Origin of the sequence: Fulvivirga lutea (assembly GCF_017068455.1) — a bacterium.
Classification (GTDB): Bacteria; Bacteroidota; Bacteroidia; order Cytophagales; family Cyclobacteriaceae; genus Fulvivirga; species Fulvivirga lutea.
Genome location: NZ_CP070608.1, coordinates 287881 through 477500, shown reverse-complemented (window position 1 = coordinate 477500; position 189620 = coordinate 287881). Strand labels below are relative to the sequence as shown.

Below are 189620 nucleotides of genomic sequence, written 5' to 3'. Positions count from 1 at the left end.
GTAGTTTGACTGGGGTGGTCGCCTCCAAAAGAGTAACGGAGGCTTTCAAAGGTTCCCTCAGTACGGTTGGTAATCGTGCGCAGAGTGCAATAGCATAAGGGAGCTTGACTGTGAGACCTACAAGTCGATCAGGGTCGAAAGACGGATATAGTGATCCGGTGGTTCCGCATGGAAGGGCCATCGCTCAAAGGATAAAAGGTACTCTGGGGATAACAGGCTGATCTCCCCCAAGAGCTCACATCGACGGGGAGGTTTGGCACCTCGATGTCGGCTCGTCACATCCTGGGGCTGGAGAAGGTCCCAAGGGTTGGGCTGTTCGCCCATTAAAGTGGCACGCGAGCTGGGTTCAGAACGTCGTGAGACAGTTCGGTCCCTATCTGTTGTGGGCGTAAGAAGTTTGAGAAGATCTGACCTTAGTACGAGAGGACCGGGTTGGACTAACCTCTGGTGTACCGGTTGTGGTGCCAGCTGCACCGCCGGGTAGCTATGTTAGGAAGGGATAAGCGCTGAAAGCATCTAAGTGCGAAACCCACTTCAAGATGAGACTTCTTTAAAAGGACGTTAAAGACGATGACGTTGATAGGCTGCAGGTGTAAAGGCAGAGATGTCAAAGCTGAGCAGTACTAATTACCTGTAAACTTTCTCTAGGGCTATGCCCTCATAAATTCTTTCATAACACAATGTCAACGATATTAACTGTGGTAAAGTCCACAGTAAGATTTTATGGTGACTATAGCGATGGTGTCCACCTCTTCCCATTCCGAACAGAGAAGTTAAGCCCATCAGCGCCAATGGTACTGCAATAATATGTGGGAGAGTAGGTCGTTGCCAGCTTTTATTTATCTGCCTATGGTAGAGCTAAACCCTTAGATAAACTCTAAGGGTTTTTTGCTTTATGGATGTTTTATTGATTTAAAAAGCCTAGCCTCCTACACTTACGATTGTCATTTGATCCTGTTTAAGATAAGTTTTACTCATTTCAAGTATCCTTTCCTGAGTAATTTCGGCAATTGAATCGTAAAGAAATTGCAGATAGTTTGATTCAAGATTGAATAAATAATATGATTTAAACTTTTCAATTAAAGAATGTGGTGAGCTTAATTCATTTTGGAGGGATCCCATCCAATGATTTTTAGCAATCGTAAATTCGTCAATTGGAATTAACTCTAATGACATTGAGTCAATTTCTTTTAATATTTCATCAATTGCCAATTCTTTTTTTGATGAAGACACTTCACTGCCAATTGTGAAATACGAGGCATGTTGTAAGTTTACAATACTAGAATAAATGCCATAAGTTAAACCTTTTTCTTCCCTGATATTTTTCATTAAACGAGAGCCAAAATAGCCACCAAGTAAGTAATTAGTGAATAGCAATGTGGGATAATTTGGATCAGATTTTGTAATGGTCGGAATGCCTAGTTTGATGGATGTTTGAAATGATTCCGATCTATTAACATGCTCAATTTTCTTAGAGTAAATAAACGATTGAGTGTAGTTAATACTTTTTGGGTTGCATTTGAATTGGTTTTCTAGATATTTGATTTCATCATTTGAAATATTTCCAGAAAGGAAAACTTCGAATGCTGCCCAATTACTTCTATAAAATTTAATAACAGCTTCTCTATTGATTTTATTCAAGTAATCAGGTGTAGCAGATTGACCATAAGGGTGGTTGCCAAAAACACAACTACGGAATAGTTTAGAGGCCACAATATTATTTTTTCTTTGCTGAATATTATAGCTACTAATTAATATACTACGTTGTAACGTTAATTCATCTTCGGGGAAATTGGCTTCTTGGAGTATTTCAGTAAATAAAGATAAAGTGCTAATTAAGTTCTTCTTTATGCAATGTATATCGACTGTTGTGTAATCAAAAGATGGGTTTACTTCTATAAAAGATCCAAGTCTAGCAAATTCTTCTGCTATATCTTTAGCTGATTTTTTAGCTGTACCCGAGAGAAGTAATTTTGATGTTAGTAAATTCAGACCGATTATAGGTTCCAAATAACTGCTAGCATTTCTAAAAATGAATTCTACTTTGATTGCATCGATATTGCTATTGTAGAATGTGTGGACTTTAAGTCCATTAGAAAGTTCAATGGTTTCCGGTTTTGGAAATACAATTTGAGTAGGTTGGAATGTAACAGGGGCTATTTTCCTGTTTAGCATACTAGTCTGTTACTGATTGTTCTTCCTGATTTTTTTTCTCAAAGTTAAACAGAAGTGTGAATCTCAATGTTTCTGCCAATGGATGTTCTTGCTCTTTAGGTATTAGATAAGCGAAATCAACACCGAAAACCTGATACCTGAAACCGAGTCCCATTGTAAGATATTTTCTATTTCCCTTTTCTTCAGATTCTAAAAAATAACCTACTCTAGCGGCAAATGTATCGTTATACCAGTACTCTGCGCCTGCTGATACTGTTACTTCTTTTAACTCTTCGCTACCACCCCCTTGTGCATCACCGAAAGAACCAAATATTCCATTAAGTAGTGATTCATCCTTTTCACTGCCATCTTCTTGTGGGCTTGGGACTAATAGTTTGTTGAAATCTAAAGCAAAAGTTAGTTTATTGTATGGGTCTAGATTGGTTGTAAACGCAGAGCCTAAACGCAAGTTTGTAGGAATAAAATCTCTATTATTTTCGTCTGAATAAGTAAGTTTTGAGCCTATATTTGAAATGACAGCCCCTAACGCAAGATTAGAATTAGTGCCGCTCAATAATAAATCTTTGTTATAGTACACAGCAATATCAGCTGCAACACTATTGCCAGGCCTGGCGTCTGCACCAGTTGTTGGATTTGGAGAACTAAAGTTTCCAGTAAGATTTGAGTGTATGTATCTAGCTGTAATACCTACTCCTAATTTTTGAGAGAGCATTCTACTATAAGTTGCATCAAATGCTACCTCTCTTGGATTAAAATCTCCAGTGCTGTTACCTTCCCCGTCTCGAAAGAAAATTTCACCTAGATCAAAATATTTCATTGAAACGGCCACAGCCTGTTCTTTTGTAAATTTGTAATAGCCTGAAAGATAGGTGATCGACATATCATTAATGATCTTACCTAACCACGGAGTATATGACAATGAAAATCCCACATCATTATTGATGAAAGCGAGTTTTGCCGGATTCCAGTAAACGGCATTTGCATCAGGGGTTGTTGCAACTCCAGCATCTCCCATAGCTCCTGCTCTTGCATCAGGAGTAATTGTTAAAAAAGGAACGGCAGTTGTAATAACTCTTCTATCATCACTCTGGCCAATTGGATCTTGTGGCGTGGTGCCTTGAGCCATTATTAATGTTGTACTAAAAAGAATTAGCGCAACAATTGATATATATTTAAGTCTATTCATTTAAAACTGTATTGACCTGCAAAGGTACTTAATTAATGAGAATAAGTTTTTTATGAGCGCTATTTTTTGCTCCATCTCGGTTAGAACGAACAATTAGTCTATAAATGTATATTCCACCTTTCAATTTTCCCCCAAAAGAATTACTGCCATCCCAATTGAAAAATTCGACTGTAGAAGAAGCATTATTTACAGAAAATACATTAGAGAATATTTGTCCTGAGACTGGTGAGAAAATTTGTAATTCAACATCTAAATCTTCGCCTGATTTATTGTGAGTAAAACCAAAAGTAGTGCTCTCATTAAATGGGTTAGGATAATTGTAAATATCATAAATGACCATTGCATTTGGGTCTGCTACTTCAAATGAAATAAACGATTCGGATGAATTATTAAATGTGTCCCATGCTTTTAACCTTATTGTGTGCTTTCCTTTTGAAAGATTTTTAAATGGAAATGTTACAACCCCTCTTTGATATGAATCTTTATCTGCTCTGTAATATGCATTTAGATTGTATTCTATTTCATCGTCCAGTGTAGCAATGATACTATTTCCGATAGTATAAGAAGAAGTGTTAATTCCATTCTCATCCTCCAAGATGGCAACTAAATTTGTATTATGGCTAACCTGGCTCAATGAAGTATTAAGCGAGTCGCCCATAAATAATTTAATTGCTGGCCCCTTATTGTCAGTTGGTGGTGTTGGATTCGAATCACCTATTTTTAATGAGATGTCCGCACCATTAGCATCCAATAATTGATCATTAGTTGCATACATATTAAGGCGGCCATTACCAACTTCATAAGATATATTCTTTGGCACCACAAATTCAATTTGAAATTCACCACTAGTTACTGTCGAAGAGCCTTTAAAAACAATGTTTTCATTATCCTGATAAGTATAGGGTGAATTTTCATTGCCTAAAGTGGTTTTTGAAACGGGCTTATCATAAAGAACATAACTAACTTCACCATTAAACGATTGGTTTTTCAAGCCATTGGAATTATTAATTTGGCCAAAAAGCTTCACCTTGCTCAGTGCCTTGAGTGTATCATTCTTTACACCATTTTCATTAATACCGGTTATACTTATGTCCTGCTTAGGATAATTCAATCTGAGCGTTGGATCGCCTAATAGCGCAAAATTTCTATTACCTACTTTCCTAGAGTCTGTCGCAAGGTTGATGCTTTCGTTTTTTGTGGCCATAAAAATATCACCGAGCCTTAAATAGTCTCCGCTTTCTTTATCAAAAATGTGATCGTAAAATGCCTTATTAAGTGCAAAATTTGATGATGAGCTCACAGGTCTACAAGTACTAACCACGGCAATTCCACCTCCTTGATTGCTAGTTACAAGCAGCTCTCCCCCTGATGTTCTTTGCGGATCGTCATGTCTGCCGAATTCGCAAGTTGCAGTTACAAACAGAGGCAGTTTATCATAATTGTCCCAGTTTTGAATTTGAACTAAATCTAATACTTGTTCCTGCATCCATCCATTTTCACCACCATGGCCTGTAAAATTTACTATCAAAGCTCCTTTTTCAATACTTTCCGTTAAAGCTTCACTTGCGGCAGGTGAGGTTTCACCACTTGGTCTGGATACCTGTTTAAAATTATCCAGGAAAAATTTATTCGGCATGAAAGCGGAATAAGTTGTATCTACAAATTGGGTTAATTCATCTGACTGTCTTTGATGAAGATTGAAATCCCCATCATCTGCAACGAAAATTACATCATTTCTCCAATCGCCCATTGTAGCCTCACTCGTGGCATAATAAATTAATTTATCGACAATTGACTTGGCCTCATCCTTAGTGGTAACTGGAAATCGACCAATTCCTATATCGATTGTATGATTTCCGCCATTTTCTTCAATCCATTCCCCTTCATCCTCTTCAAGAAAACCAAAATAGTCATCTGATGCGTAAGTATCTAAAGGGTGAAGCGAATTCCTAGACTCATAGACAGGTACATAATTCGTGTTGTTGTTAATTGTGTTTTTATAGTCGTAAGACCCTCGACCAAACAGTAGTAAATAGTTTAATGAGCCATTGTCATACAAATATTTGGCGTAGTTTCTAAGGGCAGTAATATCTTGCCTACCGCTTGAAAATTCATTGTATACCTCGTCAATTAATACAACTTTTGAAGTTAAACCGTCATTGTTTGTTCTGAATGAAGCCAAACGAATTGCCTCTGATTCGAATGAAGCATGTGTGATTATTAAAAACTCAACATCTGTATTCGATTTTAAATTTTGATTACTCAATGAGGAAATATTTGCTGGTGTATTGGTTTGAGAAGTTTCAAAAGCGATATACTCTTGCAATGTTTCTGAGCCGGCATTGTAACTAATCACTGACCCCGATTGGCTATAATTTTGAATTTTTGGAGAAAATGCATCGGTTACGTTCCATACATTCGTGTTGCTTCCAGCGTTACTGATTTCAAAAGTAGTTATTGAATTATTGATACTTTCCAGTGATCTGAATTGTATTTGATCATCAGAAAAGTTAAGGTTGCTTTCAGCTTCAACCTGTACAAAATCTAAAAAACCTATTGAGTGCGTGGAGTTCTTATTGTATTCTACATTTACTTCAATATTTCCATTACCAGGTGTAACGGTAAAAGTTTGTTGATTTTCTCTTCCTTTAATACTGTATCGAAAAAATCTTTGATTAAAATCAGGAACACTCTCTACTTCTACATTTCCCAATAGCGAGGAGTTGGCGTAAATATTAAAACTTGAATTTTCAAAAGCTTGAGCCATTACTCTTGCAGTAATTTTTACTTCAGTGCCGGATGCTATTGATGGCAATTCGAAATCGATCGACAGATCAGTGACTGTATTAAATCTAAAAGAATACCAGTTTCTACCTGATGTTAATAGATTATTGTTCTCCTCTTTGTAGAAACTGAAACTGTTGTAAGTATTTACTACAGGCCCAGACTCACTTAAAGATTGAATACTTGACATTCTTTTACCTTGATTTCCGCCATACGTGAGAAAGTAAAAGTTATGGTCTGAGTAAATATTATGCTCATACTCTAATTGGCCAGATGTATATTCAAATGAATCGCCATCTTCTGCATAGAATAAGGCATAATCAGCATTATCAAATTTTCCGTCAGACTCCCCTATAACTTGAATTTCAATTTCTACAGGATCAATAGGCCACTCTTCGCTATTACTTTGAGGGAGCATGCCTCCTTTTTGACCATAAATTTTGATCGTTCTGGGATCGATATTATCAACCGGAACCCCATTATCTCTTAAATACTGGTAGCTCAGTTGATATACACCGCGCTCATCAATTCTTATCTTATACCAATTTCCATCTGAAAAAACAGATTGACAAATGGCTGTAGTGGAGAATGAAATTAGCGATAAAAAGAAAAGTACTCTTCTCTTCATTAGGGAACAATTATACTATTAGTACAAATTAACACCGAATAGTAAACAAACGTTTACTTACCAATGATATTATTAGAAATCGTTAGGTTGTTAACTATGGATAAAATTAAATAGGAAAGAATAATTAAAGGAAAAGACATTCGCCCGAAAATAATGAATAATACTATGGATGTTAAGATCAGTAGATAACGGAACAAGTTCAGTTTAAAATCAAAGCCTGAAAATTTTAATGCTAACAACCGCACTGGCATTATCAGCCAAAAAGAACACATGACAGAAAAAACCGCTAGCAGTTCATCCGATTTTAGTTCGGGGTATATCTGAAATACAAAAAGTAACGATGATATGAATAGTGCATTAGCAGGTGTTGGCATACCTACGAACGAATCGCTCTGCGAATCATCTACATTGAATTTTGCTAGCCTGAAGGCAGAAAAAACAGCTACTAAAAATGACAAATAAGCTAGATAACCTGCATCATCACTAAATAAATGGAAAAGAAAAACTGCGGGCAAAAGTCCAAAAGTTACCATATCGGCTAGGCTATCAAGTTGTTTTCCAATATCAGAACTTACCTTTAACATACGGGCAGTAAAGCCATCGAGAAAATCAAAAACCATGGCAGCCCAAATGCTGTAAACACTCCATTCCAAATTGCCTTGGAATGCGAATACTATTCCTAAACAACCACAAAGTAGGTTAGAGCAGGTAATGAGGTTTGGGATGTGCTTAATCATACTTAGTTTCTAAGAGCACAAAAAGGGTTATATTGTTTCTCATGACCAATTGTAGTTTCTGGGCCGTGGCCACAATATACTACAGTCTCATCTGGCAATGCAAAGAGTTTGTCATGTATACTCTTAATGAGCGTGTCAAAGTCTCCACCAGGCAAATCTGTTCGTCCAATACTTTCTCTGAAAAGCACATCGCCATTAATACAAATATTATCTGCTTTACTATGAAGAGCAATGTGTCCTGGAGCATGTCCGGGAACAAATAGTACATCTAATTCGCTATTTCCAAACTTTACAATATCACCTTCTTTAAGGCTTAAGTCTACTTCTGATTCTTCAAAGTGTTGAAATCCATAGCTAGGTGCATAGGCCTTAACCGCACGGAGAGTTGCAACATCCGCTTCATGAACTTCTAGCTTGACACCGTACTTATTCTTCACATATTCATTCCCAAATACATGATCTATATGGCAATGAGTATTAATCAGTCGCTTGACGTTGAGATTTTGCTCTTCAATAAAGGAATTAAGCTGCTCTTTTTCATAATTCTCATAACATCCCGGATCAATAACTATAGCTTCTTTGGTCTCATCGTAAAGCACATAAGTATTTTCTAAAAATGGGTTGAATGTAAAAGACTGTACCTGAATCATTTCAATAGTGGTATTGTTTGTTCAACTTTGAAATTGCAAAACTACACTTTTATCAACACTAAGATTGAATAAGGATTTTGACTTTATTATTGTAGGAAAAGGTTTGGCAGGAATAACTCTTGCACATCACCTAGTTAAGCTTGGCAAAAGTGTATTGCTGTTTGATGATAAAGACGGACAATCATCATCAAGAGTGGCTGCCGGACTTTATAATCCGGTAACTGGCCGTAAAATGGTAAAAACATGGAAGGCTGATCAATTATTTTCTTATTTGGAATCGTACTATCTGGAAGTTCAGAAATTGTCTGAAGAGGAATTTTTTATTCCGAGAGCCATTTACAGGCCATTTTTATCGACAGAAGAGCAAAATGAGTGGTCGGCAAGATCGGCAGATGCGGCCTACGAACCGTACATAAAAGAGATACACTTTCGCAGTATTAATGATGCGGTTAATAATCCATTTGGAGGTGTAGAGTTGAAACATTCCGGGTTTCTGAAGGTCTCAACATTTTTGGAATGTGCAACAGAACAACTATTGAATGAAGATGGATTTAATTTAATTCAGGAGAAGTTTGATGAAAAACTTCTGAAAATAACTGAGACAGGGACTGAATACAAAGGAAAATCGGCCTCAAAAATTATTTTTTGTGAGGGTGTGCAAAGCAATAAAAGTAAGTTTTTTGACTGGCTCCCTTTTAAACCTGTAAAAGGAGATATACTTACTATTGAAGCTGACATAAAAACTAGTTTGATAATTAATAGGGGGATATTTGTAATACAAATTGATAAAAACCGTTTTAAAGTGGGATCAACTTATAATAACTACGATTTAACAATTGAGCCTTCGCAAGAAGGAAGAGCCACACTGGAACAAAAACTAAAGGAACTAATTAGCGTTAATTATAAAGTTGTTGATCATATTGCAGGAATAAGGCCGGCAACAAAAGATAGAAAACCTATTATTGGAATGCATCCAAATTATGAAAATGTAGGTATATTTAATGGTCTAGGAACTAAAGGAGTATCATTAGCTCCTTATTTTGCGAATCAATTTGCACTTCATTTGGTTAATCAATCAGCGCTTGATAAAGAAGTAGCTATTGAGAGGTATTACGCCTTATTTAATGATGATAACAATTAATGAATAAATTCAAGTACATAGTAACATGTTTGTTGTTGATGGCCTTTTCAGTTGCATCTGCACAGGTATCGAATGAAAAGTTTGGGAGAAACAGGTTACAATACAAGCAGTTCGAATGGCATTACTTAAGTTCTGACAACTTTGATGTTTATTTTTATCGCGGCAGTGAAAAGATTGCCCGAGAGGTGAGTGAATTTTTAGAAGAGGAGTTTGATAAAGTAACAGACATCATTGGTTATCCACCGTATTTTAAGACCAAGGTTTTCTTATACAATTCAATTTCAGATTTACAGCAAAGCAATGTAGGTATTGGAAAAGGAACTTTCACTCCAGGAGGAGAAACGAACTTTGTAAAACCATATATTGAAGTAGCTAATCCGGGAACAGTATCTGCATTAAAAGAGGAGCTGTTGGTAGAAGTTGCCACCTTAATGGTAAACGAAATGATGTTCGGGGGTAGTTTGAAAGATATGTTTCAAAGTGCCGTGCTCTTAAACTTGCCTGAATGGTTTATTTCTGGTGCTGCTTTATATGTGGCTAAGGGCTGGACCATTGAAATGGATGATTATGCTCGAAAACTTGTGGAAACCAAGCACGCTAGAAAGTTTAATAGACTAACAGGAAAGGAAGCTGCCTTGGCAGGCCAATCGCTATGGAATTTTATTGCGCATAAGTATGGTAGAAGCAATATTTCCAACATTCTAAACTATACGAGAATAATAAGAAACGAAGAGAAGAGTTTGACCATAACTCTTGGTGTTTCTTTTGAACAGCTGATGTTCGAGTGGCAAAATTTTTACATTGATAATGCCAGGCAGGTTCAGCAAAATTATGAAACACCATCGTTTGAGAACTCTATTACGGGAGAGAAAAATAGAAAGGGGGTTTTTTACAATGCAGTAAAAATTAGTCCTGATGGAAAGAAGGTTGCCTTTACGGAAAATAATCATGGTAGGTACAAAGTAATTGTGAAAGAGATTGAAAGTGGGAATGAAAATATTGTTTTAAGGGGTGGTTATAAGGTTATTGGTCAGGAAATAGACTATTCGCTGCCTGTATTAGATTGGGCTGATGATAATACGCTGGGTGTAATCTACAGCAAATTGGGGCAGATGAATTTGCTGTTGTATGATCTGCAAACAAATAGCAGCATACCGCGAGTTTTAGAAAGAATGGAACAAGTTAGGTCGATGGAGTTTTCCAGTAATGGTAGACTAATAGTGGTTAGTGCCGTTGTTGGAGGAAGAAATGACATTTACCTATTAAGTACGAGACGAGACAGAACAAAAAGGTTAACAAACGATGTATTTGACGATATTGACCCGTCATTTGTACCTAATTCGAGTACCATAGTTTTTAGCTCTAATAGAGTGTGCGACACGTTGGACGTGAAAAAGCAGGATATTGAGGAAGTAAGCGAAAATTATAACCTTTTCTTTTTTGATCTTGATACCACTAAAAATATACTACATAGGGTAACCAATACAATCAGCAAAGATGTTCAACCTATGGCAATTAGTGCCAATAAAATCTATTACATCAGTGATCAACGAGGAATTCGTAACTTATTCAGTTATGATATTCAGTCAGGCATCTACTCACAAGTAACCAACCTATCTCAAAGCATCGATGAGTATGATTTAAATTTTAACACTTCCTTATTTGCCTATTCATCCACTTTTAAGGGTAACGACTTTATTTATCTCGATGAAAACTTTAATTACAACCAACAGACATTTACACCTCAAACAATGAGGCAGCAGGTGTTGCAGGCGAAGGCATTTACTGCAAGAAGGCAGGCTAATAAAACAGAGGGCCTTACTATAGAGCAAATTGTTGAACAGCGATTACAGGATAAAAGAAAAAGAGATGAAGAGGAAAAAGCAAGGTTGGATAGTGTGAATCAGTCCTTGCCGGATACTGTAAGTTCGGACGTTATAGACACAAAAAACTACACGTTTGATGTTAAACCGGAGCCTGAAGCAGAACCTGAACCCGAAGAAGAAATAATAAATACAGACAATTATACTTTTGATTCTGATATTTTAAGAGAAGAAAGGCCAGAGTCATTTTTAGCTCAGTACAGGCAAACAAGGCAGGGAACCAGAATTAGCGGGCCATTTGATGCAGAAACACGCTTTAGCGTAGATAATTTACTTACTTCTTTTGTGATAGATCCTCTAAGAGGCTTTGGCGTTCTGCTGGAAGTTGAGATGAATGATATGCTGGAGAATCATAAATTTAATGGCGGAGTAACTGCTATTACAGACCTTAGAAGCGGTGACTTTTTTGGGCAGTATCAATACCTAAAATCATATATAGATTTTAGCGCGAGAGTTGACCGAAACGTTATTTTTTGGGAGAACGATTTCAATTTACAGCAGTATAGCAAAAATAGTATCGAACTCGGAGCATCGATTCCGTTCAATACCAAAACCAGATTTTCTCTCAAGCCGTTTTACACATTTACTGTTTTTGAAAACTTGTTACCGAGAACATTGGCACCACCATCTGGCCCTACGTTTTTACCTGTTGAAAATGAAGACTACATAGGAGGCGCAGCTGAATTTGTTTTTGATAATTCAATTATCAATGGAATGAATTTGATAGAGGGTAGCCGAGCAAAAATAAGTTTAAAACATTATGAGAGCTTAAATAACAAAGAAAGAAGCTTTAGTAATTTCAAAGCCGACTTAAGACACTATCAAAAACTTCACAGAGAAATCGTGCTTGCTTTCAGAGGGTTTTACGGAACGTTCTTTGGCAGAGCTCCTAAGACCTATTTGCTGGGTGGTGTCGATAACTGGATACTGAGAGATCAAAATGAAGATGGTAGAGATAACCCTCTGCAAAATGATAGCGAAAGGACTAACCCTGATTTACTTTTTGTAGAATATGCTACAGCACTACGGGGCTTCGATTATGCCGAATTTTATGGTAATAATGTTTTGATGTTCAACGCAGAGCTGAGAGTGCCCATTGTGAGATACTTAAGTGGCGGCCCAATTAGCTCAAACTTCTTTAGAAACTTACAATTTACTGGCTTCTTTGATATTGGATCAGCTTGGTCTGGCAAATCTCCTTTTAGTGATGATAATAGCATAAGCAATGTAACTATAGAGGAAGGGGGCTTTCAAATTGACCTTAGAAACTTCCAAAATCCATGGTTATACAGCTATGGTGTAGGCTTCAGAACTATGATATTAGGTTATTATATGAAGTTGGATGTTGCCTGGCCGGTGGAAGATTTTGTAACACAAGACGTTAGGTATCAGGTATCATTAGGATACGATTTCTAAGACAGTTAATTTTGAGCAATAATTAGAAAATAATGCTCAAATCAATGACAGGCTATGGTGCGGCCTCAGGCACCTTCGAATCTTACTCTATCAACGTAGAAGTTAAAACACTCAACTCTAAATTTTTAGATGTTAACCTTCGCTTACCGAGAAGCATATCTGAAAAAGAGTTAGAGGTAAGGAATATTATTAATGATTATCTTGAAAGAGGAAAGGTATCTATGTCTGTTGATATTCAGAATGAATCTGAAACTGTATTAAAACAGCAATATAATGCACCATTATTTCAAAAGTATTACTCTGAACTAGAGGAATTGGCAAATCTCGTGAATGCCCCAAAAGATGATCTGTTTAGAACCGCGCTCAGCTCACCTGATGTAATTGTAAATAACACCTCTGAGGATTTGGATTCAGAGGAATACGAAAATGTAAAAAAGCTTATTAAACAGGCATTGGAGCATTGTAATGAGTTTAGGGCGAAAGAAGGAGATGTGCTGCAGGCTAAATTATTGGAGTACATTAATTCAATATCAACATCATTGAAGCATGTGGAGGAACTTGATCCTAAACGTGTAGAAAATATAAAAACTCGGATAAAGGGTAATTTAACCAAGTTTATTGAAGAGGAATCTCTGGATAAAAACAGGTTGGAGCAAGAAATTATATACTACATAGAAAAACTCGATATCACAGAGGAGAAAGTAAGGCTGAAAAACCACTTAAATCATTTCGAAGAAGTGATTGCCGGAAATCAAAATTCAGGTAAAAAATTAGGTTTTATCTCTCAGGAAATAGGTAGAGAAATTAATACTATCGGCTCCAAGGCAAATGACTCAGACATTCAGAAACATGTAGTGTCTATGAAGGAAGAGCTCGAAAAGATTAAAGAGCAATTGCTTAACGTACTTTAAAAAGCTTCCAAAACTCGTTCTAGTCCTATACTTCTCGATGCTTTAATTAACACCGTAGAATTTGTTATTGGGTTTGCTTTTAACTCATCAATTAGCTCCTGTACGCTCTGATAATGCTTTGCATGATCAGCCTGTTGTTGTGTTGCTTTTATAAGCTCACCACACAGGTAAACCTTTTTAATTTGATACTCATTCAGCAGATCGCCAATAGCCTTATGTTCTTTTTCGCTATCCTCACCTAATTCTTTCATGTCACCTAAAATGGCCACTTTGTTTTCAGCATTTATCAAGTTCAGATTCTCCAATGCTTTTGCCATTGAAGTAGGATTCGCATTATAAGCATCCAGTATAATAGTGTTGGAACCTTTTTTAATTACCTGCGACCTGTTATTTTCTGGAATATAATCAGCTATGGCTTTGTTTGCATCTGTAGCAGGCACATCAAAATATTTACCAATGCATAAGGCAGTGGCTATATTCTCAAAATTGTACGAACCAATAAGATTAGTTTGAACCTCCTCCCCATTTTCAGCTTTAAATAAAACATTCGGGTCTGCCGAAATAAATTCACAGTGATAATAATCACCTTTTTTAGGATAGAAAAGTGGGTTCTTAAACCGCTTGGCCATGTTAGATAAAATCTCGTTGGTAGAGTTGATCCAAACTACGCCATCATGCTTAATTAGGTGATGGTATAATTCACTCTTACCTCGAATTACTCCCTCAATACCACCAAAGCCTTCTAAATGTGCTTTACCTATATTGGTAATGTAACCATGTGTGGGACTAGAAATAGTGCATAAAAATGCGATATCGCCCACGAAATTAGCGCCCATTTCAATAACAGCAATTTCATGATTAGAGTTAATGGATAACATAGAAAGAGCTACCCCAATATGGTTATTCAAGTTTCCTTTGGTAGCAAACACGTTAAATTTCTGTCTTAGCACACAAGCCAATAATTCCTTCGAAGTGGTTTTACCGTTAGATCCTGTGAGACCAATGATTGGAATAGTCAACTGTTTTCTATGATGCCTTGCCAAGTCTTGCAGTGCCACTAAAGCATCATCCACCAAAAAATAGCGATCATCTTTTACCACACTTTTATCATCTACTATGCAAAGTGCAGCACCTTTATTTAAAGCTTCATCGGCAAATTTATTGGCATCGAAATTGGGGCCTTTCAGTGCGAAAAAGAGCGAACCCTCTTCAATTTTGCGGGTATCTGTACTGATTTTTGGATTTCGTAAGTAATGCTGATATAGACTTTCAATCATGATTTGAACGTTATGGTATCAAAGTTATCTTTAATTTTTATTTTTGAACACCATTTCAATCAGGACACGTTATATAATTGAAATTTAGATTAATGAAGTATACACTTAGTGTTCTGTTAGCCCTGTCAATTGCAATTTCTAAGGCTCAGGTTTATAGAATTGACAATTCCATCGATGTTAAAGTTAATGGAGAATCCTTAATTAATCCTTGGGCTGGAGGTCTAAACTCAGGGCAATATAGCACCATGGATGTGAATTTGGATGGACAAGACGATTTAGTAGTATTTGATCGTACTTGTTCCAAGATTAATGTATTCCTGTTTTTAGATGGTGAATATCTATATGATGCGGAATCAGCCACCCTCTTCCCCGATGACATAACTAATTGGATGCTTTTGCGCGATATTAATTGTGACGGCAAGAAAGATGTTTTTACAAATGACCCGCTTGGTATAAAAGTATACATCAACGAAAGTGACGAAAATGGGATAAAGTGGCGACTGTTTAACTCCCGGGCACCGCTGCCTTCTCCATTGCTAACCAAAGGGTTTTCAGATACTCCTATCAACATTCAGCTCAACGCATCAGACATACCATCTATTGATGATATTGATTCTGATGGTGATTTGGATATACTTATTTATAAGTTCTCTGGGGTTTCTACTATAGAATACCATAAAAATCTGAGTATGGAAAGAGACTCAAATTGCGATTCGCTACAATTTGAGCGAATTACTCAGCAGTTTGGCGATTTTCAAGAATGCGGTTGTAATCAGTTTGCTTTTAATGGTGAGGACTGCCCACCTGTTGGTGGAGGAAGAACTGAACACCAATCTGGTAAGTCGATTTTAACGCTGGATTTGAATGGTGACGGCTTAAAAGAACTGGTAGTAAGTGAGGAATCATGTGGCTTGCTTTCCATGATGACTAATGAAGGCAATTTAACCACTGCCGACTTTAATTCATCGGATCCATTTTTTCCAAATACAGAGAATCCGGTATCCATATTTATTTTTCCTGCCGCCTTTTATGAAGATGTGAATAACGATGGTCTCAACGATTTAATAGTGGCTCCTAATGTTCCTGGAAATGTAAACTTTGGAGTTAACTTCAAAAGTTCTAGCTGGTTATATCTCAACACAGGCACGAATGATGTTCCTAATTTTCAGTTGGAGAAGAAGAATTTTCTGCAGGATCAGATGCTGGACGTAGGTGAAAATGCTGCTCCGGCCTTTTACGATTATGATAATGATGGGGACTTGGACATGTTCGTTGGTATGATGTTGAATGAAGTGCAGGCATTCCGATCCACTATAGCCGTGTATAAAAATACAGGCACAAAAAGTGCCCCCGTTTATGAACTTGAAAATCCTGACTTTTTAAACCTCTCTTTGGCAGGCATCATTAATATAAAGCCTCAGTTTGTAGATGTTGATTCCGATGGCTTGGTGGATCTGGCATTTACGGCAACCACTCTACAAGGTGGTGGCACAGGGCTGTTCTATTTTAAACGTGAACCTGGCAATTTCCAGTTTGATGAATCTGGCCAATTGGTTTTTTCACCTATCGCCATTGAAGAGAATATTAGAATGGCTGACATTGATCAGGATGGTTTTAACGATTTGCTTATAGGTAGGTCTACAGGCAGATTAGAATATTATAGAAATGATGGATTAGAAGGGACCTTCAGTTTTACACTTGAAGATCAAAATTTTTACGGATTGGATTTTAGTCCGTTGAGGCAAAGTGCATCATTGGATATTGCAGATGCAGATGGTGATGGTACTAAAGATTTAATTACTAGTGATGCCAGAGGTACTTTAACCATCTATCACGATTTTTTGAATAACCTTGAGTCACCTTTAGAAGGTGAAACAGAGATACTCACTTTTGATGGAACCAGTACTACTACTTTTAACTATGGCAGTAAGCTGAAGCCTCAGGTCGTGAATATTTTCAATGAGTCTCAACCAGCGATTGTATTGGGTACGGCACAAGGAGGTTTAGTTGTGTTAAGAAGCACCGAAGCAATTAGTAACCCTTCATCTGATAGCCAATTAACAGTGTACCCAAATCCTGTAAATATAGGAACTACATTAACCATACAGTCAGGTGTAACTACTCAATTTAGTATTGTCGATATCCTTGGTAAAGTAATTCTAACAGGGGTTTCAGTTTCTCCAGAGGAGGATTATCAACTTTCCATTGATAATTTAAAAGAAGGCATGTATTTGCTAGTGGCTGAAGATGCGGGTGAAACGATTCGATTTGTAGTAACAAGATGAAACTTTTCCTTCATGTTAAAATAATTGAGAATAACTTTGATTTTAAACCCGGGTTAACTTTTTCAAATGCCACCTGTTCTGATTTAGATAATTATTCATCTCCTGAAGTTATTGCTACTGTCTTAAAAGCTCTTAATCTATCTGAAAAGCTGTTTGTCTATTTCGAATTGAATGAAAATTCCAATGCCGGAAGCTTATTAAAGGTCATTCAGGAACTTAGATCATATAAGAAGCCAATGCAAATTCGATATTCGGGGGAATCTAATTTATTAGAAAAACTCATTTTGAAACTTGGCGGTAAGCCGATTGATAAAGAAGCGTTAGAAGCAGAAGTTGGCTCCTTCTTTAATTGATACTGAAATTATCTGAATCTAAATGAGCCGGAAATTTTTCTCTAAAATCAACTAGCTCTTTTTTGCTCAGGGTTACTGTTTTTATTCCTTCCTTTTCTGCGAGTTCACACAATTCCTGCCCTTTCCCATCATAGATTGCTGAGTGGCCATTATAGGCTACACCGTTGCCATCTTCTCCAACTCTGTTTACGCCAATGGAATAGGAGAGATTTTCAATAGCTCGTGCTTTTAATAGCGTATCCCAGGCATTTACTCGTGGTGCCGGCCAGTTCGCGACAAATAATATCAGATCGTATTGCTCATCTTTTTTTTGCCTCGACCATACCGGAAATCGAAGATCGTAGCAGATAAGCGGTAGTATTTTCCAGCCCTTTAATTCAACTATTATTTTTTCTTTTCCAGGTGAATAATGTGAATGCTCGTCTGCCATTCTGAACAAATGTCGCTTATCATATTTCTCCCAGCTCCCATCTGGTCGCATCCAAATAAGGCGATTGAAATAATTGCCATTGTCATTAACCACAAAGCTTCCAGTAATAACGGCTTTGGTTTGAGCAGCCATCTGTTTCATCCACTTAAACGTGGTGAAATTCATTGGCTCGGCCACATCTTTCGCATTCATGGTAAAGCCACTATTGAACATTTCAGGTAAAATGATCAGGTCAGTAGCTTCATCGATTTGCCAGATTTTTTCTTCAAACATGGCAAGGTTAGCACTGCTGTTTTGCCAATGAAGTTCAGACTGAATGAGTGTTACGGTTAAATCTTGCATAGAATGTCCGCAGCTTTTAAAAGAGTGTCTTCATTTTTTGCAAAGCAGAAGCGCAATAGCTTGTCGTCTTGTTTGTTTTGATAAAAAACAGAAATTGGAATCGATGCGACCTTATGTCCTTTAGTGAGTTTTTCGGCCATGCTCATATCATCTAAATCACTGATGCCTTTGTAAGATAGCAATTGAAAATAAGTACCATGGCAAGGAATAACTTCAAAGCGGGAATCTTTTAGTGCCTCCTGAAAAACATTCCTTTTTTGTTCATACATATCACTAATGTGAATGTAATTTTCCCGATCATTAAGAAATTCTGCTAGTGCATATTGTACTGGTGTGTTCACACTAAAAACAAGAAACTGGTGTACTTTCCTTATCTCTTTGGTCAAATAATCTGGAGCGATAATATAGCCACTCTTCCATCCCGTAGCATGAAAAGTCTTACCAAATGAGTAAATAGCGACACATCTTTTACTAAGGCCCTCATATTTTAGTGCGCTCTCGTGTGAGTGGCCAAAAATAATATGCTCGTACACCTCATCACTAATAACAATTAAATCGTGCTTGATGGCTAGTTCTTCAAGTGTTTTTAAATCCTCATGATTTAACACTGCTCCACTTGGGTTATGTGGCGTATTCACCATGATAACCCTTGTTCTATGAGTGATCGATTCTTCTACTTTATTCCAATCGATGGAAAAATCAGGCTGCTTTAATGTTAGGTGAATTGGAATGCCCCCGTTCAAGCGAATGGAAGGGTCATAGCAATCATAAGCAGGGTCGAAGAGTATTACTTCATCACCTTCATTCACTAAAGCTGCCAATGTTGCGTAAATGGCTTCAGTAGCTCCTGCCGTTACTGTAATTTCAGTTTCAGGATTGGGCAAATACCCATATTTATCTTCAATAACTTTGCTTATGGCACTCCTTAATTCAGGAACACCGGGCATGGGCGCATATTGATTCTTCCCAGCTTCCATGTACTTATTTACAAGCTGAATAAGTTTATCTGAAATTGGAAAATCGGGAAATCCCTGTGAAAGGTTGATCGCATGATGGTCTAAGGCCATTTTTGACATCACTGCAAAAATGGTGGTTCCTACATCCGGTAGCTTAGATTGAAGCTGCATCTACTTCTTTTGAGGGACTGCCACTCGGTATTCAACCTTCATTTTACCCTTGGTGATGTTCTGAAGCTTACCTTTTAGCATTCGCTTTTTTAGTGGAGTGAGGTAGTCGGTAAATAATACTCCTTCAATATGATCATATTCGTGTTGGATGATTCTTGCCTTCATGCCATCATACTCTTCCTCGTGCTCATTCCAGTTTTCATCGAAATATCGGATTTTAAGTTTTTCCGGTCTTTCCACATCTTCTCGTATGTTAGGGATACTCAAACAACCTTCTTCAAAGGCCCATTCCTCTCCATATTCTTCTATAATTTCAGGGTTAATAAAGGCCTTCACAAAATCCTGCATGTCCTCATCTTCCATAGGGCGACCATCCACAACAAACAATCGAATGCTTTTTCCAATTTGTGGAGCTGCCAAACCAATGCCATGAGCTCCTTGCATGGTCTCATGCATGTCGGCAATTAGCTCAGTTAGGTCTGTGCCTTTTTCAATAGGTTGCGCTTTTTTCTTTAAAACCGGATCACCGTAAACTACGATTGGGTAAATCATTAATTTCAATTAATTTATTGAGCTACAAAAGTAACTAATTTTCAAATAGTTGGGTTCGAATCGAGGTAAGACTGTAGGATGATAGTAGCACTCACCTTGTCGATGGTGCCTTTATTTTTTCTATCCTTTTTCTTTAGCCCACCATCAATCATTGTTTGGAATGCCATTTTACTGGTAAACCGCTCATCGACCTCAGTAATTGGGATTGAATCCAGCTCTTTCTGAAGTTTTATTATGAACTTTCTTACAGCATCGGTAGAATGCGTGTCTTTATTTTGAAGGTCTTTGGGCATGCCAATGATTATTCTTTCTACATCTTCTCTTTGGCAGTATGCTTTTATGTAGTTAGAAGCCGTGTTGGATTCAATAGTTTCTAATGGTGAGGCAATCATTTTTAGGGGATCAGTCACAGCTAACCCCACGCGTTTTATGCCATAATCTATACTTAGGATTCTGCCCACTAGTTGTATTTTACTTTAGCTTGGAGCATGTTGCTTACTTGCTTTTCAAGAATTAGTGCTTTAGGGAAAAGAATGTCGTTCTCGACTCTGGCGTGCGTAATTAGCTCTTGCTCAAGCGATTGTAATTCAGAATAAATTACTTTTAAGTGAAGGGGTGTTTTATCAGTTATTTCGTATTCCTTGGTTATTTGTCTAATGCCCAGCATTTCGTCATCATGTTCTTCATGCTCAGATGCGAAACGACTCAGACTATGTTTCTCCATTTCAAAATATAATTTTGAAACATTGCCATTACCTTTCTTATACTGATCTAGCAAGGCAATGTAATTAAATAGCGTATCTTCTTCCTGATAAATATGATGAATAAAATCCTCAACAAACAAAGGGAAGATGAACTTCAGATCCTTCGAAATTAATTGAAACTCTGATTCATCAATTTCTAAGTTTTGAATCACGTTGCTTATGAAAGGCAATTTCTGCTTTATGAACACATAATGAGAATGCTTGAGGTATTCAATAATCAAATCAATCGGGAAATCTGCCACTTCCACCTGATTATCACACGATGGTTGTTTTTCTAATTGATTGACTACGGCATGAACATTTAAGCCCTTCTTTTGGCAAACCTGCTCAAGTGTTTGTTCGGAGTAATGATAAAACTCGATGCCGAAATAATATAGCACAGATGCGTAGATATAATTGTTATCTACTAATTCATCGATCCGTTTATTTTTGAGGGCATCCATTTTATAACCTTAAATTTACAAAATGTAGCAAAAACTAATGTGTCCATTTAAATAAAATGGCTAACAAAAGTTTTTACCTCTTCGTTATACTTATATTATTATATAGATTTGGCTGAAAGCCACCATTTTACACAAAATCGAGGAATCTGCAGTGAGCGAATATCAAAACACAAAATATCAGATCAGGCTACCTATTATTTTAGCGATTGGTCTGGCAGCAGGAATTTTTTTAGGTGCCACATTTAGTGAATCACCTAATATTCAAAACGATCTAAATAAAGACATTCAGAAATTTAAAGAAGTCTTAACTCTTATCGATAAAAACTATGTTGATGAGGTAAATACCGAAGAGCTCGTAGAGGATGCCATTGAACACATGCTTGGCAAACTAGACCCACATAGTTATTATATTTCCGCAAAGGATAAAGTAGAAGCCAATGAAGAGCTTCAGGGTAATTTTGAAGGTATTGGTGTAGAGTTCAATATTTTCAGGGACACTATTGTAGTGGTTACTCCTCTAAGCGGTGGACCTAGTGAAGCCCTTGGCATACAGTCGGGCGACCAAATCATTAAAATCGATGGAAAAGATGTGGCTGGTGTTGGGTTCACTAACAGAGATGTGCAAAAGCACCTGAAAGGGCCTAAAGGCAGCAAGGTGACTGTTTCCATTAAAAGAGGTAATAGAAAATCTTTAATTGATTATGAGATCATTCGTGATAAGATCCCTCAATATTCGGTAGATGCTAGTTATATGATTGATGATGAAATAGGCTACATAAAAATTAGCCGTTTCGCAGCAACTACCTACGAAGAGTTTATGCAGGCCATGCTAAAGCTCAAGGAACAAGGGATGGATAAGTTAATACTTGATCTGCAGGGCAATGGTGGCGGTTATATGAATCAGGCCATAAATATTGCTGATGAGTTTATTGCAGGCAATAAAAAGATAGTTTATACCCAGGGGAAAGAGTCAAGATTTAACTCTCAGGCCAATAGCCAAAGAGAAGGGATGTTCGAGAAAGGAGAGCTTATAGTACTAGTGAATGAAGGAAGTGCATCGGCATCTGAAATTGTTTCAGGTGCTTTACAGGATAATGACAGAGCTCTGATTGTGGGAAGAAGATCATTCGGTAAAGGTCTTGTTCAGGCGCCAATTGACCTCACAGATGGGTCAGAAGTAAGAATAACTATCTCAAGATATTATACACCGAGCGGCAGATCCATTCAAAAACCCTATGATGACAAGGAAGATTACTCGGCAGATTTAATTGCCAGGTACAATAACGGTGAATTTTTCAGTGCAGATAGTATTCACTTTAATGATTCATTGAAATACGAAACTACGAGTGGCAGAATTGTTTACGGTGGTGGTGGTATAATGCCAGATTATTTTGTGCCATTAGACACTTCGGCCAATTCAGCTTACCTGAATAGGTTGTTTGTGAAAAATGTTATTCAGGAGTACGTATTTAATTATGCCAATGAAAATAAGGCCAAGTTAGATGAGATGTCTTATAAAGACTTTTATGACAACTTTCAAGTGACCGAGACGATGAGAATGGGCTTGGCTACGAAGGGGAAAGAGTACGGGGTGAAGCCTGATTATGAGGATATGAGAAAGAACAAAGACTTGTTTAACCTTCATATTAAAGCGCAAATAGCGCGTCAGATTTGGAAGAATGATGGCTTTTACCCTATATTCAACCAGACAAATGAAGTGCTTCAACAGGCTATTCAAATGTTTGATGAGGCAGAGAATTTAGACCGATCAAAACTATAATATGTATTATCACAGATTAGGAAACATACCACACAAGAGACATACTCAGTTTAGAAAAGAGGACGGAAGTTTATACGCAGAGGAATTGGTGAGTTCTAAAGGTTTTTCGGGTATATATTCTAACCTATATCATATTACACCACCAACCAGAATTAAATCTGTTGGTCCGGTAAAGCCATTTTCAAGTAAGATAGTGAAGGATTATGGCTTAAAACAAACGCACTTGAACACTTCTAAAATTGGTGTCACTGGAGATGATTATCTTACTGGAAGAAAGGAGTTGTTAAAAAATAATGATGTGACTATCGCCCTTTGCAGTCCCAAGAGCAAGGAAATGGATTATTACTACAAGAACGCTGAGGGTGACGAGGTAATTTATATCCATGATGGTAGTGGAGAGCTTCACTCACAATTTGGCAAGATAAAGGTTGAGAAAGGTGATTATGTGGTGATACCCCGAACAATCATCTATAAATTTAAATGGGATGATGGCCCATTGAAACTTTTAATAGTTGAGTCGGCTGCTCCGATTGAAACTCCTAACAGATACCGTAATGAACTTGGGCAATTGGAAGAGCATTCGCCTTTCTGTGAGCGCGACATTCGCCCACCTTCTGAGTTAATAACCGAAACTAAGTCGGGCGAGTATTTAATGAAAATTAAAAAGCACGGTCAGTTACATGAGTATACATACGAGCACAGTCCGTTTGACTTGGTAGGTTGGGATGGCTATTTGTGGCCATATGCTTTTTCAATTAATGATTTTGAACCAATAACTGGTAGAATTCACCAGCCACCGCCCGTACATCAAACATTTCAGGCATGGGGTTTCGTAATCTGCTCATTTGTACCAAGGTTGTTTGATTATCATCCGCAATCAATTCCAGCGCCATATAATCACTCGAATATAGATTCTGATGAAGTACTGTATTATGCAGAAGGTGATTTTATGAGTAGAAAAGGGATTGACCGAGGCTCATTTACACTGCATCCGGGAGGATTGCCACATGGGCCGCATCCGGGTACAGTAGAAAAAAGCATAGGTGCCAAAGAAACCCACGAATTAGCAGTTATGATTGACACCTTTAAGCCTTTATATCTCACAGAAGCAGCTATGGAGTATGTGGACAAAAACTACCCTATGAGCTGGACGGAGTAGTTAATTCTCCCTCAACACATTTACTGGATTCGTAAGTCCTGCTTGTACCGTTCTGGCAGAAATAGTAATCATAGCTATAATTATTACAGCCAACAATGTAGTGACAAAAACAAGCGGACTTAAACTGGTATGGTAAGCAAAACCATCTAGCCAATTATTCAAAAAATGTAGTCCGATTGGAATCGATACTCCGAAGCCAATCAGGATGAGTATTGCGAATTTCTTTGAGATCAATTTCAGTATTGATATCACCGAGGCACCTAATACCTTTCTTATGCCTATCTCTTTCTTTCGCTGCTCAACATTAAATGAAACAATTCCGAAGAGTCCAAGGCAAGCTACAATAATGGCCACCCCAGAGAATATTGTACTCATTAGCAGCAGTCGATTCTCAGCCTCGTACATTCTTGCTACGTTGTCGTCAATAAACAGATATTCAAAAGGCGCTTCAGAATTTAATATAGGCCATTTTTCTTCAGCAAATTCAATTACTTCATTAGCCTTACCAGGTTTGGTTTTAACCGTCACATAATTATGTGTTGCGTTGGAAGGCTGCCTATGAAAGTGCAAAATTGGGCGAACTGTCTCTCTCATTGTTTCGAAATTGAAGTCATCAATGACACCAACAACATTCAGCGCATTATCACCAATTTTTATCACCTTGCCGTTCACATCGCTAAAGCCAAAAGCTTCCATCGCAGCCTTATTCAATACCACCGATTCGCGCTGATCACCAAATGAATCATCATTAAAGTTTTTTCCATAAGTGATTTCAATGCCATAAGTTTCAAAGAATTTGGCGTCATGGTATGTGTAGGCCATGCGCATTGGGTCATCTGTCCAGCCTTCAGGTTGAACAAACACATGTGAGCCAGTCCAGTCTGTTGGAATGTGTCGGGAATTTGTAATACTTATTACATCAGACTGATTTAAAAGTTCATTTTTGTAAGTCTCTACTCGAGCAATGGCCGAATCTCCATCAGCAAAATTTCGAAGTGAGAGTGGAATTACAACCAGGTCATTTTTATCAAACCCCATATCGGTAGTTTTTAAAAATTGGATTTGATTGCTGATCACCAAGGTGCCCACAATTAGGAGAATTGAAATCATAAATTGAAAAGCAATCATTAAATCCCTCAAGGTGCTTTTCCCTGCACTCTCTGCAGCCGAACCTTTTAAGGAGGTAATAATTCCAAATCGCGACATGATAAAGGCAGGATAACCGCCAGAAAGCAGCCCAATAATTATAATGAGACTGAAAATGGCAACATAAGTTAGCGGGTTAGAAAAAGGGATTACTAGTTGAAGGTTAAATTCAGAATTGATGAGAGGCAGGCATAATTGAGCAACTAATAGCGCCAGCACCATACTGAATGTAGTGATTAGTAGCGATTCACCTAAAAACTGACCCATCAATTGTTTTTTGTTGCTGCCAACAACTTTCTTAACGCCAATCTCTTTTGATCTGCCTAAAGCACTACTTGTATATAAATTCACAAAATTGATTCCTGATATAAAGAGAATGCCAGCTGCTATGTAAAGTAGAATCATAGCTATTTCAGTATCACCTAGTAAAGTGTCATACACATCGTGCAAAGGCAAAAGCTTGAAATTTGTTCTGCTCTGTACCTCTTCGTTCCAGATGTTTGTAATTAAATTCGGGAATTTGGCTTCTAAACCTGCAGCTGAACTTGGTGAATTGAGAAGGACATAGGTATTTAAAAATGATGCGCCCCAATCGTTTTCAAATTGCCCATAAATAGGCAACGTTTTTAATGAGATTAAATGGTCTATTTGTATTGAAGAATTAGTGGGTATTTCGCTTAAAACACCGGTCACTTCATACGATCTTTCTGAGTCTACCCGAATAACTTTCCCCATGGGATCATTATTACCAAAATAACGTGTGGCCATTTCTTCGGAAATGATTATTGAATTCTCAGTAGGAAAGGGATTATTCACATCACCTTGTTTTAGGTTGAAGTCAAAAATGTCGAATAACTCTTTGTCTGAATAGGCGACTCTGCCTTCAAATCGTTCTTCCCCTATCTCCAAAACAGAGTTATTATCAATGAATCTCACTGAACTAACTACCTCAGGATATTCTTGCTTGAATCGAGCACCCATAGGCACCCAGGTGTCGTAAGTAGGTTGAATGCCGTTAGGCGTAATTCGCTCTTTGTAGGCCATAAAAATGCGATCAGATTTCGAATGAAATTGATCGTAGGTTAATTCATGGTGTGCATAAATGAGAATGATTACAGTTGAAGCTAATCCAATAGCCAGACCAAGTACATTTAAAGAAGAGTAAAGCTTTTGCTTTAACACACTCCTAAAAGTGATTTTCAGAAAATTTTTAAGCATGAGTTTGAGTTTTTGATTAATGCTAAACTATTTCAATCAGCCCCATTTAAAAATCAATATGTTTTGAAATGGGATTATGATGTAGTGAATCGTAAGATTTATGTTGTGAATGATAATCTCAAAACTGCTCAATTGAATAAATAACAATATCTTTGATCTGATGGAATTATTATGGTTAGTTACAGGAATTGCAATAGGAGGAATAGCCACTTGGTTTATAGCCAAGTTTAAGTTTAGTGGCAATAATTCTTCGGATTCTGAATTGAAATTGGAAAAAGAACGGGTTCAGGATTTAAAGAATCAATATTTGGAGATAAAAAAAGAGCTGGAAACAGAAAGAGCCAAAACTTTTGAGTTGAATAACAGTTTGGCTGCTACTGAATCGGACTATCGAAACTTGCAAGAACGATTAGCTGAGCAAAAGCAGGAATTAAAATCCCTTCAAGAGCAGTTTGCTGTTCAGTTTAAAAACTTGGCCAACGAAATTTTTGAAGAGAAATCGAAAAAGTTTACAGATCAGAATAAGACTAACCTTTCAGAGATTCTCAATCCGCTAAAAGAAAAGATTACAGATTTTGAGAAAAAAGTAGAGCTTAATAGTAAGGAGAATTTACAATACAGCACTGCTTTAAAAGAACAGCTAACCGGCTTAAAAGAACTGAATCAGCAGATGACAAAAGAAGCTGAGAGTTTAACCAAAGCACTAAAAGGGGACTCAAAAGCACAGGGTAATTGGGGTGAAATGCAGATTGAGTTGATATTGGAAAAAGCGGGTTTGCAGAAGGACGTGCATTATTTTAAAGAGAAAAATTTTAAAACTGAAGATAACCAAAATCAAAGGCCAGATTATATAATTATGATGCCTGATGACAAGGCGATTGTGCTGGACTCAAAGGTATCTCTAACTGCCTATGCTAATTACTTCGATGCGGATGATGATAAGCAGGCTCCTTATCTTAAGCAGCATTTGGATAGTGTTAATGGCCACATTAAAATGCTCAGCGAAAAAAAGTATCAGAACATTCATGATATTAATCAACCTGATTATGTGATGATGTTTGTGGCTAATGAACCTGCACTAACCATTGCCCTAAAGGAGGATCAGGACCTATACGAAAAGGCCTTAGATAAAAATATTGTTTTGGTGAGTACTACCACGTTAATGGCAACGCTTAGAACAATTTCATACATCTGGAAGCAGGATTTACAAAACAAAAATGCGATTGAAATTGCTCGCCAGGCAGGAGCTTTATATGACAAGTTCGTGAACTTCTCAAATGACCTGATTGATATTGGCAAGAGCATCGATAAAACCAAAGCTATCTACACAGAAGCTTCAAAGAAACTATATGAAGGCAATGATAACCTAGTTAGAAAAACTGAGCGATTGAAAGAGCTGGGAGCGAAAGCCAGTAAATCAATAGAATCAAAATTATTAGATAGAGCGGAGTAGGTTATTCCGTGAGAGGAAGAACCCTGGTTTGTTTAATTTTCTTTAACACCATATGGCTGTTTACAACCCCAATGTTGTCTAGTCGGGCTAGCTTTTTATTCACGAAGTCACCGTAATCATCCATATTTTTCACGAGAATTTTCAGGAGAAAGTCGAACGAGCCGGCCAGGTGATAGCATTCTAATACCTCCTCGAATTTTTTAATGTCTTCCTCAAACTGCTTTAAGAAATCGGCCTTGTGAGATTCAAGAGTAACAGAGCAAAATACCTCTAGGCCAAAGCCCATTTTCTTCTCATCAATATGGGCATGATACCCGGTGATTACATTCTGTTTTTCTAGTCGCTTTAACCGATCATAAATGGGCGTAATGCTTAAACCTAATTCACTGCTTAATTCTTTCATCGACATTTTACCATTGCGTTGAAGCAGGGAAACCAGTTTTCTGTCAATACTATCCATATAAATTTTCTGTTTTATCGGTTATAAATCATCTATACAGTTTATATATACTGTTATTTATTCAAATATTAGTTGAATTATCTTATCATATAGCATTTTATATAAATATTTTTCTTATTGCTTACTTAAACACAAGCATTATGAGTAAGAAAATGAGTCCGGAAAGTTTAATGATGTCGTATGGATATAAACCATCGTTATCAGAGGGAGCAATCAAATCACCAATATTTCAAACATCTACATTCGCATTTGAAAGTGCGGAGGCAGGGAAAGCCTTTTTTGAGGTGGCTTATGGCCTCAGGGAGAAGAATGAAGGTGAAGAACTAGGCCTTATATATAGCCGATTGAATAATCCAGATTTAGAAATACTTGAAAATAGATTAACACTTTGGGATGAGGCAGAGGATGCTGCGGTATTTGAAAGTGGAATGAGTGCAATTACAACTGCATTGTTACAATTCTTATCACCTGGAGATTTGATTCTACACAGTAATCCTATTTATGGAGGAACAGATCATTTTATAAAACATGTACTTCCCAGATTTCAAATCAATGTAATTGGTTTTGATCCATTAGAGTCTGAGGAGGATATTATTCAAAAAATAGAGGCCAGTGGCTGTGCAGATCGTTTAAAGATGGTTTATGTTGAAACGCCAGCGAATCCTACCAACCACTTAATTGATTTGGAATTGTGCAGAAGAGTGGCAGATTATTTTTCTAAAGAAGAAAAGGCATTGGTAGTGGTAGATAATACGTATATGGGGCCTATATGGCAGCATCCTCTAAAATTTGGTGCTGACTTGGTCATTTATTCCGCAACGAAATACATAGGTGGACACAGTGATGTAATTGCCGGAGCTTGCTTAGGGTCTAAAGAACACATTGCAAAAATTAAAGAGATGCGTACGTTTCTAGGCAATATGGCAGGGCCGTGGACAGGTTGGCTTTTATTGCGAAGTTTAGAAACCCTTAAAATAAGGATGGAAAAGCAAGCAGAAAATGCGGCTTATGTATTTAATGTAATTAAGGATCATCCTAAGGTAGAGCGAATCGGTTATTTGGGAGCTATAAAAGAAGGTACGCCTCAATACGAAATATTCAAAAAGCAATATACTTCAGCTGGAGCAATGCTTTCAATCATATTGAAAGGTGGTGAAAAGGAAGCTTTCAAATTTCTGAATAGCTTGAAGCTGATCAAATTGGCTGTGAGTTTAGGTAGTACGGAATCATTGGCTCAGCATCCTGCTTCCATGACACACGCTGGAGTTGATCATGACGAAAAGATCAAGTTTGGTATCAAAGATAGTCTCGTAAGACTTTCAGTGGGAGTGGAGAACCCTGCTGATCTTGTTTGGGACATTGAACAGGCACTGGAGCATATCGAGTAAACCGTTTTTGGTACTAATGCTCATATTCTAAGTTTTTTCTTGTGAGACTTAGCACCAATTATCATTTGAGTTTAGCGATATCTGTAATTCAGCGACCGCTTATTTTCACGAAAAATATAGGTCTAAAAATAAAAGTAGACTCCTATGCACTTAGCTTCGATGAGCACTGCAGTTGATCTAACTTTTATTTTTTTACTTTTATATTGGTTAAATTCTATTTAGCTTGTATGCTCGTTAAACTATAAACCCTGAAATCATGAAAAAATTCTTACTCATTTTATTTCTTGCAGTTGTTACCGTGCAAGGATATTCACAGATTAAAAAGTGTGCCGTAATTTCGGTTTTTGGTAACAGAAATTTGTCTGATGATCCGTTAGATACAAAGTTGTACGAAAAAGTGCTAAAGGACTCTTCGTTCAATATTGCAGGAACAGTTAACGAATTTGAAGCACTCATAATGAATGAGTTCGTACCACAGTTTCCATTTGCTTTTAAAGACAAAGCGGAAGTGATCAATAGTGAAGATTATAAGGCATTAGATTCTATTGTTACTTACAAAACTCATATTTGGGAAGAATCTTCATGGGATTGGGCTAATCCATTAATTCCTGCCGATGGTTATATTAATATTGCCGCATTAGGTATTGTTACGGACAAGAGAGCCATTAAAAAGGCGTTTGAAATTTTCCCTGATATAGATGCAGTTCTGATCGCTTATGTTGATTTTAACTTATATGATAATGTTGGTATTGGTGGTATTACAAGTAAGAAAGTGTATGCTTATGCTAATATTAAAGTTTTCAACAGCGAGGCAAAAAGGATCTTTAAACTAAAGGAGAGAGAGTCTTCCAAAAAAGGAGTTACTGCACTTGGCGGCTTTGTACTTGACCCGCGTAAGTTAACACCAATGGTTTTTGATGCAGCAGAACAGCTTTTCGCAGAAATGAAGAAAAACATGCCAAAGAAACTAGCTAAAATGGCCAAGAAGATTGATAAAATGGCTGGTGAAGATGACAATTAATCACTTATCATTAAGTTTAAACCCTGGCGGCATCGTCAGGGTTTTTTTATGAAAGGAATTTCTACAGATGTCATTCGATTAGGTAAAAAATACCGCCTCCAAAACTTTGGCGATGTGTATGAATTTGAAGTAATACAATTTCTTCAGGGAGAAAACTTCAAATTCAAGGATTTGTCAACGCTGGAAATCTATGAGTATAAAGACCTTGTAGAATTCGGCAAGGGAAAAGACTTTGAGATTGTAGAGATATAAAAAGAAAGCGCCTCAAGGGCGCCTTTTTTATTAGTTTGTAAATCCATTTAGGGTATTCAGTGCTTCTTTTAAGTAGGCTGATCCAGCGGCACTCACTTTCTCTTTGTAAACTTTTGGATCTACTTCAACCGCATGTGTTTTACTCAAATATTTATCGCTCACATTGTACTTGGTTAAAGCTCCATAGCTGCTGCCCCATAAATCCTGATCTGCTGATTCTGCAGCTTTATATTTCTTCTCTTCCATTACACCTTCAATCTTTACAGGCTTCTTTAATTGCAGATTAGTAAATGCTTCTGGTTTTACTCTTTTTTCAGCAAAGTAGTAACTGGAGTATGTTTTAGCTACATCCGTATTAAATGATCCCGTTGCTCCCATGGCCTCATTTTCCAATCTTAGGTCTGACTTAACCACAATTTTTGCTACGCCACCTACTGCTTTCGAGAGTCCCTTGCTTGCACCAGATTCTGCGTCAGAAACGAATGGGACTACAACTGTAACAGTATTTACTATTGCTCCATCAAGATCGGCACTAAGCCTATAACCATTAAATTTATTCTTATTCTTTTTTCCATCATCTGATGTTTCTTTCACATAGTACTTAAATCCATCAGGTATAGAGGTGAGTAGACCTCTGAATTGCTCTTCACTCAAGGTACCTCCTTCTTTTAAATGATACCCTTCAAACTCCTTTGTACTTGCTGCTGCCTCGCCACTAATAATTTCATAGCCGGAATTCTTTAGCTCTTTTAAATAGTTAGCATATATTTCATTGGTTGTTGCTTTAATATCTTCTTCAGAAAGGCCTTTAATGGCCATATTAAGTCCGGCTACAGCATCTCCTCTGTATCCACCACCAATTTCACTACCCCCTTGTGCTACTTCAACCTGGCTGTACAATAGTTGATATATAACTCTGAATTGAGCGATATATACTTTTTTTGGAGCTTTCTTAAACTTCTTTTGGGCGTAACCGGAAACATCTTTTAGCTCGATATTCTGAGCCTGCATTAGGCTACTTAAAAATAACAGTACGATTATGTAAGGTATAGGTCTCATTGATTTGTAATTTTAGTTTGAAATATATTCAAAATTACTTCTCACGTGTAGTCGAGTCCATCCCATAATGGTGGTAAATCCTTATACCCTCCAGCACGGATATTAAATCAAATTATTGGCATAGGCGTATTTCAAGAGGCCTACCAGATTGTTAGTGTCTGTTTTTCTGAAAATGTTTTTTCTATGGGTTTCTACTGTTCTTTCACTGATAAAGAGTTCCTCGGCTATTTGCCGATTTGTATATTCTTTGGAGATCAGGACTACTATTTCACGTTCTCTGGGGGTTAGTAGTTTGTTCTCATCCGAATGTAGATTATTTATTAGCAACTGGTTGATTTCATTGCTTAAATAGATTTGATCATTTCTTACTGCGGTTATAGCATTTAACAATTCTTTATGGCTGTTCTTTTTTAGAACATAACCATTTATACCTTCTTTTAGAATCTCCTTTACCAAATGAGCTTCATCATGCATGCTGAGCACAATTATCTTTACTTCCTTATCTAACAGTTTAACTTTTCTCACTAAGGTTAAACCGTCTTCTTCTTCTAATGAGTAATCAGTAATAATCAGATGAATTTCATTTTTCTTTAATTGATTGAGACACTCAGCGATTGTATTTACCTTGGCAATCACTTGCATATCCTCATTTTTAGAAATTAGACTTTCTAGTCCGTCCAATACCAAAGTGTGATCGTCAACAAGCAAAAGATTATACATGATGGCAAGACTCCTGTTTACTGAAGGAAAATACTTTAAAAAACGCATAATTCAAGTTTAATTCTCGAATTATCTATTTTTTGATTTCATTCTCAATACCCTCATCATGGTATATAGTTGTACCAGATAAAGGAACGTTAACAATAAACGTAGTTTGATTTGCCTGGGGGGAGGTATCCAAATTAATCTCAGCCATCATAAGATTAGCTCGGGAAGAAATGTTTTTCCATCCATTACCCATACTGTTGAACATAAGGTTTTTGTCAAAACCCCCTCCATTATCTTCTATGATTAACGTTAGTTCATGTTCGTCACTTGTTAACTGTATACTTACTTTATCAGCATTGCTATGCTTAATAATGTTGTTTATCCATTCTTGAGTAATCCTGAAAATGGATACTTCGATTAAATCGTCAAATCGCGTGTCAGCTGCATGCATCTGGGTTTCTATTTTTAATTTGCCTGCAATGTTTATTCTGGCGGCAAATTCGCGAATAGCTTCTTTTAACCCTTGCTTTACCAGAGTTTGAGGCATTAGATCGAAACAGATGGTTCTTAACTCTTCATACATTCCATCCAGAATAGTTACAGACTGATCAAATAGTGTGGCTTTTTCTTCAGGCGTCTCTTTTTCTTGAAGCGAAGCGATATTCATATTCAAAATAGAGATCATCTGGCCGAAGCCATCATGTATGTCTTGTGCAAATCGTTTTCGCTCTTTTTCCTGAGAATCTATGATGGCCGAAATCTGACTTTTACGATACTCCAATTCTTTTTCTTGCAATGCTAATTCATGCTTTTTACGCGTTCTATTAAGTATGAGATAAACAATTACGAAAACTAGTATTAAACCTATTGCTAAGGCAGTGATAATGATTCTATTCTCACGAAGAGAAGCTTGTTGCGCTTCAAGTTGTAATTGCTGATTTTCGATTTCCCGTTGTTTATTTTCAGTATCGTACTTTGCCTGAAGCTCCTCCAAAGTTTGTATGCGCTCAAATTGATAGATGCTATCTCTAAGTTCATTAGACAGTACGAGGTACTCAAAGGCTTGGTCATATTCATTAATCTGAGAATAACATTGTGCCAATTTACTGTAGATGTCTTTTTTCTGAATCTGTGACTGAGTAGTCTGGGTGATGGATAAAGATTTTTTGAGATGTTCAATGGCTGATAAGTAATTGCCTTGAACAAAATCTAACTCTCCTAAATTATAATATAAATCACTCATTTCATTTTTGCCATCGTACTTGATGGCTATATCAAGGGCCTGCAAATAATAATTACGAGCGTCTTCAAAGGCATTTCTTTTCTTCGACAGGCCTCCAAGATTCGTTAGATTAACATATTTAAGTTCGTCATCCGGGGTGGTATTAAGGATGTCATTGCTTTGTTGAATTAATGATATTGCTTTGACATCGTTATTTCTATTTTTTTCAATAACGGCCATGTTTCCAAGAATTTTTGCAACCCCCAAACTATCTCCAGCTTTTCTTTTAAGAAGTATTCCCTCATAGTAAGCTTGCAGTGCTTCGTCAGGTTTACCAAGTAAATCGAGTACAGAGCCAATATTTAATTTGCTGGCTGCTAATTCTTTTGGTGGAGCATTACGATTTAATTTGATATTGTAAGATTTGATAAGTGCAGCAAGTGCATTTTCATAATCTCCGAGGTCTGTATAAACCAGGCCTAAATTATTAAGGGCGAAGCTCTCCACCCTTTTATCTCCAATTTCTTCAGCTATTTGTATTGACTTTTTGTAATGATCAATGGCCTCTTCATTGAGGCCAAAATCGGACAGGTAATTGCCCTTTAAATTAATTGAAACAGCCAGGCGTAGTTTATTTCCTGCCCTTTTAAAGTACATAGAAGCGGTATCTAATGCTGTTATTGCATTTGAATCCTGATAACTAGAGTAGTAGGCTTTTGCCATATTATAATAAGCCTCACCTATCTTGTCGGTACTGTCAATTTGAATGTAACCTGCGATGGCCAGTTTATACTTAAGAATTGCAGAATCGTAAGCTCCTTTTTCATGATACACTTCGGCACTGGCGTAATTGTCAGAGGGAGCAGGGTTGGTATTAAATAATATTAAAAGTAATAGACTGAGCATATTTCGGTATATAAACCGAAATATAGTCATTTATTAAAAAATGTTGAATGATGAACTTAGCTACCGTCTCGCGAAATCCTTAGCGTAATAAGTGAGAATTACATCGGCACCAGCTCTTTTGATAGACAGGAGAATTTCGTTCATAATGGCATCTTTATCTAACCAGCCTTTTTCAGCTGCCGCACACACCATTGCATATTCTCCACTAACATTATATGCTGCAATTGGCAGATCGTAATTTTCCTTAAGAAGTTGAATTACATCTAGATATGCCAATGCCGGCTTTACCATTAAGAAATCGGCACCTTCTTCAACGTCCAAATCAGCTTCAATCAATGCTTCTCTCTTATTGGCAGGATCCATTTGATAAGTTTTTTTATCACCACTTTTTGGTGCAGAATCCAAGGCATCTCTAAAAGGACCATAAAAGGCACTGGCATACTTAGCAGTGTATGACATGATAGATACATCAGAGAAGTCATGAATATCCAATTCTTCTCTTAAGTAGCCTACCCGGCCATCCATCATATCACTCGGACCAATAATGTCAATCCCGGTTTCCGCTTGAGCTAATGCCATTTTAGCTAAAATGTCTAGTGTTTCGTCATTTAAAATGTTGCCATTCTCATCTACTAACCCATCATGTCCGTCAGAGCTGTATGGATCCATGGCAACGTCTGTTATGATGCAGGCTTCAGGAAATTCTTTCTTTATTTTTTTTAGAGCCTGTAGATAGAAAAACTTTGGGTCGTAGCTTTTAGTGGCTGTTTTATCCTTATGCTTTTCTTCTACTACAGGAAAAATGTCAAAAGACATAATGCCAAGCTTCAAACATTGCTCAATCTCTAAAAGCATTTTGTTAAGCCCTAAGCGATAGATGCCCGGCATTGATGCCACCTCAATGGAAGCTTGAGGCGATTCAAGAAGAAACAAAGGATATATTAAATCCGAATTTGAAACTTGCGTTTCTCGGATCATAGATCTGATAGTTTCTGACTTTCTATTTCTTCTTGGCCTGATATTCATTGTTAACTTGGCAATAGGTTCAAGGGTATGTTGTTTGGGTTGTAACCTTTAGGAAATCGAGTGATGCAGAATTTTAACCCGCAGACCGATACAAATATTCCTAAAGCAGAAGGTAATATAAGAATGAAAGGATTAACGTTAGTGAGCAATATACTAGCAACGCATCCGGTTAAAATAGCTAATATAATAGCTACCCTTGCTATGTACGCAGTAGGCTGAGTTCCAAACTTGAAGGATGCAGTTGTGTTCACGCCCAAATGCATATGTAATACACGAACAAAAGAGTTATAAAAATTAGACTGCTCTATTTCCTCGTTTTTATCATTATAGTTTTTACTTGAAATGTAAACCGGCTTCTTGTCTATTATATTAAGGGTGCAAGAAAATTCTCCCGGACTGCAGAAACCCCCAGGATTATTTAGCCAAACTTTAGTTATTTTATTGTACGGGTATTCATACGTACTCCCTTCAAAATTTAATGTCAAACTTTTCTCTTTTAAAACAATAGTCCTCAGGTAATCCTCAGGACTATTCTTAAAGGTGTATTCCATATATTACTTTGAAAAATTCTTTATCGTTTTTTCTATGATATCACAGCACTCATGGAGCTGCTCCTCTGTCATAACCAAAGGTGGTGCAAATCTAATGATGTTCCCATGAGTTGGTTTAGCAAGTAAGCCATTATCTTTTAGTGCAACACAAATATCCCAAGCTGTTGAGCTTTCGGGTGAGTCGTTAATGACAATCGCATTAAGTAATCCTTTTCCTCTAACCAACTTAATTAAGTCGTTTGTCTGAATGAACTTCTCCATTCGCTCACGGAAAATATTACCAAGTTTACGCGCATTTTGAATTAATTTTTCATCATATATTACTTCCAATGCCGCGACTGCCACTTTCGATCCTAGTGGATTTCCACCGAAGGTACTTCCGTGCTGCCCGGGTTTAATTACTTCCATGATGTGATTATCTGCCAATACAGCCGATACAGGGAACACACCACCAGAAATGGCTTTGCCTAAAACAAGCATATCCGGCTTTGTGTAAGTAGATTGTTGCTCACATTTATTTTCACAAGAGCAATCTCCACAAACTCTAAGTAGGCCACCAGTACGGGCAATACCTGTCTGAATTTCATCAGCTATGAACAGAACACCAGCATCCTTACAAATTTTGGCAGCCTCCGCAACGAAATTGTCATCCGGAACAAATACTCCAGCTTCACCTTGAATTGGCTCTACTAAAAAGCCTGCAACATTTTCTTCTGCGACTGCTTTTTTTAGTGCACCCAGGTCGTTATAAGGTATTTTAATAAACCCGGGTGTATACGGGCCGAAATTTTTTCTTGCTCCTTCGTCATTAGAGAATGAGATTATAGTAGTTGTTCTTCCATGGAAGTTTCCATCACACACAATGATTTTAGCCTCATTTTCTGGAATCCCCTGTTTCTCATATGCCCATTTTCTACAAATTTTTAGGGCAGTTTCTACTGCTTCGGCACCCGTATTCATGGGTAGTACCTTGTCGAAACCGAAATATTCCGTTAAGTATTTTTCGTAGGGGCCAAGTACATTATTATAAAAGGCCCTTGAAGTTAGAGTGAGTGTTTCGGCCTGCTCTTTTAGTGCCCCAACAATTTTAGGGTGACAATGACCTTGATTTACAGCACTATAAGATGATAAAAAGTCGTAGTATTTCTTACCCTCCACATCCCAAACATAAACACCTTCACCTTTTGCCAGGACAACTGGCAGCGGATGATAGTTGTGTGCACCATGCTTATCTTCCAGGTTAATTAAATCTTGAGACGATAGTTTTTCATTTATGATAGCTTCCATACTTGTAAAGGATTAATAATTATACATTACTACATCATCGCGGAGAGCAGCCATCCTTTCCTCATTTATCGAATTTGGAGAGAAATCATCCTACACTTCAAATCTAACGAAATAGAAATAAATCAATGAATGAAAATTAAGGATGTTATTGAAAATGAATATTCGTAATTTTATTTATAAGTCCCTTTTGGTAATTAAAATTGTTTTTTCGATATTTGCAGACCCAAAAATAATTAGAGGATTTAGTTATTAAATTTAGATAAAGATGTCACGAGTTTGTCAGATAACAGGGAAAAGACCTCAGGTAGGTAATAACGTTTCTCACGCAAACAATAAAACGAAGAGAAAATTCTACCCTAATCTTCAAAAAAAGAGATTTTATATCCCTGAAGAAGATGCTTGGGTTACGTTGAAAGTTTCTACTTCTGCGATAAGAACAATTAACAAAAATGGCATCACTGCTGTGTTAAAAAAAGCTAGAGCTAACGGTAATACACTAGTATAACCGATTAAAAATATAGTATTATGGCAAAGAAAGGTAATAGAGTTCAGGTAATATTAGAGTGCACAGAGCATAAAAATAGTGGTATGCACGGTACTTCAAGATATATTACTACCAAAAACAGAAAGAACACCACTGACAGATTGGAGCTTAAGAAGTTCAACCCAATCTTAAAGAAAATGACTGTTCACAAAGAAATTAAATAATCATGGCTAAGAAAGTAGTAGCATCACTCCAAAAAAAGGAAGGAAAGAATTTCGCAAAAGTGATCAGAGCAGTTAGGTCTGAGAAGACTGATGCTTACACTTTTAGAGAAGAGATTGTAACTCTTGATCAAGTTCAAGATACATTGAAAAAAAACTAAGGTATTGAGAAATATCGAATGGTAAGAAAGTCCCAATTGGGACTTTTTTGCTTTATTTATAGTTCATATTTTAATATAAAGCACATGGCACTATTCGGGGGTCTGTTTTCAAAAGAAAAGAAGGAATCTTTAGACAAAGGGCTTGAGAAAACGAAAGAAAGCTTTTTCACAAAATTAGGTAAGGCAGTTGCCGGTAAATCTAAAGTTGATGATGATGTATTAGATGAACTGGAGGAAGTGCTCATTACATCCGATGTAGGCGTTGATACTACCATTAAAATTATTCAACGTATCGAAGAAAGAGTAGCCAGAGACAAGTATTTGGGTGTTGAAGAACTGGATAAGATATTAAAAGAAGAAATTGCAGGCCTTTTATCTGAGAATAATGTTCAGGATTTAAAGGACTTTACCTTGCCCGATGTAAAAAAGCCTTATGTGATAATGGTGGTGGGTGTAAATGGTGTAGGCAAAACAACCACTATTGGAAAACTATCTGCACAATATAAGAATGCAGGTTACAATGTTGTACTTGGTGCTGCGGATACATTCAGAGCGGCTGCAGTAGATCAAATTAAACTCTGGGGTGAGCGCGTTGGTGTGCCTGTAATTGCAAAAGGCATGAATACAGACCCTTCAGCTGTAGCATTCGAAGCGGTGGAGTATGGCGTAAAGAACAACGCAGATGTAGTAATCATTGATACTGCTGGCAGGCTGCATAACAAGGTTAATTTAATGAACGAGTTAACCAAGATTAAGCGTGTAATGCAAAAATTTGTACCAGAAGCACCTCATGATGTGATGCTTGTGCTAGATGGCAGCACCGGCCAGAATGCAATGATTCAAGCGAGGGAGTTTACCAAAGCAACGGAAGTAACATCCATGGCAATTACAAAATTAGATGGCACTGCTAAAGGTGGTGTGGTAATTGGCATTTCGGAAGAATTTAAAATACCGGTTAAATACATTGGTGTAGGTGAAAAAGTAGATGACCTACAGGTGTTTAACAAAGCCGAGTTTGTTGACTCGCTGTTCAACAAATAAATTTATATCTACTCAATAAATACCCAGTTTTAGGTATTTACTTTCACTAGAAACTTTAAGAATTTCGTTCTAGGTTAAAACGTAGGAAATTTCATTTTGAAAATGCTCATGAACAAGCATGTACAAAATTGAAGGTTTAGGTTTTATGTAGGTGGAAAGACTAGCCAAAAAGTTGGTTAGTCTTTTCTTTTTGGGGCAGGTGTATACTCCCTAAATGGTATTTTAAATATGATCCAATATTCAAACCCCCAGCGAGACTCTTCTGTTGCTCTTCCAAACCCAGGAATCCAGAGTGGTGCTAGCTCGTTATTTGAGTAATTATCATTCACACTAAATTTGAATCTAGCTGTATAGCCCGACCATATAAACTTATATAGCTTTACTTTCAACCCGGTGGTGAGTTCATACCATCGGCTTGTTAATGTCGAGTTTTCTAAACTTTCTGTACCGTTACCCCAAAAGTCACTGGTGTAATCGTAGACAAGTCGATCTTCATAATTAGCCTGTGCATATCTGATACCGAAAAATAATGCACTCTGATCAGGATCTCGGTGCAAGAAGTTTATATCAGGACCTATTTTGAAGAAGTTGCCTTCATTTTGGTAAATAGAAGCATCGTTGGGTCCATTCCACTGCCTTTCAAAAATCCCATATTCAATATTTAAAAAGTAGCGGTAGAAATCAATATCAGCAGAAATCTTCCATTGTCTTACATCTGCCTGGGTAATAGCACTTAAACCTTTATCTACCACACCTTGTCCTAGGCTCACTAAATCTAACCCAACCCTTACCCCAGTTGGTTTAAATTTGTTAACCCTGCTTGAATCGGTGGCTATTGAATCTACCTGTGCACTTGCATTCAGCGAGTACACAATTAATATAAGGCTAATTGTATACTCTAATATTCTCATTGACTAGTTCTGGTTGTAGGAAATTAGTTTCCATACTTGCATTAAATACTCTTACTGAATCAAAATCACTTCTAATAACTTCAATACCATTATAAACAACCTCAGTGCCACAATCTTCTGAAATAAGCCTGGCTGTTTTTTTATATCCAACGATAAGTGTATCTAATCCAAATTCAGTATCAAAATATAATCGAATTTCAGAATCTGCAGGATTTATAGGTAAAACAACATCACTTGTATCATTAGAATTTTCTAGAATTGATCCATCTATACCCTCAACCTCAAGAAGATTTATTCTTAAAGGTTGTGCTGTTCCATCAATAACACTATAAAAGCCAATCTTCATTTTTGAGCCCCCTTGTAATATGCAATCAGGTTCATCGCAACTAAACAAGGTAGAGATCAACAGTAATATAAAAAGGGATGTCTTTTTCATTATCAGGCTGCAAATATAACCGAACCCTATTCAATCAAGAAGCAATTTAAATTTTCTTAATTTTGCACTCTAAAAACCAAGGATTTGAAAACAAAAACGAGACGTAGGGATAAGGTTAATATTGTAACGCTAGGTTGCTCAAAAAATTTAGTTGACTCTGAAGTAATGCTTACTCAGCTGCGGGGCAATAAAATTGACACAACGCATGAGGCTGAAAATGATGATGCCAATATCGTGATAGTAAACACGTGCGGATTTATTGATAATGCTAAGCAAGAATCTATCGATACCATTTTAAGATATGCTGATGCTAAAAGTGAAGGTCTGGTAGAAAAATTATATGTTACAGGATGCCTTTCTCAGCGCTATAAAGATGATCTTGAAAAGGAAATACCTCAGGTAGATGCTTTTTTTGGTACGCGCGACCTACCATTACTATTAAAGAGGTTTAAGGCAGACTACAAAAAGGAATTAGTAGGGGAGAGAGTATTAACTTCAGCCGGACATTACGCCTATTTGAAAATTGCTGAGGGTTGCGACAGGCCTTGTTCTTTTTGTGCTATACCATTAATGCGAGGCAAGCATATATCTAAACCAATTGAAGAACTGGTACTAGAGGCTAAGAATTTAGCTAAAAATGGCACTAAAGAGTTGCTGTTAATTGCTCAGGATTCCACTTACTATGGGTTAGATATTTATAAAAAGAGAAATTTAGCAGAGCTACTACAAAATTTAGCTGATGTTGATGGTATTGACTGGGTAAGGTTGCATTATGCTTTTCCTACTGGTTTTCCGCTCGATATTTTAGAAGTAATGGCCCAACACCCTAACATCTGCAATTATTTAGATATGCCCCTTCAACATGGCTCAACCAACATATTGAAAGCGATGAGGCGTGGCACAACACGCGAAAAACAAGAAGAGTTAATTGCCACTATTAGGGAAAAGGTGCCAGGAGTTGCGTTACGAACTACCTTAATTGCTGGTTATCCTGGTGAAACGGACAAAGACTTTCAAGAAATGTATGATTTTGTTGAGCGATCCAGATTTGAACGATTAGGAATATTTACTTATTCACACGAAGAAAATACCCACGCATATAATTTTAAGGATGATGTTCCTGATAAAGTGAAACAAGAGCGTGCTAATGCCGTAATGGAGTTACAGGAAAAAATCTCTTATGAAATCAATCAGGAGAAAATTGATAAGACTTTTAAGGTGCTGATAGATAGAGCAGAAGGAGGAAGTTTTATTGGCAGAACTGAATTTGATTCTCCTGAAGTTGATAATGAAGTAATTATTGATGGAGCAAGTCATGCGAGATTAGGGGATTTCTGTAATGTAAAAATTAATGATGCCACTGAGTTTGATTTATATGGTGAAGTGGTGTAGAGAAAATTGGCTTAAATGAAATTAGCAACTGTAGAACTTAGTGAAACCAATCGATTTTCAGATTTATTTTTAGACTATCTAAATGGCTCTGAAAGATTAAAGGAGTTCTACAAACGCTATCCTGAGATAGCTTCCTTTAAAGAACAGATTGCGGATAAGAAGTTTAGCGCTGAAAACAGAAAGATTCTCTGTAGTACTCTATCTGATCAATATCAAGGCATTTCTTCTAAGAAAGCGGTTAATACTTCCCTTCAAAAACTAGCTTCCGAAAAAACATTTACGATCACCACGGGCCACCAGCTAAACATTTTTACTGGGCCACTTTATTTCATTTATAAGATAGTCTCTGTCATTAAAACCTGTAAACAACTTAAATCTGAATATCCTGAATACGACTTTGTGCCTGTTTATTGGATGGCTTCTGAAGATCATGACTATGATGAGATTAAGTATTTCTGGCTGAACAATAAAAAATATGTTTGGGAGACTGAGCAGTCCGGTGCTGTTGGCGAGTTTGAAGTGTCCGGGCTAAAAGAATTGAGCAAGTCAATTCCGGGTATACCTGAGTTTTTTAAAGAAGCTTATTCGAAAGGTAAAACTCTGGCAGAGGCTGTAAGGTGGTATGTGCACGAGCTGTTTGGTGATGAGGGATTGGTTGTAATTGATGGAAATTCTAAAAAGTTAAAATCACTATTCACTGATATTGTAAAAGATGACTTGATTAATCACTCTGCAGGAAAATTGGTGGCAGATACATCCGCTAAAATTGATGAATTAGGTTATAAAACACAGATATATGCCCGTGACATTAATTTATTTTATTTAGACAAAGGGGTAAGAGAGCGTATAGAGAAGAATGACGCAAGAGACTATCATGTGCTCAATACTGATTTGAGTTTTTCAGAGGAAGAGATACTCAAGATTATAGATGAGACTCCTGAAAAGTTTAGCCCAAACGTTGTTTTAAGGCCATTGTATCAGGAGGTGGTTTTACCAAACCTGGCCTATATAGGTGGCCCTGCAGAGGTAGTTTATTGGTTTCAATTAAAGGATATGTTTGACCATTATAAGACCTCATTTCCTATTTTAATGCCAAGAAACTTTGCTGCAATTTTGCCTAACCACATTAATGAAAAAGTGGGAAAAACAGGTTTAAACTATGCTGATTTATTCAAGCCAAAGCATGAATTGCACAAGCAAGTTACTTTGTCCAACACTTCTGAAAAGGTATTATTAAATGGGCAGAAGGACGAGCTTATGAATTTATTCAATAAGATTAAGGAGCAAGCAGCCTCCATTGATCAAACGTTAGTGGATCACGTTGATGCACAAAGTACCATTGCTAAGAGTAAGCTTGACACAATTGAAAAGAAGTTTATCCGCGCAGAGAAACGTAAGCAATCTGAAAAAATAGCACAGATAGATTCAATATTGGAAGTTCTTTTTACCAATGACTCACTACAGGAGAGAAGAGATAATTTTTTGAATTTCTATTTATTGAACTCGCAATTTGTAGAACAACTCATAGCAGAATTTGAACCATTCGAATTCAAGTTTTATATACTTTCAAATGGCCAGTAAGCAGGTTTTAAGAGAAGTATACTTAGCCAAACGTTTAACACTTACAGAAGAAGAGTATGGCAGGAGAAACGAACTTATTTTAAACAAAGTTTTGGCTCTTATTGCCGAAGTTAACCCCTTAATAATTCACTTCTTCTTACCAATTAAAAGCAAAAGAGAAATTGATTTAACATCCGTTATTGATCAATTTCCTTCAAGTAAATTTGTTATTCCAAAAACAGAAAGTAATGGTGAACTGAAGCATTTTATTTTTAATTCAGAAACTAAGATGCTTCAAAATAAATGGGGAATAATGGAGCCTCAGGAAGGTATAGAGGTTGATCCAAAAGATATTGACCTCGTTATTGTCCCCTTAATTATAGCCGATAAGTTAGGACATCGAATTGGCTACGGTAAAGGTTATTACGATCGATTTTTGGCAAAGATTGAAGCACTTAAAGTAGGAGTATCTCTCCAGCCTTTGTTAGACAAAATCGATTATTCAGAGGCAACAGATGTCGAGTTGGATAAGGTAATTACTCCTTACGAGCAGAGGATAATTTCTTAGGATTAAAAACCGTTTTAAACTCTTTTATTCCAAATCCTAATTGGCCATTGCCATCCATATATTTGATAAAAATGGTGTAGTTTCCTGGTCTATCGGATGTTCTAAACGGAATTCTAACTTTACCATCGGGGAAAGACAAGTTACTTTCCCAAAGTAAAACTGACCTCATATCAGGCAGGTTGGGATTATGCTCATTGTTTTTGATGGGATTACTTGCTGGTTTGGTCACACCGGTAGCCTCAAAGTAGTTGCCACTTTGTGCGATTTCATTTGATCCTGCCGATTCTTTCAGAGTTACAACCACTAATCCACCATCTCCGAAAGGCCCCAGGTTAACGAGCTTTTGTTGTCTGTTAAATATTTGAATTCTTTGAATATCAGCAGGGTTAATGGCCAATATCTCATCAATATCTTTGGTGGGTCGGTTGTTAATGAAAACGAAAGGTGCTTCTTTGTACACTCTTAACTGGTCTTCAGAGAACATTCTTAGCGTATATTGCCCTTTTTTCTTGCGGAGCATGAGTCCATTTAAAACCTCTTTAATAACATCGGTCATCGTAGGGAATACCTTATATCTGGTCATATCATAATCAGAATCAGGGTCTCTCACTAATTCTTTAATGTTAAACTCCAATGTTTTTTCATCTGTAGTTTCCTCAGGTTGATAGAACTTATATACTTTCTGAATTGAATTGTTCTGTGCAATGTTTTTGCGCTCAGCATCATGTGCCTCAGTCCAGGGTAACTCTTCAGTCAGATTGAGTGATATGGATGGAATTACTTCTTCTACTTTAACTTCGGGGTTGGTAAATTTGTGGTCTTCGGAATAAGCGTAAAATGGAATTTTCTGCTTTCCATAAAACTCAACTAGCAATGGAAATTCGAAGTAACCTGAACTATCCAAGTTAGCCTGATAAACAACATTTACTCCAGGAATAAATAAATATAGCTGTGATGAGTCGGGCAGTGGCTTAATATCTTTTAAGTTGCCTCGTAGGTATAAATAGTTCTCTTTTGTTCTGCTAGCGTTCTCTGAAGCTTTGATAGTGGTTGACTCAGAAATGCTTATGGCATAGTCATCAAGGCGTTGCCTAATATCATCCGGGCTTGAGAATAATGTTACAGGAAGATTACTGAGGTAATAGAGATCCTTATTATTTGAAACCCAATTCGAAGGAATAATTTTGGCATTTAAATGCTGAATATCTCTGTTAGTATTGAAAACTAATTCGTCACCTGAAGAAGTTTGTAATACGCTATCAATTAAAATTTGTTCATTTTTTAAATTGACATTATTGAAAACAGACCTACTTGCAATTATATTCTCATTATGCAAGATATTAAAGGAAAGAAGGCTTGATGGCAACTGATTCTTTTCAATTCTAATGGCTAATCCTTTTCTTTTATAGAGTGCTTTAGATTCATATACGATGTTATTTTGAGAATAAGGTCTAATTATTAAGCTGTCATTATGATAAACACTTCCATTGCTTTGTAAAATCAACAGATAATAATCTTGTCGATCATCAACTCTCAGCGAAAGACCTTCACTAACTACCTTAGGAAAGGTACTCTTGATATTGTTAGACGAGTCACAAAAGTGACTAATTTTATAGGCCCTACTACTTTCTGGTTTAAGGAAAACACTGCCATAACCAGACTTCTTAGTTAACTCTAGTTCTGCAATAGTCTTTTCCTTATCATCAACAACTTTTGCCGATGTTTGAGAGCAATTATGTTCGTATGAATAAGCCAGTCTGGTAGGAATATTATCTATTAGTTGACCACCCTCAGGATAGAAATTAATATGGCTTAATTTTTTTGTATCCTTAATTGTAAAGCTCTCTTCGGTATCATATATCAATATGCGTTGTCTATTTAGTTGGCTTTCGCCTAGGCCTAATAGGTAATTGGTATAAACAATCAGCTCGTAATAGCCTGATGCCATGCTCTTGGTAAGAGTTATTTTTGAGGAACCCTGTCCTTTGCTTGCAAAATTCTTTTGTAGTTCAACAACATCGTTAAACTTATTCTTCAGAAGGATATAAACCAATTCATTAGATTGAGAAGGTTTATTCTCATAATCCAATAGTTGATAACTTATTTGTATTTCCTGGCTATTAAAATAGAAAGGCTTATCAACATCAAAAGTAATTTTTGAGGCAGGGGTTTGAGCTAGAGCAAAGTTGGTCGCTATGACCAATAATATGGATAAAAGTTTTTTCATATTACCAGAATGGGGGTCTTTCGTTTGTTGAGTTTGAAACTTTAGTGCAGTCATCCTGAATAATGTCACCTGTTGAAACATTTATTGGGAACAACTCTGAAGTAACAAATCCAGAGACTTTTTTAACTGAAGAAGCACTAAAATAACCAAGCACAATTTCATCAGGATCATCTATTGATTGGATATTGGATTTAATTCTACCAGTTGGTTGATCGAATAAAGATCCTTGGTTTTGCTGTTGTTCCACTTGTGACCAAAATTGATGTGCACCTTTCGATAAGGACAATTGCTCAACCTCAATAAAATATTTGAACCCAAAGCGTCCTTTTTCGTCTCTTATGAAACCAATATTAAAATTTTGTATTTGTCCCGAAATAAATTCGGGCTTGGATACTATAACTTTCTGAGAATATTCATCAACCCAGCATTTGCAACAAGTACAAGGTGCTATTTGTTCTAGTGTTTCGGTTAGTGCATCATAAACATAACCGCTACAAGCCGGTGGGTCTGGGATGGTCTGCAGTTCAACTTTTTTTGTTTTTTGTTCTGGGAATGTTAATATTTCATAAATGGCTGAGTACCTCCATCTATAAAATGGACTTTCAGATACATCACCAGTGGTTAATAAAACATTGATGCCATCATAATCAGTAACTACATTTTCTTTACTTACTTCATTTTTCACTTCATAACTAAAAGCCAATGTATCTATACCCGCATTAGTTGTAAGGGTTTCTGGTAAAGATCGGTATGATTTACCGTTAGAAAGAGTAATATTCAAAACATAAGAAGTACCTACTTGGCCTTTAAACGAAGTAGGTGTAGTATAAAGGCCTGCTGACGATTCGTTTAATTGAATAATTGAACCATTTCCAGATAATATAAACACATCTGCACTTGACGCAGGTTTACTTCTACTATTGTCAAAATATCCTGTAGAGTAAAACAGTTTAACACTATATGGCCCTTCCTCATCTGTTATTAAGGCATCTACAACCAAATTACCCGCTTCAGATTCAACATCAACATTAACAGGGTCTATACAGCCTAAAAGCATAAATAATATTAAGGACGCTATTTGAACAGAATTTTTCATACTTACCAGAATGGAGGCCTTTCATTACTTGATCCAATTACTTTTGTGCAGTCATCCAGGACGCTATCAGGTGGACTAGTGCGAATGGGAAATAGCTGCGGTGTTATAAATCCAGATTTCTTTTTTATCGATGAAACACCAAAGTATCCAAGTACAATTTCATCTGGATCATTTAGAGATTCTATATTTGATTTAATTCTACCCGTTGGTTGGTCAAATAGTGACCCCTGATTTTGTTGCTGTTCAATTTGTGACCAAAATTCATGTGCTCCCTTCGTAAGAGATAATTGTTCAATTTCAATAAAGTATTTGTAATTAAATATTCCTCTTTCATCTTTCAGAAAATCAATATTGTAATTTTTAATCTGACCGCTTATAAAATTAGGATCAGAAACTTTAACCTTTTGTGAGAAATTCTTAACCCAACATTGACAGCATGTACAGGGGCCAACCAAGACAACTTGTCCAGTAGAATTATCAACAATATATCCACTGCATAATGGCGGATCAGGAACCGATCCTCCATCAACTTTCTTCTCACGAAGTTCTGGATTGGTACGAATCTCATAAATTGATTCATATCTCCAACGATAAAATCGATTTTCATCAATTTCCCTTGTTGTTATAAAAAGATTTATGCCATCGAATTCGATCTCAATATTTTTATCGTTTAAGCCGCTTCTAACCTCATAATTAAATAATAATGTATCAATACCAGCATTGGGTTGTATTGTCTCTTGGGTTGATTTATAAGATCGACCGTCAGCGAGGGTAATGTTGAGTATGTAACTAGAACCTATTTTCCCCTGGAATGACTCTGGGGTAAGATAGTTGCCAGATGATGATTCAGATAGCTGAATGATTGACCCATCATTAGTAACAATATTTAAATCTGCACCAATTACCGCCTTTGTGTTTTCATTATCGAAATAACCAGTTGAATAAGATAATTTGACGTTGTATGGCCCTTCTTGGTCAGTTATTAATGCGTCAACGACTAAATTACTTTCGGTTGATTCTACATCAACATTTATTGGATCAATACAGCTCTGAAATGCCCAAAAACTAGATAGTATTATAAATATAAGTCTAAATATTTTCCCCATTATTCCCAATATGGTGGTTTAATATTGGTGGCACCTTCAAATCCCAGGCAAGTTCCTATTAATTCAGGTAAGACCGAAACTCTTTCAGGAACATCTTCCCGTGTAAGATAACCACTTGCAGATACAATTGATGATACACTAAAATATCCTCTAACTGCACTATTTTCTTTGTCGACCGTATGGATGTTAGAAGGGATCTCACCAACTTGTTGAGCAAAAATCGAGTTCTGTTCTTTTTGATTTTTAATTCGCTTCCAAAATTCGTGCTCTTCCTGAGTTATGGAAAATTGATCAATATTGAAATGATATTTTTCTTGAAATCTTCCTTCAGAATTTTCTATGAATGCAATAGGAACATTTTTAATCTTACCGCTAATGAAATTAGGGTCTGATATAATTAGATTCTCATGCTCTATTACCCAACATATACAACATGTACAATCTGGCGGTGGTGCAGTACCACAAGGAGGAGGGGGTGGAACTACAGACAGATAAGGCTTAGTTTCAATTTGATAAGTTCCAGTAAACTGCCATCTATAATACTTATTATCTTCTTCTAAAATATCGGTGTCGAGAAATAGTTCAACACCACCCTTACTAACCTCAACATTATTTTTACTTAGCGTTGATCTAAAATTATATTCTTTATTCACTATATCAATACCGGCATTCTTCACTAACCTCTGTACAGTACTTTCAAGTTTCTCGCCTTCACTTAACTCAATTACCAACTTGTAATCTATACCTTCAATAGCTTTGAAATCTGATGGAGGGATGTATGTGCCTAATCCATTTTCACTAAAAATAATTTGATCGGCACCTGCATTCAAAATAACTTGTGCATTTCTTACTTTGTTAATAGATGGATTAGAAGAATTGTCAGAATAGGCAATTGATTTAGACACAATAACTCGGCTAGTCCCTTCCCTATCTGTTATGAGTGCATCTATAACTATGTTGCCATCGTTATTCGAATCAATTTCAAAATTAATTGGATCAATGCATCCACAAAGGATCACAAAACATAATGATATGTTGACTAAGCTCTTCATTAAAACTTAAAATTATAGGTGATAGAAGGAAAGGCTGATCCCAAAACAGAAAGTTTATAGGCGGTTGGCCTACCACTCTCACTTTCCTGAAAGAAAACGGAATATGCGTTTCTTCTGGAGTACACATTGTAAATCGTAAACGACCAGCTACCTTCCCACTTTTTATCCTTTTTGTGATTAGTCCTAATCAATAACGACACATCCAACCTGTGATAAGTCGGTATTCTGTACTGATTCCTTTCGGTGTAATTAGCCACCAAAACACCATCTATTTCAAATCGTTCTACTGGTGCAGTAATTGGTCTTCCAGAAGCCAGGTTGAAATTAAAAGAAAGTACGTGCCTTCTTGAAATGTCATAATTAGCATTGATTTTGATATTATGCGGCTGGTCGTAGTTCGCAGGAAAAAACTCGTTGTTATTCACTTGCAAGCTCTCAAACTGCGAGGAAGTCCTTCTTCTCGAAGAAGTGTAGGTGTAATTAAATTCTCCCGACAATCGGCCATCTTTTTGAATAGAAAATTCAAGCCCCCTTATATCGGCTTCACTATTTACTAATTCGGTTTCAATATTCTGTTTTAATGCTAACTGGGCGCCATCTTTATATTCAGGCACATTATCAATTTGTTTGTAAAATACCTCTACCGAAGCAGTAAGCTTTTTCACAGGCATTCTTTTGAAATAACCAATAGAATATTGATTACCTATCTGTGGTTTGATATATTCTGAACTAGGCACCCAGGAATCAATCGGGGTAATGGCCGTTGTATTGGACAATAAGTGAATGTATTGATAAGACCTGCTAAATCCTGCCTTGATAAAGTTATTAGCATCCAGGCTATATTTTGCAGACAAGCGAGGCTCCAGCCCAGAATAACTGGCAGCCACTTCTCCATTATCATAGTTAACAGTATCTATTATCTCGAAATCATCCTTAGGTAGTTCAGGGTTGTATTTAAACAATTGATGATCGCCAAATAGTCGATAGAAAGAATACCTTAAGCCTGGCGTAATAATAAGGTTATTTCCAACCTGCATCTCGTCACTAATAAAGATTCCGGCTTCCAGCGATCTATCATTGTTCAACTCAATATTCCGTACATTGGATGAGCTTGATAGTGGCTTAAGGTCACCTCTAGCAAAATCATAACCTTTTACATCAACGCCAGCCGTTAAAAGATGCTTTTCAAGTGCATAGTTCAGGTATGACTTGAATTGAAAATTGTCGATACTATATTTCCAAGAAAATGACTCGTCTATATCTTCATCTCTAACCTCATAATTGTAGTTGCCAACAGAAAAGTTGTTAAATAGTGAGAGTTTTTGGTTTACATAACTTTCATGAGTGATTGATGCACTATGGTTTTGCCAATAATAGGCCGTGTCATTTGAAAACTTGAACTTATCATTACTTAAATAGTAGCTTGCTGCTATCTTATTCTTTTTATTAATATAGGCCGTTACTTTGCCGGTTACATCGTAAAAGAAAGCTTCGCTGTTTCTTACATCATCATTCTTAACTTGTTTTAGCAGCCAGTCTGAGTATGATGTTCTACCTGCAAACAGAAAGCTCACCTTGTCTTTAGCTATTGGGCCTTCCACCATCAATCGGCTGGTAACAATACCCAAACCGCCTGTTCCATGAAACTCATTCCTGTCGCCATCTTTTTGTCTAACATCTAATACAGAAGAGATTCTGCCGCCATATTGCGCTGGAATCGCGCCTCTATAAAACGTCACTTCTTTTAAAGCGTCAGGGTGAAAAGCCGAGAAAAAACCGAATAGATGGTTAGGGTTGAATATGATGCCTTCATCCAATAATATTAAGTTTTGATCAACACTACCTCCCCGCACATTAAAACCTGCACTTCCTTCTCCCACGCTATTAACTCCAGGAAGAAGCTGAATACTTTTAATAACATCTATTTCGCCTAAGAAGGCTGGGATCGTCTGCAATTCTGCAGCTGTTATACGCGTTCTACCTACTACTGCACTTTCAAAATTTTCCTTTTCTGCATTGTCTTTCACTACAATTTCATCAAGTGTGATGGGTTTTTCTTCCATAATCACATCGTACTTTCCCGACTCATAAATCGAAAAAGCGATATTCATATCTTGATAATTTAGTCCGGCATAAGTGATGATGTGTTTACCAACTGGTAGGCTTAAAGAGTAACTTCCGTCTGCCCCAGTTGCCGTTCCTTTTTGCACTTCGTTAGCGTAAATAGTTACTCCTACGAGGGGTTCATTAAATTTTTCATCTTTTATAATACCTCTAATGCGAACGCTGCTACCCCAATTGGCATTGGCTGAGTCTCCAATGGTATATCTTGTTAAATCACCATCTAGGTTATCTAAAATTTCTTGTCGAATGATATCGGCAGTAGGATCTTTGATTAATGCAATACCATAATCGTAAATATACTCTATATTAATCGACCTACCCGCTAATATACTTTGAAGGGCAGTAGCAATTGGCTGATCTTTATAACTGGTAGTCACTGTAATTTGGGCAGTCCATTCTGGTAGGAAGAAGAATTTTACATATTCTTTTTCCTCAATTTCATTTAAGAATTCTGTAAGTGAAACACCTATCTTGTGTTCTGGAACTCGAAAATCTACATTCTGACTTTTGGCTGTGCCCACTAAAAATAATAAAGCGATGCCTGTAATGATTCCTCGCATAGAAATCAAATGTAGCCCTTTATTGCAATATGCTGAATCACGTAAACTGTGGGATATTACCTACTTAATGGCCATCACCATCTCCTTTTTGCCGGGAGGACCGGGCAAAGTATTAACTTCAAGGCCTAATGATTTGAGGTTTCTTTTAAGCTGACCCTGAGCACAATAGGTGACGAATACACCACCCTTCTTCAAAGAATTAACTACTTTCTCAATTTGGGGTATTTCCCATAATTGCGGTTGTTTGCTGGGTGCAAATGCATCGTAAAAAACTATATCAAACTTCTGATTTCTTAAGTCAATCAACTCGATTTTATCATGTATTTTCTCTAGAAGAAACTTTTCGTGTATAGGAACTTGCGAGTTCCACGGTATCTCATGCATATCATTGAAAAAATCAGTCAGTGAACCGTCAGCAACTAAATTAGAATAGTTGAGTATTTCATACTGCTCCTTGTCCAATGGGTATGCTTCAATCGACATAAATTCGATCTCAATATTATTTTTGATCCCATATTCGAGAGATAAAAGTGCATTTAAACCTGTGCCAAATCCTAGCTCAAAAATCTTGACTTTCTTGACTTGAGAATTTTCAGAGTGCCAGAATCGTAAGCCATTTTCAATGAAAACGTGACGAGATTCTTGCAGTGCACCATGAAATGAATGGTATGTCTCATTTAATTCTTTGTTGTACAAAGAATGCGATCCATCTTCAGTGGTAATTATTTTTAGATGATCATTACTCATTTAGTGATCAGTACTGTTGCAAAAGCTGCAACTCCCTCTTCTTTACCAACGAAACCGAGTTTTTCAGTAGTAGTTGCCTTAATTGAAACATCTTCTTCATCAATGCCCATTACTTCCGCCAAGCATTTTTTCATTTCGGGGATGTAAGGATTTATTTTAGGCCTTTGCAAACAAATGGTACTATCGATATTTCCTATTTCCCAACCCTTAGTTCTAATCAGCTTCATTACATCTCTCAGAAGAATTTTGCTGTCAATGCCTTTAAAGGCTGGATCAGTATCTGCAAAATGGTATCCAATATCGCGCATGTTGGCTGCACCTAATAAAGCATCACAAATTACGTGAATTAAAACATCGGCATCTGAATGGCCAACTGCGCCCTTAGTGTGCTCAATTTTAATGCCGCCCAACCAGAAGTCCTTGCCATCAACCAATTGGTGTACATCGTACCCAAGTCCCGTTCTAATTTTCATTTGCAGTTGTTGATTTATAGTGTAGTACAGAACAATTCTTTTCATGCAGAATATCATTCACCATTTCCATGATGTCAGATTCCTCTACTGCCCTGATTCTTTCGATTTCTTTATTACAATAATTGGTGTCTCCTGAAAGGGCTGAGTAAGCCAGGTTCATGGCTCTATTCAATAATTCCACTTCGCCAAATGCTAAAGTTGACTCTGCCTGATTTTTAACTTTATTGAGTTCTTCATGATCCATGCCGTTATTTTTTAGTGAGTTAATTACTTTCCATACTTCACTTTCCCCTGTTTCAGTTGAAACACCTTCGGCTAACTTTCCACTTATAACCAACAATCCGGGGTCTAGAGAGCCCATGACATAAGCTCCAATACTTTTAAATATTTCATTATCTCTAACTAAAGCATTGTATAAACGTGATGATTTTTCTCTACCTAAAATATCACTTGCCAGATCTGAAGCATGATAGTTATGATCAAAACGAGCTGGCATATGAAAGGCCATCGTTAACATATCGGTGGGCACATCAGCGGTAACCACCAACTCTCGCTTTTGATTTTGCTTCGATTCTCTGTTGTAATTTCTTTCAATCGACTCACTGCTAGGAATATCCCCAAACCACTTTTCTGATAACTCCTTAACTTGATCAAATGTAACATTACCAGCCACTACAAGCACCGCATTATTGGGACTGTAATATTTATTATAGAAAGCTTTCACATCATCTTGAGTAGCTTCTTCAATATGGCTGATTTCCTTACCTATTGTTGCCCACCTGTAAGGGTGCTTGCGATACGCCAAAGGCCTCATTTTAAGCCATAAATCGCCATAAGGCTGGTTTAGATACCGCTGTTTAAACTCTTCAATAACCACACTTCTCTGCACTTCCAGTACCTTATCACTAAATGGAAGGCCAAGCATGCGATCGGATTCTAACCAAAAAGCACTTTCTATATTTTGGTGTGGTACAGTTATATAATAGTTTGTGATATCAGGACTGGTGAATGCGTTGTTATCGCCACCAACTTTTTGTAGCTCACTATCAAAATTTTCTACATTAATTGATCCACCAAACATAAGGTGCTCAAATAAGTGGGCGAACCCTGTTTTTGTTGGGTCTTCATCTCTGGAACCAACCTTGTAAAGTAAATTAAGTACGGCTATCTGAACGCTGGGGTCTTCATGCACAATTACCTGAAGTCCATTATCTAGCCAAAATTCTTTGAAATTGATCATATTTGGTGTCCAAAAATAAATATAACCCTTCACTTTGAGGGCAAGACCAATGCCTTAATTTTGCGGCAAAATTTAAGATATGAATTTCGATAGGAAGAAATACTCCAACAAACTGCTCATGGACCTCTATGAAGGTCTTTTGCGGCCAAGAATGATTGAGGAGAAAATGCTGATTCTTTTAAGACAAGGAAAAATTAGCAAGTGGTTTTCTGGAATAGGGCAAGAGGCGATTTCTGTGGGCGCCACAAAAGCTTTAAAGGATGAGGAATATATACTTCCAATGCATAGGAATTTAGGGGTTTTTACTTCCAGAAATGTGCCTTACGATAGATTATTCGCTCAATTTCAAGGTAAAATTCATGGATTTACAAAAGGGAGAGATCGTTCTTTTCACTTCGGCACGAATGACTATAATATCGTAGGCATGATTTCGCATTTGGGACCTCAGCTGGCTGTAGCCGATGGTATAGCATTAGCAAATCAACTTGGGAAGGAGTCTAAAGCTACATTGGTGTTTACAGGAGATGGTGGTGCAAGTGAAGGAGACTTTCATGAAGCATTAAACGTGGCGGCTGTGTGGAATTTGCCAGTAATCTTTGTTGTAGAAAATAACGGTTACGGCCTTTCCACGCCTAGTTCTGAGCAATTCAAATTCAAAAACTTCATAGATAAAGGACCTGGATACGGTATTGAAGCTGTTAAAATTGATGGTAACAACGTACTGGAAGTGTATGACACAATTGACAGGCTTTCAAAAAAATTAAGAAAAAATGGCGGTGGGCCGGTACTTGTTGAAGCCATGACTTTTAGAATGCGCGGCCATGAAGAAGCTTCCGGCACTAAATACGTTCCTAAAGAATTAATGGATCATTGGGCAAAGAAAGATCCTTTGGAAAATTATGAGCGATATCTTTTGAAGGAGAAGGTTCTTACAAAGAAAGATATTGAAAAACTAAGAGCAGGTATTCAGCAAGACATTGATACAGGATTAGATAAGGCTTATTCAGAAGAATTGCCGGTGGCGAGTACAGAACTGGAAATAACCGACATGTACTATCCCTTTGAGCAAAAGGTAGTAGAAGAGTCCGGTAATTTTTCAGAAAAAAGATATGTAGATGCCATTTCAGACGGATTAAAACAAAGTTTAGAAAAATACCCAGAGCTGGTCATCATGGGTCAGGATGTAGCTGATTATGGAGGGGTATTTAAGATTACTGAAGGCTTTGTCGATAAATTCGGTAGAGAAAGGATTAGAAACACCCCGCTATGTGAATCGGCAATCATTGGTATCGGTTTGGGAATGTCCATTAAGAAAAGAAAGTCGTTGGTGGAAATGCAATTTGCTGATTTTGTTACTTGCGGTTTCAATCAGATTGTTAACAACCTCGCAAAATCTCACTACAGATGGCAGCAAAATGCTGATGTTGTGGTTCGAATGCCCACCGGGGCAGGTGTGGCGGCAGGGCCGTTTCATAGCCAATCAAACGAGGCTTGGTTTTTTCATACACCAGGTTTAAAGGTGGTATATCCTTCCAACCCTAAAGATGCTAAAGGGTTACTATGCGCAGCAATAGAAGATCCTAACCCAGTAATTTACTTTGAGCATAAAATGCTTTATCGTTCTCTAACTGATGAGGTTTGTGACGATTATTATACTACTGAAATTGGTAAGGCCAATTTGGTGCAGGAAGGTTCCGATATCTCAATAATCACTTATGGCATGGGCGTGCATTGGGCCAAAGAAATAATGGGAAACAACCCTGAAATTTCAGCTGATATTCTTGACTTAAGATCATTGTTGCCATGGGACAAAGACGCTGTAAGAAAAACTGTTGAAAAAACAGGTCGCGTTCTTATTTTACATGAAGACTGTTTAACCGGAGGAATTGGAGGAGAAATTTCTGCCTGGATTGGTGAACACTGTTTTAACTATTTAGATGCGCCTATTTTAAGAGAAGCAAGCTTAGACACAGCGGTACCATTTTCTCCGCCATTGGAACAAAACTTTTTACCCAAGGGTAGGTTAGCTCAAAAAATTAAAGATTTAGTCGAATTTTAGTTAACTTGATGCGTTCTAAGCTAATGTAGCTCAATTTTTTACGCATATTATTTTGTCTTTTCAATACCATAGCGCGAGCATTTCTAAGCCCCTAAAGTGGACAATACTTGTTCTTGTATTACTTTGTGGTTCCTGTTTTCAGGGTAGCAATGTCGTACAAGCTCAGGAAAAGAATAAGTTTGAGCGTTTGAATGAGAGGAAAAATAAAGAGAACCGCAGGCTCAAGCGAAGAGGCGACAGAGCCAGATCAAACAAAAGTAAATTAAGGCAGGTACGTTTTAAGTCGAGAACCAGGCAGGGTGAAAAGGCTTATAAAGGTGATATAACTGGAAGAAAAGTTACCAGGATAAAATCTTCAAGGTTGCGTTCCAATGCGAACTATGCGCAACCAAATCCTTATGCAGGAAGAAAAAGAAAAACGGAAGCAAGTGTAGCAAAAAAGGCCTTATCAAAAGCGCGCTTTACACAACGGCCTTCTGAAAACGCAAAAAAAGCTTCAGGTCCACCGAGAACTTCAACCAGACCTCGCGAAAAAGCATGGAAGGGTGGAGTTAATGGCCGGGCATTGAATAAACGAACTAAGAGAGTCACTTTCACTGGTAAAAGTAATTATCAGGGAGGCTCGGTGCGTTCTGCAACGCGTTCCTCAGAACAAAAAGCTACCTCGGGAAGAGTGGTGCCAAGATCGGCATCGGGGGCTTACCGAGTTCGAAAAAGAAAAACACCTTACAGTTCTTTTAGACCAAAAAAGAAATGGGAGAAGGCCTTTAAAGGAGATATTACTGGAAGAACATTTCAGACAAAACGCACAACTGGCCGTCCGGGAGTACAAAAGCCGCCAAAAACGAAATACACCAGTCCTGGCAGAAAAGGCGACCAAGCTTATTCAGGAGGCTTCGGAGGAGGCTATAAATCCGCGACCAGAAGACCTGAAAGGGCCTGGAAGAAAGATATTTCGGGAAATAAATTGCGAATCAGAACTAGTGAAGGGCCAAAGTTTGATGGCCCACAGTTTACGCCCTATCCAAAAAATAAAAGTAGAAGAGGAGATCGGGCATATAAAGGAAAAATTAAAGGAGGTAGCTATAAATCAGTTTCGAGCAGAAAGGAGCGGGCTGGTAAGAAACTGAGTGGCAGTAATCCACCTGGATCAGGCACAAGTAAAGGGCTCAGTTTCCAGGGAAACATTAAGGCTGGAAAACCGCTTAAGGGTGGAGGTAGTATTTCCGGTAAAAGATGGAATAATTCTGGTAAATCAATTACAAAAGCAAACAATGCTGAACAAAATCAACGAGCCAGATCTTTTCAGGGAAATATCAAAGCTGGAAAGCCATTAAAAGGAGGCGGAAGTATATCCGGCATCAGATGGAATAATAAGGGTCAATCAATAACGAAACAAAATAACTCGGAGCAAAGTCAGCGAGTACGCTCATTTCAAGGCAATATTAAGGCAGGTAAACCTTTAAAAGGCGGTGGTAGTATTTCAGGTATCAGATGGAATAACAAAGGTCAATCAATAACGAAACAAAACAATTCGGAGCAAAGTCAACGCGTAAGGTCGTTCCAAGGTAACCTCAAGCAGTCCAAATATAAAGGTGGTTATTATGATGCATTATCAAGCACTTACAAGGGGGGTGAAAAAAGAAGATTTGATTACAAGCGTCACCCAAGTGCAGATAAAAAGGCGATTAAAGTCCGTTTTTCAAAAAATAAAGATGATTTGGCAGGATATCAGGGCACACTCAAGCAGAGAAAATATAAAGGAGGCAATTTCGATGCGTTGGCAGGCACCTATAAAGGAAACCAAAAAAGAAAATTCGATTATAAGAAAAATCCGAATGCAGCTAAGGAGTCATTAAAAGTAAAAGAAGAACAGAAGAATGACAGGTTAGCAGGTAATTATCAGGGTACAATTAAGGATAGTAGAAAATATAAAAAGAACCCAGCGGCAGCGGATGAGGCATTGAAAAAGCATGCTCCTAATAAGAATTACTTTTTAGGAGGTAATTTTACAGGTAGAACTAAACAAACCTGGAAATACAAGCAAAATCCGAATGCGGCTGACGAATCCCTAAAAAACAGACCACCACAATCGGGTGCACAAAAAGGAGCTGATTTTGGTGGAAGAACCAAAGTAACCTGGTCAGTAAGGAAAAACCCAAGCACTGCTAAAGAATCACTGCTGGGTATAGCTCCTTCAAAAGAAACAGCCAGAGGAACGGCCTTCAAAGGGAGAACCAAATTGGCTTATAACTATAAGCGAAATCCTAATTCCGTAAGTGAAGCGTTAAAAGGGCGCGGACCTTCAAAGGCGGCCATTAGCGCATCTAACTATCAGGGTAATATTAAAATGAGTAAAAAAAGCCTTCAGGATAGGCACCCAAGCCTTAAGTATGCTCGGGGAAAAAATAGTGCTACTCAAGAAAAAGAGAAACTTTTTAGCTTGAAATTATTGTTTGCTAAAATATTCAAGAAGAATGAGGGGCAACCTGACAATGTGAAGGAGAAAGAAAGAGCACCTCGCTTCGATAAACGAGAAAGAGAAATTTGGTACGATTAATTTATGAATTGGAATCATTTAACATCTGAGGATCAACTAAAGGCAGCAATTAATGAATCTGAAGAAACACCCGTTTTAATATTTAAACATAGTACAAGGTGTTCCATTAGTAGCATGGCCTTAAATAGACTGGAGCGATCATGGAGCGAATCGGAGGGTATTAAACCCTACTATTTAGATTTAATTCAGTTTCGGTCACTATCAAATCAAATTGCAAGCCAATTAAATGTTGAGCATCAATCTCCACAAGCTATTTTAATAAAAAATAAAGCAGTGGTGCATCATAGCTCCCATATGGGTATTTCTTATTCCGACATCTCAAAATCTGTAATAGCTTAAAAATTAAAGCTTATTGTTTGCTTTAGCTCTTCAGAAAGACTTAGTGATACAGGGCAGGTAAGAGCAGCATGTTTAAGACCTTCGATTTGTTCCTTTGATGCTTTTAATTCAGGTATTGTAAAGTTGATTATTACTTCTTTCACTTTTCTAGGGTTGGCAGCCATCACTTTGGTGATATCGGCACTTAAACCTTCTAAACTTACTGATTCTTTGTTAGCATAAATCCCCATCAGGGTCATCATGCAAGAGCAAAGTGAAGAACATAGTAAATCAGTGGGCGAATAAGCTTCACCCTTGCCATTATTGTCAGTTGGGGCATCAGTAATTATTTTATTTCCTGACTTGATATGTGTGCCCTCCGTTCGCAAAGAACCAAGGTAACTTACTTTCATTTGTGCCATTATTCGGTTGGGGTTAAACTATCTTAAGAGGTTTTCCGTTTTAATTTTACTAAATTTAATTATTCTTTTGCAGAGTGAATAAAAAGATTCTTATACTACCGCTTCTACTTCTCATTGGGTTAACGTCCAATGCTCAGGAAGACCATGAAGATTACAATTCAGAGTTTGTTTGGGGGATAAACAAAAATACGTCTGGAGGCCTCATTGGAGGTTTCACATTTCGTAAATCCAGAAAAATAGGCGATAATTTATTCGAGAGCGTGGGTTTAGAGGTGATGAACGTTAAACATAATCAGGAAACTCAGCTTAGGACTAGTGCAGGTAGCAGCTTTATTTTCGGAAAAGTTAATTATTTATACGCTCTGCGATTCCAATATGGTAGAGAGTTAATCTTATTTAGAAAAGCACCACAACAAGGAGTTGAAATAAAAGCAATCACTGCGATTGGCCCATCTTTAGGAATTCTTGCGCCCTATTACATAGAGTATAGTCCTGATCGTGGAAGTACAATTGGAGGAAATACAGAAAGAGTACCTTACGATCCGAGCATCCATTCAATAGAAGGAATAATTGGAACGGGTTATTTATTTCAAGGCATTCAAGAATCCAACATTCGTATAGGAGCAAACTTAAAGGCTGGCATTAGTTTCGAAATGGGCACATTGAAGAGTAGTGTGACGGGTGTTGAAATTGGAGCACTTTTAGACGCATACACTCAGAAAATAGACCTGATGGCGGGCGTTGAAAACAAAGCTATTTTTCCAACAGCATATATTACCATATTCTACGGAACCAGAAGGTAGTCTCTCTGGTTAATTCTATAGTTAAAATGTACCTTTGCATTTAGATAATTACTAGAGCATGATAGAACTTCCTGTAGTTTCAAAAGAAGAAAAGAAAAGTAAAATCAGAAAACCAGATTGGCTGAGAGTTAAACTCCCTGTTGGGGAAGAATATGCTAAGGTTAGAAAACTGGTTGACAACTATAAATTACATACCATTTGTGAAAGCGGTAATTGCCCAAACATGGGCGAATGCTGGGGAGCCGGTACGGCCACTTTTATGATATTAGGGAATGTTTGTACCCGAAGCTGTACTTTCTGTGCGGTAGCGACAGGCCGCCCACCAGAATATGACGAGGAAGAGCCTAAACGTGTTGCCGAGGCTATTAAACTCATGGGCGTGAAGCATGCCGTAATTACCTCGGTTAATAGAGATGAATTAAAAGACAGAGGTGCAGAAATTTGGTATCAAACGGTAATTGAAACCAAGAAACTTTCACCTGAAACAACCATAGAAACATTAATTCCCGATGTAAAGGGTAATTGGGACGCCTTGTATAGGATGATTGAGGGTGGTCAGGAAGTAGTTTCTCATAATGTGGAAACGGTTGAAAGTTTATACAGAAGGGTTAGGCCACAGGCTAAATATGCCAGAAGCCTTGAGCAAATAAAGCTTACCAAAGAAGCAGGTAAGCGTACTAAGTCAGGTATTATGTTAGGGGTAGGTGAAAAGCCTGAAGAAGTACATAAGGCAATGGATGACCTGGTTGCAAACGGACTGGACATTTTAACTTTAGGCCAATATTTACAACCAACTAAAATGCATTTAGAGGTTGCTGAGTTTATTCACCCTGATCAGTTTGATGCGTACAGAGAAGAGGGATTGAAAAGAGGATTAAAATATGTTGAATCAGGTCCTTTGGTAAGATCATCTTACCATGCAGAAAGACACGTAAATGTTCCTATTTAATTGAAGATTTATGGAACAATAGTAGGCCTCATTTTGTAATAAAGTGAGGCCTCTTTTTTACCCAAAATAATATTAACTTTGCAGTCTCATTTGAAGGCCACTACTTAACAAATATGAAATTAGATATTAACTACCGAGAAAGATTTGATACCCGCCACAACGGGCCTGATGAAAATCAGGTAAATCAAATGCTTGAGTTCATTAAAGCTGATTCATTAGAAGACTTAATAGATCAGACTATTCCTAAGGCAATCCAGTTGGAAAAGACAATGGATTTACCTTCAGCAAAGAGCGAATACCAATTCTTGAGTGACTTTAAAGTATTGGCTTCAAAAAATAAAATATTTAAATCATATATAGGCACTGGCTATTATGATACCATAACGCCACCAGTAATTTTGAGAAATATTCTTGAAAACCCGGGGTGGTATACAGCCTACACTCCTTACCAGGCAGAAATCGCGCAAGGCAGACTTGAAGCGCTAATTAATTTCCAAACTACAATTATTGAATTGACCGGAATGGAAATAGCCAATGCCTCTCTTCTTGACGAAGGAACAGCGGCAGCAGAAGCAATGACGATGTTAATGGGTCTTAGGAAGGGGAATAAGAAAAATTCGAGTAAGTTTTTTGTAGATAAAAACGTATTCCCTCAAACACTTGATTTGCTTAAAACCCGAGCAATTCCCGTAGGGATAGATTTAGTAATTGATGATTTGTCTAAATTGGATTTAACGGATGAATCACTTTATGGCATTTATATTCAGTACCCAAATAACGATGGCGAAGTAATAGATCATTCTGATTTAATTGCATCGGCAAAAGAGAATGATGTTTTTGTTTCCGTTGGAACTGATTTACTTAGCCTAGTGCTACTAAAATCTCCTGGTAAAATGGGAGCTGATGTAGTAGTTGGATCAAGCCAAAGATTTGGTGTGCCGATGGGTTTTGGTGGACCTCACGCAGCTTTTTTTGCGACAAAAGAAGATTATAAAAGACAAATTCCTGGTAGAATCATTGGAGCTTCAATCGATGCACAAGGCAACAATGCTTATAGAATGGCACTTCAAACAAGAGAGCAGCATATCCGTAGAGAAAAGGCTACCTCCAATATTTGTACAGCTCAGGTTCTGTTAGCGGTAATCTCCGGCATGTATGCCGTATATCATGGGCCCGAAGGTCTTAAAAAAATAGCTCAACGAACGCATGGCTTAACAAAACTACTTGCGAAAGGCATTAAAGAAGCTGGCTTTGAGCAGGTTAACACACATTATTTTGATACACTAAAAGTTAAAGTATCAGATATAGATGGCATCAAAGCTAAATCTGAGGAAAAAGGAATGAATTTCAGGTATTTCGGTGATGGTCATATCGGTATTTCATTGGATGAAACAACCAGAATTGAAGACATCGTAGAAATTGTTTCTGTATTTGATCCAAAAACTACATTTGACATTCAATCTGAAGCAGATAACATTTCTTTAGACTGGCCAAAAGGTCTCCTCAGAGAATCTAAATTTCTTGAGCATCAAGTATTCAATAAATTTCACTCTGAGCATGAAATGCTTAGATACATAAAAAGGTTAGAAAACAAAGATTTGTCTCTGGTACACAGTATGATTTCATTGGGTTCGTGTACAATGAAATTGAATGCAACCACTGAAATGATGCCGGTTACATGGCCGGAGTTTGGTAAAATGCACCCATTCGCACCTTCATCGCAAACAAAAGGATATCAGGAATTATTCACTGATTTGGAAGCATGGCTATGTGAAATTACAGGGTTTGATGCTGTATCACTTCAGCCAAATAGTGGAGCACAGGGCGAATACGCAGGTTTAATGGTGATCAGAGCCTATCATGAAAGTAGAGGTGAAAGTCATAGAAATGTAACTTTAATTCCATCTTCTGCACATGGAACCAATCCAGCGAGTGCAGTGATGGCAGGGATGAAAGTAGTGATCGTGAAATGCGATGAACAAGGAAATATTGATGTGGATGATTTAAGGGCTAAAGCTGAAGCGAATAAAGATAATTTATCTGCTTTAATGGTTACATACCCATCAACGCACGGAGTTTTTGAAGAAAGTATCAAGGAAATTTGCCAGATAATCCATGATTTTGGTGGTCAGGTGTATATGGATGGCGCAAACATGAATGCTCAGGTAGGCTTAACCAGTCCTGCTAATATCGGGGCAGATGTATGTCATCTTAATCTGCACAAAACATTTTGTATCCCTCACGGTGGTGGAGGCCCTGGAATGGGTCCTATTGGAGTGGCCAGTCAGTTAAAGCCATTCTTACCTAGTAATCCTGTTGTAAAAACAGGTGGTGATCAGGCTATTACTGCTATTTCTGCAGCCCCTTATGGTAGTGCTAGTATTCTTACAATCTCTTATGCGTATATCGCGATGATGGGTAGGAATGGTCTTACCAAAGCAACACAGATTGCTATACTCAATGCGAATTACATCAAAGAGAAACTTACAGGACATTACGATGTATTGTATACTGGTAAAAATGGTAGAGCAGCACATGAAATGATTATCGATTGTCGTGAGTTTAAAAAAGCTGGAGTGGAGGTTGAAGATATCGCTAAGAGATTAATGGATTATGGGTTCCATGCACCAACGGTTTCTTTCCCTGTTGCTGGTACTATGATGATTGAGCCAACAGAAAGTGAAACAATGGAAGAATTAGATCGTTTCTGTGAGGCACTTATCGAAATTAGAAAAGAGATTAGTGAGATAGAATCTGGTGTGGCTGACAAAGAGAATAATGTGTTGAAAAATGCACCCCACACAGCCGCAGTCATTACAGCAACTGAATGGGATAAACCGTATTCTAGAGAAAAAGCCGCCTATCCGTTGGCTTATGTTAGAGAATCTAAATTCTGGCCTTCAGTGGGTAGAATAGATAGCGCATATGGAGATAGAAATTTAATGTGCAGTTGCTTGCCACTTGAGGAATATAACGAAGATGCTCAGGCAATAGAAGTATGAACTTAGTAAGAAAATAATTCAATATTGAAGGGTCGTTTTTCGACCCTTTTTTTATTCCCTCATACTAGAGAAAAAAAATTTAAATTTTTTTCGCAAACGATTGCGAACGTAATTTGTTGTGATTGAAAGACTTACAAACTTAAATTCTGACTAATCCGATAAAGTCAGTTTAGTCGTCTGAAAATTCTCTTGCATCCATAATATTATTTGGCATATTTGTGCCTTTTCAACCTAAACCAAATTTGTATGATTAGAAGTTTTACTCTAAGGGGTATTCTATTGCCCTTACTTTTTGTGTCCACCACCATATCACTGGCACAAAACAAGGCTCAAAGAGAGCAAATTCAAGAAAAATCAAATATTACTAAGTTAAATCAGCTAGAAGTTGAGTTTAGACAGAAAGCTGAAAGTGAAAAGCGTGCTGCTATTGAACAAGCAGAAAGAAATGGATGGCCAATAAGAACTTCCTTATCTGATGGAAGACTCATTGAACTCCAAAAAGTTGTTGACGGGCAACCAATCTACTATACCACTTTTAATGTGGATGCGGCTCGTTCTACCAGAACTGACCACCTCAATTCAGGAGGCTCGTTGGGGTTATCATTAAATGGCCAAAACATGACTGCCTATGTTTGGGACGGTGGCTTGGCAAGAAGCACTCACCAGGAGTATGATGGAGCAGGTGGTTCTAACCGATTTTCAATTGGTGATGGTACCAGCACATTGAACTTCCACGCAGCTCACGTAACCGGAACCATTATCGCTTCGGGTTTTCAGGCAGCTGCAAAAGGTATGGCTCCTCACGCTTATGCTGTAGGCCATGACTGGAATAACGATAAAACGGAAGCCACTGCAGCAGCAGCTAGCGGAATGTTAGTATCAAACCATTCTTATGGCTATGCTACAAGAAACCAATTTGGCCAGGTACAACTTCCACAATATTTCTTCGGAGGTTATATCGATGAGTCTGCTGCATGGGATCAAATTCTTTACGATGCACCTTACTATCTAATGGTAGTGGCTGCCGGTAATGACGGTAATGATAACACAGCCAATACTAATCCTACGGGTGGAAGTGGCTTCGATAAATTAACAGGTCATTCTACTTCTAAAAACAACTTAGTTGTTGCCAATGCTCAAGATGCGAATGTTGATAGTAACGGTAATTTAATATCAGTTGCAATCAATAGTAGTAGCAGTGAAGGTCCTACAGATGATTTTAGAATTAAACCGGATATTACAGGAAATGGTACAGGTGTTTATTCTACTTATGAAAGTAGCAACTCTGCATACAACTCTATTTCTGGTACTTCAATGGCATCTCCTAATGTTGCTGGTTCATTGTTATTATTGCAACAGCACTATAATAACGTAAACGGTTCTTTTATGAGATCTGCAACGTTAAAAGGTCTTGCTCTTCACACGGCAGATGATGCTGGAGTTTCAGGCCCGGATGCTGTTTTTGGTTGGGGACTATTGAATGCTAAAGCTGCTTCTGAAGCAATCACAGAGAATGGAAATACTTCAAGAATTGAAGAATTAACATTGTCTGCAGGCCAGTCTTACAGTATCACTGTTGATGCCAATGGAGTTGAGCCATTATTAGCTTCAATTTCTTGGACTGACCTTCCTGGTGCTGAAAACACCGGAACTGTTAACCTAACAACGCCAGTTTTGGTAAATGACTTGGATATCAGAGTAACTAAGTCAAGCACCACATATTTTCCATACAGGCTTACAGGTCCTACATCAAGTACAAAATCTGATAATAATGTAGACCCTTACGAAAGAGTAGATATTTCCGGAGCGAGTGGTAGTTACACAATAACCGTAACTCACAAAGGTACTTTAACAAGTGGCAGCCAGGATTTTACTTTAATAGTAACTGGTGTAACTGGTGCACCTGTTGTTTGTAATGCAACTACGCCTACTGGTCTTTCTGTAGGCAGCATAGGCTCATCAACCGCAACTGCAAGTTGGGATGCCGTTTCAGGAGCAACTTTTGATTTAAGATATAGAGTAGCAGGTACTAGTACTTGGACTGTTGAAGCAGTGAGTGGTACATCTTACGATTTTTCCGGCCTATCTGCTTCTACAAATTATGAAGTGCAGGTTAGAAGTAAATGTTCAGATGGAAGCAACTCAAGCTATACTTCGTCTACAAATTTCGCCACAACAGAAGTACAATTAAACTACTGTGCTGCTAATGGAAACAGTGTTTCTGACGAATACATTAGCAGAGTACAAGTGGGAGGAATTAATAACGCATCTAGTGCTGGTACAGGAGGATATCAGGATTTTACTTCGGTATCTACAAGCCTGGCAAAAGGAGAACCTCATACTATTACTATCACACCAACTTGGACAGGTTCGTTGTACAATGAAGCTTACGGTGTTTGGATAGACTATAATAAGGATGGTGATTTCACAGATGCTGGTGAGCAGGTGTTTGCACAATCTCCTACTCAAACATCACCTGTTAGTGGAAGCTTTACAATTCCTGCAGGAGCTGTAGAGTCTAGTACAAGAATGCGTGTAATCATGCGATATAATGCAGCGCCATCATCTTGTGGCTCATTTAACTATGGAGAAGTAGAAGATTATACAATTATCATTGGAGGAGCAGCAGGTGATACTCAGGCACCAACAGCACCAACGAATCTTGCAGCTTCTAACATCACTCAAACTACTTTAACACTTTCTTGGACTGCTTCAACGGATAATGTTGGTGTGGTTGGTTATGATGTTTATCAAGCAGCCTCATTATTAGGAACAGTTACGGGTACTTCAGCGAATGTTACATCATTAACTGCAGGTACTAACTACTCTTTCAGTGTTAGAGCTAAAGATGCAGCAGGCAATGTTTCAGCGGCAGCTAACGTTTCGGCAACTACTCAAAGCGCAGGAATAACTTGTTCATCAACGGTAAGCTTACCTTACTCTGATGGTTTTGAGTCCGGCTTTGGTGGTTGGTCTCAGGTTTCAGGCGATGATTTTAATTGGGCAAGAAGATCAGGATCTACTCCTTCTGGAAGTACAGGTCCATCGGCTGCATCAGAAGGGTCTTTCTACTTATATGTAGAAGCATCTTCACCTAACTATCCAAGTAAGACAACCATCATAGAAAGCCCATGCTTTGACCTTGATGGTGAAACAACAGTAAATTTTGGATTCAAATATCATATGTATGGTAGCACAATGGGTTCTTTAAATTTACAAGCCTCAACTGATGGTACTTCTTGGACTAGTGTTTGGAGTGAGTCTGGTAATCAAGGAAACTCTTGGCTAACGGCCAATGTAGATTTATCATCCTATGCTGGAGATGTTGTTAAGTTAAGATTCGTAGGCACTACCGGATCTAACTATACAGGCGATATTGCTATTGATGATCTAACGATGGGTGCCGGAACTTCTGGCCCGGGTTCTACAGATGTTACATTAACTTTAGTTTTTGATAACTATCCTGAAGAAACTAGCTGGCAAATTGTAGATGGCAGCACTGTAGTTGCTTCTGGCGGAACATATGCTTCTCAAGCAGATGGATCTACGTTGAATATTGATGTAACGCTACCTGACGGATGCTATGACTTTATAATTTCTGACCAGTATGGTGACGGAATGTGCTGCTCTTATGGTAATGGTTCATATTCTCTAAGAGATGGAGCAACTGTATTAGCTTCAGGCGGATCATTTGCTTCTAGCCAGACTACTAACTTCTGTGTTGGAGGGGCTGCATTCAGTACATTCTCCGATTTAGGAAAAACTGTTCAGTCTGATGGTATACGACCAGATGGATTCAGCTTCTATCCTAATCCAGTTGAAAGTCATTTGAATGTATTTACAGGTAAAATGAAAGCAACAAGCTATAAAATTTATAATGCCACAGGAAAAATTTGGCAGCAAGGCAATCTTTCAGGAACAGATAATGTAATTGGAGTTCAGTCTCTAAAAGCAGGATTCTACTTCCTGGAAGTGACAGACGGTGAGAATGTTCTAATCAATAAGATTATTAAGAATTAATTTCAACCGTAAACCAGATGAAAGGGGGTCTTCAAAAGAGACCCCTTTTCTATTTTAGAAATGAAAGTAAAGCTCATTCGTTATACAAAACGTGAAGTACCGTTTCTCCAACAGCCTTTAGTGTTTGTTTGCTAATGATATCCATGTTATCGTCATGGGTATGATGGAAGGCACCAAATGAGCCGTCAGTCGGGTCCATAGGTATAATGTCTATCATTGGAATTTTGCCATACTTATTTACAAAATAATGGTCATCAGTAATTTGCCCTCCCGGTTGATTAATGAAATAACGTGAATAACCAAGCTCAGCTCCTCTATTCCATACCTTATTAACTATAGAAGGGGCACTTTCCATACTATAACCTTCTTTATAAAACTTCGCATTTTCACCACCCACCATATCTAGTAATATGCCATAATAAGCGGAGTACTTAGGCTCATGTTTATTTTTCGACCAGTATTGCGATCCAAGACACCACCAGCTTTCAAGGCCATTAGTAGGTTGGATGTATTCATTGGGTCTTTCACCCCAATCTTCGCCATCAAAGAAAATGATATCAACTCCCAGATCTAAAGAATCATAGGTATTAATAACCCGAGCAATTTCTAATAATACGCTAACGCCACTTGCACCGTCATTGGCACCTAATATTGGCTCTTCTATTCTGTCATTATCTTTATCTGCGAAAGGCCTCGTGTCCCAATGGGCTGCAAGTAAAATTCTCTTTGATTTTTTTGGGTTATAGCTGGCAATAATATTTCTCAAATAGAGAAGTTGATTGTCAAAAGTAGTGGCTTCAAAATTTTGTTCCTGAACTTCCCAATTGAATGATTTGAGCTTTTCTATCAAATAATTACCTGTTTCAGTGTGGTTTTTACTATTTGGTACTCTTGGCCCAAACTCAACTTGTTTTTTTACATAAGCATAAGCTGAATCAGAATTAAATTGGGGTACAAAAACTTCCTTGGGTTGCTCCTTAGATTCTTGCTTCGATTTGTCATCACCGCAGGAAGTGAGTAGGGCGATAAAGGCAATTGATGCCAAAAAGTATAAATTTTTCAATGGAATCAGTTTTGAAACGGATAAAGAATAAATAATGTGTTTTAGAACTCTTTGTAAAGCAAATAAAATTGATTTACATTTGCAGGCGTAAATATAATAAGTTTCTGAGGGGACAACGAGTCCCCTCTTTTTATATTATCAATTTGGAGAATTTAAAGTCGATAGTAACTAAGCTGGCTGAGGCTAACCTCACTAAAAAAGAGCACTTTTTAGTGGACGTAATTGTTTCGGCAGACAAAGGACCAACTAAAATTACTATTCTTTTAGATGGTGATGAAGGCGTAACTATCGATGATTGTGCCGAAATGAGTCGAGCCGTTGGGTTCGCCTTAGAGGAAGATGAAATTGTGGATTCTAAGTATACTTTAGAAGTTACCTCACCTGGAGTGGATTTCCCGCTAGACACATTAAGGCAATACAAGAAAAATATCGGGCGTAAGCTCAAAATCTCAACTACTGATGGTAAGGATATCAAAGGTATTCTTAAGGAAGTAAGCGAGAAGAGGTTGTTGCTCGATAAGGAAGTTAAAAAAGGGAAGAAGGTTGATCATGTGCCACTAGAAATGTCATTTGATCAAATAAAGAGAACAATTGTTCAGGTATCGTTTAAATAATAATTAATAGATAAAAAATGAATGCTTCTGTATTAATTGAATCATTCGCTGATTTTGCGAAACAGAAAAACATAGACAGACCTACTATGATCAGAATTCTGGAAGATGTTTTCAGAACTATGATCAGAAAGAAGTTTGAAACAGATGAGAACTTCGACATTATTATTAATGCCGATAAGGGTGACTTAGAGATATGGAGGTTTAGAGAAATTGTTGATGATAACTCTGAGGACATCTGGGATCACGACAAAATTAGCCTAACAGATGCCAGAAAAATTGAGCCTGACTTTGAAATAGGCGAAGAGGTGGCTGAAGAAATCACATTAGAGGATTTCGGAAGAAGAGCGGTAATGACTGCCAGACAGACCCTAATTCAAAGAGTGAAGGATCTTGAAAAAGATATCCTTTATGAAAAATATAAAGATCTTGTAGGTGAAATTATCACAGGTGAGGTTTATCAAATACTGAGCAGAGAAATCTTATTGATCGATGCTGAAGGTAACGAAATATCTATTCCAAGATCAGAGCAAATTCATAAAGATCGTTTTAGAAAAGGTGATCAGGTTAGAGCTATTGTTGACCGTGTTGAAATGTACAACGGTAGCCCTAAAATTATCTTGTCTAGAACAAGTCCAGTGTTCTTAGAAAGACTTTTCGAGAATGAGGTTCCTGAAGTGTATGACGGACTTATCACTATTAAGAAAGTGGTGCGTGAACCGGGTGAAAGAGCAAAAGTAGCAGTGGAATCATACGATGACAGAATTGATCCTGTAGGTGCATGTGTTGGTATGAAAGGCTCTAGAATTCACAGTATTGTTAGAGAATTACAGAACGAGAATATTGATGTTATCAACTTTACTGATAACATGGACTTATATATAACAAGAGCTTTGAGCCCTGCTAAGATTACCAGCATAAAAATGTCTGAGGACGATGATAGGGTATCTGTGTTCTTAAAGCCAGATCAGGTTTCATTGGCAATTGGTAAAGGTGGTCAAAATATCAAGTTGGCTAGTAGATTGGTTGGTAAGGAAATTGACGTGTTCAGAGAGTTAGGTGAGTTTGATGAGGAGGATGTTGATCTTGATGAATTCGGAGATGAAATTGAAGACTGGGTAATTGATGAATTAAAAAGAATTGGTTTAGATACCGCAAAAAGTGTGTTGGCACTAAATGCTGAAGAGCTTGCAAGAAGAACTGATTTAGAAGAAGAGACTATCGAAGATATTCTGAAAATATTAAAGCAGGAGTTCGAATAAGTCATTTTTTAAACTTATAAAAAAAGGAGATATTTGAATATGGCAGATGAAAAAACCATGAGGTTAAGCCAGGTAGCAAGAAAGCTCAACGTAGGATTATCTACGATTGTAGATTTTCTGGCAGACAAAGGCTTTGATGTTGAGAGCAGTCCGAACGCTAAAGTTACGGGTGAGCAATTCTCCATGCTCTCTCGTGAATTTGCAGATTCTGCTCATGAGAAAGAGGAAGCCTCAGGTCTTTCAATAGGCACCAAGCATCATGAGGTTGCTATCGATTCCGGTAGCTCAAAATCAACCCAAAAATCTGATGATGAAGAGGTTTTAATTAAAAACCTTTCGGCTGATAAGGTTAGCTCTGAGCAGAAAGAGGAAGCGAAGAAACCAGAAAAAGTTGAGCCTGAAAGAACAAAACTTCAAGGCTTCAAGGTGCTGGGTAAAATAGATCTAGACAAGAAAAAGCAAGAAGAAAAAGCCAAGGAAGAGCCGGTAAAAAAAGAAGAGCCAAAAGTAGAAGAGAAGCCAGCGGCAAAAGAAGAGAAGAAGGAGGAAAAAGTTGAGCCGAAAGCTGAGCCTAAGAAGGAAGAAGCACCTAAAGCTGAAGAGAAGAAAGAGGAAGAAAAAGGTGTGATCTCGGCCAAAGCTGATAAACTTCAAGGCTTAAAAGTGGTTGGTAAGATTGAGCTTCCAAAAGAAAAGGATAGAAGAAGCAAGCCGGTAGCTTCATCTGATGATCGTAAGGAAGAGAAGAAGAAGAGACCAAGAAAGCGTGTTGCCAGAAACGATGACAGAAGAAGACCTGATCAACGGGGCGGTGGTAAGCGAATAGAGAAGGAAGAACCTTCAGATAAGGAAATCCAAGATAAAATTAAGGCCACTCTTGCAAAATTAAGTGGAAATAAATCCAAAAAGGGTGGAGCAAAATATAGGAGAGAAAAGCGTTCAGCTATAGCAGATGCTAAGGAAGAGCAAATGCTACAAGAGCAGGAGCAGTCTAAAACGCTGAAAGTAACAGAGTTTATTTCGGCAAACGATTTAGCTTCTCTTATGAATGTGTCTGTGAATGACGTAATTTCCGTATGCATGAACTTGGGTATGTTCGTTTCGATCAACCAGAGATTAGATGCTGAATCTATCACAGTAATTGCTGATGAATTTGATTTCAATGTTGAATTTACTTCAGCAGATGATGAGGTAGAAGTAGAAGAAGTAGAGGATGCAGCGGAAGATTTAGAGGAAAGAGCGCCTATCGTAACTATCATGGGTCACGTTGACCATGGTAAGACATCTTTACTTGATTATATCAGAAGCTCAAAAGTTACAGCTGGTGAAGCGGGAGGTATTACACAGCACATTGGTGCCTATGATGTAATGACTGAGAGCGGTAATAAAATTGCATTCTTAGATACACCGGGTCACGAGGCATTTACGGCTATGCGTGCCAGAGGTGCCAAAGTAACGGATATTGTAATTATTGTTGTTGCTGCGGATGACGATGTGATGCCACAAACCAAAGAAGCAATTAATCATGCTCAGGTGGCAGGTGTTCCAATTGTAATTGCAATCAATAAAATTGATAAGCCGGGAGCTAATCCTGATAAAGTAAAAGAATCGTTATCTGGCATAAATATTCTGGTTGAAGACTGGGGTGGTAAATACCAGTGCCAGGAAATTTCAGCTAAAACAGGTCAGGGTATAGATGAGTTGCTTGAAAAAGTACTGCTTGAAGCAGAATTGCTTGAACTAAAAGCAAATCACAAAAAGAAAGCATCAGGAACTGTTGTTGAAGCATCTCTTGACAAAGGTAGAGGTTATGTAGCCACTGTACTTGTACAGAATGGTACGCTGGAAGTTGGTGATATCTTGTTAGCTGGAGCCTACTATGGTAGGGTAAAAGCGATGTTTGATCATACGGGCGCACAAGTTAAGAAGGCGGGTCCTTCCACTCCTGTATTGATGTTAGGATTAGATGGAGCTCCTCAAGCTGGAGATAAATTTAATGTAATGGAGTCTGACCGTGAGGCACGTGAAATTGCCACTAAACGTGAGCAAATTTTACGAGAGCAGTCGATCAGAACTAAGAAACATATTACGTTGGATGAGATTGGTAGAAGATTGGCTATCGGCTCATTTAAAGAATTGAATGTTATTATCAAAGGTGATGTGGATGGATCCATTGAAGCATTATCAGATTCATTGTTGAAATTAAGTACAGAAGAAATTCAGGTGAACATCATACATAAAGGTGTTGGACAGATATCTGAGTCGGATGTACTTCTTGCATCAGCTTCTGATGCAGTTATTGTTGGTTTCCAGGTGAGACCATCAGGAGCGGCTAAGAAAGTAGCTGAAAACGAGGAGATAGAAATCAGACTTTATTCTGTAATCTATGATGCAATCAACGATGTGAAAGATGCTATGGAGGGTATGTTAGATCCTGAAGTAGAGGAAGTAATTGTTGGTAACGTTGAAGTTCGTGAAATCTTTAAAATCACTAAGATTGGTACAGTAGCTGGTTGTATGGTAACCGATGGTTACATTAAGAAAGCGAATCCAATTCGTCTTATTAGAGACGGTATCGTAATCTACTCAGGCGAGATGGGACAATTGAAGAGATTCAAAGATGATGTTGCTGAAGTTAAGAATGGTTATGAGTGCGGATTAAGCATTAAAGGTTTCAATGACATCAAAGTAGGTGACGTTGTCGAGAGTTATGAGGAGAGAGAAACAAAACGTACATTGTAAATAAGTAACTATTTATAAATTAGAAAGAGGCTCTCGAGCCTCTTTTTTTTGTTCTGATAAATTTAAAAATTGAATTAAATGAATATTATTTAGAATAAAATAACTTGAATTTAGCAAATAGTGGGCTAAAAGTTTGTAACATTATTACTTAGTATTGTATATTTCTTTTTTCTTTTTTGGGAAAACAATATTAAAATTGAAGACTTATTTTTAAATTGTACTTCAAATAACTTTATTTGTCTATCAAACTTACATAAACAAACAATAGGCCATGAACAACACTTCGACTCAATCCTTTGAAGCTTGGAACATGTGGGCGCAATACATTACCTACGGACTAGCGGGATTATCTGTGCTCATTTTAATTGGGCATATTTTAAAATTAGCAGCAACCAGCGATTCAAAGACAAAGTACGATTATATCAACCGTTCAGAAATCAACATATTAATGACATGTAGTGTGTTGTTAATTATAGCAGGGGGTTTCTATGCTAATTCGTATATAGTTGAATTAGGAATTTTGTGGTTGTTTGTTCGATTATTCGTTACAATTTCAATGGGTTTAATCATTGGAGTTATAGTTCAAAATCTACTTAAATTCTACTATCCTTTCTACATTGAAAAAAGATTAAAGAAATTAAGATATAAGCCAAGAATTTCTCCTAAGTCTGGTAAACCAATGAAACTTCTAAGTGAAGAAGAAGAAGATGTTTACTTAGATGAAGGTATGCAGGCTGAAGAAGAAATTTTCTCTATCGACTATGACGTTTGGGTAGACGAAGAAACAGGATATACAAAAATTGAGAAATATTCTGGTCACTTACATGCATTGCAGTGCCCTGAGTGTAACTATCAAACATTTAGAGTTACTAAGGAAGAAATTATGAAATCGCCTTCTGCCACTGAAGAGGGAGAATTACTTAAGCATTTTGAATGCGGTTACTGTGGCCACAAGGCTAAAAAGAACTTCAAAATTGCAATGCTTAAAAACTTAGAAGGCGAAGGCGCTGAGGCATAAGCTAATGCCACATAAAATACAAGAGGGGCTCAAAAGCCCCTTTTTTTATTTCTGATAATATTAAATAGAAAGCTTTATCTGATCTGAATAGAATTTAAGTCTCTTAGTATTTCTATTCATCACTTCAATCTTTTCAATCATATCTAATTTGTGATTGAAAAAGACCTCAACATAGTAATTCTCAAATAAAAATAGGTTGATTTTGTATTTGTAGTAGCGAATGGCAACAATAAAAGTGCCTTCTTCATATAGCACTTTAATTTTGTCTTTTAATTTCAGTTGATTGAAATCATACCAATTCATGGAATGAACTTACCAATTATTAAGCTCATTTGAAATTGAATTAAACAAAAAAGCTCATCAAATCTGATGAGCTTTTATTTTAAGGGTGGGAGACGGGACTCGAACCCGCGACCTCCTGAACCACAATCAGGCGTTCTAACCAACTGAACTACAACCACCATTTATACCCTCACTTTTTAAGGGACTGCAAATGTAGATAGTGTTGATGAGATTACAAATAGTTGATATTAGTTATTTTGTTGTGCTACCTGTTAAAGGTCAATCTCATTCCGAGTTGGCTTTCATCGAATTTTCCGTTTTCGTAAGCCAAATGTCCTGAAATAAAAGTATGTGTTACTTGAGATTGGAATTTTGTACCCTCAAAAGGAGACCACCCACATTTAGCAAGTATATTATCATTAGATACTTCCCACGGGTTGTTTAGGTTTACTAATACAAGGTCAGCAAAATATCCTTCTCTGATGTAGCCTCTTTTTTCAATCTGAAATAATACTGCTACATTATGAGATGCCTTCTCAATAATCTTCTCGAGTGAAATTTTACCTTGATGATACATTTCTAATAGCGCCACCAAGCTATGTTGCACCAATGGCCCACCTGATGGAGCATTAAAATATTTATTTGATTTTTCCTCGATAGTATGCGGGGCATGATCAGTAGCTATCACATCGATACGATCATCTAAAACAGCTTGTAATATAGCTTTTTGATCGGATTCTTTTTTCACTGCAGGGTTCCATTTAATGAGTGCCCCTTTTTCTTTGTAATGTGAATCGTTAAACCATAGATGGTGAATACATGCTTCGGAGGTCAGCTTTTTATCTGCTAAGGGTATTGAATTATCAAAGAGCATTAATTCTTTTTCTGTTGATATATGTAGAATATGCAAGCGAGTTCCATGCTTCTTTGCCAATGATGCGGCCATACTGGATGATAGATAGCAAGCTTCTTCACTTCGAATGAGCGGATGACATTCCATGGGGACGTCCTCCCCATATTTCTGTTTATAAAGCTCTGTGTTTTTTCTGATAGTATCTTCATCCTCGCAATGCGTGGCTATTAGCATGGAAACATTTGAAAAAAGCCCTTCCAATGTTTTTTCATCATCCACAAGCATATTTCCTGTAGAAGATCCCATGAATACCTTTACTCCACAAACGTCTTTTGGGTTAGTCTTAAGAACCTCTTCAAGATTATCATTAGATGCTCCCATGAAAAATGAATAGTTTGCTAATGAGCTCTTGGCGCCAATCGCATATTTGTCTGCAAGCAGTTCCTGGGTTAACGTATTAGGTACAGTATTTGGCATCTCCATGAAAGAAGTGACCCCTCCAGCCACAGCTGCTCTAGATTCTGTAAAAATATTTGCCTTATGAGTTAGCCCGGGTTCTCTAAAATGAACCTGATCATCTATTAATCCTGGCAGTAGATAATTTCCATCGGCATCAATGATTTGATCAGCGGAATCAGCACTTATATTCGATTCTATTTTTTCAATGAATTGGCCATTGATTAGCAAATCGCTTTCAAATATTTTTCCTTCGTTTACTAATTTGGCGTTTTTTATTAATGTCTTTGGCATAAGCTTGTTAGTTTGCTTTTCACTTATATTCAACGCAATTTACAGCCTACTTTTTCACGCTGCAAAGTATTTTTAATCTATGGCAATTGAACCTAAGAATTTTGATGATTTTAAATTAAACAGGCAGTTGCTCAATGCAGTGGAAGAGGCAGGCTTCACAGAACCAACTCCAATACAAATAAAGGCCATTCCTTTAGCTTTATCAGGTCATGATGTTATTGGTTTAGCTCAAACCGGAACCGGAAAAACGGCTGCCTATTTATTGCCACTTCTAATGAAAGTTAAGTATGCTCAAGGAGAACACCCACGGGCATTAATTTTGGCGCCAACGCGCGAACTAATTTTGCAAATTGAGGAGAACATTCAGCTTCTTTCTAAATACACTGACCTTCGTTTTGTTTCTCTATATGGAGGTGTTGGGCCTAAAACGCAGATTGAAGAAATTCAAAAGGGGGTCGATATTATTATCACGACACCTGGTAGGTTTTTAGACATTTACTTAAAAGGTGAACTCGTAACAAAGCTTTTGAAAACCCTCATCATTGATGAAGCCGATAAGATGATGGATATGGGATTTATGCCACAGATAAGAAGAATTTTGGAGGTGATTCCGGTGAAAAGACAAAACCTACTGTTCAGTGCTACCATGTCGCCATTTGTAAAGACACTTTGCGAGGAGTTTTTGGAATTCCCTGAAATGGTAGAAGTGACTCCTGAACAGATGACTGTAGAAACAGTGGATCAGGTATTATACGAAGTGCCGAACTTAAAATCTAAGATTAATTTTCTGGAGCATATACTTAAGGACGATTCCTATTCCAGGGTAATTGTATTTACAAAAACAAAATCCACCGCTGATAATGTTTTTAAATACTTAGAACGTAAAAAAATGGGGCCGCTTCGAGTAATTCATTCAAACAAAGGGCAAAATAGCCGTATTAATGCGATGAATGAATTTAAGGAAGGTAAATTAAGAATTCTTGTATCAACAGATATATCAGCTCGAGGCATAGATGTAAGTATGGTTTCCCATGTTATTAATTTTGATGTGCCGCTTATTTATGAAGACTATGTGCACAGGATTGGGCGAACGGGTAGAGCCAAAAATTTGGGTATTGCCATCACATTCGCTAATAAAGCCGAAATGTATCATATCAAAAAAATTGAGGAGCTGATTAATCAACCGATTCCACGTAAAAAAGTGCCGTCAGAAATTAAAATGGAACAAACACCTCGTGAAGAAAATATTGAGATTGAACGAGAAATAGATATGTTCAAAAGGAGGGAAGACCCTGATTACAAAGGGGCATTCCATGACAAAAAAGATAAACCATTTAAATCAAAAGATAAGAGAGGTAATAATTCAAAAAAGAAGCGTAGAAGATGAAAAAAATAGCACTCGGTGTTCTCATGTTTACTATTTCATTTACTGCATCGGCTCAGCAAGAGGATGTAAAAATGATTAAATCAATTTTTGATACAGAATTAACGCAAGGTCAGTCTTATGAAATGCTCGATTACCTGACCAATTCCATAGGTGCTCGGTTGAGTGGCTCTCCTCAGGCAGCTGCAGCGGTAGAATGGAGCAAGCAAGTAATGGAATCTTACGGATTTGACAGAGTATATCTGCAAGAAGTAATGGTACCACATTGGATACGAGGTGAGCGAGAACAGGCGCGAGTGCTAAACTCTCCCAAACATGGTAGGGTAGAATTAAATGTCAGAGCATTAGGGAATTCTGTAGGCACTGGGTCAGATGGTGTGCTAGCCGAAGTTATTGAAGTGAAGGCAATTAGCGAACTAGAAAAGTTGGGTAAGAAGGCGCTTGAAAATAAGATTGTCTTTTTTAACCGGCCGATGGATCAAACTAAAATTACTACATTCTCAGCATACGGTGGGGCAGTGGATCAAAGAGTGTTTGGCGCATCAGAAGCTGCAAAATATGGAGCCAAGGCTGTAATTGTACGTTCGGTAGGTACCGTTGCAGATGATTACCCGCATACAGGCACGCTTATCTATGACGAAAAGCAACCTAAAATACCCGCAGTTGCGGTGAGCGTAAAAGATGCAGATGTATTAACTGAAATTTTGAAGGACACTCCTCAAGTTCAATTATATATTGAGACGCACTGCGAAATGTTACCCGATGTGCTTTCCTATAATGTGATTGGAGAGCTGACAGGATCGGAAAAACCGGACGAAATTATTGTAATTAGTGGCCATTTAGATTCTTGGGATTTAGGCACGGGAGCCCATGATGATGGGGCGGGCTGTGTTCAGGCAATCGAAGGCTTGAGAATTTTCAAAGAGCTCGGCTATAAGCCAAAAAGAACAATTCGCGCTGTAATGTACATGAACGAAGAAAACGGATTGAGGGGTGGAAAGAAATATGCAGAAGTAGCAAAAGAAAAAGGTGAGAATCATATTGCTGCGTTAGAGTCAGATAGTGGTGGATTTTCTCCCAGAGGGTTTCGTATGACAGGTAATGATAATGATCTGAAAAAAGTAAGATCATGGCAACCACTTTTCGAACCTTATGGAATTTATGATTTTGATAAACCTGGAGGCGGTGCGGATATTGGTCCTTTAGAAGACCAAGGCACACTGCTTATCGGATTGATGCCTGATTCACAACGCTATTTCGCATACCACCATACCGATAATGATACCTTTGATAAAGTGAATAAAAGAGAGTTGGAATTAGGAGCTGCAGGAATGGCAGCTTTGGTTTATATGATTGATAAATACGGGCTATAATGGAAAATAAATTCAATACTGAACTTACCAAAATGCTTGGGATAAAGTATCCCATCATAATGGCACCTATGTTTCTGGTTTCTAATGCTGCAATGACGATTGCTGCCATTAAAAGTGGTATTACAGGGGCCATTCCTGCCTTAAACTATAGAACGGACAAAGAATTCAGGGCGGCTATAAAACAAATCAAAGAAGAAGCCTCTGGTCCTTTTGGTATCAACTTAATTGTGAATAAGTCTAACATTAGAATGAAAGAGCAGTTGAATACCTGTGTTGAATTAGGTGTTGATTTTATCATTACCTCGTTAGGTAGCCCCAGGCAAGTAATTGAGGCTTGTAAGCCAAAAGGGATTAAAGTTTTTTGTGATGTAGTGGATGTAGAGTACGCCCTGAAAGTGCAGGAACTAGGAGCCGATGCAGTTATAGCCGTTAATTCTGAGGCTGGCGGACATGCCGGGCCAATGTCCTATAAAGAGTTAATCCCTTTACTTGTTAAAAAATGCAATATTCCAGTGATATCTGCTGGAGGAGTAGGAACTCACGAACAATTTATAGAAAAGCTGGAACTAGGAGCCTGTGGAGCTTCTATTGGTAGCCCGTTCATAGCATCAGATGAAGCAGGTGTGAGCCAGGAATATAAGCAGGCTTGTGTTGATTATGGCGCCAAAGATATTGTGATGACCACCAAACTTTCAGGTACGCCATGCACTGTAATTAATACACCCTATGTTCAGGATATCGGCACGAAACAAACGTGGCTAGAGCGGATACTAAATAAAAATAAGACACTGAAAAAATATGCCAAGATGCTCACCTTTTACAAGGGAATGAAGTCTTTAGAAAAAGCAGCTTTTTCAGCTACTTACAAAACAGTTTGGTGTGCCGGACCTTCTATTGAATATGTGAAATCCATCCGACCTGTGAAGGAAATTGTGGAGGATTTGGTGGAATAATTTTGTAGTCACTCCCAAACGCAACGTAGTGAGTAGTCCCCTTATTCAAATACACAAAACTGGTTACACAACTAAACGTTCTAACAAGGAGATTTCTCAGTCGCGCACTCCATCTAAATGACGATGTTGCAACTTTGTTTACCTTTCGCTGAAAACTTACATTAATATTCGTATCAATTTTACTTGCCTTAAAGCAAAGAAGGTGGTTTATTGCCAAATTATTTGATATAATTATACTTGAGAAATAATGGGCAGAAACTACTTAATTGAACATTATTAATCATTTGCAGGAGTTTTTCAGTTTCATAAAGAAATTGCTGATAGTATTTCCTGATTTTACATGAAATTCTAAACATCATGGGTAAACCTTACATTAAAACCAATCTGAGAATTATAGCATTCGTTGCTTCACTTTTATTTTCAGGAATTCTTCAGGCACAAAATACTGTGAGTATTGGTACAGATCAGCTAAAAAGTAATGCTGTTTTATGGTTGTTCAGTTCTGGAGGAAACCAAGGATTATTGTTACCATCTGTAGCCAATGTTACTGATATTTCAAATCCTGATGCCGGAATGGTGGTTTACCAAACCAGTAGCAATACCGTTTCATACTTCAATGGAACTGCCTGGGTGAATGTAGGTGCTGGAGGAGGTGGAGGTGCTGACCAAACCTTAACGTATGATGCGGGCACTGGGCAATTAACTATAAGTGGGACTGGCGGCAATTCTCAAACTCTCTCTGCAGGTGGGGATGTAACTGGCGATTTAGGCAATGTTCAGATTGCCACAGGTGCTATTCAATTGGCAGATTTATCTAGTATGGGAGCTGGTGCGGATCAGATTTTGGTTTATAACGGCACGGCATGGGAAATAAGAAATTTACCATCTGGTACTTTTAGTGGCGTTGTAACTGATGGAACACTTTCTGGAACTGGAGTAACCGGAGATCCATTGAGCGTAGTTAATGTGGATGATGCAGATGCCGATCCTACTAACGAAATTCAGAATTTGTCTTTTGATGCTGGTACTAACACATTGAGTTTAACTGAACCTGGCCAACCTAATCAGACTGTTGATTTAAGTTCACTAGCTGGGGGCTCAGCATTAACTGCAGGAACTGGCATTGACATAACTGGTGGTGTAATTTCAAATACAGGAGATACTGATGCTTCTGATGATTTTTCTGGTAATTTTTCTGACTTAGCAGGTATCCCAGCAAATCTAGATACTGATGCAACTGACGATGTAACAACCCTAGGTGGACTTACAGATGTTAATACAACAGGAGCAACTAATGGTCAAGTTTTAGAGTTTAATGCTGGAACCTGGCAACCAGCCACTGTTTCTGGAAGTGGTAACATGAACACGAGCACTTACGACACAGGATCAGACGGTGTAGTTGATGATGCCGAAAATCTTGGTGGTCAACCGCCATCTGCTTATCTAGATAACACGGATAACCAAGACATCGCGAATGTAATCGGCCAAGGAAATAATACGGGAGGTACTACCATTACCGGCCTACCTTCACCATCTGCTAATAGTGATGCTGCAACCAAAGGATACGTGGATACAGAAATTGCAGCAATTCCTTTAAGTGGAGATATGCTTCAGGCAACTTATGATGCTAATTCTAATGATGTGGTTGATGAGGCTGAGTCAGCTCAAGCACTTTCTGGGACGATAACAATGTCACAAGTGTCTGATGCCGGATCATTGGCAACTCAAAATGCAACAATTTCAACTGACGGTACTTTAGCAGGCAACAGCAATACAAATATCCCGACTGAGCAAGCTGTAAAAACATATGTCGACACTGAAATTGGGGCTATACCAGCTGGTGGTGACTTGGTAAGTACAAACAATTTAAGTGATGTTGCAGATGTTGCAACAGCAAGAACCAATTTAGGTTTAGGTACAATGGCCACTCAAAACGGTACCATTTCAACTGACGGTACTTTAGCAGGCAATAGCGACTCAAATATACCCACCGAGCAAGCGGTAAAAACCTATGTCGACACTGAAATAGGTCTTATTCCTGCCGGTGGAGACATGCTGAAAGTTGATTATGATGCAGATGACAATCTAGAAGTAGATGTAGCAGAAAGTCTTTCAGGATCTATAACATCGAGCCAAATTTCTGATGCAGGTGCTCTAGCTACCCTTGATGTTGTAAGTACAACTGAGATTACTGATGGCACAATTACTGATGATGATGTAAACGATATTACAGCAGCCAAAATCTCTGTTGCCGTAATTCCAAATCTGTCTGCTACCTCAGCACAAGGTGCTTTTGCCGAGATTCAAGGAGATATTGATGCTTTACCGGGAATTGACGAAACTTCTCAATCGGGTATACTTATTGGTAATGGTACAACCATAACCGGAGTTGCCCCAACCTCGGAAGTTATTTTTAAGGGCGATGGCTCAACGCTAGTGCCTTCCTTATTAACTGATGATGGAACAAACGTTGGCCTAAATAATCCGACACCTACTGTTTCATTAGACATTAGCACCACAGACGGTATACGTATACCTGTTGGAACTACAGCCGAGCGCCCTGCCAGTCCGGGTGCCGGGATGATTCGTTATAATGTGGAAACGGGTTCTTTCGAAGGGTATGACGGCTCTGATTGGAATGACTTTTCTGCAGGTGAAGCTGGAGGTGAGGCTGTTGGTACCATCTTGTCTTACGGTGGAGCTTCTGTTCCAGCCGGATATTTAGCTTGCGATGGTAGTGCGGTTAGCAGAACCACATTTGCAGATTTATTTGCGGCCATTGGAACTAGCTGGGGAAATGGAGATGGTTCAACAACCTTTAATCTGCCGGATTTAAGAGGGAGATTTGTTAGAGGAGTTAATGCAGGAACAGGAAATGATCCAAATGCTGGGAGTAGAACAGCTTTAAATGGTGGAAATACAGGGGATAATGTTGGTAGTTACCAAACTGATGCAACCTCTCTTCCAAATAGCGCATTTACAACTAACACTACCGGTGCTCACTCTCACTCTATCCAAGTCTTTACTGGCGGAGGAGGTACAGGAATTAATTTTGATAATGATGCAGGCGGACTCACAAGTTCAACAGGCACTGCCGGTGACCATTCTCATACAATAGCAGGAGGTGGTGATGCTGAAACGAGACCAACAAATGCATATGTCCAATTTATCATTAAGAGTGAACCCGGAGGAACAACAGGCGGAGGTGGCGGAGGTTCAGGAACGGTGACCAACGTGAGCGGTTCCGGCCCAATTTCAGTAGCTAACGGTAGTACAACTCCAATAATATCAATTTCTCAAGCATCAGGGAGCAACAATGGTTTTTTAAGTTCAGCGGATTTTAACACATTTAATAATAAGCTTGATGGAACAGTGGGTACTGCTCCAAATAATATTGTTCAGCTAGATGGTACAGGGAGATTACCTGCAGTTGACGGTTCTCAATTAACTAATTTGTCATTGGTTGACACAGACGACCAACAAGTAGATCAATTCAATCTTACGGGTTCAACACTTAATATTTCTTTAACGGATGATGGTGTTCCTCCTGTAATGGTAGATTTATCATCCCTTAACACGGACAATCAAACTGCAACCGATGTTAGTGTTTCTGCAATCACAAATTTAACTGCTACTAATGTGCAAGATGCTCTGGCAGAACATCAAGCTGATATAGATGGCCTGCCAAATTACCCTTTAATTAGTGATGATGGAAATGACGTATCAATTGCTGGAGGACTAAAAATCACTCCAACAGATGAATTGTCTCCTTTTGTTGTTGAAAGAGTAGATGGAAATCCAATTCTAACTGTAAAAGATATACTTGCAACTGGTGTTTCACCCAGTTACCTAGAGTTAACGGGTGCCGCTATAGAAATTGGAGATATAGGCGGAACCCCAGATGATCCTACAGCTAAACTTTGGAATGATGGAGGAACTTTATACTGGGAGGGAGTTGATTTAACAGGTAGTGCTGGGGCAACAGATCTTTCTGGACTTTCAGATGCCAACATAGATACCGGAATAGCAGATGCACAGATTTTGATCTATGATGGGACTACCGATAATCAATTTGAAAATGTATCGATTAGCGGAGATATAGTAATTAACAATACTGGTCTTACGTCAATTCAAAATGATGCTGTTCAGTTAGATGATATACAGGATAATGGTACAGGTAATCGGGCTTTGCTAGCCAATACGAATGGAGGTAATGTAATTTGGCTTGAACCCGCAAATGATTCACAAGTACTTGGAACAAATGGAGCAGGCGATTTAACTTTTATAGATCAGTCGGCATTCGCCACTGAATTACAAGAAGCATATGACAATGGAACAACTGCTGATATTGTGATGACAGGTGGTAAGGATTTAACATTTGCATCTTCAACTGCTGGGGAATTATTTTCTTTAGATGAAGCCAATGAATTTGTTGGTATTGGAACGCATGCGCCAAATGCCAAATTAGATATAAGGAGTGCTGGCCCAAATTCTGTGCAACTAACTAGTGGTGCTGCAGGTAGTAGTACTTCACTAGGAATAGGTAGAACTATAACTGATTTGGAATTAGCAACAGCAGCTATAGCAGGCGAATATTCTGCGAGTTCAGGAGCGGGAGATGTTGTTGTAAGACAAACATCTGTAGGATCAGAGAGATTAATTCTTCAAACTGGTACAGAAGGTGATATAATCATCAGAAATAACAATGTGGGTATTAAACAATTTAATCCTGCTTTGTCACTCGACATTAATGGTACGGATGCCGTAAAACTACCAGTAGGAACAGATGCGCAAAGACCGTCTGCTGCTCCGGCTTTGCAGGCTGGCTTATTGCGTTTCAACTCTACATCTAATGTTTTTGAAGGATATGACGGTTCATCTTGGGCCAATTTAGGTGCTGGAGGAACGTCAAGTTTGCAAGGTGCCTATGATGGGGGCCGTACTATTGACTTAACTGACGGTTCTTCTCCAATCGTTATTCAAGCCACTTCTGGCTCAAGTGATTTTGAAAACCTCTTAACCCTAGGTGTTACTGATGCAACCGAAAGATTGTTTATTAGTAATTCAACTAATGGCGATGCCAATTTTGCTCCACAATTCAGAGCAACTACCTCCGGTACTAATCCGTGGAGATTTAGAATGGAGGCTGTGAATAATCCATCTGTTTTTTACAGTTTCGATGTTTCTGAAAACGGAGGTAGTTCAATTGGCGATTTTGATGTGATTGCTACCATGGAAAACAATGGGGCAACAAGATTCAATTTTTCAGGAGCTGGTAGCCTATCAATTTCACCATCATTGCCTTCAGCATTATATTTAAGACCTTATGCTGCTGGGGTTGGCCAAACATCTGAAATACAATTTGCAGAACTACAGGCCAATGGGAACAATTTTGTTGGGTTAAAAGCACCTGATGATTTAACAACAGATGTAGTTTTTACATTACCTGATGCTGATGGAACCAACGGACAAGTGCTCACTACAGATGGCTCAGGTAATTTGAGTTGGACAAGTGGAGGTAGTGGGGTTTCTGATTTACAAGGAGCCTATGATGGAGGTAGTAATATCACACTTGCCGCGAATAATGGAATTAGTATTGAAACATCAACGGCTTTTCCAATTCTCACAATTGATGAAACAAACAGTAGAGTAGGTATCGGTACTGGTAGCCCTGATCGATTATTTCATTTAGAATCTAATAATCCTTCAATGATTCTGAAAAGTACCCAAAGTACATCTTCTGCCTCTCCTACTATTGAATTCGCAAAAGACGATGGGTCAGGAGGTATAACAGATTTAGGTAGTATAGGTTCGCCTGGCTCAGGAGACTACTTACAGATTTTTTCACCAACCTTTTTCGAGATCAATACCAATTTTGCTACCAGATTAAGAGTGGCTTCTACAGGTAATGTAGGAATAGGTACCACAAATACGAGTAATAGGTTAACCGTAAGCCCAGCTGGTGCTAATGATGGAATCCGAATTTTAACAGATGGTGCAAACAATCAAGGTAGACTTATTTTAGCGGATGACGATGAAGCCCAAAATGTATCAATTCAAGCTCCAGATGCTGTAACGGCTAATTATACACTTACATTACCTCAGGATGCAGGAATAAACGGACAGGTATTATCAACAGATGGGTCAGGCATATTGAGTTGGACTAATGGGGGTGGTGGAGTGAGCACTCTTGAAGAAGCTTATTTAGGTAGTGGCAATGTGCAAATGACAGCCGCTGCAGGAGACATCGACATAAGGACTGAAACTACAAGTCAGCAGGCATTTTTTATCGAAGAAGCCACAGGTAAAGTAGGAATTGGAACAAGTACCATTGCTCCTTTAGATAAGCTAAATGTTTCAGGAGGAGATGTAAATATTGATCTAGGACAATATTATAAAATTGGAAATGAAACGGTCATGGGCTTTACCGGCTCTGAGGTTCAGGCAGGAAGTAGTTTAGTTGTACCGCTTACACTTTGGGCTGGTGGCGAATATGCAAGATTGACCAATACAGGCCATTTTGGAATAGGAACTACCAATCCGCTCGGCCCCCTCCAGATTTATAATGGTACCATAGTAGATGAAGTAACAGTCTCAGGCGATATCTTTAGTGTATTTTCTAGCAACCTGTATATAGATGCTTCTAATAATCTGCTATTCAAAACAGCTAATAAACCAGGTTCAATTGTTCAGCACTCACCAGATGGAATACAATTTTTCGTTAATAATTCTACTTCTCATGCTGCTGGAGATGATGCTAATGCAAATCTTCAGGACGTTCTACGGCTTGATATAGATGGCGAGGCGAGATTTCCACAAGGTATTATAGAAATCGACCCACTTGGTGTAGCTCCACCTTTTACCACTGAACGACTATATAATGTAGGAGGCGATTTGTTTTGGGATGGAACTAATATTTCAGCGGGAGGAAGTAGCCCTTGGACAATTAGTGGTAGTGATATTTATTATACAACTGGTAACGTTGGGATAGGAACCAATGCGCCCAATGCCAATTCTGACCTTCATGTTTCTAATGGTTCAGTTTTATTTGATGGCGGAACTGGAGTTACACCTGTTTCTGGTAGCGGTACTCGATTTATGTGGGTACCTGCTAAGCGGGCATTAAGGGCGGGTGTTGCTGTAAGCACTGAATGGGATGACGCCAATATTGGTCTCAATTCTGTTGCATTCGGTTCTGGAAATACAGCTTCTGGCCTAAGTAGTACTGCTTCAGGGCAGAATAATACATCTTCAGGGGATCAAAGTACCACCTTTGGTCAGGCTAATACTGCTTCAGGTGTACGTTCATTAGCTGGCGGTGTTAGTAGTATAGCTTCAGGAAATGGTTCAACTGCATTAGGAGAGGGCGTGTTGGCTGGCACTAGAGGAGGCTTTGCAGTTGGTCATTACAATGTCGGTGGTGGTAGTGCTTCATCCTTTGTTTCTACAGATCCCTTATTTGAAGTTGGGGATGGAACTGGTAGTGCAAATAGATCAAATGCTCTAACAGTAACTCACGGTGGTAAAACTATAGTTGGAGGAGCATCTCAAGCATCAGCTTTCGGAACTTTAGAAGTACAAGATGATTTTGCATCGAACCTAAACCCTCTTTTAATAGTTGCAAGAACCGGGGCATCTTCAAACTCCTCTATGAGATTTCAAAATGCATCAACAAATATTAATATTGGCCTGACTGACAATGATGATTTTGCGATAAGCGCATTAGGTAGTAATATAAGTTTGACTGATTTAATGACAATCGATGGAGCAACAGGTAATACAGGTATTGGAACAGTTACGGCAAACAATAAGCTGGACGTAGCCGGGGACATGGTAATTGGATCTGGTTATGCAGGGAGTGTATTTGCACCAGCTAATGGCTTGATGGTTGAAGGAAATATGACAGTAGGTACATCAGGAACAAGTTTAGATTATAACTTCTATTCTTATACAACAGCAGCCGAACGTTTTGCACTAATATCACAATCTAACTATACCGGTGCGAATCAACATTATGGGTTGTTTTCTTATATGCAAGGAGCCGGTTCGGGGACAGCATACGGACTCTATTTAAGTAATGGATCAACAACAACGGGAACTGAGTTCGGAGTCTATTCTGTCGGTGAAGATCGTAACTATTTTAGTGGAGACATAGGTGTTGGCATTGAAACACCCTCCTCTCAAGGAAAAATTCATATTTCAGAAGGGAGCCTTGCTATGGATGCATCTAGTAGTCATGGTTTAAAGTGGGTTACCGGTAATGCATTGGAAGCTCATATTTTCAGATGGTCACTTAATAATAGATTAATGGTTACCAATAATGGATCTGGTAATACAACTGGGGTCTATTTGGCAGATGGTGCTACCTCTTGGACCTCTACATCCGACAAAAGATTAAAGGAGAACATCACAGATACTTCTTATGGTTTGTCTGATTTATTAAAACTTTCGGTAAAGGAATACAACTTCAAGACGACTAAGGAAAAAAACAAGCAAATAGGGTTTCTTGCCCAAGATGTTTATAAGGTAATTCCCGAATTTGTACAAAAAGGTGATGATTCTGAATACTTTGAAAATTTTGATGGAGACATTACTAAGCAAGAAAACTTTGATGCTTGGGGGGTTGATTACTCAGGTTTTGGAGTTCTGGCGGTAAAGGCCATCCAAGAACAGCAAGAGATCATAGTTTCACAAAAAGCTGAAATAGAAGCACTGAAAGCTCAAATAGCAAAACTTCTTGGCTCTGAAGCTTCTACTCAGGCCCAATTAAGCGAATTAAAAGCTCAGATGGATAAGTTAACAGCTATATTAACAGCTGAAGCAAATAAGGGAAATGAATAAGCTACTTACCACCATATTGTTCATTCCAACACTAGCTTTTAGTCAGTTAGTGGTTCCTTCTGGAACAACCATGACGGTGGGTGCGAATACGCTTATTAGTACGGATGGTAACGTGGTAGTTCAATCAGCCAATTTTTCTTTTCAAAGTGTAAATGATGCCAATAATCTGGGAGGTTTATTACTCGGAGGCTCTGGGCAGCAAGGTATTGGTACAGCTAACCTTTTGGCTATTCCTAATTTAATAATTGATGGTGGTGGTACTAAAGGTATTATTGGGCAAGTACTTGTTACTAACCAATTAGAATTAGCTAATGGTATTGTGTCTACGCCCGAAAATGATAATGTAAACTTTCTAGCTGTTGGAAGTAATGGCGAGGCAACCTCTAACGGAACTTCATGGGTAACTGGCCCATTGTTGCAGCAAGGGTCTGGAGCTAAATTTTATCCGCTTGGTGCTGCCAATAGATATGCTCCAATTTTGCTCGATGTGAGAGGCAATGAGAATACTTTAACAGGTGCGAGAGCTTATAGGAATGATGGTAGTTTTGTAGTTAGAAATCTACCTTCAAATGTAGATACAGTAAGTTCTTCATGGGTATGGGCAGTTTTTGCACAAGAATTAAATAGTGTGCAGGTAAATTTGCCCATTCAATCTGAAGATGAAGGACTATTTACTTCAAATGAAAATTTGCCAGTAGTTTTAGAAGCTGATACCGTTCAAAATTTGAGTTCAAACCTTGGTGGTTTCACTACGACTATAGGTAGTGGGTTTAATGCAGTAGGAAGTGATAACGCCTCGGTAAACCCTGGTGGTGATTATGTCAGGCTCTTTTTGCTTGGCGGGGTACTTACTACAGTGCCTGTTATTCATAATATTTTAACACCTAACAATGACGGCTCCAATGACTTCTTGGTTATTCAAGCCATTGGTGCTTACGCTGATGACAATGAAGTGATTTTGTTAGACCGTTGGGGCACTGAGGTTTACAGAAAAAAGAATTTTAGAAATTTTAATGATATTGATAATCCGTATGATGGAAGCTTTGATGATTTATCACCAGGCAACTATATATGTATTTTAAAATATGCAGGGCAAACGGCCAAGCAGGTAATAACAGTGTTAAACTAAATTCCCCTACTGGGAGGGGAGTAAGGGGTGGGTAAAACCATTAATAGAAACAAATTGAATTATTTGTGCGATTTGTTACACCGAGAAAGGGGAAATCTATTATTAGTCTTGATCCATCAAAACTAAGTGAGATGCCTCCAGTGTTCGGCATGACTGAAAAAAGAAAAGAGTATTGATTAAACATTTACTAAAAGGAATAAGCGTATTGCTAATTACACTAAGCACTACTTATGTAGATGCTCAGGATATTCCTTTGTTTAGTCAGAAACTTACCAATTCCTTTATTTATAATCCTGCCATGGCGGGCCATACCTTTGGTTCACTTACGTTGGCGAATAGAAGAAACTTCTCTAACGTAAATGGAGCTGCAGAAAACAATTTTCTGAGTTTTCATACGCCATTTTATGATCATCGTTTTGGTGTAGGAGCAAACGTTTTTAGAGAACAGGTCAATTTTGTTGATAACATTTATGCATCCGGAGCCTTTGCGTATCACATCAATTTTGGAAGCTACAATGTGCTTTCTATGGGAGTATCAGCCGAATATAACAGCATTGGCTTTGATATTAACAGTGTCATAGGTGATCGTAACGATCCACTATTGGGCGAAAAATCCAACAATATGGATTTCTCTTTCGGCATTAATTATCAGCACAGATACTTTAAAGTAGGCGCTGCGGCCAATCGCTTGGCAACAAACCTTGAACTGTCAAATAATGCCAGTGTTTTAAGTGAGTTTTATTCTGGCTATGCGGCTGGCTTAATACCGCTAAGAGGCGGTCTGGATATTTTAGAGCCTACCTTCACATTTAGAAAACTTTCAGCTATCAATGATATCTGGGAGACAGGCTTATATTATACTTTCAATAATTTATTAACGGTAGGCTCCTCGTATAGGAAAGGCGACATCCTTAATGCAGCAGTTGGTCTTAAAGTGGCAAAGAAATTTTTTGTTGGCTACAGCTATGAGATTGTTAATAATAACCTCGGAACGGATGTTGGACCAAGTAGTGAAATTGCAGTCCGTTTTGATTTTAATGATAAATCTTATCAGGAGCGTTTCCGTCAGGATTATAAGAATTCATTGGCCTTTAGAAGGAAAACCTTAAGTACTGCAGCAAAAAGAACACGCGTGGGTTCTCGCAGTCCTAAGTCATTCAAGAAAAGGCAGAAAAGTAGGCTGAAGAACATTAAGTCGCCAAACCAGCGTTACAATAACCTGAAAAAGCTGCCTAAGGTGGAACGCAGGAAGTTCGACAATAAAAAACGAAGAAAGAAAAATTACAAACGCAGAAAGCAGAAGCGCTATAAATCTAACAAGAGGAAGAGGTATAAGTGATACTAAATGCTGGTTTCTAGGTGCTTGTAACTGGCCACTATTTTTATTCGTCATGTCAAATTCAGATTTCTCTATAATTTTACATTATTCAATTAATTGTCTTTAGTTAACCTGATTTCAATATAAGAAAGTCATACCCTTACACGTCATCTTGAGCCCGCTTACAATTTAAATATTAGTAAAAGAGGGAGTGTCAATCTCTCAATTTAAGGAGATACTTACGATTTCCTATAGTAAAACTCACTCTCAAATATCTGAATGAAAATCTCTGTTTTCCGTAATTGTTAAATCTAACTCACGTTTTATTATCGCCATACAATGTTTAAACATTTAAATAAAATAAGAAATAACTTTCATTAAATAATAGAAATATTAGTTTTGTGTGCTTAAACCTGTAAAACTATGAAAAGATTATTGCTAGCAATTTTTGCGATTTTGTTTCTTTACGGATGTAGTGAAGATGAAACCAATTCTTCCGAAGGCATCGGTAAACTAAGTTTAAATGTAGGACTTGATATTAAAGCCAATCCCATTGGAGGTCGTACCGATGAAGTAGTGGCACTGGAAGACTTTCTGGTAATTATTTTTAGAGAAGATGGTACTGTCTTCCAGCAATTCGATCGTGCCGGTGATATTCCATCTGAAGTTGAATTACCCACAGGTGTATATAGGGTAACAGCCAGTTCTAACAATGAATCTTTAGCAGAATTTGATAATCCCTTTTATTATGGTGAATCAGAACTCTTTAGCATTGATAAAGAAGAATTAAAGGTAATAACAGTCACATGTACGCTGGATAATATGAAAGTGACGGTGAATTATTCAGATAATGTTGTGAATTCATTCGATACGTATGTTACCACTGTGCAAAGTGATGCTGGTGGATTGCTCATTTATAATGAAAGCGAGACACGAGAAGGATTTTTTTCTGTATCACCACTGGCCATTGAAGCTACACTTACTTATTCTAAAACTGATGGTTCAGTTTTAACAAAGACATTTAGCGGAGCTGTCACTGACCCACAGCCTAAAACTCATTATGAGATTAATGTGGATGCGATTGTACAGGATGGACAGATTGTTATAAATATTGTGTTAGATGAATCTACCGATTTAGTTCCCATAGAATTGGGAGATGATATTTATTCAGGAAATTTATCAAATGGAGATCTTTTAATTACTGAGGTTTTTCAAGATCCAATGTTTACAGATAGTGGATATGAATATTTCGAAGTATATAATAATACTAGCACTACTTTAAATCTAATTGGAAAAGTGGTAACAGATCTAGGGTCTGATATTTTTGTAATTGAAGAGGACTTAATAATAGAGCCATATTCATACTACGTTTTGCAAAGTGGAAACCTTCATCTACTTATTGACATTACAAATGACTATGTTTATTCTGGAATGGAACTGGATAACGAGTCAGATGAAATTATAATATTTAACTCTGATATGTCCGAAATTGTAAGACTTGAATATGATGGAGGACCTTTATTTCCCGATCCAACAGGAGCTTCTATGATTTTAGACGCATCTTGTTTGACACTAGAATGCATGCAAGATGGGTCTAATTGGTGTGTAAGTATTAGTTTAATGGAATTTGATGAGAGAGGTTCACCTGGCTCAGTCAATGAATCTTGTTTTGTTGATTATGACGGGGATGGATATACAGTTGAGCATGGAGATTGCGATGATTCTGATAACACTGTTTATCCTGGCGCTCCAGATATATGTGGAAACGGCATTGATGAAAATTGTGATACTTCAGACGCAGTTTGCGATGGTTTTGACTCAGATGGAGATGGGATTTCCAATAACTCAGAAACAAACCTAGGTACCAATCTTAATTCTCCTGATAGTGATAATGATGGGATAAATGATTATGTGGAAACTAATAGAGGAAATCCAATTGATACTGACGGGGACGGCACGCTTGACGCTCTAGACTTAGACTCAGATGAAGATGGCTATGCTGATTCAATGGAAAAATATATTGATTCAGATTTTGATGGAATTGCAGATTATAGAGATCTTGATTCTGACAATGATGGCGTTATTGACACGGACGATAATTGCAGAATTACTTCAAACGTTGCGCAAGTAGATTCAGATGGTGATGGAATTGGTGATGCATGTGATTAAAATTTAAATGGTTAATAAAAAAGGCTCTTACTTGTAAGAGCCTTTTTTACTTTAGTTTTCTGAATCACTTTCAGGGTCATCTTCTGCCTCTTCTTCAACAACTTCCTCCTCCTGCTGATAAATAATACTAATTGGGAAATCATTCCCATGAACAAAACCTGTAGGATATTGCGCCTGGCCACCGTGCTGCTCACTGAGCTCAGGAACACGCTCTTCCATGTAGATTTTTAATTCGTTTACAGTTACTTTTTCATCGCCTGAATCAGCTTCTCCATCTAAAGCTTCAAGCAAAGCATAAGTAAATACGCCATGCTGTAGTACTTCAAACTCAGAAGCAAATTGTTGGGTACCACTAGAGGCTATCATTACAACTCCAGAAGCCCTTGCCAATTGTACAATGGCCTTTTCTTCAGATGCAGCGGCACGAACATTAATAGATTTCAGTGCACCACCTGAATGACAAGCATCCATGAGAATCAACTGTTTCTGAGATTTAACCTGCGCTAAATAAGTTTTCAATTCAGAAGCAGAAATACCTTTTTCTTGCAGTTGTTCAGGGTCACCATACAGTTTAGTAATGTTAGTAGGCACCAAGTAGTATTCATTATTATTGTCTTCATCTAATGTACCGTGTCCTGCATAATAGAATACAAACACATCTTCCGGCTTGGCGGTGGCAATGATAGACTCAAAGCCTTTGATAATATTTTCTTTGGTTGCCTCCGTATCGTAAATCTCTGTCTTACGAATAGAACGGAACATCTTACTTCCGTTGGTGATGATTTTATCGGTAAACGACTTAGCATCAGGCTGTGCATAATTTAAATTATATGCCGGGTTCTTATATTTATTAATACCTACTGACAGTATATGCAGGTTGGTAGTAGCCATAATTTCGCCTACATACTTTATTTTCAGATGGTCGCCACGAGATTCAATATTTTGGAAGTTTTTGGTAACTATCTTAAAATCATTCTGGCCGTTGGTGAGGTTTACATGATACATTCTCTTCATTTGCTTACCCTCAGTCCCCACTTTATCAAACTCATCATCAATAATAATAAGCTTATTATTCTGATAGATATTTACTTCTTTGATACCGCCACCGCCATCATAAATATCAGCTTCCAGCTCTAATGTTTTACTCTCTGTTTCGTATTTACCATCGTGATAATCGAGCTGTTTAAATTCTCCAAAGGCCAGATTATTAATATTAAAAAAGGCCGCTGATGGTCTGTTCAGTTTAGTTAGGTCAAAAATAGTTTCACCTTCTCCACGCAGAATATCGATAACTCTTCTACCCTGATCCATGCTTTTAACAAGCATTTCTGGTCTGAAGAGGATATCGAAATATTGCTCTGCGGTATAAAATTCTGCTAATTTTTCAATGCCCTGATTGACATGCCAGCCAAAGTACTGCCCACCATCTGAACTACAGCTAAAATATCCTGAAGGAGTCCAAACAATCCATTCCCCTTCGTCTGAAACGAACATATTGGCAAAAGGAAGCACCGTAGCACCCAGGCTTGCATGCACCTCTTCAATGTCGCGATACGTTTTATCACCCACATTTCTTAAATAACTGATTACACCTTGCCAGGCTTCTTCTGTTGGTTGATAAGTGAGTGTATCTACATCGAGTGAAGTAAAATATTCCTGCCACTCTGCCGCTTCAAAAATATCGCGCATGCTAGGTAGCTCGCCTTTGTCGCTCAGTTTCCAAATACGAATGGTCTGATCTTCACTACCCGAAACCATATATTTCCCATCTCTAGTTACTGTTACGGTTCTCACTCCGGCAGTATGGCCAAGGTATTCCTTAATCATCTCACCGGTACCACTATATTCCTTCAAAGAAAAATCGCTACCAACAATTACGTGTCCATTAGACATTACCTGATAGTCTAATATTCTTCCATCTTCAAACTCATTGTTTGCAATGCTATTTCCTCTTCCAAGATCTATGGTATATATTCCGGTTTGCCTTACTTGTTTATTGGCCTCTTCCAGAAAGTTGTCGTCAGGCCTGCCTGGGTTTGCCGTAATTCCAAATGTGGCAAAATCGAATCGGAATTGGTGCCTAATTTTTTCGCTTTTAGATTGCTCATTTGCTATGTAGAGCTGCAGGCCTTCACCAAAAGTTAGATCCCAAATAGTTGAGCCATGTCCTTTAATAGTTTGTTGACTTCTGCCGTTGATCGGATTCCACACATAGATAACATTGTTATTACCACCTGCTGTTGCTACCAAATAGTTACCTGTAGCAGATTCTGGTGAGAAGTCGGCACTAAATACAGTATTGTCATGACCATTGAAATCAGCGAATTTATTTCCACTTGGTATGGAATAACTCGTTCCCTTTCCGAGAATATCCATAGCTACAAGAATTTTACTGTCATGAGAAAAGGTTAGTGCATTAATGACGTTTTTAATGCCATCAAACTCTTTTACAACCGTACCATCAGGCTTCCACAAGATAAGCGCGTTATCCAAACTGGCCGAGGCTATGTAACTGCCGTCTGGTGAATAGGCCACTTTGTTGATTATATCTTTATGTTTTTTAAGTTCTCTCGGTGAGAATTTAGTAGTTCCCTGATCCAACTTGTCCAAATCGAAAACTAGCACATTGCGTTGGTCGGAAGCTACAGCTAATGACTGTGTTTTATCATTAAATGAAATGTTAGTTACACGCTGACCCACAGGTAAAGTAGTTACCTCCTTCATGTCATGTGATTCGGCCACTTCCCAAATTTTAATGGTGCCATCATCACTGCCACTCGCCAAATACTTGCCGCTCCCGGTAAAATCCAGAGAGTTGATTACATTACTGTGGCCTTTGGCTGTACCTACCTGTACACCTTTTTCAATATCCACTAAAATAATGTGGTTACTTTCTTCCGTAGCAACGGGATATCCGGCCGCAGCTAAATACTTTCCATCAGGACTAATGGCTGAGGCATATAACATACCTTCAGGGCCTTTGCCAATTTCCGATTCAAACTTTTTAACCAACTCACCCGTACGTGCATCCCAAACACGAATGGTTTTATCTTCTGAAACCGATATTATCTGCTCACCATTTGGAGTAAAGAGAATGTTGAAGATTTTCCCCGAGTGGCCCCCTGAATTAATAACAATTCTTGGCACACCTGATTTACTGAAGGAATCAATTGATGTGAAAGCCAGCCATACTATAAGTATATTTCTTAAAACTGATTTTATATTCATGACAGTTGGTTTAGTCTTCTATGGGGATGATAAGTAAATCTAGTTATTTTTAAGTACTTTGAAAAGGCTTATTGTAACCCTAAAGCCTTGTAGATCATGACTTTTAATACACTATGCAGTTAAGAAAAAGGCTTACATCTATTCTCATTTGGTCAGTTATTTCCGCTGCTTTTATCGGACCGGGCACTTTGGCGACAGCTACATCTGCAGGATCACAATATGGGTTGCAATTAATTTGGCCTCTCGTTTTGTCCACTATTGCCTGTTTAGTTATTCAAGAGATGTCAGCCAGGGTAACAATAAGCTCTGGGAGACCACTGGGGAATTTAATTTCTGACCTGTTTAGTAACCGATTGATTGTTTATGCAATAGGCTTGATGGTAATAACAGGTTGTCTGGCTTATCAGGCTGGCAACATTTTAGGCGCTGTGAGCGGAATTAGTCTAATTTTTACTATTGATAAAAAGTGGGTAATACTACTGTTAGGGTTAATCATATTTATTCTTATCTCAGCCAATAGTTTTGACAAATTGCTGAAATGGCTTGGCTATTTAGTGGCACTCATGGGTATTTTCTTTTTGTTCATGGCATTTACCACTGAATTTTCTATGCAGCAAGTTCTTGTTCATAGTTTAATTCCCAGCATACCCGAGGGCTCATCTTGGTTAGTAATTGGTTTGATTGGAACGACCATTGTTCCCTATAATATTTTTCTTGGTAGCGGCATTGGTGAAGGACGGACTATGGCAGATATGCGATTTGGTTTAACAATTTCTGTGGTTCTTGGAGGTTTGATTTCAATCGCCATTTTAATTATTGCTACTAACATGAATGGTAGAGTTACTTTTCTTGACTTGGCTAACTATCTTGGCTCCACCTGGGGGAATTGGGCTTATTATTTAATGGGTTTTGGCCTTTTTGCGGCTGGCCTAACTTCTTCAATCACTTCTCCTGTAGCAGCTGCATTAATTGCCAAAAGTGTTTATAAGGGCAGCAAGGATAGCACTGTTATATATGTAAGAGTATGGCAGGTTATTCTCATCAGTGGCTTAATTTTCGGATTACTTGACTTTCAGCCCATACCAATTATTATTGCTGCACAGGCTTTTAATGGTCTTATTCTACCGGCACTGGTAAGTATTCTATTCTTGATCGCTAATAACAAGAAGTTGATAGATACTAAATATTTGAATTCGAATTGGTCGAACATAGTATCACTATTGATAATTGATGTGGTAACAGTAATAGGGTTCAGAGGCCTACATGGGGCAATGATTAAAATATGGCCTTCTGTTATGCTTACAAGTACTCAGCTCATAATAGCAAGTCAGTGTATTGCACTTCTTCTGGTTATGTACCTTATAATCAGGTTAAAGCAATTGAAAACTCAATAAGTTTCAACCAGTACATTGGCAAGAACAATTTTTGACAGTTCCTTTAATTTGTTGTCGTTAAATGCCTGTCCTATGCTTTCTAATTCTTGATTTTTATCTTCAGGCTCATAATTCACATAATCAACAAATCGAACTCCGTTAACCACGCGAGGATTATACGATTCTCTGAATCTCATCCCACCACCGTCAACTTTGTAGCTGTATGCTAAATAATCAATGAAATTAGTGTCAGTATTTATCCAGTAGATAAAAACATCGTCATGGTCTTTGCCACCACCTTCTTCGTTAAATGTTACTTGAACTTTGTGATATTCATTGTTTTTGATGGACTCTTTACCTAAATATTCTTTATTCACTGCTTGGTCGTTCAATCGATAAGGCAATAGAGCAAAATAGATAACCGAATTGATGGAATTCGTGTATTTAAAAGCCATGCTATCAGCTACTTCTACTTTTTGTCCGTTGACTTCCCTTTTAAATCCTTCATTAGTTACCTCATCTCTCACCACCTCGCCTGCTTCATTTTCCCACAGCCTTACCATTTCATACGTGCCTCCTTTTTGTTCAACACCGTATTCTTTATCCCTGAAAATAAACTCTACTTTAGAGTTACTGAGTTTGTTTGATCCTGATGCCAAAATAGTAGCATCAACAATTTGCTGCGCATTATGACTATCATTACACGCATAAAGGACAGTTAAAGCAAATAAAAACCAGTGTTTCATATCAATTAGAATTAATTTGATGAGTAGCTTTACGCATTGAGAAGTGGCAGGTTTATTTTATCATTAATATTGCCATCTCGAAGACAATTTTCTTTGAAGTTATCCTTATTTCAAACAAATTTGAATCTTCGTGATACTTTTTTGAGACGAGCAAACGCTAGTGGAGCAACTTTACCCTTTAAAATTTAAGACTATTCCCAAAGACAAGATCTGGGGAGGAACGCGCCTACACGATATGCTGGGCAAGGAAACTTCTTCAGATAGCTGCGGGGAGACCTGGGAGCTTTCTTGTGTTAAAGGAGATGTTTCAGAGGTTGCAGATGGCCCCCTCAAAGGCCAGTCACTAAAAAAGTTAATTCAAGATTATAAGGGTAAAATATTAGGGGATAAGGTTTTTGCGAAGTATGGAGATGAATTTCCATTACTCGTAAAATTTATCGATGCCAACAGAGATCTTTCGGTACAGGTTCACCCCAATGAAGAGCAGGCAAAAAAATATAATTCCCACGGCAAAACGGAGCTTTGGTATATTCTCCATGCAGAGGAAGGAGCTCATTTAATTTCAGGATTCAATAAAAAAGTTACCAAGGAGGAATTTTGTAACCACCTTGAACAAGGTAAAATAGAAGATATACTGAATAGCGAGCAGGTTGAAGCTGGTGATGTATATTTTATGCCAGCGGGCAGAATACATAATGTGGGAGGTGGAATGGTCATCGCTGAAATACAGCAATCTTCAGATATTACTTACAGAATATATGACTTTAACCGTAAAGACCTTAACGGTGAAAAGCGCGAATTACATATAGAAGAGGCATTAGAGGTTTTAAATTTTGAGCCTACACTTAACGGTAAAACCAATTATAATTCTGAATTAAATCAATTGGCAAATCTTGCCAGGTGTGAGCACTTTACAGCCAATAACTTAAAATTTGATACATCTATAATACGTGATTATAGCAACCTTGATAGCTTCATAATTTATGTCTGCCTGGGAGGTGAAGTAGTACTTTCAACAGAAAATCTTAAAGTCACTATGAAGCGAGGTGATGTTTATTTGTTGCCGGCCGTTTTCAAATCAGTTTCATTATCACCATCCACGGAAAGCCTTATCCTGGAATCTTATATCGAATAATTATTTTTCATTTCTTAAGTGACTTTTAGTGATTTTTATCGTCAGATGGTAAAATGAATAAAAGAATGAAACAAACTATTATAGCACTTTTAGTAGCAGTTGCTGCTTTTTCGTGTAATGATGATTTAAAAAATGAAAATGCTCAATTACTATCTGAACTGGATTCACTGAAAATTCAGATTGAAAATGACAAACTAGTTTCTGATAAGCTAGTGGCAATCACTAAAATTATTGATCAGATTGAAAAAGATAAGTTCGCGTTAAGCATCAATTTGGAGACAGGTATTAATTCTGACGATTATGAAAGGAAGATGCAGGATATTCAAAACAGTATCCAGTTAGCGGGTAAAAAAATAAAAGACTTGTCTAAAGTGAATTCAACGTATGCTTCAATAATTAAAAAGTACGAGAAGGAGATAGCAGAGAAAGCGAGTGACATTGTAAAATTGAATATGCTGGTAGCCCAATACCAAGAAGATAATCAGGGCTTAATTTCTAAGGTGGATCTTCAAAACCTGGAAATAATAGAGAAAAACCAGCTTATCGAAACTAAGCAACAAGAATTGGCATTAATTGAGGCTAAAGTTCAAGAACTTGTAAAACAAGCTGAATTAACCCAGGCAGAAGCTTATTTTGCTAAAGGTGAAGCCTACTATTTAGCGGCTACCCGTACAAAATTGGCACCAAGAAAGAAACAAGCTACACTGAATGAGGCACTTACCTATTTTGAACAAGCTGAAAAAATGGGTATTACTCAAGCAACCGATAAAATAAAAGAAATAAAAGCTCAAAGTAAATAAGAAAAGGGTGAAGGAAACTTCACCTTTTTTGTTGCTGAAGGTATAAATTATTGATTTTGTCTTTAGCTCTTTTTAAACGCATTTTAATGGCGCTTTCAGATAGCTGAAGACTCAGCTGAATGTCTTTAATTGAATGTTTTTCCTTGTACTTTAAAAGGAGTAACAACTTATCTTCGGCAGAAATATGCTCCATTAATTCAGTGAGAATTTGTTCCGAGAGTTCTTCCGGAACCTCATCTACACCTTCAATGAGGTCTGCTAATTCATCCACCATTTTATCGGTAATAACTTTAGATACATTTTTCTTGTCCTTTCTGAGGTAATCGATACAAGTATTATGGATAATGGAGAATAGCCATGTGGAAAATTTAGCATTGCCATGAAAACCTTTTAGCTTAAGGAACACCTTCAATAGTATTTCCTGACATAAATCCTCGGCAGTATCTTCATCCTTCACATAAGACTTACATTTTTTAATAATACTGGCTTCATATCTTTCAGAAAGAAGGGTGAAATAACGGTTATTTCCTTCTTTTTGAAGGACAGAAATAATTTCCTCATCACTTAAATTCTTGTCAATCATCAATGTGACTTTTCTAGTATGCTGCGTCTAACTTAATACGAAAAGTTAATAAAAATTAATGTTAGATACGGCAAATCCATTATCGCTCAATATAAAAAAGCAGCCAGACGATGTTACCTGTGGGCCAACTTGTTTGCAGGCTGTTTATAATTATTTTGGCGATGATATTTCCTTAACGGATGTAATTTCTGAAGTTAAGCAATTGAGGTCTGGTGGCACACTTGGTGTGTTATTGGGTAATCATGCATTGTCAAGAGGTTACAAGGTTACTATCTATACGTACAATTTGTCGACCTTTGATCCCTCATGGTTTAAAGGGGATGTTGATATTAGTGCTAAGTTAAAATTGCAACTGGCAGCTAAACCAAAAGCCAAGAAATTAAAAACAGCTACGAAGGCCTATTTAAAATTTCTGAGTAATGGTGGTGAGATTAAATTCGAAGAACTAACACCATCACTACTAAAGTCATTCTTGAGCAATGGAGTGCCCGTATTAACGGGGTTAAGCGCTACATTTCTTTATGAAAGCCCAAGAGAAATAGGCGATTTTGAAATTCAATTTGACGATATTAAAGGGAGCCCTAGTGGGCATTTTGTAGTGATCAACGGGTTTGATCATAAAGAAGCATTTGTAGCTGATCCATTAGAGAGCAACCCAATAAGCGAAAAACAATATTATAAAGTATCTTTTCATAAGTTGATTAACTCCATTATGCTTGGAGTTATGACTTATGATGCTAACTTGTTAATCATTCATCCAAAAAATATTTATGCCTAAACTCATTATAACCGAAAATCCGGAAAAGTGGAAAATTACTGCTGAAGGCGCAACAGTTATTTCACCTTCAGAATATTTTAGCAAACCGGAATATCAGGATAAAGGAGCATTTAAGATTGTTAATTTATGCAGATCGCATCAATACCAAAGTTTGGGATACTACGTGTCCCTTTTGGCTGAGGCACGATCACACAAGGTAATTCCAGAAATTACAACCCTTCAGGATTTCCGCTTCCCTTCACTTATTAAAGATGATGCCGAAGAATTCGATGCCTTGATTCAAAATAGTTTAAAGAGCGTTACTGAAGCTAAAATCTCCATTAACATTTTCTTTGGACAGGTTGATGATACCCAATTTTCTAAACTGGGCATACTATTATTCAACCTGTTTCAGGTGCCAATTATTCAGGCAACGTTTTCAAAGAAAGAGAAATGGCAGCTTCATACATTAAAACCATTGCATTTGAAAGATTTAAATGACGGTGCCTTTAATAAACTTCAGGAAGCTCTACACTTTTACATAACAGGGAAACGTATTGTAAGGAAGCAATATAGCCGAAAAAAATATGACCTGGCGTTAATGATAAATCCGGATGATCCCTATCCACCATCCGGGCCGCAAGCATTACAAAAAATTATTGCTGCAGCTGATAAGCTAGGCTTTAACACAGAAATAATCACTAAAAACGATTTTGGTAAGCTGGTACAATTTGATGCTTTATTCATCAGGGAAACTACCAATGTAAACCATCATACCTATCGTTTTGCCAAAAAAGCAGAGGCAGAGGGGTTGGTTGTTTTTGATGATCCCGGTTCAATTTTAAGATGTACCAATAAAGTGTATTTACATGAGTTGTTGGTAGCCAATAAAATACCCGTTCCGGAAAGTTATATTATAAGAAAAGATGCTCCGGTGGTGCCAAGTCACTTTGGTTATCCACTTGTAATAAAACAGCCTGATGGATCATTTTCAAAAGGAGTGAAGAAAGTAGCCAATGAATCTGAGCTAAAAGACACCTTGAAAGAGCTCTTTCAAAAATCTGAATTACTAATTGCACAGCAATTTATGCCAACTACCTACGATTGGCGGGTGGGTATTATGAACGGCAAGCCGTTGTATGTGTGCAAATATTATATGGCACAAAACCACTGGCAGATTATCAACTGGAAACAGGCTAATGAACCTAAAGATGGTAAGAGTGAAACACTAGCAGTAGAAGATGCTCCAAAAGCATTAATTGATATGGCTCTGAAGGCTACCTTACTTATTGGCAAGGGTTTGTATGGCGTTGATATAAAAGAGAATGACGGAAAATTTTATGTAATTGAAATCAATGACAATCCAAACATTGATGCAGGTGTAGAGGATAAGGTATTAAAAGGAGCTTTGTACACCAAAATAATGGAAACGTTTATCGAAAGACTTGAAGAGTAATGAGCACTAAAAGATTACACTTATTCCAGGCTTATGGAATTGAGCTGGAATATATGATTGCCAAAAAAGAAGATTTATCAGTGAACCCAATTACTGATGAGCTTTTTAAAAATGTAACAGGAGAATATGTGAGTGATGTAGAGCGGGGAGAAATAACCTGGTGTAACGAATTGGTAATGCACGTAGTTGAGCTGAAATGTACTGAGCCAAATCCAAATCTTGTCGGCTTAAATGAACATTTCCATAAGAATGTAAAGGACATTAATACGCTTTTAGCAGGTTTTAACTCACAATTAATGCCAACAGCCGCTCACCCATTTATGGATCCTCAGACTGAAGCTAAACTTTGGCCACACGATAATAATGAGGTGTATGAGCGCTACAATAAAATGTTTAACTGCAAAGGCCATGGCTGGTCTAACTTGCAGAGTACGCATATAAACTTACCATTTTATGATGATGAAGAGTTTGCTACTTTACATGCTGCAATAAGGCTGATATTACCTCTTATCCCTGGTATAGCCGCCAGTTCTCCCGTACTAGGAGGTAAAAATACTGGTATGCTGGATAAGCGAATGGATTATTACCAGAAGAACCAGAAGGTAATTCCATCAATTACGGGTAAGGTAATTCCTGAACGCGTTTTCTCTAAAAGACAGTACCATAAGGTCATTTACGATAAAATCTCTCACGATATTGAGAAATACAATGAGGATAAAATTCTTGATCCAATATGGGTAAACTCACGAGGAGCCATTGCAAGGTTCGACAGAGGCAGTATTGAGATCCGAATTATGGATATTCAGGAATGCCCACAAGCAGATTTGGCAATTGTTTCATTAATAGTGGCTGCATTAAAGATGCTGGTCGAAGAAAAGACATGCAGTTTTCACAATCAGCAATTATGGGAAACAGAGGACTTAAATGCGATACTTCAAAAAACAATTGTAGAATGCGAAAATGCTGTTATTGAGAACTCAGAATATTTAAAGGTTTTTGGGATAGATGCTAAGTCTTCTAAAGTCTCTGAGGTTTGGCGGCATATTTTAAACGCTACTAATAAGTATTACCCAACTATGATAGACCCTTATTTACCTACATTGGAGTTTATCATTAATGAGGGCACGTTGGCAACAAGAATAGTGAAAGCCCTTGATGGTCAGTATGGGCTCGACAATATCAGATTAGTTTATAGAGAATTGAGTGATTGCTTAAATAACAATGAACTTTTTGAGGTATGTCTACAAGAAAAATTTTGATCAGTTGTGAGCATGCAGATCATATCATACCATCTAAGTACGCCTCATTATTTAAGGGTGCAGATGAAGATTTAAAGAGTCATAAAGGCTATGATCCAGGCTCTATGGATTTGGCAAAATATACAGCCAGAAATCTGGATGTGCCTCTGTACTATCAAAAAGTATCGAGGCTACTTATAGAGATGAATCGATCGATCAATGCACAAGATTTATTCTCGAAATACAGCTCTGTTTTGCCTGATAAGGACAAGAGGGAACTTGAAGAAAAATATTATTTTCCCTACAGAAATGAAGTGGAAGACAAAATCATCGAGTATGTAAACAATGGTGATTCTGTACTGCATATCTCCTTCCACTCATTTACACCTTCTTTAAATAATGTTGAAAGGCTGGTAGATATTGGTATTCTTTGTGATGAAAAGGTGGAGTCAGAATTAAAATTCGCAAATGAGTGGAAAGATAAGTTGGCTGAACTATTTCCTACTTTATTAGTGATGATTAATATGCCATATAATGGGGCTGATGACGGGTTTACTACCTATTTAAGAGCTAAATACCCTCAAGAAAAATACTTGGGTATAGAATTAGAGATTAATCAAAAATACATACAGCAACCTATTTGGGCTGATATTAAAAAAGGCCTTGTACAGTCATTGGCATAGTTGATTTTCAGATTGTCTGAATTTCAATTAATTTTTCGCTATGATTGATTTACGAAGTGATACTGTAACCAAGCCTACACCGGCAATGCTTGATGCTATGATGTCTGCAGAGGTGGGTGACGATGTGTTTGGGGAAGATCCAACAATTTTAATGCTGGAAAAAAAAGCTGCAGAAATGCTTGGCTGCGAAGCAGGTATATTCTGTCCATCCGGAACAATGACCAACCAAATTGGCGTTCATGTGCTCACTCAACCCTATGAGGAAGTGATCTGTTATCAAGGCTCACACATTTACAAATACGAGGGTGGAGGTGTAGCAGGTACCAGCGGGCTGTCTTTTAAATTATTAGATGGCGATAGAGGCCGGATAAATCCAAAAGATGTTGAAGCCGCCATTAACCCGGACGATATCCACTATCCAATTTCTTCTCTACTAAGTTTAGAAAATACAGTAAACAAAGGCGGGGGTTCTTACTATACGCTTGAGGAGATTAAAGCGCTTCATTTAATAGCGAGGCAAAACAACCTGAAAATTCACTTAGATGGGGCGAGGTTATTTAATGCATTAGCAGAAACTAAGGAAAGACCTACAGAATATGGTCAGTATTTTGATACCATATCCATCTGCTTATCGAAAGGGTTGGGCGCACCTGTTGGCTCCATGTTGGTTGGTAAAAGAGAATATATTACTAAAGCCAGAAGAGTTCGTAAATTTTTAGGTGGTGGCATGCGGCAGGCAGGCTATTTAGCCGCAGCTGGGATTTATGCATTAGAAAATAATATAAACCGTTTGGTGGAAGATCATGATCGAGCAAAGCAATTAGGTGAGGCTCTTTCAAGCGCAGATTTCGTTAAAGATGTTTATCCTGTTGAGACCAATATTGTCATTTTTAAAATCAAAAAAGATTTATCGAATGAAAAGGTGCTTCAAAAGTTTAAAGAAAACGGACTATTAGCCATTGGTTTTGGCCCTGATGAAATTAGAATGGTAACTCATTTGAATTTTAATGATGATCAATTGGAAAAGGCCATTCAAATTATCAAAAAAGGCATAAATTAATTACCAGTCGATTGGTCGGTAGTCCTTCAAAAATTGGCCACACCAATGTTTGCCTGTATTTATTCCATCAAATAGCGGGTCAAGTACTCGGGCGGCACCATCAACAATATCCAATGGCGGCTGAAAGTCATGAACTTCTTGTTTGCGTTTAGCCAATTCGGCAGGGTCTTCATCTGTAACCCAACCTGTATCAACGGCATTCATATAAATACCATATTTAGCAAAATCCGAAGCAGCTGTATGGGTCATCATATTTAATGCTGCCTTAGCCATATTGGTGTGAGGGTGTCGATCTTCTTTATGGAACCTATGGAATTTACCTTCCATTGCCGAAACGTTGATGATATGCTTTTGTCCCGTATTCTCTTTTTTCATTAGATCGGCCAGTCGGTTGCATAGTACAAAAGGAGCAACAGAGTTTACTAATTGCACCTCAACCATTTCAATGGTATTAATTTCACCAAGTTTTAAGCGCCAGCTATTGGTTTTTCTCAAATCCACTTGCTGCAGGTCTGCATCTAATTTACCTTCAGGGAAAACCTCTTCTAGCTTCAATGAGTTATCAATACTGTATGGTATTTGAGATAATCGAGCAGAATCGCTGATACCAACGCCTAATTGCTTGCCATGCCAGCTTACAGGTAAATTTTTCTGGCCATCTGTAAAGCCTTCACTCAGCGACCTCAATTCATTAATACAGGCATTATGGTCGGCTAATAAATCTTTAACATCAGCCGAATGCTGATCGTAACTTTTGGATTCGTTTAACATCAAGTGCTGATAAAAACCTGCCGGCCTTCTCACTGTTTGAGCAGCATTGTTGATCAATATGTCCAACCTATCATATTGCTGTTCGATGTAATTGCAGAAAATTTCAACACTAGGTATGTGTCTTAAATCTAATCCATGGATTTTAAGTCTATGTTTCCATAGATTAAAGTCATTCTCCTTAGAAAATCGAATGGCAGAATCAACAGGAAATCTGGTTGTAGCAACAACCGTAGCTCCTGCACGGAGCAACATTAACGTAATATGATAGCCAATTTTTAAACGAGAGCCTGTTACAATAGCTACTTGGTTTGTAAGATCGGCAGTTTGAAATCGCTTCGCATAGTTAAAGTCACCACATTCGGTACACATGGTATCATAAAAATGATGCAATTTGGTGTAAACGGTTTTGCATACATAGCAATTTCGCGGTGATTCTAATTCAACAGTTTCTAGATCTGCCGCAGTGAGGGAAATTAATTTAGGTGCTTCAAAAACAACTGCTTCTCTGGCTGATCGAATGCCCGTTCCATTTCTGGCATTCTTATCTTTCAATCTAATTTTTCTTTTTTCGGCTTTCTTGGCTTCTTTTTTACGTCTTAAAAACTCTTCTCTACTTGGCCGTGAAAATAATCCCGCGGCCATCACTAAAGCTAACCTTCGGTCTTTCGGGATTTCAAATATTTGATTTGTATCTGAATTGAGCTTATTAAGAATAGCAATACATTGCTCAATCTCTTCAGCTGTTATTTTAGATTCAATCTCCACTTCCTCGCCCTGCACCATATTGTTAGAATTATGGTGTGAAATTAAATATAAAAGTTGATCAATTTCAATAGTTAAAACCGACTCACAAGATAAACACCTATCATAATTAGAAGTGAGTAAGCAACAGTTGTTAGATACAGTTCATCACCTCTGAAAGAAATGGCCACTATTGTAGAAATTACAGGTTGAAAGTAGATGTAGATACCAACCACCGATGAATTTACATGCTTCAACGACCAAACGTTTAACAAGTAAACGGTAAATGTTGCGCCAAAAATCACATAGACGATACTTAGCCACCCATTGGTTGAAATCACACTCCAGTTAACTATTGAAAGTTGTTCGTATCCAAACGGAAGGGTAAAAATGATGCCGAATAGAAATACCCACTTTATCACAGTGATGGCCGTGTATTTTGCCATAAGCGGCTTAACAATGACAAGATAAACAGCATAACTAGTACCATTAATTAATATGAGTAAATCTCCTAAAAACGTACCTTCATTTAGAGAAATACCATCTTTGGTGAGAAGCAAATAAGCACCTACAGCTGCCACCAGTACTCCCACAATTTTCATTACTGTTAGCTTCTCCCGACCAAGCAAATAGGCTACCAACATCACCATGATGGGGGAAGTAGTCATAATTACTGATCCATTAATTGGATTAGTCATGCTTAAGCCTTTGAAAAACAGCATCTGATTAGTGGCCACACCAAAAAGAGCCGATGCCATAAGCAGGTAAAAATCTTTTTTGTCTTTAATTGGGTCTGGTCCTGTGAGCCAGCTAACAATCCAAAACAATGCTGTTGCTGCGGTTATTCGCAATAGAATAAAGCCAAAAGGTTCTAGGTAAACACCTAAAGCTATTTTAGCGATTGAATAGTTGGCTCCATAAATAAGGGCTACAAGAAATAAAACGCTATGAACCTTAATATTCTTTGGCACGGCCAAATCTATAACAATACATTCTTAATTTTAACCTAGCAAAAAATATATTTCCATGTTCACGAGTAACCTACCTTTAGCCGAACGTATGCGACCCACCAATGTAGATCAATTAATTGGTCAGGAACATCTGGTAGGTAAAACGGGTATTTTGCGAAAAACTATTGATTCAGGGGTTATTCCATCAATGATTTTATGGGGACCTCCGGGTGTTGGAAAAACCACAATAGCCAATATTATTGCCAATCATGTAAAGCAGCCATTTCATACCTTAAGTGCGGTAAGTGCCGGGGTAAAAGATGTGCGTGAGGTAATAGAAAAGGCAAAACGTAACAGAAATACCATTTTATTCATCGATGAAATTCATCGATTTAATAAGTCGCAGCAAGATGCTTTGCTTGGTGCAGTAGAAAAGGGAATAGTTACACTCATTGGTGCAACTACAGAAAACCCGTCATTCGAAGTGAATTCGGCTTTGTTATCGCGCTGTCAGGTTTATACACTTAAATCTTTAACAGAAGATCATCTGAAAAAGCTGGTGGCTAATGCCATTGCGAATGATGAAAAGCTGAAAAAGAAAACCATCGAATTAAAAGAAACAGCAGCGCTATTTAAAATATCTGGGGGTGATGCGCGAAAGCTTCTTAACCTCCTGGAGTTGGTGACTGATTCTTTGGGTGAAAAGCCCGTAGTTACAGATGATACAGTTATAGAGATAGCCCAGCAACGCGTAGCTATTTACGATAAAAGTGGAGAGCAACACTATGATATTATTTCGGCTTTCATAAAATCCATTAGAGGCAGTGACCCTAACGCAGCTGTTTATTACTTGGCCAGAATGATAGAAGGGGGCGAAGACGTGAAGTTTATAGCCAGACGTTTGGTTATTCTGGCTTCGGAGGATATTGGTAATGCCAACCCTACAGCTTTGGTCATTGCCACCAATGCATTTCAGGCAGTGAATGTCATTGGCTATCCCGAATCTCGAATAATATTATCGCAATGTGTAACTTATTTGGCGAGCTCACCGAAGAGTAATGCAAGTTACATGGCCATTAATAAAGCGCAGCAGCTGGTAAAAGAAACAGGTGATCTGCAAGTACCAATGGCTATAAGAAATGCGCCTACCAAGCTGATGAAAGATGAGGGTTATGGAAAGGGTTATCAATACGCACATAGTTACGATGGTAATTTTGTTGAGTTTGAATTTATGCCTGATGAAATTAAGAATACCAAACTGTATGATCCGGGTAAAAATGCCCGTGAAGAAGAGATGCGCAAAAGACTCAAGGCACTTTGGAAAGAGAAATATAATTATTGATTATTCAGAAATTATGTACTAAATTCTGAATTGTTATTCATTTAAAAATTCAGATTATGGAGCAAGTGAAGTATTCAGTAGATCAGCTAATTAATGAGGATAATAAATTTCTTGAAGAGAAATATGTGAAAGCCTACTACAATGCAGAGATGAATCTTATTGGCATTGTTTGGGAGGGTATTTTTAATAAGGATCAATACATGAAGCTCTTTGATGATGTCTTGGATTATGCCAGATCACATAAAACTGTTGGTGTTTATACTGATATACGCAAGCAAGGTGTAGTGCCTGTGGAAGCAAGAAAGTATTTTGAGAAGGTTATTGCTCCAGAGTCAGGCAGAATGGGAATAGAAAAAACAGGTGTAGTATCGGATGCATCCCCTTTTAAAAAATATTATTTAAATACTTTAATTAAAGTGGTGGGGCGACCAGCCAAAATATGCAATGAACCCCAGGATGCCATAGATTATTTGATGAGCTAAATGTGATTTCTGCTCCCTAGCCTCTCAAGCACGTCATTTTTATATAACCTGCCAATAGGCACTTCGTGGCCGGGAACTTCAATGGAAGATGCAGAGTAACTAGTTATTTTTTGAATAGGTACTATGAACGAACGGTGCACGCGCATAAAGTATTCCCCTGGTAATTTTTCTTCCAGATAGCTGATTTTTTGGTGGCTGATAACATCTTTCTCATCCGTTCTTACCCTAATATAATCTTTTAAACTTTCAATATAGAGTATATCATCGAGCATCACCTTCACCATCTTTTTATCTGATTTTAAATAGATATAGGCATCTGAATCTTTGATATCAACACCCTGTTTTTCGATAGATATTTTATCACCATTCCCATTGTAAATTTTCTGTACCGCCACTAAAAATCGGTCAAATGAAATAGGCTTTAACAAATAATCTACCACGTCAAGCTCGTAACTCTCAATGGCATAATCGCGATAGGCGGTTGTAAGAATTATCTTTGGTGGATCTTTAAGGGTTTTAATAAAATCGATTCCTGTTAATTTAGGCATCTGGATATCTAAGAAGATAAGGTCTACTTTTTCTTTTTGAACTATTTCAAAGGCCTTTAGCGCATTATTGCACCTGGCTACAACCTCAAAATCACTTAATCTCTCTAAATAAGATTCTATAATCTCGATAGCCAATGGCTCATCATCCACTATCATGCATTTAACCTTAGTCATTATCCAATTCTAATTTTAATACCACCAAATAAGACTCATCTGTATCTAAAATTTTCAGATCATAGGCACCGCCATAGAGCAACTCTAACCTTCTTTTTACATTATTTAGCCCAATACCTTCGCGGTATTCACGCTCATCTTTGGTTAGTTCAGAGCTCTTACTATTATCCACTTTTAAGGTGAGCAAACCATCCTTAACAGTAATATCTATGCTTACCCAGGAGTTTTCCGTTTCGCCACTTACACCGTGCTTAAAACTATTTTCAATAAATGGGAGAATGAGCATTGGTGCAATGTAATTCTCGCCTTCAATTTCCTTGTTAAAGGTGGTATCTAGACGATCTCCATACCTAAGTTTTTCCAGTTCAACGTAATTTTCCACCAACTCGATTTCTTTTTTTAGAGGCACTCTGTCTGTATTGCACTCGTAAAGCATATAATTGAGCAGGTCTGAAAGCTTTAAAACCACTTCCGGAGCTTTTTCTGAGCTCTTAAGCGTAAGCGCGTAAAGGTTGTTGAGCGTATTGAATAGAAAATGTGGATGTACTTGCGCTTTCAGAAACTTTAACTCTGCCGATAGTTTGTCTTGTTCAAACTGCTGAGCCATTTGCTGGTTCTTATACCAGTGCTTAAAAAGTTTGATAAGACTGCATAGAACTACAACCGGGTAAATGTATGTGGCTGATTTTAAAATCTTTTTTGGGTTCCATAGTCCGCCAAAATCCTCATTAGGATAGAGCACCGGATTTTCTATGTATATCGCGATAGCCCAGTTCAATAATCCCGAAGCCAGCAGTACTATCGTAATCCAAATAAAGAATTGGAGTATCTTATTTGTTAGTAAGAAACGCGGTATGAGAATGTAAAGGGTAACATAAGAGGCAAGAAGTTTTGGTGGAAGAAACATAAATTGAGAGATAAACTCTTTATCATATTTCTCACTAAAACTGCCCCACAAGAGCGCAAAAAAGGATACAAATATGAGCCAAAAGCTCATGTGCTTTAGCCATCTTGGAATCTTATGGTATGCTACTATTAAATTGTCCTGAATCATATCTTATCGAATAAGATAACCGCAAAAATACACCCTAAGTTGCTAATCATTTTTTAATTCGACATACAACAGGTTTTTAATGCCTAATGCGTTATTTAATTGTGCCAATATAAGTTAGCATCAATAACCTAAATAGTTTAGCATTGTGATTAGGAAATCTTAATTAAATAATTGCCGTTAATTGACGGAGAGCATGAAAGAGCTAATTTTTGACAATCACCCTCTTTTCCTAATAGTCTGCCTGGTGGTAGGTGCAGCTTATGCTCTTATTCAATACCAGAAAAAAGGCCCATGGAGTAAAAGCATGAATTTGGCACTTCTCATTATAAGAGGTGTCTTGGTAAGTCTAATCTGTGCCCTGCTTGTGTCTCCGATCATTAGGCAGATCATAAATGAAACGGAGGCACCGGCATTTGTAATTGCAGTCGATAACTCTAAATCAATGCTGAATTCAGCGGATAGTACCGCTTTGGGTGAACTCATTGAAGAATTAAAAAGTAATCAGAAACGTTTGGGTACCGCTGGTTTTGAAACCGAATTTCGAACATTATCGGGAATTACCTCAGAAATAAGATTTAATGAACAAAGAACGGATTTATCAGAACTATTAGAGGGAATCCAAAGCGATTATGAAGGACGTAATATTGCCGGAGTGCTGCTTGTTTCTGATGGTATGTATAATTCAGGAATTTCGCCCACTTTTTCGGAGTATGGTTTTCCTATTTCAACGCTATTAATTGGTGATACAATACCCAAGGCTGATATCAGTATTCATTCAATTTTATTTAATCGCCTGGCCTATCAGGGCAATAAATTTCCTGTGGTGATTAATATTTTAAATGAAGGATATGTTGGGGAGCAAATAGATGTAAATCTCATGCAAAACGGCCAACGGATAGCACAGCAAAAATTGACACTCACACGTTCAGGAGAATTACAGGAAGTGAAATTTTTAGTAGATGCTAAAGAAAGTGGTTTTCAAAAGTATGAAGTAGTTGTTTCTCGTAAAGAAAATGAACTTACCTATTCAAACAATTATAAATCAGCATTTATAGAAGTGGTGGAAGGTAAAGAAACGATTGCCTTGTTGGCGGGGGCACCGCATCCCGACATTAAAGCACTCAGGTCAGCCATTCAAACGAACTCTAACTATGAATTTGAGAGCTACATCCTGAGTAATCCTAAGGACGTGGAACGTTTGAAAAATAGCCCCAAAAACTTTGACTTGGTGATTTATCATGAGTTGACAGATGCCCAACGTTTTGGCCAGGCTCTTTTTCAAGAGGTTGTTGATAAGGAAGAGGCAGCATTAATATTTTTTGGCCCTCAAGTTAATGTGAAAAGGTTTAATGATTTTAATGAGATTGTAAAAGTCTCTATAACCTCGGATGACTATGATAAAATAATCGCTGCATTCAATCCTGCTTTTGGGAATTTTAAATTAAGTGAGGAACTGCAGTCTTCCTTTGATCAGTTTCCGCCAATATCAGTACCTTTTGGTAACTATCAATTGGAAAGTGAGGCGAGTACCCTGCTGTATCAGCGAGTAGGTAATATTACTACTAGCAGACCACTTTTAAGTATTAAAGCCAATGGTGATAAAAAGCGAGCTGTTTTCTTAGGCCAGGGTTTATGGAAGTGGAAACTCACAGACTATGCTAACAACGGTAACAATAATCTTTTTAATGAACTTGTTTCCAAACTGGTTCAATACCTTTCCACTAAAGATGATAAACGAAAATTCAGAGTCTACCCGATAAAGAATGAATTCTCAAATACCGAAGATATCGTTTTTGAAACGGAGGTTTATAATGATTTATATGAGGAGGTTTATGATCAAAAGATAGACCTTATTCTTAAAAATGAGAAAAATGAAACTTTCCAATACGATTACATCACCAACCCTAATAATACAAGGTATGTAATTAATGGACTCAAAGATGGGATTTACTCTTATGTTGCTTCAACCGAGTTGAATGGGAAAAGGGAGGAAGTTAAAGGTGAAATAATTGTGAAGGAATTGCAGCTGGAAAACCAAAACTATAAGGCCGACTTTGCCATGCTTAGAAAACTAGCTTCTCAAACAGGAGGCAAAAGCTACAAGGCAACTGAACTAAGCGAGTTGAGCAATTATATAGAAAACAAAGAGCCACAAGGTGTTATTCATAGTAGGGAACAACTGTTGCCTTTCATTAACCTCGAATGGATATTGATCTTGCTTTTAATATTTGTTTCAACGGAGTGGTTTCTGAGAAAGTATCACGGGAGTTACTAATAATCTAGTCAATTCGTATCCACCTACTGGCGGAGTTGAATTCTTAACCATCACGCAAGTCAACGCATGTATTCTACATGGCAAAGATGTCTCCACTTCGTTGCGACATGACATTAAAACATGGTTCATTTCATTATAATAACCTGTGGATTGAGCGTTTATTTTACCTATCAGGCACAGTAACGCCAAGCAAACGCATAGTTGTTTCATAATTGTTGGTTTTATGTATTAGTTATGGAATGTATTGAAGGTCAAAGCGGCCATCAGTAACTTCGACAGTTTCGCAGCCTTGTGTTACTGTGGAAAATTCAAACTGACCTGAAATGATAAAATTGGTTCTATCGATATTTGACAATTTAATACTACCCATAAAAGTGTCTGAATAATCATAAAGACACTTTTTGTCAGACCTTGAGTCTATAAATTGTACCTTATGTTCTGGTAGGTTAGTTAAATCATAGCTTTGATTTATTTTAATTGGATCTAATAGTATCATTACTATATTATGATCAACTTGTTCATTTTCAAAAAAACTGCTTATTTGAACTCCTCCCCCTTGATATATAGCTGATGCATTTAAGCTACTAGCAATAACAATAGTCTCACCATTTAATAGATAGCCAAAAGTGTTCTCTCCGGTTGTTGTCAATGGTGGCAGTTGGTCAATCGGTGATTTAGGTTCGTCATCTTCTGAGGAAAACAGATCACAGGAAGTAAATGATGTTACGAGTGCGGTGCAGAGCAAAGTCAGAACTACTAATTTTTTAACGCATTGAAAACGAGGCATTTATAATATAAGTTAAATAATATATTGAAATGTAAATATGTTAATTGAATAATTGGATTTTTAATTATTAATAATTTTTTCAGTGGTATGTTAGATTGGAAGCTTGGAGATATATCTTATGAGTCGATTCAACTCTATATACATAGCAAAGATGTCTTCTCCGCCAGTTGGCGGATGCGACATGACCTGAAAAGCAAAAAGCCATCCGCTAGCTAGCGGATGGCTTTTCTTTATCAATGAGAAAGGCTTTTATTCTTTCTCTTCTTTTTTTGTTGATTTACCCGGCTTCTTCACCTTGATTTTAAGCTCTTCGGTCTTACCGTCATGGTCAGCAACAATTGTTGCGCCTTCTTCCATTTCGCCTTTCAAAATTTCTTCTGCCACAGGATCTTCCAGGTATTTCTGTATAGCTCTGTTCAATGGCCTTGCTCCATATTGTGGATCGTAACCTTTTTCAGACAAGAAATCTTTTGCTTTATCGGTTAACTCTACATGGTAGCCAAGTGATAAAATTCGTTCAAATAACTTAGCCAATGAAAGATCAATGATTTTGTGAATATGCTCTCTTTGTAAAGAGTTGAATACAATCACGTCATCTAATCGGTTTAAAAATTCAGGGCTAAAGGCTTTCTTCAAAGCACTCTGAATGGTCGATTTCATTGCGTCATCGTCATTCTTCTTAGGCCCCGCAGCGAAACCAATACCAGATCCGAAATCTTTTAAATCTCTCACTCCAATGTTCGAAGTCATGATGATGATGGTATTTCTAAAATCAACCCTTCTACCTAATCCATCAGTTAATATTCCATCATCGAGTACCTGTAAAAGAATATTGAATACATCTGGGTGTGCTTTTTCAATTTCATCAAGCAACACAACACTGTAAGGCTTTCTTCTCACTTTCTCAGTCAGCTGGCCACCTTCTTCATAGCCAACATATCCAGGAGGCGCTCCAACCAATCTCGATACAGAGAATTTCTCCATATACTCACTCATGTCAATTCTCACAAGTGCGTCTTCCTTATCGAAAAGGTAGGTTGATAATACTTTTGCTAATTCAGTTTTACCTACACCAGTAGGGCCCAGGAATATAAATGAACCAATCGGTTTTTTAGGATCTTTTAGTCCAACCCTGGTTCTCTGAATAGCTCTGGTTAACTTCTTTATGGCTTCATCCTGACCAATGACACTTCCGTTCAACTGATCATTCATGCCAAGAAGCTTATTACTTTCTTTTTGAGCGATACGCTTCGTTGGGATGCCCGTCATCATAGCAATTACATCTGCTACATTATCCTCATCTACATCATATCTTTTGCTTTTAGTCTCATCTTCCCATCTAACTTTAGCCTGTTCCAATTGCTCTAAAAGCTTTTTCTCTTTGTCTCTTAGTTGTGCAGCCTCTTCGTATTTCTGGCTTTTTACAACTCTATTTTTTTCGTGTTTGATATCCTCGATATCAGCCTCTAACTTGATTATTTCATCAGGTACATGAATGTTGCTGATGTGTACGCGTGCTCCAGCTTCATCAAGCACATCAATGGCTTTGTCTGGAAGATATCTGTCAGAAATGTATCTATCTGAAAGCTTAACGCAAGCTTCCACGGCCTCATCAGAATAATTTACATGATGATGCTCCTCGTACTTCTCTTTGATGTTGTTCAGTATTTCAATAGTCTCTTCCGGAGTGGTTGCATCTACCATAACCATCTGGAAACGTCTGGCTAATGCACCATCTTTTTCTATATACTGTCTGTACTCGTCAAGCGTAGTGGCACCAATGCATTGGATTTCTCCTCTTGCAAGAGCTGGCTTGAACATGTTCGATGCATCAAGCGAGCCTGAAGCGCCACCGGCACCAACAATAGTATGTAGCTCATCAATGAACAGAATTACTTCTGGTGATTTCTCCAGTTCATTCATTACGGCTTTCATTCGCTCCTCGAACTGGCCACGGTATTTAGTGCCAGCCACTAAAGAAGCTAAATCAAGTGTAACTACTCTTTTGCCAAATAACACTCTGGATACTTTCTTCTGAACTATCCTAAGAGCAAGACCTTCGGCAATTGCAGTTTTACCCACGCCAGGTTCACCAATTAAAATTGGGTTGTTCTTCTTTCTTCTGCTCAATATTTGAGCAACACGCTCTATTTCTTTTTCTCTACCAACAATAGGATCTAATCGATCTTCTTCAGCAAGTTTAGTTAAGTCTCTTCCGAAATTATCAAGTACAGGAGTTCTGGATTTTTCATTTCCTTTTTTCTCTTTGCCACCTGAGCCAGAACTTGATCCAAATATTTTTGAAGAATCGTCTTCAGGATCATCTGTATCAGACGAAGCAATAGGATTGTCTGTTTGGTATTCTAATAACTCTTTTACAACATCGTAACTCACATCAAATTTTTCTAGAATTTGAGTAGCAATGTTGTCTTCATCTCTTAAGATAGAAAGTAAAAGATGCTCAGTTCCTATAAGCTGGCTCTTGAATATCTTAGCCTCCAGATAAGTGATTTTTAACACTTTTTCAGACTGGCGAGTCAATGGAATGTTTGCCAAGTTCTTTACATCTGGTGATGCGGTTCCCTTAGAAACTTTTTCTACTGAATTGCGCAGTTCGTCAAGTGAGATTCCTAATTTTTTTAACAGACCAACTGCCACACCTTCACCTTCACGGATCATTCCTAAAAGTAAATGTTCAGTGCCAATATAGTCATGGCCGAGTCTCAGGGCTTCTTCACGACTCAGCGATATTACTTCTTTTACCCTATTTGAAAATTTTGCTTCCATAACTGAGCAATTGTAGTGTCTATGTAAATGTATGATTTCTTAAAAATAATTACCATTAACATACTGGTAATTATTGGTTATTAACGAAATCCCAATTTTAATTGTTCATTCCGTACGAATAGATTTGGTAACAAGGTTGAGGGAGTTGGGTCCTTCGTTCATTAATAAATCTATAACGCTTAAATTAGGAACAAAGTCTTTGCCAAAAACTTGTAAGTACTTTTCTGGCATATAAATCGACCTTTTTTTGAAATCAACTTTAGGATTAATGAGAGATCTCGCATCTAAAATTCCCTTTTTGGGAGATTTGAGGTATTCTGATGTTGGTATAATTCTACTTTTTAATCCAAGTAATTTGAGACATATTGTCAGTAACTGACCGTTAAAATCCAAAAGTTTTTCGGGTGGATTTAGGTAAGGGTTCTCAAAATGGGGTTCAAAAAACTCAAAAAAAGGTGACTTTCCATAGGCAGATTTTATCGAACGCCAATGCTCTTTATGCCAGGGCCTACTGTAATCAATTTTAAGATCACCAATAGACTGTTTGCTATTGGCCTTTACAACTGGTATCGTTAGGCATTGCACATTATTTGCTCCGAGTATATAGCAACGATTTCGATAGGTTTGTTTTTGAAAGTTTTCATGCACCTCCAGATGTAGAGACTCATATTGCTTGATAAGGCAGAAAAACTCGATGGGGGGGAGGTACTGAGATTCAATTAAGACACTGTCATGCATAGGCTTCAATATCTCCCAATCCCTGTCTAATAATCTCAATTTGAGAACCGGAGCAATCTACTATTGTTGACGGAACATTATTACCCATACCACCATCAATAACCACATCTACCAAATGTTTATACTCTTCATAGATTATTTCTGGGTCAGTAGTGTACTCCAAAATTTCATCATCATCTTTAATTGATGTTGTAACTATGGGATTACCCAGAAGGTCAACAATCATATGGGTGATGTTATTGTCAGGAATTCTAATACCTACTGTTTTTTTATTGGTACCTAAAATTTTAGGCACATTTCGGTTTGACTCCAATATAAAGGTGAAAGGACCAGGTAAGGCCTTTTTCAATAATTTAAAAGTTGGAGTATTAATCTGCTTGGTATATTCAGAAACCTGGCTTATATCATTACAAATAAAAGAAAGATTGAAGCTCTTAGGTTTAAGCCCTTTAATCTTACACACTTTGTCAACGGCATTTTTGTTGAATAAATCACAGCCTAACCCGTATATGGTATCTGTAGGATATATAATAACAGCTCCATCTCGAAGCATATTTACAACCTGTTCAACCTTCCGTTTTTCGGGATTTTCCGGATGTATCTGTAAAAATTCTGCTGCCATAACTGTAAAGTTAAGTATAAATGCCTTTTAAATAGAGTAGAAATGACATTACCAGTTTAATGACAATATTTATCTTTGCCGCCTTAATTGAAATGAAATGAACAACAAGAAGTTTGTAGTAGTATTTATGCTGGTGGGCACCATTTTGCTTTCATCTTTTTCATTCTATGCCTATCAAATGGTATTCTCGCCAAATTTTTTGGTAGAAGGTGAGAAGAAGATTCTATTTATCGAAAAGAATGAAACCTTTAAATCACTTCAGAACAAATTATATGATCAAAACTATGTGAATGATCTTGTAAGCTTTAGTTTCCTTGCTAAAATTATGGATTATGATACTTCTATAAAGCCCGGTAGATACGCCATTCAGCCGAATATGAGCAATATAGATGTAATTAGGTTGTTAAGAACTGGCACACAAACACCAGTTAGAATTACTTTTAATAACATCAGATTAAAAGAAGGCCTGGCTCCTAAGCTTACAGAAAATCTTTTGATGAATGAAAAGGAGTTTAATGAAGCAATGGATAGGTTCGTTAAATCAAATGATGAGTTTAATGAGCATACGATCATCAGTATGTTTATCCCCAATACCTACGAAGTGTATTACAATATTTCTGGTGATGACCTGATGAAGCGGATGCACAAAGAATTTAAGAATTTCTGGAATGACACCCGATTGGCCAAAGCAAAAGAATTGGGCATGTCTCCCACCGAGATAATGACATTAGCTTCAATAGTGCATGCAGAAAGTGTGAAAAAAAGTGAGGGAAAAACTATTGCTGGTTTGTATATCAATCGGCTACAAAAAAGAATACCACTTCAGGCTGACCCTACTTTGGTATTTGCGGCTAAAGATTTCACTATTAAAAGGGTGTTGAATGTGCATAAGGAAATTGATTCTCCATTCAATACCTATAAAAATGCAGGGCTACCTCCGGGACCTATCAATATGCCACCTATTCATGCCATAGATGCTGTTCTCAACTATGAAAAACACAATTATATCTATATGTGTGCAAAAGAGGATTTTTCAGGCTATCATTACTTTGCAGAAACGTTGCGAGAGCACATTAATAATGCTAACAAATATCAAAGGCAGCTTTCTATAGAACAAAGAAAGGCCAGAATGAATAACAATTAATGTTTCAGCACGAAACCAAAATAAGAGTTACTTATGCCGATACCGACCAAATGGGGTATGTGTATTATGGTAATTACGCACGATTTTACGAAATAGCCCGAGCGGAAAGTATCCGCAGCCTTGGCCTTACTTACAGAGAATTAGAAAAGTCTGGTGTGATGATGCCCGTGTTGGAAAATCATTCTAAATACATTGCTCCAGCCCGATATGACGAGTTATTGACAGTACGAACGATTATAGCTCAAAAACCTGCCGTTAAAATTAAATTCAATTATGAAATTGAAAATGAGGAACAAAAAATAATCCATACGGGCGAAACTTTGTTAGCATTTATAGATATTGAGACCGGTAGGCCTAAAAGAATGCCGGAGAATTTAGAAGCTGTTTTAGGACAATTCTATTCATAATGAAAGAGCGGATTAAAAATTATATTATTCACTCATCTACATATGAGCAATTCATATCACTTCTTAAAAAAATTAAATTTAAGCGATATGAAAACCTTACATTATATGAAGTAATAAGGGTTTTCATAGATAAAATTACCAAAGATGAGATCATTGAAAGAGCGAATGCGGTTGCTTTCAACTTCACTCTTTCAGTATTCCCTGCAATAATCTTCTTGTTTACACTTACGCCTTACATTCATGAAATTATACCTGAGGTAAGTAAAGAATCAATACTCGTTTTTTTAGGGGAAGTGTTGCCTGCGAGTATGTATGATACTATTTATACTACGGTGGAAGACATTGTAGGTAGAACGCGGGGCGGGTTACTAACATTCGGAGCGATATTCTCACTCTATCTTGCCACTAATGGTATGATGTCTCTGATGAAAGCATTCAACTCCGTATATAAGACCACTGAAAAAAGAAGTTTTTTAAAAACACGATTGGTAGGTACCGCCTTAACGATCATGCTTGCTGTGTCATTGATTTTAGCATCTATTTTATTAGTCATAGGTAATATCATGGTAAACTTTGTAAATGAAATTCAGTGGTTGGATATCCAAAGTTATCAGGTGGTGATATTTTTCATCATTCGCTTTTTCGTATTATTTATCGTTTTCTTTTTGTCTATTTCATTCATTTACTATTTCGGCCCTGCTGTACATTATAATTGGCGCTTTTTCAGCATTGGTTCATTAGTGGCCACCGGCTTATGTATGCTTGTAACTTATGGGTTCTCATTTTATGTTTCCAATTTTGCTACATACAATAAATTATATGGCTCATTAGGTATTCTTATTGCATTAATGATCTGGCAGGAAATATTGAGTATAGTGCTGTTAGTGGGGTATGAGATTAATGCAAGCATACATCAGGCCTACAGATTAACAGGAGTTAAGGAAGCTGCCATTTTGGGTGAGGATTAAGTGTTAAAAAAATTATGGGAGTGTTTGCCATAATTAAATAATCATATACATTTGCAGACCAATCGGGAAATAGCCCGATTTTATCGACCTAGAGGAGTGGCAGAGTGGTCGAATGCACTGGTCTTGAAAACCAGCGTGCCGCAAGGTACCGGGGGTTCGAATCCCTCCTCCTCTGCACAAAAGCCCATTTACAACAAGTAGATGGGCTTTTTTATTTATAATCCCATAGAAATTTCGATTAGCTGCTTATAATTCTCCACAAGCAAAGGTATCAGCGTGTGTTAATTAATTCCATAAATCAATATTTTCAGTTTTTGATTGGGGTCAACCGAAGGTCAACCGCTTAAATTTGCAGATTTTTTTGAATGATTTTGTTCAGTTATACGGGAAGTCGTGTTAAAGAAGAATGAGGCGTATTAATCAAAAGATCTCTAACTAAAATCCCCGTTAGACTAAGAATAGAGTCTATGTGATAAGATTTATTGGAAACATCAACTTCAACAATACGTAGTTAGAAACGGTATTATACCAACCGGATTGAGATAAAAGGTTAGAATAGATAAATTAAGAATGAGCCAGGAAAATCACAAAACCTTTAGAGCATTATACAAATCTGTTTTAGGAAAAGAACATATGCTAGATGAAGAACTTCCATTTAAGGTTACAAAAAGAATTTTCAAAAGGAAGGATATTGTTACTGCTTATGGTGATGTGGAAAACGAGGTTTATTTTATGAATAGCGGAATAGTTGAGATGACTATAAAAGCCTACACGTCAGAAAAGATAATAGACTTTTTTTTTACGGGAGAAATGTTTTGTGCTCTGACATCTTTTCTAAATCAAATACCATCAGATGTACAAATAACCGCTCTAGAGGAATGCCTGGTGGAAAGTATTAATAGGGATGAATTAATGAAAGCTTATGAAAACTCTATAGATGTCAACAAATTCGGAAGAATAATCACAGAACAGGCTTATCTGAGAAAGTCAAATAGAGAAAAAGACTTTTTATCTAAAACTGTAGAAGAAAGATATTCAACCATGTATGAGAGTCATTCGAAATACCTGGCAAATATACCTGTTAATAAAGTTGCAAAATACTTGGGAATACATCCAGAGAGCTTAAGCCGCATACGGAAAAAGCTAATTTCCTAACATAGATCAATACTTCTTATCAATACTTTGAAATAAACACCTCATAGTTTTGCATAACAAATTAACCTCCTTGGTGAGGGTAATGACTTATTAAATAGCGCCTACTTACATCAGACTTTTTTAATAAAAAGGTAAGGAACTGTAATTAGGCACAGGTCATTGATGTTGAATTTAAAATGGGAGAAAATATGAAAGGTGCCGATTATATCTTAAACACTGCCAATGGGCCATTACACATAACAGTGTTTAAAGCAAATTGTAATGTTCAAAGGACCATCATTTTTGGATCAGCTATGGGAGTAAAAAGGCGGTTTTATTCCAAAATTGCCCATTTTTTTAATGAGCGTAGATTTAACTGTGTGACATTTGACTACAGTGGAATGTTTCATGAGGATGAGCCTTTAGGCAATAAAGATATAGGGTCATTCGGAAAAAACGATCTGTCAGAGGTAATCTCGTATTGCAAAACGATATTACAGAGTAAGCATATATTTTTTGTTGGTCATAGTATTGCAGGACAGATTCTACCACTAGCTCGAAATGCAAATAAATTGACAGCCTCTTACCTGGTAGCCTCACAATCTGTGTGTTCACATTTATGGAAGGGTAAAAACAAATCAATTGTGAACCTTTTTTGGAATATACTAACACCATTAGCTTTAAAACTGATAGGCTATATGCCGTCATACTTTTATGGGGGTAAGAATAATTTGTCTAAAGCTATTGCAAGCGATTGGGCAAGACTTGCAAAGACAAAGCATGGCGTTTATGGCGAGGGATCCAATTCATTAAAATATTTGACCTATGATGTACCAACAAAATTTGTAAGCATCAAAGGTGACGATTTGCTGGCCCCAAGAAAGGCAGTTGAAGATTTGTTCGATAAATATGGTACTAATATTAAAGTTCATGAACACATCTCGAATACAGAAGATACGCTAGATCATTTTAATTTTTTCCAGGTACGAAACAGGATATTGTGGGAAGATATTCAATCTTGGTTTGAAGATTTTGTTTCAGATGACGCACAGCAAATTTTAAACTCTTATAGAAATTTCATGCAAGTACCGTAATCTAAAAAATCAGAAAAGAATAGTAGTAGCGGGGTTAAATATGATCCAAATCAATTAATAGATCCTAAGAAAGTAAGGTGAAAATCTTAGAATATAAAATATTAGAAACAAAAAATGATAAATAAGATGAAAAACAATTTGTATCTCATGCTTCTGGTTTTTTTGATATTATACTCTTGCGGAGAGTCAACAGAACCTATGCCTGAGATTGGTGAATTAAGTTTCAATATTAGTGATACTTCTATACCTGATGGAAGAGTTGAGGAAGGGACATTCTCAAAAATAATTTTTGCCTTAAAAAATAATGATCAAGATGCAATAATAGATACCATTGAAGTGGTAAAGTTTGGGGATAGTTATCAAAGCGAGGTACTCAGCTTAGAAGTGGGAGAATATTCACTAGAGGAATTTCTTGTTTTAAACGATGAAAATGAGGTTACTTATGCTACGCCAGTTAGTGGTTCTGATACAGAACATCTTGTAGATACTGCATTACCGTTATCATTTACAATCTCCACCAATGAGACTGTGAACGTTGCGCCTCAGGTTGTTAGTACGGCAGGCTTTACCCCAGAAGACTTTGGTTATCTTGGAATATCTTTTGAGCCTGTTGATATTATGCATTTGGTAATTAATCTCTTTAGGCAGACAAATGATGGATTTAATTTTGTAAGTGGTAGCGTTTCAATTAGTAATGAAACAGAGGTGTTGTATGAGGGCGAATTACTAAACCAGTCAAACTCTATAACTATCAGGAAATCTGAAAGATATTATATTGAAATTGAAAAGGAGGGCTTTAACACATATAGTAGAACATTCACAACCCAAGAATTAGATGAGTTTGATGGGATATTGAATATTACCATGAACCCTTCTGCCTCTTCTGTCATATTACGTTATAATTTACCTGAGGGTGTAGATCCTGAAGTTGCTTTTATCTCTATACAATCCGAAAACAGTACATTTTATAAAACAACAGGGATTTTTGATGTTACAGAATTAGACGAGATAGTAAAAGTAATGCCCATATCCGGTAATGGTAATTACAACATTTTTATTGGCATATATGAGTCTATTGAATTTTTAAATAATCCCGTCATCTACGGAACGGGAACTTTTGAACTCTCTGCGGGAAATGAATATCAACTTACTTCACCAAATGAATCAAATGCCGGGGGTTTGGAATTGGCTTGGTATAATGCAGATGGAATTGTTACTGAACACCTGGCTGTTATCCGCGCTAATAATCCCTTTTGTGATCCGGTACTTTATAGTCATATACTTACAGAATTAGATTATAGCCATATAGAACTATTGCTAGTTGATTCTGGTGGTATCGTATGGGATGCCGCGGGAGAAGAGAATGTAAGGATTGTAGATTTTAGCAACGTTGCAGAGACAAGATTTCAATTTTGTGACAACCCACTTAACGATCAGGGACTTTTTATGACGTTAAGCTACTATTTTCAAGGTGTCATGAAGGACGGAACTTTTATTGATACTTATTGGGATATCAAATCGACAGACATGGATGGAAATTAAATGTCCAATAATTGTATAATGAACAAAAAGTCTAAACCTGTACAATCTGAAACAGGTTCAAGATCAGGCATGCCTACTATTTGATGTGTTAGGCTAAGGAATTTGCAAATTATCTTATACCTCAATTAGATAGACGAAAGACGCCTGAGCTAAGTGTATCAGTTTTTTTAATTAATCGCTACAATGCGTAGCATATTTTAAAATGATAGTTTATTCAAATAACAAAATAAATAGGGCTGCACATTTACGCAATAAGTCCGACAAGTTTCTTAAAGCAGAAGTAATACCCATCTGGAAAGAAAATGTTTTTCTTTCAAAAGATGATCCATCTGCGCCAGCAATAAGGCTAAATCGAAACATTAGTGATGACTTTCCAATGTATTTTCTTGGTGTAGAAGGTAATGTTGAAATATGGTGTCAGGATTTATCATTTCTTTCGATTTATCACGCATGTGAATATGTGAAGGCATCAACAACTTTACCATTATTAGATAGTGAGCCAGTTTGGATAAGGAAGGCCTACAAAGTACTTGGTAATTATGATTCGGGACTAGTTGCATTAGGTATTGGTGTGAGTAATTGGAACCGTAATAATAGAAATTGTGGCACTTGTGGTGGGCTAACAAAAATGGCAGATAAAGGATATTTACGGATTTGTAAAAATTGTGAAAAGAAAATTTATCCGCAGTTTGAGTCAATAGTTGTTTTTCTTCTGGAGCATATAGATAAAAATGGCATAAAGTCATGCCTGCTTCAACAAACTCCAGTAAAGAATGGACTATTGGTATCATGCCTATCTGGATTTGTTGAAATTGGTGAAACTCTCGAGGATGCTGTGAAAAGAGAAGCCAGGGAGGAAACGGGATTAGAAATTAAGGATGTTCGCTATATTGAATCGCAACCATGGCCTTTTCCATCTGGTTTGATGACTGGATTTTCGGCATTGGCGACAGATAAAAATTTTACACTTGACAGAAGCGAGGTGCCAGATGCCGCTTGGTATACTCAAAGTGAATTAACCCAAGGTATTAGCAACGGCCGAATAAAAGTATCGCGGGGGGATAGTATTGCCAGAAGAATGATATATAAGTGGCTCGAAAAATAATCATTGATAATCGGTTATCAATGTTTTCTTAAGGATAGAATTATAACAATGAAAAGGATAAAAGCTTCATGGAATACGCTTGTTATTGCATTTGGAACAATACTAGTTGTATGCATCATTGCTTTCGATAAACCAAAAACAAAAGAAATAGTGGAAAACAAGTGGAGAGACAAGTTAGTGGAAATGAATTTAGTACTACCCGAAGTATCTGTACCGGGAGGCAGCTATTCATCCGTCAATATTAGAGGTAAAATAGCCTATATAGCTATTCAGTTTCCGATACTCAATGGTGATTTTAAATTTCAAGGAAAGCTAGGTAAAGATTTAACTACTAAGCAAGGTTACGAGGCTATGAAATTATGTGCCCTCAATGTCCTTTCTCAAATTGAGGATAAAATTGGAATCGATAACATTAATGGATTAAATCATATAGAAGCCTATTATGTTGCCACAGATGATTGGGATGATGCACCAATCGTAGTTAATGGAGCTTCCGACCTGTTTAGTACTGTGCTGGGAGAGAAAGGTAAACATTCCCGAACAATATTGGGTGTACATAACTTACCAAGAAACTTTTCAGTTGGGTTGACTACATCTTTTACACTTGATTAATTATTTATTAGATTTTAATGAGAAGTAGTTTTTCGAATAATTTGGGTTTCATTGCTGCGGCAGCTGGTAGTGCAGTAGGGCTAGGGAACATCTGGAAATTTCCATTTGAGGTTGGTGAGAGCGGTGGAGCGGCTTTTTTACTCATATATCTTGTTTTTTGCTTTATCCTATGTTTCCCCATGCTTGTGATAGAAATAGCGATGGGGAGAAAATCGCAACAAAGTGCTGTAGGTACTTTTAGGGTGCTGGGGTCAAAAAAATCATCATTAATTGGGTTACTTGCCATTATTGCCTGTGTTTTAATTCTCTCATTTTATAACGTTGTTGCAGGTTGGGCATTAGGGTATTTCATAGAAATGGTTCAAGGAAACTTTTCAATTGGCAGTACTTTTCCTGATTATATAAAAAGTATAGAAACAGTGGGTTCTTTTTCTTTAGTATTCATGCTCATAACGGCTTTTATTGTTAACAGAGGTGTATCTAAAGGAATAGAAACATTTTCAAAATGGCTCATGCCCATTTTGATATTAATCATAGTTTCATTGGCGATATACGCCATTACATTGCCAGGTTCAGCTCAAGGTATCGATTTTTACTTAATTCCCGATTTTTCTAAAATTAACTTACATACTATATATAATGCGTTAGGTCATGCATTTTTCTCCCTTTCATTGGGTATGGGAATATTGATAACATATGGAAGTTATTTAAATAAAAAGGAAAACTTATTAGGTATTGCTGCTGCAATTACTCTAACGGATGTGGGCGTGGCATTTCTTTCCGGGTTGATGCTATTCCCACTTGTATTTTCTCAAGGTCTTGAGACAAGTGGAGGTGCCGGCCTAGTTTTTATGACACTTCCCGGTGTATTTGAGCAATTAGGACAAGCAGGCATTTTTGTTGGATCACTATTTTTTCTTTTATTGTCATTTGCTGCGTTGACTTCAACAGTATCCTTATTTGAAGTTCCTGTATCTTTTCTAATTGATGAATTTAAAATGAAAAGGAGATATGTAGTTTGGCTATGTGCTTTTGTAATACTATTAATTGGTATACCGTCAATGCTCGCCAATGGTTATTCGGATTCTTTCACTCAGTTTATTTTTTATCCTAAAAGCACTGAAGCTGTTGATTTCATGACATTTATATCTGATCTTTCAAGTAACACACTACTACCTTTGGGAGGGATATTTACATGTCTATTTGCAGCACACATATGGAGAAAAGAAAAGCTTTCTTCTGAATTATTGAGCAAGGATAAAATGCTGTATGAGCGGATAATTATAAGATATATTTCCATTGCAATAAAGGTTATTTGCCCTGTGATCTTAGGCTGTATACTGATACTTGGAATATTGGACAAATATTTTGGCATGATGATTTTATGACATGCAGATGAAAATTGAATATACCAATGCAATACAGTTGATGAGGAATTAGTGAGTATTTAATATAATTAAGATTGACAAAATAGTAAGGCGAGCCGTGGAAACCGAAACTAAATGAGTATGGAGTGGAGGCGTCAGGCGAACTTAAAAACGTGCTGTGGGTTAACTTCCAGCAATTGGCAGATATAAATCAACTAAAAATAAAAATGGGAACAGCCGCAGTGAAAAACGCAGCACTGGCCAAGTACCGCAGATGCACCTCAACAAAAGGCAAAAAGGGCTATTCTTAGTGTTCATAAATTTTTCTTAGAACTGTATTTTGTTACGTTTTTCATCGAATTCATAAAATAATCAGGTGGGTCAATTATTTCTAGTCTCTCAAAATCTTTATTAGGCATGAATTCTTTAAGTATTAGAAGACACTTTTCAAGTTCGTTTACTCTGTTTCCAATTGACCCACCTTTTAATAATTTGAATCCAAAATCTGCATATAGTTTTACCGCTCTAAAATTCCTCGGTTGTGTATGTAGATAAATCGGATTATCATCCGAGCTAAATACTTTCATTATTTTAGTAAACTTGAGTACTGAAGATATGGAACTATAAAAAAGCGTATAGTTCACAAACTTTTATTTGTCCTTTAAAAGTGTTTTGAAAATTTTCTCCATAGCCTCCTTCGATTGAGTAAAATCATCAATTTTACCATAATTCCCGTTAGTAGCCCATGTGATGGTTACATTATAGTTTGGAAAATATACCATACTGGCGAAATAGCCGATTGCATCTCCACTATGCATATAAGCTGGCCCAAAATCAGTATCTATTCTGAAAATACCTAGTCCATAATATGTATCAAAGGTTTCTGAATCCTGCTTTTTTGGAGCTTTCCATGTAATCATTTCGTTTAAGGATGATTCCTGAATAATATACCCATTAAAAAGTTGATGTAAGAAAACATTTAAGTCATTTGAGTTGGAAATCAAGCCTCCGTCTGCCGTAAAATAATCCCAACCACTATACTCAGTTGAGTTAATTACATTTAAATTGCTATACAAATCAATATAGCCCTGAATAATGCCATCCGGAATAGGATCTGTTGCCGCAAAACGTGTATTCGATAAATTAAGAGGTTTGAATATTCTTTCTGCGAAAACCTCATAAAATGGTTTTTGCTCAATCGCCTCAATAATTTTACCTAAAAGAATGTAGTTGGTATTAGAGTATTGAACATCGCTTCCAGGTGAAAATTCTGCCGCTTCATTGCGAGCATAATCCAACAATTCTTTTGGCTGCCAGGTTTTAGTTAAGTCATTTAAAGATGCCGTTTGAAATCTGGGGTTAGCAATGTAATTGTAGATGCCGCTTGAATGCTGCAAAAGCTGCCTTATTGAAGCCTGTTTAGCATTCGCCAACCCCTGCAAAATGTTATTGTCAAGGTATTGTGATACAAGATCATCAAGATGTAGTTTCCCTTCTTCTTGCAGCAATAAAATGGCTATAGCAGTAAACGTTTTTACGGTGCTCCCTACTCTGGTAATATTGCAAGGCGACAAATCAATGTTATTGGCTAAATCTGCCTTTCCCGAAGAACCCGACCACCTAATAGTGTCATCATAGTTAACTGACATCATAACTCCTGGTACTCCTGAAGCTACCATTTCATCTATTAGGTCTTGTAACTCTTGATAATCAAACCCAGCGGTTATGTTATCAATACCGCTGTCGCAGAAATAATGCGAAGGTTCAAAGACAGGATCATCTTCACATGCACCAAACAAAACAAGAATTAATATTGAAAGAAATAAGTACTTCATTTTTTATTGTTTTTATTAAATGGATAAAATTTTGAGCCAACATGAAAATTGGTATGGGCCATTAAAGGAATAAATCCAGGTGAATAGGGATACTCCAGCCAGGTTTGGTGTAGAATAAAAATTTCTGCCGATCGACTTTCATTCTTCTTTAGATTATATCCTACACCTACTGAAAAAGAAGGCATAATCCGTGCATTTCCTCGATCTCTTTTGCTTACATATCTGCCATTTTCAAATTGAAATTCCTGCTGAGTGGTAAATGTGTGGAGATAACCAATACCAAGTGCTGTTTTTATATTTAGCCCGAAACTAAACTTATAATCAAGCCCAAGTTCCCCATTTATATAAACACCTTGAAATAGCTTATTATGAAACATATAGCCAATATTCACTGAAGGGAATAGTTTGATATGTTTTGATTCTTTCCAGTGAAAATCAGTTCCTAATTGAACACCAGGATGAATTGGTGTGGTAATAACTTTGTCAAAAGGAACGCTTGTGGCTTCACTGAATAATGAAACCTTCACCGGCATTTGCCCATAAGCGTTGGAGGCCATTATCCAGTTCATCAATAATAATAGCGGGTAATAATAGTTTCTCATGATAATTTTTTTGACTCAAATTTAAAACGGTCAAAAAGGCGTTTATCCTGAAAATTTTGGTAGAATGCACCGAAGCGGACAATTATTTGGCTGAAATGGACAGCATTAGCTTTCAAGCCATGTGATGAACTGTGGTGCTTTTGTTTTAGAAACAAAAACAGGTGTGGGTACAGGAGGGTTAAGTGAGATTTTTAACTTTCTGGTATCTGTTTTTTTATAGGATACAATACTTTCTTTTCTGGCAACTAATTGTCGGTTAATTTGAAAAAAATTATGTGGAGACATTGCCTCGCTTACCTGCTCCAGGGTAGAATTATAAAGGTACTGCTTACCATTATGTGTTATTAAATAGGTCATTTTATCCAAAACAATAAAATAGGCTATTTCATTGAGTGATATATTTAATGACTTCGACCCATAGTGCACTAAAAAATTGCTTTTCCCATTTCGATCGTTAGCATGTTTTTCTAACTTGTTTTTTAACTCACGAGTAGTTTCGATACTATGTAGCCTATAGTAAAGTATTGAATAGATCAAATTCAATAGTACACAAAATATGGCGACAAGCGGTAGCTCTAAATAAAAAATGGAGCTACTTTCTATAAGCACATTTGGCAGAGATTTTAAATACAAAAACTCAAGGCCAATGATTACTACGACTGGTGCCAATAAACCCAGTGTAGCTTGAGTTATAATTCTGAGCCTCATTTCTTCACCCCAGTTGTACCAGCCATCTAGCTTGTAAAATAACCATTTGAAATAAAAGCCAAGACTATATGTACAGGCAAATGCAAATAACAGGTCAGTGTAATAACTTGGAATTTGAATTAGATCATAGAAGGAATTATCGTTTCCAATATGGACAACTAATATGGCAATTAAAGGATGGACAAAGTAAAAAATCCAGCCATCATTTATTCGCCTTAATGGAAGGCTTCTTTTTGTTTCATCGGTACTTTCTAATGGCTCAGATTTCATTTTTGAAATAAATAGTCTGACCTATACTGTTTTTTTTAAAGAAAAGACTTCGGAGTTGGTAAAATTACAACATTTACAGATTTTCATTCCAGAGCATTATCTTTTCCTTTAAATGGCCTAATGAGTTAAATAGTAGACACAAGTTCCTCCCCTTCTGCTCTAAAGCCCATTTACAAATCGTATATCGTTTTTTTAACCTGTAGTCTTTTGGTGTTTCAAGAATTCCAGTTAACAATAAAGAGATGTGACCCTTTAAGGCTATTGAATTAAATTTAATTGTATCCCGCTTTTAATAAGCATGTTCAAAAAAAAAGTCAGCCAAACGGCTGACCTCAATTGAATAAAAAACTAGTTAACCTGCTTATTTGAGAAAAGGCATAATTGCCGCTAGCGTTAGTTCCGGTTGCTCCACTTCAAATGCCGATCGGGCATCTTTTATTCGAATCACTTCTATCTCAGGATTAAGTTTAGAAATACGTTCTTGCACTTCTGGTCTAATTCTAAATTCTTCATTGCCCCAGAGCATGATGGTGGGAACAGTAACATTTTCTAACAATGGTGCGATGTCATAACGCAACTTTCCACTTAGAAAAGGTAAGGCTGAATAAGAAGCATTTGGCCGTCTTGCATTGTACAAGTTATTCTCAATAATTTCTAATGGAACGGCCTCTCCATCTTTAAAGCCTTCTTGTCTCCACCAATCTTCAATGGCCGGCCTTTGATGAAAAATTTGGGCATAAATCTCATTTCGTTGTGGTGATTCAGAAATTTTCAAAAAACTCTGAGTGCCCTGTTCTCCGATGGCATCTACTCCAAAATCAAATCCACCAGATGGTGTGTTAAGCACCAATTTGATCACTTCAATACCCCCTTTTTCAATGGCAGAAAGCACAAAACCACAGCTAAGTGATTGAGTTAATACTCTAACTGGTTCACCTACCCACTCACCAAGAGCGGTGATTTGTGTTACATAATCTTCAAATAGGATATCTCTTGTCAGTCGATCAGATTCTCCCCAACCAACAAAGTCGGGTGCAATTACGCGATAATGTTCAGCCAATTGTGGAGCTATTTCAAACCAGATATAGGATGACGCACCTGCACCTATTCCATGTAATAAAAGCAATGGTTCTCCTTTTCCAGCTTCAAAAACAGCAATTTCCCCAGTTGGTGTTTTTAATTTGCTTTTGGTAAATCCCAATCGCGTTAAATTAATTTCCTCTACTTCCTTAGTTGCTAAACTCTTATAAGGCCAAATGATTGCCAACATGATTATGCTCAAGCTAACTGCAAATAATGATAGTTTTTCCATGATGATGTGTTAGTTAAAATTTGATTTAAATGTTTTCGTATCAACCAAACGTGTATAATACGTAAAAGTTTTAAATAAACAATTAAAAATACGTAATCGTATTAAAATAGATATTTAGAATGCTATGAGAAAAGGAAAGAAGATGGATTAAATACCGTGATAATAAACTAATTGTATGCGCTTGTAAGATGATTTACAGCGATTGTGAATGAGTAAAAGTGAATGATTGAGAAATTCGTAACGTCTGATTATTGACTACTGAACTACTTATTGGATAATAATTCTGTTAACTCAACATCTCCGCTTTCTTCATAAATACTTTTATGATGTTTCTCGAGTTTTCGTAACAGGTAATTAAGTGTTGCAAGTTCTGTACTACTTAAGCCACCTTTAATAATTTCTGACACCATTTGCATTTTAGGTAACATACCAAGCGTTAAAAGCTTGCCTTCTTCGGTTAGTTTTACACGTATGCTTCTTTTATCGTTAGCATCTTCAAACTCTTCAATGAATCCTTTCTTTAAAAGCCGTTTAATAACTTCGGTCCCTGAAGTTTTGGTAAGCACCATTTTATTAATGAGTTCAGTTTTAGTATGGCTATTAGTGCCAAGTAATGAGATTAAAAAAGGAAATTCATCGGCTGTGGAGAGGGGTGTGTCTTTTAAAGCCTTTTTTACATATTCTTTCGCATACCTATTTAGCAATACCAGCAAAATTCCCAGATCATCTGTTTCAGTATTATAGGATTTAGAATTTGGTTTACTTGTTTTCAGATTGGATTTTCCTTGTTCTCCTAACTCTACATTTAAAAAACCTACAAATTCCGTTAAGCTTAAGTTTTTTGCATTTTTCTTCTCAGAATAGGTAAAGAATAGTTCAATTAATTTTTTCAGAATTTCCTCCACGTTTACTAGGCTAGTTTAGATTGTCTTTGTGGGTAAATGCCCATTGTAAGTAGAACTTTTAACCACGTCATAAAATTATCATAAAAAATACGAAAACGTATTAATTTGTAGTCAAACCAATGAAATGGAAAAGCAAAAATTATTCTTGCTCTCAGAGCAAAAGAATTCTCTGAATTGTCAGTTGTATTCGTAGAGAAATTATTTAGTTAATTGACTCCAAATATTGATTTACACCCCCTCTGCAATCTCCACCATCTGCTTATAGTCTTCCGCTAACTCAGGAGCCAGGTCTTTGATGTTTATTTCACTCAATAGTATTTTTAGTTTCTGAATTCCTGCGATCCTGTCTTCAATCTCATCATCTTCTATGCAGTTGATTAAGTCTAAACAACAATCGTATTTAATGGCGCTACTTTCCGGTGCTAATTCAATGCCTGCCATTAAAGATTGCAGACTGGCTTGTTGTCCATGTGTATCACGCAGATAGGCCGAAAGGTCAAGAACCAAGCTTTCGAGGGAAGGAGATTTGAATGTGGGCAGTTGCTCTGTGATTATTTTTTTAGCCTGCGCCTTGGCAAAACTTGTATCTGTTGCGGGAGGTTTATCAAAATATCCAACCAGAAGTCCCTTTACCAGATGAAATGGGTTGAGAGCGGTCGGCTCCTTTTTTTCGAACTTCTCCTTTTCTTCACCATCAACAAAATACGGCAGACTAAAATCTTCCTTGGCCCGTAGGTGAATTCCGGTATAAGAATTTTTATTAAAGTGTTTCCAGATTATGTTGTAGCTGTTCTGCATTCAATGTTAGATTTATTTACAAGTTAATATACCTACTCACAAAGTTATAGGTTCTTCAACAAGTTGTTCATTCCACATATCCTTACAAATACAATTGGTAGTTTTATAGTATGAAGTCACTATTACTAATTTTTATTGGTTCAATCTATTGTAACTCATTGTTGGCACAGGTTCAACCTTCAGGAGGCCAGTGGCAAGGAGTATTAGAATATGAGGCCGAAAGCATTCCGTTTGAATTCAAAATCGAACATAAAAAGAAAGGCATGCTTATCACTATCATCAATGGCAAAGAGCAAATTGAAATTAAAGATGCCGTTATTGATCGAGATACACTAGTAATGCCACTAAAGCCGTTCGATGCCGAAATAAGGGCGAAGTTTGATGAGCATTCGATGGAAGGATACTGGAAGAAGGGCTATAAAACGAAAGCCATACCTTTTAATGCCTCTTATGGTAAGCCAAGGTTTGAGGGTGGAACTAAAAAGAAAAAATTGTCTTATAAATGGGAATTGAAGTTTGAAAGGGCTCTGAATGATACCTATCCAGCAGTGGGGTTATTCCAGTTTGAAAATGGTAAGGCTTCCGGCTCTGTAATTTCCGATGTTGGAGATTTTAGATTCTTTGAAGGTATTATTAGAAATGATTCATTGCTAATGACTTCTTTCGATGGAGCCCACGGATTTAAATTGAAAGCCAAGTTGGATGATAATCAACTGATTGGAGAGTTTCATTTTGATAATGGATATATTGAGAAAGTGAGTGGGCAGCCCAAAGAGGATGCAGAAATTGTAAAACCTTTTAAGAAGCTTGAAGATAGACACCGGCCACACTTCGATATTTTAACCGCAGGAAACCCAAATGAGTCAATTGATGAATCAAACTACTTCGATAAAGTACTGGTGTTGCAATTTTTTGGTACCTGGTGTCCTAATAGTATGGATCAGTCGACTTTTTTAAGAGATTGGTATCAGACTAAACCTCAAAATGTTGAGGTACTAGCTGTTACCTACGAGCCTAATTTTTCTACCGAGTATGGACTTCAAAGAATTGAGTCTTATAAAAGGGATATGCACATTCCTTATGATATTAAATTGGGTGGAGAATTAAGCAAAGGACAAGCTGCTCTGGCTTTACCATACCTTGAAAAGATCAATGCTTTTCCCACCTTGGTAATTATTGATAAATACGGTTTTATACGCTATCAATTCGATTATTTCAATGGCCCTGCCACTGATCAGTACTATGAAGAATTCAAAAAAGATTTTCTCCTTGCAGTCAATACTCTAGCACAGGAAAAATAAAAGGCCAATCGATTGACTGGCCTTTTCTCTATATGATATAGGTTTTGGTTTAAACTGCGCTTCGAAGCTTTTTAACTTCTTGAGATTCGTTTTTTAGCTCAATCTTCAAATTTTTCTCGCCCATTTTGCACTGGCCATCAAACTTGGCGCCAGACTCTACAGTCAATTTATTGGCAACAATATCACCTTCAATTTTACTTGTTGGCTTTAATATTAAATGATCAGTAACCTCCAGCTTCCCTTTAATTTCGCCCTCAATTTCAGCTATCTGTGCCAATAACTTCCCTTCTATAACTGCCGAAGGGCCAACGGCTACTTTAGATTTTGAAATCACATCGCCTACTACTTTTCCTTCTATTCTAATGTTACCGTAAGTCTCAATATTTCCTGTAAATGTGGTGCCTTTTCCAATAATATTATTGGAGTTCATTGCTTCTGCCGTTGCCTGTTTTTCGTTGCTATTAAACATTAATATTCTGGTTGTTTTTAAGAAGCCGCTAAAGTAAAAAGGTTATCCTGTATTAGCAATTTATAATGGGTTGGCTATCAATATTTTAAGATCAAATGCCTAAATACCAGTTAAATGAAAGTTGATTTCTACACAATTTATAGTCTCAGGTATCAGAGGATGTTTAAATGCTTCAATTTATATTTGGTAGATGGCCGATAAGAATCATTCATTTTTTGAAGATGTGTACGAGGTAGTAAAACTGATACCACAAGGTAGAGTAACTTCGTATGGAGCCATAGCCAATTATCTTGGCAGTAAAGGTAGCGCAAGAATGGTAGGTTGGGCGATGAATGCAGCACATAGTTTATCCGATGTGCCAGCTCACAGAGTAGTGAACAGAATAGGACTTCTATCAGGTAGGCATCATTTCAAAACTCCGACACAAATGCAAGATTTATTGGAGGTCGAGGGTATTAGGGTTGAAAATGATCAAATAGTAGACTTTCAAAAATATTTCTGGGATCCATCGCAAGAATTGCTTTAAAACTTACATTCCCAAATAAAGATTCCCTTTCCAATTGAGGGACAAAACTTGATAAAATAGGCTCATATAATATAATTTGGCTGCATAAAACAATTGGCATAGGTGTTGTAAATAGTAATAAAAATTAAAATTTATTACATATGAAAACCTTATCACTTCTAATAATAGCTACAGTAATTAGTGTCGTATCTTATGCTAATAAACCGCAGCACTCAATCAAAATAATCGATACGGAGTACAAAAACATTCTAAAATTCAAAGTAGACAAAGAGCTGATTGGAGCAACCATAATACTATCTTATTCTAATGGAGACATTGTGACAAAAGAGGTGTTGGAAAGAAAAAGACTCGTTATTGATTTTTGTGATGTGAAGTCGGGTGAGTATACGGTAGAGATCAAAAAAGGCAACTATAAAAAAGACATTTCTATTTCCAAGAATGCCGAAGACGGTGTTCAATACGGGAAATAATTTCCCATTATGGGATAAATATTTTATCAGATATTCGTTTAAAGCTATTTTAAGAGGGTAAGTGTCTTTTGGCACAGCCATTGTAATACTTCTTGTACATGATTTTTGGTTGATTTAAGTTGCTGTATGTTTTAGTTGGTTTTAATGTGTACAGCACGATCAAAAGGTCGCTCAAACGTGAGCGGCCTTTTTCGTTATAAGGAGTAAACCAATAAATGTGAGCATTCCGTTCACCAGCAAAATTTCGAATCCAAACCGGTAGCCCCAAAACAGCTCCATAGAGTAAATATTCAACAGGTAACTTACAATTGGTGATGCTATGCAAATTATTGGCACGAGGAAATCACGAACCTTTAAATTGGTAAACAGGCCAAATGCATAAATTCCAAGCAAAGGCCCATAGGTATATCCCGCAGCTCGGAACACCGAGCTTATGACCGCTTCATTATTAAGGTTTTTAAAAATGATGATGACGATAAATAGCAATACAGAGAAACCTAAATGAACCAACAGCCTTGTTTTCTTTTGTTTATCCTGAATATTTAAACTTTGCTCATCCTTAAAATTTAGGAAGTCCACGCAAAATGAAGTGGTAAGAGAAGTCAAAGCTGAATCGGCACTAGAGTATGCAGCAGCTATAATTCCTAATAAAAATACGATACCAATAAAGGTGCTAAAATGTTGCGTGGCTAACATTGGAAAGAGGTCATCTGTCTTAGCAGGAATCTCAATTCCATTGGCATTTGAATAGATGTAGAGTAATGCGCCCAGGCACAAAAAAAGAAGGTTGGCGAACACCAAAATCACTGAAAACCAGAACATATTTTTTTGAGCTTCACCAATATTTTTACAGGTTAGGTTCTTTTGCATCATATCCTGATCCAATCCAGTCATAACAATGGCGATAAAAGCTCCTGATAGAAATTGCTTTACAAAGTGGCTGCCTAATTGCCAATCCCAAAAGAAAGTTTTAGAGTATTGGCTCTCTTGTACGGCAGTAACCATCTCACCAAAAGTGAAATTCAAATCATTGGAAATACTAATGATAACCGCTCCTACAGCACTCAACATAAATAGTGTTTGCAGTGAATCTGTCCAAACAATTGTGTTGATGCCACCTCTGAAAGTATAAAGCCAAATAAGCATAATGGTAATGGCCACTGTAATTTCAAAAGACACATTCCAGGCATCGAAAAGAGTTAACTGTAAAACACCAGCCACTAAAAATAATCGAAAAGAAGCTCCGATTACTCTACTCAAAAGAAAGTAAGCTGCCCCGGTTTTGTATGACCAAAATCCAAAACGCTGATCAAGGTATTGGTAGATAGAAATAAGGTTCAATCGATAATATAATGGCATTAATATCAGGCCTATTACAGCATAGCCTGCCAAATAGCCAAACACCATCTGCATGTACGAAAATTGCGTTGTACCTACCCATCCAGGTACTGAAATAAAAGTAACACCCGAAAGTGATGCTCCAATCATACCGAAAGCCACCAGATACCAAGGCGATTGTCGGTTAGCAGTAAAAAAGGTGCTTGAATCTGCTTTACTTGAAGTAAGAAATGAAATGAGTATTAAAATCAGGAAATAACCAAAGACAACAGATAATACTAGTTGCGGGCTCATAATTGAGATTTTCGTTTAAAATGCATATTTTTTCTACCTTTGACAAACTAAATGAAACTCCATGGATTTCGGACATAATTACGAAGAAGAAGTAGAGGTTTTAGAGGAAGTAGAAATTGTCGACAACAAAAGCCTTGTTGTTTATAACGATGATGTTAACACTTTCGACCATGTGATCAACACATTGGTTAAGGTATGCCAGCATACGGTGGAGCAGGCAGAGCAATGCGCATGGATCATCCATTACAAAGGAAAGTGTATTGTAAAAACAGGATCATTCAAAGAATTAAAACCAAAACAAGAAGCTATTTGTGAGAAAGGCATTGATGCCAGAGTTCACTAAACTATACTTCTCATTACAACCTCACATTGAATCCTTTTCTAAGCAAGCATTTTTATCTGCTAAGATTTCAATTTTTAGGCTTTAGATATCATGGTTGGCAAAAGCAACCTGGTCTGAAAACAGTTCAGGGCATGATAGAAAGAACTACTCGATTTGTTCTTGGTGAAGATGTGAAATTTAAAACCTTGGGTGCTAGTAGAACAGATGCCATGGTTTCGGCAAGGGACTTTCCAATGGAGCTTTTTACTTATCAAGAGCTATCAACCAACTTTTTAGAGGAGCTAAATAAAAACCTACCGGCAGATATTCATGCACTTAGTATTGATCAGGTCAACAGCAAATTCAATGTGATAAAAGATGTAAGTTCAAAAGAGTATCACTATCAATTCACCTTTAATACAACCAAAAATCCGTTTGACGCTCACTTAGTTACATATGTTCATCAGACATTAGATATAGACTTGATGAAATCTGCTGCTGAATTATTTTTAGGAGAGCATAACTTTGCTGGATTTTGTTACCCGTATGAACAAGTAGATAAAATAAGGACGATACATTCATGTAAAATTGATTTTGATGAAGAACGAGGGCTTTACATATTCAAAGTCATTTCTAAGGGATTTATGCGTTATCAGGTTCGATTAATGATAGGAGTTCTTTTTGATATTGGAAGAGAAAAATTAGAAACTAGCGTACTATCAGAAGCACTAAAACCAGGCTCATCAATTAAGTTCGACAATAGAGCACCGGCTTCGGGCCTCATTCTCCACAGAGTCAACTATTAATAATTCACATTTTATTGGTCTTCTTGGCTATCTTTGCCGCCATGGAATACCCATCTAAGTTAATAGAGAGAGCAGTTGAAGAAATATCCAGACTACCGGGAATTGGTAAAAAGACAGCATTGCGTTTAGCCCTACATTTATTAAAGGAGCCAGTAAGTGCATCAGAGGCATTGGGTCAATCCATTGTGGAATTAAGGAAGCAGATTAAGTATTGCAAAAAATGCATGAACATAGCTGATTCAGATGTTTGTGGCATTTGTGCCAGCCATAGGAGGGAAGAATCTACTATTTGTGTGGTTGAAGATACGAGGGATGTGTTAGCTATTGAAAATACATCGCAATACAACGGACTTTATCATGTGTTAGGTGGAGTGATTTCTCCTATCGAAGGTGTGGGGCCGGATGAATTGAACATAGAACAATTGATTGAGCGTATCAAATCTTCGAATGGTACGGTTGCTGAGATAATATTTGCACTAAGCCCAACAATGGAAGGTGATACCACAGCCTTTTACCTCACGAAGCAACTGAAAGACTTCAACATAAAAATCAGCACCATTGCTCGTGGCATTCCAATTGGTGGCGAGTTGGAATATGCCGATGAGATAACCCTTGGTCGTTCAATAGCCAGCAGAACGGCCTATAATCAGGAGTAGAAATCAATTATTGTGATACTTTCCTTAGCAACTAAATGCCATTCTGTATATTTTTGGCCGAATTTCAATTTATAAGAAAGTTGCACATATGAACCTATCGAATAGAATTAGCAATCTGGAAGAATCTGCTACGCTAGCTATGGCTGCAAAAGCCAGAGAGCTTAAATCACAGGGAGTAGATGTTATCAGTTTAAGCCTCGGTGAGCCGGATTTTAAAACACCTCAATACATTCAAGATGGCGCTAAAGAAGCGATAGATACCGGTAAATACTTTGCGTACCCCCCTGTAGCAGGTTATATGGATTTACGTGTAGCTATTGCTGATAAATTGAATCGGGAAAATAATATACCTTACAAAGCTGAAAACATTGTTGTATCTAACGGTGCTAAACAGTCCATTGCCAATGTGATGTATTCATTGATTAACCCTGGAGATGAGGTAATCATCTTCTCACCGTATTGGGTGAGCTATTCAGCAATTGTAGAGTTGACAGAGGGAAAATCAGTATTTATAAGCGGAGATATTTCCACTGATTTTAAAGCGACTGCCAAGCAACTAGAGGAGGCAATTACGCCTAAAACAAAGGCTTTAATTTTTTCCTCACCATGCAATCCAACGGGTTCAGTATTTACTAAAGCTGAGTTAGAAGCTATTGCAGAGGTGGTAAAGAAACATGATATCATCGCTATTGCTGATGAAATTTATGAACATATTAATTACACAGATGAGCACGTGAGTCTTGCCTCATTACCGGGCATGTTTGAGCGAACTGTTACTGTAAATGGCTTCGCCAAAGGTTTTGCGATGACTGGTTGGAGAGTGGGTTATATAGGTGCACCTGAATGGATTGCCAATGGCTGCACTAAAATGCAGGGACAAATCACATCTGCCAACTGCTCGATAGCACAGCGTGCCGCCCTTACAGCTCTAACAGGAGATGCAACACCTACTAAAGAAATGGCAAAGGAGTATCTTGAGCGCAGAGAATTGGTAAAAGGCTTGTTGGATGAAATACCAGGCGTGAAGACTAATGTTCCTAAAGGGGCATTTTACTTTTTTCCTGATGTAAGCAGCTATTTTGGTAAGAGCATAGGAGATAGAAAAATAGAAAATGCCAGCGACCTGTGCATATATATTTTGGAAGAGGCACACGTTTCTTTGGTAACGGGTGAGGCCTTTGGAGATGCAAACTGCGTTAGATTATCGTATGCAGCATCCAGAGAAGATTTAGTGGAGGCACTTAAAAGAATTAAAACAGCTTTAAGTAAATTGTCTTAATGTCTTATACCAACTTCAATCAGGTTTTTAAAGAATTTAATAAGCTAAGGGTTCTGATCATTGGTGATGTTATGGTGGATGCCTACATCTGGGGGGCTGTGGAACGAATTTCTCCTGAGGCTCCGGTACCCATTGTAAGGGCCACTAAAAGAGACTACCGTTTAGGAGGTGCTGCCAATGTAGCACTTAATGTGCAGGCCCTTGGTGCCGATCCCATTCTTTGTGCAGTAGTTGGTCAGGATGAAGGAGCACAGAAAGTATTCGAACGACTGGAGGTAAATAAAATATCGAAAGAAGGTATAGTAGAATCATCTGAAAGGCCAACTACAGTTAAGACCAGAGTGTTAAGTAGTCACCAGCATATTGTAAGGGTAGATGAAGAAACAGATAAACTGCTTTCTAAAGATGAAGAGACAAAAGTTTGGAAAAGGATTGCGGAGTTATTGCCTACATGCGATGTAGTAATATTTGAAGATTACGATAAGGGTGTCATCACCAAAAACCTGATAAAAAAATCCGTTGAACTCGCAGAGAAAAATGGTATACCCACTGTGGTAGACCCTAAAAAGAGGAACTTCCTGAATTATAAGCACACAACTCTTTTCAAGCCCAATTTAAAGGAGTTGAAAGAAGGGCTGAAGTTAGAATTCGAAAAGGGTGATAAGGTGGAAGTAGAAAAGGCGGTTGAAATTTTAATGGAAAAACTTCAGAGTAAAGGTTCACTTATCACCTTATCTGAAAAAGGAGTTTATATAAATTTCAAAAAGGAAAAACATCACATCCCGGCCCATTTAAGGGAAATTTCAGATGTATCTGGCGCAGGTGATACTGTTATAAGTATTGCAGCTCTTTGCGTGGCACTTAATCTTTCTCCTCAGGTAATAGCGGCTCTTTCTAACTTAGGTGGTGGACTCGTGTGCGAGCATATTGGCGTAGTTCCTATAGATAAGAATGACCTATTACAAGAAGCCAACAAGTTAAATATTACTCTATAAGCAAAATAACCCAAAAGCACCTGGGCTCATTAACTAATAATTTGGATGCTTATTAAAATCTACGATGTAATAAAATTACTTTGCATACACATTTTGGCTACTTTCCTTTTTTCGCTATTAAAAGTAGCTCTTGAAGCATTTGACCTTCATGATTTTAATCCACCGCTTATTAATGATAGCCTCAAAAGTGAATTTCCGGTAGCTTTTATTTTACTCACTATTTTAATTGTTCCTGTTATTGAAGAATTGTCTTTTCGACTATTCTTAAAACCGAACAACACGAATGTTGAACTAGGAATTGCAGCTTTCGTATCAATACTATTTATCTTCTTCATTGATATGAGGGCACATCTGTTATTTCTTCCTATTTATTTAAGGGTTTCTTTTGCTTATGTAATTTTATTGGTCACTTTTTACACATTTATTAAATTTTTCTTCCTCAATTATTCCAGGATTAAAGCACGTAGCATTTCGTTTCTAAAATCAAATTTTTCGTTAATCCTTTTCAATATCATTTTTGCAGCAATGCACTATAAGTCAGAATTGGGAACAGCATATATTTGGTTATATCCGGTCACACTTGGTTCATATTTTGTCGGAGGGTACATTTATTCAATATTAAGAATTAGGCATGGGCTCAAGTATGGAATACTATGTCATTCGATGTATAACTCTATACTACTTGGAAGCTCATTTTTATTTGAGGTATAGCTAATTCAAGATTTCAAATATAGGAGGGCAACCAGCTAAGTAAACAAACAAGGCTCAGGTAATTTAATAAAATTTGCTATTTAAGGCTGGCTTATTAAGTGAATAAAGTGCCTAAAAGCAAAATAACCCAAAAGCACCTGGGCTCTCGGGTTATTTCGTGTCTATAGTTGGCTTTATGTATACTAAGTAAAGGCTTCAGGGTTTATTTAACCAGCAACCCTCGATGGTTGAACAATGCTGGCGATGAAGCGCCAAATTGAAGGTTAATATTCGAATTGCTCTTCAAGTGTTCCCAGTTCTTCCAAATCAGCAACAATTTCTTCGTCCAGTGGAGTGTCTTTAATCACGTTATAATTCTCCCAGAATTCTTTGTTATAGCGCTCATCTTGATATTGTAAACCATATCTCCGCATCTTTTCTGTTCGCCCAATACGCTCATCAGGGTTGGTCTCAATGTTATTGATAAGTAATTCCTGCTGCAATTCAGTTTCAAACTTCAACTGGTCAGTATCTTCGTCATGCCAATTGATTCTTGACCTTAAGGTTATCAAGTTTAAATACATCTTACCCAAGTATTCTTTAAAATCAATTGTTTTTACATCCGAAACATACTTGCTAACCAGATCACCCTTCTTTCTAAGTATCTCATTGTTAAAAGTTCTTTCATACTCCATTCTCACAATGCTGTAGGATTCAACCTCCACAAAGAGTTTAATAAACATGGTGCCCCCATTGTCAGGCACCAAGAAATTACCAAGTGCTACATGCACCTGTTTGCCATTATACATAGTGGTTTTACCACGCTTAAAACTGTTGTAAAATACTTCCTGTTCTGGAAACTGCCGGTATCTTATGTTATTATGAAGTAGTAAATCTTCCAGTAAATTATATTGCTCAAAATAACGAGTGAACTTATTGCTATACCCCAGACTCTTACGAACTTCCATTAATGCAACCCGTTCATGCAGTCGGTTTTTATTGTTTGGCTCTTTATAATCCTCATCGTAAATTTTCACAGCAGCCTCTAGTAGTGAAAAGTATTTACCTCCTACTTTTTTAAGATCTCTGTAGAAACCATCCATAAGGAATGGTTCACTTGGAAAATTTTTGTCGATTTTAGAAATGGCCGCTGAAACAATATCTCCGCCAGTGAGAGAATCTCGGATAACAATTTCCTCCAAAACTTTAGAAGCCTTGTTCATTCTAAAAGTGACCGTATCGCTATTAGTGTAATTAGATATTTTAGATTGAATGTTAGAATAGCCCAACATTCTTATCACCATCATATGATCTTTATAAATGTATGGAATATGAAAATCGAATTTTCCTTCCGTATTAGAAACGGTACCAACTGATTTTCCATCGATACCGATAGATGCAAAAATTATGGGCTCTTCGGTTTCGGCATCAATCAGCCTTCCCGAGATAGTAATGGTCTTTTGTGAGTATGCACCCACAGACAGCACCATGAAGAAAAGTAAAAAATAAAGCCGCATATTACTATAAATGAGGTACTTAACACGAATTGTTAAAGATGACAACCAAACGACAGATTACCAATAATAGTTTGATTGAATAAACACAATAATATCATTGATGCAAGTTTTAACCCGGAAAACAGTCATTTTGAAGAGCATAACTGTATATCCAACTAGGCGGTTTCTAATTTATCTGATGGTATTCGTAAATTAGATAAAATTAAAGCATGAGCATATTCGAGCGCATACCGAAAATATATAAGACGGCATATTTCTTTATATGCGGCTGGTATGCTGTGAATTTTTTACTGAGTTCACTTATTGAATGGCAAGTTTTCAGACCATATAACACTTCCGTATTATGGAACGGACTTTACATGTTTGAGGCGCTGTGCATATTTATTGCATTGATATTTTTTTACTGTGAGTGGCTCTTTAGGCAAAAGGTTGTTTTTCAAATAACAGGGCATACGGCAGGCCTTTTCGTCTTTTTTATGGCCATGAGTTACATTTCCTACTATTTCGATTATTACCTGGATGGGCTTGTGTTCTTTGACGACTGGAAAGATTATATGCTTAATTTATTGAGTTGGGATGCCATGCGATTTTATGATCAGTATATTATTACTGTGGCTGTATTTTATATTATCAGATACTTTGAGCACGTTCAGAGAAAAGAACAGGAGAAGAGCCAGCTAGCTTTAAAAAATAAAGAAATGCAACTGGCATTGTTGAAATCGCAGATTAACCCTCACTTTTTATTTAACACTCTAAATTCCATCAGCACTTTAATATCCTCAAGTAAGGAAAAGGCAAGAAAAGTAATTACTCAGCTTTCCGATGTTTTTAGATATGCACTGGATTCGCATTCTGGAGTCATGGTAAAATTGGCCGATGAGCTGGATTTTATAGAGAATTATATTCGGATACAACAAGTAAGATTTGGTGAGAGATTGAAATACGAAACCGATATTGATGGACGTTGCTTAGGAATGGATGTGCCTCCCATGATATTACAACCATTGGTGGAGAATTCTGTTAAATATGGAATTGCACCGAAAGATGATGGTGGTACAATCACAGTACATGTAAAAAAGATTGTGGGGGGAGTTTACTTTGAAGTAAGTGATAATGGATTGGGCGTAAATGCCGCTAAAGTTTTAGATGGTAAATCTACCGGAGTAGGGCTAAAAAATTCTGATAGAAGGTTGAAGAGTATTTTTGGAAAAAGTGCAGGTCTTAAGGTAGAGCCACGGAAGGATGGTTACACTGTGAAGTTTACTATTCCGGTGCAAGAGGTATTTACATCTGAAAATCAAGAATCAGAATTAATCGAACATTAAAACCAACATAGATAAATGAAAATTGATTGTATTATAGTTGACGATGAAAAGCTCGCGCGTGAATTATTAATGGAATTTCTCGAGCCTCATCCGAATATTGAAGTGGTGGCGCAATGCTCAAATGGAAAAGATGCTGTGGAAAAAATTGAAACATTACAACCACAGCTAATATTTCTAGATGTTCAAATGCCGGGAATTGATGGTTTTGATGTTTTAGAATCCCTTGATCATAAACCATACGTAATATTTACTACAGCATATGATCAATACGCGATAAAGGCGTTTGATAAAAATGCCATTGACTATTTGCTCAAACCCTTGGATGAAGAGCGTTTCAATTTGGCCGTAAATAGAGCTTCAGAAAGAATTAAGGCAGATGAAAGTAATGTAGAGGAATTGATATCCAGCATCAGAGGCTCACTAGATAGCTCTGATGGTAAGTACTCAACACACCTTTTCGTTCAAAAATCAGAGAAACTCCTCAACCTGGAAGTAAAAGATATTTTGCACCTTGAAGCATCAGGCGACTACACAGTACTAACCACTAAAAATGATCAGTTTTTAAGCTCTTCGGGAATTGGGAAGTTGGAAGGCAAGCTTGATCCTGAGGTGTTTATAAGAATACACAGGAGCACCATAATTAATCTGAATTGCCTAAAGGAAATAGAGAAACATTTTAATGGTGGACTAATTGTTAAAATGCAAAATGGAAAAAGCTTTCCAGTGAGTAGAACCTACGCAAAGCAAATAAGAAAGAAAGTAGTTTAAAGGAGGCGAGCCTGGATAATTTTTATTTCTTCAGATGTGCAAGTCACTGCCGATGACATGTAATTCAGGATATATTTGATGATATCCGCATTCAGGTCAGAGGTATCGAGCCACTGAATATTTTTAAGAATTACCTGTTTGTCTTCCTCCAGGTTATCTTTCATACCCAGGTATTCGGGAAGAGAGTTTTCAATATAAAGCCTCAGAAATCGAATTTCCAAGTTGGTTTTATCCAAATCAACAGCTGAAGTTAGCATTTTCATGGCTTCTCTAATCGAGTTGATTTTTGTGATGGGATTCCAGCTATGTTTAGCAACTAATGCTTTTGCAGCTGCCTCATATGCTGCAATGGTTGGTGTTTCTTGTTGTAATACTGCTAGCTTGTTGTAAAAGGCATAACATTTTTCAAGGTCGAAATCAGTGTAGAATAGCTCCTCTCGTATCTCAGCAATAGTAGGTTTAACCTGACTGTATGATGGTGAGAGTGAGAATAAAAAACCAATAAGAATAAGAGCTCTGATCTTCATTTTAAAATATGCAGTAAGATGGAGAACGTTTTTGTATGAAAAAAGTTAATTCTCACATCAAAAATTTTTGCAATACTGTAAAATCTCCGTCTATAAAACATTTTTTTGCTGCCACCTTTTATTTATTAGATTTGCCGATTGTGGTTTAAACATAGTAACACATGCAAGCATTAAATGATTTTCTTGTCCTAATTGATAGTTTTATTGGTAGTGCCGTTTGGTTTCCGTACGCTCTTTTGGGTACTGGGGTGTTTTTTACTCTGTATTTAGGATTTCCGCAAATCAGATTTTTCAAGCATGCAGTACGTATTGTTAAAGGAAAATTTGATAGAGATGATCTACCTGGAGATACATCACACTTTCAGGCATTAGCTACAGCACTTTCAGGTACGGTGGGTACTGGTAACATTGCTGGTGTTGCTTTGGCATTGCATCTTGGCGGACCAGCTGCCTTATTTTGGATGCTTGTTACAGCGGCTGTAGGTATGTGTACCAAATTTGTAGAGGTTTCACTCTCACATAAGTACAGAGAAAAACTAGACGATGGCACCATGGCTGGTGGCCCCATGTACTACATGAAAAATGCCAAATTCATGTTTAATGGCAAGCAAGTTAACTTAAAGTGGTTAGCTGCTATTTTTGCCTTTGCAACTGTTTTATCATCATTCGGAACGGGTAGTTTGCCACAGATCAATAGTATTTCTAGTTCGTTGTTAGCGACATTTGGTATAGATCAGATTTTATCTGGAGCTGTTTTAGCAGTTTTATTAGGCTTAGTAATTATTGGAGGTATTAAAAGAATTGCTGCTGTTACTTCTAAGCTGGTGCCGGCTATGGCAATCATTTATTTTATTGGTGCCTTTGCGGTTATTCTGGCCAATCTTGAAAACATAGTTCCTTCATTTTTATCGATTGTTTCAGATATTTTCACGGGTTCTGCAGCAGCAGGAGGATTTATAGGCGCGAATTTGGCCTTTGCATTTAATAAGGGTGTCGGTAGGGGATTATTCTCTAACGAGGCAGGTCAGGGTTCTGCACCTATTGCTCACGCATCAGCGAAAGCAAATGAGCCATTATCAGAAGGTATGGTGGCCATATTGGAGCCATTTATTGACACTATTGTAATTTGTACCATTACAGGATTGGTGCTTCTTTCATCTGGCGCATGGAATGAAAAACACCAAAATCAGTTCGACTTTATTGATATTGAAATTTTAACCAATCAGTATAGAGAGTCGAATGAAGAGGACCTTAAAAAAATCTATAATCACCTGAACGGAAACTCAGCAGAAAAGCAATTCAATGGAGAATTGATTGTTGAAAACGGTGTCATTATGAATAATGATATTACATTCTTACATGCACGATCTTTCGCGGATGATGTTCTCGTTTATAAAAATGAAGGTCTTTTAGAAGAGGAGTTATTTACTGGTACGGTGAATATTAGCAATGGAAAAGTGGCAGATGAGAAATCATTGAAATTTATTGGTAAGTCTTTGGTGCACTCAGCACCTTTAACAGCTATCGCATTTAAGCGAGGCTTCTTTGGTGATTATGGGCAGTACATTGTTTCTATTGGCCTATTATTATTTGCATTTAGTACAGCCATTAGCTGGTCGTATTATGGAGATAGGGCTATGACATTTTTGTTTGGCACAAAGTCAGTGATCTATTACAGAATTGTTTATGTGATTGCCTTCTTCTTTGCCTCCTTTGCTGATACCACCATTATCTGGACTTTGTCAGGTATTACCATCGCGTTGATGACATTGCCTAACCTTGTTGGTATTATATGGTTAAGAAAAGATATGAAAAAGACCATTCGAGAGTATGGTGATTTCTTTGAGAAAAACTTCCCAGGTGTGGATCACCCGAAATTCAAATAGAAATATTGCAAAAAAGCCCTTCAATGAAGGGCTTTTTTTATGGCCTAAATTTTACAACAACTTTAACATTTCCGGTTTCAGGAACTCCATCATTTGTTGATGGTTCCCAAGCAGGGCCTTCCTTAACCAGTCGTAAGGCCTCATTGTTATGCCATTCGGTCAATCCTCTTTTTATTTGATAATTATCTAGTGAACCATCCTCTTTTACATCAAAGGTTACAATGACTTTACCTGCTTCAACTTCTTTATCATCTGGATAGTTAATATTTTCAGTCAGGTACTTTTTATAAGCATTCATTCCAATAACCGGCTGAGCAAACTTGTAAATCCCACCTAAATTATCTGTGTTACTGCGTGTAACCACTACTTCACTTAGCTGCTGTACATCTGCTTGCATTCGAATGTTTAATTCAGTTTTTGAACCCAGGGAAACCTCTTCTGAAGCCAGACCAATAAAACTATAGACAAGAGTATTTTTATCAGAAGGATTAACATCTATTTTGTAATTACCTTCCAAATCTGTTACTGTTCCATTTGTAGTTCCTTTTAATACTACATTTACTCCTGGTAGAGGAGAGCCGTCCTCAGCAGATGTAACTTTACCTTTTACTGTGGCAGTATATGAATTGATATCGTTTATTGCACTGGGTGAAGCTGCTTCCAACTTCGATTTTTTGGCTGTATTTCTTCTACTAACATCAGTACTTTGAATAGGTTCTGAGCTTATTTTTTTAGCCGCAGTTTCACGACTTTCTTCGCTACGCACTTCACTTTTAACTACTTCTTCAGCTATTTCTTCATCTGCCATAAATGAATCAAAATCTTCTTCCGGCTCATAGGCAAGGGCTTCAGCAGCACTTGCACCACTACCCGCAATAGACTCTTCGTTATTGGTTGGTATTTCCTCAGCTACTTCTGCCTGTGGCAGAGCAATTTTTTCCGGTTTTTGCGAAGGTTGAGGTTTGTTTTGTGCTATGGCAGGAATATCTTCCACTCTTTGTTTTTCTTCTACTGAATCTATCGCTAGTGAAGAAGCTTCTTCCAATTTCGATTCATTTACTTCATTATCTGCGACATTTAGAGGTTTCAAGCTTTCACTTTGAGCTAGATCCCAAATGAGATAACTGCTCAAGGCAAGAATTAAAATGGAAGCCGCTATTTTAATCCAAAAAAACTGATTGTCATTTTTTTCCTCAGCAATCCTTTTCTCTAATTGAGAATTTAACTGGTTTAAATCATTTGCAATATCACCGGAATAATTTTCAAAACCTTCCATCGCTTCACTATCAAAATCAGAATTTAGCATCAATCGCTCCACCTGATAGGCTTCGGATTCTGATAGTTTCCCTCCATGATATTTTTCAATCAATTCAGGTGTTAATTTATCAATATGGTGTTCTGACTTACTCACTTTGATTCTCCATACATATTTTCAAGTTCCGCTTACCATTCTGAATGTAGCTTTTAATTTTCTTCATTTCAAACCCTGTTTTTTCAGCAATGGTTTGATAAGGCTTTTTCTTCAAGAAGAACAATTCAACACAAGTTTTTTGCGCATCTTGAAGTTGAGCAATACATTTTTCCAATTTAACGAGGTTGTCTTCCAAATCCTCTTCATCCTTATGATGCAATTGATAGTCAGATTCCATAATTATTGAATTATCAATATCAACATTCGTTTTGTTGGATCTCAATTTCATCAGACAATGATTCTTTGCTAGCACATACAACCAGCTTTTAAAGTTTTGGATATCATGCTTCTTAACAGCATCAATCAACTTCTCAAATATCTGCATGACTGCATCCTGGCTCTCCTCCTTATTTTTTAAATACTTCAGGCATAATCCATAAACCAAATGCATATACGGTTTATAGAGCTCGCCAAGTAATTTCAAATCACCTGATTCTTTGTATTTCGATATGAGTTGATGCTCGTTGATAAGACCGATTTTATTCTAAACTAAAAATTTTTTCACTCCCATTTATGGAATATTCAAAAGTGCTGCATCTCAATAGAAATGTTTCACAAAAATATGATAGCCATGAAAACGAAATTAATTTATGTAGTACTGTTGATAAGCCTTTTTTCTATTCAGGCTATCAGCCAAATTAAAGTGTCCGGTAAAGTAACGTCAGCTGAAGATGGATCAGCATTTGCTGGAATTAATATCTTGCTAAAAGGCACTAGTACTGGTACTGTTTCAGACGTCAACGGTGATTACTCCATTGAAGTACCTAATTCTAAATCGGTACTGGTATTTAGTTTTATTGGCCTTGTTACAGAGGAAATAAAAGTAGGTAGCAAGACTATTATTAATGTGCAGATGAGCCCGGATACTCAACAATTGAGTGAAGTAGTAGTGAGTGGTAAGGGCAGAACATCTAAAAAAGAGCATAAAGCCGCTACAATGGATTATGCAGAAGAAATATCTATGTCAGGTGCGGCTTACAGACACCATCAGCCAGTTCAAGTTTATCAGGAAACAAACACCGAAGAGTATGCCGAAATATCGGAAAACGGATTTAAAAATCCTTTTCAAGATCCAATTTCAACATTTTCTATTGATGTGGATGCTGCATCATATAGTAATGTGAGAAGGTTTTTGAACCTGGGCCAGATGCCACCGAAAGATGCAGTTAGAATTGAAGAAATGATCAATTACTTTGATTACGATTATGAACAACCTAAAAATAGCGATCCATTTGCGATCAATACAGAAGTAGCCCCTTCTCCATGGAACAAAGATCACAAGCTTGTGCACATCGGATTACAAGGAAAAGATATAAGCATGGATAATTTACCTCCATCAAACCTGGTTTTCCTTTTGGATGTTTCAGGTTCTATGAGTGCTCAAAATAAATTACCATTATTAAAGTCTGCCTTTAAAATGTTGATTGATAAGTTAAGACCAGAAGATAAAGTAGCTATTGTGGTATATGCAGGTGCTGCTGGTGAAGTATTACCTTCTACAAGTGCTTCTGAGAAGGATAAAATATTAGATGCCTTAGATCAATTAAATGCTGGTGGCTCTACTGCTGGTGGAGCAGGAATTGAATTGGCCTATAAGATTGCTCAAAAGAACTTTATTAAGGATGGGAATAACAGAATTATCCTCGCCACAGATGGAGACTTCAATGTAGGTGCATCAAGCGATAAGGCAATGGAAGAATTGATCGAAGAGAAAAGAGATGCCGGAGTTTTTTTGACTGTTCTAGGTTTTGGAATGGGCAACTATAAAGATTCTAAAATGGAAATTTTGGCTGACAAGGGTAATGGAAACTATGCTTACATCGATAATATTTTAGAGGCCAAAAAAGTATTGGTGAATGAGTTTGGAGGAACACTTTTCACCATTGCCAAGGATGTCAAAATCCAGGTAGAATTTAACCCTGCCAAAGTGCAAGCTTACAGATTAGTGGGTTATGAAAACAGATTATTAGCACCTGAAGATTTTAATAACGATAAAAAAGATGCTGGTGAATTAGGAGCGGGACATACTGTGACTGCTTTATATGAAATAATTCCGGTAGGAGTAAAAAGCCAGTTTGTGGTAGATGATTTAAAATACCAGAAAACACAAATTACTGAAGGCGCAAAAAACTCTTCGGAATTGATGACTGTGAAGCTCAGATACAAAAAGCCAGATGGTGATACGAGTAAACTGATTGTTAAAACCATTAATGATGATAAGAAGTCGATGGATGATACTTCGGATAATTTCAGATGGTCAGCAGCCGTTGCAGCTTTTGGAATGCAATTAAGAGATTCTGATTTTAAAGGAGACTTGAATTATCTGGATATCATGAACTTGGCAAAATCAGCTCGTGGAAAAGACGAAGAAGGGTATAGGGCTGAGTTCATTAGAATGGTAGAGTCTTGTAAATTACTTGCTCGCAATTAGACAAACCATCAGGTAATAAAGAGAATGATGCATCCTGTATACAAGAGCAAAGTTTTTATAACTTTGCTCTTTGTTTTTTAAATCATGAATAGAAAATTTACAAACCTCATACGCTACTTCATGGATGAGTGGATTCCCCCTGCTATACGTGACTCCAAATGGTTCATGTATCCATTTTATTGGTATGCCTATAAAGGGAAAAACCTAAAAAGCGTAATGGATTTTAAATCCAATGCCTATAAAATGAGTAAAGAAGAATTTAGCGATTTTTATACTAAGAGGGATACAAGGTTTTCTAATAGCCGGCCTACTGATCTTTCTCAAAAATGTATCGATTTCATGTTTGATCAAATTGGTAATACAGATCAATCACTTCTTGACGTTGGCTGCGGATCAGGTTATTTTCTAGAACAGGCAGCAAAAAAGGGGTTTGCTACAACAGGATGTGATGTTATAAAAGGTCTTAAATATGAACATAGTAATTATGTTCAAGCAAACGTAGAAAGCCTGCCTCTAGATGATAATTCATTTGATATCGTTACTTGCTCTCATACTTTAGAACATGTAATCGACTTTGAAACATCTATAAACGAATTGAAAAGAGTAGCTAAAAAACTGCTCATAGTAGTAGTGCCATGCCAGCGCTCATTTTATTATACTTTGGATGAGCATGTTCGCTTTTTCCCTTATAAAGGTGCATTGGAGCAGGCTATGAAAATGCAAAATTTTAAGTGTGAAAAAATTTGGGGCGACTTAGTTTTTATTGGCAAAATAGAGAATAACTAACTCAGTTAAATGGATATTCAAATTTCCATAATTGTATCAGTTTATAATGAAGAGGAGGTATTAAATGCCTTTCATAAAGAGGCAAGTTCTGTTCTTAACAAATTGGGAAAAAGCTACGAATTGATATTTGTAAATGATGGATCAGTTGATAGCAGTCGAGAGCTTTTATCAGAAATAGCCAAAGCTGATAAAAATACTAAAGTCATCAATTTTTCAAGAAATTATGGGCATGAAGCGGCTATGTTGGCGGGGCTAGATCACAGCAAAGGTAATTGTGTGATTTGTATGGATGCAGACTTGCAGCACCCACCAGCTGTAATTCCTCAAATGGTTGAAAAGTATGAAAGTGGCGTTGATATTTTAACAATGGTAAGGACTAAAAATCCAGATAGTGGTTTCTTTAAATCAATAACCTCCAAACTATTTTATTCCATTCTTAACAGGATTTCTGGTCAGAAATTCGACATAAATGCCTCAGATTTTTTCTTGGTATCCAAAAGAGTTGCGAAAATACTTAGAACTGAGTTTAGAGAACAGTCGAGGTTTTTAAGGGGGTTTATTCAGATTGTTGGCTTTAACAGGGGGTATTTAGAATATGAGGCAAATCAGCGATTAGCTGGCGAAAGTAAATACTCTATCCGAAATCTTTTCAAATATTCATTTAATGTAATGCTTACATTCTCCAACTTGCCTTTAAGACTAGGAGTTTCGTTGGGTATTTTAGTTGGCTTGTTTGGTTTATTCATTGCAGTTTGGGAGATTATTATGAAGTTCAAAGGTTTAACTCCTCCTGGCTATACAACCATTGTCGTTCTTATTAGCTTTTTGTTTGCTATGATGTTTGTTCTTATAGGCGTGATAGGTGAATATATTGCTGTTCTTTTCAAGGAAGTAAAAGCGAGGCCCATCTATATTATCGAGGAAATTTTAAATGAAGATAGTTAATCAAACCCTTAGTATTTTTCAGAATAAAATAGTGCTTTATGCACTATTTATCATTTTTGGCTTGGCTTGGTTGTTTACTTTCCATAACAGGTATATTGAAGCTGATGAATGCATCTTAGGCGAGTATAGTTATTCATTTCTTCATGAAGGTTTCGTAAGAGTAAAATCAATTCCAGCCATTCAGGATTGGGATGTAAGGCTATTTCCTCACCATCGTTTTTTTACATGGTTCGGTGCAGCAGTTATTGGAATATTTGGCTGGTCAATCACTTGGCTAAAGGTATCTATTTTACCATGGTATGGCTTATTTTTTGTTTTACTACATCAGTACTTCAGATTGAACAACCTATCTAAAAGCCAATTTATACTAGCCGCATTATTCGTATTTACAACGCCTATAATTTTGCTCAAATCCTATTCATTCAGACCGGATGTTATACTAATGACTGAGGGAATGGGTCTTTTGTATTTTATTTCGAAATACAAAAACGAAAAACAGGTAAAAGATCTGGTATTCGCAGGTGCGTTTGCCGGATTAGGTTTTCTAACTCATTTGAACGGAGCAGCGTTCTGTATTGCAGGCTTCTTATTTCTTCTGATTCGAAAAGAATTTAAAGCATTAATCCCTTATACCCTTGCTGGAGCTGTAGTGGGTGGAATTTATTTTATCGAGTTATTACCAGATAATAATTTCCAAAAATTTATTGATCAGCTAACCAATTGGCCTACTGTTAATCATGGTGAGAATTTTATGGGATCAGGGCCAATTTCGCTTGTCATGGGAAGAGTACAAAAACTTCTTTCAGAACATCAACGGTTTTTTTGGGGTGATCGAGTGATGGGCTTTTCAATAGTATTTTTCTTAACTCTAATACTGAGTTTTAAGAAATTAAAACAAAACCATTCAGACTTGCTTTTATTTATGCTGGTTTTGGTATTGTCTTTAAACATGTTCGGAAGCCACATTGCAGAACGTTATTTACTCTTCTATTACGGACCGATGGCAATCATTACTAGTTTGGGTATTTTTTATGTAGCTGAGGATACAAAGTGGAAACAAGTCCTTGTCTCGTTATCTGTTTTGCTTCATTTTGTATTTAGTGTTATGATGATTGGCAAAATAGTAGACAGAAGTGAGCCAATTGCTGAAAATAACGAGGAGATTCTATCTCACATAAAAGATGATGGTAAGATACTAGTGCCTTACGAAATGATCTATAATGAATTTCCATCTAGAGATCTTTATGTATATAAAACCTATGAATATCTTCAGGAAAGCATGCCTGATAAAAAGATGAGTCAATTACAATTGTTTGAGAAGGCAAGTGAATTGGGCATGGATTATATTGTGATCAATAGAAATTTAGCAAATGATAAAGGAAGGTGGTTTTATAACTGGAAAATTGAGGAGAACTCCTATTATGAGGAGTATCATCAGGATGATAAATCTTTAATTCTCAAGAAGATTTAACACCAAACACCTTTTTCACCCTTTTTCTAAGCCTCGCCAATTTTCGATCAACTTTATCATACCAAATAGCGAACTTGTACCATTTGGAATCTATCAGATCATCAAGAATTGGCTGAATGCCTTTGTCACTCTTTCTTAAATAAGCCCATTCATAGCCAAAATCAAATCCTGTCATGCCAGCCTTCTGAGGGTTGGCATCAATTACATAAATGTCAGAGTCCTTCTGAATGAAGTTTCTAATTTGAGGGTCACCATGAATGAACCCATACTGATGAATGGACTCAAGTGTGTCAATCACCTTTTTGTAAGTTTCAGGCTGGTTCAGGCACGATCTGCCATCAACAAACTGATACAAAAGCCATGAATCGACCACCATTCCAAAAGACCTTTTTTCAGCAGCTAAAATAGGGTTAGTAGTTTTAACACCTATATTCTTAAGAATCATCATAGATTTGAGATTCTTTTGAGCTTCCCCTTTTCTGAATAATGTTAAAAATCTAATCCAAAATCGAGAATTCTTTTCTTTCGGAATTTTTAAAACAAAATCATTGTCAGAAACTTTTATCCGCTTTACCTCGCTTCTTTGGTTATCCTTAAGCACTTCACAGGTCTCAAATTTTGAATCCTGGACAGTATGAAACAACTCCTTGGCATCTTCAACACCTACATCTGGAGCACTAATTAATGTCCAATTCTTATACTTTAACCTGTTCAGTTGCTTCAAGTTATTATGGGTCAATCTTCCAATGTCAAATAAGAGACATAAATCGCTAAGGTGAAATATTAAATTAAAAAATGATAGACACTTTGCCCGTCAGAACGTTAATAGGTTAAAAAAAGTGAGGTTCACCTCATTAATCAGTCCATTATTATTATTTTTGATCCCTAATGTCCGATTCACAACGTCAAAATTACTCGCATAAGGAAAAGCAAGAAGTCTTTGATCAAGAGTTCATGCCTCATATTAATGCGATGTATAATTTTGCATTTCGCCTAACCTTTGATGAAGATGATGCTAAAGACTTGGTACAAGATACTTATCTGAAGGCATACAGATTTATCAACTCTTTTGAGAAGGGTACTAATGCAAAGGCTTGGCTTTTCAGAATAATGAAAAATAGTTTCATTAACGACTTCAGAAAGAAAAGTAAAGAGCCTGCTAAGGTAGATTATCAAGAGGTGGAAACTTTTTATAACTCAGACGATGTTGATAAAGCTATAACCTCAGATTTGAGAGTAGAGGCGGTGCAAGATATGATGGGAGATGAAATCTCCAATGCACTAAATTCACTTGATGTTGACTTTAGGACGGTAATTATTTTATGTGACTTAGAAGGTTTTAAATACGATGAGATGGCAAAAATTCTTGATATTCCCATTGGTACGGTTAGATCAAGATTGCACAGGGCACGAAACCTTCTCAAAGAAAAATTAAGAGATTACGCTAACAAAATGGGATTCAAAAATTAATACATATGGATTCAAACCCTACCGAAAAGAGCAGCACTAACCAGCCAGATCACAGTGAGTGTATGAAGCTTCTCCAGCTTGTGCTTGATGACGAAGCTACACCTACTGAAAGGGAAGTTTTTGAAAAACATGTATGTAATTGCATGCCATACTTTGAAATTTATCAGGTTGACAAAGCAATTAAATCATTAGTGAAGAAGACATGCTGTGGCAAAGACATGCCTACTGATTTAGCTAATGAAATACGTGCAAAACTTTTTCAAAAAGCAGACTAATAGTGCGAAAAGGAAAAGCAATAATCTTCTCTGCACCCTCTGGTTCAGGGAAAACTACGATTGTACGCCACCTGGTTAAAGTAATTCCTAGCTTGGGCTTCTCTATTTCTGCCTGCACACGCGACAAACGCGGTAGAAATGAAGAAAACGGGAAAGATTATTATTTCCTTACCCCTGAAGAATTCAAAAACAAAATTGATAACGATGAATTTGTGGAATGGGAAGAGGTATATGCCGGTAATTTTTACGGAACACTAAAATCTGAGGTTCAAAGAATTTGGGATTCCGGCAAGGATGTAATTTTTGATGTTGATGTTAAAGGAGGACTACACCTAAAAGAGTATTTTGGGGATTCTGCACTGGCTATTTTTGTGAAAGTGCCATCAATGGAAGTTTTAAAAGAACGGTTAACAGATCGTAAAACTGAAACGGAAGACAGTCTTTCCAGAAGAATTTTCAAAGCAAAATTTGAAATGACTTTCGAAGATAAATTCGATGTTTCCTTAGTGAACGAAGACTTGGATGAATCTCTTTTGAAGGCAGAAAAATTAGTTGGCGATTTTTTAAATAAATGAGTGCAATTAGAAGCTGCATAGTATTCTTTTTTCTTCTCACATCAATTCTTGGTAAAGCTCAAAAAACTGTTAATCTGGGCTTTCACTTCAACTATTTTGCCGCATCGCCTGCCTTCAAAGAAAACATCACAAGAAACCCTTTAGGCACCTCATTAACTCTAATGCTCGATAAATCAGACCGGCTGAAATATGGAGTTGAAGTGGGTTTTGGTTTGTATTCCGGTAAAAAGTACTATTATGAAACAGTGGCAGAGGGGTTTCCTGACAATTATGAATACTTGTACGAAGAGAATGGATTTCTCCAATGTTTATTAACCATTCGCTACCAAATACTTCAATCCAAAAAACTAACTCCTTTTATTGATGTTAAAGGGGGTACCAGTACATTCTTTAGCGTCATAAGATCTATGCAGGTGTCAGAAGTATATGAAGATAAATTCCGTTTCCATGACACAACGTTTAATCTGGGTGCAGGTTTAGGAGTAAGTTGTGACGTAGGGAAAATCTTTAAAAATGAAGATTGGAGAAGAAGACTGTATTTTGAGCTATCATCCAATTACATTTATGGAGGAAAGGCTGGTTATAGAAACTCGGTGAGAGGCGAAATAGTAGATAGTTATGAGGCAGGCAACAGATATTCAAGCACATCTACCGTTCAAATTAAGTCTGGATTTTTATTAGCATTTTAGAGTAATGGAAGTAGGATTGTTTTTTGGAAGTTTTAACCCAATTCACATAGGCCATTTAATTGTGGCTAATATAATGGTAGAGAATACTTCTATTTCTCAAGTTTGGTTTATTATATCTCCTCAAAATCCGTTTAAGAAAAGGGCTTCATTACTCCATGAGTTTGACAGATATGATCTTGTGAATGCAGCAATTCACGATAATTACAATCTTAAAGCCAGTGACGTTGAGTTTAACATGCCTAAGCCCAGCTATACAATAGATACTCTTACCTATCTTTCCGAAGCCCATCCTGATAAAAAGTTTAAATTAATTATTGGTGAGGACAATCTTAAAAGCTTCCCTAAGTGGAAAAATTCTGACCAAATATTGGAGTATTACAGTTTATTAGTTTATCCCAGACCCAACGCGCAACCTTCTGATCTCGTTGAGCATCCTAAAGTTCAGATGATTGAGGCACCGATGATCGACATTTCGGCTACGTTTATCAGAAACAGTATTAAAAATGGAAAATCAATCAAGTATTTAGTGCCTGAACCAGTAGAAGACTTAATCAGAGGAAAGAAATTGTATCAATGAATTTAATTCGATCAGGCTTTTTTTTAGCGGCTTTATTCTTAGGGTTATCATCCCAACTAACAGCACAAGGGGTTAAAGGAACTATCAAAGATGACAAAGGTGAGCTTTTAGCGTTCGCCACTATATACATCAAAGAATTAGGTACAGGTACTACTTCCAATGCCGATGGCTATTTTGAAATAAGAACACCTAAGGGTGAATATTCTTTGTTATTTCAATATATAGGGTATGAATCACTAGCCAAAAAGGTTACTGTAAATCAGGATTTTGTAACTGTTAACCCGGTACTAAAAACGCAGGTGGTTGTACTTAGTGATGTTATTGTTAGAGCAGGTAAGGAAGACCCAGCTTATACCATTATGCGTAAAGCCATTTCAAAAAGTAAATACCATTTACAACAAGTAGATAGATATACCTGCAAAGTGTATATGAAAGGTACTGGCGAGTTAACGGATACTCCATTTTTATTACGTAAGACTTTGGAAAAAGAAGGGGTTGAGGAAGGCAAGCTTTTCATTTCTGAGTCAGTAAGTGAGGTGGAATATATAAGACCAAATACCTATAATGAAAATGTAATATCTATTAGAAGTAGTGGCGATGATCAAAATGCTAACCCCAATGCTTACGTGAATGGCTCCTTTTATGAGCCAGAAGTTGGGGGAGGAGTTTCACCATTAAGTCCACGAGCTTTTTCCTATTATAAGTTTGAGTATTTAGGTACTTATAAAGATAGAGGGTATGAAGTAAGTAAAATTAAAGTGACTCCAAGATCGATAGGTGACAATGTTTTTCAAGGTGAAATTGAAATTGTTGAGGATTACTGGAGTATTTATAGTACCGATTTAAAAACCTCCAAAATGGGTATCAACTTTCATATTAAGCAATTTTATGAGCCAATTGAAGAAGGTGTATGGCTACCTGTAACGCACGATTTTTCAGTAGATGGCAAAGTCTTTGGTTTTGGTTTTGAAGGTAAATATCTAGCCACAGTGAGCGATTATGATGTTACCGTAAATCCGGAACTGGTCACAGAGTTTGAAGTAGTGGATGAAACAATCTATAAAGAAGAAGCTAAGGAAATCGAGAAGGAATCTGAAGGTCTGAAGAATAAGGAAATCGAGGAAGCATTAGTTTCGGGAAAAGAGGTGACCAGAAAGCAATTAAGAAAACTAATGCGCGAGTATGAGAAAAATGAATTAGAGGAGGCCGATCAGGAGAATATTGAATCGATAAGAACATTTGATTATGATTCTGCAGCCTATACCAATGATTCTATTTATTGGTCTCAGATAAGGCCCGTTCCGTTATCCACCAAAGAATTAGAAGGCTATGCCAATATGGATAGCTTAGCGGAAATTGAAAGTAAGAAAAAAGCTGGAGACACATTATCAACGAAAAATAAAGAGAGTTTTAAATTGTACCATGCACTAACCGGAGCTTCTTACAAAGTGGGAGAAAAGGCCTATTTCTATATTAATAGCATGAATAGCAATTTCAACACAGTGGATGGGTATGATATTGTCACAGGTGTGGGTTTTAGAAAAACTTTTGAGAATGAAGGATGGTTGCGTTTATCTCATGAAAGCAGATATACATTTGAGCGAACCGCTTACAACGGTAACCTGGAGGCTCGCTACGATTTCGGAGAGAAATACAGAAGAACTTCATTGGTTGGTTTCGGAGGCCGATACGTTCGTCAATTTAATTCTGATGAACCGATTAGTCCTTTTATCAATTCCATAACTACCTTGTTTATGGAGCATAACTACATGAAGTTATATGAACGAGATTATTTAGGTTTTCTAATTGGCAAGCAATTGAATGATAACCTGAAAGTTTCCATTAGTGCAACATATAATGAAAGAAGACAGCTTTTTAATACAAGCACAATGACATGGATAGATCGCACGCACCGTGAGTATACGCCAAATGCACCCGTAGCTATTGAATTATTAGATACATCTTTCCCTGACCATCAGGCTGTGATTAGCGAAACAAAGATTGAATATGAACCATGGATAAAGTACCGCCTTTATAATGGTAAGAGATACAGGTCAGGAAATAATAACCCTAAATTTTCATTACTCTATCGCAAAGGTTTAGATGATATTTTAGATAGTGATGTTGACTTTGATCAATTGGAGCTAGGCTACCGCCAAACTTTTAAAATAGGTGTAAGGGCTTTGGGCGATGTAGCAATAAAAGCAGGAACATTTTTGAATGATGATAAAATGTTCTTCATGGACTACAAGCATTTCATGGGTAATAGAACGCCAATTACTACAGCTGATCCTGTTGGCACATTTAGAATGCTGCCCTATTATACATTCAGTACCAATCAGGAATACTTAACCGGTAGCTTTCATTACCAAATGCGTAAATTTTTGGTAACCAGAATTCCTATTACCAGAATTATGGGTATTCGTGAAAGTTTCTTTGTAAATCATTTAGCTACTGATAACTCCATGAATTACACTGAGTTGGGCTATGGTATTAATTATATTCTAAGATTTTTGAGAGTTGAGGCTGTAACAAATTGGATTGATGGAGAGTATCAAAACTTTGAAGTACGAATAGGAATTGCCGCTAACCTTGACGAAATGTTTTAACTAAATTATAAATTGAAACCAGCACCCATGCTGATTCAAGAATTATAAAAGGCCAGTAGTTTAGCATGATTGACGCTACGCATGCGAGGCCTGCCCCAAAAAGATTTAAAAATAAATAAACCGAACCATCTGAATGGATTCGGTTTAAAGAATGTAATAAGTAGGCCAATAAAATTAAAAATACTCCAAAAGCGCCTACCCAGTCTATAAACGTCATGCTTATACGTGCATAATTTCTGCTTCTTTTTTGTCAAGAATGTCGTCTACCTTTTTAGTAAATTCATCGGTTAGCGACTGCACATTATCTTCCGCACGTTTAATTTCATCTTCAGAGGCACCTTCTTTCTGAAGCTTTTTAAGTTCATCATTAATTTCTTTTCGTGAGTTTCTGATACTCACTTTGGCTTGCTCTCCTTCTGCTTTTGCTTGTTTAACCAATCCAGTTCTTCTTTCTTCGGTTAATTGAGGGATATTGATGATAATCTGTTCACCATCATTCTGAGGATTCAGTCCAAGGTTACTGTTGATTATACCTTTTTCAATTTCCGGAATTACACTCTTTTCCCATGGTTTAATAAATAGTGTTCTTGCGTCAGGAGCTGTAACCGATGCTACCTGATTTATTGGTGTTGGTGTTCCGTAATATTCTACCATTACACTATCGATCATGGCAGGGCTTGCTTTACCTGCTCTAATTTTACCTAATTCGTTTGTGAGGTGTTTAATGGCCTTATTCATCATTTCCTTACACTCGTCAAGGTACATTTTAATTTCTTCCATAGTTTATAAACGGGTTTATTAGGTTAATTTATTAATGTGCCAGCACTCTCACCTTCTAAAATATGCATAAGGTTGCCTGGCTTGTTCATATCAAATACTATAATCGGCAAATTATTCTCCTGACATAACGTAAAAGCTGTCATGTCCATAATATTTAAGTTTTTTTCATATGCCTCCTGGAAGGATAATTCTGAATATCTGGTTGCAGTAGGATCCTTTTCAGGGTCTGCCGTATAAACACCATCTACCCTAGTTCCTTTTAAAACCACATCTGCCTGAATTTCGATAGCTCGTAAACTAGCAGTTGAGTCTGTTGTGAAATATGGATTACCAATGCCCGCTCCAAAAATTACAATACGTCCTTTTTCTAAATGCCTGATGGCTCTTCTTCTTATAAATGGCTCACACACTTGCTCCATTTTAATGCCCGACATCAATCGTGTATACATTCCTGCAGATTCTAAAGCACTTTGCAATGCCATGCCGTTTATTACGGTGGCTAGCATGCCCATATAGTCGCCCTGTACTCTTTCAATGCCTGATGCTTCAGCTTGCACACCTCTGTAAATATTACCACCACCAATTACTATAGCTACTTCAACTCCCTGGTCCTGCACTGCCTTAATTTCTTCAGCGTATTGATTCAATCGCTTTGGGTCTATTCCATATTGGCCTTCGCCCATTAAAGATTCGCCACTGAGTTTGAGTAATATTCGTTTATATTTCATGTATTGATGATGTATTAAAATTTAGCAAATATAGTATGCTTCATTCAAACTTGATGATCAAAACTGAACAAGTACCTGATTTTTTTCTACGCTGTCACCTTTAGCTACTTTAATTGCCTTAATAACTCCGTCTCCCGGTGATTTTAATACGTTTTCCATCTTCATGGCTTCCAAAATCATAATGGAATCACCTTTCTTAACTTCATCACCTTCTTTCACATCTATTTCTAGGATCAGGCCAGGCATAGGTGCTTTTATCTCGTTAATCTGTGCATCGGCCAAATTATCTAAGCCAAGTTTTTCTAGCAGGAGATCTAATTTATCCTGTAATGCAACTTCAATTTTTTTTCCGTTTAGCTTTATTAAAACAACTTTCTCTTTTTTATCAACTGAAAGTATTTCGGCCCGGTAAGCCGTATCGTCTTTAATAATGTGAAACAGACGTTGATCAATTTTTGCAATATCCCATTCAAATGATTGATCGTCTACGATAATCTTATCCTTGGTAATATCTACCTCGTAATTCTTATCAGAAATGCTCGCTTTGTACATAGTAAAATATTAATACCTCCAAATATAAAATTTTAAGGCAACCTACCTGTCGCATCGTTAGAAATAATCCCTTTACCATGGGGTATCTATCATTATTCGTCTACCTTTGCACCATCAAGGGGTGCCTGTAAGGGCTGAGATTATACCCATAGTTCCTATGATTCAACGGAACTGAACCTGATCCAGGTAATGCTGGCGTAGGGAGGTATGTTAAATTGTTTAAGGGAATTCCCCTCTCCCTTAGTTGTTTAACTTTTAATAATTTTTAAAATGAGAATTTTAATCTCTTCATTTATGGTGTTATGCACCATTACATTGAGCTATGGTCAATACGACCTAACAATTAAAGTGCTAGATGATTCAACTGATGATCCATTACCAAATGCAACTCTGGTGTTGGGAGATATCATTGGCGCTTCCAACTTAAATGGCGAATTTACTTTTACAGATTTGCCCAAAGGCTTTTATCCTTTAAGGGTATCCTATGTTGGTTATTCAGGTATTGAGAAGTCTATACGTATTCCAGATACAAAGCAACTTAGCATTAAATTGGAATCAGAGGCATTTCTTACTGATGAGGTGGTAGTGTCATCCACCAGGGCTTCTGAAGATACTCCCATGACATATACTTCTGTAGATAAAGAAAGTATTGAAAGCTTGAACCTTGGACAGGATTTACCCTTCATACTCAATTTCACGCCTTCACTTGTAACGACTTCCGATGCCGGAGCAGGAATCGGTTACACGGGGTTACGAATAAGAGGTTCCGATGCTACCAGAATAAATGTTACTATCAATGGAATTCCTCTTAATGACAGTGAATCTCAAGGTGTATTCTGGGTGAATACTCCTGACTTAGCTTCATCTACTAACAATATCCAGATTCAACGAGGTGTTGGTACTTCAACCAACGGTGCTGGTGCATTCGGAGGTACTGTAAATATTCAAACCAATGCCAGAAAGTCTGAGCCTTATGCAGACATAGTAAATTCGTTTGGGTCATTTAATACCAGAAGGCATACTTTGGGATTTGGCACAGGCCTTTTCAACAAATACTGGACTATCGATGGCAGGCTTTCAAAAATAGAATCCGATGGCTATATCGATCGTGCTTCTTCTGATTTGCAATCTTATTACTTTGCTGGAGGATTTTACAAGGACAAGACCATGGTAAAGGCCATTATGTTTGGCGGAGCAGAGCGAACCTATCAGTCGTGGTACGGTACTCCAGAGGCTGTATTAGAAAATGATACTGAGGGAATAGAGGCCGTAATTATTAATAATGGGCTCAATGAATTGCAAGCTGAGAATATTAAAAATTCTGGTCGTACATTCAACTGGTATCTCTATGATAATCAGGTAGATGATTACAAACAAGACCATTATCAGCTGCATGTTTCCCAAGAATTAACGCCTAACCTGGTTGCCAATATTTCTGCGCATTACACTTATGGAAGAGGTTTTTTTGAGCAATATCGTTACGAGGATGATTTTGAAGACTATGGTTTAGAACCCGTTGCCTTGGGAGACACGCTTATCGAATCGTCAGATATTATTAGACGTAGGTGGCTGGATAATGATTTTTATGGCTTTACCTATTCAGTAAACTATACCAATGATAAGTTTGATCTAACGGTAGGCGGGGCAGCTAACAGATATGATGGTGACCATTTTGGAGAATTAATTTGGGCACAACTAGCCACTAATTTTCAAATTGAAGACAGGTATTATGATAATGTTGGAGTGAAAGATGATTTTAACTCTTTCGTTAAGTTGAACTACAACCTCAATGACAGACTTTCTGCGTATGTAGATATACAGTACAGATTTATTGGGTATGAGACCAATGGCACAGACAATGATCTTGTTGAAATTGATGTGAATGAAGAATTCAACTTTTTCAATCCTAAGTTTGGTGTCTTTTATCAAATGAGCGACAACCATTCGTTTTATTCCTCGTTTGCCGTGGCCAACAGAGAGCCCGTTAGAAATGATTTCATTGATTCACCTACTACACCTAAAAGTGAACGACTAAACAACTTGGAATTAGGCTATAAATTCGTGAATTCCAAAATGCAGATAGGAATTAATGGTTATTACATGGACTATCAAGATCAATTGATTTTGACTGGTGAGTTAAATGATGTTGGAGCTTCTGTTAGAACAAATGTTGAAAATAGCTATAGAGCGGGTATAGAATTAGTAGGGGGCGCACAATTATCAAGGCGCTGGAATTGGCAAGCTAACCTCACTCTGAGCAGAAATAAAATAGAGGAGTTTAACGAAGTACTCTATGATTACGGCCAGAATTTTGATGAGTTTAACATCATTACCAATAATTATTCTGACACCGATATCGCATTTTCTCCCAATGTTATTGCCGGGTCACAACTTAAATTTACTCCTGTGAATAATGGGGAGATTACTCTTCTTTCAAAATATGTTGGTGAACAATTTTTGGACAATACGAGTAACCCGAATAGAAAGCTGGATGCCTATTTTGTGAACGACCTAAGGCTGTCTTATACGGTTTTATCAAATCATTTTAAGGAACTGACTTTCTCAGTATTGATAAATAATGTGTTTGACGAACTATATTCTTCCAACGGCTATACTTTTGGATACTTTGCAGGGCCTGGATCAGAAATTCGGGAGAATTATCTCTACCCACAAGCTACTAGAAATTTTTTGGCTAGTGTTACTTTAAGATTATAGTGGTAATACCAAACTCAAGGGTTAATTTTGAAATAAATTAACCCTTGATGTCAATAGAATATTCAAAGCCAGTCAATTTTTCCTTTTCAGGATTCATCAAGTTAACCAGGTTTTGGAATCTTGTGATCATTGTATTTGCCCAATATTTCACGGCCTTTTTTTTACTGGAAAATGCATCAGTTATCACCAGCCTCAACCTTGCAATTTTGTCGGGTTCAACAGTAATAATTGCCGCAGCGGGCTACATTATCAATGATTATTATGATGTTAAAATTGATTTGATTAACAAACCCCAGCGTGTTGTAGTAGGTAGAATTTTAAAAAGAAGAGTAGCTATGATTCTCCATACTGCACTCAATTTTATTGGCATAACAATGGGTTTTCTTCTCGGCTACAAAATAGGGTTACTTAACTTTATTTCTGCATTACTTTTATGGAGCTACTCCAACCAACTAAAAAGAACTGTGCTTGTAGGCAATCTTGTGGTTGCTTTATTAACTGGGTTATCCATTTATGTTATAGCTATTTATTTTGAGCCAAATAATAACTATATACTAGGGTATGCACTATTTGCCTTTTTTATGACCTTAATAAGAGAGATAATAAAAGATTTGGAGGATTTAAAGGGCGACTCAACTTTTGATTGCAGAACATTACCAGTTGTTCACGGCCCCAGGAAAACTAAGCTAATCATCTATATAATTTCGGTTTCTCTGTTGCTCTCTTTGTGCTCTCTTTTCTATCTAAGAATAGGAGCATCTATGTTAACAATGGCACTGTTACTCATTGGGCCTTTGGCATACTTATTTTTAAGATTGCGTAAAGCAGATACGGTGAAGGAGTTCAATTACCTTAGTAACTATTGTAAATTAGTAATGCTGGCAGGCATAACTTCAATGGCCTTTTTTTATTAATACTTCAATGATCAGACTAGCAATTTTTGCTTCCGGAAGTGGTTCTAATGCACAGAATATTGCAGAATATTTTAGTGAATCAAATGATATAGAGGTAAGTCTCATTCTATCAAATAATTCCAAAGCCTATGTGCTGGAAAGAGCCCATAAATTAGATATTCCAACAGCCATTTTTTCAAGAGATTCATTTTACAAATCAGAAGAGATACTAAAAGTTCTGGCCAATAATAAGATTGATTTTATCATTCTAGCCGGTTTTATGTGGTTAGTTCCAAGGTATTTGGTGGAGGCTTATCCAAACAAAATATTAAATATCCACCCTGCCTTACTGCCTAACTTTGGTGGTAAAGGAATGTATGGCGATCATGTGCATAAAGCGGTGAAAGCAGCAGGAGAAACGGAGTCTGGCATTACCATTCATTATGTGAATGAGAAGTATGATGAAGGCAACATTATATTTCAGGCAAAATGCCAATTAACATCATCAGACACTCCGGAAACCATAGCTGAAAAAGTGCACGCACTCGAATACGAACATTACCCTAAGGTAATTGAGACTGTAATTCAAAAGTCTTTCAAAAATTACTAGCTTTGCGGCTTTAAATTTAAAGCCGCTACATAATGTCATCAGTAAAAATCAAATCTGCATTAATATCAGTTTATTATAAGGATAATCTAGAGCCAATTGTAAAGCTATTAGCAGCTAATGGCGTGCAGATTTTTTCTACTGGAGGTACTCAGAAATTCATTGAAGATTTAAGTGTGAGTGTAACTCCCGTGGAAGAAATGACTACTTATCCATCGATTTTTGGAGGTAGAGTTAAAACGTTACATCCGGCCATCTTTGGAGGAATTTTGTACAGAAGAGAATTAGAAGATGATGTTAAAACTGCATCAGAATATAATATTCCGAGCATCGACTTAGTAATCGTTGATCTTTATCCATTCGAAGAAACAGTTGCTTCAGGCGCTGGTGAATCTGACATAATTGAGAAAATAGATATAGGTGGCATCTCACTAATAAGAGCTGCAGCTAAAAATTATAAAGATGTATTAATCGTTTCTTCGCGAGAACAATACTCGCAGGTAGAAGAAATTTTGGCTAGTAAAAAATGCTCTACAGAACTGGAAGATAGAAAACTATTTGCAGCTAAAGCGTTTGATATTAGCTCACATTATGATTCTGCAATCTTCAATTACTTTAATGAAACACAAAACATTCAGGTGTTTAAGCAAAGTGTGCGAAATGGTAGTGAATTGAGGTATGGTGAAAATCCGCATCAGCAAGGCACATTCTACGGCAAGCTGGATGATATGCTTGAGCAATTGAATGGGAAGGAGCTTTCTTACAACAATTTAGTGGATATAGATGCAGCAGTAAACCTGATAGAAGAGTTTGATGAAACGGCCTTTGCCATATTAAAACATACCAATGCATGTGGCGTTGCAACAGCATCTTCTGTAAAAGAAGCCTATGAAAAGGCCTTTGCTGCCGATACCATTTCAGCATTTGGTGGTGTATTAATTACTAATAAGAAAGTGGATAAAGAAGCGGCAGAGGTAATGCACGATTTGTTCTTTGAAGTGTTAATCGCTCCAGATTTTGATGCAGAGGCGCTGGAGCTTTTAAAGGGCAAAAAGAATAGAATTCTATTAAAGCAAAAGACGCCACTTACGACTAAAAAACAGTTTAAGAGCCTACTAAACGGTGTAATTGAGCAGGACAGGGATTTGAAAACAGATGCCTTAGAAGACCTGAAAACAGTTACAAAAAAGCAGCCAACAGAGTCTGAAATGAAGGCATTAATCTTTGCAAGTAAAATCGCCAAACACACCAAGTCAAATACGATCGTTTTAGCTAATGAGGGTCAGTTGTTTTCAAGTGGGGTAGGGCAAACATCAAGAGTTGATGCTTTAAAACAGGCCATACAAAAGGCTAAAGTTTTCGGTTTCGATTTGAACGGAGCTGTAATGGCATCTGATGCATTTTTCCCTTTTCCAGATTGCGTAGAAATTGCAAATGGCGAAGGAATTTCAGCAGTAGTTCAGCCTGGCGGTTCAATTAAAGACCAAGATTCAATTGATTTTTGTGATAAAAATGACATGGCTATGGTATTTACCGGGGTGCGTCATTTTAAACACTAAAAATGTTTTTATATTTAATCGATTAAGGAAAGTAATTTGTAATTTTCCACACTTAGATAAAGCCAAAATTTAGTAAGGGATAACATGGGATTGTTTGATTTTTTTTCCAGCGACATTGCGATAGACTTAGGTACTGCCAATACGCTGATTATCAATAAAGATAAAATTGTTGTAGATGAGCCTTCGATCATCGCCATAGACAAGAACACGAATAAGGTGTTAGCTATTGGTCGAGAAGCAATGCAAATGCATGAGAAGACGCACGATAACATAAAAACAATTCGCCCGCTAAAGGATGGTGTAATTGCCGACTTCCATGCTGCTGAGCACATGATTCGTGGAATGATCAAAATGATTGATCAAGGAAAGAGGTTTTTCCCATCATCTCATAGAATGGTAATTTGTATTCCTTCAGGTATTACGGAAGTTGAGAAGCGAGCAGTTCGTGACTCTGCTGAACATGCCGGAGCTAAAGAGGTGTATATGATCCATGAGCCTATTGCAGCAGCGATTGGTATTGGGATAGATATCGAGCAGCCTGTAGGCTCTATGATTGTAGATATTGGAGGTGGTACAACTGAAATTGCAGTAATTGCTTTATCTGGTATCGTGTGCGATCAGTCCATAAGAGTTGCCGGTGATACTTTCAATAGAGATATTCTAGACTACATGAGAAGGCAGCACAACTTACTAATCGGTGAGCGTTCAGCTGAAAAAGTAAAAATTGAAGTAGGTTCTGCCCTTACAGAATTAGATGATGGCCCTGAAGATTACGAAATAAGAGGTAGGGATTTAATGACTGGTATCCCGAAAGTTATTAAGATTTCCTATTCTGAAATTGCCTTTGCGTTAGATAAATCAGTATCAAAAATTGAAGAAGCTGTACTAAAAGCATTGGAGATTTCTCCACCTGAGCTTTCGGCAGATATTTACGATAACGGTATTCACCTAACAGGTGGGGGAGCATTGCTCAGAGGCCTGGATAAACGGTTGGCTTTAAAAACAAAATTACCGATTCACATTGCTGAAGATCCTTTAAGAGCAGTGGTGAGAGGTACAGGTTTTGCTCTTAAAAACCTCAATGCCTACAAAGCGGTATTGATGGTTTAACATTCAATAAAGCGCGTGAATGCAACGATTATTTCTGTTTCTATATAAGTATAGAGCCTTTCTGACATTTCTGTTTTTAGAGGCGCTATGTATTTGGTTTATAGTTCAGAATAATAATTATCAATCTGCTAAATACTTTAACTCCTCAAATCGGATCAGTGCTAATTTACTAGCCACGTCAAGAGGCATTTCTGATTACTTTAATCTAAAGGAAGTAAATACCGATTTGGCTGAAGAAAATGCCAATCTTAGAAGGCAACTGGAGCAATTGGAACAAAGTCTCTACAACATCAATGTTCGTCAGCGCCAAGATGATGAACTTCTGAATCAATACGAATTTATTCCTGCCAAGGTGATTAAAAACTCCACGAGAAAGTTCGAAAACTACATTACCATTAACAAAGGAACAAAACATGGAATTGAACCAGGAATGGCCGTCATTAATAATAATGGGGTAGTAGGTAAGGTGAAAGAAGTTTCCAGAAACTTTAGTGTTATTATATCCATTCTTCACGGCAATTCAATGGTATCATCGAAGATTAAAAGAACGGGAGATTTATGTACTGTTAAGTGGGATGGCGAGGATTATTTGACTGCTAATGTGCTTTACTTACCTCGGCATGTTAATCTTACTGCAGGAGACACGATAGTTACCTCCGGCTATAACGCCATTTTCCCGGAAGGAATACCTGTAGGAACAATTGAGTCATTCGAAATTAGTGAAGATGCCCTCTTCTATGACGCTGATATTAAATTATCAACCGATTTGAACCGGCTTTCATATGTGTATCTGATTAAAAACAACTTAAAAGTAGAGCAAGACTCTATTGAGTCACTAGTAAACTAATGGGTTCAAAACTAACCATACATATTATTTCTTTTTTTGGTTATGTGCTCGTACAGGGTCTCATTTTGCATAATGTTGTTCTTTTTGATATGGCATTTTGCTTGGCCTATGTAGCCTTTCTTTTATGTCTCCCTGTTGATATCGGCATTCTTGCCGGTCTGTTACTGGGCTTCTTAACCGGATTGTCGGTGGATATTTTTTATGATACGTTAGGTATGCATGCTTTTGCTTGCGTGTTTATCATGTACATTAGAAGCTACTGGCTCAATATGATTACACCTCAAGGTGGCTATGACGTGGGAACTTTGCCTACCATCAATTTAAATGGCTGGCAATGGATGCTAGGGTATATTTTTCCAATCGTCTTGTTACACCATTTGGTCCTTTTTTACATCGAGGCATCGAGCTTTAATTTGTTCTGGTTCACTTTATCAAAAGTGATATTGAGTACAATTTTTACAACTGGAGTAATTTTTATAGGTCAATATCTGTTCTACAGAAGTAGAAGATCATAATGGATAACACTCGTAAACATATCATCCAGTTACTCATAATTGTAGTTGCTGCTACATTCCTCATTAAGCTCTTTGCAATTCAGGTACTTGACTCTAAATATGCACAGGCTGCCAACAGTAACATCATCCACAAGGTAATTGATTATCCTTATAGAGGAATAATTTACGATCGTAATGGTGACTTGATTGTTTATAACACACCACAATATAATCTAACCGTTATTCCGAGCGAAGTAAAAGCAATGGACACTACTCACTTTTGCGAGTTGTTCAATATTACGAGGCAGGAGTTTGAAGAAAAGTTAAAGGTGGCTAAGAAGTTTTCTTATGTTCAGCCATCAATATTTATTAAACAATTAAGCAATACTGATTTAGCAAGAGTTCAGGATTATCTGGTCAATTTCTCAGGCTTTGATATACAGGCTAGAACAACAAGAGCATACACAAGGCCAATACTTTCAAATGCTCTCGGATACGTTAGTGAGATTTCGAAAAGGCAACTAGAAAGAGATACATTGGATTACTATCAACAAGGTGACTATATAGGCCAAAGTGGAATTGAGGCATATTATGAGAAATATCTGCGAGGTAGGCGTGGAGTGAAGTATAAAATCAAGAATGTTAAAGGTGTTGAAAAAGGTGATTTTGAAGATGGTAAATATGATACACTTTCAATACCAGGTCAAAATCTAGTGTCAACGATAGATTTAGATCTTCAATCGTACGGAGAAATGTTGTTAGAAGGTAAATCAGGAAGCATCGTGGCTTTGGAGCCTTCTACAGGAGAGATATTGTCGTTAGTATCAGGCCCTTCTTATGACCCAAGCTTACTTACAGGCAGAAACTATAGTAAAAACTTTGCAGAAATAAGTGCAGATACTGCGAAGCCTTTATTCAATAGGCCTTTGATGGCACAGTACCGCCCGGGGTCAATCTTTAAAATCATACAGGCAATGATTGGTCTGGAGGAGGGTGTCATTTCTAGGAGCACCTATATTCCTTGTATAATGTTTCCCATGAAATGCCATTATCATGGGCCGGGGGAAACGCTCATCGGAGCAATTACAAATTCTTGTAATCCATATTTCTACAATGTGATGAAAAGGGTAGTAAATAGGGGCGTTTCTAATGATCCTTATGAAGATACTCGACTAGGATTAAAAATATGGAATGAGCATGTGAAGACCTTTGGCTTAGGTGAGCCCTTAGGTATTGACTTGCCTAACGAGAAAAACGGATTGGTACCCAATGTGTCATATTATGATCGGGCTTATGACAACAGGCCTTGGAAATACTCTAATATTTATTCGATTGCGATTGGTGAAGGGGAGAATCTGGTTGTACCTATTCAAATGGCAAACTTTGCGGCTATTGTAGCCAATAGAGGTTACTATTATATACCCCATTTGGTAAAATCGATCGGTGACACAGGAGAGCCATTACCAAAATATCAGGAAAAACACTTTACATCTGTAAGCCCAGAGTATTTTGATATTGCTGTGGAAGCTATGGCCGAGGTAGTTAATTCAGGAACTGGCCAATACCGGGCTAAGCTAAAAGATATCGAAGTATGTGGTAAAACTGGAACGGTGCAAAATGATCCGATGCCTGACCACTCAGTTTTCATTGCCTTTGCTCCAAAAGATAATCCCAAAATTGCTGTTTCGGTTTATGTGGAAGATGCCGGACAGGGTGCAAGAGCAGCTGCTTCCATTGCCAGTTTAATGATTGAAAAATATTTAATCGGTGAAACACAGCGCCCTTATATTGAGGAATATGTGAAGAAAGGAGAATTTTTACATTGAGTACTAGAGACGATATATCGAATAATATTGATTGGCTAACAGTATTGCTGTTCTTCCTTATAGCGATATTAGGATGGATGAATATTTTCGCTGCAGTGTATGATGAATCTGCCAATCAAAGTATTTTTGACATGTCACTAAATAGTGGGCGCCAGTTAGTATTCCTTGGCTCGTCCATTATTCTAATTATTGCCATAATGGTGGTAGATTTTAAGTTCTACGACACCTTTGGCTACTTCATTTACGGAGGTATAATCTTACTTCTGGTATTTGTATTATTATTTGGCCGCGAAGTAGCTGGTTCAAAATCTTGGTTTGAATTGGGTCCAATGAGATTGCAGCCTTCTGAGTTTGCCAAGTTTGCCACAGCCATTGCAGTGGCTAAGTTTATGAGTTCTACAGGCTTTAAGATTGATAGGATCAGCAACCAAATTATTTTGTTTATAATAATTGGCCTACCAGCCATCCTTATCATTCTTCAAGGCGATACTGGTACGGCATTAGTCTATAGCATCTTTGTATTTGTATTCTTTAGAGAAGGTATGTCGCCTACCTTGTTGATTTTAGGAACCGCAAGTGCAATAATTTTCATTCTCACCTTATTGGTACCTAATCATCTATACTTATATATTGGTATAACAGCTTTGGCAGCAGCCACCATCTTATTCATTAAAAAGAAGACCTTCAAAACAATAGCATTGGTTGTTGCCGGAGCTTTAATAGTTTCCGGAGTTATCAGAAGTGTAGATTATATTATTTCAGATGTCTTAAAACCTCACCAGCAAAATAGAATTAAAGCGTTAATCAATCCAGATGCAGATCCGCTAGGTTACGGCTGGAATGTTACACAATCTAAAATCGCTATCGGTTCAGGAGGTTTTACTGGTAAGGGCTTCCTCAAAGGCACACAAACCAAGTTCGATTTTGTTCCTGAACAAAGCACAGACTTTATTTTCTGCACTATTGGAGAAGAACATGGCTGGTTGGGCAGTTTGATAACTATAGGCTTGTTTACTGTACTGCTTCTGAGAATAATTCACATTGCTGAACGGCAGAAATGGAAGTTTGCCAGAGTATATGGCTACAGCGTGGCCTGCATTTTATTTTTTCACTTTGCAGTAAATATTGGAATGACAATCGGGTTGTTTCCCGTAATTGGTATTCCATTGCCGTTGTTCTCTTACGGAGGCTCTTCCCTTTGGGGCTTTGCCATTCTGCTTTTTGTGCTGATTAAATTAGATGCTCATAGAAGCCAGGTGTTGATCCACTAGCCCAGCCTCTTGTTAATCAGCTCCACAAATTCTTCGAATTCTTCACCTTCTATATTCCAATGAGGAAATTCCTGATAGATATGATCTAATGCCTGTTTTCTATCGCTACACTGATCAATAAAATCTAAAGTCTTCTTCATCAGCTCTTCATCTCCATTAAACAATGCATTCTGAAACATAAAACGCTGATTAATAGTTAACCCTGAGGCCATACTCTCTAAGGATGATTGCTCATGCATTTCTGCTATTGTGGTTTCATTCGTGGCGAGGGTATCATTTAAAGTATCCTTTGTCTCTTTAACTTCAATTTTAACCTCATTTTCAACAGACTTAACCGGCTCAGGCTTGGAGATGTCGCCATAAATATCCGTTTCTGAAAGTGGCTCTACTTCATTAAATGAATCATAATAAGTATCAATTTCTTCAGGTCCTGACTCAATTTCATGAAGAACTTCGGCCAGCATTGATGGGTAACTGCTTTCACCCCCTTTGCTCGATTCCATTTTTTCAATTATCAGTTCAAGGATGTTGTTATTTACCTTCACATACTTTTTGATAGATTTCAAATTTTCTACTGTGATTTCTCCACTGTAATGATCAGAGAGGTGCTCATAATAATCGAAAGGTGAGAAAATGAGTAAAATGCTCTCTTCAACGGCCTTCTCTAACAATGGTGTAAAAGCTTCCTTCTTAACAGAAATATTCCTCGAAAGTACGTTCATAAAAGACTTTAAAGCCTCCTGTACTTTAGGCGAACTGTAATCAAAATACGGACTTTTAAGATTGTCAATTTCTTTTTGCCAGGCTTCGAATAACCCTTTAACCACGAATGAATTTACCTGGCTTATACTTGTCGCTTTTTTAATTTGTTCACCATCAATCGATTCCTTGGTTGAAAAAAGATTGTTAACAATGGTGGTTGAAAATCTTTGACTGTAGCTCTTAATTCCTTTTCTATTAAGAATGTTATCCATATTTAGTGTGCCCTTTTAGAAAACTGTTTATTTGCAATTATGGTGAAAATTACGATTTCTAACCTCAATAACCTTACAATTAAGAGTAACGATACTACCAAACCGGTGTTATCTATTCTTCAGGATAATTTTGTTGACTGGATGCATGCTTGTGGAGGTAAAGGAAGGTGCACCACATGTAAATTTAAGGTGGTTAAAGGAGGTGAGAATCTATCATCTATTACAGATGCAGAGCAAAAATTTGCTAATATGAACAGGCTTAATCTGAAATCAGAGCGTTTATGTTGCCAGGTAAGATTAGAGAAAGATGAAGTAGAAATTGAAGTCCCTGATGAATCAAAACTTCCTCATCTGGATTATACTTATTAAATGAGCAGTTCCAGTATTCAAAAAAATATATTTTTGCAGGATGTTTATTGAGCCACATTTAGGGAAGAGTAACAAATCCGGCTGGATAGAAGTAGTGTGTGGCTGCATGTTTTCCGGTAAAACTGAAGAGCTTATTCGTAGGTTAAATCGCGCCATAATTGCAAAACAGAAAGTAGAAATCTTTAAACCGAAAGTCGATACCAGATACGATAAAGAAAATGTTGTTTCGCATAATGAAACATCAATACGTTCTACTCCCGTAAATTTTGCCAATGACATTTTACTATTGGCTGGCAATTGTGATGTAGTTGGTATTGATGAAGCACAATTCTTTGACGACCAACTCGTTGATGTTTGTAATAAATTGGCAAATAGTGGTAAACGAGTGATAGTTGCAGGTTTAGACATGGATTATGAGGGGAAGCCGTTTGGCCCTATGCCTAATTTGTTGGCGGTAGCTGAGTTTGTCACAAAGGTTCATGCGATATGTGCAGATACTGGCGAGCTGGCATCGTTCAGTTTTAGGTTGGCCAAAGAAGATAGTCAGGTGCTCCTTGGCGAGAAACAAGAGTATGAGGCACGAAGCCGAAGAAGCTTTTTCGAAGGGATGAAAAATAGAAAATGAAAAACTTTCTTTTAGTAGTATTCTTATTCCATTCATTTTTAATTAATGCTCAATCCAATATACCCATTGGCACATGGCGCACGCATTTTTCTTATAATCGGGTTAACCAAGTTCTGGTTGAAGATAATCGTGTATTTGCAGTGAGCGATAACGGTTTGTTCGTTTATGACAAGGAAGATGGTTCTTTAACGACCATTTCAAAAATCAATGGTTTACAAGAGGATGATATCTCCGCCATAGGGTATAGTCAAGCGTTAGATAAACTTATCATTGGTTTTGAATCAGGGAACGTAGATGTGTTGGATGGTAATGAAATAGTTAATTTGGACTTGGTGAGTAAATCGCAGGTATTGGGTTCAAAGAGAATCAACCATATTACAACAACAGACAATTTAGCATTCATCTCTACTGCCTATGGCCTACTGAGGATGGATCTCAACAGAATTGAAATAACAGAAACGTATAGGCAACTGGGAGAAATGGCTAATCAAGTTAGCATTAATCAGGCCCTTATTGTTGGGGATACTGTGATGCTGGCAACTGCTGAAGGTGTTATTGCTTCAAACTATTCCAATGGCACTAACTTGTTAAACCCTGTAAATTGGAAAAGAGATTCTCTACCTGATGGTATCCCTTTGGTTAAAATAGACTTCATTTCGGAATTCGATTCAAAACCGGCAGCATTTATTAATGAAGATGGCCTGTACATATATGAAAATGGAATTTGGAATAGGTCTTCAGCTTATCAAGGAGTGTCTCTTTCAGTTTTAAAGTCCAATAATAACAATCTTGTAACCATCAATGAAGGTGTGGTTCAGGTACTATATTCTGACCTTTCTATTACTGAATTTGTTGATAACGCCATAGACATTCCGCTGGATGCAGACCTGGACGGTAACAGCATTTGGGTTGGGAGTATCAATAATGGCTTGGTTACCAATGTGAATTGGGGTTTTGAGAGTTTTAATCCTTCTGGCCCGAATACTAATCAAGTGGCGGAATTTTTTACCTTGGATAATTTAATAATAAGTATGCCAGGTGGGCCTAACGAGTCGTTTCAACCTCAAAATAATGATTTCGGGTATAACACATTTGCTAATGGTAACTGGCAATCATCTTCTCAGTTTGATGATGAATTTTTAGATATTACTGAATGCGTTTATTTTTCTAACACTGATTCCTACTATTTTTCATCGTTTGGTTATGGAATCATGAGACAATCAGGTCAGAACCCAACTATCTTTTACAACACATCTAACTCAAGTTTGGAGCAAGTTAGTTTAGAAGAGAACTCAATTTATGTAACTGATATGATCGACTCAGATGAAGGGCTATGGGCTATTAATTATAATGCTGTAAGGCCTTTGCATTTGTTCGATGGTTCAACTTGGCAATCTTATACTTTGCCAGAAAATAGAATAACTCAAATTATAAACTCCAACTTATATCTCTGGATGGTCATAGATCCTACCGCAGGTGGAGGGCTTTTGGTTTTCGATAAGTCTACAGAAGAGGCAAGAATATTAACTGATCAACCCGGAAATGGAGGGTTACCATCAAGAGCAGTTAATGCCATTGAAATTGATAAAAATGGAGAAATCTGGATAGGAACGAGTAGCGGTGTGGCAACAATGTCATCACTAACAAATATAATTGGTACTTCAGTAGACGTATTTAAGCCCATTTTTGAGAATAGGTTTTTGCTGAGAGACGAAGAAATAACATCCATTAAAATTGATGGCGGTAATAGAAAGTGGATAGGCACAAATAATGGAGTATGGTTATTCAATAATGATGTGAACGAACTCCTGGCTAATTTTAATATTGAAAATAGCCCACTGCCTTCAAATAGTATTTTGGCGCTTGATATAATCCCAACTACTGGCGAGGTTTTCATCGGTACTCCTAGTGGAATTGTCTCTTATCGTTCAGATGCAACTGAGGCTGTCACTTCACATCAAAATGTTAAAGTATTTCCAAACCCAGTCTCTAAGGAATTTCAGGGGCTAGTAGGTATTAGCGGATTAGCTGAAAATGCGAATGTTAAAATCACCGACTCCAATGGAAGACTTATTTGGGATACTCGCGCAGCAGGAGGAACTGCCTCTTGGAACGTATTAGACTATAATGGTAGAAGAGCTTCAACCGGAGTGTACTTTGTATTCAGTTCCAGCGATGATGGTGAAGAAACCTTCGTTGCCAAAATAGCGATAGTTAACTAATGCTTCATAAAACCAAAGGGGTTGTTCTTAAATACTTTAAATACAGAGACACCTCTATTATAGCCAAAGTTTATACGGAGGAGTTTGGGCTCCAATCTTATATAGTCAATGGTGTTCGCAGTGCAAGAGCAAAAGGAAAAATTGCTTTATTTCAACCACTTACATTGCTAAACATGGTTGTATACAAAAAGCCAAACTCAGGAATTCAGCGAATTTCCGAAATGAATTGCAGCACGCCACTTAATTCCATGCCCTATGATATTGTTAAGTCATCAATTGGTGTGTTCATATCTGAAGTACTATATAAATGTATCAAAGAAGACGAGGCAGATGAGTCGCTATTCAATTTTATAAGTAGAACTATTCTTAGTCTAGATGCACAAAAAGAAATTAATCTCAATTTTCATTTGATATTTCTCATTCAACTTTCTCATTACTTAGGTATAGGTATAACTACCACAAATCAGTTTATGTATATTGATAGTGCGAATGAGGTAGAGAAGTTGGAAGAACTGATAAACTCGGAATTTGATTCCAGGCACTCTATACCTAATTCATTAAGAAGAGCTATTCTTGATGATTTATTACAGTTTTATAGAACGCATATTGATATACCTGGAGAATTCAAATCGATAGAAATATTAAGGGCTGTTTTGAAATAAATTAGCTTTTATTGATTGATTTAGATAAAGCGTTTATCTTCGCCAAATCATTCCGCAGGCCGCCTCAGGCTTAAAGAAAAAATTTAACACTTTGTATTTGGTAACTTCTTAAGAGTTGCTATCTTTGCAGTCCTTTTGCGGAAAAACCGTGGAAGATAAAGCATTATTACGCTTACAAAAGATTAAAAAATGTCTGGTATTATAGGAAAGAAAATCGGAATGACTAGCATTTTTGGTGCCGATGGACGAAATGTCGCATGCACGATAATAGAAGCTGGTCCTTGCGTGGTTACGCAAGTAAAAAATGAGGAAAAGGATGGCTACAAGGCTGTTCAATTGGGCTTTGGAGAGCGTAAAGAAAAGAATACTCCAAACGCTTTAAAAGGACATTTCGCAAAAGCGCAAACAACTCCTAAAAGAGAAGTTGTAGAGTTTAGAGATTTCCGTGAAGAATTTGAAGGTCAAATTCAATTAGGACAGGAAATTAATGTGGGTGATGTATTTGTGGAAGGAGACTTCGTAGATGCAGTAGGCACATCAAAAGGAAAAGGTTTCCAAGGGGTTGTTAAAAGACATAACTTCGGTGGTGTTGGTCAGCAAACTCACGGTCAGCACAACAGATTAAGAGCTCCAGGTTCTATAGGTGGTGCTTCTTATCCTGCTAGAGTTTTCAAAGGAATGAGAATGGCAGGAAGAACTGGCGGTAGCAGAACCAAGCTTGTAAACCTTAGGGTAATGAAAATTATGCCTGAGAAAAACCTGATTTTAGTTAGTGGATCCGTTCCAGGAGCCAAAAATTCAACTGTAATTCTTGAGAAATAATGAATATCTCAGTAATAAAATATAGCGGAGAAGATACCGGAAGAAAAGTTACCCTTTCTAAAGAGGTGTTTGGTATCGAACCTAATGATCATGCTATCTATTTAGACGTGAAGCAATTCCTTGCTAACCAAAGACAAGGAACTCACAAATCTAAAGAGAGAGCAGAAATCGCTGGTTCAACGAAAAAGATTAAAAAGCAAAAAGGAACTGGTACTGCAAGAGCTGGTAGCATTAAGTCTCCTGTATTCAGAGGTGGAGGTAGAGTTTTTGGTCCACAACCAAGAAACTATTCTTTCAAATTGAACAAGAAACTTAAGGAACTAGCTAGAAAATCAGCCCTTACTTATAAAGCAAAAGATAAGAGCATTTCAGTAGTTGAGGATTTCTCTTTCGAGACTCCAAAAACTAAAGAGTATGTAAAAATGCTAACAGCTCTTTCTTTAGATAACAAGAAGACATTGCTTGTACTTCCTGAAAATAATAAAAGCGTTGCTTTGTCAGGAAGAAACGTTCAGAACACAAAAGTGGTGAAAGCTGATATGCTTACAACTTACGATGTGTTGAACGCAGATAACTTGATCCTTAGTGAAGGATCAATTGAGAAAATTGATAACCTATTGAAGAAATAATAATGAGCGTTTTAGTTAAGCCATTGGTTACGGAAAAGGTATCTGCTTTAAATGAAAAAGGCATGTATGGTTTCGTAGTAGATCGAAAAGCCAATAAAGTAGAGATTAAAAGAGAAGTGGAGAAGATGTACGGAGTTACGGTAGAGAGTGTTAACACCATGAACTACTTAGGTAAGTCTAAATCTAGATTCACAAAGTCAAGAGTTATTACTGGAAGAACATCTTCTTACAAGAAGGCTATTGTTACAGTTTCTGAAGGTGATGTAATCGATTTTTATAGCGAAATATAATTTAGCGGAAAATGGCGATTAAAAAATTAAGACCGGTTACACCCGGACAGAGATACAGAGTAGCACCAGGCTTTACAGAGATCACAAAAGATACTCCTGAAAAGTCATTGGTAGTAACTAAGAAGAGAACTGGAGGTAGAAACAATTCTGGTAAAATGACTATGCGCTACATTGGTGGTGGTCACAAAAAGAAATCCAGAATTATTGACTTCAAAAGAAATAAATTCGATGTACCTGCAACTGTAAAGGCTATCGAGTACGATCCAACAAGATCTGCACGTATTGCTTTACTTTATTATGCTGATGGAGCGAAAGCTTATATCATTGCTCCTGAAGGATTAACAGTTGGTCAGGAAATCGTATCAGGAGAAAATGTTGCTCCTGAAGTAGGAAACGCTCTTCCTCTTAGCAAAATTCCTTTAGGAACAATCATTCACAACTTAGAGTTGAAGCCTGGTAAAGGTGGTGCAATGGCTAGAAGTGCTGGTTCTTATGTTCAGCTTTTAGCAAGAGAAGGAAAATATGCTACTATCAAATTACCTTCAGGCGAAACAAGAAGAGTATTAGTTACTTGCCTTGCTACAGTTGGTGCAGTGTCTAACTCAGATCACATGAACGTGAACTTGGGTAAGGCAGGTAGAAACAGATGGTTAGGAAGAAGACCAAGAACAAGAGGTGTAGCTATGAACCCTGTTGATCACCCGATGGGTGGTGGTGAAGGTAAGTCTTCAGGTGGACATCCAAGATCAAGAAAAGGATTGTACGCTAAAGGTAAGAAGACAAGAACACCTAAAAAGTATTCAAATAATCTAATCATAAGTAGAGGTAAGAAATAATGGCAAGATCACTAAAAAAAGGGCCTTATATAGACTTTAGGCTAGAGAACAAGGTAGAAGCCATGAATGAATCAGGTAAAAAGTCAGTAATCAAAACCTGGTCAAGAAGATCAATGGTATCTCCTGATTTTGTAGGACATACTTTTGCCGTACATAATGGCAATAAATTTATACCTGTATATGTAACTGAAAACATGGTAGGACACAAGCTTGGTGAATTTGCTCCTACTAGAAACTTCAGAGGTCACGTTGGTAAAAAAGATAAAGGCAAGAGATAATTATGGAGGCAGTAGCTAAATTAAATAATGTACCTACTTCTCCTCGTAAAATGAGATTGGTAGCCAATCTAATAAGAGGTGAAAAAGTTAATAAGGCCTTAAACATATTGAAGTTTGAGCCTAAGCAAGGTGCAGCTAGACTAGAGAAATTATTGTTGTCAGCTATCTCAAACTGGCAGCAGAAAAACCAGGATGTGGATCTTGAGGATGCAGATCTATTTGTTAAGACTATCACTGTTGACAGCGGTAGAATCTTAAAAAGATTAAGACCTGCTCCACAAGGAAGAGCTCACAGAATTAGAAAAAGATCTAATCACGTAACTCTTGTACTTGATAGTGCAGCTCCACAGACTGAAGAAAAAGTAGAGACTAAAGATAAAAAAGATAAGTAATGGGACAGAAGGTAAACCCAATAGCGTTTAGATTAGGCATCGTTAGAGGCTGGGACTCAGCTTGGTATGGTGGCGATACGTTCGCTGATAAGTTGGTTGAAGACCATAAGATCAGAAAATACGTAAGTGCTCGTATCCCTAAAGGTGGTATCTCTAAGGTAGTTATCGAAAGAACATTAAAAAGAATCACTTTAACAGTACACACGGCACGTCCAGGAGTTGTTATTGGTAAAGGAGGGTCTGAAGTAGATAAAATCAAAGAAGAGTTAAAGCAACTTACAGGTAAAGATGTTCAAATCAACATCTTCGAAATTAAAAGACCTGAGTTAGATGCTAAACTAGTAGGCGAGTCAATCGCTCAACAACTTCAAGCCAGAATTTCTTACAGAAGAGCTATGAAGCAAGCAATTGCTTCTTCTATGAGAGTAGGAGCTCAAGGTATCAAAGTAAAGGTTTCTGGTCGTTTAGGTGGTGCTGAAATGGCAAGATCTGAACAATATAAAGAAGGTAGAATTCCTCTTCATACATTAAGAGCAGACATCGATTATGCTATCAGTGAAGCAAACACTGTTTATGGTAAAATCGGTATCAAAGTATGGATCTTCAAAGGCGAGGTTTATGGTAAAAGAGATCTTTCTCCTAATGTAGGTGGAGGAAACCAAGGCCAAGGCGGTGGAAGAAAAAGAGGCGATGGTCCTAAAAGAAGTAGAAAGAAGTAATTAGTTAACGTGTAGTCACGAATAGATGTGACCTAAAGACATAAAGATATGTTACAGCCGAAAAGAACAAAGTTCAGAAAACAGCAAAAAGGCAGAATAAAAGGTATCGCCCAAAGAGGACATACTATTGCTTTTGGTGCATTCGGAATCAAAGCAATGGAGCCCGGATGGATTACTTCAAGGCAAATAGAGGCAGCAAGGATTGCGATGACCAGAGCAATGAAAAGAGAAGGTCAGGTTTGGATCAGAATATTTCCTGACAAACCAATCACAAAGAAACCTGCTGAAGTAAGGATGGGTAAAGGTAAAGGTGCTCCTGAGTATTGGGTAGCAGTAGTGAAGCCTGGCACTATTCTTTTTGAAGCCGGTGGAATTAAAAAAGAGTTAGCTCAAGAAGCGTTAAGATTAGCGCAACAGAAGCTTCCTTTAAAAACGAAGTTTGTTGTTCGTAGAGATTACGTTGAATAATAGCGATATGAAAAATTCAGAAATAAAAGCACTAGGCCTTGATGAATTGAAGCAAAAGTTAGTAAGCGAAAAAGAAGCTTACAGAAAACTAAAGTTTGCTCATGAGATTTCTCCAATAGAAAATCCTATGAAAATAAGAGAATCTCGCAAACTAATTGCTAGACTACAAACTGAGTTAAGGGCTAAAGAACTTGCAAATTAAAAGTAAGATGGAAGCAAGAAAATTAAGAAAAGAAAGAGTAGGGCAAGTGGTTAGCAACAAGATGGAGAAGTCTATCACTGTTGCTGTTCACAGAAAAGAGAAACACCCTATGTATGGTAAGTTTGTTAACAAAACTACCAAGTTTACGGCTCATGACGATAAAAACGAATGTGGTATCGGAGATACTGTTCGTATTATGGAAACTCGTCCTCTGAGTAAAAACAAAAGATGGAGATTAGTTGAAATCATAGAAAAGGCTAAATAAAATGGTACAACAAGAGTCAAGATTAAATGTTGCGGATAACAGTGGAGCCAAAGAGGTTCTATGCATCCGAGTGTTGGGAGGTACAGGTAAGAAGTATGCTTCAGTAGGTGACAAAATTGTTGTATCAGTGAAGTCTGCACTTTCTTCTAGTAACCTTAAAAAAGGAACGGTTTCAAGAGCTGTAGTTGTAAGAACTAAGAAAGAGGTAAGAAGAAAGGATGGTTCTTATATCAGATTTGAAGATAATGCTGCGGTATTATTAAACCCGAACGATGAACCAAGAGGTACACGTATATTCGGACCTGTTGCAAGAGAATTGAGAGAAAAGCAATTCATGAAAATTGTTTCATTGGCTCCTGAAGTACTTTAATAGTAGAATAAGAAAATGAAAAAATTACACATAAAAAAAGGTGACACTGTAAAGGTAATCTCTGGTAACTCAAAAGGTAAAACAGGGGTTGTTCTAGAAGTTGTTACTGATAAAAACAGAGCGGTAGTAGAAGGAGTAAACGTTGTAACTAAACACGTTAAACCATCAGCTACTAAGCCTGAAGGTGGAATTGAAAAAACAGAAGCTGCGGTTCACGTAAGCAATTTAATGCTTGTTGATCCAGCTACTGGAGAGGCTACCAGAACTGGTAGAAAACTTGACGATAAAGGCAAGTTGCAGAGATATTCTAAGAAAACTGGAGAAATTATTTAAGATGGCTAGTCCGAGATTAAAAGAGAAATATCAGAAAGAAATTGTTCCTGCTTTAAAGGAAAAGTTTCAATACACTTCTATCATGCAGGTGCCTAAGGTAACTAAGATTTGCCTTAACAAAGGTATTGGTGCTGCTGTAGCTGATAAGAAATTAGTAGATGTAGGTGTTGAAGAGCTAACT

168 protein-coding genes, 2 tRNA genes and 2 rRNA genes (2 of these 172 only partly in view) are annotated in these 189620 nt (G+C 37.3%); 108 read left to right on the top strand and 64 right to left on the bottom strand.

The window, feature by feature from the left end; all coding sequences use genetic code 11:
• Both JR347_RS02305 and rrf read left to right on the top strand, forming a co-directional pair.
• Positions 1–647, top strand: a 23S ribosomal RNA gene (locus tag JR347_RS02305); it begins 2236 nt to the left of the window's first position.
• 75 nt (positions 648–722) lie between these two features.
• A 5S ribosomal RNA gene (gene rrf, locus JR347_RS02300) occupies positions 723–834 on the top strand.
• Between the two features lie 87 nt (positions 835–921).
• Here the strand turns inward: rrf and JR347_RS02295 are convergent.
• The 5 genes from JR347_RS02295 to JR347_RS02275 are packed head-to-tail and all read right to left on the bottom strand — an operon-like array spanning position 922 to position 8160.
• Positions 922–2175 carry a M16 family metallopeptidase gene (locus tag JR347_RS02295; protein WP_205722448.1) on the bottom strand — a complete coding sequence of 418 codons (1254 nt, stop codon included), beginning with the start codon at positions 2173–2175 and terminating at the stop codon, positions 922–924.
• Between the two features lies 1 nt (position 2176).
• Positions 2177–3361: a type IX secretion system outer membrane channel protein PorV gene (gene porV / locus JR347_RS02290; RefSeq protein ID WP_205722447.1), complete on the bottom strand. Its 1185-nt coding sequence runs from the start codon at positions 3359–3361 to the stop codon at positions 2177–2179.
• 28 nt (positions 3362–3389) lie between these two features.
• Positions 3390–6773, bottom strand: a complete 3384-nt coding sequence (gene porU / locus JR347_RS02285) for a type IX secretion system sortase PorU (RefSeq protein ID WP_205722446.1) — start codon at positions 6771–6773, stop codon at positions 3390–3392.
• 53 nt (positions 6774–6826) lie between these two features.
• On the bottom strand, positions 6827–7510 hold the full coding sequence (gene pssA, locus JR347_RS02280; RefSeq protein WP_205722445.1) for a CDP-diacylglycerol--serine O-phosphatidyltransferase: 684 nt from the start codon (positions 7508–7510) through the stop codon (positions 6827–6829).
• Between the two features lie 2 nt (positions 7511–7512).
• Positions 7513–8160, bottom strand: a complete 648-nt coding sequence (locus JR347_RS02275; protein WP_205722444.1) for an MBL fold metallo-hydrolase — start codon at positions 8158–8160, stop codon at positions 7513–7515.
• 64 nt (positions 8161–8224) lie between these two features.
• Between JR347_RS02275 and JR347_RS02270 the strand changes: the two genes are divergently transcribed.
• Genes JR347_RS02270 through JR347_RS02260 form a run of 3 tightly spaced genes read left to right on the top strand, consistent with a single transcriptional unit; the run spans position 8225 to position 13511 of the window.
• Entirely contained in the window at positions 8225–9301 is a 1077-nt protein-coding gene (locus JR347_RS02270; RefSeq protein WP_205722443.1) for an NAD(P)/FAD-dependent oxidoreductase, read from the top strand.
• Positions 9301–12600 (top strand): TolB-like translocation protein, encoded by a 3300-nt coding sequence (locus tag JR347_RS02265; RefSeq protein ID WP_205722442.1) that lies wholly within the window; start codon positions 9301–9303, stop codon positions 12598–12600. The genes JR347_RS02270 and JR347_RS02265 overlap by 1 nt, the downstream gene beginning before the upstream one ends.
• A gap of 32 nt (positions 12601–12632) precedes the next feature.
• On the top strand, positions 12633–13511 hold the full coding sequence (locus tag JR347_RS02260; protein WP_205722441.1) for a YicC/YloC family endoribonuclease: 879 nt from the start codon (positions 12633–12635) through the stop codon (positions 13509–13511).
• Here the strand turns inward: JR347_RS02260 and JR347_RS02255 are convergent.
• On the bottom strand, positions 13508–14788 hold the full coding sequence (locus JR347_RS02255; RefSeq protein WP_205722440.1) for a UDP-N-acetylmuramoyl-tripeptide--D-alanyl-D-alanine ligase: 1281 nt from the start codon (positions 14786–14788) through the stop codon (positions 13508–13510). The two genes, JR347_RS02260 and JR347_RS02255, sit on opposite strands and share 4 nt — an antisense overlap.
• Positions 14789–14880: 92 nt before the next feature.
• Here JR347_RS02255 and JR347_RS02250 point away from each other — a divergent pair, with 92 nt between their 5' ends.
• Positions 14881–17073: an FG-GAP-like repeat-containing protein gene (locus tag JR347_RS02250; protein ID WP_205722439.1), complete on the top strand. Its 2193-nt coding sequence runs from the start codon at positions 14881–14883 to the stop codon at positions 17071–17073.
• Positions 17070–17426 carry a hypothetical protein gene (locus JR347_RS02245; protein ID WP_205722438.1) on the top strand — a complete coding sequence of 119 codons (357 nt, stop codon included), beginning with the start codon at positions 17070–17072 and terminating at the stop codon, positions 17424–17426. The genes JR347_RS02250 and JR347_RS02245 overlap by 4 nt, the downstream gene beginning before the upstream one ends.
• Here the strand turns inward: JR347_RS02245 and JR347_RS02240 are convergent.
• Genes JR347_RS02240 through JR347_RS02220 form a run of 5 tightly spaced genes read right to left on the bottom strand, consistent with a single transcriptional unit; the run spans position 17419 to position 21084 of the window.
• Positions 17419–18198 carry an amidohydrolase gene (locus JR347_RS02240; RefSeq protein WP_205722437.1) on the bottom strand — a complete coding sequence of 260 codons (780 nt, stop codon included), beginning with the start codon at positions 18196–18198 and terminating at the stop codon, positions 17419–17421. The genes JR347_RS02245 and JR347_RS02240 overlap by 8 nt on opposite strands.
• Positions 18186–19325, bottom strand: coding sequence for a methionine aminotransferase (locus JR347_RS02235; protein WP_205722436.1), 1140 nt, complete (start codon positions 19323–19325; stop codon positions 18186–18188). The genes JR347_RS02240 and JR347_RS02235 overlap by 13 nt, the downstream gene beginning before the upstream one ends.
• Positions 19326–19877 carry a peptide deformylase gene (gene def / locus JR347_RS02230; RefSeq protein ID WP_205722435.1) on the bottom strand — a complete coding sequence of 184 codons (552 nt, stop codon included), beginning with the start codon at positions 19875–19877 and terminating at the stop codon, positions 19326–19328.
• Positions 19878–19918: 41 nt separating this feature from the next.
• Complete coding sequence (ruvX, locus tag JR347_RS02225) at positions 19919–20338, bottom strand: Holliday junction resolvase RuvX (RefSeq protein ID WP_205722434.1); 420 nt, start codon at positions 20336–20338, stop codon at positions 19919–19921.
• Positions 20338–21084, bottom strand: a complete 747-nt coding sequence (locus JR347_RS02220) for a hemerythrin domain-containing protein (RefSeq protein ID WP_205722433.1) — start codon at positions 21082–21084, stop codon at positions 20338–20340. The genes ruvX and JR347_RS02220 overlap by 1 nt, the downstream gene beginning before the upstream one ends.
• A gap of 151 nt (positions 21085–21235) precedes the next feature.
• Between JR347_RS02220 and JR347_RS02215 the strand changes: the two genes are divergently transcribed.
• Complete coding sequence (locus tag JR347_RS02215) at positions 21236–22864, top strand: S41 family peptidase (protein ID WP_205722432.1); 1629 nt, start codon at positions 21236–21238, stop codon at positions 22862–22864.
• Position 22865: 1 nt separating this feature from the next.
• Positions 22866–24023 carry a homogentisate 1,2-dioxygenase gene (locus JR347_RS02210; protein WP_205722431.1) on the top strand — a complete coding sequence of 386 codons (1158 nt, stop codon included), beginning with the start codon at positions 22866–22868 and terminating at the stop codon, positions 24021–24023.
• Here JR347_RS02210 and JR347_RS02205 read toward each other — a convergent pair whose 3' ends face one another.
• Positions 24024–26387: an ABC transporter permease gene (locus JR347_RS02205; protein ID WP_205722430.1), complete on the bottom strand. Its 2364-nt coding sequence runs from the start codon at positions 26385–26387 to the stop codon at positions 24024–24026.
• Between the two features lie 160 nt (positions 26388–26547).
• Between JR347_RS02205 and rmuC the strand changes: the two genes are divergently transcribed.
• Entirely contained in the window at positions 26548–27840 is a 1293-nt protein-coding gene (rmuC, locus tag JR347_RS02200) for a DNA recombination protein RmuC (RefSeq protein WP_205722429.1), read from the top strand.
• Between the two features lies 1 nt (position 27841).
• On the opposite strand, the gene JR347_RS02195 is transcribed toward rmuC, so the two are convergent.
• On the bottom strand, positions 27842–28300 hold the full coding sequence (locus tag JR347_RS02195; protein ID WP_205722428.1) for an Lrp/AsnC family transcriptional regulator: 459 nt from the start codon (positions 28298–28300) through the stop codon (positions 27842–27844).
• A 137-nt stretch (positions 28301–28437) separates the two neighbouring features.
• Here JR347_RS02195 and JR347_RS02190 point away from each other — a divergent pair, with 137 nt between their 5' ends.
• From JR347_RS02190 to JR347_RS02180, 3 genes are all read left to right on the top strand, one after another.
• Positions 28438–29688 carry a cystathionine gamma-synthase family protein gene (locus JR347_RS02190; protein ID WP_394369450.1) on the top strand — a complete coding sequence of 417 codons (1251 nt, stop codon included), beginning with the start codon at positions 28438–28440 and terminating at the stop codon, positions 29686–29688.
• Between the two features lie 256 nt (positions 29689–29944).
• Complete coding sequence (locus JR347_RS02185) at positions 29945–30709, top strand: hypothetical protein (protein ID WP_205722426.1); 765 nt, start codon at positions 29945–29947, stop codon at positions 30707–30709.
• Positions 30710–30757: 48 nt separating this feature from the next.
• Positions 30758–30961, top strand: a complete 204-nt coding sequence (locus JR347_RS02180; protein WP_205722425.1) for a hypothetical protein — start codon at positions 30758–30760, stop codon at positions 30959–30961.
• A gap of 30 nt (positions 30962–30991) precedes the next feature.
• Here JR347_RS02180 and JR347_RS02175 read toward each other — a convergent pair whose 3' ends face one another.
• The 6 genes from JR347_RS02175 to rocD form a co-directional block, all read right to left on the bottom strand.
• Positions 30992–32020 carry a hypothetical protein gene (locus tag JR347_RS02175; protein ID WP_205722424.1) on the bottom strand — a complete coding sequence of 343 codons (1029 nt, stop codon included), beginning with the start codon at positions 32018–32020 and terminating at the stop codon, positions 30992–30994.
• Positions 32021–32122: 102 nt separating this feature from the next.
• On the bottom strand, positions 32123–32788 hold the full coding sequence (locus tag JR347_RS02170) for a response regulator (RefSeq protein ID WP_205722423.1): 666 nt from the start codon (positions 32786–32788) through the stop codon (positions 32123–32125).
• A gap of 25 nt (positions 32789–32813) precedes the next feature.
• Complete coding sequence (locus tag JR347_RS02165) at positions 32814–34856, bottom strand: tetratricopeptide repeat-containing sensor histidine kinase (RefSeq protein WP_205722422.1); 2043 nt, start codon at positions 34854–34856, stop codon at positions 32814–32816.
• 60 nt (positions 34857–34916) lie between these two features.
• Positions 34917–35882, bottom strand: a complete 966-nt coding sequence (hemB, locus tag JR347_RS02160; RefSeq protein ID WP_205722421.1) for a porphobilinogen synthase — start codon at positions 35880–35882, stop codon at positions 34917–34919.
• 2 nt (positions 35883–35884) lie between these two features.
• Positions 35885–36433: a hypothetical protein gene (locus JR347_RS02155; protein ID WP_205722420.1), complete on the bottom strand. Its 549-nt coding sequence runs from the start codon at positions 36431–36433 to the stop codon at positions 35885–35887.
• 3 nt (positions 36434–36436) lie between these two features.
• Positions 36437–37720, bottom strand: coding sequence for an ornithine--oxo-acid transaminase (gene rocD, locus JR347_RS02150; protein WP_205722419.1), 1284 nt, complete (start codon positions 37718–37720; stop codon positions 36437–36439).
• A 265-nt stretch (positions 37721–37985) separates the two neighbouring features.
• On the opposite strand from rocD, the gene rpmB reads away from it, so the two are divergent.
• From rpmB to ftsY, 4 genes are all read left to right on the top strand, one after another.
• The gene (rpmB, locus tag JR347_RS02145) at positions 37986–38225 is read left to right on the top strand and encodes a 50S ribosomal protein L28 (RefSeq protein ID WP_205722418.1); all 240 of its coding nucleotides are present in this window, start codon (positions 37986–37988) and stop codon (positions 38223–38225) included.
• A gap of 20 nt (positions 38226–38245) precedes the next feature.
• Entirely contained in the window at positions 38246–38428 is a 183-nt protein-coding gene (rpmG, locus tag JR347_RS02140; protein WP_205722417.1) for a 50S ribosomal protein L33, read from the top strand.
• A gap of 2 nt (positions 38429–38430) precedes the next feature.
• Positions 38431–38586: a DUF4295 domain-containing protein gene (locus JR347_RS02135; protein WP_205722416.1), complete on the top strand. Its 156-nt coding sequence runs from the start codon at positions 38431–38433 to the stop codon at positions 38584–38586.
• A gap of 84 nt (positions 38587–38670) precedes the next feature.
• The gene (gene ftsY / locus JR347_RS02130; protein ID WP_205722415.1) at positions 38671–39627 is read left to right on the top strand and encodes a signal recognition particle-docking protein FtsY; all 957 of its coding nucleotides are present in this window, start codon (positions 38671–38673) and stop codon (positions 39625–39627) included.
• Positions 39628–39803: 176 nt separating this feature from the next.
• Here ftsY and JR347_RS02125 read toward each other — a convergent pair whose 3' ends face one another.
• Positions 39804–40538 (bottom strand): DUF6048 family protein, encoded by a 735-nt coding sequence (locus JR347_RS02125; protein WP_205722414.1) that lies wholly within the window; start codon positions 40536–40538, stop codon positions 39804–39806.
• The gene (locus tag JR347_RS02120; RefSeq protein ID WP_205722413.1) at positions 40513–40974 is read right to left on the bottom strand and encodes a DUF6452 family protein; all 462 of its coding nucleotides are present in this window, start codon (positions 40972–40974) and stop codon (positions 40513–40515) included. Before JR347_RS02120 ends, JR347_RS02125 begins: the two co-directional genes overlap by 26 nt.
• A gap of 84 nt (positions 40975–41058) precedes the next feature.
• On the opposite strand from JR347_RS02120, the gene rimO reads away from it, so the two are divergent.
• Genes rimO through JR347_RS02105 form a run of 3 tightly spaced genes read left to right on the top strand, consistent with a single transcriptional unit; the run spans position 41059 to position 44494 of the window.
• Positions 41059–42366, top strand: coding sequence for a 30S ribosomal protein S12 methylthiotransferase RimO (gene rimO / locus JR347_RS02115; protein ID WP_205722412.1), 1308 nt, complete (start codon positions 41059–41061; stop codon positions 42364–42366).
• A gap of 15 nt (positions 42367–42381) precedes the next feature.
• A complete protein-coding gene (gene bshC / locus JR347_RS02110) occupies positions 42382–43947 on the top strand; it encodes a bacillithiol biosynthesis cysteine-adding enzyme BshC (RefSeq protein WP_205722411.1) in 1566 nt (521 codons plus the stop codon).
• Positions 43937–44494 carry a 5-formyltetrahydrofolate cyclo-ligase gene (locus JR347_RS02105; protein WP_205722410.1) on the top strand — a complete coding sequence of 186 codons (558 nt, stop codon included), beginning with the start codon at positions 43937–43939 and terminating at the stop codon, positions 44492–44494. The genes bshC and JR347_RS02105 overlap by 11 nt, the downstream gene beginning before the upstream one ends.
• Here the strand turns inward: JR347_RS02105 and JR347_RS02100 are convergent.
• From JR347_RS02100 to JR347_RS02065, 8 genes are read right to left on the bottom strand one after another with little or no spacing between them, the layout of a single operon-like run.
• A complete protein-coding gene (locus tag JR347_RS02100; RefSeq protein ID WP_205722409.1) occupies positions 44463–46721 on the bottom strand; it encodes a hypothetical protein in 2259 nt (752 codons plus the stop codon). The two genes, JR347_RS02105 and JR347_RS02100, sit on opposite strands and share 32 nt — an antisense overlap.
• A 1-nt stretch (position 46722) precedes the next feature.
• On the bottom strand, positions 46723–47817 hold the full coding sequence (locus JR347_RS02095; protein ID WP_205722408.1) for a DUF4249 domain-containing protein: 1095 nt from the start codon (positions 47815–47817) through the stop codon (positions 46723–46725).
• A 2-nt stretch (positions 47818–47819) separates the two neighbouring features.
• Positions 47820–48923 (bottom strand): DUF4249 domain-containing protein, encoded by a 1104-nt coding sequence (locus JR347_RS02090; protein ID WP_205722407.1) that lies wholly within the window; start codon positions 48921–48923, stop codon positions 47820–47822.
• The gene (locus tag JR347_RS02085; RefSeq protein WP_205722406.1) at positions 48923–49975 is read right to left on the bottom strand and encodes a DUF4249 domain-containing protein; all 1053 of its coding nucleotides are present in this window, start codon (positions 49973–49975) and stop codon (positions 48923–48925) included. The genes JR347_RS02090 and JR347_RS02085 overlap by 1 nt, the downstream gene beginning before the upstream one ends.
• Positions 49975–52659 carry a TonB-dependent receptor gene (locus tag JR347_RS02080; RefSeq protein ID WP_205722405.1) on the bottom strand — a complete coding sequence of 895 codons (2685 nt, stop codon included), beginning with the start codon at positions 52657–52659 and terminating at the stop codon, positions 49975–49977. Before JR347_RS02080 ends, JR347_RS02085 begins: the two co-directional genes overlap by 1 nt.
• A 60-nt stretch (positions 52660–52719) precedes the next feature.
• Positions 52720–53406: a tRNA (5-methylaminomethyl-2-thiouridine)(34)-methyltransferase MnmD gene (mnmD, locus tag JR347_RS02075; RefSeq protein WP_205722404.1), complete on the bottom strand. Its 687-nt coding sequence runs from the start codon at positions 53404–53406 to the stop codon at positions 52720–52722.
• Positions 53403–53879 (bottom strand): 2-C-methyl-D-erythritol 2,4-cyclodiphosphate synthase, encoded by a 477-nt coding sequence (gene ispF / locus JR347_RS02070; RefSeq protein WP_205722403.1) that lies wholly within the window; start codon positions 53877–53879, stop codon positions 53403–53405. The genes mnmD and ispF overlap by 4 nt, the downstream gene beginning before the upstream one ends.
• Entirely contained in the window at positions 53869–55119 is a 1251-nt protein-coding gene (locus tag JR347_RS02065; RefSeq protein ID WP_205722402.1) for a M16 family metallopeptidase, read from the bottom strand. The genes ispF and JR347_RS02065 overlap by 11 nt, the downstream gene beginning before the upstream one ends.
• Positions 55120–55198: 79 nt before the next feature.
• Here JR347_RS02065 and JR347_RS02060 point away from each other — a divergent pair, with 79 nt between their 5' ends.
• The 3 genes from JR347_RS02060 to ytxJ all read left to right on the top strand — a co-directional run bounded on the left by JR347_RS02060 (position 55199) and on the right by ytxJ (position 60077).
• Positions 55199–57178 carry an alpha-ketoacid dehydrogenase subunit alpha/beta gene (locus tag JR347_RS02060; RefSeq protein ID WP_205722401.1) on the top strand — a complete coding sequence of 660 codons (1980 nt, stop codon included), beginning with the start codon at positions 55199–55201 and terminating at the stop codon, positions 57176–57178.
• Positions 57179–57365: 187 nt separating this feature from the next.
• Complete coding sequence (locus JR347_RS02055) at positions 57366–59738, top strand: hypothetical protein (RefSeq protein ID WP_205722400.1); 2373 nt, start codon at positions 57366–57368, stop codon at positions 59736–59738.
• A gap of 3 nt (positions 59739–59741) precedes the next feature.
• Positions 59742–60077, top strand: coding sequence for a bacillithiol system redox-active protein YtxJ (gene ytxJ, locus JR347_RS02050; RefSeq protein ID WP_205722399.1), 336 nt, complete (start codon positions 59742–59744; stop codon positions 60075–60077).
• On the opposite strand, the gene JR347_RS02045 is transcribed toward ytxJ, so the two are convergent.
• A complete protein-coding gene (locus JR347_RS02045; protein WP_205722398.1) occupies positions 60074–60478 on the bottom strand; it encodes an OsmC family protein in 405 nt (134 codons plus the stop codon). The genes ytxJ and JR347_RS02045 overlap by 4 nt on opposite strands.
• 74 nt (positions 60479–60552) lie before the next feature.
• Here JR347_RS02045 and JR347_RS02040 point away from each other — a divergent pair, with 74 nt between their 5' ends.
• The 4 genes from JR347_RS02040 (at position 60553) to JR347_RS02025 (ending at position 69252) form a co-directional block, all read left to right on the top strand.
• On the top strand, positions 60553–61281 hold the full coding sequence (locus JR347_RS02040; RefSeq protein ID WP_235689734.1) for a hypothetical protein: 729 nt from the start codon (positions 60553–60555) through the stop codon (positions 61279–61281).
• Positions 61282–61339: 58 nt separating this feature from the next.
• On the top strand, positions 61340–62230 hold the full coding sequence (gene lipA, locus JR347_RS02035) for a lipoyl synthase (protein ID WP_205722397.1): 891 nt from the start codon (positions 61340–61342) through the stop codon (positions 62228–62230).
• 113 nt (positions 62231–62343) lie between these two features.
• On the top strand, positions 62344–65232 hold the full coding sequence (gcvP, locus tag JR347_RS02030) for an aminomethyl-transferring glycine dehydrogenase (RefSeq protein WP_205722396.1): 2889 nt from the start codon (positions 62344–62346) through the stop codon (positions 65230–65232).
• A gap of 246 nt (positions 65233–65478) precedes the next feature.
• Positions 65479–69252, top strand: a complete 3774-nt coding sequence (locus tag JR347_RS02025; protein WP_205722395.1) for a S8 family serine peptidase — start codon at positions 65479–65481, stop codon at positions 69250–69252.
• Positions 69253–69325: 73 nt separating this feature from the next.
• Here the strand turns inward: JR347_RS02025 and JR347_RS02020 are convergent, their stop codons facing one another.
• Positions 69326–70315, bottom strand: a complete 990-nt coding sequence (locus JR347_RS02020; RefSeq protein WP_205722394.1) for a M28 family peptidase — start codon at positions 70313–70315, stop codon at positions 69326–69328.
• A 143-nt stretch (positions 70316–70458) separates the two neighbouring features.
• On the opposite strand from JR347_RS02020, the gene rimP reads away from it, so the two are divergent.
• The 4 genes from rimP (at position 70459) to JR347_RS02000 (ending at position 75948) form a co-directional block, all read left to right on the top strand.
• On the top strand, positions 70459–70929 hold the full coding sequence (gene rimP / locus JR347_RS02015) for a ribosome assembly cofactor RimP (RefSeq protein WP_235689733.1): 471 nt from the start codon (positions 70459–70461) through the stop codon (positions 70927–70929).
• A 17-nt stretch (positions 70930–70946) separates the two neighbouring features.
• Positions 70947–72188 (top strand): transcription termination factor NusA, encoded by a 1242-nt coding sequence (gene nusA / locus JR347_RS02010; protein WP_205722393.1) that lies wholly within the window; start codon positions 70947–70949, stop codon positions 72186–72188.
• A gap of 39 nt (positions 72189–72227) precedes the next feature.
• Positions 72228–74930: a translation initiation factor IF-2 gene (gene infB, locus JR347_RS02005; RefSeq protein WP_205722392.1), complete on the top strand. Its 2703-nt coding sequence runs from the start codon at positions 72228–72230 to the stop codon at positions 74928–74930.
• Positions 74931–75201: 271 nt separating this feature from the next.
• Entirely contained in the window at positions 75202–75948 is a 747-nt protein-coding gene (locus JR347_RS02000; RefSeq protein WP_205722391.1) for a hypothetical protein, read from the top strand.
• A 60-nt stretch (positions 75949–76008) separates the two neighbouring features.
• Here JR347_RS02000 and JR347_RS01995 read toward each other — a convergent pair whose 3' ends face one another.
• The 3 genes from JR347_RS01995 to JR347_RS01985 all read right to left on the bottom strand — a co-directional run bounded on the left by JR347_RS01995 (position 76009) and on the right by JR347_RS01985 (position 77833).
• Entirely contained in the window at positions 76009–76251 is a 243-nt protein-coding gene (locus JR347_RS01995) for a hypothetical protein (RefSeq protein ID WP_205722390.1), read from the bottom strand.
• A gap of 83 nt (positions 76252–76334) precedes the next feature.
• A tRNA-His gene (locus tag JR347_RS01990) sits at positions 76335–76410 on the bottom strand.
• Positions 76411–76495: 85 nt separating this feature from the next.
• Positions 76496–77833 carry a dihydroorotase gene (locus tag JR347_RS01985; RefSeq protein WP_205722389.1) on the bottom strand — a complete coding sequence of 446 codons (1338 nt, stop codon included), beginning with the start codon at positions 77831–77833 and terminating at the stop codon, positions 76496–76498.
• A 79-nt stretch (positions 77834–77912) separates the two neighbouring features.
• Here JR347_RS01985 and JR347_RS01980 point away from each other — a divergent pair, with 79 nt between their 5' ends.
• The 7 genes from JR347_RS01980 to JR347_RS01950 all read left to right on the top strand — a co-directional run bounded on the left by JR347_RS01980 (position 77913) and on the right by JR347_RS01950 (position 95000).
• Complete coding sequence (locus tag JR347_RS01980) at positions 77913–79220, top strand: DEAD/DEAH box helicase (RefSeq protein WP_205722388.1); 1308 nt, start codon at positions 77913–77915, stop codon at positions 79218–79220.
• Positions 79217–80590: a M20/M25/M40 family metallo-hydrolase gene (locus tag JR347_RS01975; RefSeq protein ID WP_205722387.1), complete on the top strand. Its 1374-nt coding sequence runs from the start codon at positions 79217–79219 to the stop codon at positions 80588–80590. Before JR347_RS01980 ends, JR347_RS01975 begins: the two co-directional genes overlap by 4 nt.
• Positions 80590–81543, top strand: coding sequence for an NAD(P)H-dependent flavin oxidoreductase (locus tag JR347_RS01970; RefSeq protein ID WP_205722386.1), 954 nt, complete (start codon positions 80590–80592; stop codon positions 81541–81543). The genes JR347_RS01975 and JR347_RS01970 overlap by 1 nt, the downstream gene beginning before the upstream one ends.
• Before the next feature lie 357 nt (positions 81544–81900).
• Complete coding sequence (locus JR347_RS01965; RefSeq protein ID WP_205722385.1) at positions 81901–90384, top strand: tail fiber protein; 8484 nt, start codon at positions 81901–81903, stop codon at positions 90382–90384.
• On the top strand, positions 90377–91513 hold the full coding sequence (locus JR347_RS01960) for a T9SS type B sorting domain-containing protein (protein ID WP_205722384.1): 1137 nt from the start codon (positions 90377–90379) through the stop codon (positions 91511–91513). Before JR347_RS01965 ends, JR347_RS01960 begins: the two co-directional genes overlap by 8 nt.
• Before the next feature lie 172 nt (positions 91514–91685).
• On the top strand, positions 91686–92852 hold the full coding sequence (locus tag JR347_RS01955) for a PorP/SprF family type IX secretion system membrane protein (RefSeq protein WP_205722383.1): 1167 nt from the start codon (positions 91686–91688) through the stop codon (positions 92850–92852).
• Positions 92853–93254: 402 nt separating this feature from the next.
• Complete coding sequence (locus JR347_RS01950) at positions 93255–95000, top strand: DUF4493 domain-containing protein (protein ID WP_205722382.1); 1746 nt, start codon at positions 93255–93257, stop codon at positions 94998–95000.
• Between the two features lie 51 nt (positions 95001–95051).
• On the opposite strand, the gene JR347_RS01945 is transcribed toward JR347_RS01950, so the two are convergent.
• On the bottom strand, positions 95052–98228 hold the full coding sequence (locus tag JR347_RS01945) for a caspase family protein (RefSeq protein ID WP_205722381.1): 3177 nt from the start codon (positions 98226–98228) through the stop codon (positions 95052–95054).
• A gap of 113 nt (positions 98229–98341) precedes the next feature.
• Here JR347_RS01945 and JR347_RS01940 point away from each other — a divergent pair, with 113 nt between their 5' ends.
• Positions 98342–99622: an Nramp family divalent metal transporter gene (locus tag JR347_RS01940; protein WP_205722380.1), complete on the top strand. Its 1281-nt coding sequence runs from the start codon at positions 98342–98344 to the stop codon at positions 99620–99622.
• Here the strand turns inward: JR347_RS01940 and JR347_RS01935 are convergent.
• Positions 99616–100347: a DUF6503 family protein gene (locus JR347_RS01935; RefSeq protein WP_205722379.1), complete on the bottom strand. Its 732-nt coding sequence runs from the start codon at positions 100345–100347 to the stop codon at positions 99616–99618. The genes JR347_RS01940 and JR347_RS01935 overlap by 7 nt on opposite strands.
• 160 nt (positions 100348–100507) lie before the next feature.
• Here JR347_RS01935 and JR347_RS01930 point away from each other — a divergent pair, with 160 nt between their 5' ends.
• Together JR347_RS01930 and JR347_RS01925 are read left to right on the top strand one after the other, a co-directional pair.
• Positions 100508–101482: a type I phosphomannose isomerase catalytic subunit gene (locus JR347_RS01930; protein ID WP_205722378.1), complete on the top strand. Its 975-nt coding sequence runs from the start codon at positions 100508–100510 to the stop codon at positions 101480–101482.
• Positions 101483–101547: 65 nt separating this feature from the next.
• The gene (locus tag JR347_RS01925) at positions 101548–102282 is read left to right on the top strand and encodes a hypothetical protein (protein ID WP_205722377.1); all 735 of its coding nucleotides are present in this window, start codon (positions 101548–101550) and stop codon (positions 102280–102282) included.
• 19 nt (positions 102283–102301) lie between these two features.
• On the opposite strand, the gene JR347_RS01920 is transcribed toward JR347_RS01925, so the two are convergent.
• Positions 102302–102865 carry an RNA polymerase sigma factor gene (locus tag JR347_RS01920; RefSeq protein WP_205722376.1) on the bottom strand — a complete coding sequence of 188 codons (564 nt, stop codon included), beginning with the start codon at positions 102863–102865 and terminating at the stop codon, positions 102302–102304.
• A 58-nt stretch (positions 102866–102923) separates the two neighbouring features.
• On the opposite strand from JR347_RS01920, the gene JR347_RS01915 reads away from it, so the two are divergent.
• The 5 genes from JR347_RS01915 to JR347_RS01895 are packed head-to-tail and all read left to right on the top strand — an operon-like array spanning position 102924 to position 108059.
• The gene (locus JR347_RS01915; protein ID WP_205722375.1) at positions 102924–103643 is read left to right on the top strand and encodes a cysteine peptidase family C39 domain-containing protein; all 720 of its coding nucleotides are present in this window, start codon (positions 102924–102926) and stop codon (positions 103641–103643) included.
• Positions 103636–105078 (top strand): RimK family protein, encoded by a 1443-nt coding sequence (locus JR347_RS01910; RefSeq protein ID WP_205722374.1) that lies wholly within the window; start codon positions 103636–103638, stop codon positions 105076–105078. The genes JR347_RS01915 and JR347_RS01910 overlap by 8 nt, the downstream gene beginning before the upstream one ends.
• Positions 105078–106337, top strand: coding sequence for a glutamate-cysteine ligase family protein (locus JR347_RS01905; RefSeq protein WP_205722373.1), 1260 nt, complete (start codon positions 105078–105080; stop codon positions 106335–106337). Before JR347_RS01910 ends, JR347_RS01905 begins: the two co-directional genes overlap by 1 nt.
• Positions 106316–106999 (top strand): N-formylglutamate amidohydrolase, encoded by a 684-nt coding sequence (locus JR347_RS01900; protein WP_205722372.1) that lies wholly within the window; start codon positions 106316–106318, stop codon positions 106997–106999. The genes JR347_RS01905 and JR347_RS01900 overlap by 22 nt, the downstream gene beginning before the upstream one ends.
• Before the next feature lie 40 nt (positions 107000–107039).
• Positions 107040–108059: a threonine aldolase family protein gene (locus JR347_RS01895; protein ID WP_205722371.1), complete on the top strand. Its 1020-nt coding sequence runs from the start codon at positions 107040–107042 to the stop codon at positions 108057–108059.
• Here the strand turns inward: JR347_RS01895 and JR347_RS01890 are convergent, their stop codons facing one another.
• Together JR347_RS01890 and JR347_RS01885 are read right to left on the bottom strand one after the other, a co-directional pair.
• Entirely contained in the window at positions 108060–109613 is a 1554-nt protein-coding gene (locus JR347_RS01890) for an SDR family NAD(P)-dependent oxidoreductase (RefSeq protein WP_205722370.1), read from the bottom strand.
• A gap of 53 nt (positions 109614–109666) precedes the next feature.
• The gene (locus JR347_RS01885) at positions 109667–110542 is read right to left on the bottom strand and encodes a DMT family transporter (protein WP_205722369.1); all 876 of its coding nucleotides are present in this window, start codon (positions 110540–110542) and stop codon (positions 109667–109669) included.
• A 55-nt stretch (positions 110543–110597) separates the two neighbouring features.
• Here JR347_RS01885 and JR347_RS01880 point away from each other — a divergent pair, with 55 nt between their 5' ends.
• Together JR347_RS01880 and JR347_RS01875 are read left to right on the top strand one after the other, a co-directional pair.
• On the top strand, positions 110598–111863 hold the full coding sequence (locus JR347_RS01880) for a replication-associated recombination protein A (RefSeq protein ID WP_205722368.1): 1266 nt from the start codon (positions 110598–110600) through the stop codon (positions 111861–111863).
• 56 nt (positions 111864–111919) lie between these two features.
• Complete coding sequence (locus JR347_RS01875) at positions 111920–112345, top strand: hypothetical protein (protein WP_205722367.1); 426 nt, start codon at positions 111920–111922, stop codon at positions 112343–112345.
• Here JR347_RS01875 and JR347_RS01870 read toward each other — a convergent pair.
• Together JR347_RS01870 and JR347_RS01865 are read right to left on the bottom strand one after the other, a co-directional pair.
• Complete coding sequence (locus tag JR347_RS01870; RefSeq protein ID WP_205722366.1) at positions 112342–113067, bottom strand: LytR/AlgR family response regulator transcription factor; 726 nt, start codon at positions 113065–113067, stop codon at positions 112342–112344. The two genes, JR347_RS01875 and JR347_RS01870, sit on opposite strands and share 4 nt — an antisense overlap.
• Positions 113060–114121, bottom strand: a complete 1062-nt coding sequence (locus JR347_RS01865) for a sensor histidine kinase (protein ID WP_235689732.1) — start codon at positions 114119–114121, stop codon at positions 113060–113062. Before JR347_RS01865 ends, JR347_RS01870 begins: the two co-directional genes overlap by 8 nt.
• Before the next feature lie 193 nt (positions 114122–114314).
• Between JR347_RS01865 and JR347_RS01860 the strand changes: the two genes are divergently transcribed.
• Positions 114315–116396, top strand: a complete 2082-nt coding sequence (locus JR347_RS01860; protein ID WP_205722365.1) for a VWA domain-containing protein — start codon at positions 114315–114317, stop codon at positions 116394–116396.
• A gap of 232 nt (positions 116397–116628) precedes the next feature.
• Here the strand turns inward: JR347_RS01860 and JR347_RS01855 are convergent, their stop codons facing one another.
• From JR347_RS01855 to JR347_RS01840, 4 genes are all read right to left on the bottom strand, one after another.
• A complete protein-coding gene (locus tag JR347_RS01855) occupies positions 116629–117183 on the bottom strand; it encodes a DUF6252 family protein (RefSeq protein WP_205722364.1) in 555 nt (184 codons plus the stop codon).
• 249 nt (positions 117184–117432) lie between these two features.
• Positions 117433–119970, bottom strand: a complete 2538-nt coding sequence (locus tag JR347_RS01850; RefSeq protein ID WP_205722363.1) for an ATP-dependent Clp protease ATP-binding subunit — start codon at positions 119968–119970, stop codon at positions 117433–117435.
• Positions 119971–120075: 105 nt separating this feature from the next.
• Entirely contained in the window at positions 120076–120747 is a 672-nt protein-coding gene (locus JR347_RS01845) for a WbqC family protein (protein WP_235689731.1), read from the bottom strand.
• Positions 120701–121330 carry an L-threonylcarbamoyladenylate synthase gene (locus JR347_RS01840; protein WP_205722362.1) on the bottom strand — a complete coding sequence of 210 codons (630 nt, stop codon included), beginning with the start codon at positions 121328–121330 and terminating at the stop codon, positions 120701–120703. The genes JR347_RS01845 and JR347_RS01840 overlap by 47 nt, the downstream gene beginning before the upstream one ends.
• 97 nt (positions 121331–121427) lie before the next feature.
• Between JR347_RS01840 and mltG the strand changes: the two genes are divergently transcribed.
• The 11 genes from mltG to JR347_RS01785 all read left to right on the top strand — a co-directional run bounded on the left by mltG (position 121428) and on the right by JR347_RS01785 (position 131014).
• A complete protein-coding gene (gene mltG / locus JR347_RS01835) occupies positions 121428–122474 on the top strand; it encodes an endolytic transglycosylase MltG (protein WP_205722361.1) in 1047 nt (348 codons plus the stop codon).
• On the top strand, positions 122474–122881 hold the full coding sequence (locus JR347_RS01830; RefSeq protein ID WP_205722360.1) for an acyl-CoA thioesterase: 408 nt from the start codon (positions 122474–122476) through the stop codon (positions 122879–122881). Before mltG ends, JR347_RS01830 begins: the two co-directional genes overlap by 1 nt.
• Positions 122881–123849 (top strand): YihY/virulence factor BrkB family protein, encoded by a 969-nt coding sequence (locus JR347_RS01825; protein WP_205722359.1) that lies wholly within the window; start codon positions 122881–122883, stop codon positions 123847–123849. Before JR347_RS01830 ends, JR347_RS01825 begins: the two co-directional genes overlap by 1 nt.
• 90 nt (positions 123850–123939) lie before the next feature.
• Positions 123940–124024: transfer RNA gene (locus JR347_RS01820), tRNA-Ser, on the top strand.
• 395 nt (positions 124025–124419) lie between these two features.
• Positions 124420–125004, top strand: coding sequence for a Crp/Fnr family transcriptional regulator (locus JR347_RS01815; protein WP_205722358.1), 585 nt, complete (start codon positions 124420–124422; stop codon positions 125002–125004).
• 188 nt (positions 125005–125192) lie between these two features.
• Positions 125193–126077 carry a hypothetical protein gene (locus tag JR347_RS01810; RefSeq protein ID WP_205722357.1) on the top strand — a complete coding sequence of 295 codons (885 nt, stop codon included), beginning with the start codon at positions 125193–125195 and terminating at the stop codon, positions 126075–126077.
• A gap of 126 nt (positions 126078–126203) precedes the next feature.
• The gene (locus tag JR347_RS01805; protein WP_205722356.1) at positions 126204–127619 is read left to right on the top strand and encodes a hypothetical protein; all 1416 of its coding nucleotides are present in this window, start codon (positions 126204–126206) and stop codon (positions 127617–127619) included.
• 202 nt (positions 127620–127821) lie between these two features.
• Complete coding sequence (gene nudC / locus JR347_RS01800) at positions 127822–128724, top strand: NAD(+) diphosphatase (protein WP_205722355.1); 903 nt, start codon at positions 127822–127824, stop codon at positions 128722–128724.
• 48 nt (positions 128725–128772) lie between these two features.
• Complete coding sequence (locus JR347_RS01795) at positions 128773–129336, top strand: RidA family protein (protein ID WP_235689730.1); 564 nt, start codon at positions 128773–128775, stop codon at positions 129334–129336.
• A gap of 17 nt (positions 129337–129353) precedes the next feature.
• Positions 129354–130724: a sodium-dependent transporter gene (locus JR347_RS01790; protein ID WP_235689729.1), complete on the top strand. Its 1371-nt coding sequence runs from the start codon at positions 129354–129356 to the stop codon at positions 130722–130724.
• A gap of 125 nt (positions 130725–130849) precedes the next feature.
• Positions 130850–131014 carry a hypothetical protein gene (locus JR347_RS01785; RefSeq protein WP_205722354.1) on the top strand — a complete coding sequence of 55 codons (165 nt, stop codon included), beginning with the start codon at positions 130850–130852 and terminating at the stop codon, positions 131012–131014.
• A 3-nt stretch (positions 131015–131017) separates the two neighbouring features.
• Here the strand turns inward: JR347_RS01785 and JR347_RS01780 are convergent, their stop codons facing one another.
• The 7 genes from JR347_RS01780 to JR347_RS01750 form a co-directional block, all read right to left on the bottom strand.
• The gene (locus tag JR347_RS01780) at positions 131018–131290 is read right to left on the bottom strand and encodes a hypothetical protein (RefSeq protein WP_205722353.1); all 273 of its coding nucleotides are present in this window, start codon (positions 131288–131290) and stop codon (positions 131018–131020) included.
• Positions 131291–131353: 63 nt separating this feature from the next.
• A complete protein-coding gene (locus tag JR347_RS01775) occupies positions 131354–132538 on the bottom strand; it encodes a serine hydrolase domain-containing protein (protein ID WP_205722352.1) in 1185 nt (394 codons plus the stop codon).
• A complete protein-coding gene (locus JR347_RS01770) occupies positions 132535–133140 on the bottom strand; it encodes a hypothetical protein (RefSeq protein ID WP_205722351.1) in 606 nt (201 codons plus the stop codon). Before JR347_RS01770 ends, JR347_RS01775 begins: the two co-directional genes overlap by 4 nt.
• A 105-nt stretch (positions 133141–133245) precedes the next feature.
• Positions 133246–134118, bottom strand: a complete 873-nt coding sequence (locus JR347_RS01765; RefSeq protein ID WP_205722350.1) for a LytR/AlgR family response regulator transcription factor — start codon at positions 134116–134118, stop codon at positions 133246–133248.
• A gap of 361 nt (positions 134119–134479) precedes the next feature.
• Positions 134480–135430 (bottom strand): alpha/beta fold hydrolase, encoded by a 951-nt coding sequence (locus JR347_RS01760; protein WP_205722349.1) that lies wholly within the window; start codon positions 135428–135430, stop codon positions 134480–134482.
• 263 nt (positions 135431–135693) lie between these two features.
• Positions 135694–136335: a MarR family winged helix-turn-helix transcriptional regulator gene (locus JR347_RS01755; RefSeq protein ID WP_205722348.1), complete on the bottom strand. Its 642-nt coding sequence runs from the start codon at positions 136333–136335 to the stop codon at positions 135694–135696.
• Positions 136336–136563: 228 nt separating this feature from the next.
• On the bottom strand, positions 136564–137133 hold the full coding sequence (locus tag JR347_RS01750) for a hypothetical protein (RefSeq protein WP_205722347.1): 570 nt from the start codon (positions 137131–137133) through the stop codon (positions 136564–136566).
• A gap of 110 nt (positions 137134–137243) precedes the next feature.
• Here JR347_RS01750 and JR347_RS01745 point away from each other — a divergent pair, with 110 nt between their 5' ends.
• On the top strand, positions 137244–138434 hold the full coding sequence (locus JR347_RS01745; protein WP_205722346.1) for a TlpA disulfide reductase family protein: 1191 nt from the start codon (positions 137244–137246) through the stop codon (positions 138432–138434).
• Positions 138435–138483: 49 nt separating this feature from the next.
• On the opposite strand, the gene JR347_RS01740 is transcribed toward JR347_RS01745, so the two are convergent.
• Complete coding sequence (locus JR347_RS01740) at positions 138484–138903, bottom strand: bactofilin family protein (protein WP_205722345.1); 420 nt, start codon at positions 138901–138903, stop codon at positions 138484–138486.
• 190 nt (positions 138904–139093) lie between these two features.
• Here JR347_RS01740 and JR347_RS01735 point away from each other — a divergent pair, with 190 nt between their 5' ends.
• A complete protein-coding gene (locus JR347_RS01735; protein WP_205722344.1) occupies positions 139094–139429 on the top strand; it encodes an MGMT family protein in 336 nt (111 codons plus the stop codon).
• Positions 139430–139569: 140 nt separating this feature from the next.
• A complete protein-coding gene (locus JR347_RS01730; protein ID WP_205722343.1) occupies positions 139570–139899 on the top strand; it encodes a hypothetical protein in 330 nt (109 codons plus the stop codon).
• Positions 139900–140070: 171 nt separating this feature from the next.
• On the opposite strand, the gene JR347_RS01725 is transcribed toward JR347_RS01730, so the two are convergent.
• On the bottom strand, positions 140071–141531 hold the full coding sequence (locus tag JR347_RS01725; RefSeq protein ID WP_205722342.1) for a sodium:solute symporter: 1461 nt from the start codon (positions 141529–141531) through the stop codon (positions 140071–140073).
• 61 nt (positions 141532–141592) lie between these two features.
• Between JR347_RS01725 and JR347_RS01720 the strand changes: the two genes are divergently transcribed.
• The 6 genes from JR347_RS01720 to JR347_RS01695 all read left to right on the top strand — a co-directional run bounded on the left by JR347_RS01720 (position 141593) and on the right by JR347_RS01695 (position 146300).
• Positions 141593–141874 (top strand): ATP-dependent Clp protease adaptor ClpS, encoded by a 282-nt coding sequence (locus tag JR347_RS01720; protein ID WP_205722341.1) that lies wholly within the window; start codon positions 141593–141595, stop codon positions 141872–141874.
• A gap of 26 nt (positions 141875–141900) precedes the next feature.
• Complete coding sequence (gene truA, locus JR347_RS01715; RefSeq protein ID WP_205722340.1) at positions 141901–142659, top strand: tRNA pseudouridine(38-40) synthase TruA; 759 nt, start codon at positions 141901–141903, stop codon at positions 142657–142659.
• 41 nt (positions 142660–142700) lie between these two features.
• Positions 142701–143315, top strand: a complete 615-nt coding sequence (recR, locus tag JR347_RS01710; RefSeq protein ID WP_205722339.1) for a recombination mediator RecR — start codon at positions 142701–142703, stop codon at positions 143313–143315.
• Between the two features lie 88 nt (positions 143316–143403).
• Entirely contained in the window at positions 143404–144594 is a 1191-nt protein-coding gene (locus JR347_RS01705; RefSeq protein WP_205722338.1) for a pyridoxal phosphate-dependent aminotransferase, read from the top strand.
• Entirely contained in the window at positions 144594–145589 is a 996-nt protein-coding gene (locus JR347_RS01700; RefSeq protein WP_205722337.1) for a bifunctional heptose 7-phosphate kinase/heptose 1-phosphate adenyltransferase, read from the top strand. Before JR347_RS01705 ends, JR347_RS01700 begins: the two co-directional genes overlap by 1 nt.
• A 45-nt stretch (positions 145590–145634) precedes the next feature.
• Entirely contained in the window at positions 145635–146300 is a 666-nt protein-coding gene (locus tag JR347_RS01695; RefSeq protein WP_205722336.1) for a type II CAAX prenyl endopeptidase Rce1 family protein, read from the top strand.
• Positions 146301–146563: 263 nt separating this feature from the next.
• Here the strand turns inward: JR347_RS01695 and JR347_RS01690 are convergent, their stop codons facing one another.
• A complete protein-coding gene (locus JR347_RS01690) occupies positions 146564–147796 on the bottom strand; it encodes a carboxypeptidase-like regulatory domain-containing protein (protein ID WP_205722335.1) in 1233 nt (410 codons plus the stop codon).
• 209 nt (positions 147797–148005) lie between these two features.
• Here JR347_RS01690 and JR347_RS01685 point away from each other — a divergent pair, with 209 nt between their 5' ends.
• The gene (locus JR347_RS01685) at positions 148006–149121 is read left to right on the top strand and encodes a sensor histidine kinase (RefSeq protein WP_205722334.1); all 1116 of its coding nucleotides are present in this window, start codon (positions 148006–148008) and stop codon (positions 149119–149121) included.
• A gap of 15 nt (positions 149122–149136) precedes the next feature.
• Entirely contained in the window at positions 149137–149889 is a 753-nt protein-coding gene (locus JR347_RS01680; RefSeq protein WP_205722333.1) for a LytR/AlgR family response regulator transcription factor, read from the top strand.
• Here the strand turns inward: JR347_RS01680 and JR347_RS01675 are convergent.
• Entirely contained in the window at positions 149886–150416 is a 531-nt protein-coding gene (locus JR347_RS01675) for a hypothetical protein (RefSeq protein ID WP_205722332.1), read from the bottom strand. The two genes, JR347_RS01680 and JR347_RS01675, sit on opposite strands and share 4 nt — an antisense overlap.
• A gap of 161 nt (positions 150417–150577) precedes the next feature.
• Between JR347_RS01675 and JR347_RS01670 the strand changes: the two genes are divergently transcribed.
• Positions 150578–152302 (top strand): alanine/glycine:cation symporter family protein, encoded by a 1725-nt coding sequence (locus tag JR347_RS01670; protein WP_205722331.1) that lies wholly within the window; start codon positions 150578–150580, stop codon positions 152300–152302.
• 37 nt (positions 152303–152339) lie between these two features.
• Here the strand turns inward: JR347_RS01670 and JR347_RS01665 are convergent, their stop codons facing one another.
• Positions 152340–153713 carry a carboxypeptidase-like regulatory domain-containing protein gene (locus JR347_RS01665; protein WP_205722330.1) on the bottom strand — a complete coding sequence of 458 codons (1374 nt, stop codon included), beginning with the start codon at positions 153711–153713 and terminating at the stop codon, positions 152340–152342.
• On the bottom strand, positions 153706–154197 hold the full coding sequence (locus JR347_RS01660; protein ID WP_235689728.1) for an RNA polymerase sigma factor: 492 nt from the start codon (positions 154195–154197) through the stop codon (positions 153706–153708). Before JR347_RS01660 ends, JR347_RS01665 begins: the two co-directional genes overlap by 8 nt.
• A 147-nt stretch (positions 154198–154344) precedes the next feature.
• Between JR347_RS01660 and JR347_RS01655 the strand changes: the two genes are divergently transcribed.
• The 4 genes from JR347_RS01655 (at position 154345) to JR347_RS01640 (ending at position 159406) form a co-directional block, all read left to right on the top strand.
• On the top strand, positions 154345–156204 hold the full coding sequence (locus JR347_RS01655) for a vWA domain-containing protein (protein ID WP_205722329.1): 1860 nt from the start codon (positions 154345–154347) through the stop codon (positions 156202–156204).
• Between the two features lie 84 nt (positions 156205–156288).
• Complete coding sequence (locus JR347_RS01650; protein ID WP_205722328.1) at positions 156289–156990, top strand: class I SAM-dependent methyltransferase; 702 nt, start codon at positions 156289–156291, stop codon at positions 156988–156990.
• A gap of 9 nt (positions 156991–156999) precedes the next feature.
• The gene (locus JR347_RS01645) at positions 157000–157935 is read left to right on the top strand and encodes a glycosyltransferase family 2 protein (RefSeq protein WP_205722327.1); all 936 of its coding nucleotides are present in this window, start codon (positions 157000–157002) and stop codon (positions 157933–157935) included.
• On the top strand, positions 157922–159406 hold the full coding sequence (locus tag JR347_RS01640; RefSeq protein ID WP_205722326.1) for a glycosyltransferase family 39 protein: 1485 nt from the start codon (positions 157922–157924) through the stop codon (positions 159404–159406). Before JR347_RS01645 ends, JR347_RS01640 begins: the two co-directional genes overlap by 14 nt.
• On the opposite strand, the gene JR347_RS01635 is transcribed toward JR347_RS01640, so the two are convergent.
• A complete protein-coding gene (locus tag JR347_RS01635) occupies positions 159393–160130 on the bottom strand; it encodes a lipopolysaccharide core heptose(II) kinase RfaY (protein WP_205722325.1) in 738 nt (245 codons plus the stop codon). The genes JR347_RS01640 and JR347_RS01635 overlap by 14 nt on opposite strands.
• 164 nt (positions 160131–160294) lie before the next feature.
• Between JR347_RS01635 and JR347_RS01630 the strand changes: the two genes are divergently transcribed.
• From JR347_RS01630 to JR347_RS01605, 6 genes are read left to right on the top strand one after another with little or no spacing between them, the layout of a single operon-like run.
• Complete coding sequence (locus tag JR347_RS01630) at positions 160295–160876, top strand: sigma-70 family RNA polymerase sigma factor (RefSeq protein WP_205722324.1); 582 nt, start codon at positions 160295–160297, stop codon at positions 160874–160876.
• Between the two features lie 5 nt (positions 160877–160881).
• Positions 160882–161151: a zf-HC2 domain-containing protein gene (locus JR347_RS01625; protein WP_205722323.1), complete on the top strand. Its 270-nt coding sequence runs from the start codon at positions 160882–160884 to the stop codon at positions 161149–161151.
• A 2-nt stretch (positions 161152–161153) separates the two neighbouring features.
• Positions 161154–161726 carry a guanylate kinase gene (gmk, locus tag JR347_RS01620; protein ID WP_205722322.1) on the top strand — a complete coding sequence of 191 codons (573 nt, stop codon included), beginning with the start codon at positions 161154–161156 and terminating at the stop codon, positions 161724–161726.
• Positions 161723–162415, top strand: a complete 693-nt coding sequence (locus JR347_RS01615) for a hypothetical protein (RefSeq protein ID WP_205722321.1) — start codon at positions 161723–161725, stop codon at positions 162413–162415. The genes gmk and JR347_RS01615 overlap by 4 nt, the downstream gene beginning before the upstream one ends.
• Before the next feature lie 4 nt (positions 162416–162419).
• Positions 162420–162992 (top strand): nicotinate (nicotinamide) nucleotide adenylyltransferase, encoded by a 573-nt coding sequence (gene nadD / locus JR347_RS01610; protein ID WP_205722320.1) that lies wholly within the window; start codon positions 162420–162422, stop codon positions 162990–162992.
• The gene (locus tag JR347_RS01605; protein WP_205722319.1) at positions 162989–165601 is read left to right on the top strand and encodes a DUF5686 and carboxypeptidase regulatory-like domain-containing protein; all 2613 of its coding nucleotides are present in this window, start codon (positions 162989–162991) and stop codon (positions 165599–165601) included. The genes nadD and JR347_RS01605 overlap by 4 nt, the downstream gene beginning before the upstream one ends.
• On the opposite strand, the gene JR347_RS18500 is transcribed toward JR347_RS01605, so the two are convergent.
• From JR347_RS18500 to JR347_RS01590, 4 genes are read right to left on the bottom strand one after another with little or no spacing between them, the layout of a single operon-like run.
• Complete coding sequence (locus tag JR347_RS18500) at positions 165579–165818, bottom strand: CBU_0592 family membrane protein (RefSeq protein WP_449528491.1); 240 nt, start codon at positions 165816–165818, stop codon at positions 165579–165581. The two genes, JR347_RS01605 and JR347_RS18500, sit on opposite strands and share 23 nt — an antisense overlap.
• Positions 165819–165820: 2 nt before the next feature.
• Positions 165821–166381, bottom strand: coding sequence for a ribosome recycling factor (gene frr, locus JR347_RS01600; protein ID WP_205722318.1), 561 nt, complete (start codon positions 166379–166381; stop codon positions 165821–165823).
• A gap of 23 nt (positions 166382–166404) precedes the next feature.
• Complete coding sequence (gene pyrH / locus JR347_RS01595; protein ID WP_205722317.1) at positions 166405–167109, bottom strand: UMP kinase; 705 nt, start codon at positions 167107–167109, stop codon at positions 166405–166407.
• A gap of 57 nt (positions 167110–167166) precedes the next feature.
• Positions 167167–167661, bottom strand: coding sequence for an acetyl-CoA carboxylase biotin carboxyl carrier protein subunit (locus JR347_RS01590; RefSeq protein ID WP_205722316.1), 495 nt, complete (start codon positions 167659–167661; stop codon positions 167167–167169).
• Positions 167662–167931: 270 nt separating this feature from the next.
• Between JR347_RS01590 and JR347_RS01585 the strand changes: the two genes are divergently transcribed.
• From JR347_RS01585 to rodA, 9 genes are all read left to right on the top strand, one after another.
• Positions 167932–170376, top strand: coding sequence for a TonB-dependent receptor (locus JR347_RS01585; protein WP_205722315.1), 2445 nt, complete (start codon positions 167932–167934; stop codon positions 170374–170376).
• A 47-nt stretch (positions 170377–170423) separates the two neighbouring features.
• Entirely contained in the window at positions 170424–171290 is an 867-nt protein-coding gene (locus JR347_RS01580) for a geranylgeranylglycerol-phosphate geranylgeranyltransferase (RefSeq protein ID WP_205722314.1), read from the top strand.
• A gap of 7 nt (positions 171291–171297) precedes the next feature.
• Complete coding sequence (purN, locus tag JR347_RS01575) at positions 171298–171879, top strand: phosphoribosylglycinamide formyltransferase (protein ID WP_205722313.1); 582 nt, start codon at positions 171298–171300, stop codon at positions 171877–171879.
• 32 nt (positions 171880–171911) lie between these two features.
• Positions 171912–173435, top strand: coding sequence for a bifunctional phosphoribosylaminoimidazolecarboxamide formyltransferase/IMP cyclohydrolase (purH, locus tag JR347_RS01570; protein WP_205722312.1), 1524 nt, complete (start codon positions 171912–171914; stop codon positions 173433–173435).
• Between the two features lie 84 nt (positions 173436–173519).
• A complete protein-coding gene (locus JR347_RS01565) occupies positions 173520–174545 on the top strand; it encodes a rod shape-determining protein (RefSeq protein ID WP_205722311.1) in 1026 nt (341 codons plus the stop codon).
• A 19-nt stretch (positions 174546–174564) separates the two neighbouring features.
• Positions 174565–175392: a rod shape-determining protein MreC gene (gene mreC / locus JR347_RS01560; RefSeq protein WP_205722310.1), complete on the top strand. Its 828-nt coding sequence runs from the start codon at positions 174565–174567 to the stop codon at positions 175390–175392.
• Positions 175392–175907, top strand: a complete 516-nt coding sequence (locus JR347_RS01555; RefSeq protein WP_235689727.1) for a Rod shape-determining protein MreD — start codon at positions 175392–175394, stop codon at positions 175905–175907. Before mreC ends, JR347_RS01555 begins: the two co-directional genes overlap by 1 nt.
• The gene (locus tag JR347_RS01550; protein WP_205722309.1) at positions 175907–177712 is read left to right on the top strand and encodes a penicillin-binding transpeptidase domain-containing protein; all 1806 of its coding nucleotides are present in this window, start codon (positions 175907–175909) and stop codon (positions 177710–177712) included. The genes JR347_RS01555 and JR347_RS01550 overlap by 1 nt, the downstream gene beginning before the upstream one ends.
• The gene (gene rodA, locus JR347_RS01545) at positions 177709–178983 is read left to right on the top strand and encodes a rod shape-determining protein RodA (RefSeq protein ID WP_205722308.1); all 1275 of its coding nucleotides are present in this window, start codon (positions 177709–177711) and stop codon (positions 178981–178983) included. The genes JR347_RS01550 and rodA overlap by 4 nt, the downstream gene beginning before the upstream one ends.
• On the opposite strand, the gene JR347_RS01540 is transcribed toward rodA, so the two are convergent.
• Positions 178980–179957, bottom strand: coding sequence for a hypothetical protein (locus JR347_RS01540; RefSeq protein WP_205722307.1), 978 nt, complete (start codon positions 179955–179957; stop codon positions 178980–178982). The genes rodA and JR347_RS01540 overlap by 4 nt on opposite strands.
• Positions 179958–179996: 39 nt before the next feature.
• On the opposite strand from JR347_RS01540, the gene JR347_RS01535 reads away from it, so the two are divergent.
• From JR347_RS01535 to rplE, 17 genes are all read left to right on the top strand, one after another.
• A complete protein-coding gene (locus tag JR347_RS01535) occupies positions 179997–180326 on the top strand; it encodes a 2Fe-2S iron-sulfur cluster-binding protein (RefSeq protein ID WP_205722306.1) in 330 nt (109 codons plus the stop codon).
• A gap of 40 nt (positions 180327–180366) precedes the next feature.
• Entirely contained in the window at positions 180367–180951 is a 585-nt protein-coding gene (locus JR347_RS01530) for a thymidine kinase (protein WP_205722305.1), read from the top strand.
• Positions 180948–183173 (top strand): type IX secretion system anionic LPS delivery protein PorZ, encoded by a 2226-nt coding sequence (porZ, locus tag JR347_RS01525; protein ID WP_205722304.1) that lies wholly within the window; start codon positions 180948–180950, stop codon positions 183171–183173. The genes JR347_RS01530 and porZ overlap by 4 nt, the downstream gene beginning before the upstream one ends.
• Complete coding sequence (gene recO / locus JR347_RS01520; RefSeq protein WP_205722303.1) at positions 183173–183835, top strand: DNA repair protein RecO; 663 nt, start codon at positions 183173–183175, stop codon at positions 183833–183835. Before porZ ends, recO begins: the two co-directional genes overlap by 1 nt.
• Before the next feature lie 189 nt (positions 183836–184024).
• A complete protein-coding gene (rplC, locus tag JR347_RS01515; RefSeq protein ID WP_205722302.1) occupies positions 184025–184657 on the top strand; it encodes a 50S ribosomal protein L3 in 633 nt (210 codons plus the stop codon).
• Positions 184657–185286 (top strand): 50S ribosomal protein L4, encoded by a 630-nt coding sequence (rplD, locus tag JR347_RS01510; RefSeq protein ID WP_205722301.1) that lies wholly within the window; start codon positions 184657–184659, stop codon positions 185284–185286. The genes rplC and rplD overlap by 1 nt, the downstream gene beginning before the upstream one ends.
• Positions 185287–185288: 2 nt before the next feature.
• A complete protein-coding gene (gene rplW / locus JR347_RS01505) occupies positions 185289–185576 on the top strand; it encodes a 50S ribosomal protein L23 (protein WP_205722300.1) in 288 nt (95 codons plus the stop codon).
• 11 nt (positions 185577–185587) lie between these two features.
• Positions 185588–186412, top strand: coding sequence for a 50S ribosomal protein L2 (gene rplB / locus JR347_RS01500; protein ID WP_205722299.1), 825 nt, complete (start codon positions 185588–185590; stop codon positions 186410–186412).
• On the top strand, positions 186412–186690 hold the full coding sequence (gene rpsS, locus JR347_RS01495) for a 30S ribosomal protein S19 (RefSeq protein WP_205722298.1): 279 nt from the start codon (positions 186412–186414) through the stop codon (positions 186688–186690). Before rplB ends, rpsS begins: the two co-directional genes overlap by 1 nt.
• 2 nt (positions 186691–186692) lie before the next feature.
• Complete coding sequence (gene rplV / locus JR347_RS01490) at positions 186693–187082, top strand: 50S ribosomal protein L22 (RefSeq protein ID WP_205722297.1); 390 nt, start codon at positions 186693–186695, stop codon at positions 187080–187082.
• Positions 187082–187801 (top strand): 30S ribosomal protein S3, encoded by a 720-nt coding sequence (rpsC, locus tag JR347_RS01485; protein WP_205722296.1) that lies wholly within the window; start codon positions 187082–187084, stop codon positions 187799–187801. Before rplV ends, rpsC begins: the two co-directional genes overlap by 1 nt.
• Positions 187802–187849: 48 nt before the next feature.
• Positions 187850–188269 (top strand): 50S ribosomal protein L16, encoded by a 420-nt coding sequence (rplP, locus tag JR347_RS01480; RefSeq protein ID WP_205722295.1) that lies wholly within the window; start codon positions 187850–187852, stop codon positions 188267–188269.
• 7 nt (positions 188270–188276) lie between these two features.
• Complete coding sequence (gene rpmC / locus JR347_RS01475; RefSeq protein WP_205722294.1) at positions 188277–188471, top strand: 50S ribosomal protein L29; 195 nt, start codon at positions 188277–188279, stop codon at positions 188469–188471.
• A gap of 7 nt (positions 188472–188478) precedes the next feature.
• Positions 188479–188736: a 30S ribosomal protein S17 gene (gene rpsQ / locus JR347_RS01470; RefSeq protein ID WP_205722293.1), complete on the top strand. Its 258-nt coding sequence runs from the start codon at positions 188479–188481 to the stop codon at positions 188734–188736.
• A 1-nt stretch (position 188737) separates the two neighbouring features.
• Entirely contained in the window at positions 188738–189106 is a 369-nt protein-coding gene (gene rplN / locus JR347_RS01465) for a 50S ribosomal protein L14 (RefSeq protein WP_205722292.1), read from the top strand.
• A 15-nt stretch (positions 189107–189121) separates the two neighbouring features.
• Positions 189122–189439, top strand: coding sequence for a 50S ribosomal protein L24 (rplX, locus tag JR347_RS01460; RefSeq protein WP_205722291.1), 318 nt, complete (start codon positions 189122–189124; stop codon positions 189437–189439).
• Position 189440: 1 nt separating this feature from the next.
• Positions 189441–189620 carry the 5' portion of a 50S ribosomal protein L5 gene (gene rplE, locus JR347_RS01455; RefSeq protein WP_205722290.1) on the top strand. The gene runs 372 nt beyond the window's last position, so the window shows 180 of its 552 coding nt (coding positions 1–180); it begins with the start codon at positions 189441–189443; its stop codon lies off the right edge, out of view.

What these genes read in the sequence shown, in the direction of transcription:
- JR347_RS01550 (WP_205722309.1), top strand. Translation starts at nt 175,907, where the DNA reads ATGGATAACACTCGTAAACATATCATCCAGTTACTCATAATTGTAGTT.
- JR347_RS01625 (WP_205722323.1), top strand. Translation starts at nt 160,882, where the DNA reads ATGGATTCAAACCCTACCGAAAAGAGCAGCACTAACCAGCCAGATCAC.
- JR347_RS01960 (WP_205722384.1), top strand. Translation starts at nt 90,377, where the DNA reads ATGAATAAGCTACTTACCACCATATTGTTCATTCCAACACTAGCTTTT.
- mreC (WP_205722310.1), top strand. Translation starts at nt 174,565, where the DNA reads ATGCAACGATTATTTCTGTTTCTATATAAGTATAGAGCCTTTCTGACA.
- JR347_RS01815 (WP_205722358.1), top strand. Translation starts at nt 124,420, where the DNA reads ATGAGCCAGGAAAATCACAAAACCTTTAGAGCATTATACAAATCTGTT.
- JR347_RS02080 (WP_205722405.1), bottom strand. Translation starts at nt 52,659, where the DNA reads ATGCGAGGAATCATTACAGGCATCGCTTTATTATTTTTAGTGGGCACA.
- JR347_RS01850 (WP_205722363.1), bottom strand. Translation starts at nt 119,970, where the DNA reads ATGGAAGCAAAATTTTCAAATAGGGTAAAAGAAGTAATATCGCTGAGT.
- JR347_RS01880 (WP_205722368.1), top strand. Translation starts at nt 110,598, where the DNA reads ATGTTCACGAGTAACCTACCTTTAGCCGAACGTATGCGACCCACCAAT.
- rplD (WP_205722301.1), top strand. Translation starts at nt 184,657, where the DNA reads ATGAATATCTCAGTAATAAAATATAGCGGAGAAGATACCGGAAGAAAA.
- JR347_RS01900 (WP_205722372.1), top strand. Translation starts at nt 106,316, where the DNA reads ATGTCTACAAGAAAAATTTTGATCAGTTGTGAGCATGCAGATCATATC.
- frr (WP_205722318.1), bottom strand. Translation starts at nt 166,381, where the DNA reads ATGGAAGAAATTAAAATGTACCTTGACGAGTGTAAGGAAATGATGAAT.
- JR347_RS01940 (WP_205722380.1), top strand. Translation starts at nt 98,342, where the DNA reads ATGCAGTTAAGAAAAAGGCTTACATCTATTCTCATTTGGTCAGTTATT.
- JR347_RS02125 (WP_205722414.1), bottom strand. Translation starts at nt 40,538, where the DNA reads ATGAGAATATTAGAGTATACAATTAGCCTTATATTAATTGTGTACTCG.
- JR347_RS01895 (WP_205722371.1), top strand. Translation starts at nt 107,040, where the DNA reads ATGATTGATTTACGAAGTGATACTGTAACCAAGCCTACACCGGCAATG.
- JR347_RS01945 (WP_205722381.1), bottom strand. Translation starts at nt 98,228, where the DNA reads ATGAATATAAAATCAGTTTTAAGAAATATACTTATAGTATGGCTGGCT.
- rpsC (WP_205722296.1), top strand. Translation starts at nt 187,082, where the DNA reads ATGGGACAGAAGGTAAACCCAATAGCGTTTAGATTAGGCATCGTTAGA.
- JR347_RS02175 (WP_205722424.1), bottom strand. Translation starts at nt 32,020, where the DNA reads ATGAGACCTATACCTTACATAATCGTACTGTTATTTTTAAGTAGCCTA.
- JR347_RS01730 (WP_205722343.1), top strand. Translation starts at nt 139,570, where the DNA reads ATGAAAACCTTATCACTTCTAATAATAGCTACAGTAATTAGTGTCGTA.
- rplW (WP_205722300.1), top strand. Translation starts at nt 185,289, where the DNA reads ATGAGCGTTTTAGTTAAGCCATTGGTTACGGAAAAGGTATCTGCTTTA.
- JR347_RS02065 (WP_205722402.1), bottom strand. Translation starts at nt 55,119, where the DNA reads ATGATCAATTTCAAAGAATTTTGGCTAGATAATGGACTTCAGGTAATT.
- JR347_RS02120 (WP_205722413.1), bottom strand. Translation starts at nt 40,974, where the DNA reads ATGAAAAAGACATCCCTTTTTATATTACTGTTGATCTCTACCTTGTTT.
- JR347_RS01795 (WP_235689730.1), top strand. Translation starts at nt 128,773, where the DNA reads ATGAAAAGGATAAAAGCTTCATGGAATACGCTTGTTATTGCATTTGGA.
- JR347_RS02240 (WP_205722437.1), bottom strand. Translation starts at nt 18,198, where the DNA reads ATGCAAGATTTAACCGTAACACTCATTCAGTCTGAACTTCATTGGCAA.
- JR347_RS01745 (WP_205722346.1), top strand. Translation starts at nt 137,244, where the DNA reads ATGAAGTCACTATTACTAATTTTTATTGGTTCAATCTATTGTAACTCA.
- infB (WP_205722392.1), top strand. Translation starts at nt 72,228, where the DNA reads ATGGCAGATGAAAAAACCATGAGGTTAAGCCAGGTAGCAAGAAAGCTC.
- JR347_RS01965 (WP_205722385.1), top strand. Translation starts at nt 81,901, where the DNA reads ATGGGTAAACCTTACATTAAAACCAATCTGAGAATTATAGCATTCGTT.
- JR347_RS02045 (WP_205722398.1), bottom strand. Translation starts at nt 60,478, where the DNA reads ATGGCACAAATGAAAGTAAGTTACCTTGGTTCTTTGCGAACGGAGGGC.
- rpmG (WP_205722417.1), top strand. Translation starts at nt 38,246, where the DNA reads ATGGCAAAGAAAGGTAATAGAGTTCAGGTAATATTAGAGTGCACAGAG.
- JR347_RS02165 (WP_205722422.1), bottom strand. Translation starts at nt 34,856, where the DNA reads ATGCTCAGTCTATTACTTTTAATATTATTTAATACCAACCCTGCTCCC.
- JR347_RS02255 (WP_205722440.1), bottom strand. Translation starts at nt 14,788, where the DNA reads ATGATTGAAAGTCTATATCAGCATTACTTACGAAATCCAAAAATCAGT.
- JR347_RS01985 (WP_205722389.1), bottom strand. Translation starts at nt 77,833, where the DNA reads ATGCCAAAGACATTAATAAAAAACGCCAAATTAGTAAACGAAGGAAAA.
- JR347_RS01935 (WP_205722379.1), bottom strand. Translation starts at nt 100,347, where the DNA reads ATGAAACACTGGTTTTTATTTGCTTTAACTGTCCTTTATGCGTGTAAT.
- JR347_RS02095 (WP_205722408.1), bottom strand. Translation starts at nt 47,817, where the DNA reads ATGAAAAATTCTGTTCAAATAGCGTCCTTAATATTATTTATGCTTTTA.
- JR347_RS01840 (WP_205722362.1), bottom strand. Translation starts at nt 121,330, where the DNA reads ATGGCAGCAGAATTTTTACAGATACATCCGGAAAATCCCGAAAAACGG.
- JR347_RS02220 (WP_205722433.1), bottom strand. Translation starts at nt 21,084, where the DNA reads ATGGATGCCCTCAAAAATAAACGGATCGATGAATTAGTAGATAACAAT.
- rplB (WP_205722299.1), top strand. Translation starts at nt 185,588, where the DNA reads ATGGCGATTAAAAAATTAAGACCGGTTACACCCGGACAGAGATACAGA.
- JR347_RS01775 (WP_205722352.1), bottom strand. Translation starts at nt 132,538, where the DNA reads ATGAAGTACTTATTTCTTTCAATATTAATTCTTGTTTTGTTTGGTGCA.
- nudC (WP_205722355.1), top strand. Translation starts at nt 127,822, where the DNA reads ATGATAGTTTATTCAAATAACAAAATAAATAGGGCTGCACATTTACGC.
- JR347_RS01810 (WP_205722357.1), top strand. Translation starts at nt 125,193, where the DNA reads ATGAAAGGTGCCGATTATATCTTAAACACTGCCAATGGGCCATTACAC.
- JR347_RS01605 (WP_205722319.1), top strand. Translation starts at nt 162,989, where the DNA reads ATGAATTTAATTCGATCAGGCTTTTTTTTAGCGGCTTTATTCTTAGGG.
- JR347_RS01865 (WP_235689732.1), bottom strand. Translation starts at nt 114,121, where the DNA reads ATGATTCAGGACAATTTAATAGTAGCATACCATAAGATTCCAAGATGG.
- JR347_RS01585 (WP_205722315.1), top strand. Translation starts at nt 167,932, where the DNA reads ATGAGAATTTTAATCTCTTCATTTATGGTGTTATGCACCATTACATTG.
- JR347_RS01805 (WP_205722356.1), top strand. Translation starts at nt 126,204, where the DNA reads ATGAAAAACAATTTGTATCTCATGCTTCTGGTTTTTTTGATATTATAC.
- JR347_RS02235 (WP_205722436.1), bottom strand. Translation starts at nt 19,325, where the DNA reads ATGCAGCTTCAATCTAAGCTACCGGATGTAGGAACCACCATTTTTGCA.
- bshC (WP_205722411.1), top strand. Translation starts at nt 42,382, where the DNA reads ATGAAATTAGCAACTGTAGAACTTAGTGAAACCAATCGATTTTCAGAT.
- JR347_RS02105 (WP_205722410.1), top strand. Translation starts at nt 43,937, where the DNA reads ATGGCCAGTAAGCAGGTTTTAAGAGAAGTATACTTAGCCAAACGTTTA.
- JR347_RS01915 (WP_205722375.1), top strand. Translation starts at nt 102,924, where the DNA reads ATGTTAGATACGGCAAATCCATTATCGCTCAATATAAAAAAGCAGCCA.
- JR347_RS01765 (WP_205722350.1), bottom strand. Translation starts at nt 134,118, where the DNA reads ATGAAATCTGAGCCATTAGAAAGTACCGATGAAACAAAAAGAAGCCTT.
- JR347_RS02265 (WP_205722442.1), top strand. Translation starts at nt 9,301, where the DNA reads ATGAATAAATTCAAGTACATAGTAACATGTTTGTTGTTGATGGCCTTT.
- JR347_RS02185 (WP_205722426.1), top strand. Translation starts at nt 29,945, where the DNA reads ATGAAAAAATTCTTACTCATTTTATTTCTTGCAGTTGTTACCGTGCAA.
- ispF (WP_205722403.1), bottom strand. Translation starts at nt 53,879, where the DNA reads ATGAAAATTAGAACGGGACTTGGGTACGATGTACACCAATTGGTTGAT.
- lipA (WP_205722397.1), top strand. Translation starts at nt 61,340, where the DNA reads ATGATAGAACTTCCTGTAGTTTCAAAAGAAGAAAAGAAAAGTAAAATC.
- JR347_RS01590 (WP_205722316.1), bottom strand. Translation starts at nt 167,661, where the DNA reads ATGTACAAAGCGAGCATTTCTGATAAGAATTACGAGGTAGATATTACC.
- recR (WP_205722339.1), top strand. Translation starts at nt 142,701, where the DNA reads ATGGAATACCCATCTAAGTTAATAGAGAGAGCAGTTGAAGAAATATCC.
- JR347_RS02205 (WP_205722430.1), bottom strand. Translation starts at nt 26,387, where the DNA reads ATGCTTAAAAATTTTCTGAAAATCACTTTTAGGAGTGTGTTAAAGCAA.
- JR347_RS01740 (WP_205722345.1), bottom strand. Translation starts at nt 138,903, where the DNA reads ATGTTTAATAGCAACGAAAAACAGGCAACGGCAGAAGCAATGAACTCC.
- nadD (WP_205722320.1), top strand. Translation starts at nt 162,420, where the DNA reads ATGGAAGTAGGATTGTTTTTTGGAAGTTTTAACCCAATTCACATAGGC.
- JR347_RS01750 (WP_205722347.1), bottom strand. Translation starts at nt 137,133, where the DNA reads ATGCAGAACAGCTACAACATAATCTGGAAACACTTTAATAAAAATTCT.
- JR347_RS02250 (WP_205722439.1), top strand. Translation starts at nt 14,881, where the DNA reads ATGAAGTATACACTTAGTGTTCTGTTAGCCCTGTCAATTGCAATTTCT.
- pssA (WP_205722445.1), bottom strand. Translation starts at nt 7,510, where the DNA reads ATGATTAAGCACATCCCAAACCTCATTACCTGCTCTAACCTACTTTGT.
- JR347_RS01705 (WP_205722338.1), top strand. Translation starts at nt 143,404, where the DNA reads ATGAACCTATCGAATAGAATTAGCAATCTGGAAGAATCTGCTACGCTA.
- JR347_RS01685 (WP_205722334.1), top strand. Translation starts at nt 148,006, where the DNA reads ATGAGCATATTCGAGCGCATACCGAAAATATATAAGACGGCATATTTC.
- JR347_RS01950 (WP_205722382.1), top strand. Translation starts at nt 93,255, where the DNA reads ATGAAAAGATTATTGCTAGCAATTTTTGCGATTTTGTTTCTTTACGGA.
- JR347_RS01825 (WP_205722359.1), top strand. Translation starts at nt 122,881, where the DNA reads ATGAAAGAGCGGATTAAAAATTATATTATTCACTCATCTACATATGAG.
- JR347_RS01910 (WP_205722374.1), top strand. Translation starts at nt 103,636, where the DNA reads ATGCCTAAACTCATTATAACCGAAAATCCGGAAAAGTGGAAAATTACT.
- JR347_RS01650 (WP_205722328.1), top strand. Translation starts at nt 156,289, where the DNA reads ATGAATAGAAAATTTACAAACCTCATACGCTACTTCATGGATGAGTGG.
- rplC (WP_205722302.1), top strand. Translation starts at nt 184,025, where the DNA reads ATGTCTGGTATTATAGGAAAGAAAATCGGAATGACTAGCATTTTTGGT.
- JR347_RS01925 (WP_205722377.1), top strand. Translation starts at nt 101,548, where the DNA reads ATGAAACAAACTATTATAGCACTTTTAGTAGCAGTTGCTGCTTTTTCG.
- JR347_RS01790 (WP_235689729.1), top strand. Translation starts at nt 129,354, where the DNA reads ATGAGAAGTAGTTTTTCGAATAATTTGGGTTTCATTGCTGCGGCAGCT.
- JR347_RS01680 (WP_205722333.1), top strand. Translation starts at nt 149,137, where the DNA reads ATGAAAATTGATTGTATTATAGTTGACGATGAAAAGCTCGCGCGTGAA.
- JR347_RS02000 (WP_205722391.1), top strand. Translation starts at nt 75,202, where the DNA reads ATGAACAACACTTCGACTCAATCCTTTGAAGCTTGGAACATGTGGGCG.
- JR347_RS01905 (WP_205722373.1), top strand. Translation starts at nt 105,078, where the DNA reads ATGAGCACTAAAAGATTACACTTATTCCAGGCTTATGGAATTGAGCTG.
- JR347_RS01690 (WP_205722335.1), bottom strand. Translation starts at nt 147,796, where the DNA reads ATGCGGCTTTATTTTTTACTTTTCTTCATGGTGCTGTCTGTGGGTGCA.
- JR347_RS02085 (WP_205722406.1), bottom strand. Translation starts at nt 49,975, where the DNA reads ATGAAGAGCTTAGTCAACATATCATTATGTTTTGTGATCCTTTGTGGA.
- porZ (WP_205722304.1), top strand. Translation starts at nt 180,948, where the DNA reads ATGAAAAACTTTCTTTTAGTAGTATTCTTATTCCATTCATTTTTAATT.
- rpmC (WP_205722294.1), top strand. Translation starts at nt 188,277, where the DNA reads ATGAAAAATTCAGAAATAAAAGCACTAGGCCTTGATGAATTGAAGCAA.
- rpsS (WP_205722298.1), top strand. Translation starts at nt 186,412, where the DNA reads ATGGCAAGATCACTAAAAAAAGGGCCTTATATAGACTTTAGGCTAGAG.
- JR347_RS01675 (WP_205722332.1), bottom strand. Translation starts at nt 150,416, where the DNA reads ATGAAGATCAGAGCTCTTATTCTTATTGGTTTTTTATTCTCACTCTCA.
- JR347_RS02245 (WP_205722438.1), top strand. Translation starts at nt 17,070, where the DNA reads ATGAAACTTTTCCTTCATGTTAAAATAATTGAGAATAACTTTGATTTT.
- JR347_RS01860 (WP_205722365.1), top strand. Translation starts at nt 114,315, where the DNA reads ATGAAAGAGCTAATTTTTGACAATCACCCTCTTTTCCTAATAGTCTGC.
- porU (WP_205722446.1), bottom strand. Translation starts at nt 6,773, where the DNA reads ATGAAGAGAAGAGTACTTTTCTTTTTATCGCTAATTTCATTCTCCACT.
- JR347_RS02260 (WP_205722441.1), top strand. Translation starts at nt 12,633, where the DNA reads ATGCTCAAATCAATGACAGGCTATGGTGCGGCCTCAGGCACCTTCGAA.
- JR347_RS02025 (WP_205722395.1), top strand. Translation starts at nt 65,479, where the DNA reads ATGATTAGAAGTTTTACTCTAAGGGGTATTCTATTGCCCTTACTTTTT.
- JR347_RS02180 (WP_205722425.1), top strand. Translation starts at nt 30,758, where the DNA reads ATGAAAGGAATTTCTACAGATGTCATTCGATTAGGTAAAAAATACCGC.
- rplN (WP_205722292.1), top strand. Translation starts at nt 188,738, where the DNA reads ATGGTACAACAAGAGTCAAGATTAAATGTTGCGGATAACAGTGGAGCC.
- JR347_RS01890 (WP_205722370.1), bottom strand. Translation starts at nt 109,613, where the DNA reads ATGGTGCAGGGCGAGGAAGTGGAGATTGAATCTAAAATAACAGCTGAA.
- JR347_RS02195 (WP_205722428.1), bottom strand. Translation starts at nt 28,300, where the DNA reads ATGGATAGTATTGACAGAAAACTGGTTTCCCTGCTTCAACGCAATGGT.
- JR347_RS01855 (WP_205722364.1), bottom strand. Translation starts at nt 117,183, where the DNA reads ATGCCTCGTTTTCAATGCGTTAAAAAATTAGTAGTTCTGACTTTGCTC.
- def (WP_205722435.1), bottom strand. Translation starts at nt 19,877, where the DNA reads ATGATTTACCCAATCGTAGTTTACGGTGATCCGGTTTTAAAGAAAAAA.
- JR347_RS01670 (WP_205722331.1), top strand. Translation starts at nt 150,578, where the DNA reads ATGCAAGCATTAAATGATTTTCTTGTCCTAATTGATAGTTTTATTGGT.
- JR347_RS01725 (WP_205722342.1), bottom strand. Translation starts at nt 141,531, where the DNA reads ATGAGCCCGCAACTAGTATTATCTGTTGTCTTTGGTTATTTCCTGATT.
- hemB (WP_205722421.1), bottom strand. Translation starts at nt 35,882, where the DNA reads ATGAATATCAGGCCAAGAAGAAATAGAAAGTCAGAAACTATCAGATCT.
- JR347_RS01555 (WP_235689727.1), top strand. Translation starts at nt 175,392, where the DNA reads ATGGGTTCAAAACTAACCATACATATTATTTCTTTTTTTGGTTATGTG.
- rocD (WP_205722419.1), bottom strand. Translation starts at nt 37,720, where the DNA reads ATGGAAGCTATCATAAATGAAAAACTATCGTCTCAAGATTTAATTAAC.
- JR347_RS18500 (WP_449528491.1), bottom strand. Translation starts at nt 165,818, where the DNA reads ATGACGTTTATAGACTGGGTAGGCGCTTTTGGAGTATTTTTAATTTTA.
- JR347_RS01540 (WP_205722307.1), bottom strand. Translation starts at nt 179,957, where the DNA reads ATGGATAACATTCTTAATAGAAAAGGAATTAAGAGCTACAGTCAAAGA.
- rplP (WP_205722295.1), top strand. Translation starts at nt 187,850, where the DNA reads ATGTTACAGCCGAAAAGAACAAAGTTCAGAAAACAGCAAAAAGGCAGA.
- JR347_RS01770 (WP_205722351.1), bottom strand. Translation starts at nt 133,140, where the DNA reads ATGAGAAACTATTATTACCCGCTATTATTATTGATGAACTGGATAATG.
- JR347_RS01630 (WP_205722324.1), top strand. Translation starts at nt 160,295, where the DNA reads ATGTCCGATTCACAACGTCAAAATTACTCGCATAAGGAAAAGCAAGAA.
- JR347_RS01640 (WP_205722326.1), top strand. Translation starts at nt 157,922, where the DNA reads ATGAAGATAGTTAATCAAACCCTTAGTATTTTTCAGAATAAAATAGTG.
- JR347_RS01830 (WP_205722360.1), top strand. Translation starts at nt 122,474, where the DNA reads ATGTTTCAGCACGAAACCAAAATAAGAGTTACTTATGCCGATACCGAC.
- purH (WP_205722312.1), top strand. Translation starts at nt 171,912, where the DNA reads ATGTCATCAGTAAAAATCAAATCTGCATTAATATCAGTTTATTATAAG.
- JR347_RS01565 (WP_205722311.1), top strand. Translation starts at nt 173,520, where the DNA reads ATGGGATTGTTTGATTTTTTTTCCAGCGACATTGCGATAGACTTAGGT.
- JR347_RS02060 (WP_205722401.1), top strand. Translation starts at nt 55,199, where the DNA reads ATGAATTTCGATAGGAAGAAATACTCCAACAAACTGCTCATGGACCTC.
- JR347_RS01870 (WP_205722366.1), bottom strand. Translation starts at nt 113,067, where the DNA reads ATGACTAAGGTTAAATGCATGATAGTGGATGATGAGCCATTGGCTATC.
- rmuC (WP_205722429.1), top strand. Translation starts at nt 26,548, where the DNA reads ATGGAATTATTATGGTTAGTTACAGGAATTGCAATAGGAGGAATAGCC.
- JR347_RS01875 (WP_205722367.1), top strand. Translation starts at nt 111,920, where the DNA reads ATGGAGCAAGTGAAGTATTCAGTAGATCAGCTAATTAATGAGGATAAT.
- gcvP (WP_205722396.1), top strand. Translation starts at nt 62,344, where the DNA reads ATGAAATTAGATATTAACTACCGAGAAAGATTTGATACCCGCCACAAC.
- JR347_RS02170 (WP_205722423.1), bottom strand. Translation starts at nt 32,788, where the DNA reads ATGCGTTTTTTAAAGTATTTTCCTTCAGTAAACAGGAGTCTTGCCATC.
- JR347_RS01995 (WP_205722390.1), bottom strand. Translation starts at nt 76,251, where the DNA reads ATGAATTGGTATGATTTCAATCAACTGAAATTAAAAGACAAAATTAAA.
- JR347_RS01980 (WP_205722388.1), top strand. Translation starts at nt 77,913, where the DNA reads ATGGCAATTGAACCTAAGAATTTTGATGATTTTAAATTAAACAGGCAG.
- JR347_RS01780 (WP_205722353.1), bottom strand. Translation starts at nt 131,290, where the DNA reads ATGAAAGTATTTAGCTCGGATGATAATCCGATTTATCTACATACACAA.
- rplV (WP_205722297.1), top strand. Translation starts at nt 186,693, where the DNA reads ATGGAGGCAGTAGCTAAATTAAATAATGTACCTACTTCTCCTCGTAAA.
- JR347_RS01645 (WP_205722327.1), top strand. Translation starts at nt 157,000, where the DNA reads ATGGATATTCAAATTTCCATAATTGTATCAGTTTATAATGAAGAGGAG.
- JR347_RS02135 (WP_205722416.1), top strand. Translation starts at nt 38,431, where the DNA reads ATGGCTAAGAAAGTAGTAGCATCACTCCAAAAAAAGGAAGGAAAGAAT.
- JR347_RS01720 (WP_205722341.1), top strand. Translation starts at nt 141,593, where the DNA reads ATGGATTTCGGACATAATTACGAAGAAGAAGTAGAGGTTTTAGAGGAA.
- JR347_RS01535 (WP_205722306.1), top strand. Translation starts at nt 179,997, where the DNA reads ATGGTGAAAATTACGATTTCTAACCTCAATAACCTTACAATTAAGAGT.
- recO (WP_205722303.1), top strand. Translation starts at nt 183,173, where the DNA reads ATGCTTCATAAAACCAAAGGGGTTGTTCTTAAATACTTTAAATACAGA.
- mnmD (WP_205722404.1), bottom strand. Translation starts at nt 53,406, where the DNA reads ATGAGTAATGATCATCTAAAAATAATTACCACTGAAGATGGATCGCAT.
- nusA (WP_205722393.1), top strand. Translation starts at nt 70,947, where the DNA reads ATGAATGCTTCTGTATTAATTGAATCATTCGCTGATTTTGCGAAACAG.
- JR347_RS01530 (WP_205722305.1), top strand. Translation starts at nt 180,367, where the DNA reads ATGTTTATTGAGCCACATTTAGGGAAGAGTAACAAATCCGGCTGGATA.
- JR347_RS01700 (WP_205722337.1), top strand. Translation starts at nt 144,594, where the DNA reads ATGTCTTATACCAACTTCAATCAGGTTTTTAAAGAATTTAATAAGCTA.
- JR347_RS02295 (WP_205722448.1), bottom strand. Translation starts at nt 2,175, where the DNA reads ATGCTAAACAGGAAAATAGCCCCTGTTACATTCCAACCTACTCAAATT.
- JR347_RS02155 (WP_205722420.1), bottom strand. Translation starts at nt 36,433, where the DNA reads ATGGAATACACCTTTAAGAATAGTCCTGAGGATTACCTGAGGACTATT.
- JR347_RS01760 (WP_205722349.1), bottom strand. Translation starts at nt 135,430, where the DNA reads ATGGAAAAACTATCATTATTTGCAGTTAGCTTGAGCATAATCATGTTG.
- JR347_RS01615 (WP_205722321.1), top strand. Translation starts at nt 161,723, where the DNA reads ATGAGTGCAATTAGAAGCTGCATAGTATTCTTTTTTCTTCTCACATCA.
- porV (WP_205722447.1), bottom strand. Translation starts at nt 3,361, where the DNA reads ATGAATAGACTTAAATATATATCAATTGTTGCGCTAATTCTTTTTAGT.
- JR347_RS02275 (WP_205722444.1), bottom strand. Translation starts at nt 8,160, where the DNA reads ATGATTCAGGTACAGTCTTTTACATTCAACCCATTTTTAGAAAATACT.
- JR347_RS01970 (WP_205722386.1), top strand. Translation starts at nt 80,590, where the DNA reads ATGGAAAATAAATTCAATACTGAACTTACCAAAATGCTTGGGATAAAG.
- pyrH (WP_205722317.1), bottom strand. Translation starts at nt 167,109, where the DNA reads ATGAAATATAAACGAATATTACTCAAACTCAGTGGCGAATCTTTAATG.
- mltG (WP_205722361.1), top strand. Translation starts at nt 121,428, where the DNA reads ATGAACAACAAGAAGTTTGTAGTAGTATTTATGCTGGTGGGCACCATT.
- JR347_RS01975 (WP_205722387.1), top strand. Translation starts at nt 79,217, where the DNA reads ATGAAAAAAATAGCACTCGGTGTTCTCATGTTTACTATTTCATTTACT.
- JR347_RS01580 (WP_205722314.1), top strand. Translation starts at nt 170,424, where the DNA reads ATGTCAATAGAATATTCAAAGCCAGTCAATTTTTCCTTTTCAGGATTC.
- JR347_RS01735 (WP_205722344.1), top strand. Translation starts at nt 139,094, where the DNA reads ATGGCCGATAAGAATCATTCATTTTTTGAAGATGTGTACGAGGTAGTA.
- JR347_RS01920 (WP_205722376.1), bottom strand. Translation starts at nt 102,865, where the DNA reads ATGATTGACAAGAATTTAAGTGATGAGGAAATTATTTCTGTCCTTCAA.
- JR347_RS02100 (WP_205722409.1), bottom strand. Translation starts at nt 46,721, where the DNA reads ATGAAAAAACTTTTATCCATATTATTGGTCATAGCGACCAACTTTGCT.
- ytxJ (WP_205722399.1), top strand. Translation starts at nt 59,742, where the DNA reads ATGAATTGGAATCATTTAACATCTGAGGATCAACTAAAGGCAGCAATT.
- purN (WP_205722313.1), top strand. Translation starts at nt 171,298, where the DNA reads ATGATCAGACTAGCAATTTTTGCTTCCGGAAGTGGTTCTAATGCACAG.
- JR347_RS02210 (WP_205722431.1), top strand. Translation starts at nt 22,866, where the DNA reads ATGTATTATCACAGATTAGGAAACATACCACACAAGAGACATACTCAG.
- JR347_RS02090 (WP_205722407.1), bottom strand. Translation starts at nt 48,923, where the DNA reads ATGGGGAAAATATTTAGACTTATATTTATAATACTATCTAGTTTTTGG.
- ftsY (WP_205722415.1), top strand. Translation starts at nt 38,671, where the DNA reads ATGGCACTATTCGGGGGTCTGTTTTCAAAAGAAAAGAAGGAATCTTTA.
- JR347_RS01695 (WP_205722336.1), top strand. Translation starts at nt 145,635, where the DNA reads ATGCTTATTAAAATCTACGATGTAATAAAATTACTTTGCATACACATT.
- rplX (WP_205722291.1), top strand. Translation starts at nt 189,122, where the DNA reads ATGAAAAAATTACACATAAAAAAAGGTGACACTGTAAAGGTAATCTCT.
- rpsQ (WP_205722293.1), top strand. Translation starts at nt 188,479, where the DNA reads ATGGAAGCAAGAAAATTAAGAAAAGAAAGAGTAGGGCAAGTGGTTAGC.
- JR347_RS01655 (WP_205722329.1), top strand. Translation starts at nt 154,345, where the DNA reads ATGAAAACGAAATTAATTTATGTAGTACTGTTGATAAGCCTTTTTTCT.
- rpmB (WP_205722418.1), top strand. Translation starts at nt 37,986, where the DNA reads ATGTCACGAGTTTGTCAGATAACAGGGAAAAGACCTCAGGTAGGTAAT.